This is a genomic window from Pseudomonas sp. 8Z (genome assembly GCF_902506535.1).
GTDB lineage: Bacteria > Pseudomonadota > Gammaproteobacteria > Pseudomonadales > Pseudomonadaceae > Aquipseudomonas.
On sequence record NZ_LR733827.1, the window covers coordinates 1121685 to 1352370 of the forward strand.

202 protein-coding genes, 2 tRNA genes, 1 rRNA gene and 6 pseudogenes (1 of these 211 running past the window's edge) are annotated in these 230686 nt (G+C 61.3%); 69 read left to right on the forward strand and 142 right to left on the reverse strand.

The annotated features are described in order from the left end of the window. Positions 1-96 precede the first annotated feature (96 nt). Both AERO9A_RS18095 and AERO9A_RS18100 read left to right on the forward strand, forming a co-directional pair. A complete protein-coding gene (locus AERO9A_RS18095; protein WP_159973303.1) occupies positions 97-645 on the forward strand; it encodes a cysteine hydrolase family protein in 549 nt (182 codons plus the stop codon). A gap of 224 nt (positions 646-869) precedes the next feature. Then, a complete protein-coding gene (locus tag AERO9A_RS18100; protein WP_159973304.1) occupies positions 870-2195 on the forward strand; it encodes a beta-galactosidase in 1326 nt (441 codons plus the stop codon). Here the strand turns inward: AERO9A_RS18100 and zapE are convergent. From zapE to AERO9A_RS18115, 3 genes are read right to left on the reverse strand one after another with little or no spacing between them, the layout of a single operon-like run. Then, the gene (zapE, locus tag AERO9A_RS18105) at positions 2190-3305 is read right to left on the reverse strand and encodes a cell division protein ZapE (protein WP_159973305.1); all 1116 of its coding nucleotides are present in this window, start codon (positions 3303-3305) and stop codon (positions 2190-2192) included. The genes AERO9A_RS18100 and zapE overlap by 6 nt on opposite strands. Continuing rightward, positions 3302-4186 carry a carbon-nitrogen hydrolase family protein gene (locus tag AERO9A_RS18110; RefSeq protein ID WP_159973306.1) on the reverse strand — a complete coding sequence of 295 codons (885 nt, stop codon included), beginning with the start codon at positions 4184-4186 and terminating at the stop codon, positions 3302-3304. Before AERO9A_RS18110 ends, zapE begins: the two co-directional genes overlap by 4 nt. Beyond that, a complete protein-coding gene (locus tag AERO9A_RS18115; protein ID WP_159973307.1) occupies positions 4183-4773 on the reverse strand; it encodes a GNAT family N-acetyltransferase in 591 nt (196 codons plus the stop codon). Before AERO9A_RS18115 ends, AERO9A_RS18110 begins: the two co-directional genes overlap by 4 nt. 112 nt (positions 4774-4885) lie before the next feature. On the opposite strand from AERO9A_RS18115, the gene AERO9A_RS18120 reads away from it, so the two are divergent. Beyond that, on the forward strand, positions 4886-5284 hold the full coding sequence (locus AERO9A_RS18120) for a nuclear transport factor 2 family protein (protein ID WP_159973308.1): 399 nt from the start codon (positions 4886-4888) through the stop codon (positions 5282-5284). Between the two features lie 13 nt (positions 5285-5297). Here AERO9A_RS18120 and AERO9A_RS18125 read toward each other — a convergent pair whose 3' ends face one another. The 6 genes from AERO9A_RS18125 to AERO9A_RS18150 form a co-directional block, all read right to left on the reverse strand. After that, the gene (locus tag AERO9A_RS18125; RefSeq protein WP_256666000.1) at positions 5298-7448 is read right to left on the reverse strand and encodes a TonB-dependent siderophore receptor; all 2151 of its coding nucleotides are present in this window, start codon (positions 7446-7448) and stop codon (positions 5298-5300) included. A 274-nt stretch (positions 7449-7722) separates the two neighbouring features. Continuing rightward, entirely contained in the window at positions 7723-8676 is a 954-nt protein-coding gene (locus AERO9A_RS18130; protein ID WP_159973309.1) for a GIY-YIG nuclease family protein, read from the reverse strand. An 83-nt stretch (positions 8677-8759) separates the two neighbouring features. Continuing rightward, on the reverse strand, positions 8760-9941 hold the full coding sequence (locus AERO9A_RS18135; protein ID WP_159973310.1) for a GIY-YIG nuclease family protein: 1182 nt from the start codon (positions 9939-9941) through the stop codon (positions 8760-8762). Beyond that, positions 9934-12000 (reverse strand): DEAD/DEAH box helicase, encoded by a 2067-nt coding sequence (locus AERO9A_RS18140; protein ID WP_178111156.1) that lies wholly within the window; start codon positions 11998-12000, stop codon positions 9934-9936. The genes AERO9A_RS18135 and AERO9A_RS18140 overlap by 8 nt, the downstream gene beginning before the upstream one ends. Positions 12001-12014: 14 nt before the next feature. Further along, complete coding sequence (locus AERO9A_RS18145) at positions 12015-13025, reverse strand: virulence RhuM family protein (RefSeq protein ID WP_159973312.1); 1011 nt, start codon at positions 13023-13025, stop codon at positions 12015-12017. Then, positions 13022-15787 carry a DNA methyltransferase gene (locus tag AERO9A_RS18150; RefSeq protein WP_159973313.1) on the reverse strand — a complete coding sequence of 922 codons (2766 nt, stop codon included), beginning with the start codon at positions 15785-15787 and terminating at the stop codon, positions 13022-13024. The genes AERO9A_RS18145 and AERO9A_RS18150 overlap by 4 nt, the downstream gene beginning before the upstream one ends. A gap of 1063 nt (positions 15788-16850) precedes the next feature. Here AERO9A_RS18150 and AERO9A_RS18155 point away from each other — a divergent pair. From AERO9A_RS18155 to AERO9A_RS18185, 7 genes are read left to right on the forward strand one after another with little or no spacing between them, the layout of a single operon-like run. Further along, positions 16851-17540: a thermostable hemolysin gene (locus tag AERO9A_RS18155; protein ID WP_159973314.1), complete on the forward strand. Its 690-nt coding sequence runs from the start codon at positions 16851-16853 to the stop codon at positions 17538-17540. Beyond that, entirely contained in the window at positions 17524-18972 is a 1449-nt protein-coding gene (locus AERO9A_RS18160; RefSeq protein ID WP_159973315.1) for an AMP-binding protein, read from the forward strand. Before AERO9A_RS18155 ends, AERO9A_RS18160 begins: the two co-directional genes overlap by 17 nt. Continuing rightward, a complete protein-coding gene (locus AERO9A_RS18165) occupies positions 18969-19622 on the forward strand; it encodes a TenA family transcriptional regulator (protein ID WP_159973316.1) in 654 nt (217 codons plus the stop codon). Before AERO9A_RS18160 ends, AERO9A_RS18165 begins: the two co-directional genes overlap by 4 nt. A 10-nt stretch (positions 19623-19632) precedes the next feature. Continuing rightward, the gene (locus AERO9A_RS18170; protein WP_159973317.1) at positions 19633-20424 is read left to right on the forward strand and encodes an SDR family oxidoreductase; all 792 of its coding nucleotides are present in this window, start codon (positions 19633-19635) and stop codon (positions 20422-20424) included. A gap of 11 nt (positions 20425-20435) precedes the next feature. Then, positions 20436-21086 (forward strand): tetratricopeptide repeat protein, encoded by a 651-nt coding sequence (locus AERO9A_RS18175; RefSeq protein ID WP_159973318.1) that lies wholly within the window; start codon positions 20436-20438, stop codon positions 21084-21086. 24 nt (positions 21087-21110) lie between these two features. Beyond that, positions 21111-21767, forward strand: a complete 657-nt coding sequence (locus AERO9A_RS18180) for a response regulator transcription factor (protein WP_159973319.1) — start codon at positions 21111-21113, stop codon at positions 21765-21767. Beyond that, on the forward strand, positions 21764-23242 hold the full coding sequence (locus AERO9A_RS18185) for a HAMP domain-containing sensor histidine kinase (RefSeq protein WP_159973320.1): 1479 nt from the start codon (positions 21764-21766) through the stop codon (positions 23240-23242). The genes AERO9A_RS18180 and AERO9A_RS18185 overlap by 4 nt, the downstream gene beginning before the upstream one ends. Positions 23243-23475: 233 nt before the next feature. On the opposite strand, the gene AERO9A_RS18190 is transcribed toward AERO9A_RS18185, so the two are convergent. From AERO9A_RS18190 to AERO9A_RS18220, 7 genes are all read right to left on the reverse strand, one after another. After that, the gene (locus AERO9A_RS18190) at positions 23476-23778 is read right to left on the reverse strand and encodes a ribbon-helix-helix domain-containing protein (protein ID WP_159973321.1); all 303 of its coding nucleotides are present in this window, start codon (positions 23776-23778) and stop codon (positions 23476-23478) included. 275 nt (positions 23779-24053) lie between these two features. Further along, positions 24054-24638 (reverse strand): DJ-1/PfpI family protein, encoded by a 585-nt coding sequence (locus tag AERO9A_RS18195; RefSeq protein WP_178111190.1) that lies wholly within the window; start codon positions 24636-24638, stop codon positions 24054-24056. A gap of 109 nt (positions 24639-24747) precedes the next feature. Next, on the reverse strand, positions 24748-25659 hold the full coding sequence (locus AERO9A_RS18200; RefSeq protein ID WP_159973323.1) for an SDR family oxidoreductase: 912 nt from the start codon (positions 25657-25659) through the stop codon (positions 24748-24750). A 102-nt stretch (positions 25660-25761) separates the two neighbouring features. Continuing rightward, positions 25762-26298: a DUF1569 domain-containing protein gene (locus AERO9A_RS18205; protein WP_159973324.1), complete on the reverse strand. Its 537-nt coding sequence runs from the start codon at positions 26296-26298 to the stop codon at positions 25762-25764. A 5-nt stretch (positions 26299-26303) separates the two neighbouring features. Then, entirely contained in the window at positions 26304-27188 is an 885-nt protein-coding gene (locus AERO9A_RS18210) for an alpha/beta fold hydrolase (RefSeq protein WP_159973325.1), read from the reverse strand. Continuing rightward, a complete protein-coding gene (locus AERO9A_RS18215; protein WP_159973326.1) occupies positions 27185-27961 on the reverse strand; it encodes a class II aldolase/adducin family protein in 777 nt (258 codons plus the stop codon). Before AERO9A_RS18215 ends, AERO9A_RS18210 begins: the two co-directional genes overlap by 4 nt. 195 nt (positions 27962-28156) lie before the next feature. After that, on the reverse strand, positions 28157-28606 hold the full coding sequence (locus AERO9A_RS18220; protein ID WP_159973327.1) for a flavodoxin: 450 nt from the start codon (positions 28604-28606) through the stop codon (positions 28157-28159). Between the two features lie 101 nt (positions 28607-28707). Here AERO9A_RS18220 and AERO9A_RS18225 point away from each other — a divergent pair, with 101 nt between their 5' ends. Beyond that, positions 28708-29154 carry a PAS domain-containing protein gene (locus AERO9A_RS18225; protein WP_159973328.1) on the forward strand — a complete coding sequence of 149 codons (447 nt, stop codon included), beginning with the start codon at positions 28708-28710 and terminating at the stop codon, positions 29152-29154. 65 nt (positions 29155-29219) lie between these two features. Next, entirely contained in the window at positions 29220-29825 is a 606-nt protein-coding gene (locus AERO9A_RS18230) for a hypothetical protein (protein ID WP_159973329.1), read from the forward strand. Between the two features lie 6 nt (positions 29826-29831). Here the strand turns inward: AERO9A_RS18230 and AERO9A_RS18235 are convergent, their stop codons facing one another. After that, positions 29832-30785, reverse strand: coding sequence for a MerR family transcriptional regulator (locus AERO9A_RS18235; RefSeq protein WP_178111157.1), 954 nt, complete (start codon positions 30783-30785; stop codon positions 29832-29834). A 464-nt stretch (positions 30786-31249) separates the two neighbouring features. Between AERO9A_RS18235 and AERO9A_RS18240 the strand changes: the two genes are divergently transcribed. The 7 genes from AERO9A_RS18240 (at position 31250) to AERO9A_RS18270 (ending at position 35234) form a co-directional block, all read left to right on the forward strand. Continuing rightward, positions 31250-31816 (forward strand): antibiotic biosynthesis monooxygenase, encoded by a 567-nt coding sequence (locus AERO9A_RS18240; RefSeq protein ID WP_159973331.1) that lies wholly within the window; start codon positions 31250-31252, stop codon positions 31814-31816. Positions 31817-32126: 310 nt separating this feature from the next. Next, positions 32127-32837, forward strand: a complete 711-nt coding sequence (folM, locus tag AERO9A_RS18245; protein ID WP_159973332.1) for a dihydromonapterin reductase — start codon at positions 32127-32129, stop codon at positions 32835-32837. 21 nt (positions 32838-32858) lie between these two features. Then, positions 32859-33419, forward strand: a complete 561-nt coding sequence (gene folE, locus AERO9A_RS18250) for a GTP cyclohydrolase I FolE (RefSeq protein WP_159973333.1) — start codon at positions 32859-32861, stop codon at positions 33417-33419. Further along, a complete protein-coding gene (folX, locus tag AERO9A_RS18255; RefSeq protein WP_159973334.1) occupies positions 33419-33790 on the forward strand; it encodes a dihydroneopterin triphosphate 2'-epimerase in 372 nt (123 codons plus the stop codon). The genes folE and folX overlap by 1 nt, the downstream gene beginning before the upstream one ends. 65 nt (positions 33791-33855) lie before the next feature. Further along, entirely contained in the window at positions 33856-34149 is a 294-nt protein-coding gene (locus AERO9A_RS18260; RefSeq protein WP_159973335.1) for a DUF1244 domain-containing protein, read from the forward strand. Beyond that, entirely contained in the window at positions 34146-34487 is a 342-nt protein-coding gene (locus tag AERO9A_RS18265) for a HopJ type III effector protein (RefSeq protein WP_159973336.1), read from the forward strand. Before AERO9A_RS18260 ends, AERO9A_RS18265 begins: the two co-directional genes overlap by 4 nt. 159 nt (positions 34488-34646) lie before the next feature. Beyond that, the gene (locus tag AERO9A_RS18270) at positions 34647-35234 is read left to right on the forward strand and encodes a putative glycolipid-binding domain-containing protein (RefSeq protein ID WP_159973337.1); all 588 of its coding nucleotides are present in this window, start codon (positions 34647-34649) and stop codon (positions 35232-35234) included. Here the strand turns inward: AERO9A_RS18270 and AERO9A_RS18275 are convergent. From AERO9A_RS18275 to AERO9A_RS18290, 4 genes are all read right to left on the reverse strand, one after another. Continuing rightward, on the reverse strand, positions 35231-35560 hold the full coding sequence (locus tag AERO9A_RS18275) for an AzlD domain-containing protein (RefSeq protein WP_159973338.1): 330 nt from the start codon (positions 35558-35560) through the stop codon (positions 35231-35233). The two genes, AERO9A_RS18270 and AERO9A_RS18275, sit on opposite strands and share 4 nt — an antisense overlap. Then, positions 35560-36270, reverse strand: coding sequence for an AzlC family ABC transporter permease (locus AERO9A_RS18280; RefSeq protein ID WP_159973339.1), 711 nt, complete (start codon positions 36268-36270; stop codon positions 35560-35562). Before AERO9A_RS18280 ends, AERO9A_RS18275 begins: the two co-directional genes overlap by 1 nt. Positions 36271-36335: 65 nt before the next feature. Further along, positions 36336-37157, reverse strand: a complete 822-nt coding sequence (locus AERO9A_RS18285; protein ID WP_159973340.1) for an AraC family transcriptional regulator — start codon at positions 37155-37157, stop codon at positions 36336-36338. Between the two features lie 2 nt (positions 37158-37159). Then, on the reverse strand, positions 37160-37729 hold the full coding sequence (locus AERO9A_RS18290) for a GNAT family N-acetyltransferase (RefSeq protein ID WP_159973341.1): 570 nt from the start codon (positions 37727-37729) through the stop codon (positions 37160-37162). A 194-nt stretch (positions 37730-37923) separates the two neighbouring features. On the opposite strand from AERO9A_RS18290, the gene AERO9A_RS18295 reads away from it, so the two are divergent. Further along, entirely contained in the window at positions 37924-41409 is a 3486-nt protein-coding gene (locus AERO9A_RS18295; protein WP_159973342.1) for a PAS domain-containing hybrid sensor histidine kinase/response regulator, read from the forward strand. Between the two features lie 35 nt (positions 41410-41444). On the opposite strand, the gene rmuC is transcribed toward AERO9A_RS18295, so the two are convergent. Together rmuC and AERO9A_RS18305 are read right to left on the reverse strand one after the other, a co-directional pair. After that, positions 41445-42806, reverse strand: a complete 1362-nt coding sequence (gene rmuC / locus AERO9A_RS18300) for a DNA recombination protein RmuC (protein WP_372239707.1) — start codon at positions 42804-42806, stop codon at positions 41445-41447. Between the two features lie 181 nt (positions 42807-42987). After that, a pseudogene (locus AERO9A_RS18305) lies at positions 42988-43236 on the reverse strand (sel1 repeat family protein); the annotation flags it as partial. A gap of 674 nt (positions 43237-43910) precedes the next feature. Between AERO9A_RS18305 and AERO9A_RS18310 the strand changes: the two are divergent. From AERO9A_RS18310 to AERO9A_RS18320, 3 genes are read left to right on the forward strand one after another with little or no spacing between them, the layout of a single operon-like run. Then, the gene (locus AERO9A_RS18310) at positions 43911-46442 is read left to right on the forward strand and encodes a YdbH domain-containing protein (RefSeq protein ID WP_159973345.1); all 2532 of its coding nucleotides are present in this window, start codon (positions 43911-43913) and stop codon (positions 46440-46442) included. A 4-nt stretch (positions 46443-46446) separates the two neighbouring features. Then, a complete protein-coding gene (locus AERO9A_RS18315) occupies positions 46447-46638 on the forward strand; it encodes a YnbE family lipoprotein (protein WP_159973346.1) in 192 nt (63 codons plus the stop codon). A gap of 34 nt (positions 46639-46672) precedes the next feature. Further along, a complete protein-coding gene (locus tag AERO9A_RS18320; protein WP_159973347.1) occupies positions 46673-47011 on the forward strand; it encodes a YdbL family protein in 339 nt (112 codons plus the stop codon). Between the two features lie 64 nt (positions 47012-47075). Here AERO9A_RS18320 and grxD read toward each other — a convergent pair whose 3' ends face one another. From grxD to AERO9A_RS18335, 3 genes are all read right to left on the reverse strand, one after another. After that, a complete protein-coding gene (grxD, locus tag AERO9A_RS18325) occupies positions 47076-47402 on the reverse strand; it encodes a Grx4 family monothiol glutaredoxin (RefSeq protein ID WP_159973348.1) in 327 nt (108 codons plus the stop codon). A 118-nt stretch (positions 47403-47520) separates the two neighbouring features. Continuing rightward, a complete protein-coding gene (locus tag AERO9A_RS18330) occupies positions 47521-49629 on the reverse strand; it encodes a molybdopterin oxidoreductase family protein (protein WP_159973349.1) in 2109 nt (702 codons plus the stop codon). 144 nt (positions 49630-49773) lie between these two features. Beyond that, the gene (locus AERO9A_RS18335; protein WP_047588458.1) at positions 49774-50205 is read right to left on the reverse strand and encodes a hypothetical protein; all 432 of its coding nucleotides are present in this window, start codon (positions 50203-50205) and stop codon (positions 49774-49776) included. 335 nt (positions 50206-50540) lie between these two features. On the opposite strand from AERO9A_RS18335, the gene argF reads away from it, so the two are divergent. Both argF and AERO9A_RS18345 read left to right on the forward strand, forming a co-directional pair. Continuing rightward, entirely contained in the window at positions 50541-51461 is a 921-nt protein-coding gene (gene argF / locus AERO9A_RS18340) for an ornithine carbamoyltransferase (RefSeq protein ID WP_159973350.1), read from the forward strand. Beyond that, positions 51458-52561 carry an ABC transporter ATP-binding protein gene (locus AERO9A_RS18345; RefSeq protein WP_159973351.1) on the forward strand — a complete coding sequence of 368 codons (1104 nt, stop codon included), beginning with the start codon at positions 51458-51460 and terminating at the stop codon, positions 52559-52561. Before argF ends, AERO9A_RS18345 begins: the two co-directional genes overlap by 4 nt. A 3-nt stretch (positions 52562-52564) precedes the next feature. Here AERO9A_RS18345 and AERO9A_RS18350 read toward each other — a convergent pair whose 3' ends face one another. From AERO9A_RS18350 to ybaK, 3 genes are all read right to left on the reverse strand, one after another. Next, on the reverse strand, positions 52565-53371 hold the full coding sequence (locus AERO9A_RS18350; RefSeq protein ID WP_159973352.1) for a PhzF family phenazine biosynthesis protein: 807 nt from the start codon (positions 53369-53371) through the stop codon (positions 52565-52567). An 88-nt stretch (positions 53372-53459) separates the two neighbouring features. Further along, on the reverse strand, positions 53460-54947 hold the full coding sequence (gene glpK, locus AERO9A_RS18355) for a glycerol kinase GlpK (RefSeq protein ID WP_159973353.1): 1488 nt from the start codon (positions 54945-54947) through the stop codon (positions 53460-53462). Positions 54948-55025: 78 nt separating this feature from the next. Beyond that, complete coding sequence (gene ybaK, locus AERO9A_RS18360) at positions 55026-55496, reverse strand: Cys-tRNA(Pro) deacylase (RefSeq protein ID WP_159973354.1); 471 nt, start codon at positions 55494-55496, stop codon at positions 55026-55028. 98 nt (positions 55497-55594) lie between these two features. Between ybaK and AERO9A_RS18365 the strand changes: the two genes are divergently transcribed. The 3 genes from AERO9A_RS18365 (at position 55595) to bfr (ending at position 59015) form a co-directional block, all read left to right on the forward strand. Then, on the forward strand, positions 55595-56353 hold the full coding sequence (locus AERO9A_RS18365) for a DeoR/GlpR family DNA-binding transcription regulator (RefSeq protein ID WP_159973355.1): 759 nt from the start codon (positions 55595-55597) through the stop codon (positions 56351-56353). Positions 56354-56554: 201 nt separating this feature from the next. Then, entirely contained in the window at positions 56555-58081 is a 1527-nt protein-coding gene (gene glpD, locus AERO9A_RS18370) for a glycerol-3-phosphate dehydrogenase (protein ID WP_159973356.1), read from the forward strand. 463 nt (positions 58082-58544) lie between these two features. Continuing rightward, on the forward strand, positions 58545-59015 hold the full coding sequence (gene bfr, locus AERO9A_RS18375; RefSeq protein WP_159973357.1) for a bacterioferritin: 471 nt from the start codon (positions 58545-58547) through the stop codon (positions 59013-59015). A 126-nt stretch (positions 59016-59141) separates the two neighbouring features. Here bfr and AERO9A_RS18380 read toward each other — a convergent pair whose 3' ends face one another. After that, on the reverse strand, positions 59142-62213 hold the full coding sequence (locus tag AERO9A_RS18380; protein ID WP_159973358.1) for an efflux RND transporter permease subunit: 3072 nt from the start codon (positions 62211-62213) through the stop codon (positions 59142-59144). Between the two features lie 4 nt (positions 62214-62217). Beyond that, complete coding sequence (locus AERO9A_RS18385; protein ID WP_159973359.1) at positions 62218-63321, reverse strand: efflux RND transporter periplasmic adaptor subunit; 1104 nt, start codon at positions 63319-63321, stop codon at positions 62218-62220. Positions 63322-63412: 91 nt separating this feature from the next. Between AERO9A_RS18385 and AERO9A_RS18390 the strand changes: the two genes are divergently transcribed. Continuing rightward, positions 63413-64048: a TetR/AcrR family transcriptional regulator gene (locus AERO9A_RS18390; RefSeq protein ID WP_159973360.1), complete on the forward strand. Its 636-nt coding sequence runs from the start codon at positions 63413-63415 to the stop codon at positions 64046-64048. Positions 64049-64072: 24 nt separating this feature from the next. Here the strand turns inward: AERO9A_RS18390 and AERO9A_RS18395 are convergent, their stop codons facing one another. Then, positions 64073-64852 (reverse strand): class I SAM-dependent methyltransferase, encoded by a 780-nt coding sequence (locus AERO9A_RS18395; protein WP_159973361.1) that lies wholly within the window; start codon positions 64850-64852, stop codon positions 64073-64075. A 106-nt stretch (positions 64853-64958) separates the two neighbouring features. Here AERO9A_RS18395 and AERO9A_RS18400 point away from each other — a divergent pair, with 106 nt between their 5' ends. Next, entirely contained in the window at positions 64959-65726 is a 768-nt protein-coding gene (locus AERO9A_RS18400; RefSeq protein ID WP_256666002.1) for a hypothetical protein, read from the forward strand. A 78-nt stretch (positions 65727-65804) separates the two neighbouring features. On the opposite strand, the gene AERO9A_RS18405 is transcribed toward AERO9A_RS18400, so the two are convergent. From AERO9A_RS18405 to ppc, 7 genes are all read right to left on the reverse strand, one after another. Continuing rightward, positions 65805-66506: an extensin family protein gene (locus AERO9A_RS18405; protein ID WP_159973363.1), complete on the reverse strand. Its 702-nt coding sequence runs from the start codon at positions 66504-66506 to the stop codon at positions 65805-65807. A 12-nt stretch (positions 66507-66518) separates the two neighbouring features. Continuing rightward, on the reverse strand, positions 66519-67388 hold the full coding sequence (locus AERO9A_RS18410) for a DUF72 domain-containing protein (protein WP_159973364.1): 870 nt from the start codon (positions 67386-67388) through the stop codon (positions 66519-66521). Between the two features lie 26 nt (positions 67389-67414). Beyond that, entirely contained in the window at positions 67415-67759 is a 345-nt protein-coding gene (locus tag AERO9A_RS18415; RefSeq protein WP_159973365.1) for a hypothetical protein, read from the reverse strand. Positions 67760-67872: 113 nt separating this feature from the next. Next, entirely contained in the window at positions 67873-68553 is a 681-nt protein-coding gene (gene tsaB / locus AERO9A_RS18420) for a tRNA (adenosine(37)-N6)-threonylcarbamoyltransferase complex dimerization subunit type 1 TsaB (protein WP_159973366.1), read from the reverse strand. A gap of 126 nt (positions 68554-68679) precedes the next feature. Next, the gene (locus AERO9A_RS18425) at positions 68680-69465 is read right to left on the reverse strand and encodes a 5'-nucleotidase, lipoprotein e(P4) family (protein ID WP_159973367.1); all 786 of its coding nucleotides are present in this window, start codon (positions 69463-69465) and stop codon (positions 68680-68682) included. 217 nt (positions 69466-69682) lie between these two features. Continuing rightward, positions 69683-70330, reverse strand: a complete 648-nt coding sequence (gene adk, locus AERO9A_RS18430) for an adenylate kinase (protein ID WP_159973368.1) — start codon at positions 70328-70330, stop codon at positions 69683-69685. Between the two features lie 261 nt (positions 70331-70591). Continuing rightward, positions 70592-73219 (reverse strand): phosphoenolpyruvate carboxylase, encoded by a 2628-nt coding sequence (gene ppc, locus AERO9A_RS18435; RefSeq protein ID WP_159973369.1) that lies wholly within the window; start codon positions 73217-73219, stop codon positions 70592-70594. 273 nt (positions 73220-73492) lie between these two features. Between ppc and AERO9A_RS18440 the strand changes: the two genes are divergently transcribed. After that, the gene (locus tag AERO9A_RS18440; RefSeq protein ID WP_159973370.1) at positions 73493-73906 is read left to right on the forward strand and encodes a DUF4398 domain-containing protein; all 414 of its coding nucleotides are present in this window, start codon (positions 73493-73495) and stop codon (positions 73904-73906) included. Positions 73907-73953: 47 nt separating this feature from the next. Further along, positions 73954-74748: an OmpA family protein gene (locus AERO9A_RS18445; RefSeq protein ID WP_159973371.1), complete on the forward strand. Its 795-nt coding sequence runs from the start codon at positions 73954-73956 to the stop codon at positions 74746-74748. Positions 74749-75747: 999 nt separating this feature from the next. On the opposite strand, the gene AERO9A_RS18450 is transcribed toward AERO9A_RS18445, so the two are convergent. The 8 genes from AERO9A_RS18450 to prfB all read right to left on the reverse strand — a co-directional run bounded on the left by AERO9A_RS18450 (position 75748) and on the right by prfB (position 83212). Next, a complete protein-coding gene (locus AERO9A_RS18450; RefSeq protein ID WP_159973372.1) occupies positions 75748-76071 on the reverse strand; it encodes a hypothetical protein in 324 nt (107 codons plus the stop codon). Beyond that, positions 76068-76961 carry an alpha/beta hydrolase gene (locus tag AERO9A_RS18455; protein WP_159973373.1) on the reverse strand — a complete coding sequence of 298 codons (894 nt, stop codon included), beginning with the start codon at positions 76959-76961 and terminating at the stop codon, positions 76068-76070. Before AERO9A_RS18455 ends, AERO9A_RS18450 begins: the two co-directional genes overlap by 4 nt. Next, on the reverse strand, positions 76951-77697 hold the full coding sequence (locus tag AERO9A_RS18460) for a TIGR00266 family protein (RefSeq protein WP_159973374.1): 747 nt from the start codon (positions 77695-77697) through the stop codon (positions 76951-76953). Before AERO9A_RS18460 ends, AERO9A_RS18455 begins: the two co-directional genes overlap by 11 nt. A 71-nt stretch (positions 77698-77768) precedes the next feature. Beyond that, positions 77769-79058, reverse strand: coding sequence for a flavohemoglobin expression-modulating QEGLA motif protein (locus AERO9A_RS18465; protein WP_159973375.1), 1290 nt, complete (start codon positions 79056-79058; stop codon positions 77769-77771). Between the two features lie 7 nt (positions 79059-79065). Next, complete coding sequence (locus tag AERO9A_RS18470; RefSeq protein WP_159973376.1) at positions 79066-79617, reverse strand: hypothetical protein; 552 nt, start codon at positions 79615-79617, stop codon at positions 79066-79068. 32 nt (positions 79618-79649) lie between these two features. After that, on the reverse strand, positions 79650-80357 hold the full coding sequence (locus AERO9A_RS18475; protein ID WP_159973377.1) for a TetR/AcrR family transcriptional regulator: 708 nt from the start codon (positions 80355-80357) through the stop codon (positions 79650-79652). Between the two features lie 137 nt (positions 80358-80494). Beyond that, positions 80495-81997, reverse strand: a complete 1503-nt coding sequence (gene lysS / locus AERO9A_RS18480) for a lysine--tRNA ligase (RefSeq protein ID WP_159973378.1) — start codon at positions 81995-81997, stop codon at positions 80495-80497. A 119-nt stretch (positions 81998-82116) separates the two neighbouring features. Continuing rightward, positions 82117-83212 (reverse strand): peptide chain release factor 2 gene (gene prfB, locus AERO9A_RS18485; RefSeq protein WP_159973379.1). Its coding sequence is split into 2 segments (ribosomal slippage): positions 82117-83139 and positions 83141-83212, totalling 1095 coding nucleotides; the frame shifts between segments, so codons are not numbered across the junction. A gap of 163 nt (positions 83213-83375) precedes the next feature. On the opposite strand from prfB, the gene AERO9A_RS18490 reads away from it, so the two are divergent. Next, the gene (locus AERO9A_RS18490) at positions 83376-85016 is read left to right on the forward strand and encodes a GGDEF domain-containing protein (protein ID WP_159973380.1); all 1641 of its coding nucleotides are present in this window, start codon (positions 83376-83378) and stop codon (positions 85014-85016) included. Here AERO9A_RS18490 and AERO9A_RS18495 read toward each other — a convergent pair. From AERO9A_RS18495 to gtfA, 5 genes are all read right to left on the reverse strand, one after another. Beyond that, complete coding sequence (locus tag AERO9A_RS18495; RefSeq protein WP_159973381.1) at positions 85011-86627, reverse strand: GMC family oxidoreductase; 1617 nt, start codon at positions 86625-86627, stop codon at positions 85011-85013. The genes AERO9A_RS18490 and AERO9A_RS18495 overlap by 6 nt on opposite strands. An 85-nt stretch (positions 86628-86712) precedes the next feature. Then, entirely contained in the window at positions 86713-87444 is a 732-nt protein-coding gene (locus AERO9A_RS18500) for a tellurite resistance TerB family protein (RefSeq protein ID WP_159973382.1), read from the reverse strand. A gap of 100 nt (positions 87445-87544) precedes the next feature. Next, a complete protein-coding gene (gene recJ, locus AERO9A_RS18505) occupies positions 87545-89254 on the reverse strand; it encodes a single-stranded-DNA-specific exonuclease RecJ (protein WP_159973383.1) in 1710 nt (569 codons plus the stop codon). Positions 89255-89326: 72 nt separating this feature from the next. Beyond that, positions 89327-89866 (reverse strand): YaeQ family protein, encoded by a 540-nt coding sequence (locus AERO9A_RS18510; RefSeq protein ID WP_159973384.1) that lies wholly within the window; start codon positions 89864-89866, stop codon positions 89327-89329. Positions 89867-89930: 64 nt separating this feature from the next. Beyond that, positions 89931-91370: a sucrose phosphorylase gene (gtfA, locus tag AERO9A_RS18515; RefSeq protein ID WP_159973385.1), complete on the reverse strand. Its 1440-nt coding sequence runs from the start codon at positions 91368-91370 to the stop codon at positions 89931-89933. A 241-nt stretch (positions 91371-91611) separates the two neighbouring features. Here gtfA and AERO9A_RS18520 point away from each other — a divergent pair, with 241 nt between their 5' ends. Next, the gene (locus AERO9A_RS18520; RefSeq protein WP_159973386.1) at positions 91612-93321 is read left to right on the forward strand and encodes a hypothetical protein; all 1710 of its coding nucleotides are present in this window, start codon (positions 91612-91614) and stop codon (positions 93319-93321) included. 46 nt (positions 93322-93367) lie between these two features. Here the strand turns inward: AERO9A_RS18520 and AERO9A_RS18525 are convergent, their stop codons facing one another. From AERO9A_RS18525 to ffh, 16 genes are all read right to left on the reverse strand, one after another. Next, positions 93368-94057: a phospholipase D-like domain-containing protein gene (locus AERO9A_RS18525; RefSeq protein WP_159973387.1), complete on the reverse strand. Its 690-nt coding sequence runs from the start codon at positions 94055-94057 to the stop codon at positions 93368-93370. Between the two features lie 12 nt (positions 94058-94069). Then, positions 94070-94624, reverse strand: coding sequence for a rhomboid family intramembrane serine protease (locus AERO9A_RS18530; RefSeq protein ID WP_159973388.1), 555 nt, complete (start codon positions 94622-94624; stop codon positions 94070-94072). Continuing rightward, on the reverse strand, positions 94621-99852 hold the full coding sequence (locus tag AERO9A_RS18535; RefSeq protein WP_159973389.1) for a DNA repair ATPase: 5232 nt from the start codon (positions 99850-99852) through the stop codon (positions 94621-94623). The genes AERO9A_RS18530 and AERO9A_RS18535 overlap by 4 nt, the downstream gene beginning before the upstream one ends. 228 nt (positions 99853-100080) lie before the next feature. Next, positions 100081-102126 carry a flotillin family protein gene (locus tag AERO9A_RS18540; protein ID WP_159973390.1) on the reverse strand — a complete coding sequence of 682 codons (2046 nt, stop codon included), beginning with the start codon at positions 102124-102126 and terminating at the stop codon, positions 100081-100083. A gap of 83 nt (positions 102127-102209) precedes the next feature. Then, positions 102210-102851, reverse strand: coding sequence for an OB-fold-containig protein (locus tag AERO9A_RS18545; RefSeq protein WP_159973391.1), 642 nt, complete (start codon positions 102849-102851; stop codon positions 102210-102212). Positions 102852-102911: 60 nt separating this feature from the next. Next, positions 102912-103607 (reverse strand): PspA/IM30 family protein, encoded by a 696-nt coding sequence (locus AERO9A_RS18550; RefSeq protein WP_159973392.1) that lies wholly within the window; start codon positions 103605-103607, stop codon positions 102912-102914. A 14-nt stretch (positions 103608-103621) separates the two neighbouring features. Next, positions 103622-104242, reverse strand: a complete 621-nt coding sequence (locus AERO9A_RS18555) for a YjfI family protein (protein WP_159973393.1) — start codon at positions 104240-104242, stop codon at positions 103622-103624. Positions 104243-104603: 361 nt separating this feature from the next. Continuing rightward, positions 104604-106013, reverse strand: a complete 1410-nt coding sequence (gene thrC, locus AERO9A_RS18560; RefSeq protein WP_159973394.1) for a threonine synthase — start codon at positions 106011-106013, stop codon at positions 104604-104606. 57 nt (positions 106014-106070) lie between these two features. Continuing rightward, positions 106071-107375 (reverse strand): homoserine dehydrogenase, encoded by a 1305-nt coding sequence (locus tag AERO9A_RS18565; protein WP_159973395.1) that lies wholly within the window; start codon positions 107373-107375, stop codon positions 106071-106073. A gap of 102 nt (positions 107376-107477) precedes the next feature. After that, positions 107478-108206 (reverse strand): thioredoxin fold domain-containing protein, encoded by a 729-nt coding sequence (locus AERO9A_RS18570; RefSeq protein WP_159973396.1) that lies wholly within the window; start codon positions 108204-108206, stop codon positions 107478-107480. Positions 108207-108353: 147 nt separating this feature from the next. Continuing rightward, positions 108354-109250 (reverse strand): site-specific tyrosine recombinase XerD, encoded by an 897-nt coding sequence (xerD, locus tag AERO9A_RS18575; protein WP_159973397.1) that lies wholly within the window; start codon positions 109248-109250, stop codon positions 108354-108356. Between the two features lie 173 nt (positions 109251-109423). Further along, positions 109424-109774: a 50S ribosomal protein L19 gene (rplS, locus tag AERO9A_RS18580; RefSeq protein WP_003246155.1), complete on the reverse strand. Its 351-nt coding sequence runs from the start codon at positions 109772-109774 to the stop codon at positions 109424-109426. 42 nt (positions 109775-109816) lie between these two features. Further along, on the reverse strand, positions 109817-110560 hold the full coding sequence (trmD, locus tag AERO9A_RS18585) for a tRNA (guanosine(37)-N1)-methyltransferase TrmD (RefSeq protein WP_178111158.1): 744 nt from the start codon (positions 110558-110560) through the stop codon (positions 109817-109819). Positions 110561-110565: 5 nt separating this feature from the next. Next, the gene (gene rimM, locus AERO9A_RS18590; RefSeq protein ID WP_159973398.1) at positions 110566-111102 is read right to left on the reverse strand and encodes a ribosome maturation factor RimM; all 537 of its coding nucleotides are present in this window, start codon (positions 111100-111102) and stop codon (positions 110566-110568) included. A gap of 8 nt (positions 111103-111110) precedes the next feature. Further along, positions 111111-111362 carry a 30S ribosomal protein S16 gene (rpsP, locus tag AERO9A_RS18595; RefSeq protein WP_009403592.1) on the reverse strand — a complete coding sequence of 84 codons (252 nt, stop codon included), beginning with the start codon at positions 111360-111362 and terminating at the stop codon, positions 111111-111113. A gap of 184 nt (positions 111363-111546) precedes the next feature. Further along, positions 111547-112926 (reverse strand): signal recognition particle protein, encoded by a 1380-nt coding sequence (gene ffh / locus AERO9A_RS18600; protein ID WP_159973399.1) that lies wholly within the window; start codon positions 112924-112926, stop codon positions 111547-111549. Positions 112927-113081: 155 nt separating this feature from the next. Between ffh and AERO9A_RS18605 the strand changes: the two genes are divergently transcribed. After that, positions 113082-113882, forward strand: a complete 801-nt coding sequence (locus AERO9A_RS18605) for an inner membrane protein YpjD (RefSeq protein WP_159973400.1) — start codon at positions 113082-113084, stop codon at positions 113880-113882. A 10-nt stretch (positions 113883-113892) separates the two neighbouring features. Then, positions 113893-115179: an HlyC/CorC family transporter gene (locus AERO9A_RS18610; protein ID WP_159973401.1), complete on the forward strand. Its 1287-nt coding sequence runs from the start codon at positions 113893-113895 to the stop codon at positions 115177-115179. 122 nt (positions 115180-115301) lie between these two features. Here AERO9A_RS18610 and purT read toward each other — a convergent pair whose 3' ends face one another. From purT to AERO9A_RS18630, 4 genes are read right to left on the reverse strand one after another with little or no spacing between them, the layout of a single operon-like run. Next, the gene (purT, locus tag AERO9A_RS18615; RefSeq protein ID WP_159973402.1) at positions 115302-116483 is read right to left on the reverse strand and encodes a formate-dependent phosphoribosylglycinamide formyltransferase; all 1182 of its coding nucleotides are present in this window, start codon (positions 116481-116483) and stop codon (positions 115302-115304) included. A gap of 21 nt (positions 116484-116504) precedes the next feature. Beyond that, positions 116505-116699: a DUF1289 domain-containing protein gene (locus AERO9A_RS18620; protein WP_159973403.1), complete on the reverse strand. Its 195-nt coding sequence runs from the start codon at positions 116697-116699 to the stop codon at positions 116505-116507. Beyond that, positions 116692-117216 (reverse strand): gamma carbonic anhydrase family protein, encoded by a 525-nt coding sequence (locus AERO9A_RS18625; RefSeq protein ID WP_159973404.1) that lies wholly within the window; start codon positions 117214-117216, stop codon positions 116692-116694. Before AERO9A_RS18625 ends, AERO9A_RS18620 begins: the two co-directional genes overlap by 8 nt. 12 nt (positions 117217-117228) lie before the next feature. Further along, positions 117229-117831 carry a CoA pyrophosphatase gene (locus tag AERO9A_RS18630; protein WP_159973405.1) on the reverse strand — a complete coding sequence of 201 codons (603 nt, stop codon included), beginning with the start codon at positions 117829-117831 and terminating at the stop codon, positions 117229-117231. A gap of 189 nt (positions 117832-118020) precedes the next feature. Between AERO9A_RS18630 and AERO9A_RS18635 the strand changes: the two genes are divergently transcribed. Continuing rightward, positions 118021-118575 (forward strand): NUDIX hydrolase, encoded by a 555-nt coding sequence (locus AERO9A_RS18635; protein ID WP_159973406.1) that lies wholly within the window; start codon positions 118021-118023, stop codon positions 118573-118575. 17 nt (positions 118576-118592) lie between these two features. Further along, complete coding sequence (locus tag AERO9A_RS18640) at positions 118593-119096, forward strand: murein L,D-transpeptidase family protein (protein WP_159973407.1); 504 nt, start codon at positions 118593-118595, stop codon at positions 119094-119096. Between the two features lie 45 nt (positions 119097-119141). On the opposite strand, the gene AERO9A_RS18645 is transcribed toward AERO9A_RS18640, so the two are convergent. Next, positions 119142-119459, reverse strand: a complete 318-nt coding sequence (locus AERO9A_RS18645; protein ID WP_159973408.1) for a YqfO family protein — start codon at positions 119457-119459, stop codon at positions 119142-119144. 513 nt (positions 119460-119972) lie between these two features. After that, a complete protein-coding gene (gene purL / locus AERO9A_RS18650; protein WP_159973409.1) occupies positions 119973-123869 on the reverse strand; it encodes a phosphoribosylformylglycinamidine synthase in 3897 nt (1298 codons plus the stop codon). A gap of 168 nt (positions 123870-124037) precedes the next feature. Here purL and mltF point away from each other — a divergent pair, with 168 nt between their 5' ends. Next, on the forward strand, positions 124038-125504 hold the full coding sequence (mltF, locus tag AERO9A_RS18655; protein WP_159973410.1) for a membrane-bound lytic murein transglycosylase MltF: 1467 nt from the start codon (positions 124038-124040) through the stop codon (positions 125502-125504). 6 nt (positions 125505-125510) lie between these two features. Here the strand turns inward: mltF and AERO9A_RS18660 are convergent, their stop codons facing one another. The 7 genes from AERO9A_RS18660 to zwf form a co-directional block, all read right to left on the reverse strand. Continuing rightward, a complete protein-coding gene (locus tag AERO9A_RS18660) occupies positions 125511-125966 on the reverse strand; it encodes a hypothetical protein (protein WP_372239708.1) in 456 nt (151 codons plus the stop codon). Between the two features lie 45 nt (positions 125967-126011). Next, positions 126012-126488 carry a tRNA adenosine(34) deaminase TadA gene (tadA, locus tag AERO9A_RS18665; protein ID WP_159973411.1) on the reverse strand — a complete coding sequence of 159 codons (477 nt, stop codon included), beginning with the start codon at positions 126486-126488 and terminating at the stop codon, positions 126012-126014. A 79-nt stretch (positions 126489-126567) separates the two neighbouring features. Further along, positions 126568-127824 (reverse strand): amino acid permease, encoded by a 1257-nt coding sequence (locus AERO9A_RS18670; RefSeq protein WP_159973412.1) that lies wholly within the window; start codon positions 127822-127824, stop codon positions 126568-126570. A 217-nt stretch (positions 127825-128041) separates the two neighbouring features. Beyond that, a complete protein-coding gene (locus AERO9A_RS18675) occupies positions 128042-129415 on the reverse strand; it encodes a multicopper oxidase family protein (protein ID WP_159973413.1) in 1374 nt (457 codons plus the stop codon). A gap of 105 nt (positions 129416-129520) precedes the next feature. Beyond that, positions 129521-130168: a bifunctional 4-hydroxy-2-oxoglutarate aldolase/2-dehydro-3-deoxy-phosphogluconate aldolase gene (locus AERO9A_RS18680; RefSeq protein WP_256666005.1), complete on the reverse strand. Its 648-nt coding sequence runs from the start codon at positions 130166-130168 to the stop codon at positions 129521-129523. Between the two features lie 20 nt (positions 130169-130188). Further along, positions 130189-130902, reverse strand: a complete 714-nt coding sequence (pgl, locus tag AERO9A_RS18685; RefSeq protein ID WP_159973414.1) for a 6-phosphogluconolactonase — start codon at positions 130900-130902, stop codon at positions 130189-130191. Continuing rightward, entirely contained in the window at positions 130889-132358 is a 1470-nt protein-coding gene (zwf, locus tag AERO9A_RS18690) for a glucose-6-phosphate dehydrogenase (RefSeq protein ID WP_159973415.1), read from the reverse strand. Before zwf ends, pgl begins: the two co-directional genes overlap by 14 nt. A gap of 175 nt (positions 132359-132533) precedes the next feature. On the opposite strand from zwf, the gene AERO9A_RS18695 reads away from it, so the two are divergent. Further along, positions 132534-133394 (forward strand): MurR/RpiR family transcriptional regulator, encoded by an 861-nt coding sequence (locus tag AERO9A_RS18695; protein ID WP_178111159.1) that lies wholly within the window; start codon positions 132534-132536, stop codon positions 133392-133394. A gap of 95 nt (positions 133395-133489) precedes the next feature. Here the strand turns inward: AERO9A_RS18695 and AERO9A_RS22550 are convergent. From AERO9A_RS22550 to edd, 4 genes and pseudogenes are all read right to left on the reverse strand, one after another. Further along, a pseudogene (locus AERO9A_RS22550) lies at positions 133490-133576 on the reverse strand (porin); the annotation flags it as partial. After that, positions 133557-133933 (reverse strand): annotated as a pseudogene (locus AERO9A_RS18700) (winged helix-turn-helix domain-containing protein); the annotation flags it as partial. The pseudogenes AERO9A_RS22550 and AERO9A_RS18700, both read right to left, overlap by 20 nt. A 37-nt stretch (positions 133934-133970) precedes the next feature. Next, on the reverse strand, positions 133971-134939 hold the full coding sequence (locus AERO9A_RS18705; RefSeq protein ID WP_159973417.1) for a glucokinase: 969 nt from the start codon (positions 134937-134939) through the stop codon (positions 133971-133973). Then, positions 134936-136765, reverse strand: a complete 1830-nt coding sequence (gene edd / locus AERO9A_RS18710) for a phosphogluconate dehydratase (protein WP_159973418.1) — start codon at positions 136763-136765, stop codon at positions 134936-134938. The genes AERO9A_RS18705 and edd overlap by 4 nt, the downstream gene beginning before the upstream one ends. A gap of 128 nt (positions 136766-136893) precedes the next feature. Here edd and gap point away from each other — a divergent pair, with 128 nt between their 5' ends. Further along, the gene (gene gap, locus AERO9A_RS18715; RefSeq protein ID WP_159973419.1) at positions 136894-137895 is read left to right on the forward strand and encodes a type I glyceraldehyde-3-phosphate dehydrogenase; all 1002 of its coding nucleotides are present in this window, start codon (positions 136894-136896) and stop codon (positions 137893-137895) included. After that, positions 137882-138088: a hypothetical protein gene (locus tag AERO9A_RS18720; protein ID WP_159973420.1), complete on the forward strand. Its 207-nt coding sequence runs from the start codon at positions 137882-137884 to the stop codon at positions 138086-138088. Before gap ends, AERO9A_RS18720 begins: the two co-directional genes overlap by 14 nt. Positions 138089-138216: 128 nt before the next feature. Here AERO9A_RS18720 and guaA read toward each other — a convergent pair whose 3' ends face one another. Together guaA and guaB are read right to left on the reverse strand one after the other, a co-directional pair. Then, positions 138217-139794, reverse strand: a complete 1578-nt coding sequence (gene guaA, locus AERO9A_RS18725) for a glutamine-hydrolyzing GMP synthase (protein WP_159973421.1) — start codon at positions 139792-139794, stop codon at positions 138217-138219. A 74-nt stretch (positions 139795-139868) separates the two neighbouring features. Next, positions 139869-141338, reverse strand: a complete 1470-nt coding sequence (guaB, locus tag AERO9A_RS18730; RefSeq protein ID WP_159973422.1) for an IMP dehydrogenase — start codon at positions 141336-141338, stop codon at positions 139869-139871. Positions 141339-141521: 183 nt separating this feature from the next. Between guaB and AERO9A_RS18735 the strand changes: the two genes are divergently transcribed. Continuing rightward, positions 141522-143639 (forward strand): TonB-dependent siderophore receptor, encoded by a 2118-nt coding sequence (locus tag AERO9A_RS18735; protein WP_159973423.1) that lies wholly within the window; start codon positions 141522-141524, stop codon positions 143637-143639. Between the two features lie 83 nt (positions 143640-143722). On the opposite strand, the gene AERO9A_RS18740 is transcribed toward AERO9A_RS18735, so the two are convergent. Both AERO9A_RS18740 and AERO9A_RS18745 read right to left on the reverse strand, forming a co-directional pair. After that, positions 143723-144277, reverse strand: coding sequence for a sugar ABC transporter ATPase (locus AERO9A_RS18740; protein ID WP_159973424.1), 555 nt, complete (start codon positions 144275-144277; stop codon positions 143723-143725). Between the two features lie 57 nt (positions 144278-144334). Then, positions 144335-144802 (reverse strand): multidrug/biocide efflux PACE transporter, encoded by a 468-nt coding sequence (locus tag AERO9A_RS18745; RefSeq protein WP_159973425.1) that lies wholly within the window; start codon positions 144800-144802, stop codon positions 144335-144337. A gap of 34 nt (positions 144803-144836) precedes the next feature. Here AERO9A_RS18745 and AERO9A_RS18750 point away from each other — a divergent pair, with 34 nt between their 5' ends. The 3 genes from AERO9A_RS18750 (at position 144837) to AERO9A_RS18760 (ending at position 148284) form a co-directional block, all read left to right on the forward strand. Beyond that, the gene (locus AERO9A_RS18750) at positions 144837-145769 is read left to right on the forward strand and encodes a LysR family transcriptional regulator (RefSeq protein ID WP_159974100.1); all 933 of its coding nucleotides are present in this window, start codon (positions 144837-144839) and stop codon (positions 145767-145769) included. A 44-nt stretch (positions 145770-145813) separates the two neighbouring features. After that, positions 145814-147193: an exodeoxyribonuclease VII large subunit gene (xseA, locus tag AERO9A_RS18755; protein ID WP_159973426.1), complete on the forward strand. Its 1380-nt coding sequence runs from the start codon at positions 145814-145816 to the stop codon at positions 147191-147193. A gap of 266 nt (positions 147194-147459) precedes the next feature. Continuing rightward, positions 147460-148284, forward strand: coding sequence for a peptidoglycan DD-metalloendopeptidase family protein (locus tag AERO9A_RS18760; protein WP_159973427.1), 825 nt, complete (start codon positions 147460-147462; stop codon positions 148282-148284). An 80-nt stretch (positions 148285-148364) separates the two neighbouring features. Here the strand turns inward: AERO9A_RS18760 and AERO9A_RS18765 are convergent, their stop codons facing one another. The 3 genes from AERO9A_RS18765 to AERO9A_RS18775 all read right to left on the reverse strand — a co-directional run bounded on the left by AERO9A_RS18765 (position 148365) and on the right by AERO9A_RS18775 (position 152487). Next, complete coding sequence (locus AERO9A_RS18765; protein WP_178111160.1) at positions 148365-150776, reverse strand: TonB-dependent siderophore receptor; 2412 nt, start codon at positions 150774-150776, stop codon at positions 148365-148367. A gap of 167 nt (positions 150777-150943) precedes the next feature. Then, positions 150944-151933: a FecR domain-containing protein gene (locus tag AERO9A_RS18770; protein ID WP_159973428.1), complete on the reverse strand. Its 990-nt coding sequence runs from the start codon at positions 151931-151933 to the stop codon at positions 150944-150946. Continuing rightward, entirely contained in the window at positions 151933-152487 is a 555-nt protein-coding gene (locus tag AERO9A_RS18775) for a sigma-70 family RNA polymerase sigma factor (RefSeq protein ID WP_159973429.1), read from the reverse strand. The genes AERO9A_RS18770 and AERO9A_RS18775 overlap by 1 nt, the downstream gene beginning before the upstream one ends. 267 nt (positions 152488-152754) lie before the next feature. On the opposite strand from AERO9A_RS18775, the gene AERO9A_RS18780 reads away from it, so the two are divergent. Together AERO9A_RS18780 and AERO9A_RS18785 are read left to right on the forward strand one after the other, a co-directional pair. Then, positions 152755-154053, forward strand: coding sequence for a mechanosensitive ion channel family protein (locus AERO9A_RS18780; RefSeq protein WP_159973430.1), 1299 nt, complete (start codon positions 152755-152757; stop codon positions 154051-154053). Further along, positions 154050-154715, forward strand: coding sequence for a glutathione S-transferase family protein (locus tag AERO9A_RS18785; protein ID WP_159973431.1), 666 nt, complete (start codon positions 154050-154052; stop codon positions 154713-154715). Before AERO9A_RS18780 ends, AERO9A_RS18785 begins: the two co-directional genes overlap by 4 nt. Positions 154716-155416: 701 nt before the next feature. Here AERO9A_RS18785 and AERO9A_RS18790 read toward each other — a convergent pair. The 6 genes from AERO9A_RS18790 to AERO9A_RS18815 all read right to left on the reverse strand — a co-directional run bounded on the left by AERO9A_RS18790 (position 155417) and on the right by AERO9A_RS18815 (position 159962). Then, on the reverse strand, positions 155417-155905 hold the full coding sequence (locus AERO9A_RS18790; protein WP_159973432.1) for a hypothetical protein: 489 nt from the start codon (positions 155903-155905) through the stop codon (positions 155417-155419). Between the two features lie 140 nt (positions 155906-156045). Then, positions 156046-156555, reverse strand: a complete 510-nt coding sequence (locus AERO9A_RS18795; RefSeq protein WP_159973433.1) for a hypothetical protein — start codon at positions 156553-156555, stop codon at positions 156046-156048. An 89-nt stretch (positions 156556-156644) separates the two neighbouring features. After that, positions 156645-157676 carry a hypothetical protein gene (locus tag AERO9A_RS18800; protein WP_159973434.1) on the reverse strand — a complete coding sequence of 344 codons (1032 nt, stop codon included), beginning with the start codon at positions 157674-157676 and terminating at the stop codon, positions 156645-156647. Positions 157677-157686: 10 nt separating this feature from the next. Beyond that, the gene (locus tag AERO9A_RS18805; RefSeq protein WP_159973435.1) at positions 157687-158214 is read right to left on the reverse strand and encodes a PAAR domain-containing protein; all 528 of its coding nucleotides are present in this window, start codon (positions 158212-158214) and stop codon (positions 157687-157689) included. A gap of 111 nt (positions 158215-158325) precedes the next feature. Next, positions 158326-159546 carry an exonuclease subunit SbcD gene (gene sbcD / locus AERO9A_RS18810; RefSeq protein WP_159973436.1) on the reverse strand — a complete coding sequence of 407 codons (1221 nt, stop codon included), beginning with the start codon at positions 159544-159546 and terminating at the stop codon, positions 158326-158328. Beyond that, positions 159543-159962 carry an Lrp/AsnC family transcriptional regulator gene (locus AERO9A_RS18815; protein WP_159973437.1) on the reverse strand — a complete coding sequence of 140 codons (420 nt, stop codon included), beginning with the start codon at positions 159960-159962 and terminating at the stop codon, positions 159543-159545. The genes sbcD and AERO9A_RS18815 overlap by 4 nt, the downstream gene beginning before the upstream one ends. Before the next feature lie 124 nt (positions 159963-160086). Between AERO9A_RS18815 and yjeH the strand changes: the two genes are divergently transcribed. The 4 genes from yjeH to AERO9A_RS18835 all read left to right on the forward strand — a co-directional run bounded on the left by yjeH (position 160087) and on the right by AERO9A_RS18835 (position 164577). Continuing rightward, positions 160087-161340, forward strand: coding sequence for an L-methionine/branched-chain amino acid transporter (gene yjeH, locus AERO9A_RS18820; RefSeq protein ID WP_159973438.1), 1254 nt, complete (start codon positions 160087-160089; stop codon positions 161338-161340). A 111-nt stretch (positions 161341-161451) separates the two neighbouring features. After that, the gene (locus AERO9A_RS18825) at positions 161452-162777 is read left to right on the forward strand and encodes a TAXI family TRAP transporter solute-binding subunit (RefSeq protein WP_159973439.1); all 1326 of its coding nucleotides are present in this window, start codon (positions 161452-161454) and stop codon (positions 162775-162777) included. A 268-nt stretch (positions 162778-163045) separates the two neighbouring features. Continuing rightward, the gene (gene yejK / locus AERO9A_RS18830) at positions 163046-164053 is read left to right on the forward strand and encodes a nucleoid-associated protein YejK (protein WP_159973440.1); all 1008 of its coding nucleotides are present in this window, start codon (positions 163046-163048) and stop codon (positions 164051-164053) included. Between the two features lie 203 nt (positions 164054-164256). Continuing rightward, positions 164257-164577, forward strand: coding sequence for a glutaredoxin family protein (locus AERO9A_RS18835; protein WP_159973441.1), 321 nt, complete (start codon positions 164257-164259; stop codon positions 164575-164577). A gap of 27 nt (positions 164578-164604) precedes the next feature. Here the strand turns inward: AERO9A_RS18835 and AERO9A_RS18840 are convergent, their stop codons facing one another. Beyond that, positions 164605-165663 carry an AraC family transcriptional regulator gene (locus AERO9A_RS18840; protein ID WP_159973442.1) on the reverse strand — a complete coding sequence of 353 codons (1059 nt, stop codon included), beginning with the start codon at positions 165661-165663 and terminating at the stop codon, positions 164605-164607. A gap of 433 nt (positions 165664-166096) precedes the next feature. On the opposite strand from AERO9A_RS18840, the gene eat reads away from it, so the two are divergent. The 3 genes from eat (at position 166097) to eutC (ending at position 169759) form a co-directional block, all read left to right on the forward strand. Continuing rightward, on the forward strand, positions 166097-167461 hold the full coding sequence (gene eat, locus AERO9A_RS18845) for an ethanolamine permease (protein ID WP_159973443.1): 1365 nt from the start codon (positions 166097-166099) through the stop codon (positions 167459-167461). 78 nt (positions 167462-167539) lie between these two features. Further along, positions 167540-168934, forward strand: a complete 1395-nt coding sequence (locus AERO9A_RS18850; protein ID WP_159973444.1) for an ethanolamine ammonia-lyase subunit EutB — start codon at positions 167540-167542, stop codon at positions 168932-168934. Positions 168935-168949: 15 nt separating this feature from the next. After that, the gene (gene eutC / locus AERO9A_RS18855; RefSeq protein ID WP_159973445.1) at positions 168950-169759 is read left to right on the forward strand and encodes an ethanolamine ammonia-lyase subunit EutC; all 810 of its coding nucleotides are present in this window, start codon (positions 168950-168952) and stop codon (positions 169757-169759) included. 208 nt (positions 169760-169967) lie between these two features. On the opposite strand, the gene AERO9A_RS18860 is transcribed toward eutC, so the two are convergent. The 4 genes from AERO9A_RS18860 to AERO9A_RS18875 all read right to left on the reverse strand — a co-directional run bounded on the left by AERO9A_RS18860 (position 169968) and on the right by AERO9A_RS18875 (position 172531). Further along, a complete protein-coding gene (locus tag AERO9A_RS18860) occupies positions 169968-170900 on the reverse strand; it encodes a glutathione S-transferase family protein (protein ID WP_159973446.1) in 933 nt (310 codons plus the stop codon). Between the two features lie 27 nt (positions 170901-170927). After that, entirely contained in the window at positions 170928-171245 is a 318-nt protein-coding gene (locus tag AERO9A_RS18865) for a GIY-YIG nuclease family protein (RefSeq protein ID WP_159973447.1), read from the reverse strand. Further along, a complete protein-coding gene (gene pcsA / locus AERO9A_RS18870) occupies positions 171242-171961 on the reverse strand; it encodes a phosphatidylcholine synthase (RefSeq protein WP_159973448.1) in 720 nt (239 codons plus the stop codon). The genes AERO9A_RS18865 and pcsA overlap by 4 nt, the downstream gene beginning before the upstream one ends. 99 nt (positions 171962-172060) lie before the next feature. Further along, positions 172061-172531 carry a nuclear transport factor 2 family protein gene (locus tag AERO9A_RS18875; RefSeq protein WP_159973449.1) on the reverse strand — a complete coding sequence of 157 codons (471 nt, stop codon included), beginning with the start codon at positions 172529-172531 and terminating at the stop codon, positions 172061-172063. 148 nt (positions 172532-172679) lie between these two features. On the opposite strand from AERO9A_RS18875, the gene AERO9A_RS18880 reads away from it, so the two are divergent. Beyond that, a complete protein-coding gene (locus tag AERO9A_RS18880; protein ID WP_159974104.1) occupies positions 172680-173624 on the forward strand; it encodes a GlxA family transcriptional regulator in 945 nt (314 codons plus the stop codon). 1030 nt (positions 173625-174654) lie between these two features. Here the strand turns inward: AERO9A_RS18880 and AERO9A_RS18885 are convergent. The 4 genes from AERO9A_RS18885 to AERO9A_RS18900 all read right to left on the reverse strand — a co-directional run bounded on the left by AERO9A_RS18885 (position 174655) and on the right by AERO9A_RS18900 (position 178814). Next, on the reverse strand, positions 174655-175419 hold the full coding sequence (locus AERO9A_RS18885; protein WP_159973450.1) for an amino acid ABC transporter ATP-binding protein: 765 nt from the start codon (positions 175417-175419) through the stop codon (positions 174655-174657). A gap of 9 nt (positions 175420-175428) precedes the next feature. Next, a complete protein-coding gene (locus AERO9A_RS18890; protein WP_159973451.1) occupies positions 175429-176529 on the reverse strand; it encodes an amino acid ABC transporter permease in 1101 nt (366 codons plus the stop codon). A 10-nt stretch (positions 176530-176539) separates the two neighbouring features. Next, on the reverse strand, positions 176540-177718 hold the full coding sequence (locus tag AERO9A_RS18895; protein ID WP_159973452.1) for an amino acid ABC transporter permease: 1179 nt from the start codon (positions 177716-177718) through the stop codon (positions 176540-176542). Positions 177719-177785: 67 nt separating this feature from the next. After that, the gene (locus AERO9A_RS18900; RefSeq protein ID WP_159973453.1) at positions 177786-178814 is read right to left on the reverse strand and encodes an amino acid ABC transporter substrate-binding protein; all 1029 of its coding nucleotides are present in this window, start codon (positions 178812-178814) and stop codon (positions 177786-177788) included. A 472-nt stretch (positions 178815-179286) separates the two neighbouring features. On the opposite strand from AERO9A_RS18900, the gene AERO9A_RS18905 reads away from it, so the two are divergent. From AERO9A_RS18905 to rhlB, 4 genes are all read left to right on the forward strand, one after another. Then, positions 179287-179946, forward strand: coding sequence for an alpha/beta hydrolase (locus AERO9A_RS18905; RefSeq protein WP_159973454.1), 660 nt, complete (start codon positions 179287-179289; stop codon positions 179944-179946). Positions 179947-179994: 48 nt separating this feature from the next. Continuing rightward, positions 179995-181896, forward strand: a complete 1902-nt coding sequence (locus AERO9A_RS18910; RefSeq protein ID WP_159973455.1) for an acyl-CoA synthetase — start codon at positions 179995-179997, stop codon at positions 181894-181896. A 187-nt stretch (positions 181897-182083) separates the two neighbouring features. Then, the gene (locus tag AERO9A_RS18915) at positions 182084-183022 is read left to right on the forward strand and encodes a GGDEF domain-containing protein (RefSeq protein WP_159973456.1); all 939 of its coding nucleotides are present in this window, start codon (positions 182084-182086) and stop codon (positions 183020-183022) included. Between the two features lie 105 nt (positions 183023-183127). Then, positions 183128-184576 carry an ATP-dependent RNA helicase RhlB gene (gene rhlB / locus AERO9A_RS18920; protein ID WP_159973457.1) on the forward strand — a complete coding sequence of 483 codons (1449 nt, stop codon included), beginning with the start codon at positions 183128-183130 and terminating at the stop codon, positions 184574-184576. Between the two features lie 185 nt (positions 184577-184761). Here the strand turns inward: rhlB and AERO9A_RS18925 are convergent, their stop codons facing one another. The 3 genes from AERO9A_RS18925 to AERO9A_RS18935 form a co-directional block, all read right to left on the reverse strand. Further along, positions 184762-185058: a hypothetical protein gene (locus tag AERO9A_RS18925; RefSeq protein WP_159973458.1), complete on the reverse strand. Its 297-nt coding sequence runs from the start codon at positions 185056-185058 to the stop codon at positions 184762-184764. Between the two features lie 60 nt (positions 185059-185118). Further along, on the reverse strand, positions 185119-186105 hold the full coding sequence (locus AERO9A_RS18930; protein WP_159973459.1) for a TerC family protein: 987 nt from the start codon (positions 186103-186105) through the stop codon (positions 185119-185121). 197 nt (positions 186106-186302) lie between these two features. Continuing rightward, positions 186303-188666 carry a DNA polymerase II gene (locus AERO9A_RS18935; protein WP_159973460.1) on the reverse strand — a complete coding sequence of 788 codons (2364 nt, stop codon included), beginning with the start codon at positions 188664-188666 and terminating at the stop codon, positions 186303-186305. Positions 188667-188877: 211 nt separating this feature from the next. Here AERO9A_RS18935 and AERO9A_RS18940 point away from each other — a divergent pair, with 211 nt between their 5' ends. The 3 genes from AERO9A_RS18940 to AERO9A_RS18950 are packed head-to-tail and all read left to right on the forward strand — an operon-like array spanning position 188878 to position 190565. After that, positions 188878-189306, forward strand: coding sequence for a group II truncated hemoglobin (locus tag AERO9A_RS18940; protein ID WP_178111161.1), 429 nt, complete (start codon positions 188878-188880; stop codon positions 189304-189306). 1 nt (position 189307) lies between these two features. Then, complete coding sequence (locus AERO9A_RS18945) at positions 189308-189646, forward strand: FKBP-type peptidyl-prolyl cis-trans isomerase (RefSeq protein WP_159973462.1); 339 nt, start codon at positions 189308-189310, stop codon at positions 189644-189646. Then, positions 189639-190565: a class I SAM-dependent methyltransferase gene (locus AERO9A_RS18950; RefSeq protein WP_159973463.1), complete on the forward strand. Its 927-nt coding sequence runs from the start codon at positions 189639-189641 to the stop codon at positions 190563-190565. Before AERO9A_RS18945 ends, AERO9A_RS18950 begins: the two co-directional genes overlap by 8 nt. Positions 190566-190626: 61 nt before the next feature. Here AERO9A_RS18950 and rimI read toward each other — a convergent pair whose 3' ends face one another. The 3 genes from rimI to AERO9A_RS18965 form a co-directional block, all read right to left on the reverse strand. Beyond that, a complete protein-coding gene (gene rimI / locus AERO9A_RS18955; protein ID WP_159973464.1) occupies positions 190627-191079 on the reverse strand; it encodes a ribosomal protein S18-alanine N-acetyltransferase in 453 nt (150 codons plus the stop codon). A gap of 32 nt (positions 191080-191111) precedes the next feature. Next, on the reverse strand, positions 191112-191903 hold the full coding sequence (locus tag AERO9A_RS18960) for an energy transducer TonB (protein WP_159973465.1): 792 nt from the start codon (positions 191901-191903) through the stop codon (positions 191112-191114). A gap of 140 nt (positions 191904-192043) precedes the next feature. Then, complete coding sequence (locus tag AERO9A_RS18965; RefSeq protein WP_159973466.1) at positions 192044-193174, reverse strand: lactonase family protein; 1131 nt, start codon at positions 193172-193174, stop codon at positions 192044-192046. Positions 193175-193330: 156 nt separating this feature from the next. Between AERO9A_RS18965 and AERO9A_RS22955 the strand changes: the two are divergent. Both AERO9A_RS22955 and AERO9A_RS22960 read left to right on the forward strand, forming a co-directional pair. Continuing rightward, a pseudogene (locus AERO9A_RS22955) lies at positions 193331-194101 on the forward strand (MCP four helix bundle domain-containing protein); the annotation flags it as partial. Further along, a complete protein-coding gene (locus AERO9A_RS22960; protein WP_372239709.1) occupies positions 194093-194956 on the forward strand; it encodes a methyl-accepting chemotaxis protein in 864 nt (287 codons plus the stop codon). The pseudogene AERO9A_RS22955 and the gene AERO9A_RS22960, both read left to right, overlap by 9 nt. A gap of 65 nt (positions 194957-195021) precedes the next feature. Here the strand turns inward: AERO9A_RS22960 and AERO9A_RS18975 are convergent, their stop codons facing one another. After that, on the reverse strand, positions 195022-196266 hold the full coding sequence (locus AERO9A_RS18975) for a saccharopine dehydrogenase family protein (protein ID WP_159973468.1): 1245 nt from the start codon (positions 196264-196266) through the stop codon (positions 195022-195024). A 133-nt stretch (positions 196267-196399) separates the two neighbouring features. Next, the gene (locus AERO9A_RS18980) at positions 196400-197497 is read right to left on the reverse strand and encodes a carboxynorspermidine decarboxylase (RefSeq protein WP_159973469.1); all 1098 of its coding nucleotides are present in this window, start codon (positions 197495-197497) and stop codon (positions 196400-196402) included. A gap of 316 nt (positions 197498-197813) precedes the next feature. Between AERO9A_RS18980 and mksB the strand changes: the two genes are divergently transcribed. The 3 genes from mksB (at position 197814) to mksF (ending at position 202695) form a co-directional block, all read left to right on the forward strand. Continuing rightward, on the forward strand, positions 197814-199055 hold the full coding sequence (gene mksB, locus AERO9A_RS18985; RefSeq protein WP_159973470.1) for an Mks condensin complex protein MksB: 1242 nt from the start codon (positions 197814-197816) through the stop codon (positions 199053-199055). A 104-nt stretch (positions 199056-199159) separates the two neighbouring features. Further along, positions 199160-199849 (forward strand): Mks condensin complex protein MksE, encoded by a 690-nt coding sequence (gene mksE / locus AERO9A_RS18990; protein ID WP_159973471.1) that lies wholly within the window; start codon positions 199160-199162, stop codon positions 199847-199849. Continuing rightward, the gene (gene mksF / locus AERO9A_RS18995) at positions 199846-202695 is read left to right on the forward strand and encodes an Mks condensin complex protein MksF (protein ID WP_159973472.1); all 2850 of its coding nucleotides are present in this window, start codon (positions 199846-199848) and stop codon (positions 202693-202695) included. Before mksE ends, mksF begins: the two co-directional genes overlap by 4 nt. A gap of 41 nt (positions 202696-202736) precedes the next feature. Here mksF and AERO9A_RS19000 read toward each other — a convergent pair whose 3' ends face one another. The 22 genes and pseudogenes from AERO9A_RS19000 to rlmE all read right to left on the reverse strand — a co-directional run bounded on the left by AERO9A_RS19000 (position 202737) and on the right by rlmE (position 224750). Further along, entirely contained in the window at positions 202737-205040 is a 2304-nt protein-coding gene (locus tag AERO9A_RS19000) for a PqiB family protein (protein WP_159973473.1), read from the reverse strand. Then, the gene (locus tag AERO9A_RS19005) at positions 205033-205650 is read right to left on the reverse strand and encodes a paraquat-inducible protein A (protein WP_159973474.1); all 618 of its coding nucleotides are present in this window, start codon (positions 205648-205650) and stop codon (positions 205033-205035) included. Before AERO9A_RS19005 ends, AERO9A_RS19000 begins: the two co-directional genes overlap by 8 nt. After that, a complete protein-coding gene (locus AERO9A_RS19010; RefSeq protein ID WP_159973475.1) occupies positions 205637-206296 on the reverse strand; it encodes a paraquat-inducible protein A in 660 nt (219 codons plus the stop codon). The genes AERO9A_RS19005 and AERO9A_RS19010 overlap by 14 nt, the downstream gene beginning before the upstream one ends. Before the next feature lie 106 nt (positions 206297-206402). Next, positions 206403-207245, reverse strand: a complete 843-nt coding sequence (locus AERO9A_RS22965; protein WP_372239710.1) for a methyl-accepting chemotaxis protein — start codon at positions 207243-207245, stop codon at positions 206403-206405. A 12-nt stretch (positions 207246-207257) separates the two neighbouring features. Then, positions 207258-208076, reverse strand: a pseudogene (locus tag AERO9A_RS22970) (cache domain-containing protein); the annotation flags it as partial. 264 nt (positions 208077-208340) lie between these two features. Next, positions 208341-208456, reverse strand: a 5S ribosomal RNA gene (gene rrf, locus AERO9A_RS19020). 515 nt (positions 208457-208971) lie between these two features. Then, a pseudogene (locus tag AERO9A_RS19025) lies at positions 208972-209394 on the reverse strand (transposase). 108 nt (positions 209395-209502) lie between these two features. After that, on the reverse strand, positions 209503-211611 hold the full coding sequence (gene pnp / locus AERO9A_RS19030) for a polyribonucleotide nucleotidyltransferase (protein ID WP_159973476.1): 2109 nt from the start codon (positions 211609-211611) through the stop codon (positions 209503-209505). Positions 211612-211782: 171 nt separating this feature from the next. Continuing rightward, the gene (gene rpsO / locus AERO9A_RS19035; protein ID WP_011914369.1) at positions 211783-212052 is read right to left on the reverse strand and encodes a 30S ribosomal protein S15; all 270 of its coding nucleotides are present in this window, start codon (positions 212050-212052) and stop codon (positions 211783-211785) included. Between the two features lie 172 nt (positions 212053-212224). Then, the gene (truB, locus tag AERO9A_RS19040; protein ID WP_159973477.1) at positions 212225-213145 is read right to left on the reverse strand and encodes a tRNA pseudouridine(55) synthase TruB; all 921 of its coding nucleotides are present in this window, start codon (positions 213143-213145) and stop codon (positions 212225-212227) included. Between the two features lie 3 nt (positions 213146-213148). After that, positions 213149-213541 (reverse strand): 30S ribosome-binding factor RbfA, encoded by a 393-nt coding sequence (rbfA, locus tag AERO9A_RS19045; RefSeq protein ID WP_159973478.1) that lies wholly within the window; start codon positions 213539-213541, stop codon positions 213149-213151. A gap of 112 nt (positions 213542-213653) precedes the next feature. Further along, the gene (infB, locus tag AERO9A_RS19050) at positions 213654-216140 is read right to left on the reverse strand and encodes a translation initiation factor IF-2 (RefSeq protein WP_159973479.1); all 2487 of its coding nucleotides are present in this window, start codon (positions 216138-216140) and stop codon (positions 213654-213656) included. Positions 216141-216167: 27 nt separating this feature from the next. Beyond that, complete coding sequence (nusA, locus tag AERO9A_RS19055; protein WP_159973480.1) at positions 216168-217649, reverse strand: transcription termination factor NusA; 1482 nt, start codon at positions 217647-217649, stop codon at positions 216168-216170. Between the two features lie 119 nt (positions 217650-217768). After that, a complete protein-coding gene (rimP, locus tag AERO9A_RS19060) occupies positions 217769-218227 on the reverse strand; it encodes a ribosome maturation factor RimP (RefSeq protein WP_159973481.1) in 459 nt (152 codons plus the stop codon). Between the two features lie 129 nt (positions 218228-218356). Further along, positions 218357-218433 (reverse strand) — tRNA-Met (locus AERO9A_RS19065). A gap of 96 nt (positions 218434-218529) precedes the next feature. Then, a tRNA-Leu gene (locus tag AERO9A_RS19070) sits at positions 218530-218615 on the reverse strand. A gap of 7 nt (positions 218616-218622) precedes the next feature. Next, positions 218623-219003 carry a preprotein translocase subunit SecG gene (gene secG / locus AERO9A_RS19075; protein WP_159973482.1) on the reverse strand — a complete coding sequence of 127 codons (381 nt, stop codon included), beginning with the start codon at positions 219001-219003 and terminating at the stop codon, positions 218623-218625. 3 nt (positions 219004-219006) lie between these two features. Then, positions 219007-219762: a triose-phosphate isomerase gene (gene tpiA, locus AERO9A_RS19080; RefSeq protein WP_159973483.1), complete on the reverse strand. Its 756-nt coding sequence runs from the start codon at positions 219760-219762 to the stop codon at positions 219007-219009. Positions 219763-219827: 65 nt separating this feature from the next. Further along, a complete protein-coding gene (gene glmM / locus AERO9A_RS19085) occupies positions 219828-221165 on the reverse strand; it encodes a phosphoglucosamine mutase (RefSeq protein ID WP_159973484.1) in 1338 nt (445 codons plus the stop codon). Positions 221166-221178: 13 nt separating this feature from the next. Beyond that, positions 221179-222030, reverse strand: coding sequence for a dihydropteroate synthase (gene folP, locus AERO9A_RS19090; RefSeq protein ID WP_159973485.1), 852 nt, complete (start codon positions 222028-222030; stop codon positions 221179-221181). A gap of 9 nt (positions 222031-222039) precedes the next feature. After that, complete coding sequence (gene ftsH, locus AERO9A_RS19095) at positions 222040-223953, reverse strand: ATP-dependent zinc metalloprotease FtsH (RefSeq protein WP_159973486.1); 1914 nt, start codon at positions 223951-223953, stop codon at positions 222040-222042. A gap of 173 nt (positions 223954-224126) precedes the next feature. Then, the gene (rlmE, locus tag AERO9A_RS19100; protein WP_159973487.1) at positions 224127-224750 is read right to left on the reverse strand and encodes a 23S rRNA (uridine(2552)-2'-O)-methyltransferase RlmE; all 624 of its coding nucleotides are present in this window, start codon (positions 224748-224750) and stop codon (positions 224127-224129) included. 91 nt (positions 224751-224841) lie between these two features. On the opposite strand from rlmE, the gene yhbY reads away from it, so the two are divergent. Next, positions 224842-225153 carry a ribosome assembly RNA-binding protein YhbY gene (gene yhbY / locus AERO9A_RS19105; RefSeq protein WP_159973488.1) on the forward strand — a complete coding sequence of 104 codons (312 nt, stop codon included), beginning with the start codon at positions 224842-224844 and terminating at the stop codon, positions 225151-225153. Between the two features lie 33 nt (positions 225154-225186). Here yhbY and AERO9A_RS19110 read toward each other — a convergent pair whose 3' ends face one another. The 5 genes from AERO9A_RS19110 to dapB form a co-directional block, all read right to left on the reverse strand. Beyond that, positions 225187-225624 carry a DUF4149 domain-containing protein gene (locus tag AERO9A_RS19110; protein ID WP_159973489.1) on the reverse strand — a complete coding sequence of 146 codons (438 nt, stop codon included), beginning with the start codon at positions 225622-225624 and terminating at the stop codon, positions 225187-225189. Continuing rightward, entirely contained in the window at positions 225602-226078 is a 477-nt protein-coding gene (gene greA / locus AERO9A_RS19115) for a transcription elongation factor GreA (protein WP_159973490.1), read from the reverse strand. Before greA ends, AERO9A_RS19110 begins: the two co-directional genes overlap by 23 nt. Beyond that, entirely contained in the window at positions 226075-229296 is a 3222-nt protein-coding gene (gene carB / locus AERO9A_RS19120) for a carbamoyl-phosphate synthase large subunit (protein WP_159973491.1), read from the reverse strand. Before carB ends, greA begins: the two co-directional genes overlap by 4 nt. 30 nt (positions 229297-229326) lie before the next feature. Further along, on the reverse strand, positions 229327-230475 hold the full coding sequence (gene carA / locus AERO9A_RS19125; RefSeq protein WP_159973492.1) for a glutamine-hydrolyzing carbamoyl-phosphate synthase small subunit: 1149 nt from the start codon (positions 230473-230475) through the stop codon (positions 229327-229329). Positions 230476-230663: 188 nt separating this feature from the next. Beyond that, on the reverse strand, positions 230664-230686 hold the final stretch of the coding sequence (dapB, locus tag AERO9A_RS19130; RefSeq protein WP_159973493.1) for a 4-hydroxy-tetrahydrodipicolinate reductase. Its footprint extends 781 nt past the window's final position; the window shows 23 of its 804 coding nt (coding positions 782-804); its start codon lies off the right edge, out of view; the stop codon is at positions 230664-230666.

Below are 230686 nucleotides of genomic sequence, written 5' to 3' on the forward strand. Positions count from 1 at the left end.
TGTCAGTTTTTCCCCGCAGATTGTCGGCCCAGCCCATCCTCGTGCACGCACCAGGGCGATAAGGTGGGCGCCACACATCATCCCACGGAGAGCCCCATGAGCAAGCGCGCCCTAATCCTCATCGATATCCAGAACGACTACTTCGACGGCGGCAAATGGCCCCTGACGGGTATGAGCGCTGCGGCTAGCAATGCCTCGCGGATGCTGGCAGCAGCAAGGGCCGCAGGCGATACGGTGATTCATGTACGTCATGAGTTCGAGAGCAACGACGCCCCTTTCTTTGCCCCCGGCTCGCCCGGCGCGCAGTTGCACACCAGCGTGCAGCCGCAAACAGATGAGGCAGTGCTGCTCAAGCACAAGGTCAATGCCTTCCTGGGAACCGACCTCAAAGCCCGACTCGATGCCAACGGCATTGAACAGGTTATCCTAGTCGGCGCCATGAGCCATATGTGCATTGCTGCCGCCGCCCGCGCCAGTGCGGATTTAGGCTATGCCACCACGGTGATTCACGACGCCTGCGCCACTCACGACCAGTCCTTCGAAGACGTCAAGATAGCCGCCGCACAGGTACATGCCGCCAACATGGCCGCCCTGGCGTTCGCTTATGCCACGGTCATCTCCACCGAGAACTACCTGGCCAGTTGAGGCTCATCCACGACGGAGACGGCAGTGCGCCGAATCCGTCGCCTGCCCTCGTGACCTCGCCAAGTTGGCCCAGCAATCGTCAATATTCAGGCGAACCAAAACGCCACTAAACCGTCAGTCGCCTTATCGCCGCCCTCCATCCGCAACCCGGCCCTGGAGCGGTTCGCTAGCCGACGGCTGCCCCTATGCTGCTACTCCGATTCACCCAGCAAGGGAAAGCAGCCATGTCTAATTCGCGCTTTAGCGGCCTGTGCGCCGCGTTGTGCCTGAGCCTGAGCCTGTGCACCAGCTTCGGCGCTCAAGCCGCGCCCTCCTACTCGATGAAAGCACCGCGCACAGTTACCTGGGCCGACTTTCTCGGCCTCAACGTGCAACTGCCCTGGTTCGACGAGGCGGCCTACCGCCAGCAGATCGCCAAGCTCAAGGCGCTGAACCTGCAATGGATTCGCATGGGCCTGCACTGGGATCGTCTGGAGCCTGCTCCAGGGCAATGGCAGTGGGCGCAAATCGACCGTGTGATGCAGGTAGTCGAGGAGCAGCAGCTCAAACCTCTCATCTATCTGGTTGGCTCAGCCCCCTTCGCCAGCTCAGCGCCCAGTGGTGTGAGCAACCGCGATCAATACCCACCGTTCAACGCACAACTGTACGCCAGCAGCTTCGCCACCCTGGCCAGCCGCTACCCCTACGCCAAGGCCTGGCAGGTGTGGAATGAACAGAACATCCCCTCTTACTGGCAACCGGCGGAGAACCCGCAGCAATACCAGCAATTGCTGGAAACCAGCCTGAGCGCACTGACCAGCGCTCGCCCGGATGCCACGCCGGTCATCGGCGGCAACGCCTATTACAGCCAGATGCCGGTGCAAGGCGGGCTGATGCTCGAAGCGCTGATTCGCCTCGGCAGCGTCAAGTCTGGCCGCGTCAGCGCTTACCATCCCTACAGCCAGGAGCCTGAAGGTGACGTATCGGGTGCTGGGGATTTCATCAGCAATGCCAACACCGTCAACCAATACCTGCGCCAGTACGGCAGCGGGCCAATCTGGGCCACCGAATTCGGCTGGTCGAGCTACACCGGGCCGGTTGAGCTGCAGCCAATCATTGGCGAGCAGGGCCAGGCCGACTACATGCTGCGGCGCCTGGCCTTGATGAGCGCGATGGATTTCGACCGCATCTTTCTCTTCACCCTGAGCGACCTGGATGCCCGCGCCTCGGTTCGCGACCAGTCCTACGGCCTGCTGCGCTTAGATGGCAGCGAGAAGCCGGCCTACCAGGCCCTGCGGCGCTTCCTGCAGATCACCGGCCCGAGCCTCACACCGTTGACGCCACCGGCGTTCGCCAATGCGCCAAGCGGCATGATCAGCATTGCCTGGCAGCGTGCCGATGGGCGCTGGCTATGGCTGTTCTGGGCTCAGCAAAACGGCAGCGTGACCCTGCCCAAACAGGGCAGCGGCACCCTGTACAACCCGCTGCAAGGCACCAGCCAGAGCGTTGGCTCCAATGGCGGCGGCATCACCGTCAACGTCAGCCGCGAGTTGCAGATGCTGCTGCTATGAGCCGAAGCGCGCCAACTGCATCTCGCGCAAGCGGCTGAGGGTGCGACGGAAGGCAAACTCAAGGTAGCCCTGGGTGTACAGCTCATCCAGCGCCACCTCGGCTTCGATATACAGCGGCACGCGGCGGTCGTAGCACTCGTCGACCAGGGCGATGAAACGCCTGACCGCATCATCGTTGTGGGCCAGTGCCGGCAGTTGTCGATCCCCCGCATCGACACGGGCGGCGCCATCCTCGGTGCCACGGGCGATACGCCCTTCGCGCTGTTCGCCGCCCAGGCGCGGCACTTCGCCGAGCAGGATGGCCGGGAAGCGCTGGCACAGCTCGATAAAGTCCAGCGCGGCCAGCGGCTGCTCACATAGATCCTTGAAACGGCACCACAGCGCCGCCGTGCTGTGAGCAAGCGTCACGACCCGCCGGTGCGCCAGCGCGACCGGCTCGCGGCTCACCGCCAGCCCCTCACTCAAGCGGGCGAACAGCTCACCCAACGCCTGCGCCTGCCGCACCCAATAGCGCTGCACCTCGGCACCGGGATGCAGGCGATGATCCTGCTCGCCATCCACACTCACCACCTGCATATGCTGCTCCAGCGCGGCGATGGCCGGCAGGAAGCGCTCGCGGTTGTAACCATCGGCATAGAGCTGATCCGGCGGCTGGTTGGAGGTCGCCACCAGCACCACGCCCTGCTCCAGCACCAGACTGAGCAAACGTCCCAGCAACATGGCATCGCCGATGTCACTGACGAACAACTCGTCGAAGCACAGCACGCGCACCTCGCGCCCCAGCTCTTCGGCCAGCAGGCGCAGTGGGTCGGCATTACCGCTGAGCTGAAACTGGCGGCGATGCACCCACTGCATGAAGTGATGGAAATGCTGCCGCCGCGCCGGGACACGCAGGCTGTTGTAGAAACTGTCCATCAGCCAGGTCTTGCCGCGCCCCACTGGCCCCCAGAGGTACACGCCGGGCGGGCATTCGCCGCGCTGTACGGCCTCATGACAATGCTGCAACACCTGCACCGCCCGGCGTTGCGCGGCATCGGCGACAAAACCGCCAGCCAGCGCCCGCTCGTAGGCGGCCAGTGGCGAGTCCGGCAAGGCCTCTGGCGCGTTCATGGCTGCACCAACCGCGCCTGCTCGAACTGCCGAGGCCAGTCGCGCCGGGTAAACACCTGGCCCTGCTCGCGCACGCGGCGCACCTCGGCCAGATCCAGCTCGGCGATCAGCCAGTGGCTGCGCGTGGGGCACAGCGCTGCACTCTCGGCAATCACGCCAGTGGCCGGCATGCCGTAATCCGACGGCACGTACAGCGCGGCGCGGCCAATATTCTCGTCCAGCGACGGCGACCAGGGCGCCAAGCCAACCGTGGGCGATTGCAGCACGGCGAGCTGATTCTCCAGCGCACGCGCCTGCGCCCCGATGCGTACGCGATAGAAACCCGCCTCGGTATCGGTGCAACTGGGCGCCAGGATCAGATCCACCCCGGCCTCGGCCAAGGTGCGCGCCAGCAGCGGGAATTCGTTGTCGTAGCAGATCAGGATGCCGAGCTTGCCCAGCGCCGTGTCGAATACCTTGAGCCCGCTTCCTGCCGCAATCTGCCATTGCTCCAGCTCGAAGCGGGTCATCATCAGCTTGTCCTGGCTGCCCAGGCAGCCGTCCGGGCCGAACAGCCAGGCGCGGTTGCGGTACAGGCCGTCATCATCCAGCACCGCCACCGAACCGGGTTGCAGATGCACCTTCAGCCGCCGCGCCAGGCTCTCGCAGAGTTCCAGCCAGCGCGGCAGCAGCGCCTGGATGCCGGCGATGGAGCCGTGCAGATCGCTGCGCTGAGCGTCCGGTAACTGCCCGGTCAGCACCAGCCCGGCGTATTCCGGCAGCAGCAGCAGCTCGGCGCCCTGCCCGGCGGCCTCTTCGCACAGCTCGGTCAGGTGCGCGGCATAGGCGTCCCAACTGGTCAGCAGGTCGATGTGATATTGGCAGGCGGCAACCTTGATCATGAAGTGAGTTCCTTGAGCCAGAACGACATGGGCTTGGCCGATTCCTCGGCTTCGTCCAGGTCGCGCCAGTGGTACTGAGTGTGCAATTGGGGATGATGGCGATAGCCCCGGCGCGCCCAAAAGGCATCCAGCGCCTGATAGTCGGTGGGCCTGCGCGGGTGATCGGCCGGGCGCTGCACGGCGCAAAACGCGCACCAGTCGAAACGCCCCAGCCTGCGCGCATGCGCCTCGCGCTCGGCGAAGAAGCGCACGCCCAGGCCGCGCCCGCGCCAGGCCGGTAAAACCACCGACTCGGCGCAGTAGAAGATGCGCGCCGGATTCCAGCCTGCCGAGAGGAACGGCTGCTGAAATTCCGCGGTTTCATCAAGCAGCGGCAGTGCCGTGGATGCGCCGACCACCCGTCCCTCGTCACGCACCAGCACGCACAGGCTATCGGCGCTGCGCACGTAGGTCGCCAGGTACTCAGCCTCATAGTCGAGGCTGCCGTCGTAGAGGTAGGGAAATTCACGAAAGACCGTGATCCGCAAATGCGCCAGATCTTCGATATGGGGCGCTATCTGTGGCCCCTGGAGCAATTCGATGTCCATAAGGAGTCGTTCGCCAGCAGCAGGGTGACGCCAGCGGCTATGCCGGCTCGAAGGCGCGAACTTATCATGCGAGCCAAGCAACCACTAACCACGCTACGAAAGGAACTTAACCATGACCGCCACCGAACTGGTGCAGGCCTACTACGCCGCCTTCAACGCCGGCGACATGCCCGCCTTCCTCGACCTGCTGGCCGACGACGTGGTGCATGACATCAACCAGGGCGAGCGCCAGGTCGGCAAGGCCACCTTCGCCACCTTCATGGACAAGATGAACCGCTGCTACCGAGAACGCCTGGCCGACATCGTAGTGATGCAGAACGCCGACGGCAGCCGCGCCGCCGCCGAATTCGTGGTGCACGGCGAATACCTGGCCGACGACGAAGGCCTGCCGCCAGCCAACGGCCAGACCTACGTGCTACCGGCCGGTGCCTTCTTCGAGATCAACAACGGCAAGGTCGCGCGCATCAGCAACTACTACAACCTCAATGACTGGATCGCGCAGGTTTGCTGATAGCGCACCCGCATTAGAAGTTCAGCGTTGCCGCCAGACGCGCCGTGCGCGGCGCGCCTGGGAACAAGTAGCCATCGCCCAGGTACTCACCGGCATCGCGCCAGTAACGGGTATCGAACAGGTTGTCCACGCTCAGCCGCAACACCGCCTCGTAACCCTCCAGCCGCATGCTGTAGCGGCTCCCCAGATCGAACACGGTGTAATCGCCGACCTTCGTGCTCCCGGCCTGATTGGCATACTTGCTGCCGCTGTACTGCACGCCGCCCAGCAGCGCCAAGCCCTCGACAGCCGCCACGCGGTAATCGAAGGACAGGCTGCTGCGCAGCGTCGGCACATTGATCGCCTGATGCCCTTCATAAGCCTCGGTGCCCGTGCCACTGACCCGCGCGCGAATCGCCGCAGCACTGGCCGACACCTGCAAACGCTCGGTCAGCCAACCGCTGGCCGACAGCTCCAGACCGGTGTTCTGCTGCTCACCCTGCGTCAGATATGTGAAGGTGCCACCGTCGTTCGGGCGCGTGTACTGGTAATCGCGCTCGATACGAAACAACGCTGCGCTGACGCTGGCACGCTGCCAGTCGCGCTTGATGCCCACTTCCAGTTGGCGTGAGCGCGTCGGCGCGAGGATGCTTGCGTTATTGCTGGCAAACCAGGGCGCCTCCCCACCCGGCGACAACCCCTGGCTGTAGCGGGTGTACAGCGAAATGTCCGCGCGCGGCTTGTAGATCAGCGCCGCATCGGGAAGAAACGCCGTGCGCTGGGTATGCCGCGTCACCTCACCTGCGGCATCGTAGGTGTGCTCATCCAGACGCACCAGGCGCCCACCGAGCACGCTTTGCCACTGCTCGCTAAGGCGAATCCGATCATTGATGAAAAGGCCGTACTGGCGGCTATCCAGGCGTCGATACTTGTCCCCCAGCGCCGCGTTAGCCGCTGCAAAATCGGGAGAATCCTGGCCGATATTGGCGGTGCCGACCCACTCGTTGATCGCATCGCGGCGCTCGACGATACGACGCAGAGCGCTGCTGCCAACGGTCATCTGATGTTGCACCGCCCCCGTTCTGAAATGCCCGCGCAGAGCGCCCTCCAGCTCATCAGTCCAGCGCGTGTCGTCCGGGCTGCGGTAGTCGTAGACGTCGTAGTCGCCTGCGGCGCTGAAGGTGTTGCCGCGCTGATCGCCAACGCAGTTGGGAGCACAGAAGTAGCCCCAGGCAAATGCGCTGTAATCGTCGATCACCACATGGCTGCGCGCCGCACTGAGCGAGCCTGTCCAGTCGTCGCTGAAGCGGTACTCGAAGCGCCCACTGGTATTGAGCGAATCGATGCCCACCGGCTTGGCCCAACGCTGATCAGCCAGCTTGTCCCTGGGGTCGACGCCATGAGGCACGCGGCGCCCGCCCAGCAACTGATAACCCGGCACCGACAACTGCTCACGCTGCTGATACTCCACATCCACCTGCAGCAAAGCGTTGGGGCTGATGTTCCAATCGAACGCCAGGGACAGGAAATCACGCTTGCCATCGGCGTGCTCGACATACGAGCGGATGTCCTCGTGCGCCAGGTTGGCACGCAGGCCGAACTGCTGCTCGCTGCCGAACCAGCCACCCACATCGGTGGCCAGATAACGCTCGCCCTGCTCATTGCTGGAGACCGTCACCGCGCGCACATCCTCGGGACGCTTGGTCACATAGTTGAGCAAACCGCCCGGCTCGGAGACCCCCGCCTGCAAACCGGCCAGGCCCTTGAGCAACTCGACCTGCTGCTTGTTCTCCAGTGCCACATTCTGCTCACCGGCAATGGTGCGCCCGTTGATCTTGTAGCTACTGGCGGCATTGAGTGAAAAACCGCGCACCACGAAGTTCTCGTAGTAACCAATCGGCGCATAGCTTTCGCCCACCGCCGCATCGTTCTTCAGCACCTCACTCAGCAGCCTGGCCTGCTGATCCGCCAGCATCTGCTGGGTGACCACCGAAACGGAGGCCGGCGTATCGAGCAACTCGGCATCATCGTATGCCGACACACTGGCGCGCCGGGCCAGGTAATCGTCACTCCCCTCCCCCGTCACCGTCACGGCCTCAAGCACGCTCGGCTCACTCGCCAAAACCAGCGCAGGGCTCAACGCCAGAGCCAACAGACTGCGCGCAAAACGGGGACGATACAGCACGAACGAACTCCTCAAGGATGACCAGCGCCGCGCACGTCATGCAGGTGCGTACGGCACGCCTAACTAACGGCAGAAAGGCAAATGGCGCGGATTCTCCAGCAGCAGCGCGCCGAGCACTAGAGGCAATTGCACCGATAGCGCGCAATGCGCAGCAGCGGGCCTTCAGAACCGGCTCATGATCGGCTGCGCGGAGAGCCCTGCTGCCGCGCCTGGCGGATCAGCTCGGCCAGCTCGGTGAGCAAGAGCTGCAGCTCGGTCTGTAGCTCGGGCGCGCTTACGCATCCTCCAGCGTGGGCTGTAACGCGCCCAACTGTTGATCCTGCCAGGCGGCGTAGGTTTGCCCGGTGCCGTCGACAAGCCATGAGGTGCGGCCATTGGCATTACGGGCATATACGACCGCAGCGGCAGCACTGGGGCTGGAGAACAAATAGTCAGCGCTGAATACACGATGCTCCGGCCCATCCGGCACCAATACACCGTCAGCGATCAGACGACGAAAAAGCAGCTCGTAGCTATGCGGAGTGCTGTTCCATTGGCCACGCACACGGGAGCCCTTGAGCACCATGAACAGGCCATCGACCTCTTCGGCCAACGCCTTGATGCCGAGCTTCTGACTCTCCAGCACGAAGCGCGGCGACGCGTTGAGCGGCTCCGATGCAGGTGCAGAAGCTTCTCGGTTCAGCGCCACCAGTCGAGGCGGCTCAAGGAGAAAGTCAAAACCCAGCGCGGGCAGAACGATACGAAGCTGTTCAAGAAAGAACGCCATATCGGCTCTGTCGGACTCGGGCAGCCCAGCATAGTCGGGCGCCGTGCCATTGCTTAGCACGCAACGCCCGGCGTTGGCGGCAATGCCGATCAGCTTGCTTTCCAGGTACTTCACATGGGCCTTGGTCAGGTTCTGATCCTTGCTGGTAACCAGGCACACGCGCTCCCAGAAATCCTTGCCGCCGCTGCCGTCAGGCTTTTCCGGGCGATTGTGCTGTATGAGGCGTTGCGCCACATCGTCGGACTCGCCGATATACACACGGGTGCGCAGGCTGTCGTCCGGGTCAGGGCCAACCAGAAAGTACACGCCAGTACGCGCGCATTCCGGGCGCTGAACCAGCTCGGTCATTTTGCTGCGCGGGCCGGTCAGCACGTGGCCCGTCCAGTTCATGATCTCGGCGGTCAGCAGGCCATTGGGCGTGCCGTCCACCAGAAAGAGTCGAATACTGCGGCCTTGGGTCATGGCAAATCCCTTGTTTGATTCATCGTCCACTCCTGATATTTCAAACCACTCCAACCCCCATCAAGCAGATGGCATGAGCAGTCTTATTTTGCCGCGACCAACTGTGCAGAAGCAGGGTCGTATACGACATTGGTAATGGAGCCATCACGTATCCGCCCCACCGCCTCATCGATCACATTCAGCGGCACCAAAAACCACTCCTTGGGCTTGACCGGATTGCCGAAGCGGTCAGGGATCGTCAGCTCAAGCTGAGCAGGGCTGAACAGCCGGTGGAAGAGGTTTTCCATCCGTATTCGATTGATGTTGTGCAACTTGTAGGTGGCCACCACCTCAACATCCGCCAGCAGGTAAGTGGCATCTTTATCAGCCCCCGCAATACGGGTTTCCACCTTGCCACCCGTGACGCCGATCTTGTGGATCAGCTCGCGGTGCTCGACCACGTAAGGATGCTTTGAGTCGCTGCGCAACACATAAATGGTGCCACTCTCGATGTCGTCAGACTCCAGCGCCTCACTGAACAGCGGCCCTGCATCAGCCTCGGTAATGCGACGGCCTGCATCGTCCTTGTACAACGCACGCACCAGAGAAAGCCTCAGCAGGTTGCTTTGCGTGCCGTTGGAAAAGATCACCCGCAGACGCGCATCCTTCTTGCCCTGTGGTGAATCGAAGTCATCGCCCTCTTCAGCCACATAGGCCATCTGGCCACTCAACACGAACCACTGCCCAACCTCGACGCTGGTGTCTCTCATGAAGGCGCGCGTCACCCGAAGCCCGGACTGCAACTCACGCTGCACCTGCTCGAACAATGGCTGAAAGCGCTCGAAGTCCTCACAACGCTCGCGCTGGGCAATCTCTTCAGCCTCACGCTTCTCGGCGTTGCTGCGAACGTGGCGAAGGTTCTGAACATCCGCGCCCTCATCGCCTGCCAGCTCGGCCAGTAACTCATCATCGGACAGCGAGTACTCACCCTTGGGCTCATTCAACGCTACGCAGCTCAATAGGCCCTGATGGTCGAGGGGCATCAGCAGCGTGCGGCATTCCTCCTGCTCACGCAGACGATCCAGGCGCACGGCATAAAGTCGCTCGAAAATGTCGTTATCGTCACCATGGCGCGGCACATGGCCATGCTCCTCGACGAAGCGCTGAATATCCTCGAAACCCGCGATGATGCGTTCCTCACGGGGCGTGCGGCCGACCTTTTTGTTGGGCGTGGCAAAATCCGAAAGCTCAGCTTCCAGTTCGTCCAGATCAAATTCGTTAGCCATAACGGCCCTCTTTCTTGAAGCGGATAAAGGCTGCAGCACCTTCGGCCATGCTCCGCTCCCACGGATCATGAGCAGTCAGTGACGGCACACGGCCATGATCCTTTTTGAATTTCACGGCGCGCACGGCGAGATCCTTGGCTTCGTCCGGTGTCAGGCGGGTGCGCTTGGCGCCAATAACAGCCGCAACCTGCTTGAGACTGTCCTCGCTCATGCTCTTGGCGAGAATCGCGTAGGCCTCACTAAATGGGTTGATCCGGTCGATCAGGTCAATGTCCAGCTCGCGCACGTCCATCGCAAACTTGCGTACACCGTCGATCAAAGCCGTACTCGGCGCACTGCTGCCGCCGCTCTGTGGCCCCTGTGGATCGTCGCCCAACACCATCTGCTTGGCCTGCTGAGTCAGGTTCAAGGCGGCAATGGCATGCTGGCGCACCGCCTCCTGATCTTCGCTATCGAGCTCCGGGTATTTCTCCCGAATGATCTTGCCCATACGCAGTTGCGTCAGCTCCTCGGGTACCAGCTCATCATCGAACAAGCCACGTTCGATGTTGGTCTTGTCCTGAACGAAGCTGGCAATCACCTCGTTCAGATCCTCCTGGCAGATTCGGCTGGCCTCTGGGCTCTTGGGCTCGACCAGGCCTTTGATCTCGATTTGGAACTGGCCGGTTTCATGGTTGAAGCCCACGTTACAGGCACCGGGTTGATAGGGCGTATCGCCGTAGTCGAAACCGGCCTGCGGGCCACTGGTGGGCGTCTTGGGCTTGAACTCGAAACGCGGCGCCAGCACCTGTTCCATCAACAGGCTGGCGGCAATCGCCTTGAGCGTGTCATTGACCGCCTCGGTCACCAGTTTTTCGCTGGCATCCGGCTCGGCGATCAGATTGGTGAAGCGTGCCCGCGCCTTGTTCGGTGCATCACGGGTCGCCCGCCCGATGATCTGCACGATCTCGGTCAGGCTGGAGCGGTAGCCAACCGTAAGGGCATGCTCGCACCAAATCCAGTCGAAGCCCTCTTTGGCCATACCCAAGGCGATGATGATGTCCACATGGTCACGGTTGTTCTTCTGCGCCGGGTCTTTCAACGCCGCCGACACCTTGTCGCGCTTGGCCGGGTCATCATCCACCAGATCGGCGATGCGCAGCACGCGCCCCTCTGCGGTTTTCACCAGTTGGAAGCCCGTCAGCGGGTCGCTGCCTTGCCACTCGCCCAGCTCCTCGATGATGTGCTCCACCTCGCGGATCTTGTCCTTGGAGCTCTCGCGGGAGTTCACGCTGGGGATGTGCACGATGGTTTTCTCGCGCGGGTCGAGCACATCGAGAATGCTGTCGGAGTAAGCACCTGAGTAGAAGTAGTAGCCGATATCCAGATTCTTCAGGTGCTCATAACCGTTGAGCTGCTCGTAATAGGTGTAGGTCACGGTGTCGAAGCGGGCTTCATCACCCGGCGCCAATACCGCCTCGGCATCGCCCCGAAAGTAAGAGCCCGTCATCGCCACGATATGCACCTTGTCGCGGGCGATGAACTGCCCCAGGTGCGTACCCAGCTTGTTGTCCGGGTTGGCGGAAACATGGTGGAACTCGTCCACAGCGATCAAGCGATCATCGAAGGCCGCCACCCCGAACTTATCCACGGCAAAACGGAAGGTGGCATGGGTGCAGACCAGCACCTGGTCACTGCTTTCCAGAAACGCGCCCAGCGCATTGACCTTGCCGCCATCATCGGTGCCAGGTGCATCGCACAGGTTCCAACGTGGCTCCACATGCCAGTCGGCCCAGAAGCCGTAGCGGCTCAGTGGCTCGTCGTGAAAGCTCGCACCGATGGATTTTTCCGGCACCACGATGATGGCCTGCTTGATGTGCTGGTGCGCCAGCTTATCCAGCGCAATGAACATCAAGGCCCGGCTTTTACCGGATGCGGGAGGCGATTTGATCAGCAGATACGGCTCACCACGCCGCTCGAAGACGCGCTCCTGCATGGGGCGCATGCCCAGTTCGTTGGCCTTGGTGGAGCGGCCGTTCTGGGCATAGGAGACGGAAACGGAAGGAACGCTTTGAGTCATGACCATGCATCCATTCAGGGCTTCTTGCCCGTGTTTTTAAGGGTGTGTTCGAGCTGCTCGATTTCCTTGAGGTCATCGGCATCGGCCTGGATACGCTCTGCCTCGCGGCGCTGCTGATCGAATGCCTCGTAACGCTCATGGGCAAGCTGCTCCATGCGCTCGCGGCTGACGGAGCCAGCGCCCTGCAGAATCGGCTGATCGTTGAAGGCCAGCATCTTGTCCACATTGCTGCGCCAGAAATCCAGAGTCAGCGCCTGCTGCTGTTTGACGCGCAGCTCAGCCTGCTCCAGGAAGATCACCACCAGGCGGTTGAGCGTGTCGATCTCATCCGCCGTCAGGTAGTTCTTGGCGATGATCACATCCTGCTTGCGCACGCGCGAACCGCTCCAGGTGTTCAGGGCCATATTGGGCTGGCTGGCGTCGGCACGCTTGACCACCAATTCGGCGGCGGTACAGCCGGTGGTGGCATAGAGCAGCTTGTTCTGCACCTCGGCGAAGAACAGCGCGGTTTCCTGCTCGCGGATGCGGTAATCGGCGCTCAGGGCAAACAGCTCGCGCACCTTTTGGTAGAAGCGCTTCTCCGAGGCGCGAATCTCGCGGATGCGCGCCAGCAACTCATCGAAGTGATCCCAGCCACCGGGGTTCTTCAGGCGCTGCTCATCCAGCACAAAGCCCTTGAGCAGAAACTCCTTGAGGTGGCTGCTGGCCCACTGGCGGAACTGCACGCCGCGCGGCGAACGCACCCGGTAGCCGATAGCCAGGATCAGGTCGAGGTTGTAGTGAGTCAGTTTGCGCTTGACCTGCCGCTGGCCCTCGACTTGAACTGTCAAGGATTCCTTGACAGTTGCCTCGGCGCTTAGCTCGCCGTCCTCGAAAATGTTCTTGGCATGCAGGGATACGTTCTGCTTGGTGGTCTGGAACAGCTCGGCAATGTCCAGTTGGCTAAGCCACACACTTTGGCCCTCAACGCGCAGATGCAGCCGCGTTTGGCCATCCTCCGAGCTGTACAGGATCAAATCAGTCATCGCTTCGCCTTCCCTGGTTTCTGCTTGGCTGTCATCTCGGTGTACAGCTCAAACAGCTTCTCCAGACGCTCGGTGTCGTTCTTGAAACGGCGACCTATATAAATGCGCTCCAGCACTTCGTCATTACGTTCATGGGCTGCACGCAAGTTGTCTGGCATTTTTTCTGGATCGTAGAGTTCAGCAATCGTGGCGGGGAAATGGGCTTCGCGGGCCAGCAGGATATCTTCGGCGCACTGGGTCAAATCAGCTTTATTTTTCTCGGTCAGCGTCGGTACTGGAAAGGTATTCCAGCCTAAAGTGTTGGAGTAGCGGAAGTCTGTTTTCATTTTGCCGCAGACGGTAGCGATCCAAACCAAGTGCAGACGAGAAACAACGAGCGCCAAATTCCAAAGAGACGCATCGTACATACCAAAAGCGAGATTAGTAAGCGTGGTTCCTGAGCTAACAACACCCGCTGGCAAATATGCACGACGCTCAGACGACACACTTGGAACAACAATTGTCTGCCTTTTTCCAATTCGCATCAATTTAAGCTGGTGAGGGCGTTGCGCAAGGATGGTTCTTGCGCCTTTATCGGGACTTGCAAGGCGCAAAGCCCTCACTGCCTCAATGCGCTCATTCAATACCTGAATTGTTTTTGCCTCCTGCAAATGATCATCGTCAATCCAGATACAAAACCGCCCCCCACCATTGATGAAATCTTGCGAGCCGAAGATACGACGAGTGAAACGCTCACGCTGATCTCGTGACAGCCCAAGAGAGTTGAGCTCATCACTTGTCAATAGCAAATGACCACCATCACTTGGCTTATTACCAAACTCCATTATCGCCAACTCTGAAAGGGGGCGAGTACATTTCTCGACAATAACACGCGAGCCAATGGTCAAATATGGGGTAATAGATGCACCCTCACGCGACGCTACTGTTCCGTCTCCCTGGTGCTCATACAAGCGGCATATCGAGGCATTCTTACTACAAATCCCGACTACCGCGACTGTAACACCTGCATTATTACTAGCAAGGTTCGCCCACCTAAACGAAGTATATGCAAAAAAGATATCACAACCAGCCTGATAAATAATCGGCCAAATTATAGGCACTAACTGACCTTGACATATAGAGTTAGTACTTACAAAAGCAGCAGCCCCTCCTGCATCTTTAATGTAGTCTGCCGCTTTAATAAACCAACCTGCCACATAATCAAGAAACCCAGCGGCGCTGGTGCGACCATTCGCTACGCTGCGAATTTCCGATTTCTGCTCTGCACTTTGCCAAGTATTTCCAAGATATGGAGGATTACCACAAATGTACGTTTCCCCACCTTCATTCTCAAAGTCAATCTGCGCCTGTTCCAAGGAAGGATCAAATAAATCATTAGTTACTAGCCTCACCCCCTTACCTGTTGGAGGGCATACACTGAGCCAATCCACCCTAAGAGCGTTTCCACAAGTAATCCAGTTCTGATTGCTCAGCGGCAGAAATTCCAGCAGAGCCTCTTTCTGCCCCCGGTAAAGCACATCGCATTGATACTCCGCGATGATCAGTGCCAAGCGAGCGATTTCTGCAGAAAAGTCCCGCAGCTCGATACCTCGGAAGTTAGTGAGCGGAATATCGCTCTTGCGCCCAAGCTCCCCCCGACGCTCATTGATGATGTTTTCAATCGCACGCAGTTGCTTGTAGGCGATAACCAGGAAGTTGCCCGAGCCGCAGGCCGGGTCGAATATCCGAATACGCGCCAGGCGCTTGCGCAAGTTGAGCAAGATGCGCGGGTTGTCGCCAGCCTCGTCCAGCTTGGCGCGCAGCTCATCGAGAAACAGCGGGTTCAGCACCTTGAGGATATTGGGCACGCTGGTGTAGTGCATGCCCAGGGCGCCGCGCTCTTCGTCGTCGGCCACGGCCTGGATCATGGAGCCGAAGATATCGGGGTTGATCTGCTTCCAATCCAGCGCGCCGATATGCAGCAAATAGCTACGGGCAATGCGGGAAAAACGCGGCACATCCGGCTCGCCGGAGAACAGCCCACCGTTGACATAGGGGAAGGTGTCCGCCCAGCGCGGCAGGTTTGCCGTGGCACGCTGGGCAATCGGCGTGTTCATGGCGCGGAAGATCTCGCCCATCACCTCATGCAGATTGCTCGCATCGCGGTCGCTCATCTGCGCGAGGGTGTCGGTAAACAGGCCGGTGCCGTTGAAAATGTCGGTGTCTTCGGCGAAGAAGCAGAAGATCAGCCGCGCCATGAAATGGTTCATCTCATGGCGGCGCTCGGCGGTGCCCCAGGTCGGGTTGTCCTTGAGCAGCTCCACATAGAGCCGGTTTAAGCGGCTGGTGGCGCGGATGTCGAAAGCGTTCTCGCGAATCTGCTTGACCGTGGAGATACCCGCCAGCGGCAGGAAAAAGCCAAAGTGATCAGGAAACTGCGAGTAGCTGCAGGCGATAACTTCGCCGCTTTCCAGCTCTTCTGCCTCCAGCATCTGGCCATCGGTGGCCAGCACGTACTTGGCTTTGGCGCGCGCCGTGGCGGGGCTGGCCTTGAGCGCGGCCAAGGTCTCGGTGACCTGGCCTGGCACACACACCGCCAGATGAATATTGCTGGTTTGCAGCACGCCGCCCAAATCGGACTTGTTGGTAGCCCCTGAACGCAGGCGCTTGAGGGTGGTTTCCTTGTTGCCGAAAGCCTGCAGGAAGGCATAAGGGAACTCGACCGGGTCAAACGGCTGCTCGGCCAGGTCGGTAATGGCTTGTTCGATTTCTACGGCGTTCATGGTTCGAGGCGTTCTGATTCAAGGCAGCGAGGGCACTCGGGCCAGGGCTTGCAGCCCCACGGCACCGGCAAAGAGGCGGTGATGATAAAGCGAATTGCGGGCCAAGGCTGTAACCGTTTTGCCCTCATCCGGGCGCCCGCTCGCCGCTAAAGCACCTCCTACGGGTGCCAGGCCCGAACGCTGGCCCCCGCTGCCGCACGGACTGTAGGAGGGGCTTTAGCCGCGATAAAAGCTCGCCGCTAAAGCGCCTCCTGCGGGCGCCAGGGCTGAACGCTGGTGCCCGCTGCCGCACGGACTGTGGGAGGGGCTTTAGCCGCGATAAAAGCTCGCCGCTAAAGCGCCTCCTACGGCTGCCAGGAATGAACGCTGGCGCCCGCTGCCGCACGCACTGTGGGAGGGGCTTTAGCCGCGATAAAAGCTCGCCGCTGAAGCGCCTCCTACGGGCGCCAGGACTGAACGCTGGCGCCCGCTGCCGCACGCACTGTGGGAGCGGCTTCAGCCGCGATAAAAAGCTCGCCGCTAAAGCGCCTCCTACGGGTGCCAGGCCCGAACACTGGCCCCCGCTGCCGCACGCACTGTGGGAGGGGCTTCAGCCGCGATAAAAGCTCGCCGCTAAAGCGCCTCCTACGGGTGCAGGCCTGAACGCTGGCCCCCGCTGCCGTACGCACTGTGGGAGGGGCTTTAGCCGCGATAAAAAGCTCGCCGCTAAAGCGCCTCCTACGGGTGCCGGGCCTGAACGCTGGCCCCCGCGCCGCACGGACTGTGGGAGGGGCTTTAGCCGCGATAAAAAGCTCGCCGCTAAAGCGCCTCCTACGGGTGCCGGGCCTGAACGCTGGCCCCCGCGCCGCACGGACTGTGGGAGGGGCTTTAGCCGCGATAAAAGCTCGCCGCTAAAGCGCCTCCTACGGGTGCAGGCCTGAACGCTGACCCCCGCTGCCGCACGCACTGTAGGAGGGGCTTTAGCCGCGATAACGCAACGTCCGAAACATTCTGCAAAGGCTTAATACAGCGTTAAGCCAGCCCTCCCAGAATCACCCCCAGGCCAATCACCGAGGTTCCGACGATGGAACTACCCTGGGCGCATCACGACCGTCCCGTTGCCCGTATCGGGCGCGGCGATACTTACCAACTTCACCTGGCATCCCCTGACAGCACGCGGCGTGTGGCGCTGGAGCAGTTCATCCGCCAGCGCTTCGAGTTGCAACACGGCGCGCGCATCCGTCATTTCATGCCTTGCCTGTTCGGCCTGGAAAACCAGGCCGGGCAATTGCTCGGTGCGGTGGGTGTGCGCAGCGGTGGCAGCGGGCCGCTGTTTCTTGAGCGCTATCTGGACGAGCCGATTCAGGCTGCCATCGGTGCGCGCTTGGGGCTTACCGAGCCGGGCCGTGGCGAGTTGGTGGAAGTGGGCAATCTGGCCGCCGACAGCCCCGGCGCGGCGCGTCTGTTGATCGTCGCGCTGACCGATTTGCTGGTGGCCCTGGGTTTTCGCTGGGTCACCTTTACCGGTACGCCGACGCTGCTCAACAGCTTCCAGCGCCTGGGCCTGGCGCCTATCGCCCTCGGCGAGGCCGACCCGGCGCGCATGGGCGAAGAGTTGGCCGACTGGGGCAGCTATTACGACAACAATCCGCTGGTAATGGCCGGTGACATTTATGGCGGCCATCAGCGCCTGCTGCAACTGGGCGCCTATCCACGTCTCGGCCATCAACCGCTTTATGCGTTGGAGGGCATGCCTGATGTCGTCTGCAGTTGAGTCCTTATTCGCCCGCCTGGCCGTCTACGGCCCGCGCACGGCACTGAGCGAAAATGGCCGCGAGTTGACCTATGACGGCTTGCTGGCCGCCGTGGTCAGCCGCAGCCGGCACCTGCGCGATCTGGGCGCGCAACGTGTGGCGCTGGCGTTGGATAACGGCATCGACTGGGTGCTGTGGGATCTGGCGGCGCTGCATGCGGGCCTGGTTTGTGTGCCGGTGCCGGGGTTCTTCTCCGCTGATCAGCAGCGCCATGTGCTCGACAGCGCCGGGATCGATTGCCTGATCGGCGCCGGCGCCCCCGGTTTTGCCAGTGTCGAGGGCGACATTCATCGCCGTACGCTGGCGCAGGCGCCAGCGCTGCATGCCGGCACCTGCAAGATAACCTACACCTCCGGCACCACCGGCCAGCCCAAGGGCGTGTGTCTGGATCTGGCCACGCAACTGGCGGTGGCCGACAGCCTGGTCAAGGCCAGCGCCAGCCGCAAGGTCGAGCGACACCTGTGCATTTTGCCGTTGGCGACGCTGCTGGAGAACATCGCGGGCATCTATGCGCCGCTGTTGGCGGGCGCGTGCGTGGAGCTGATGCCGATGGCGCAGATTGGCCTGACAGGCGCCAGCGGCTTCGACCTGATGCGTTTTTTACAGGCGCTGCAAGCGTCCCAGCCGCACAGTTTGATTCTGCTGCCGCAACTGCTGCTGGCGCTGGTCAGTGCTGCCGAGCGCAAGCTGCCGGTGCCCAGTTCGCTGCGCTTCGTCGCCGTCGGCGGTGGCCGGGTTTCAGCACAACTGCTGCACCGCGCCGATGCCATGGGGCTGCCGATTTTCGAGGGTTACGGGCTGTCCGAGTGCGCCTCGGTGGTGTGCCTGAATACGCCCGAGCAGCGCCATATCGGCAGCACCGGCAAGCCGCTGGAGCATTTGCAGATCCGTCTGACGGACGACGGCGAGGTGCTGGTCAAGGGCGCGCGCATGCTCGGCTACATCGGTGAAGCGGCGGTGCAAGACGAGTGGTTGCGCACCTGCGATCTCGGCCATTTCGAGGACGGCTTCTTGGTACTGCACGGGCGCAAGAAGCATCAGTTCATCACCGCCTTTGGCCGCAACGTCAACCCGGAATGGGTCGAGTCCGAGCTGGTGCAGCAGTTGCCCATCGCCCAGGCCTGGCTGCACGGCGAGGCGCTGCCGAGCAACGTCGCGGTGCTGGTGCCGCGCTTTGCCAATACCCCCGACGCGCAGTTGCAGGCAACGGTGGACGAGGTCAATCACGGCCTGCCGGACTACGCCCGCGTGCACCACTGGCTGCGCGCCGATGCCCCTTTCAACGCGAGCAACGACCTGGCCACGGCCAACGGTCGGCTGCGCCGCAGCGCCCTGTTCAATCATTACCAAACCGCCATCGAAGCGTTGATGGCAGAAGGAGTACACGCATGAGTTTCTACGAATCCCTGCTGGCCCAGACTCAAACCGAACGCGAGTATCTGCTGAGCGCGCCGATCATCCAGCAGGCCATGACCGGCCAGGTCGCCCTGCATAGCTATATCGCCTTCCTCACCGAGGCCTACCACCACGTCAAGCACACCGTGCCGCTGCTGATGGCCTGCGGCGCGCGTCTGCCGGAGCGCCTGGAATGGCTGCGCGAAGCCATCGCCGAATACATCGAGGAAGAAACCGGCCACCAGGAGTGGGTGCTCAACGATATCGCCGCCTGCGGTGCGGACAAGGAAGCGGTGCGCCATGGCACGCCGCACATGGCCACCGAGCTGATGGTGGCTTACGTCTACGACCGCATCGCCCGGCACAACCCGGTGGGTTTCTTCGGCATGGTCAACGTGCTCGAAGGCACCAGCATCGCCCTGGCCACCCAGGCTGCCGGCATCATTCAGGACAAGCTGCAACTGCCGAACAAGGCCTTCAGCTACCTCAGCTCCCACGGCAGCCTGGATCTGGACCACATCGAGTTCTTCAAGAAGCTGATGAACCGTCTGGACAACGACGACGACAAGGCCGCTGTGGTGCACACCGCCAAGGTGGTCTATCGCCTGTACGGCGACATGTTCCGCAGCCTGCCGCTGTCTGCCTAGGAGAGAAACCATGCAACCTACGGATTGCCGTGCCCTGCTGACCGGTGCCAGTGGTGGCATCGGCCAGGCACTGGTGTATGCCCTGGCCAGTGAAGGCGCCCACCTGCTGTTGGCGGGGCGTCACCTGGACGCCCTGCAGCCGCTGCTCAAACGCTTCCCGCAGCAGATCCAACTGGTGCAAGCCGATATCGGCACCCGCGCCGGGCGTGATGCGCTGGTGGCCGCTGCGCAGAATTTCGGCGGCCTCAACTGCGTGATCAATGCCGCCGGGGTCAACCGCTTCGGCCTGCTCGACCAGCAGGACGAGCAGCAGATCGCCGAGCTGATCAGCCTCAACGTCACCGCCACGCTGCAGCTCACCCAGCGCCTGCTGCCGTTGCTGCGCGCGCAGCGCCGTGCCCTGCTGATCAACGTCGGCTCCACTTTCGGCACCATCGGCTATCCGGGCTTCGCCGCCTACTGCGCGAGCAAGTTCGCCCTGCGCGGTTTCTCCGAAGCGCTGCGCCGCGAGCTGGCTGACACCAATGTGCGCGTTCTGTACTTCGCCCCGCGCGCCACCCGCACGGCGATGAACGCCCCCAGCGTGGTGGCGATGAACGACGAACTGGGCGTGGCCATGGACGCCCCGGAAAAGGTCGCGGCCGAGTTGCTGCAAGCCATCCGCCACGAGCAGGAAGAGCGCTACCTGGGCTGGCCGGAGCGCCTGTTCGTGCGCCTCAACGGCCTGCTGCCACGCGTGGTCGACCAGGCGCTGCGCAAACAGTTGCCGATCATCCAACGCTTCGCCCGTCACAAACACTGAGGAAATTGCCCGTGAACGCATTGCGTACCCTGCTCATCGCCACACTCGGCTTCACCACCCTGCCCGCCTTCGCCTTGAGCGCCAGCGGCGAGGCGCAGTTGCACCAGTTGCAGACGCGCTGGGCCGAGATCAACTACCAGACGCCGGAAAAGCAGCGTGAAGAGGCCTTCGCCAAGCTCGTCACCCAGGCCGACGCTGCCCTGGCCAGCGAGCCGAAGGCCGCCGAGCTGCTGATCTGGCGCGGCATCATCCTCAGCACCGAGGCCGGCGCCAAAGGCGGCCTCGGCGCGCTGAGCCTGGTCAAGGAAGCCAAGGCCAGCCTGGAGCAGGCCCTGGCCATCGACCCGCAAGCACTGGGCGGCTCGGCCTACACCAGCCTCGGCAGCCTCTACTATCAGGTGCCAGGCTGGCCGATTGGTTTCGGCGATGACCAAGAGGCCGAGAAGATGCTCAAGCAGGCGCTGGCGATCAACCCGGACGGCATCGACCCGAACTACTTCTACGGCGACTTCCTGCAACGGCAGAAACGCTTTGAGGAAGCCCAGGCCGCGCTGGAAAAAGCCCTGGCTGCCAAGGATCGTCCAGGTCGCGAGCTGGCCGATAAAGGCCGCCGTGCAGAAGCCCAGGCGCTTTTGCAGCAGGTCGCAGGTAAACTCAAGTAACTTGGATTACGGACAGGAGTTGCCATGCGAATTCTTCTCGTCGAAGACGATCAAGCCCTGGGCGAGGGTATTCGCACCGCGCTGAAACCCGAAGGCTACACCGTGGACTGGCTGCAGGACGGTGCCAGCGCGCTGCATGCGCTGAGCCACGAGAGTTTCGAGCTGGCCATCCTCGATCTGGGCTTGCCGCGCATGGACGGCCTGCAGGTGCTCAAGCACCTGCGCGCCGCGGCCAATCCGGTGCCGGTGCTGGTGCTCACGGCGCGTGACGCCACCAGCGACCGCATCGCCGGCCTCGATGCTGGCGCCGACGACTACCTGATCAAACCCTTCGATGTCGCCGAACTCAAGGCGCGCCTGCGCGCCCTGCTACGGCGCAGTTTCCAGCGCCCCGAACCGGCGCTGGAATACCGCGGCATCCGCCTCGACCCGGCCAGCCAGGTGGTCGAGTACCAGGGCAATACCGTCAGCCTGCCACGCAAGGAATTTCTCCTGCTGCACGAGCTGCTGATCCAGCCGGGCCGCGTGCTGACCCGCGACAAGCTGCAGCAAGCGCTCTACGGCTGGGACGAAGAAGTGGAAAGCAACGCCCTGGAAGTGCACGTGCACCACCTGCGCAAGAAATTCTTCCCGGAGCTGATCCGCACCGTGCGCGGCGTCGGCTATCTGGTGGACAAATGAGTGCGCTGAAAACCCTCGGCTCCATCCGTACTCGCCTGCTGGTCTTGCTCTTGCTGATGCTGGCCGCCAGCTTCGGTCTGATCAGCTACAAGATCTACAACGACTCGGTGCACGAAGTCCGCGAGCTATTCGACGCCCAACTCTCGCAAACCGCGCGCCTACTGATGGGCCTGGTGCGCCACGATCTCGACGAAGATGGCCGCCGTGAGATGCAGGCAGTGCTCGACGAGGCGCTGCTGCTGCATAAATCGCAAAACCCGGACAACCTGCTGGGCCACGAATACGAAGGCAAGCTGGCCTTCGAGATGCTCGATGATGATGGCGAGCTGCTGTTCCAGTCCGCCAGCGCGCCGCCGGGGCTGCTCAACGACATGATCAAACAACTCGGCCTGGCCCTGCCCGACGACAACCGCCCGACGCGCGAGCGCCTGGCACAGATGGCCCGCTACCTGATTGGCTATCACACGCTGAGCATCGGTGAGCACCGCTGGCGCGTGTTCGTCCTGCACGACAGCCGCGATTACCACTGGGTGCTGGCCGGTGAGCGCGAAGATGTGCGCGGCGAGCTGATCGGCAAGATTGCCCAGCGCAGCCTGCAACCGTTGTTGGTGGGCTTGCCGCTGGTTGGTCTGCTGCTGTGGCTGGCGGTGGGCTGGGGCCTCAGCCCGTTGCAGCGCATGGCCGACGCCATCCGTGGCCGCGCGCCGGACAGCCTGGCGCCGCTGGTGTTCCCACCGCTGCCCAATGAGCTGGAGCCGATGGCGGCGGCGCTCAATCGCCTGCTGATGCAGGTCAACCAATTACTGGAGCAGGAAAAACGCTTTATCGCCGACGCCGCCCACGAGCTGCGCACGCCACTGGCGGTGCTGCGTATCCACGCGCAGAACGCGCTGGAAGCACCGGATATCGGTGACCGCGATGAAGCGCTGCGCCAGCTTGCCGGTGGCGTCGACCGCGCCACCCGCGTGGTTGCGCAACTGCTCACCCTGGCGCGCCTCGATCCCAACAGCGTGCGCCTGAGCATGGGCAATCTGGATCTGCTGGCGTTCCTGCGTGGCGAGCTGGCCGAACTGACGCCGCTGGCGCTCAATCGCCAGCAGGATCTGATTCTGGAAGCCGGCGATGGCGGTGATTTTCACTTGATCGCCGATGCACCGAGCCTGGGCATCCTGCTACAGAATCTGGTGAGCAACGCGGTGCAGTACACCCCGGCAGGCGGCTGCATCCAGGTGCACCTGCTGGCCAATGCCACGGCGCTGGTGCTGCAGGTACACGACAGCGGCCCGGGCGTGCCGGCTGAAATGCGCGAACGCCTGTTCGAGCGTTTCTTCCGTCTCGGCGAAGGCCAGGGCGCGGGGCTAGGCCTGTCTATCGTGCGCCGCGTGGTGGAGCTGCATCAGGGCAGCATTGCGCTGGAAGACTCACCACTGGGCGGCCTGCTAGTCAGCGTGCGCCTGCCACGACGCACGGTCTGAGCCTGGGCGCCAGCGCGCCCCGAATGTTCCATAGCCAATTGGTATTGGAAACATAGAGACAATCCAGTTTCTCAATAACACCAAGCCGTCGATCATGCCCGCCTGTTCAAAACATCACACAGGAACCCGGCACATGCGCCTGATCAAACGTCTTTTCCAGCAATCCCAAACCGCCCAGCAGCCCGCTGCAAGCGCAAGCGAGCCACATCCGAATTTCTGGATGTACCCGTGATTCAGACGCCCGCGCCGACCAGCCGCAGCGGCACCGGGCGTCCGGCCTTCTGCGCCAGGTAACGGGTACAACTGACGCGCAGGAATGAGGCGAAGTTGACCACCTCGCCGCGAAAATCCATGACCTCCTCATAGAGTTTGGCGATCAACTGATTGGTGGTCATGCCATCGACTTCGGCGATTTCGCTGAGGATGTCCCAGAACTGGTTTTCCAGACGCAAGGTGGTCACCACACCCCGAATACGCAGCGAGCGTGAGCGCGATTCGTAGAGGATCGGGTCGGCCTTCACATAGAGTTCGCACATCAAACGTGTCCTCAAAGGTAGGGCAGGTACAACCTGCCGCGCGTGGAGTGGCGGGTAGCCATGATGCCCCCGGATTGCATCCGGGCTACGGGGTTTACAGGCTGGTCAAAACACCACGAATGAGCCGCGAGCGCGAGCCCGCTTCGTAGAGGATCGGGTCAGCCTTCACATAGATTGCCCACATCAAACGCGCACCGGTAGGGCGGGTGCAACCCGCCACGTGTGAACTGACAGGTAGCCATGCTACACCCCGGTTTGCATCGGGGCGACGAGGTTTACAGGCGAATTTCTGTACCCAGCACCGTGAGAAACGCCGCCAGCCAGGCCGGATGCGCAGGCCAGGCCGGTGCCGTGACCAACTTGCCGTGCACGTGCGCCTGATCCACAGGAATTTCCACGTAGCGACCACCCGCCAAGCCAACTTCTGGCGCGCAGGCCGGGTAGGCGCTGCATTCGCGCCCTTGCAACACACCAGCAGCCGCCAGCAATTGCGGGCCATGACACACGGCTGCGATGGGTTTATCGGCAGCGGCGAAGGCCTTGACCAAGGCGATGACCTCGGCATTCAGGCGCAGGTATTCCGGCGCGCGGCCACCGGGAATGACCAGAGCGTCGTAATCCTCGGCACGCGCCTGGGCGAAATCGAAGTTCAGCGCGAAGTTGTGGCCGGGCTTCTCGCTGTAAGTCTGGTCACCCTCGAAATCGTGGATGGCGGTACGGATCGTTTGCCCGGCGCTCTTGCCCGGACACACCGCATGCACGCTGTGCCCAACCATCTGCAGTGCCTGGAACGGCACCATGGTCTCGTAGTCTTCGGCGTAGTCGCCGACCAGCATCAGAATCTTCTTGGCAGCCATGATCGTCTCCCGCAGGTGGGTAAGGCCTTCATTATTGGCCTCAAGCCCCACCTACGGGTAACAACCGGGTACTACATGCAGAGAGGCCGACCAAGCACGGCGCACAAAGACCTCAGAGTGCGTATTTTTGCAGGTTGGCCATCATTTCCCGCAGCGCCTCGACGTTGTCCGCCGGGTGCACGGCGCCTTCGAAATCGCAGATGCGCTGCCACTGCGCCGCGACGTCATCCGGGCTGAAGCCGACCTTGGGATCGAAACCAGCGCCCAGGCTGCGCTCCCAGCGCACCTTGCCAACCCAGCCACCGCCGACTTCGTACAGACCACCGGTGTCCTGGCAGGTAGCGCTGCCGAGGTACACCACCAGCGGGCTGACCAGCTCGGGCCCTAGCTGCTCGAACACCTGCGCCGGGATCAGCCCTTCGGTCATGCGCGTGGCGCCGGTCGGGGCGATGGCGTTGACCAGGATGTTGTTCTTGCGCCCTTCGATGGCCAGGGTGCGGGTCAGGCCATACAGGCCGAGCTTGGCCATGCCGTAGTTGCTCTGGCCAAAGTTGCCGTAAATGCCGGAGGTGGACGAGGTGAAGATCACCCGCCCGAAGTTTTGCTCGCGTAAATGAGGCCAGGCCGCGCGGGTGGTCTGGTAAGCACCTTCGACGTGCACCTTGTAGACCAGATCCCAGTCGGCATCCTCCATCTTGTGAAAACTCTTGTCGCGCAGGATACCGGCGTTGTTGACCAGCACGTCGAGGCGGCCGAAGGCGTCCAGCGCGGTCTGCACGATCTTGTCGCCGTCGGTCACCGAGTCATGGTTGGCCACCGCCGTGCCGCCAAAGGCGCGGATTTCCTCCACCACTTTGTCGGCAGCCGAGGCGTTAGCGCCCTCGCCGTGAGTGCTGCCCCCCAGGTCGTTAACCACCACCTTGGCACCATGGCGGGCGAACAGCAGTGCATGGGCGCGGCCCAAGCCACCGCCAGCACCAGTGACTATCACCACTTGATCGTCGAAACGAACGGCATTATTCATCAGGCAGACTCCTCGGCAGATTGCGAATGAACCGAGTGTCGAGCAGCCCTGCGGCCTTCACAAGGACGCAGGGGCACCTGAATGGCAGACGATAATGCGACCTTATGCCTGCGCCAGTTGGATCAGGCTGAGGTGGTTGTACAAGTGCATCACGTGCGCCTCGGCATACTCTGCATGGCTCAGCGCGCCGTAGGCGAAGTGTGGCTGCAGCTCGCCCGAGTGCGCCGCAAAGCGCTCGAAGGCAGCACGCAGACGCTGCAATGCCGCGTCCTGGCTGTTCGGCTCGGTGATGGCGGCAGCGCCGGGAATCGGTTCATCAAGCGGATGACGCATGGCGCCCCGCGCACTGAATACCGCGAAGGCGGCTGGGCCAATGCTGCTACGAAACCAGGCGGGCTTGAGTTGCGGATAACCGTCGATGGAATAGTCGATACTTTGCGCGCAATGATTGAACACCTCTGTCGGGCTCCAGCCACGGCTGCTGCTCAACGCTCGCCCAGTCAGCGAATCGAGCACCTGACGCGCACCGTCCAGGGTCAACGCAGCCGGCCGCGGCCCGGTGGGTAAAGCCCAAAACCCGGCCCCCATGGCCGCTACACCGCCCAGGGCGGCTCCTTTCAAAAGCGTTCGACGCTGCATGCCATTCACTCCAGGCGATCACGAAATTGTAGATAGTGCTCAAGCACCTCGGTCGGCGCTTCGAGCTGGGGATAATGGCCAATGCCATCGAGTAAGACGGTATCGGCAGCTTCGATCAGCTCGCGGTAGCGCGCCACCATGTGCGCGCCGGAAATCGGATCGAAGGCGCCATCGATGACCCGCATCGGCACGCGCGTGGCCTGCATGGCCGACACCCAGCGCTCACGCTGTTGACGGCGTTCGGGCATGTAGCGGATCAAGCGGTGCATCACCGCTGGCCCGCCATTGTGCTCGATCAGTTGCCACAGATCATCCAGCTCGGCGTCGCTGGCCTGGCTGTGCGGGCCGAAGATCCGGGCAAAACTCTGCGCCAACCTGCGCCGTGAGAACAGTCGCCCGATCAAAGGCCCGAGCGGGCCGAGCAGCAGCTTCTGCACGCGCACCGGATGATGGGTTTCGGGAAACAGGCCGCCATTGAGAAAGACACAGCTCGCCAGTTGCAGTCGCCCTTCCTGATGCCGGGCGAGCAACTCCTGCGCCACGCTGTCGCCATAGTCATGGGCCAGCACATGCACGCGGCGGCGCTCACCAATATGCGCCAGCAGAGCCTGCTGCAGATCGGTCTGCTCCAACAGGCTGTAGGCATGGCCACGGGGCTTGGCGGAATAACCAAAGCCGAGCATGTCGCAGGCGATCAGCCGATAGCGCTCAGCCAGCGGCGCCCACAGGCGGTGCCAATCCCAGCTTGCAGTAGGAAAACCATGGATCAGCAGCAGCGGCTCAGCCTCGACGGCGCCAGCCACCCAGTAACGAATGGCATGGCCGCGAAAATCCAGCGTCCGGCTCTGAGCGCGCCAAGCTTCCAGGGCGATGCCTGGCCACAGGTTCACTGATCGTACCCCGGCATCTGCTGATCGAGTTTGCGCAGCAAGGCCGGCCAGGGCAGCGAGCCGCCCATACCCTGCGGCGTTTTCATCACCCCGGCGACCATCGCCTGGGCACCGTCGAGAATCGGCTGCGGAATGCGGATCAGCTCAGCGCCGCCACTCTGCGCCATCACCTGGATTTCACAGGCGCGCTGCAGGATGAACATGCCAAGAAAGGCATCGGCAATGCTGCCAAAGGCCGTCAGCAAGCCATGGTTGGGCAGGATCATGAAGTTCTTGCCACCGAGATCGGCCTGCAGGCGCGCCTTCTCGTCGTGGTTCAGCGCCACCCCTTCGTAGCCGTGGTAGGCGAGACTGGCGAGGACGAACAGCGACTGCTGCGACAGTGGCAGCAGGCCTTGTTTCTGCGCCGATACGGCGATACCCGCTGGCGTGTGGATATGCAGCACGCAGCCGACATCGGGGCGCACCTCATGCACCGCGCTGTGAATGGTGTAACCCGCCGGGTTGATGTCGAAGGGGCTGTCCATCAGCTTGGTGCCGGCCAGGTCGACCTTGATCAGGCTTGAGGCGGTGATCTCGTGGAACATCAAGCCGTAGGGGTTGATGAGAAAATCCTCGGTGCCCGGCACCTTGGCGGAGATATGGGTGAAAATCAGGTCATCCCAGCCATACAGCGCAATCAGTCGGTAGCAGGCGGCCAGATCGACGCGGGCGCGCCATTCGGCGTCGGAAACCTGATTCTTCACAGCGGGCAGTTGCAACGCAGCGGTCACGGCGAACACCTCGATCTTGTTATGGGGTCGGTGGTGTCGCCAGTCTAGCCGCGCCGTCCGCTACGAGAAGTCGCCCTGGCAGCCATCTTCATGGCTTTGTAGGTCACGGCGCCTGCAGGCTCTTGGCGATAGCCGGATATTCGCCGCCGTGATGGCGCCATACGCCAGCAATGCGTCAGTAGCGTTTTATGCGTATCAGCCCCGCAGCGCCTTGGCGAAGGCCATTAGCCAGGGTTCGGCATCGCTTTCCGGGGTCACGGTTTCGCTCGCGTCCAAACGCAGCATCGCCACCACCTCGCGCAGGCCCAGCTCGGCATACAGCTCGCGGATCAGCTCGCCACCGCCGCAGTAGGTGTCGTAGCTGGAGTCACCCAACGCCAACACCGCAGCCGGCAGGCCGCTCCAAGCGGGTAGACGGTCACGAATCTCACAGTACAGCGGCATGAGGTTGTCCGGCAGCTCGCCCATACCCGTGGTCGAGGTAACAGTCAGAAAAGCCTGCGGGCCGAAAGCCAGCAGCTCATCGAGGCTCATGTTCGGCTTGTGCCAGGCATCGAGGCCAGCGGCTTTGAGTTGACGCTCAGCATGGCGTGCGACTTCTTCAGCGGTGCCGTACACCGAACCCGAGACGATGGCGACTTTCATGACAACTCCAGATACAGGAAAAACGCCGCGCATTATGCCGCAAGTGGACAGCCCGACCCGATGTTTTAGAATGCTGCGCACACCTCCTGCGGAATCACCCCATGATCAATGCCAAGCTGTTGCAACTGGTAGTCGACGCCTCCAACGATGGAATCGTGGTGGCTGAACAGGAGGGCGAAGACAACATTCTGATCTACGCCAATGCGGCGTTCGAACGCCTGACCGGTTACGCCAGCGACGACATCCTCTACCAAGACTGCCGCTTCCTGCAGGGTGAAGACCGCGACCAGAGCGGCCTGCAGGCCATTCGCGACGCGGTGAAAGCGCAACGTCCGTGCCGCCAGATCATCCGCAATTACCGCAAGGACGGCAGCGCTTTCTGGAATGAACTGTCGATCACCCCGGTACTCAATGAAAGCGATCAGCTCACCTATTACATCGGCATCCAGAAGGATGTCACCGTACAGGTGGAGGCCGAGCAGCGCGTGCACGAATTGGAGATCGAAGTCGCGGCACTGAAAGCCGAGATCGAACGCCTGAAAAGCTGACGAACGCACAAAACTAAAGAACAAATGTGTGGTCTGCTGTCGGTCAATCTCTTGCAGTGACTGTCATGCATAACGACCCACTCCTGACCCAGGCTGAAATCGATTTCATTCAGAGCCTGAGCATGCAACCGACCCCGCGCCCAACAGTGCCGCAAACGGCAAGGTTGTCCATCGGCGAACAGCTCGGTGAATTGCTAGAACGCTTAGGCGAAGACGAAAACCTCAGCCTGGACACGCACAGCCAGGGCGAGCACCTCAGCTATCCGCTACGGCTGATCCGCACAGGCCACGAATCACCGCGTCTGGAGCTAGGCGCCCCACTGATTCTGGAAACCGGCGATATTGAACGGCCCTGGCGCCTGAGACTGCCGCAAGCACTGCCACTGCTGGACAATCGCGGTCAGCCCAACGGCCTACAGGTACTGGAGCTTTCCAGCAACGGCATGCTGGTGCGCCAACAAGCCTTGAGCACACCAGAGCCCAGGCTGCTGGGTCGTTTGCAGCTCTCTGAAGAGGTGTGCGTCAGAATCAAGGGGCACTGGGTGCGCCGCGTCGGGCGCAGTCGCTACGCTTACCATCTGCAACCGCTGTGCACGCAGGATGAAGAGCAGTTGCGCGAGTTTCTCTTCGAACATCACCGCGCAGGCCAGCTCAACGAGACGCCCGCCTGAGCTGAGTCAGGTATCCAGATGACCGGCGAGAAACTGCCGCAGACGCCTTAACATCAAGCGCCCTTCATTGCCCAGGCAAGCAATGGCCGAGCCGGCCAGGCTGTCTTTGGCCAGATCCGAACTATCCCCCGCCAGCAACAAGGGGCACTCCAAGCCAAGAGACAGGCGTACCAGTTGCCTGGGCAACTCATCGCTCGGCGGCTGATGGCTGAAGATCACCAGCGCCTGCGGCCGCATCCGCTCACAAACCAGCGCCAGATCCGTGAAGGGCACACCAGGCCCCATGACCGTAACCTGGATGTCATGAGCGCTGAGCAACAAGGCTGCGACCAGCAGCTCCAGCTCACGGCAATGCCCAGGCAATGCCGCCAACAGCACCGATTCACGCGCCTCATCACGGCCAAGCTGCAGTCGCTGCCAGCAGCGCCCACGCAAGAAACCATCGAACATCAGCCATTCGCTGCGCTGCCCGACCTCGTCCTGATGCAGAAGCAATTGCTGCCAAAGAGGCATAAGAATGTCTTGAAAAACCACGGGCAGCGGATAGCAGGAGAATATCTGCCCGTACAAACGCTCCAGCCGTCCTTCATCGAAGTCCTGCAGAGCACGTCGCAACTGTTCCTGCCACTGCACCCAGTCATCACTGCTGACATCCTCGTAGGCAGGCGTCGCAGGGGTACGGTTGCTGGCGCTCTTGGCCAGGATCGAGCCAACCTTGCTGACCGCCACGCCTCGCTCGATCCACGCCAGAATACTGCGCACTGCCTCGATATCGGCCTGCGAGTAAAGACGGTGCCCGCTATCGGTACGAGTCGGCTGGATCAACCCATAGCGCCGCTCCCAGGCACGCAACGTAACCGGATTGACACCGGTTAAACGCGATACTTCACGGATGGGGAACAGCTCTTCCTGCTTCAGGGCACTGGACGCGAGGTTGGCGGCACCGGTGAACTCGGGCATGGTTTCAGGCATCACGAGAAAAATTTGCAGGCATTGTAACCGAGCGATGCAGGTTTATAGCGCGTGGCGACTGTGCACAAGCAGCAAATCTGCATAGAACATCGCCACTGGCCCCGCCAGGCACAACCAGGCGCAACTCGGCATGACGCACGCTGATACTCGCCCCGCTCTTCGATAGTGCAGAACGCCGACATACCGCCATCAGTGCGCCGAACGGGTGCGTCTGGCGCAGCGTGCACGCCGCTTGAATTTGCCAGCGGCAGACCTAAGGCGCTTAGTTGTACACCTAGAGGTGCCCGAAACTGGCGACTTTGCGAGGACTAGCTCGATACCACGGCTCGGCAGTAGCTAATTTCCCAGGAATCGGAATAATCCTTGCTGCACATTATGTCGAGCACACCACCCCGTGCTCGATACCGCCCGACGCCATACCCGGCCAACGGCAACCTTCGAGGAGATACACAATGTCCCCTGTTACCCTCATGGTGGCGCGCCGTGTCGCCAACGGTCGTTATCACGACTTCATCGCCTGGCTACGTGAAGGCGAACACCTGGCGACGGATTTCCCTGGCTACCTTGGCTCGGGCGTCCTGGCCCCACCGCCAAGTGACGACGAATTTCAGATCGTGTTTCGTTTCAGCGACGAGCAGACCATGGAGGCTTGGGAGCACTCGGCCTCACGCCAGGCCTGGCTCAAGCGCGGCAGAGGCCTGTTCGCGCAGCCGCATGAGAAACGCGCCGTAGGCCTCGACGCCTGGTTCGGCAGTGCTCATCGCCAGCCGCCGCGCTGGAAGCAGAGCGTAGCGATCTGGCTGGCGTTCTTTCCCGTGTCATTGGCGTTCAATCTGCTGTTCGGCCCCTGGCTCAGTGACCTGTCACTGGTAACACGCATCCTGCTCTCGACCCTGGCGCTGACCCCCTTGATGACGTACCTCTTCATTCCCTTGTCGACCCGCCTGCTCGAACCCTGGCTGCACGCACCAGCCAATCCCCGACACCACCGCCAGCCTGCCAGTATCGGCAAACCCTGACACATATCGCACTGACAATCGGCCAGCCTCGCGCTGGCCGATTTCGTTACAGCCCCAAAACTTATACAACGAAACCGCAATGTAGAAGGCAAGTACAAAAACGCATCGACCAAAAACCGTAACAAAACCCTTTACCGTCAATGAAATAGCCGTTTTCATTAACGACACAGGCAAGACCGCACACCCGACAGGGTTGTACAACACCAGACTCTGGTATAGCTTTAACTTCGGCCTGGTAAGTACCGCCTGCCACTGGTCAGGTATCCAAGGCGGTACAGCCGGGCCTTCCTTGTTTTCCCATGAGCCGCAGATGAACGCAGCCAGCTTCCCCATTCTGATCACCGGTGCCGGCCAGCGTGTCGGCCTCTACTGCACAGAGCGACTGCTCGATGCACAGCAACCGGTAATCATCAGCTATCGCCAGGAACGCGAAAGCATCGCGCATTTGCGTGAGCGCGGCGCTATCGCCTTGCAGGCAGATTTCAGCGATGAAGCTGGCATTCTGGCTTTTATCGATCAACTCAAGGGCCATTGCAGCGGCTTGCGCGCCATCGTTCACAACGCCTCGCAATGGCTGGCTGAAACGCCCGGCGAAGAGGTCGATGTCTTCCGCCAGTTGTTCACCGTGCACATGCTCGCGCCCTACCTGATCAACCTGCATTGCAGCGACTTGCTGCTGCAATCGGAGCAGGCGGACATCGTCCACGTCAGTGACGATGTGGTGCGCAAGGGCAGCGCCAATCGCCCGGCTTATTGCGCCAGCAAGGCGGGCCTGGAAAGTCTGACCTTGTCATTCGCCGCACGCCTGGCACCGCGCATCAAGGTCAATACCATTGCCCCGGCACTGCTGATGTTCAACGAAGACGACGACGAAGCGTATCGCACCAAGGCCCTGGCCAAATCGGCACTGGGTATCGAGCCTGGCCCACAGGCCTTCTACCAAAGCCTGCGCTATGTGCTGGACACCCCCTACATCACCGGAACCACCCTTACCCTCAACGGCGGCCGTCATCTCAAGTGACGCCACGCCCAGGACACTGCCATGAGCCAACCACTCACCCAACACTATCGCGAGATTCTTCTCGGCCTCGGTGAAAACCCCGAGCGTGAGGGCCTGCTCGATACGCCAAAGCGCGCAGCCAAAGCCATGCAGTACCTCTGCCACGGCTACCAGCAGTCGCTGGAGGAAATCGTCGGTAATGCGCTGTTTGAGTCCGACAACGACGAAATGGTGATCGTCAAGGACATCGAGCTGTACTCGCTGTGCGAGCACCATCTGCTGCCCTTCATCGGCAAGGCACACGTGGCGTACATTCCTACCGGCAAGGTATTGGGCCTGTCGAAAGTGGCGCGTATCGTCGATATGTATGCGCGCCGCCTGCAGATCCAGGAAAACCTCACCAAGCAGATCGCTGACGCCATTCAGCAAGTGACAAACGCCGCCGGTGTTGCCGTGGTGATCGAAGCCAAACACATGTGCATGATGATGCGCGGCGTGGAAAAGCAGAATTCGGTGATGAGCAGCTCGGTGATGCTGGGTGCATTCCGCGAGTCGTGCAACACTCGCCATGAATTTCTGCAATTGATCGGACGGAGCAACTAATGCCACGACTGGAACCCGGAATGGCGCGTATCCGCGTCAAGGATCTGCGCCTACGCACCTACATCGGTATCAAGGAAGAAGAGATCAACAACAAGCAGGACGTGCTGATCAACCTGACCATCCTCTATCCAGCGGTGGATGCGGTGCAGGTCAACGACATCGAGCACGCGCTGAACTACCGCACCATCACCAAGGCGATCATCGCCCATGTCGAAGGCAACCGCTTCGCCCTGCTCGAACGCCTGACTCAGGAAATTCTCGATCTGATCATGAGCCACCAGGCCGTGCGCTACGCCGAAGTCGAAGTGGACAAGCCCCACGCCCTGCGCTTCGCCGAATCGGTGTCGATCACCCTGGCCGGTCATCGCTGAGAGCGGCTTGCCGCTCCCCGGCGAGGCTCTTATCATCGCCGCCATCTATACCCGGAGAGCCCACCATGACCGAGCAAGAGCGTCTGGAGCTGGAAGCTGCAAGCTTTCGAGCCCTGGTACAACACCTGCGCACTCGCCCTGACGTGCAGAACATCGACCTGATGAACCTGGCCGGTTTCTGCCGTAATTGCCTATCGAAGTGGTACAAGGCGGCCGCCGACGATCAGGGCATCGAAGTGAGCATCGACGAAGCCCGCGAGACGGTGTACGGCATGCCCTACGCCGACTGGAAAGCCAAATATCAGAAAGAAGCCACCGCCGAGCAGCAAGCCGCCTTTGCCAAAGGAAAACCGCAATGACTACCCTCGCCGACCTACGCAATCGCCTGCAGCAGGACGACTTCGCCTTCAGCGAAACCTTGGCCTTCGTCGCCGAGCACTATGACTATCAGCCCAGCGCCTTTCGCAACGGCGCCGTGGAAAACGCCGCAGGCCAGAACGAAGGCTCGTGCAAGACCCTGGGCCTGGCCCTGCTCGAAGGCTTCAGCCAGGAAGAAGCTCTGCGCGCTTTCGGCGAACATTACCGCAGCGTGCTAGCCACACCGCAGGGCAATGACCACGGCAATATTCGCGCATTGCTGGCCCACGGCCTGGAAGGCGTGACATTCGAACAACAACCGCTGCACACCAAAGCCTAAATCTGTAGCACAAAAACCTGTGCATTTGTCAGCAAAGGCTGACAGACATCACATTGCCATCGTCTTATGCTGCGCCCATAACAATTCATGGAACACGAGGGAATGTGTTCTGCGCGGCGCGCGCTCCCTCCTGTTCCATTCCAGACATGGAACCGCACGATGCAACAGACTCTGGTATGGAAACCCTGGAACACCCCCGGCGTTGAAACCCTGCGCCTCAAACATGATGCCAATGGTATCCATGCCACCAGCCACCTCATGCAGGTGATCAAAGGTGACAGCATCGTCGCCAACTACCTGATCGACTGCGACCCGCGCTGGCGCTTCCGCCGTCTCTGGCTCAAGGTAGACAACCACGGGCAGCGCAAACTGTGCCTACAGCGCGACCTGCGCGGTAACTGGCTGCTCAATGGCCAACCCCGCCCCGACCTGCAGAACTGCCAGCACATCATACTGTCGGCCTCCCCCTTCACCCATACGCCGATCCTGCAGCGCAGCGCCCTGGTAGCCGGGCAAAGCCAGGATATTCAGGTGGCCTACGTGGACATGCTGAACCTGACGGTCGAAGCCCGCAGCAAGCGCTATCACTGCGTACAACACCGCACTCATGAAAGCCTGTACTACAGCCAGGCAGAAGGCCGCAAAGACGAAGAACTGTGCGTCGACGACCAAGCCCTGCTGCTCCAGATCAGCGACAAATACATGCGTTTGAGCCAACAAGAGCTGAAACTCAGCGCCCTGGCTTAGATAGGTAACTGCCCGAACATCCACCGCAGCGCAAAGAACACCAGCAAGCCACCGGCAATGGTCGCCAGCAAATGCCTTGTAAGGGCGGCAATGGCAATGGCCACCAGCCCTGCGAGCAGATAGGCGTTATCCACCCTAAACGCCCAGTGCTGGCCATCGGGCAGCAGCATCCCCGGCACCACGATCGCAGTCAGCACAGCGGTAGGCACATAGTGCAGCCCCTGGCGGATCAATGGTGGAAAGCGCAAATCAGGGAAAGCGAACAAGCTGTAGCGCGTGGCGAAGGTGATCGCCAGCATGCCGAGAATCAACCACCAGTTTTCCATCACGCCCCCACCTCTAGCGCTGATGGCCGATACCGCTCCAGGCAAACACCAACCACGATGCCACTGGCTGCAGCAGCCATCAGCCCCAACTTGTACGGCAAATCATGACAAGCCAAGGCCACACCTGCCGCGACCAAGGCCGCCGCCACCTGTGGACGATTGCGTAGCATCGGCACGACGATACCGATGAAGGTCGCCAACATGGCGAAATCCAGCCCCCACTGGCCGATACCGGGGATCGCCTGACCGAAAAGCACACCGGCCAGCGTGCAGCTCACCCAATTGACGTACATGGCCAAGGCCGCACCAAAGAAATACCAGTGCCGATGCTCGATGTCCGCCCCTTGCAGATAACGCTGCTGCACCACCGCATAGGCTTCATCGGTCAGCCAGAACGCCAACGGCACCCGCCAGCGCCTGGGCAGATGCCGCACATAGGGCTGCAGGCTGGCGCTGTACAGGGCGTGACGCAAATTGACCACCAAGGTGGTCAGCAGCACCACCGCGATACCCGCGCCACCGCTCAGCAGGCTGATACCAATGAACTGCGCCGAACCGGCGAAAACCAGCGCCGACATGCCAAACGTCTGTAGCGGATCGAGCCCCGCCGTGCCCGCCAGACTGCCGAAGATGATGCCAAAGGGCATGGCACCGAGCAGCATCGGCAGCATGTCGCGGGCACCCTGGGTAAATTCGTGATGACGTGACATAGAACCTCCTTGGGGCGACGAGCGTAGCCAACGCTATCGGCGGAGGTCTTGAACGATCTTGCGCTTCAGCCCTGGCAAGCCTGGCGATAGGCACCTGGCGCGATACCGTAGGCCTGTTTGAACTGGCGCGAGAGGTGACTTTGATCGGCAAAGCCCAACTGCATCGCTACCGACAATGGTGCACAGCCGTCACGCAACAGCGCTCTGGCCTGCTCCAAACGGCGCTGCTTGAGCCAGGCATGTGGCGGTAGCCCCGTGGCCCGGCGAAAAGTACGTGCGAAATGAAAAGGCGAGAGCCCGACCTCATCAGCCAGTTCTTCCAGAGAGGGCGGGTCGATCAGGCGCGCGCCCATCAACTCACGCGCCCGTGCCACCGCCACAGGCTCGCGCCCAACCTGACGCGGCTCAGCAATGCGCGCATGCCGACGAAACAACAGCAATAACGCTTCGCGCCAGGCCAGTTGCTGCTGCAAAGCGCTTGCGCCCTGTTCGCAAAGCCGGTGCAAGGCGGCGAAATGCCCGGCCACCTGTGGATCATGCAACACGCTGTTGGCAAAACCCGGTAAACCGCCGGTGACTATATCCAGCTCAGCCAGCACCGCACTGACCGCCTCCTGCTCCGGGTAGAACGCCCGGTAACGCCACCCCGACTCATGCGCCTTGGACCCGGTATGCAACTCATCGGGATTGATCAGCACCATGCCGCCCACGGCGGCCAGGTGGTCACTACCACGGTGACGAAAGCGCTGCGCACCGGACTCGATCACAGTAAATACATAGCCTGCATGCACATGCGGAGCAAAACGCTGCTCACGGTACTGGGCATGCAACAGCTCCACCTTGCCCAAGGCACGAGCCTGCCAGAAGCGTGCGTGTTCTGCGTTCATGCTCAGGCGCCGAAGCCCGCCTCCAGTGCCTGACGCACCTGTGGCCACTCCTGGTCGGTGATGCTGTACAGCACAGTGTCATCAAGACGCCCATCAGCCAGACGCCGATGGTTACGCAGTAGCCCCTCGCGCACAGCCCCCAGCTTCTCGATGGCGCGTTGCGAGCGCAAGTTGCTGGCGGCGGTCTTCAGTTGTACGCGCACCATGCCCCAGGTTTCGAAGGCATGCTTGAGCATCAAATACTTGATACTGGTGTTGAGGCCACTGCCATGCTGTGCCTGATCGAGCCAAGTCCAGCCAATTTCGCAGGCCGGCAGGGCGTTATGGAAGTCGGCAAAGCGCGTGGTGCCCAGCAGTTGATCGCCCAGGCGAATGACAAATGGCAAAGCACGCAACTCGCGCAGATCGGCCAGAGCGCTGCGATACCAGTCCAGACGCAAGGTGCCGTTCATATAAAGCAGAGCCTCGCGATTGGCCTCGGCCAGCGTCACCAACTGCGTGATATCAGCATCGGCCAGCGGCTCCAGGCGCAGCGCACCTCGTTGCAGCGTTACCAATTGCGGCTTGAACATCTTCTCCCCCGGCTCGATGGCTAGCCGTTCACGCTATCAGGCACACGCCTGCGAGACAATTGCCCAGTGCGGCAATCGGCCCGTGCGACCTTGGTAGCAACTGACGGGCTCGCGCTTTGGTGTAACACTGCACCCGTTATTCGCCATGCCCTGTGCACGGCTCATTTGTCCTACCTGCGTTCCGGAGTGTCCGCATGCCGCTGTCTACCGGGCTGATCGCCGCGGCCGCCCTGATCTACATGGCCTTTCTCTTCGCCATCGCCTTCTATGGCGACCGGCGCAAAACGCCCATGCCGCCAAAGGTGCGCGCCTGGGTCTACTCATTGTCACTGGCGGTGTACTGCACCAGTTGGACCTTCTTCGGCGCGGTCGGCCAGGCCGCCGAACAACTCTGGTCGTTCCTGCCCATTTATATCGGACCAATCATTCTGATGCTGAGCATGCCCTGGGTGCTGCAGAAGATGGTGATGATCAGCAAGCAGGAGAACATCACCTCGATCGCTGACTTCATCGCCGCGCGCTACGGCAAATCACAGTCGCTGGCCGTGGTGGTGGCGCTGATCTGCCTGGTCGGCGTATTGCCCTATATCGCCCTGCAGCTCAAGGGCATCGTCCTGGGCGTCAACCTGCTGATCGGGGCCGAAGCGCAGAGCACCGGCACCAGCGCTCAGGACACCGCACTGATCGTGTCACTGGCTCTGGCGCTGTTCACCATCTTGTTCGGCACGCGCAATCTGGACGTCACCGAGCACCATCGCGGCATGGTGCTGGCGATTGCCTTCGAGTCGCTGGTCAAGCTGCTGGCCTTCCTCGCGGTCGGCGCCTTCGTCACCTTCGGCCTGTACAACGGCTTCGGCGACCTGCTGACTCAGGCACACGCCACAGAAGAATTGGACGCTTTCTGGAACGAGGCAGTGAACTGGCCAGCGATGCTGGTGCAAACCGGCATGGCGATGATTGCCATTGTCTGCCTGCCCCGGCAGTTCCACGTCAGCGTGGTGGAAAACATCGAGCCCAAGGATCTGCGCCTGGCTCGCTGGGTATTTCCGGTTTATCTGGTGCTGGCGGCTCTGTTCGTAGTGCCCATCGCCCTGGCCGGGCAGATGCTGCTACCGTCGGGCGTGACGCCTGACTCCTTCGTCATCAGCCTGCCACAGGCCGAGGCTCATCCAGGTCTTGCTGTGCTGGCGTTTATCGGCGGTGCATCTGCAGCCACCGGCATGGTCATCGTCGCCTCGGTGGCGTTGTCGACGATGATCTCCAACGACATGCTGCTGCCCTGGCTGCTGCGCAGACAAAGCACCGAGCGCCCGTTCGAGGCGTTCCGTCACTGGATGCTCACAGCGCGCCGCGTGAGCATCGTGCTGATCCTGCTGTTGGCCTACGTTTGCTACCGTCTGCTCGGCGAAGGCACCAGTCTGGCGACTATCGGCCAGGTTTCGTTCGCTGCCATCGGCCAATTAGCGCCGGCCATGTTCGGCGCGCTGGTGTGGAAACAAGCCAACAGACGTGGCGTGTTCGCCGGGCTGATCGTCGGCTCGCTGTTGTGGTTCTACACCCTGGTGCTGCCACTGGCCGCGCGCGGTATGGGCTGGTCACTGGCCAGTTTTCCCGGTCTGACCACCCTGCTGCATGCCCCCATCGGCCTGCACGTCGACCCGCTGACCCGCGGCGTGGTTCTGTCGCTGGCCGGCAACATGCTGCTATTCGCCTGGGTGTCGTGGTTCTCCCGCACCCGTGTTTCCGAGCACTGGCAGGCCGGGCGCTTCATTGGCCATGACTTGGGCCTCAAGCCGAGCAACCGCAGTCTGCTGGCCGTGCAGGTAGCCGACCTGCTGATGCTGTCCAGCCGCTTCGTCGGCGAAGAACGTGCCCAGCAGAGCTTCGCTCGTTTCGCCCTGCGCCAGGGCAAAGGCAAGGATTTCGACCCCAATCAGCCAGCCGACAGCGAGTGGATCGCCCATACCGAACGCCTGCTTGCCGGCGTACTGGGCGCATCCAGCACCCGCGCGGTGGTCAAGGCGGCCATCGAAGGCCGCGAGATGCAGGTCGAGGATGTGGTGCGTATCGTCGATGAAGCCTCCGAGGTGCTGCAATTCAACCGCGCGCTGCTGCAAGGGGCGATCGAGAACATCACCCAGGGCATCAGCGTGGTCGACCAGAACCTCAAGCTGGTGGCCTGGAACCAGCGCTATCTGGAGCTGTTCGAGTATCCCGAGGGCTTGATTCATGTCGGCAGGTCGATTGCCGAGATCATCCGTTTCAATGCCGAACGCGGCATGCTCGGCGCCGGCGATGTCGAGGAAAACGTCGCCAAGCGCCTGTACTGGATGCGCCAGGGCACTGCGCATAGTTACGAAAGAGTATTCCCCAATGGCCGGGTGATCGAGTTGATCGGTAACCCCATGCCTGGCGGGGGCTTCGTCATGAGCTTTACCGACATTACCGAGTTCCGCCAGGCCGAACGCGCACTCAAGGAAGCCAACGAGAGCCTGGAACGGCGCGTGGCCGAGCGCACCTTTGAGCTGTCGCAACTGAACCAGGCCCTGAGCGAAGCCAAGGCCCATGCCGAAGCGGCCAACCAGTCCAAGACGCGCTTTCTCGCCGCCGTCAGCCACGACCTGATGCAACCATTGAACGCGGCACGACTGTTCTCTGCCGCCCTCTCGCACCAGGAGGACGCCCTGCCCGGCGAAGCGCAGGAGTTGGTGCGTCACCTCGACAGCTCGCTGCGCTCGGCCGAGGATCTGATCACCGACCTGCTCGATATCTCGCGCCTGGAGAACGGCCGTATCACCCCGGATCGTCACCCCTTCGCCCTCTCCAGCCTGTTCGACACCCTCGCTGCCGAGTTCGGCGTGCTGGCCGTCGAACAGGGTGTCGACCTGCGCGTGCATGGCAGTCGCCAGTGGATCGACAGCGATATCAAACTGCTGCGCCGAGTGCTGCAGAATTTCCTGACCAATGCCCTGCGCTACGCCAAAGGCCGCGTAGTACTGGGGGTACGCCGTGAAGGCGGCCAACTGCGCCTGGAAGTCTGGGATCGCGGCCCCGGTATTGCCGAGGACAAACGCCAGGTGATTTTCGAGGAATTCAAGCGCCTGGACAGCCACCAGACCCGCGCCGAGAAAGGCTTAGGGCTAGGCCTGGCGATTGCCGATGGCTTGTGCCGAGTGCTGCACCATGACTTGCAGGTGCGCTCCTGGCCAGGCAAGGGCAGCGTGTTCAGCGTCAGCGTGCCGCTGGCGCGCAAGCCCGCGCCCAAGCCAGGCGCCGCCTCACAAGCCACTGACGGCCAACCCCTACAAGGCACTCAGGTTATCTGCATCGACAACGAAGACAGCATCCTCACCGGCATGCAAAGCCTGCTGTCACGCTGGGGTTGCCAGGTCTGGACGGCACGCAACCGCGCGGAATGCGAGCACCTGCTAAGCGAAGAAGTACGCCCACAACTGGCCCTGATCGACTACCACCTGGACGAAGGCGAAACCGGCACCGAACTCATGGCCTGGCTGCGCACGCGCCTGGGCGAGCCCGTGCCGGGCGTGGTGATCAGCGCCGATGGCCGCCCCGAACTGGTCGCCGAGGTTCACGCAGCAGGCCTTGACTACCTACCCAAGCCAGTCAAGCCCGCTGCCCTGCGCGCCCTGCTCAGCCGCCATCTGCCGCTACGCGGCTAACCCATAGTGCCCGGCATTGGTGGCTGCGCCAGTCGTCAGTCCGGCAGTTCGTCCAGCGCGGGCAGATCCGCAGAGCGCTCAAGCAAATCGGCCGGCAGGCTCTTGCTCGCCCGCGCGCCCAGCAGGCGCAGGTTCTCGACCCGACCGACCAGGTTGCCGCGACCGTCGACCAGCTTGTTGCGCGCGGCACCGTAGGCCTTGTCCAGTTGCTGCAGGCGGCTGCCCATCTCGTCCAGGTCAGCGATGAAGGCCACGAACTTGTCGTAAAGCTGGCCAGCACGTTCAGCGATCTCGCGGGCGTTCTGGCCCTGGCGCTCCTGACGCCAAAGACTGTCGATCACACGCAAGGTGGCCAGCAGGGTGGTCGGGCTGACAATCACCACCTGTTGCTCGAAAGCTTCTTGGAACAGATCAGGCTCGGCCTGTAGAGCCGTGGCAAAGGCCGCCTCGATGGGCACGAAGAGCAGGACGAAATCCAGGCTGTGCAAGCCCTCCAGGCGCTGGTAATCCTTGCCGGAAAGCCCCTTGAGATGGCTGCGCAGCGACAGCAGATGCTGCCTGAGCGCCTGCTGGCGGCTGGGCTCATCCTCAGCCGCAACGAATTGCTGATAAGCCGTGAGACTAACCTTGGCATCGACGATCACCTGGCGGTCGCCTGGCAAATTGACCAGCACATCCGGCTGGTAACGCTCGCCACTGGCGCTCTTGAGGCTGACCTGAGTGCGATATTCGCGACCCTTTTCCAACCCGGCATGCTCCAGCACCCGTTCGAGCACCAGCTCGCCCCAGTTGCCCTGGGTCTTCTGCCCTTTGAGGGCGCGGGTCAGATTGGTGGCCTCGTCGCCTAGGCGCTGATTGAGCTGTTGCAAGCGCTCCAGCTCCTTACCCAGGGAGAAACGCTCACGCGCCTCCTGTTGATAGCTTTCGTCAACGCGCTTCTCGAACGCCTGAATGCGTTCCTTGAGCGGGTCGAGCAACTGCCCGAGGCGCTGCTGGCTGTTTTCCGCGAAACGCTGCTCGCGTTCATCGAAGATCTTCGTCGCCAACTCGGAGAATTGCGCTCGCAGGTCATCACGCGCGCCTTGCAAGTCGTCCAAGCGCTGTTGCTGGTTTTCGCGATTTTCCTGCAACTCAGCGGATAAGGCCGCGCACTCAGCCGTCAACCGTCGTAGCTCGGCCTCGCTGCGTTCACGCTGCTGGCTCCACGATTGCGCAGCCTCACGAGATATCTGGCGCTCCTGCTGCAGCAATTCGTTCTCACGACGCAGGCCCGCCAGTTCGGTCTGCTGCTCGACCTTGATCTCGCTGACCTCAGCCAACTCGGCGCGGCAGGAGTCGAGCTGCGCGAAAAGCCCTGCCTGAGTCAGTTGGGCATGCTCCAGACGCTCCTGCAGCAATGCCTGCTCGCTCTGCTCATGTGCGATACGCCGCTGCAACGACCAGATGCCAGCGAGCAGCGGAACCAGCGTGGCGCTGACGCCAATAACGAGGGAAAGGGGATCGACGGGCATAGACACTCCATGTTTGAGCGCCGGCAGTATACCCAGCCTGCGCCCTACACGGGGCCAGTACGACTCAGCGCGCCAGGCGCTCTAGCTCCTGCTGCGCGCAGCGGTCGCCGGCACGGGCGGCCTGGCGCAGCAATTCCAGACCGATACGGCGGTCACGGGTGTTACCGCAATCGCGGCACAGCAACTGGCCCAAACGACTTTGCGCTTGTACACAACCCTTGCGCGCCGGTTGCTTGAGCAAATTACCGGCGATGCGCTTGACGCTCGATGCCTGGCCCAGGCGCGGACTGTCGAGCAGCCAAACGGCGACACGCATGGGCAGACGGGCACGATTGGAACGCGTTGCAGATGATGGAGCAGGTAGAGCGCGAGGCATAAATAAAAAAGGGGGTTGCTGCCGGGGCGCGCAACTCTACTCCTTTTTTCGCTCAGGTAAAGACTTGTCAGACGGCCAGACTCGCGTTCCAGAGCGCCTGCTCGACACAATCCACAGAACCTGTGGATAACTCCGTGAACAACTTGGGAGAAAGGCGCTTGAGCGCCGATGAAATGGGGCTTCCAGACAAACTGTCGATTTTTTCACCAATGAAAAAAGTGCATATTTTTCATTGACTTATTTGTACGCCACGACAAATCAAACGCTTACGAAACTTTTTGACAGTGGCCTCACAAGCTGCGCCGCGATTGTGCACAAGTCTGTGCGGCAAATCCGCGCAGCGCTCTGTTTAAGGGCATGGGCCTGTGCCTACTTGAGAATTCAAGCCTGGCGCGGCAATTCGCAGTGCACCACAAACGCCTCCCGGCGAGGCGCGACGCAAAACAGGCCGGACACGTACACGCGGGCAAATCCCACCGCCCCGCCGCAACGGGTAATGAAATGGCGTTTTGAGCGGGCAATCCTGCGCCCCACTATCGATAAACCAAGGGTAACTTGGCACTCTGCGCCCCCTTGGGGTACCGTCGCCGAGAATCCGCTCACGAGGACACCTAATGGCCAGTCGGCGACTCTGGCTGAAAGGTTTGGCAGGACTGCTGACCCTACTAGTGATGGCGCTGGCTTACGCCGCCTACTGCGTACAACACCTGCTGGACGAACAAGGCCTGCATCTCGCCTGGCGTGACCTTAGCCCGACACTGCATGGCGTGCAGCTAGAAAACCTGAGCCTACAGCGCTACGACGGCACTCTGGTCATGCAGGCTGACCTGGCACAGTTGCAGTTATGGCCACGCTGGCGACTGCTGCTAAACGACCTGCAACTGAGCCTGCATAAGGCTCCGAGCCAAGCGGATAACGACGAAATCGCCTTCGATTGGCAGCCACTGGCCAAAGCATTCGCCTGGCTACCCAGCCAGATCCAGCTACGACGTTTCAGCGCCCTCCTGCCCTGTGCCAGCGGTTACTGCCAACTCGAAGGCGATCTTGAACTGTCGCACAGTGACAACACCCTGCACCTGTACACCCACCTGCTGCGTGGCAACCACAGCGCCGAAATCAATGGCACGCTGCAAGGGCTGCAGAGCAGCGTTCTGAGCGCCCGCCATTTGTCCGCCGCACTGAAGCTCGACGAGCAGGATCAAGTGCAGTTGAACAGCCAACTGCAGCCTCTCGACAACGGCCTGCAATGGCGTGGCGAACTGAGCACGCCGGGCACCGCAGATATTGCCTGGTTCGTCACCTGGCTGAGCGAGTGGTTGCTACTCGATACCCAGCGCCTGCCCGACCTGCCGCAACAGGCCGTACTCAATGCGCAGTGGCAGGTGCAACTCGACGCAGAAAGCCCAATGCAGCAATTGCTGGCCTCACCCGGCTGGCTCAATCTGGACGCGCGCCTGCCGCAGCCCTGGCCGATACCTGCACTGGGCCAGCTCAGCGGTACGCTGACGCTCAACCTGATCAACGACAGCGGAAGCTGGCAGGCGCATCGCGCCGAGGGAGAACTGCAACTCGCCCCACAGGCAGCCCCTTGGCTGGCCGACGTTACGCCAGGCCTGCAACCCGGCCCCCTGACGCTCACCCTGGCACCGCTGGCAGTCAAAGACGACGCCAACCTCGGCGTTCACCTACAGCTCCGCAGTCACGGGCCACTGCGAGTGCAGGGCGAAGCCATGCTGCAACTTCGCCAGCAACCGCACTGGTCATTGCAAATGCCCGAGGCGCGACTGCAGGTGCAGAGCGACCGCCTGGATCTGGCTGGCAACCGTTTCGAAAAGCCCCGACTGAACCTGCAACTCAATGCAGAGCTCGATGCACAGCGTCTGGCCATGCAGGTCTTGCCGCAATCGCGCCTGGACATTGAGCGCCTGCAAGGTGACGCCCTTAGCGCACAAGGCTTGGCCGCAGAGCTAAGTGGCCTGCAGCTCAGCGGCTCGCCCCTAGCTCCCGAGCTACATGGGCCACTGCAACTGAGCATCGCTGCACTGCAGCACGACACTCTGCGCGAACAGGGCTGGACCTGGCAAACGCAGCTACGCGCCGACCTGCAAACGCAGTCTCTACAAGGGCCTCTGCGCGCTGACGACGGCCTACAACTGGACCTCAACCTACGCCATGATCAAGCCAACTACCTGCAACTGGACGCACGCCTGGAAGAGCTGTTCCTGCGTGCGGGCAACCCGTTGGCCAATACCCTGGCCGACTGGCCAGCACTGCTGACGCTGGACAATGGCCGCCTGCAGGGCACTGCCCGGCTCGATCTACCCAGTACAGGCCCGCTGCGCCTGCAAGCCGAACTCATTGGCCAAGGGCTTGGCGGCATCTATGACCGCAGCAGCCTGAGCGGCATCGACGCTAGCGTGCGATTGGCTCTGGATAAACAACACCTGAGCCTGCAATTGCCCAGCCTTAGTGCCCGCGAAATCAACCCAGGCATCGCCCTCGGCCCCCTACATTTGCAGGGCGAATACCAGGCGCCAGCGGCCTCCCCGACACATGGCCAAATCAACTTGCAGCGTGCCGACCTCGACGTACTTGGCGGCCAGCTCAGCCTGGATGCGGCGCAGTGGGACCTGGCGCAGCCTGAGCAGGTGCTGCCAGTGAAACTGCGCGGCCTGGATCTGCAGGCGCTGTTTCGTGCTTACCCCGCCGAGGGCCTGGCCGGTAGCGGACTGATTGACGGCACCCTGCCCGTACGCCTGGGTCAAGGCGTCAGCATCGAACAAGGCCATATCGAAGCACGCACACCCGGTGGGCAACTCCGTTTCGACTCGCCACGCATTCGCGCCATGGGCCAGGCCAACCCCGGCATGAAACTGGTCACCGATGCGCTGGAAGACTTTCACTACGACCTGCTCAGCAGTAGCCTCGACTACGCTCCGTCCGGCACACTGCGCCTTGGTATGCGCCTGCACGGGCAAAACCCGGCCATCGAACAGGGCCGTCCGATCCACTTCAGCATCAATCTGGAAGAAGACGTTCCCACCCTGCTGGCCAGCCTGCAACTGACCGACAAGGTCAGCGACATCATCCAGCAGCGAATCCAGCAACGGATGCGCCAGCGTGTCCCTCATGAGAACAAGGAGTAGCGCCATGCATCTGTGCCGCTTGCTCGCAGTCCTGAGCCTGGGACTGTCGATACTGGCCTGCACCCCGACCGTGCAACTGGCCATGCCCAACGAGCCAATCAACATCAATCTCAACGTCAAGGTCGAGCACGAAATCTACATCAAGGTGGACAAGGCGCTGGACAACGTACTCAACGAAGATAGCGGCCTGTTCTAAGCAAGCTCACCAACAGACTCCAAGGAGAAAGACGATGATGCGTTACCTGTCGACCCTGTTGCTGGCACTGACACTGAGCTTGCCGGCCTACGCCCTGAACCTTAACCAGGCCATGAGCGCCCTAAGCGACGCCAAGGCCAGCGGCCAACTGGGCGAGCAGCCCAACGGCTACCTCGGCGTGGTCAAGCCGGGCGGCCAGGCCGAGGAGATTGCCCGCCTGATCAACCAGGCCCGGCGCGGCGAATACCAGAAGGTGGCCAAGGACAATGGCATCGCCCTCGGTGACGTCGAAGCCATTGCGGGCAAAAAGGCTCTCGAACGTACGCCCAAGGGCCAGTTCATCCAGTTGAACGGCCAGTGGGTGCAGAAATAACGTCGAGTGACGCCCAGAAATGCAAGAACCCGCCGAGGCGGGTTCTTTTTTGCGCGAGCGGCGATCAGGCGTCAGCTTTGCTCACGGCATCCTTGATCAGGGTCTGCAGCTCGCCCTTCTCGTACATCTCGGAGAGGATGTCGCTACCGCCGACCAGCTCACCGGCGACCCACAGTTGCGGGAAGGTCGGCCAGTTGGCGTACTTGGGCAGGTTGGCTCGGATTTCCGGGTTCTGCAGGATGTCGACATAGGCGAACTTCTCGCCGCAGCCCATCACAGCCTGTGCAGCGCGGGCGGAGAAGCCACACTGCGGCGCGTTGGGCGAGCCTTTCATGTACAGCAGAACGGTGTTGTTGGCGATCTGCTCTTTGATGGTTTCGATGATATCCATGGGGCACCTCGGCATAGACTTCCCGGCCACTCGGCCGGCACGGTGGCGCGATTGTAGCGAAAAGCTGAGCGCAATGCTCGGCATTGCCGTCGCCACCTTGCCTTAATACGCCCCCAAATCAGGCAGCCACCACGTCTACCGGCACGCCATTTAGCACCGCATTGCCAGACAGCACATCGAGCAGGCGCTCGTCGGTCAGATCATTCGCACTGACGCCGGGCTGAGCACGCGCAATATCCATCTGCACGCCAGGACGCGCATGCCCCCAGCCATGCGGCAGGCTGACCACACCGACCATCACCTCATCACTGGCCGCCACCTCTACCTCGATGCTGCCAACGCGCGAACGCACCTGCACACGCTGACCATCGCTCAGGCCACGGCTGGCCAGATCCGCCGGGTTCATCAGCAACTGATGGCGCGGCTTGCCCTTCACCAATCGATGATAGTTGTGCATCCAGGAGTTGTTGCTGCGCACATGGCGGCGGCCGATCAGCAGCAGCTCACTGTCGCTCGGCAGCTCCTGTTCAGCAAAACGCGCCAGATCCGCCAACAACAGCTCGGGTGCGGCCTGCACCATCTGGTTCGAAGTTTTCAGCCGTGCGACCAAGTTTGGCTGCAGTGGCCCCAGGTCGAGCCCGTGTGGATGCTCGCGCAGCGTGGCCAAACTCAGCTTGTGCTCGCTGCGATCGCCATAGGGGCCAAAGCGTAGGCCCGCGTCGATCATCTGCTGCGGCGCCATGGTCGGTTTCAGTTCGAGCTTGTTACGCGCCGCGAACGCCTTGGCCAGGCCAACGAAGATTTCCCAGTCGTGCAGTGCACCGGTTGGCTTATCTAGCACCGCCTCATTGAAGCGAGTGACGTTGCGTACGGCGAACACATTGAAGGTGGTGTCGTAGTGGTCATGCTCCAGCGGCGCGGTCGGCGGCAGGATCAGATCGGCATAACGCGTGGTTTCGTTGATATAGAAATCCACCGCCAGCATGAAATCCAAGCCATCGAGCGCCTGCTCCAGTTGGCGGCCGTTAGGCGTGGACAACACCGGATTGCCGGCCACCGTCACCAGCGCACGAATCTGCCCTTCGCCGGGCGTCAACATCTCTTCGGCCAGCGCCGAGACTGGCAGCTCACCGCCATATTCCGGCAGGCCGGAGACGCGGCTCTGCCAGCGGTTGAAATGTCCACCCGAGGTGCTGGCGACCAGATCCACTGCCGGTGAAGTGCAGAGCACACCGCCGGCGCGGTCGAGGTTGCCAGTCACCAGGTTGATGATCTGCAGCAGCCACTGACACAAGGTGCCAAAGGCCTGGGTGGAAACCCCCATGCGCCCGTAGGCAACCGCCTTGTCGGCGGTAGCGAAGTCTCGCGCCAGTTGGCGGATATGCTCGGTAGGCACACCACAGCGCGCACTCATCGCCTCAGCGTGGAAGCCAGCGACTGCAGTACGCACCTGCTCCAGCCCTTCCACCGGTAGATGGCTGTCACGCGTCAGGCCTTCTTCGAACAGAGTATTGAGCATGCCCAGCAGCAGCGCAGCGTCACTGCCGGGCCGCACGAACAGATGCTGGTCGGCAATGGCGGCCGTTTCACTGCGCCGCGGGTCGACCACCACCACTTTGCCACCGCGAGCCTGGATGGCCTTCAGGCGCTTCTCTACATCCGGCACGGTCATGATGCTGCCGTTGGACGCCAGCGGGTTGCCGCCAAGGATCAGCATGAAGTCGGTGTGGTCGATGTCAGGAATCGGGATCAACAGACCATGGCCGTACATCAGGTAGCTGGTCAGGTGATGGGGCAACTGGTCCACCGAAGTGGCGGAGAAGCGACTGCGCGTTTTCAACAACCCAAGGAAGTAGTTGCTGTGGGTCATCAGCCCATAGTTGTGCACGCTGGGGTTGCCCTGATAGACAGCCACGGCGTTCTTGCCGTGCTCGGTCTGGATCGCACTCAGGCGCTCGGCAACCAGCTCAAACGCCTCATCCCAGGTGATGGCCTGCCATTGCTCGCCAATGCGGCGCATGGGCTGGCGGATACGGTCGGGGTCGTTCTGGATGTCTTGCAGGGCCACAGCCTTGGGGCAGATATGACCACGGCTGAAACTGTCCTGGGGATCGCCCTTGATCGAGCGAATCTGCGTGCTGCCGTCAGGCTGGCTTTCGGTTTCGATGGCCAGGCCGCAGATGGCTTCGCATAAGTGGCATGCACGGTAATGGTGGGACTTGCTCATGGCCTGGCCTCTTGTTCTGATCCGAGACGACCGATCAGGTCGCAGGTCTGGAACTATGGGCCGGGCTGGACGACGACGCCAGCAGCGTTCGTCTTATGAATCGGCAGGCATCAAGCCTGCCGATTCAGGCAATTACCGATCCGATCAACGGATGGAGGTAACGGTGCCTTTCTTGCCGGTAACGCTGACGTTAACGGTCTTGAATACGAAGTAATCCTGAACGTTCACTTCGTAACGCGGGGCGACGATTACGTCAGCACCCGAGGCCTTGACTGCCTTGTAAGCAGCTGCGGACTTGGCGGAAGCGACCGGATCCAGACCCAGCGCGAAACCACCCTCGCCACCACCGTAGGTCACGCCGTCGGCGAACTGAGTGTCGCCACCCAGCTTCAGAACACCGAACAGGATGTTCACAGAGGATTGACCGGAGATGGATTCGCCGACCTTGACGTCTGCCTTCAGGTTAGTTTCCACACCACCGCCCAGGGGCAGAGTGGGTTGGCTAACGTTCTGGCTGGCACAGCCAGTCAGCAGGGCGAGAGCGGAGAAGGCTGCGGCGTAGGCTACGTGTTTCATGCAAAACTCCTTTGCACAATTTTTCCATGGGTACCCCATTACGGGGGCAATGCATTGCCTTGGAAAGGCGGCGCAATCCTAGAAGCGCGTGCTAGAGCGGTGCAAGCGAGAATGTCAGTTTTGTGACATCTCGCACGCGCCTTTGGGAAAAGGCTTACAAAACAGGAATTTGTCGGTTATGGGGCGGCAATTTGCGCCGTCTCGTCATTTCCTTATAAGATCGCGCCTCCCCCTGTTTCGTCGCATCCTGCGGCCTCTTGCCGCAAGTTTCGCCGTTTTCAGCGGTTACGCCGAAGGCCCAAACTTGCGAACTGTAGTCATATAGGTAGTTAACGATGAGCGTCAGACACTTTCTCTCGATGATGGATTACACACCGGACGAACTGGTGGGACTAATCCGCCGAGCCGTCGAGCTGAAGGATCTACGCAATCGCGGCGTACTCTTCGAGCCGCTGAAGAATCGCGTGCTGGGCATGATCTTCGAGAAGGCCTCGACCCGTACTCGCCTGTCCTTCGAGGCCGGCATGATCCAGCTCGGCGGCCAGGCCATCTTCCTCTCCCCGCGTGACACGCAACTGGGCCGTGGCGAGCCAATCGGCGACGCCGCCATCGTCATGTCGAGCATGCTCGACGCGGTGATGATCCGCACCTTCGCTCACAGCAACCTCACCGAGTTCGCGGCCAAGTCGAAGGTGCCAGTGATCAACGGCCTGTCCGATGATTTGCACCCCTGCCAGTTACTGGCCGACATGCAGACCTTCCTTGAGCATCGCGGCAGCATTGCGGGCAAGACCGTGGCCTGGATCGGTGATGGCAACAACATGTGCAACTCCTACATCGAAGCGGCAATCCAGTTCGACTTCCAACTGAGGGTTGCCTGCCCAGTAGGCTACGAGCCGGACGCACGCTTCCTCGCCCTGGCCGGTGAGCGTGTGCAGGTCGTGCGCGACCCGCGCGAGGCCGTGGCAGGCGCCCATCTGGTCAGCACCGATGTGTGGGCCTCCATGGGCCAGGAAGACGAAGCCGAGCAGCGCATGGCGTTGTTCCGCCCATTCCAGGTCACCCCGCAACTGCTCGATCTCGCAGCCGAGAACGTGCTGTTCATGCACTGCTTGCCAGCTCACCGTGGCGAGGAAATCAGTGTCGACTTGCTTGATGATCCACGCTCGGTTGCCTGGGATCAGGCCGAGAACCGCCTGCACGCGCAGAAAGCGCTGCTGGAACTGCTGGTCGAACCGGCATACCACCACGCATGAGCACTGTGCTGCAGCTACGCGGGCTGAGCTGCGGCTACCACACGCACAAAGTGGTACAGGCGCTCGACCTACACCTCAAAGCAGGCGATATCGGCTGCCTACTGGGCCCATCGGGATGCGGCAAGACCACCACCCTGCGCGCCATCGCTGGTTTCGAACCCATTCTGACCGGCGAGATTGAGTTGGCAGGCGAGGTCATTTCCCGCCCTGGCTTCACCCTGGCCCCGGAAAAGCGCCGCATTGGCATGGTGTTTCAGGACTATGCCCTGTTCCCGCACCTGAACGTGGCACAGAATGTCGCCTTCGGCATTCGTCAACAGCAGGACGCCGAGCGCATCACCCAGGATCTGCTGGAGTTGGTCAAGCTGGGCCACCTGGCCAAACGCTACCCGCACGAACTCTCCGGTGGCCAGCAGCAGCGCGTCGCCCTGGCTCGCGCACTGGCCCCCTCACCGCAACTGTTGCTGCTCGACGAGCCCTTTTCCAACCTCGATGGTGAACTGCGCAGGCGCCTTAGCCATGAGGTGCGCGAGATTCTCAAAGCGCGCGGCACCAGCGCCATTCTGGTCACCCATGATCAGGAAGAAGCCTTCGCCGTCAGCGATCATGTCGGCGTATTCAAAAGTGGCCATCTGGAGCAATGGGATACACCGTTCAACCTCTACCACGAACCGCTAACGCCTTTTGTCGCCAGCTTCATCGGCCAGGGTTATTTCATTCGCGGCCAACTACGCAGCCCGGACACGGTACAAACCGAGCTGGGTGAGATCCGCGGCAACCGCGCCTACACCTGGGCGCAGGGTAGCGCCGTGGATGTGCTGCTACGCCCGGACGACATCGTGGCGGATGAAAGCAGCGCCCTGAAAGCACGCATCGTCGGCAAAACCTTCCTCGGCGCGGCTACCCTTTATCGCCTGCAACTGCCCACGGGCACTCAGTTGGAGTCAATCTTCCCCAGCCACGCCGACCACCTGCCGGGCGACGAAGTGGGCATCCGCATCGCCGCCGATCATCTGGTCGCCTTCCCGGCCCAGGGCAGTGTCGCCGCACAAATCAGCCTGGGCGAATCGAGCGGCGTGCGCCGAGTCAGCAGCGACTGAGGCTCAAACGAACAACTGCCCACTGGTCACATGCCGAGCATACCCGGCTATCTTCACCCGCTCGCCCTGCAAACTGCAGTACAACTCGCCGCCACGCGCCGAGCACTGAAACGCACTGAAACGCTCACGCCCCAGTTGCTCAGCCCAATAAGGCACCAGCATGCAGTGTGTCGAGCCGGTGACCGGATCTTCGTTGATACCAATGGCCGGAGCGAAATAGCGCGAGACGAAGTCATGCTGCCGCCCTGGTGCAGTGATCAGCACACCCAGCCCCGGCAGGGCTGCCAGCGCCAGCAGGCTCGGCACGTAGGCTCGCACATCGGCTTCGCTGCCTAGCACCGCCATTAGCTCCTGCACGCTGCCATCGTCATTGAGCAGTGCGCGAACCTCGCGCGTCGTCTGCCCCAGCGCGGCCTCGACATCGGCGCGTAAGGCAGACGTCACCGGCGCAGTCGGGCGCACGGGGAAATCCAGCTCCAACCGCTCGCCCTGACGAGTCACCCGTAAAGGCCCGGACAGACAGGTGAAATCCAAAACCTCGCCAACCTCGTGGTACAGATCGAACAGCACCTTGGCGGCGGCCAGCGTGGCATGACCACACAGCGGTACCTCGCTGTCAGGAGTGAACCAGCGGATATGCCAGACTCCCCCCTCCCTCACCACAAAAGCGGTTTCCGCCAGATTGTGCTCAGCGGCGATACGCTGCATCAGGGTATCGTCGAGCCAGGTATCGAGGCGGTACACCATCGCCGGATTACCGGCGAAAGGCTGAGCGGAAAAAGCATCAATCTGATGAAACGGCAGCGGCATAGTACACATCCTGACAAGCGAAAAAGCTCTAGCATGAGGCCTAGGCTGGCGCCTAAACAGACACAGCTAGCGCTAAACAGTTAGCGTCTCAACTTTCGCTGCGCACGCGCTGCACGGCGTCAAGCCAGCCGTCATACAGCCGTGCCCGACTCACTTCATCCATTTTCGGCTCGAAACGCTGTTGACGATGCCAGTGCTGGGCAATGGCATCGAGGTCGGCATACAAGCCTAGCTGCAAGCCCGCCAAATAGGCCGCGCCAAGCGCCGTGGTCTCGGTGACCTCCGGGCGCTCGACACTGACGCCGAGGATGTCGGCGAGAAACTGCATGACCCAGTTGTTCTCCACCATACCGCCGTCGACCCGCAGCGCACTGGGCGCAGCGGCGCCATCCTGGCGCATGGCTTCGAGCAGATCGCGCGTCTGATAGCACACCGACTGCAACCCCGCAGTGACGATCTCCTTGATTCCGGTATCGCGGGTCAGGCCGAAGATCGCCCCGCGCGCCTTCGGGTCCCAATAAGGCGCGCCCAAACCGGTGAAGGCTGGCACCAAATAAACGCCACAGGCTTGGCCGGTCTGTTCAGCCAACGCTTCACTGTCACGGGCGTGGCTGATCAGCTTGATACCGTCGCGCAACCACTGCACCGCAGCCCCGGCCACGAAGATGCTGCCCTCCACGGCGTAGGTGACCTTGCCACCCAGACGGTAGCCCACCGTGGTCAGCAGACGATTTTTCGAGTGTACCGCCTCGCTGCCGGTGTTCTGGATCATGAAGCAGCCGGTGCCATAGGTGCTCTTGACCATGCCCGGCTGGAAGCAGGCCTGGCCGATCAACGCCGCCTGCTGATCACCTGCCATGCCCAACACGGGAATGGACGAGCCGAGCAGTTCTGTCTCGGTATGACCGAACTCGGCAGCGCAATCGAGCACCTCAGGCAGCAGGCTGGCGGGGATGTCGAACAACGCCAGCAGCGTCTCGTCCCACTGCTGGGTGTGGATGTTGAACATCAGCGTACGCGAGGCATTGCTGGCATCGGTGCGGTGCACCTTGCCACCGGTCAGGCGCCAGAGCAGGAAGCTGTCAACGGTGCCAAAGCGCAACTCGCCGCGCTCAGCCCGCTGGCGCGCACCGGGCACGTTCTCGAGAACCCAGCGCAACTTAGTGGCGGAAAAATAAGGGTCGATCAGCAAGCCCGTGCGCGCCGTGACGTCCGCTTCTTGGCCATCGGCCTTGAGCTGGGCGCAATAATCGGCAGTACGCCGATCCTGCCAGACGATGGCAGGATGAATGGCCTCGCCGGTGCTGGCATCCCAAACCAGGGTGGTTTCACGCTGATTGGTGATACCAATGGCGGCAATCGCCTCACTGCCCAGACCACTGCTGGCAATAGTGCTGCGGCACACCTCAAGCGTGGACGACCAGATTTCCTCAGCATCGTGCTCGACCCAACCATCTTGCGGAAAGAACTGGCGGAACTCCTGCTGCGCACGGGCTACAGGCCGACCTTCATCATCGAACAGAATCGCGCGCGAGCTGGTGGTGCCTTGATCGATGGCTAACAGGTAGTGAGACATGGCAGTTCCTTGTTGTTATCGGCAATGTTCGTCGCTTTGCCTGTAAATGGATCACTCAGACGCAATATAAGCCGTGCATTAGTGCTTACCGATGGCTGCAAAGTGCCCCTGCGTATGCTGCGCCAGCGTCTCGGCGGCCAACTCCAGCTCCAGGCCACGACGCCCACCACTGACATGAATGGTGGGGTGCTGACGAGCCGACTCGTCGATAAACGTACGCAGGCGCTTCTTCTGCCCCAGCGGGCTGATACCGCCGACCAGATACCCCGTGGCCCGCTGCGCGGCCACAGGATCGGCCATGTCCACCTTCTTCGCTCCTGCCGCGCTGGCCAACGCCTTGAGATCAAGGCTGCCAGCCACGGGCACTACAGCCACCAGCAACTCGCCTTTCTCGGTGGCTGCCAGAAGCGTCTTGAATACCCTTTCCGGCGCCAGGCCGAGTTTTTCCGCCGCCTCCAAGCCGTAAGACGGCGCCTTAGGGTCATGCTGGTAGCTGTGCACACGGTGCTCGGCCTTGGCCTTCTTCAGCAAATCGATTGCAGGCGTCATGTTCGAATGTGAAAACGTGAGGAAAGATGTCTTACAGTAGCAGGCAGAAAACCTCCATCGCTACACCCTATAATGTGGCACCTTCACAGGAAGCGCCCATGAACCTCGCTCCCCGCCAGCACGACATCCTCAACCTCGCCCGCGAGCGTGGCTATGTCAGCATCGACGAACTAGCCCAGGCCTTTGCCGTCACACCGCAGACCATCCGCCGCGACATCAACCAGTTGGCCGAGTACGGTCTGTTGCGCCGCACCCATGGTGGCGCGGCCTGCGAAGCCTCGAGCATTCAGAACACCGCCTATGGCATGCGCGCCGGGCAAATGCGCGAGGAAAAGCAGCGCATAGCCGAAGCCGTAGCCGCGCAGATCCCGGATCACGCGTCACTGTTTATCAACATCGGCACCACAACCGAGGCCATCGCCCGCGAACTGCAGAACCACAAGGGCCTGAAGATCATCACCAACAACCTGCACGTCGCCGCCCAACTCAGTGCCAAAGCAGACTTCGAAGTACTGGTGGCCGGTGGCACTGTGCGCGCCGACGGCGGCATCGTCGGTCAGGCCGCGGTGGATTTCATTCAACAATTCAAGGTCGACTACGCCATCGTCGGCATTAGCGGCATCGACGAAGATGGCAGCCTGCTCGATTTCGACTATCAGGAAGTGCGCGTATCGCAGGCCATCATCGAGAACGCGCGCCAGGTTTTTCTGGCTGCCGACTCCAGCAAGTTCGGGCGCAACGCCGTAGTACGTTTGGGCTCGCTTGCTCTGGTCAATCGGGTCTTCACCGATAACCAACCGCCCAGCACGGTGCAACGCCTGCTGCGCGCCAACAAGGTTCAGCTCGACCTCGTCTGATTGATGTAGGTTCGGCATCTACCCAAGGGCGGGCCTGCCATTGACCCGCCGACGCGTTGAGTCGCCCTACCGCACACCTGATCGCTCATTACCGCTTGGCGTGCAAACGCGCGCTCGGCTGGCGTAATCGCGCATCTTCGTCTAGCATATTTTCGAAAGTGAACATTTAAACATTCGAATCCAACAACCGAGCGCTCCGTCATGCCCCACGATCATCTCGCCAGCCCAGTTGCAGAAGTCTATGACCTTGCCGTCGTCGGCGGCGGTATCAATGGTGTGGGAATCGCTGCCGATGCAGCAGGGCGCGGCTTGTCAGTGTTCCTTTGCGAAAAAGACGATTTGGCCAGCCATACCTCCTCGGCCAGCAGCAAACTGATCCACGGTGGTCTGCGCTATCTGGAGCACCACGAGTTTCGCCTGGTGCGTGAAGCGCTGGCTGAGCGCGAGGTGCTCCTGGCCAAGGCGCCGCATATCGTCAAGCCGATGCGTTTCGTTCTGCCGCACCGTCCGCACTTGCGCCCGGCCTGGATGATTCGCGCCGGCCTGTTCCTTTACGATCACCTGGGTAAACGTGAGCGCCTGCCCGCCTCGCGCGGCCTGCGTTTTGCTGCAGGCAGCCCGCTGAAACCGGAAATCACCCGCGGTTTCGAATATTCCGACTGCTGGGTGGATGATGCTCGCCTGGTCGTACTCAATGCCATGGCCGCCCGCGAGAAAGGCGCACACATTCACCCGCGCACCCGCTGCGTCAGCGCCAGGCGCAGCAAGGGTCTATGGCATATCCATCTGGAGCACGCCGACGGTAGCCTGTTCTCGATCCGCGCTCGCGGGCTGGTCAATGCTGCTGGCCCCTGGGTCGCCCACTTGCTACGCGAGGATCTGAAACAGCCCTCGCCCTACGGCATTCGCCTGATCCAAGGCAGCCATATCGTGGTGCCCAAGCTCTACGATGGCGAACAGGCCTATATCCTGCAGAACGAGGATCGCCGCATTGTCTTCGCCATTCCCTATCTGGAGCGTTTCACGCTGATCGGCACCACTGATCGTGAGTATCAGGGCGACCCTGCCAAGGTCACCATCACCGCCGAGGAAACCGACTACTTGCTCAAAGTGGTCAACGACCACTTCCGCAAACAGCTCGTGCATGACGATGTGCTGCACAGCTTCGCAGGCGTGCGCCCGCTGTGCGACGACGAATCCGACGAGCCTTCGGCGATCACCCGCGACTACACCCTGTCGCTGGCCGGCGCGCCTGGTGAAGCACCGCTGCTATCCGTCTTTGGCGGTAAGCTCACCACCTACCGCAAACTGGCGGAATCAGCGATGAAGCTGCTGCAGCCCAGTTTTGCGCACATGGGGGGTAGCTGGACAGCCAATGCCACCCTGCCCGGCGGCGAGCAGATGCAGGACGTGCCCCACCTGAGCGAGGCGCTGTGCCAACGCTTCGGTTGGTTGCCAAACAGCCTGGCCCAACGCTGGGCAACGAGTTACGGCAGCCGGGTCTGGCGCTTGCTCGACGGCGTGAACAACCTGGCAGATCTCGGCGAACATCTCGGCGCAGGCTTGTACGCCCTTGAAGTGGACTATCTCTATCGTGAAGAGTGGGCCCGCAGCAGTAGCGACATCCTCTGGCGGCGCAGCAAACTAGGCCTGTTCATGAGCGCCAGCCAGCAAAAACGCCTGCAGCAATACCTGCAACAGCATCACGCATCCGCCGTCGCGGCCTGATCCACCTAGGCCCCTCAGCAGACGCTATGACACGACTGCGCTCGGCCATGCTGCGTTAACGAGCCCGATCAAGATACTCATTTACAGCACATAAACTGCGCTGTAGATGAGTTTTTTGCTTCGCAGGCGCTCCCCCTTCGGTCCGACCACGGGCTGTTCTCCCGCTGGTCGTTGCGTCTTGCCTGAGCTTCGCTCGCTACGTTTTCACACGGTCTGCCGTCGGGACTTTTATCACCGTGCAAAAATTATTTTTGCCGTTATTGAGCGTTATCGCCAAGCAAAACTATCCCACGCCAAATTTTTGTTATTTGAATTCAATTACTTGCCGCCTCGATGCGGAATCTAAACATTCTTATTCAGTTTTATTTTTACTTATCTTTCAATTACTTAGGTTTGACAGCCGATAAAACGAAGTTGAAAATCCAGCCTTGAAAGCCAATCGACAACTGCAGCAGGAGCGACCATGAAAGGCGACAAGAAAGTTATCCAACACCTGAACAAGATCCTTGGTAACGAGCTGGTCGCGATCAACCAGTACTTCCTGCATGCACGCATGTACGAAGATTGGGGCCTGAAGAAACTCGGCGAGCACGAGTATCACGAGTCCATCGACGAGATGAAGCATGCCGATAAGCTGATCAAGCGTATCCTCTTCCTCGAAGGCATCCCCAATCTGCAGGACTTGGGCAAGATCCTGATTGGTGAAAACACCAAGGAAATGCTTGAGTGCGACCTGAAGATCGAGCACAAGGCACACGCTGATCTCAAAGCCGCTATCGCTTATTGCGAAAGCACCGGCGACTACGCCAGCCGCGAACTGCTGGAAGACATTCTGACGTCCGAGGAAGAACACATCGACTGGCTGGAAACCCAACTTAGCCTGATCGAAGCTGTCGGCCTGCAGAACTACCTGCAATCGCAGATGGACGAATAAGCCTCACTCGTAACACGCAAAACGGGAGCCATTGGCTCCCGTTTTTTTATTGCCGCAAGCCGCTCGGGCAACGGAAAGGGCTGCAAGCGCAACGCCGTCGGACGCCAACCCTGAAGCCCCTGGCACTCAATGCGCTTCGCTTTCCTTGACCCGGAACCAAGCCGCATACAGCGCAGGCAGGAACAGCAGGGTCAGCGCCGTCGCGACGATCAGGCCGCCCATGATGGCCACTGCCATCGGCCCGAAGAACACGCTACGCGACAGCGGGATCATCGCCAGAACAGCGGCCAGAGCGGTCAGCACGATAGGCCGGAAGCGCCGCACCGTTGCTTCGATGATGGCGTGCCAACGGTCCATACCGTGGCTGATGTCCTGCTCGATCTGATCGACCAGAATCACCGAGTTGCGCATGATCATCCCGGCCAAGGCGATAGTACCGAGCATGGCGACGAAGCCGAATGGCTGGCGGAAGATCAGCAGGAACAAAGTCACACCAATCAACCCCAACGGCGCCGTGAGGAAAACCATGGCCGAACGCGAGAAGCTGCGCAATTGCAACATCAACAGGGTCAACACCACCACAACGAACAATGGCATGCCGGCATTGACCGACTTTTGCCCGCGCGCGGAGTCTTCCACAGTGCCGCCCACTTCCAGCAGGTAGCCACTGGGTAGCTCGGCACGAATCGGGTTCAGCGTCGGCGATATTTGCATCACCAGGCTGGCGGGCTGCTCCTTGCCATAAACATCGGCGCGCACCGTTACGGTAGGCAGCCGGTTGCGATGCCAGATGATGCCTTCCTCGAAACCGTATTCCAGCGTCGCGACCTGCGACAACGCCACACTGCGGCCACTGTCGGTAGGCACCGCCAGGCTTGGCAACTGGCTCAGTGCCTTACGCTCTTGCGGCGTACCACGCTGGAGAATCTCGATCAGTTCGTTGTCCTCACGGTACTGGCTGACACTGGAACCCGACAGCGAGCCCTGCAGGAAGCGCGACAGATCGGCGGTATTGACGCCGAGTGCGCGCGCGCGATCCTGGTCGACATTGAGGATGACCACCTTGCTCGGCTCCTCCCAATCTAGATGCACGTTCACCACATGCGGATTCTCGCGCACCTTGTCCGCCACCTTGCGGGCCAGCGCGCGCACCTCATCGATATGTTCGCCACTGACGCGAAACTGCACCGGATAGCCCACCGGCGGCCCATTTTCCAAACGGCTTACGCGGCTGCGCAACGTCGGAAACTCCTCACGCATCACCTCAATCAACCAACTGCGCAGCCGCTCACGCTCTTCAATATTGCTGGCCAGCACGACGAATTGGGCAAAGCTGGCTGCCGGGAGCTGTTGATCCAGCGGCAGATAGAAACGCGGCGAGCCGGTGCCAACGTATGACACGTAGTTGTCGATACCCGTCTGCGCCTTGAGCATCTCCTCCAGACGCTTGACCTCAGCCTCGGTGGCCAACAACGAAGCGCCCTCCTCCAGCTTGATGTCGACCATCAACTCCAAACGCCCGGAGGCCGGGAAGAACTGCTGCGGCACAAAGCGAAACAGCAGAATCGACGCAACGAACAGCCCCAGGGTCAGCACGATCACCGTCTTGCGCCGCCGCACGCACCACTCCACCAGACCACGCACACGCCGATAGAACGGTGTGGCGTAAGGGTCATGTGCGCCATCACCGCCGTGCTTGGCTGCATGCAGTTTGGCCAGGTCAGGCAGCAGCTTGTCGCCCAAATAGGGCACGAACATCACCGCCGCGATCCATGACGCCAGCAGCGAAATCACCACCACCTGGAAGATTGAGCGGGTGTACTCGCCGGTGCCTGATTGCGCCGTGGCGATGGGCAGAAAACCCGCCGCCGTGATCAGGGTGCCAGTAAGCATTGGGAAGGCCGTGCTGCTCCAGGCGAAGCTGGCCGCCTTGAGGCGGTCATAGCCCTGCTCCATTTTAATCGCCATCATCTCCACAGCGATGATCGCATCATCCACCAGCAGGCCTAGCCCCAATACCAGTGCGCCCAGGGAAATCTTGTGCAGACCAATACCCAGGTAATACATGGCCGCAAAGGTCATGGCTAACACCAGCGGGATGACCAGCGCCACCACCAACCCGGTGCGCAGGCCAAGGGAGAAGAAGCTAACCAGCAACACGATGGTCAGCGCTTCCACCAGCACTTTGACGAACTCACCTACCCCCGTTTTCACCGCCGCAGGCTGGTCAGAGACCTTGCGCAGCTCCATGCCTAACGGCAGCGTTTGCTGCAAACGCGCGAACTCATCTTCCAGGGCCTTGCCCAGCACGAGAATATCGCCACCATCTTTCATCGACACTGCGATGCCGATGGCATCCTCCCCCATAAAGCGCATGCGCGGTGCGGGCGGATCGTTGAAGCCGCGTTTGACCTCGGCCACATCAGCGATGCGGAAAGTACGGTCGCCCACACGGATGGGGAAACTGCGGATCTCATCCACCGACTCGAAGCGGCCAGTGACGCGCAATTGCACACGCTCACTGTCGGTTTCGAAAAAACCGGCCGCCGCCACCGCATTCTGCGCTTCCAGTGCCTGCTGGACCGCCGAAAGCGGCAAACCAAGGGTCGCCAGCTTGGTGTTGGACAATTCGATCCAGATTTTCTCGTCCTGCAGGCCAACCAGCTCCACCTTGCCCACATCCTTGACGCGCTGCAGTTGCAACTGGATGCGGTCGGCATAATCCTTGAGCACGGCGTAGTCAAAGCCCGTACCGGTCAGCGCATAGATGTTGCCGAAGGTGGTGCCGAACTCATCATTGAAGAACGGCCCCTGAATGCCTGTCGGCAAGGTGTAGCGAATGTCGCTGATCTTCTTGCGGATCTGGTACCACAACTCGGGGATCTCCGAGCTATGCATGGAGTCGCGCGCCATAAAGGTCACCTGCGACTCACCTGGCCGGGAGAAACTGACGATCCGGTCGTACTCGCCGGTTTCCATCAGCTTCTTCTCGATGCGCTCGGTAACCTGGCGCGACACCTCCTCGGCACTGGCGCCAGGCCAATTGGTGCGGATCACCATAGCCTTGAAGGTAAAAGGTGGATCCTCGCTCTGCCCCAGTTTGGTGTAGGAAATGCCGCCAACGATGGCCAACAGCAGCATGATGTAGAGCACGATCTCACGGTGGCGCAACGCCCAGGCAGACAGGTTGAAGCTCATCGGCTTACTCCTTGACGGCCATTTCGACATTGCGATTGGCGCGATCCACCGGTCGCACCTGCTGCCCCTCACGCAACACCTGCACGCCAGCGGCGACCACCCAGTCAGACGCACTCAGGCCTTCGAGCACCGGAACCCGATTGTCACCATAAGCACCGACGCGTACCGGGCGTCTCTCGACCTTATGCTCACGCGGCGTCACCACCCAAACGAAGGGCTGCCCCTGCTCGGCGCTCAGCGCCGAAAGCGGCACGGCCAACGGCACCTTGCCTTCCTCGGCGATAAACACCCGCGCACTCTGTCCCAACTCGGCGGGCACCTGCCCCTCGACGAACGCCACACGCGTAGCGAAGGTGCGTGACTGCGAGTCAGCCGCAGGCGCCATCTCACGAATACGCCCAGGAAAACGCTGCCCCTGCTGCGACCACAACTCGACCTCGACCGGCTGCCCCACTTGCAAGCGCCCGACATTCTGTTCCGGCAAGCTGATCAGCACCTCACGCTCACCATCGGCGGCCAGTGTGAAAACGCCCTGGCCAGCCGCGACCACCTGCCCGACCTCCAGTGCACGACGCGCGATGACACCGTCCTGCGAGGCCCGTAGCACAGCATAGTCAGTCTGATTACGAGCCACGTCGTACTCGGCCTTGACCTGATTCAAACGGGCTTCGCCTGCGCGATACTGGTTTTCGACGTTATCGAATTGCGAACGGCTGACCAAGTTGCGAGCCAGCAGCGTCTTATAACGCTCACGCTCGGCGCGAACGGTCTGCAGATTGGCTTCAGCCGCGGCCACTTGAGCCCTGGATGCATCAAGCTGCAAACGCACATCTTGCGGATCAAGCTGGGCCAACGGCTGATCCTTCTTCACTCGGTCACCTACATCGACCAGACGCTTGCTCACCTTACCGCCAATGCGAAACGCCAGCTCCGGCTCGAACCGTGCTCGAACCTCACCGGGGTAACTGTCGACCGATACAGCGGCAGGTTGTGGCTGCACCACCATGGCAGGGCGAATCGATTGTTCGGCTTGCTCGTCATTGCTGCAGGCGCTGAGCAAACAAGCGAATCCCAGAAACGCAACGAGCGGAAAAACGCGGCGAGACATGATGGCGACCTTTCAAGGAAGGTTTGGAATATTTGTACTGCCGGGTATAGTAGAAATAGCAAACTCACCAGTCCAGTATTAAAATCCGCTGATGCCCAATAAGTTGTTACAGCCTTCCGGCCCTGGCCGACCGAAGGATCCCGCCAAGCGTCGCGCCATTCTGGAGGCGGCCAAATGCCTGTTCATGCGTCATGGCTATGACGGAAGCAGCATGGACGCCATCGCCGCCGAAGCAGGCGTCTCCAAGCTCACGGTATACAGCCACTTCACTGACAAAGTGACACTATTTTCCGCCGCAATCGAAGCCAAATGCGAAGAGCAACTGCCCGAGCTGCTGTTCGCACTCGCCGATGACGTGCCACTGGAAAAGCAACTGCTCGATATTGGTCACGGCTTCCTCGCCCTGGTCAACAGCAGCGAGTCGGTGCAGATACACCGCCTGATGATCAACCTGGCCAGCCAGGAATCGAAGCTGGCACAGCTCTTCTATGAGGCAGGCCCCAAGCGTATTCAGGAAGAAATGGAACTGCTGCTGGGCAAGGCAGCACAGCACGGCCTGCTGGCAATCGATGATGCAGCGCGCGCGGCAGATCATTTCTTCTGCCTGCTCAAGGGCGGCGCGCACTTCCGCTTGCTAATCGGTTGCGGCGCTCCGCTGCAAGACGCTGCCGCCACCGACCATGTGCACGATGTAGTGCACCTGTTCCTGCGGGCCTACAAGCCATAGCGGCGCTGAGCGCAGCTCATAGAATCAGGCTTCCAGCTTCTTCTTCGGATAGATGTCATAGCGGCTGGACTTGCCCTCCAGCACGTAGCCTGGCTTGAGCCCCTCGATCGCTGGCGCCTTGCGTGGGCGCTTGACCACTACCCGGTGACTCGCCAGCGCCAATGCCGCCGCAAGCAAGGCAGGTGCATCCAGATCGTCACCGACAAAGGGGCGGAACAGACGCATTTCCTTCTTCACCAGCGCACTTTTATCCCGATGCGGGAACATCGGATCAAGGTAGATCACCTGCGGCGCTTCGCCCGCCCAGCCCTGCATCAGCTCGATGGCATTACCATTGAGCAGGTGCATGCGTGCAGCAATCGGCGCGACATCCAGATCCTGCGCCGCACGCTGCAAACCGTCTTCCAATAACGCTGCAACCAAAGGCTGGCGCTCGATCAGCGTCATCTCACAGCCCAAGCTGGCCAACACGAAAGCATCACGCCCCAGACCTGCCGTGGCATCGAGAATCCTTGGGCGAATACCCGATTGCACCCCCACAGCCTTGGCAATCATCTGCCCGCTGCCGCCACCGAACTGGCGTCGATGCGCTGCTGCACCCTCGATGAAATCCACCCGCACCGGTCCCGGCGCTTTATCGCCCAACTCGACCAGTTGCAAGCCGTGCTCGCCGACTTGCAGGGCGTAGTCGCTGTCGCCCTCCAGCGCCAAGCCAAGGCGCGCAGCCCATTGGCAGGCTGCTTCGGCGTATTGGGGATGTAAGGCTTGGATGTGGATGCTGGCGTTGTGCCGCTCGTCGGTCATTGGCTCATTCTGCACAAAAATCACTCAAAGCACCGGCCATATGGCCGACATAAAAGAAGCGGCATTCTGCCAGACCCGGCCACCAACAGCCGCATTGAGTTCGCTCATGTTCGACGCACTCTCCGCTCCACGTGCAAGCAGCGCATCGGCCCGACTGCGCCCCTCGGACGATGAGCTCGACCGCGCCACGCGCGAATCGGTCGACTATCAGATTCTGCGCCGCACCCTGGGGATCGAGGATCAGCCCACACCAAGCGACCTCACCCGCGAACTCGGCCAGACGCCGGAACCGCCCGCCGTCTCCATCAGCGCAGCGGCGCTCAGCCAGGCCGTGGTCGAACAGCGCAGCCTGGAGCTCAGCGTGACAGCCACAGTGACACCTCAGCAGGTGGATCCACTGGTGCTGGATCTGGCCGGCAACGGCTTTGCCACCAGCGGGCTGAGCCGCCCGGTGCGTTTCGATCTGGATGCCGATGGACGCATGGACTCTATCAGCGCCCCCAGCGGTGACGATGCCTTGCTGGCATTGGATCGCAATGGCAATGGGCGTATCGACGATGGCCGCGAACTGTTCGGTGACCAGCATGGCGCCGCCAATGGCTTCGCCGAACTGGCGCGCTTCGACGACAACGGCGATGGCCGTATCGATGCTGCTGACAATCTGTTCGACCAACTGCGTCTGCTGCGTTTCGATGCACGGGGTGGTCAGCATCTGCAAACGCTCGCTGAAGCGGGCGTCAGCGCCATCGACCTGCGCGCCCGCGATGTGAATATCGCCCTGGGTGCTTACGACCAGATCGCGCAACTGGGTCAATTCCAATTCGCCGACGGGCGCAGCGGCCAGGCCGCCGACCTGTTATTGGCCAAACGCTAGGGTTTGTTGCGTAGGGCGGGTGCCAACCCGCCATTGGCGCTGTGGCGGGTTGCACCCGCCCTACGGATCGCAAGCCCCTCAGCGACACATGCGCCACAACCCCATATCGACGTGGAAATGGTCGCGATGGGCGGCGTTGTAATCCGGCCCCAGTGTCAGGTTGAAATGTTCGCAGGCGGCGGCCTGCACCTGACGCAGAAAGCGCGCCTCATCATTATCACCAGACCAATCGTGCAAAACGCTAATAAGCCGACCGTCGCGCAGACGCAAGCCAACGATATCCAGCGCATTGGCATAGGCATGCTGGCTGGGCCGCTGACTACCGGCGATGTTGCGACAGGCGAAACTGCCGACATGCTCAAGCCGCACCACCGGCTGACCGAATACGGCCAGCGCCGCCGGTTGCAGACCATGACGCTCGAACAGGGCAAAGCTCACGGCCAGCGGGCAGGTAGCCATAAAGCTGCTGCTCAGGCTCACACCGGCACTTTGGATGCGTAACGCATTCTCGATCGGACAACCTGGTTGCGGCGTACTGTCAGCCAAGCGCGTGAACTGCATGCCGGAAGTTGCCAGCGCTTGATCGCACAAGTTGCGATCATCACGCAGACGCCACAGCTTGAAGTCCGTCAACAGATTCGGCGCCTCACGGACATCCAGCGGCGCCCACGGATTGAAGCGCGGCGCCACCTCCAGCCAACCACGCCAGATCGCCAGAAGCACCACTGCGCCAAACAGCAGCGTCAGTAGCTGGCCCCGCACGACAATCCTCGTCAACATGCTCATGTCCTCTCAGAGCAGACCCAACTGCTCCAGTTCAGGCTCAGCCGGTAAAGGCGGCAGTTCGGGCAATCCTGGTAAACGCTCGCACAGACGCAGATGAAAGCGCCGGGCCAGCTCGGGCGCCAAGCGATTGTCCGAGGTGTGCAGAAATACATAGGGCCGCAGTCCCTGCTCAATCCAGCCCGCGACCTTGTCCAGCCAGGGCGTCATGAACGGATCATTGGCCAACACTTCAGGATGCCCGATGAAGCGTAACTGCGGGCTTTGGCTGAAGGCAGTTGGCCGAGTCGGCAAACGCGGTTTCTTGGCCTGCGCGTGCAGCACGGCAGGCTCCTGTGAGGCGCAACTGAATAGCGCCCGCGAATCCAGGCAGATGCGCTCGATGCCACGCTCATGCAACAGGCGATTGAGCCTGCGCTCAGCCTCCTCCTTGGCGAAGAACGCGTCATGACGTACCTCGATGGCCAGCGGCGTATCACCCCAATGCTCGATAAAAGCCTCCAGCTCACCCAACCGCCAGGGCCCGAAACTGGCCGGGAGCTGCAGCCAATACGGCGCCACTCGCCCACCCAGCGGGGCTAATAACTGGCGGAATGCGGCACTAGCGTCCAATTGCAGACGCAGATCATCGCTGTGGCTGACATCACGAGGCAGCTTGGCGCAGAAGCGAAAATGCGCAGGCATCGACAGCGCCCAGCGCGCCACTGTCTGCTCACTGGGCCATGCGTAAAAGGTGGTATTGCCTTCCACCGCATTGAACATCTCGGTGTAACGCGTAAGGAAATCGTTGGGCCTGGTATCAGCCGGATAGAGTGTGGCGCGCCAGGCGGCCTCACTCCAGGACGGACAACCGAGGTAATAGGGAAGTGCTGAAGTCATCAAATTGCGCGCCGCGCCGGAGGGCGTCAGGCGTAGAGATCGAGCCCGAGCACTTCCTGTGCATCGGATTCGCTGGCGTAGCTGGCCGTGGTGCTATAGCTCGCGAGCGCCTGAGCGCTGCGGCTGCTCAGTTGCGGCTGGGCGTAGCTGGCATTCTGAGTGCGCGCCGGCAAGCTATCACTATTGGCGCTGCTGGCCTGCACACGACGGATCTGCGGTTGCTGCTCAAGGCCCTGAGTGCTCGATGGAGCGGTGGGCTGCTCACGCCGGACCTCGACCTCTCGCTGCGCCTCGCGATAAGGCGTAACCGCCGTCCCCGAGCGGGGGCCGCGATCCGGCGAATATGAGGGTAGGTAACCGTCGATACGCATTTAAAGAGGCTCGTGAAACTCGACAGAAGCAGACAGGATGCTGGCAATGTAGCGGTGCTGGCGCGCCTTGGCAAACATCGGCGGATAGGATGCCCAGCCAGAGCGCTGAACTGTCATCTCGGCGCCTTGGGCGTCGCGACCTGATCACGCAGGTACACCGGCTGCGCCTGATCAGCCGCCAGCGCCTCCCCCCGCGCCCAGGCGAAACGCGCCAGACTCAGTAAATCTTCGGCATGAGGCAGCAGCTCACCGGCCACCGCGCGCGGCTTGAGGGCGATACGCGCAGCATGGGTGCCCCAGCCGGTACCGGCGCCGAACCAGTTACCTTCGGCGCCACGTGGAGCATCGGCCTGCTCTGGCGGCAACACGGCCTCCACCCCCAGCAAACGCATCTCGCCAGACGCTTCGCGATAGCAACCCCAGTACACTTCATCCATACGCGCATCAATGGCAGCAGCTACCTGCTGAGCACCCTGCTCACGCAGTGCGCGTTGCGCCAGCACCGCCAGGTTGGAAATGGGCAACACCGGCCGATCGAGGGCAAACGCCAACCCCTGCACCACACCAATGGCGATCCGCACACCGGTGAAAGCGCCCGGCCCGCGCCCGAAAGCGATGGCATCGAGCGTTGCTGCAGTAACTCCGGCATCACCGAGTATCTGTTCAATCATCGGCAGCAGACGCTGCGCGTGCAGACGCGGCGCCACTTCGTAATGGCTGAGCACACGGCCATCATGCAGCAGGGCAACGGAACAGGCTTCGGTGGCGGTATCCAGGGCCAGGAGAGTGGTCATCGGCTTCGTACGGCGCAATAAAAAGAGCCGGCATTAGACCGGCTCAGCACTTTTTTTTCCAGTGCGACAGGCGCAGCAGGGACAATCGGCACAGCTCGCAAGCCATGCCGATGGCTTATCCGGCCTTTACCAGGGCTGGATTTCCATTTTGGCGTCCCAGCCCTTGAGCGGCGCTTTGGACCAGGTGCCATAGCTGGCATTGGGGAATACGATCCACTCCGCGCCCCACTTGCTCGACTCTTCTGCGACCGTCTTGCGCTGCGCATCGAGTGGCGTCTTGCGAAAGCGTGCATCGAAGTCGTGCAAGGTATCGCCGAGTAGCAGGACAATCTGATGATCGGCGCTAACGATGGCGCGACGCTCAACCTTGGGAGGGCCAAGCAGCAGCACGCTGTCTTCGGAAACCTGTGGCAAACCCAGCTTGCTCAAGGTAGCCAGGGTGTAATTCTTCTGCTCGTCGGCGCGATCGGAAACATAGCGGATGGTCACGCCAAGTTTGTCGGCATGCTCGAGAAACTGCTTGGCGCCGGGAATCAATGCCGGAGTCCCTTCACGCTCCCAGGGCAGCCAGGTGTCCCAGGCGTCGTACTGGTGACAATTGGCCAGGTCACGCGCCAGTAAGGCGCTGTTGTCGATCACGGTTTCATCGAGGTCAGTGACGATGGCCAGTTTCGACGGATCCTTTGCGCCCGCCACAGCCTGATCCAGCTTCAGCGTGGCAATGTTGTAAGCCTGCAATTGCAGCGCCTGGATTTCCGCCGACTGCTGCTGGAAACGCAGCCCCATGGTGAATTCCGACACCGCGCAATCGGTCTTGGGTGGCGTACTGTCCGCCGCTTGCACCGCAGGAATGCTCAACAGGGCGACAGCCAGCCCCAACCAGGTGCGGCGATGTACTGCTTTCTCGGTCATTGAATGTCCTCTTTTCCTTGGGTGATGACCCACGCCTCACGTGCATAGCAATGGCGTGAACCGAAGACAGCCGCCCGATGCTAGCGCACCTCAAAAGCGGATTAATGCACGCAAACGACCAGAACCTATCTAGCCGCTACAAACGACAAAGGCCCGTAGAGGGCCTTTGTAGGGAACGCCAACTGCTAAGCAGGACGCCGGAATTTACCTGAGCGACTCAGGACAGTGCGGCCAGAGTCTTTTCGGTGATCTGCTCGACGCTACCGACACCCGGAATGTGACTGTACTGGGGCGTGCCGGTTTCTGCAGCAAGCTTCTGATAGAAGTCCACCAGCGGCTTGGTCTGCGAGTGGTAGACGGACAGGCGATGACGCACGGTTTCTTCCTTGTCGTCTTCGCGCTGCACCAGCTCTTCACCGCTGATGTCGTCCTTACCAGCCTCTTTCGGCGGGTTGTATTCAGTGTGGTACACGCGGCCCGAAGCCGGGTGAACGCGACGACCAGACAGACGTTTGACGATTTCCTCGTCGTCCACAGCGATTTCCACCACGTGATCCAGTGCTACACCGGCGTCACGCAGAGCTTCGGCCTGCGGAATGGTGCGCGGGAAGCCATCGAACAGGAAGCCGTTGGCGCAATCGGCCTGAGCGATGCGCTCCTTGACCAGATTGATGATCAGATCATCAGAAACCAGACCGCCAGCGTCCATCACGCTCTTGGCTTTCAGGCCCAGCTCGGTACCAGCCTTGACCGCTGCGCGCAGCATGTCGCCCGTGGAGATTTGCGGAATGCCGAATTTCTCGGTGATGTAACGAGCCTGGGTACCTTTGCCGGCACCGGGCGCCCCCAGCAGAATCACGCGCATCGATGTGCTCCTCAAGATTTGTATAGTTATCGGTCGGACTCGCCTCGTGGGCACTTCTAAAAACGGGCCTGCAACACCATCGCTAGGCTTTTAGAAGCACCCTCGCGGGGGCCAATCTTTTAACTGGTATATGGCTGCCGAAACGGCCAAAAGGCTGCCCAAGATACACAGCGCCCCCCTGCTGCACAAGCCGCCAAAAGTCGCACCCACCAATCGTATGCAACCTTTATCGAAAAGCTGATCCAAGTCTGCGTCCCCCCCTCAACCAGTGTTGCGCAAACCTGCCGCGATACCCGCCACACTGACCAGCAGCGCTTGTTCCAGAGGGCTCTCCGGCGCCTGCTCACGCAGCCGACAGCGTGCCAGCAACTCCGCCTGCAGCAGGTGCAACGGATCAAGATAGGTGTTGCGCACGCTGATCGACTGCAGCGTCTCTGCGTTGTGCGCGAGCAACTGCCGCTGGCCAGTCACCTCCAGCACGCTGGCGCATGCCTGCGACAATAGGTCGCGTAGTTGCGCACCGAGTGGTTGCAGTGCCGCCTCGACCAAGCGCCGGTCGTACAACTCGGCAATGGCCACATCAGCCTTGGCCAGCACCATTTCCAGCATATCGATGCGGGTTCGGAAAAACGGCCATTGCTCACGCATTTGCCGCAACAGATCACCCTCACCAGCGGCCAGCACCTGGCCCAAGGCACGCTCCCAACCTAACCAGGCCGGGAGCATCAGGCGAGTTTGCGTCCAGGCGAAAATCCAGGGGATCGCCCGTAAACTTTCCACGCCACCGGCGCGCCGCTTGGCTGGTCGACTCCCCAGCGGCAGGCGTCCCAATTCTTGCTCGGGTGTGGCCTGATGAAAGTATTCAACGAACTGCGGATGCTCACGCACCACACCGCGGTAAGCCGCGACGCCTGCCTCGGCCAGGCGATCCATCATCGTGCGCCAGGCGGCCTGCGGCGCAGGTGGCGGCAGCAGCGTGGCTTCCAGTACTGCCGCCAGGTAGAGATTGAGATTCTGTACAGCGATATCCGGTAGACCGAACTTGAAGCGAATCATCTCGCCCTGTTCGGTGGTGCGGAAACGCCCGGCCACCGACCCCGGCGGTTGCGACAGAATCGCCGCGTGCGCTGGGCCGCCTCCGCGCCCGACGGTGCCACCACGGCCGTGGAACAGCAGCAGCTCGACCTGATGCTCGCGGCATAGGCGCACCAGCTCTTCCTGCGCCCGATACTGCGCCCAGGCTGCTGCCGTGGTGCCCGCGTCCTTGGCTGAGTCGGAGTAGCCGATCATCACCTCCTGCGGGCCATGCAGACGAGCGCGGTAGCCCGGCAACTGCAGCAGGCGATCCATCACCGGGCCGGCGTGATCCAAGTCCGCCAGGGTTTCGAACAGGGGCACCACACGCATAGGACGGCGCAACCCGGCCTCTTTGAGCAGCAGTTGCACCGCTAGCACATCCGAAGCAGCACCGGCCATGGAAATCACATAGGAGCCGAGCGAGGCCGCCGGGGCCGCGGCTATCTCGCGACAGGTGGCCAGCACTTCTGAGGTGTCCGCACCAGGCCGGTAGTCGCCTGGCAGCAAGGGTCGGCGGTTGTCCAGCTCGCGCTGCAAGAAACTCAGGCGCTGCTCTTCATCCCATTCGGCATAGCGCCCCAGGCCCAGGTAGTCGGTAATTTCCGACAGCGCGGCGGCATGTCGTGCGGCATCCTGGCGAACATCCAAACGCACCAGAAACAGGCCGAAGGTGGCCGCACGTCGCAAGCAATCGAGCAACGGCCCATCGGCAATCACCCCCATGCCGCACTCGTGCAGCGAGTGGTAGCACAACTGCAAAGGTTCGAGCAGTTCACGGTTGTCATGCAGCACCGAAACCGGTGCCGATAACTCACCACTGAGCGAATCATGCGCCCACTGGCGAGTAGCACGCAGGCGCTCACGCAACTGTTTGAGCAAGGCGCGATAAGGTTCGGCTACCTCGCCAACACGAGCGACCAGGGCCTCGCTGGCCTGCTGCATGGACAGTTCCGCAGCAAGATTGTCGACGTCGCGCAGATAAAGGTCAGCAGCCATCCAGCGCGCCAACAGCAACACTTCGCGGGTGACGCTGGCAGTGACGTTGGGGTTGCCATCGCGATCGCCCCCCATCCACGAAGCAAAGCGTATCGGCGCCGCCGTCAGCGGCAAACGCAAGCCGGTAGCGGCCTGCAGGCTGCGATCGGTGCGGCGCAGGAATTGCGGCACGGCATGCCACAGGGAATGCTCGATAACGGCAAAACCCCACTTCGCCTCGTCCACCGGGGTAGGCCGACTGCGGCGTATTTCTTCGGTGTGCCAGGCCTCGGCGATCAGCCGCTGCAGGCGCTCGACGACCGCATCGCGCTCGGCAGGTAGCAAGTCATCATGATCGAGCACACTGAGCTGCGCGGCGATGGCATCGTATTTCTGAATGAGCGTTCGCCGCGCCACTTCGGTGGGGTGTGCGGTGAGTACCAGTTGAATATCCAGACGCGCGATCTGCCGAGCGAGATCGTCCGGCGCCTGACCAGCCGCCCCCAACCGCCCGAGCAGTTCATCGAGCACGCTATCTTCGAACAGCGCGGGCTCCTGCGGTCGGCGGCGACGCACCCGGTGCTGCTGCTCAGCGATATTGGCCAAGTTGAGAAACTGATTGAACGCCCGCGCCACCGGCAACAACTCGTCCTCGCTCAGGCTGGCCAGGGTAGTGCTCAGGCGCTCAGAGCTGCCGCTGCGATCGGCCTTGGCGCTGTGGCGGATGGCTTCGATTTTCTGCAGAAAAGCCTCGCCATGCTGCTGGCGAATGGTTTCGCCAAGCAACTCACCCAGCAGATGCACGTCTTTACGCAAGCGCAGATCGATGTCGGTCATCAGCCTTCTCCACCCTAGGTTCGTGCCTCACAGAGTGGCCCAGGCGGGGGCGCATATTCAAGATTTCTAGTCAGCGGGACGCACACAGACAAGTGAATACTGACTAACCAGTCAGACAGCAAATAGCAAGCACGCTGTCATTTTTTCTGAACCATCTGCTGAACACCCCTGTCGGAAACTGTACGCGATGACGCTGATTAGAGTCGTTCGATACGCGCCAACATCGGCGTCTGCGCCCCGTTATGGAACTCGTCATTCATAGGAGTGTTGCAAATGGAGTTAACCACCATGAAGACCCTTGACGCGAAAACCACTGTTTCACGCTCGCGTGGACTCAAGCTGGCAGCCTTGATGTTAGGTAGCAGCCTGTTACTGGCTGGCTGCGCCAGCACCCCCCCTAGCGAGCAGTACGCCGTAACGCAATCGGCAGTCAATTCCGCCATCAGCGCAGGTGGTACCGAGTTCGCCCCCGTTGAAATGAAGTCCGCGCAGGACAAGCTCAAGCAAGCCGAATTTGCCATGCATGACGAGGACTACGAAAAAGCTCGTCGCCTGGCCGAGCAGGCTGAGTGGGACGCCCGCCTCGCCGAGCGCAAGGCCGAGGCCGCCAAGGCAGAACGCGCCCTGCAAGATGCCCGTCAAGGGGTTCAAGAACTGCGTGAGGAAGGCATGCGCAACGCCCAGTAAAGGGCTGTCGACGCTTCCATTCAACGACTGATCAAAGGATGAACGCCATGCGTAAACACATCATGCTTCCGACTCTGCTGGCTCTGAGCATCGGCCTGGTCGCCTGCGCCAACCAGCCCAACCCCAACCTGGAATCGGCCCGCAGCAATTTCTCCTCGCTGCAGGGTGACCCACAGGCCAGCAAACTCGCGGCACTGGAAACCAAGGACGCCAAAGAGTGGCTGGACAAAGCCGACAAGGCCTATATGAACGACGCTGACGAGAAGAAAGTCGATCAGCTCGCCTACCTGACCAATCAGCGCGTCGAGGTGGCCAAACAGACCATCGCCCTGCGCCAGGCCGAAGACGAATTGAAGAATGCCTCGGCGATGCGCGCCCAGGCCCTGCTCGATGCGCGTGATGCGCAAATCCGCAAGCTGCAGGACAGCCTCAAAGACCTCAACGCCAAGCAGACCGAGCGCGGCACCCTGGTGACCTTCGGCGATGTGCTGTTCGACTTCAACAAGGCCGAGCTCAAGAGCAGCGCCTACCCGAACATCACCCTGCTTGCCCGCTTCCTTGAGGAAAACCCGGAACGCAAGGTGATCGTCGAGGGCTACACCGATAACGTCGGCTCGGCCAGCTACAACCAGAGTTTGTCCGAACGACGCGCCAATGCCGTACGCATGGCCTTGGTGCGCGCTGGTATCGATCCTGCGCGGATCGTCGCTCAGGGTTACGGCAAGGAGTATCCGGTGGCGGACAACTCCAGCGATTCCGGGCGGGCGCAGAACCGTCGGGTGGAGGTCACCATCTCCAACGATAATCAGCCGGTGGAGCCGCGTTCGGCCAGCGGGGCCTAAACCTTCCCTCGGCGACAGAGCAGCGATTCGCCTGATCGTGTAAGGCTGCTTACTTCACGGAACCGCCCTGAAAAGCCGATGCCAGGTTTTGGCATCGGCTTTTTTATGGCTCGCCATTTTTATAGGGAGCTGCTTGTTTGATACCGGACTGGCAAGTTTGTGTGCTGGCTTGTGTTGGTGTTCTGGACGCCGCTACGACGTGTTCAGATATTCCGGGTTTCGCCCCCTCGGGCGACTCACTTTTCTTTGAGCTCGGATTGCCGCCCAGCACAAAGAAAAGTAAGCAAAAGAAACGCACCCCCGCCATCCGGGTCTCGCTTCGCTCGACTTCCCTCACTCCGGCATCGCTCCGGGATCGGCTTGCAAGGGCCATCCATGGCCCTTCAAGCGGGGCCGCCATCGGTATCTCGCGGCATCCATGCCGCTCAACCCTCTACACAACGATTCCGCTCACCCTCCTGAAGGGGGAATTTCGCGCGCCTGAATAGACAGGTATGCCAGGTTAGTCCTGTGTGCTCTGGTCGCTGTGGAGTCGCAATTTGGCTGTCGAATTAAACCAATACTTCCATTCACTCAGTTTCACGCGCTTGGATAGCTTGCCAGCCTGCAGCCGACATCTTGGTCAGCCTAGGGCTGACCTCATGTTCAAACACTCCGAGCTACTTCTGGGTTACCGCATGTTCAGGCGCGTGCAGAGCCCGCCCAGGAGGGCGAACGGAATCGTCGTGGAAGAGGTCGAGCGACATGGATGTCGCGAGAGCCGCGATGGGCCTCTGGAACGGCGATGGAGTGAGCGAACCCTGGCGCAGCCAGGGCCGGATGAAAGGGCGGAGGTTTTGGTTACTTTTGCCCCAAAAGTGACTCGCCCAGGAGGGCGAAACCAAAAGCATCAACAAAAACGCGGCAATCTGGAACAGACGCACAGAACAACCAACACCGAATTGCCAGTCCGGTATCAAGCCTGACGTCAACGAGCCTCCGCGAAGAACCCTCTTTGCCTCACTGCTCCAGTGCTGGCGTTTCCTGCCCCAGGCAACGCACAGCCTGCTTCTTGCGATCCACCAGCACGCCGGTCAGGCCTTTCTGCTGAGTATCGAACAGCACCAGCACGCCATCGACGCATTGCGCCACCTGATCGGCCGGTTTCAGCGAGACCTTGTAATCCTCACCGGCAATGGTCTTGAGCATGGTGAAGTCCGACAGCAGCAACGCGTCTTCAGGCTTGGCGAAATGCAGGTAGCCGTAATACCAGAGCACGCCGATGGTGCCGACGATACTGGCCACGCCGGTGAGGATCATGGGGATAGCGTCACGTTCTTTCATTGCGAGTTCTCGGAAGAGGAATCTGGGGGAAGAGGCGCGGACATAACGCGAGGCTGCGGGTCACGCAGAAAGACCAAAAGCATCTGACGCCAAGCGTCTTTGGTAAAAGTCTGGACATGCCTACCACGGGTTTCGATGAACCGATGCGGTGAACGCGCGGCCTCGTTCAAGCGGGTGCCATTGGAAAACGGCACCACCTCGTCGTCAAGGCTATGGAAGATCAACAATGGCAATGCGCCAAGCTTATCGATTGAGCGAATGGCGCTGTCGTCATCCGGCACCAGCCAGGACAGCGGCACCTGCAACGACCAGGTCAGCCAGGAGCTGCTCAGCACGCTACGCGCTACGTCGCGATAGCTGGCCGGCACGCCATCGAGCACCAGGCCCTGCAACTGCTCGCGGCGCTCGGGATGCTCGGCCAGGTAATGCACGGCCAGGGCACCGCCGAGGCTCTGCCCGAGCAGCGTCAGCGGCTTGCCCTGTACCTCGGGCGCCTGCGCCAGCCAGGCAAAAGCAGCATCGATATCCTGATAGACCGCAGGCAGGCTGGGCTCACCCTCGGACAGCCCATAACCTCGGTAATCGAGCATCAACACCTGGTAGCCCTGCTCCGGCAACCAGTAGGTACCGCCAAGGTGCCAGGCCAGGTTGCCGCCATTGCCATGCAGATGCAGCACCGTGCCCTTGACCGCAACGCCCGCCTTGGCCGGCAACCACCAGGCATGCAGGCGCGTACCGTCGGCGGCTTGCAGGGTAACATCGCGATATTCCAGGCCCGCTCGGGCCGGAGTGATTGGCTGCCCGGGTTCAGGGTAGAACAGCAGATCGCTACAGCCGCTCAAGCACAAGGTGATGAGCAGGCAAAGGGCAGCACGCAGGCTACTTGCCACCGGCCCGCACTTCCTCGCGCGCCTGCACCGTGGCAGCGTGTACACGCTCGGCCAGACGTGAGAACGGCAGGCTCTGGATCCACACTGTCCCGGTGCCCTTGAGGGTGGTCAGGAGGATGCCCTCACCGCCGAACAGCATGCTTTTCAGCCCTCCAGCCAGAGCGATGTCGTAATCGATGCCATCGCTGAAAGCCACCAGGCAACCGGTATCGAGGCGCAGGGTTTCATTATTCAGCTCCTTGCGAATCACCGTGCCACCGGCATGCACGAAGGCCAGGCCGTCGCCTTCGAGCTTCTGCAGGATGAAGCCCTCCCCCCCGAAGAAACCGGCGCCGATACGCTTGGCGAAGCTGATCCCGATACGGGTGCCGTGGGCGGCGCAAAGAAAGGCATCCTTCTGGCAGATCAGTTGACCGCCAACCTGCGCCAGATCGATGGGCACAACAGTGCCCGGATAAGGCGCCGCGAAGGCGACCCGCGCCTGCTTGTTACCGGCGTTGCTGAAGTGAGTCATGAACAGCGACTCACCAGTGAGCATGCGCTTGCCAGCACTCCACAGCTTGCCCAGCAGCCCGCTGGAAGATCCGTCGCCCATGCGCGTCTCGAAACGCACGCCGTCGGTCATGTAGTTCATCGCCCCGGCTTCGGCGATCACCGTCTCGCCGGGGTCAAGAATGATCTCCACTGATTGCGCGGAGCTGCCAAGGATTTCGTAATCGAGTTGATGGCTGGGCATGGTGAACCTTCAGTTAACAGCAAGCTTCAGGCCGCAAGTTGATCGAGCAAACCGCCTGCGGCTTGCAGCTTCTACAGGATATTGGCGTAGTCCGCTTCGATGCGATCCAGGCTAAGGTGGTTGAGGAAGTTGGAGAAGCACATCCATGCCGACAGCGCATTGAGATCCTGGAACTGCGGTGGCAGGTACTTGGGCGGCAACACCAGCCCCTCGTCCACCAGCTTGCGCAAGGTACGCATGTCTTCCAAGGTGGTCTTGCCACAGAACAGCAGCGGGATCTGCTCCAGCTTGCCTTTGCGCACCGCCAACTGGATGTAGTTGTAGATGAGGATGAAGCCCTTCAGGTACGACAGATCCTTGGTGAACGGCAGGCCATTGGGCAGCGAACCCCGGAATACCCGACTGGCATTGCTGTAGCCACCTTCCAGCCCATAGCCCTGCTCGCGGAAGAACTCGAATACTTCGAGAAAATCCGCGCCCTCCTCGGCCATGTGGATGGCACGGGTGCGGTTGGTCAGCTTGCGCAGACGCGTCGGGTAGGAGGCGAAGGCGATCACTTCCATCAGAATGGCCAGGCCTTCCTGAGTCACGGTCGACGAGGGCGGGCCCTTGGCCAGGAAGGTGCAGATCGGCTGATTGAGACCGTTGAGGGTGGTGCCGACATGCACCAGGCCTTCATGCACTTCCAGCGCCTTGACGTCGCGCTCGTTGAAGCGCGCATCACTGCGGATCTTGATGTAGTCGGCGCCGGCAGCGGCATCGGCGAGGATGCCATCGGATTCCAGCACGCGCACCGTCTCGTCGCCGAACACCTGAGCCAGGCGCTGCTGCAGGATATTCACCGCATCACCGGCACTGAGAATCTTGGGTTCATCTTCCAGATCGCCACGGGCTGCGATGTTGTTGAGGTAATCCGAGAGCATCAGGCCGAGGTCGGCCAGGGTCGGATCACCGGCATGGAAGGCATCGGATGCAGCGCCGTAAAGCTCCTGGCTGATCAGGCCGAAATCCTCGGTGCCACGTGCTTCAAGCATGCGGATGACCATGCGGTACTCGCGGCACATACGGCGCATGATCTGCCCCACCGGGTTGAACTGACCGAGCTGGCGAGTGATGTCACGCTCGATGTTCTGAAACTCCAGACGCTTGGCAGCAGCATCAAAGCCCAGCGGTCGGCTCAGGTAGTAGTCACGGTCGACCGCTGGCAGGGCCTTGCCCTTGGCCTTGAGGAAGGCATCACGAATGCCATCGTCCCACTTCACCGCATCCAGCACGCGGATTGGCGTCTGCGCCTCGACGATACGGTCGCTCAGGGCGCGGATGCATAGCTGGTACTCATCCAGTTTCTGTTGGCTATTCATACTCAGACTACTCAGCGGCACGCTGATAGCGCGCCACCTCGACGAACAGATCAGCATTGGCCGGATTATCGAGATAGGCGAACACCTTGCTTAGCGGGCTGGTGATCAACGCCCCCTCACTATCAGGCATCTCGACGGTTTCGCCGTCCAACAGACCTTGACGCATATCGCCGAGGATGTGCTCGGTGTCGAGGTTATATATCACCAGCTCGTTGTCGCGGGTCAGCTCGAAACCGGCGATGGCGAAATTGCCCCCCAGACTCTTCGGCACGCCTGCCGACAGATACCAACGGCGGCCATGATGGGCGACAGTGAAGCCAACGATCTCGAGATCCTCGGGATTGTCAGGACTGCCCGCATAGACAAGCGCCTGATAGAGGTTGGCACCAGAGCGGCTGACATCCAGATACAGTTGATCGCCCCACTCATCTTCACGCGTCCATTTGCCCAGCAAGGGAATCGGCGCCGCCTCATTGGCCGGAATCGGGTCCTTGAAGGTAACCAGACAGCCGCTCAGCAGCAGGAAGGACACGGCGACCAGTACGCGCCAGGCTTTCATTTCGCTCTCCTTGTGCAACCCCAGCTCAGGCTTTACCGCAGCCCCAGAACCAGATCGATATAACGTTTAAGAATGGCCAGCATTGCCTGGCTGTCCAGATGCTCGACACCCTCAAGCAAGCCTCGATACTCCATCTGCAGGATCACAGCCGTCAACAACTCACCATCCTGCCTAGGTTGCGTCGATCCCAGCATGGCGAAGAAGTCGCTCACGCCCTGCAAGAGAATTTCCCGGTGCGCGTGCACCAACTCATGCAGACGCGGATTGAGCAGAGCCTCTTGAAAGAACGCGCGCTCGGCAATCAGGTGCTCGCGGCGCTCGCGCAACTGCTGCTGGATATAGTGCGCGGTGAATGTCGCGATCTCGTCGGCAGCTTGCTGGCGTGCTTGCACGCTACCATCGAGGCGGCTGACCAGTTCCTGCTGCAGGGCCTGGGTGTTCTGCCAGAACTCGGCCATGAACGCTGCGGCGCGCTGAACGAACTGTGCGAAGGTATCGGTGATCAGGTCATCGATGTCATTGAAGTAGTAGGTGGTTGCCGAGAGCGGCACATCCGCCTCGGCGGCGACGGCACGATGACGCACGGCCCTTACGCCATCGCGCACGATGATTCGCATGGCGGCGTCCAGAATGGCCTGGCGGCGCTGTTCACTGCCCTGACGACTGGCTTTACGCCCGCGATACTGCACGATCTCTACAGCGGCCTGAGCCGCCTGGGTGGCACTCGCTAGGGATGGCATACGACTCACGATGGTCGACCCTCGGATGGCACGATTGGGAATCAGCAGATTACTGGCTTGGCGGGCGGATCAAAAGAGCCTCACCAATCTTGACTCAGGCAGCAAAAAGCCGCCCGAAGGCGGCTTTGCGTGTGGCATCAGGCCTGCGGACGCATATGCGGGAACAGGATGACGTCGCGGATCGACGGCGAGTTGGTCAGCAGCATCACCAAGCGGTCGATGCCGATGCCTTCACCGGCGGTCGGCGGCATGCCGTATTCCAGGGCGCGAACGAAATCGGCGTCGTAGTGCATGGCCTCGTCGTCACCGGCGTCCTTCTCGGCCACCTGGGCGAGGAAGCGCTCGGCCTGGTCTTCGGCGTCATTGAGCTCGGAGTAGGCGTTGGCGATCTCGCGGCCGCCGATGAACAGCTCGAAGCGGTCGGTGACGCTCGGGTTCTGATCGTTGCGACGGGCCAGCGGCGAGACTTCGAACGGATACTCGGTGATGAAGTGCGGCTGTTCCAGCTTGCTCTCCACCAGTTCCTCGAAAATCATCACCTGCAACTTGCCCAGACCTTCGTGGCCGAGCACCTTGGCGCCGGCTTTCTTGGCGATGGCGCGGGCCTTCTCGACGTCATTGAGGTCGGCCTCGGTGATATCCGGGTTGTACTTGAGGATCGAGTCGTACACCGACAGGCGCACGAACGGCTCGCCGAAGTGGAACACCTTGTCGCCGTACGGCACGTCGGTGCTGCCCAGCACAGCCTGGGCCAACTCGCGGAACAGCTCCTCGGTCAGGTCCATGTTGTCACGGTAGTCAGCGTAGGCCTGGTAGAACTCAAGCATGGTGAACTCGGGGTTGTGCCGAGTGGAAACACCTTCGTTACGGAAGTTGCGGTTGATCTCGAAGACCTTCTCGAAGCCACCAACCACCAGACGCTTGAGGTACAGCTCCGGGGCGATCCGCAGGAACATGGCCATGTCCAGCGCGTTGTGATGGGTCTCGAACGGCTTGGCCGCTGCACCACCGGGGATGGTCTGCAGCATCGGGGTTTCCACTTCGAGGAAGCCACGATCACTGAGGAAGCGACGAATGTGGGCGATCACCTGCGAACGAACGCGGAAGGTGTCACGAACTTCTTCGTTGACGATCAGGTCGACGTAACGCTGGCGGTAGCGCTGCTCGGTGTCGGTCAGGCCGTGGTGCTTGTCCGGTAGCGGGCGCAGCGATTTGGTCAGCAGGCGCACGTTGTTCATGTGCACGTACAGGTCGCCCTTGCCGGAGCGCGCCAGGGTGCCTTCGGCGGCGATGATGTCGCCCAGATCCCAGGTCTTGATCGCTTCCAGGGTTTCGGCCGGCAGGCCCTTGCGGTCGACGTAGACCTGCAGGCGACCGGAAGTGTCCTGCAGCACCATGAAGGCGCCACGGTTGAGCATGATGCGCCCGGCGATCTTCACCGGGATGGCAGCGGCTTCCAGCTCTTCCTTGCTCTTGCCCTCGTACTGTTTCTGCAGGTCGGCGCACAGGCTGTCGCGGCGGAAATCGTTGGGGAAGGCAATGCCCTGCTCACGGACGGCAGCAAGCTTTTCCTTGCGCTGGGCAATCAGCTTGTTTTCTTCCTGTTGCAGTTCATGTTGGTCGAGTTGTTGGTCGCTCATGGCGGGTCGTCCCGGTCAAATCATCATTCTGGAAAGATCGCTGCAGGTTGAAGCGAATGCCTCCTCCGAGGCTGATCCGCTGCAACGTGCGGCTTGTCGCTTGAAGCTTGTGGCTGTTCTTAGAGCCCCTGCTTGAGGCTGGCTTCGAGGTAACCGTCGAGGTCACCGTCGAGCACCTTCTGGCAGTCGCTGCGCTCGACGCCGGTACGCAGGTCCTTGATGCGCGAGTCGTCGAGCACGTAGGAGCGAATCTGGTGCCCCCAGCCGATATCCGACTTGCTGTCTTCCAGCGCCTGCGAGGCGGCATTGCGTTTCTGCATTTCCAGCTCATACAACTTGGCCCGCAGCATTTTCATGGCGGTGTCCTTGTTGGCGTGCTGAGAGCGTTCGTTCTGGCAGGCCACCACGGTGTTGGTCGGTACGTGGGTAATCCGTACCGCCGAGTCGGTGGTGTTGACGTGCTGACCACCGGCGCCAGAGGAGCGATAGGTGTCGATACGCAGGTCAGACGGGTTGATCTCGATTTCCACCTTGTCGTCGATCTCAGGCGATACGAACACCGCCGAGAACGAGGTGTGGCGACGCGCGCCGGAGTCGAACGGGCTCTTGCGCACCAGACGGTGCACGCCGATCTCGGTACGCAGCCAGCCGAAGGCGTACTCGCCCTTGATGTGCACGGTGGCGCCCTTGATGCCGGCGACTTCACCTTCGGACAGCTCGACGATCTCGGCACTGAAGCCGCGCTTGTCAGCCCAGCGCAGGTACATGCGCAGCAGGATGTTGGCCCAGTCCTGGGCTTCGGTGCCGCCGGAGCCGGCCTGAATATCCAGGTAGCAGTTGTTCGGGTCCATCTCGCCGCTGAACATGCGGCGGAATTCCAGCTTTTCGAGGATCTCGCGCAGGCGCTCGACTTCGGCGACGATATCGTTCACCGCGCCTTCGTCGTTCTCTTCGGCGGCCATATCCAGCAGGTCGCGGGAATCGGCCAGGCTGCCGGTAAGGTCATCGATGGTCTCGACGATCTGTGCCAGCATGGCGCGCTCACGGCCCAGGGCCTGGGCGTACTCGGGCTTGTTCCAAACGCTGGCGTCTTCCAGCTCGCGGTTTACTTCGACTAGGCGATCATGCTTCTGATCGTAGTCAAAGATACCCCCGAATAGTCTGGGTGCGCTCGGAGAGATCCTTGATACTGTTGAGGATCGGGTTGATTTCCATGGTAATCGACACTCGCAGGCAAAACGGACGGAAAAGCCGCGCAGTATACCCGAGCGCGACCCACCTGGCAGCCCAGGAACCCTTCGCAATATCCAAGCTCTGGACTAACGGCGCTTTATACTTGCGCTAGAACTTATACAAGCACCCTTGATGGAACGCCTAGATGCCCCCTTCATATAGCTTGCGCAGTCGTTTCGCCCTTGTTATCGCGCTACTCGTCGGTGCGCTCAGTTGGATGCTGGGCACCCTGATCGGCCAGTACAGCAGCCAGCAGCTTCGTGAAGATACCGGCCGCGATATGGCGGAACTGTCCTATGCGATGGTCGATCGTCTCGACCGCGACATGGCCAGCCGCGCCGCCGTGCTACGGGTGCTGAGCAATCTCGAAGCACTGCGCCAGCCGGATAACATCGGCGAAATTCGCCACCTGCTCGACAGCCTGCAGAAGGAAATACCCAGCATCGCCTGGATCGGCTTTACCGACCCGCAAGGCAATGTGCTGGCCTCCAGCAACGACCTGCTCGAAGGCGCCAGCATCGCCCAGCGACCGGTCTACCTAGAAGCACTCAAAGGCCTGTTCATTGGTGACGTGCACGAGGCCGTGTTGCTAGCCAAGCTGCTGCCCAACCCTACTGGCGAGGCGATGAAATTCGTCGATATCAGCCTGCCGATTCATGGCCCCGACGGCGAATTGGTCGGCGTACTGGCCTCGCACCTGTCCTGGAGCTGGGCCGATGACGTGCGCCGCGCGCTGCTCGAACCCATACAGGAACGACGCAACGTCGAGTTCTTCGTGATCGGCAAGGAAGGTACGGTGCTGCTCGGGCCAGCGACGATGATCGGCCAGCCACTGCAACTGCCCAAACTCGCCAGCCTTGAACCCGGTAACAGTCAGTGGGCCGTCCAGCGCTGGCCAGATGGCAACGAATACCTCACCGGCCTGACTCTCAGCCGTGGCTATCAAGACTACCCCGGCCTGGGTTGGACAGTCGTTGCCAGACAATCGGTCGAACAAGCCTACGCCCCGGCTCAACGCCTGTTACTGAGCATTCTCATCTGGGGCAGCGGCCTGGCGCTGGTATTCGCCCTCTTCGGCTGGCTGATCAGCGGCTACTTCACCCGCCCGCTGCAGGAAATCGCCGATGCCGCCGACCAACTGAGTGCCGGCTCCATCAGTGAGATACCGGAAATGCGCGGCAGCCGCGAGATCAGCCAGCTAAGCCAATCCATTCGCCACCTGGTGGAAAGCTTGACGCTACAAAAGCGCGCTCTGGGCGCCATGGAAACCCTGGCGCACCACGATCCGCTCACCGGCCTGCCGAACCGTATCGCCCTGGAGAAATACCTGCCGCAAGCTCAGCAACGCAGCCACTTGCAGCAGCAATTTCTGGCCCTGCTGTACCTCGATCTGGATGATTTCAAGCTAGTCAACGACAACTATGGCCACAGCGCCGGCGACCATCTGCTGCGCGAGCTGGCGCAGCGCCTCAAGAGCAGCCTGCGCGACGGCGATATGGTCGCCCGCCTGGGCGGCGATGAATTTCTGATGATTCTCCAGGTACCGGAACACGATGCCCGCGCTCAGGCCCGCATGGTGGCCGAGCGTGCCATCGCCAGTCTGAGCCAGCCCGTGATGCTGGAAGAAGGTGAGGCACGCATCGGCTGCAGCGTTGGCGGCGCCATCTGGCCTCTGGATCACGCCGACCTCGGTGAGGCCCTGGAACTGGCTGACCAGGCCCTGTACCGGGCCAAGCAGGAAGGCCGCAACCAAGCCCAGTTTCAGGACAGCCTCAGCCCCTCATGAGCCCTGCTCGTCTTGCGCGATCATCTGCGCGGCCTTCTCGGCGATCATCAGCACCGGCGAGCAGGTATTGCCGGACACGATGTTCGGCATGATCGAGGCATCGACCACACGCAAACCGGCGATGCCATGCACACGCAGACGCGCATCGACCACCGCCTCACGGCCCTGCCCCATGGCGCAGGTGCCGGTCGGGTGAAAAATGGTGGTACCGATTTCGCCTGCTGCACGCTGCAGATCCTCCTCACTGTCATAGCCAGGGCCAGGCTTGTATTCCTGCGGCTGGTAGCGGGCCAACGCCGGCGCGGCAACGATACGCCGGGTCAGGCGAATGGCATCGGCGGCCACGCGCAGATCGCGCTCATCGCTGAGGTAGTTGGGGCGAATCAACGGTGCGGCGCTGGCATCCGCCGAGGCGATCTGGACACGCCCACGGCTATGCGGACGCAAGTTGCACACCGAAGCCGTGAATGCCGGGAAGTCATGCAACGGCTCGCCGAAGCGCTCCAGCGACAGCGGCTGCACGTGATACTGCAGATTGGCGCGCGCCTGGTCAGGGTCGGACTTGGCGAAGGCGCCGAGTTGGCTGGGCGCCATCGACAGCGGGCCGCTGCGCTTGAGTAGGTATTCCACCCCCATGCCCAGCTTGCCCCAGGGCGTGGCGGCGATACGGTTGAGGGTCTTCACCCCCTCGACGCGATAGATCAGGCGCAGTTGCAGGTGATCCTGCAGGTTCTCGCCCACCCCCGGCAGCTCATGTTTGACGCCGATCCCCAGACGCTCAAGCAAGGGCCGAGGGCCGATACCGGAGCGTTGTAACAGCGCCGGTGAGCCAATGGCGCCCGCGCACAGCAGCACTTCACGGCGTGCGGCAATACGCAGTTGGCGCCCATGCCAGCGCAGCGACAAGGCCTGCGCTCGGCCTGCGTCCAGCTCCACCCGCTCGGCCTCGGCATCGGTCAGCACGTGCAGGTTCGGACGCTGGCCAATGCCGCGCAGAAAGGCCTTGGACGCATTCCAGCGCACGCCGCCCTTCTGATTGACCTGAAAGTAACTGCAACCTTCGTTGTCGCCACTATTGAAGTCCTCGACGCTGGCGATACCACGCTGCGCCGCGGCCTCACGAAAAGCTTCGAGAATTTCCCAGGACAGACGCTGGCGTTCGACCCGCCACTCGCCATCGCCGCCGTGCAATGCACTGTTGCCGGCGAAGTGATCTTCCGTGAGTTTGAACAGCGGCAGCACATCGTCCCACGCCCACCCCGAATTACCGGCGGCAGCCCAGCCATCGTAATCGGCGGCCTGACCGCGCATGTAGATCATGCCGTTGATCGAGGAGCTACCACCGAGCACACGTCCACGCGGGTATTTCAGCGTGCGGCCATGCAGACCAGGATCGGCCTCGGTGCTGTAGCACCAGTCCGTGCGCGGATTACCGATGCAATACAGGTAGCCGACCGGAATATGGATCCAGGGATAGTTGTCACGCCCGCCCGCCTCGATCAGCAGCACGCTTACGCTAGGGTCAGCCGACAGTCGATTAGCCAACAGGCAACCGGCAGGGCCGGCCCCGACGATCAGGTAGTCATAGGCATCCAGGGGCATTGGCGACATAAGCATCCTCGCGTGTCGTTCTTGTCATTGGCCACAGCCTAAAACAAGCGCGACGCGAGGATGAATGATCTTTTCGTCTAACGGCTTAAACGCGCTGCAACTCGACGCGCACCTGTGCCTCAAGCTCTCCCTTGAGCGCGGGTGGCAGTTGCAGTTGGCGCGCCAGTTCTTCTAGGTAAGCACGCTCCATAAAGTGCTCCTCATCCACCATCAGCACACTGGCCAGGTACATCTCGGCGGCCATTTCCGGCGTGCTAGCCGCACGCGCAACATCGGCAGGATCCAGCGGTTTGTTCAGTTCGGTATGCAGCCAGGCCTGCAGCTCGGTGTCCTGCGCCAGCTTGCCCAGCTCCTCTTCGATCAGTTGCCGCTCGCGCTCATCGACATGGCCATCGGCCTTGGCCGCTGCCACCAGCGCTTTGAGAATGGCGCGGCTGTGCTGCTCGGCTTGCGGAGCGGGCAAACGATCCAGCGTTTGCGGCTCAGCCGCCTGAGCCTGCCCGCCCTGCTGCGCCTGCCAATTGCCGTAAGCCTTGTAAGCCAGTACGCCCAGCGCCGCCAGGCCACCATATACGGCCACCTTGCCACCGACCTTGCGCACGCGTTTGTTGCCCAACAGCATGGCCAACGCCGCGCCACCACCTGCGCCCTTGAGCATCGAGCCAATATCGCTGCCACCGCCCTTCTTGCCTGCGCCACCACCCAGCAGGCCGCCCAGCGCACCTCCCAGCCCGGAAGAGGCGCCAGCAGCACCTTTGTGCTGCAGCATGTCCTGACCGGATTTGAGCAACTGATCGAGCAAGCCACGGGTATTCATGCAGAGCCTCCAACAAAATCGAAGCCCTGAATCTACTGTGAAGTCGCGCCTAAGGCGGTTCTAGATTGCGTCAGGATATTGCGCCGCGCCCTGCCCCGCCTTAGCGCGGGGCGATATGCGCCACCATCAATTGCACCGTTTCGTTACCGCGAAACTCGTTGAGATCGAGCTTGTAGGCCAGCTCGGCCCAGCGCACCGTCGGGTTCGGCCAGACCTCACGATCGATGTTGAAGGCGATGCCGTCGAGCTGCACGCTGCCGCACTCGGTCTTGAGCACCAGTTTCAGGTGACGCTCGCCAACGATGCGCTGCTGGACGATCTGGAACACGCCATGGAACAGTGGCTCGGGGAAGTGCTGGCCCCAGGGGCCAGCATTGCGCAGGGCACGGGCCAGCTCCAGATGGAACTCGGTGGCATCGAGCTGTCCATCGGAAAGCAGCCGCCCGGTCAGGTCGTCCTCGCTGAGCTGGCGACGCACTTCGGCATCGAAAGCCGCGGCGAAGGCGCCGAAGTTTTCCTGCGGCAGCGACAGGCCGGCAGCCATGGCATGCCCGCCAAATTTGCTGATCAGCCCCGGATGGCGCGCTGCCACGGCATCCAGCGCGTCACGGATATGCAGCCCCGGCACCGAACGCGCCGAGCCCTTGAGCATGCCCTCACCGGCATCGGCGAAGGCGATGGCCGGGCGGTGGTAGCGCTCCTTGAGGCGCGAGGCGAGAATGCCGATCACCCCCTGGTGCCAGTCCGGCTCGAACAGGCACAGGCCGAACGGCATGTCGTCCAGGGACAGATCCTTGAGCTGGGCCAGCGCCTCACGCTGCATGCCCTGCTCGATGGCCTTGCGATCCTGGTTAAGCTGGTCGAGCTGCTGGGCCATGTCGCGGGCCAGGGCCTCGTCATCGCAGAGCAGACACTCTATCCCTAAGCTCATGTCGTCCAGACGTCCGGCCGCGTTCAGCCGTGGGCCGAGGATGAAGCCCAGGTCGGTGGAAGTGATACGTCGATGGTCGCGCCCAGCCACTTCAAGGATCGCGCGCAGCCCAGGCCGCGCCCGACCGGCACGGATACGCGCCAGTCCCTGATGGACGAGGATGCGATTGTTGGCATCCAGTGGCACCACGTCGGCAACGCTACCCAGCGCCACCAGATCGAGCAGCTCACCCAGGTTCGGCTCCTGCCGTGTGCTAAACCAGCCGCTTTCGCGCAAGCGCGCACGCAGCGCCAGCAGCACATAGAACATCACGCCGACCCCTGCCATGGCCTTGCTGGGGAACGCGCAGCCCGGTTGGTTGGGATTGACGATGGCATCGGCAACCGGCAGCTCAGGCCCCGGCAGGTGGTGGTCAGTGACCAGCACTTTCAGCCCCGCTGCCTTGGCGGCTGCTACCCCATCGACGCTGGAGATGCCGTTATCCACAGTGAGCAGCAGGTCAGGCTGGCGCTGTAGCGCCACGGCGACGATCTCCGGGGTCAGGCCATAGCCATACTCGAAGCGATTCGGTACCAGGTAATCGACATGCGCGGCGCCCAGCAGGCGCAGACCGAGCACACCGACCGTACTGGCCGTGGCGCCATCGGCATCGAAGTCACCGACGATGAGGATGCGCTGACGCTGCGCCAGCGCCGCAACCAGCAGTTCGACTGCGGCATCGATGCCCTTGAGCTGCTGGTACGGGATCAGCCGCGCCAGGGCCTTGTCCAGCTCCTCGGCGGACTGCACGCCACGGGCGGCGTAAAGGCGGGTGAGCAGCGGCGGCAGGTTACCCAGGTCGGGCAGTTGTTCAGGCAGGGGACGAGCTTCGATACGCATGTTGAGTCTTTTCATGTAGGGCGGGTGCAACCCGCCACAGGTGATCCGGCGGGTTGCACCCGCCCTACGGCTTCAACGCTCGCCAGCAAGCCACTCAATGGGAATCTCATGCTGGCCGCGCTCGTCGGTCACGAACAACTCGCCATCGCTGATCATCACACTCCAGCTCAGTGAGCGCGGCATATCCAGCGACAGCTCGGCCAGCGCCTCCTGGCCTAGGGCGACGACGTTGATGTTCTTCAGGCTGCGCACCGGATCGAGGCACTTGGTCTGCCATACGCGCAGATTGCCATAGGCCACCAGGCTGAATTTTTCGGTACGCCGCGAGCACCAGGTGATGCGCTCGCTGTCCGGCTGGCCGACCTCGATCCAGTGCAGCACGCGATCGTCCAGGCTCTTTTCCCACAACGCGGGCTCGTCTACATCCGACAGGCCGCGACCGAAGGCCAGTTGCTCGTCGTAGAACAGCGCATAGGCGATCAACCGCGCGGCCAGACGTTCCTCAGTTTCCGAGGGATGCCGAGCAACGGTGAAGCGCAGGCTCTGGTAAACGCTGCGATCCATGTCGGTGAGGTTCAGGTCGATCTTGTAGGTGGTCGATGGCAGGGCCATGGCGGGCTTCTTGGCTGGTCGAAAGAGCGCCAGTCTACCGCGAAAGCATGGCCCCCGCCGACCTTCAGCAGGTCATCTGACAGATGCCCTGTTGTTCATCGGTGTACTCGATGGTGGCCTGCAGGCTACTCAGGTCGAGGTGCAGACGACAGTAATGCTCACCATGACGCCAGGCCAGCAGCAACTGGTCATCCGTTGAATAATTCTGCTCAAAACGCCCTTCGAAGGCCGGGTGCCGACAGCGAAAACGCATCAGTGCCAGCAGCCGCTGCACCAAGGGTTGCTGCAGGGCCTGCTCGGCCTCCTCCAGGCTGTAGTAATGGCGATTGACGTCGCGCGCTTCGCCGGTTTGCTCCAGTAGATCGAAGTCGTTGCAACCGGCCAGCAGGCCGACGTAGTACACCTGCGGGATACCGGGGGTGAAGAACTGTATGGCCCGCGCGGCGATGTAGGCCTCATCGTTGCGCATCAGTGCTTCGTAGAAGGTGCAGGTCAGTTGATAGATGGCGCCAACGCTGTGCACATTCACCGCCGAGCGACGCAGGATAGGATCGGCGCTACGGGTCGAGATTTCATCGACCAGATATTTGATCTGCGCCTCCGGCAACATGCCCTCGACATCCGGGATACAGATGCCGTCGTGGGTATCGAGCACGGTGATCTGATTGCGCGGGCACATGCGCAACCAATGTTTGAGGTAGCAGCTGCTGCCCGTCAGCAAGGCATGCAGCACCAGCGGCGGCAAGGCGAAGGCATAGGGGCGCATTTGCCTGCGCGAAATGGCGTACTGGTAGCTGATGTGGTCGTGTACTTCCGGGAGCATCTCGGCCTCGTACTTGGCCCCGGTTTCGCGAAACCATTCGAGGATGCGATAGACATTCGGCTCCACCAGAAAGCAACTGCTGCCGATGCGTTTGGTGGTGTAGCCGAAGGCATCCAGACGGAACAGCTTGACCCCGCGCGCGGCGAGAAAGGCCATGTACTGCTCCATCAACTGATAGGTTTGCGGCGAATCGTAATTGAGGTCGATCTGTCGCTCGGTGAAGGTGCACCAGAGTCGGCAGGTCTCGCCATTGGCCAGACGCACCTCGCGAAACGGCTCCTTCTCCTTACGGATATGGATTTTGGCCAGGTCGTCATGACTGATCTCGCCGAGGCGGTCGACCTGCACGAATAGATCGGCGTAGGGCGAAGCCTGACCGTGGGCAACGAAATCGAGAAACTCCGGCGACTCGTCGGCGATATGGCTGATCACCAGATCGACGCACAGATCGAAGCGCGCAGAGATACGCTCGACATCCGCCCAATCGCCGTAGCGCGGGTCCACCTCCATATGGGTCAGCGGCGAGAAACCACCATCGGCATTGGATGGATACAGCGGCAGGATATGCACGCCGCCCAGAGCATCGCCCAAATGCCTGTCCAGCACTTGATACAGCTCGCCCAGATTACGCCCCAGGCGGTCGGGATAGGTGATCAGTTGAACGGCATTGCGCAGTGTCATGAGTCCCCCTGCATATTCGATGATTAAGCAAAAGACCTAGGCCAGCCTCGTTTCGTTCGTCAAACAGCGCCATGCAATCGGCTGGCACACTGTACATGGCCAAACAGAGCCCCATAGTTCTGAACGGGTTGGCAAATGCTCCCTCGCACGATTGTCCGTGGATTGAGCTGTGCGTATAACCGCCCAGGCCGACTGATGCACCGTCGGCTCATAAGGATTGCTGTTTGAAAAGGAAATCACCATGGAACTGTTCTTTGGAATCGTCGTTGTCATCATGACGCTGGCCATTCACTTTCTGTCCCGCATACCTGAAGAGCCCAGCCTCGAACTGACGGACGGCAAGGCCCGCCTCACGGCCACCGAAGCCTCTGAGCTCAACCGAATATTTGTCCTGCAAGGCAGCGCGCCCGATCTCGCCATGCAACTGGCCGCGCCGTTGTGGGGCGACGCCTGGCAACTCGCCCACGCCTCTCTCTGTGCACGACTCATGCGGCAAAATCGCGAAAAAGAGGCCCTGGAACTGCTCTGGAAACTTGACTCCACCCACCGCGAGCAAGCCCTGCAGACGACGATCCAGGAACTGGTGAACAAAGGCGACAACGACAAGGCTCTGCAGGTGCAAAAGCGCTTCGACATCGACTGTTCCAGTTCACCGCTGACGCACGCCACGCTGCTACTGGCCGAAGGCAAAGTGGCAGATGCCCGTGCAGCGCTGGATACACTGGATGTGAACCTGCAACTGGACGAGGCACAACTGCTGCAACTTGCCCGCTTACGACAGGCGTGTGAGCAACCAGAGCAGGCCGACGCCGCCTTGACCATGGCCGAGACACAGCTAGACCACAACGACGAACCCAGCTTCTACTGGCGCCCACTGCTGCAAACACTGGCCGAGCTGCAGCGCCACCCACGCCTGTTGCAACTTGCCCAACGCAGTGACCTGCCCAGACACGAGATCGTGGAGATTCTGGCTGCCCACGGGCAATACGACGATACTCTGGAGCTGCTGGCTGCCACGGAAAAGACCTACCTGATCGACGCTGCGCAACTCTTCGAGCATTTCATCGCAGCCCAGCGACCCGAGCTGATGCAGCGTCTGCTTGCAACAGCCAAGGACAACCTGGCGGCACAACTGCTGCAGTGCCATATCAGTTGGCACGTGCAGCGTGGCGATATCCCCCAGGCCCAACAACTGCTGGATCGAGAAATGCAGCATCTGCATGCCGCGCTCCAGCACTGGCTGCTGCTGAGCCTTGCCGAAGAACACGCGCCAAGCGACTCATCATGGGTAACCAGCCTGCAACGCCAAGCCGAACGCGTACTCGTCGGTGAACAAGGCAAGGCCTCATGGCCCGGTATGCGTCTGCATCATTTGCAGTACCTGCTACGTGAACAGGCAAGGCGCACCCCCGATCAACGCGATAGCTGGTCGGTGCGTAACTTTCTCGAAGAAGCAGAGCGGCTGCACGCCCAACTCGACCCCGAGAACAGCCTGAGCGAACGTATCGTGCATAGCCAGTTGCTAGGCCAATTAGGCGAGCGCCAAGCCGCCAACAATCTGCTGCGACAACTACGCGAGCAACTAACTGCAGGCGAAGACATCGACGCAGAAGAGGCGCCGTACTACTACAACGAACTCGTGCAAGCCCTGATCGACATGGGCGAGCTCGAACAGGCCAGAGAGATGCTGGCGCTGAATCTTGCCGAAGACCATATGAGCCAGGTACTGATGGCGGCCTATATCGATACTGGCCGACTGGAAGACGCGCTCGCCTGTATCGACCTGCACCCCCTGATTGGCAACAGCACCTCCAACCTACAACGCCTGCACCAATCCATCGCGACACTGAAGGAGATGGAGCCGCAACGCTCTCAACATCTGCACGAGCGCCTGCTGGAGCGCCTGAAAGACAACAGCGTCTGGGGCAACTGGGGGCAAATTCACACCTAGCTGGAAACGCCAGCGCACAGAGCGCTGGCTGGTTCAGGGCACCCCTTCAATTGGCGGCGTAGCGCGCCCAGAGTTCCTCGAACTCACGGCTGTAGGCCGCCACCAGTTGCGGGTGGTCGATTACCAGCAGGTTTTCCTCGTTGCTGGTGCTGGCACTGCGCGTCCAGTTGAAGCTGCCATTGAGCAGCAGGCGACCGTCGAACAGGGCGAATTTGTGGTGCATGTGATAAGGCCCGGCGTCGATGCGCAGCGGCACGCCCTTGTCGCGCAGCCACTGAATGTCGCTGCCGACATCGAACTGTTTTTCGTTGTCGCTGATAACCCGCACGGCGATACCGCGCTCATGGCAGGCCAGCACCTCTTCACTGAGCTGATCGTCGGAGATGGTGTAGACGCAGATTTCCACGCTCTTGCGCGCCTGGCGGCACAGCTCGCGAATCTTGCGCCGGCAACTCTCGCCGGGGCTGAAGTGGGCCGTGGCATATTCCACACGCGGTGCACTGCCGACGCTGTCGAGGGTCTTGATCACCTGCTCCAGCCATTTCAGCACCGGCTCGACGTTCTCCGGCTCACGCATCAGCTCACGGGCCAGGGCGAAGGCGCGATTGCGCATAAAGCGCACCTGATCGCTGCTCAGCTCGCTACCCAGTTGGCGCAGCTCGTCGCGTTCCTCGTTACTCAGGCGCAGATCGGCCAGACTGTCACGCAGTTGCTGATCGAGGCGGTTGAAGTCCATGGAAAATCCTTTTTATCGATGATTGCGGCGAGGGCGAGACAAGGCGGCATAGAGAACGCCACAAAAAGCCCCCGCCAGGTGGTATTCGAAGGAGACGCCGGCACGCGGCAGCAGGCCGAAGAACCAGCCGCCATAGAGAAAGAACACCAGCACCGCCAGCAACAGGTCGAGCAGGCTGCGTTCGAACCAGGCCCGCGCCAAGAGCAGCCCCCAGAAACCGAACAGCCAGCCACTGGCGCCGACGTGCAGGCCGGTACGACCGAATAGCCAGACCAGCGCACCGCTGCCGAGGATGATGAAGGCGCTGGCGTAGAAGAAATCGCGCCGCGAGCGCAGCAGCACCAAGCTGCCAAGCACCAGCAAGCCGCTGAGGTTGCTCAGCAGGTGCGCCCAACTGCCATGCAGCCAGGGCGCGAGAAGAATGCCGGGCAGCGCCTCGATATGCCGAGGCAGCAAGCCCCAGGCGTTCAAGGCGCCGCCCAGGGCGCTGTTGGCCAGTTGTATCAGCAGCATCGCGCCGCTGATAAACAGCAGCGGACGCAGCTCAACCAGCCAGCCTCGCCTCACGGCGCCTCGTCATCACTGCGCTGCTCCTGGCCGAGCAGCGTGCCGAGGTCACGCAGTTGCGTGGAGATTTCCAGCATGCGGTTGTGGGTGCGCAAATCGATGTCGATTTTCTTGTCCATCGCCCTGATCAGCGGCAGGAAGCTGTTTTCCAGCGTATCGGCCAGGCTTTCCAGCAGTTTCTGCGTGCCCGGCTGCGGTGGCGCCACCACTTCCACCTGCGGGTGCAGCTTGCCAAGGTTATTCAGCCCCTCAAGCAGTTGAGTCCACGGGATGCTCGGCGTCTCGCTGGCCGGTTTAGCGGTGGCGCCCAGGCCGCGCACGCTTTCCACCAGATCATTGAGCTGCGCCACCACACGGCCACCGACATCGCTGTCGCTGCCGCCCATGGCCTTGTTGCGCATGAAGTCGCGCTTGATCTGCGCCCAGCGCTCGGCCTGTTCGGGCGTCTGGTTGCCGCGCAGTTCGGCGAGCTTGAGCAGGTTCTCTTCGGCGCCGGTGGTGAGCAGTTGCGACTCGCCCTGGTAGTGGTCGGCGATCAGTTGCAGCAGCTCGGCGTCGTTCATCACCGCGCTGATCTTCTCGGCCATCTTGTTCATGTTGCGATAGCTGCCCTGCAGCTTGAACGGCGGCTCGGTGCGGTAGCTGTCGGCCTGCGCGGCGCTGACGATGTACTGCTGGTTGACCCGGCCAACCACGTCGCGCACCTGCATCAGACGCTGCAGGGTGGCGCTGATCTCGTTGATCTCGGCGGCGCTGTAGGTGTGGCTCAACTCGTTGGCAGAGAACGGCTTGCCCTCGGCCTTGGCGACGAAGCGGTAGACATCGGCCATGTCGCGAGTGGCCAGCGGCGCCAGCACCGGGTTGGAGGTCAGGCTGTTCTCGATGTAGCTCAGCGCGAAGGCTTCCTGCATGCCGCCCAGGGTGTCGCCGAGGTTGTAGATGTCGGCGCGGTTGGCGAGCATGTCGGGGATCTTGAACACGTCGCCGGATTCGGTGTACGGGTTGCCGCTCATCACTACGCAGAACTTCTTGCCGCGCATGTCGTAGGTCTTGGTCTTGCCCTTCCACACGCCTTCGATGCGCCGCGTGCCGTCGCACAGCGAGATGAACTTCTGCAGGAACTCGGGGTGGGTGTGCTGGATGTCGTCGACATAGAGCATCACGTTGTTGCCCATCTCCAGCGCCAGGTTGAGCTTTTCCAGCTCCTGGCGTGAGGTGGCGTCCGGCGCCTGCGCCGGGTCGATGGAGCGCACCTCGTGACCCAGCGCCGGGCCGTTGACCTTCATGAAGATCAGGCCGAGGCGGTGCGCCACGTATTCCATCAGCGTGGTCTTGCCGTAGCCGGGCGGCGAAATCAGCATCAGCAGGCCCATCAGGTCGGTGCGCTTGTTCTCCCCGGCGGTGCCCATCTGCTTGGCCAGGTTGTCGCCGATAAAGCCCAGGTACACATCGTTGATCAGCTTGTTGCGCACGAAGGACGACAAGGGCCGTGGCTTGAATTCGCTCAGGCGCAGTGCATCGCGCTCGCGGTTGATGACCTCCTGACGCAGCGCCTGGTAGCGCGAAAGCTGCGGCACGAAATGATCCAGATGCTGGCGCAGACGGGCGAAGTAGTCGTCGATGGCCAGGAGCAGGGTGCCATCCTGCACACGCGGATGATCGCCAAGCAGGCCGCTGACGGAAAAACGCAGATCGACCTCGGTGAAACGCCGCGGGAAGTCGTCATCCAGCAGGCTGACCGCAATCGCTTCGGGCACGTAGTCGGCCAGCTCGGCCATGGCGGCGTCCTGCGCGCACAGGCCGTCGAACCAGGTCTGTGCCAGCGACCAGCGCTGCAGCGGGCGACCCCGCAGGTTGTCCAGCGCGGCGCGGTAGTCGTCCCAGACATGGCTGGCCTGCATGCGCTGCTGCAGGGTGTCGAGCAGTTGCCGGGCGTACTTGCTGAAGCTGAATTCGATGGGCTTGGCCGCCAGCTCCTCGACCAGATAGGCCGCTGCCGCCTGGCGCTGCGCAGTATCCACAGGCAGCGGATGCTGGCCCAGGAAGCGCAGCATGGCGGCATCGATCTCTTCGCGCAGGCGCTGCACGCCGTCCTCGCTGCCGAACAACTGGCGCAGGTGCAGGCTGCTGCGCGCGCGCTGCGGCCACAGCTCGGCCTCGATGTCCTGCCCCCAGCGATTCCAGAACAGCGCGGCGAAGCCCCGCGCCATCGGTGCGTAACGCAGCAGCCCGGCGCTTTCGCGCAGCGGCAGCAATTGCGTGAGGATCAACGCCGCGTCGTGGTCGTGGATGCCCTTCTCATAGGCATCCTTGTAGCGCGGTGCGGCGAAGTCGCGGATCAAGCGGCTCAGGGTTTCCGGCTGCGCCAGGTGGGTCTTGAGCAGATCCAGGCTCAGGCCTTCGCGGCCCGCCACGGCGGCATCGAGCACCAGACCGGCGAGGTATTCGGCGCGGTACAGCGAGGGCGATTCGGACTCCAGCGATACCTGCCAGTAGTCACGCAGGCCTTCGAGGGTCTCGTCGCGCAGCGGTTCGAGGAAATCGGTGCCGGTCAGGTGCAGGTACAGCGCATCGCCGCGCGGCATCAGGGTCAGGTCGAGTTCCTGGGTGTTGACGCTGAAGCGGTGACGCGGGCCGAGCTTGATGACGTTGCCGCCCTCTTCGAACAGCTCGCTCTTGTCGCGCAGGGCGCGCACCGCCTGGTCGCGGGCCGCCTTGAGGCGCGCCTCGACGTCATCGGCCTTGACGCTGTCTTTCAGCTCGCGCAGGCGCTCGGCCATCTCGCGCAGTTTGAGGATCAGCGGGTCGGCAGCGAAGAAGGCGTTGAGCTCCTCCATCTGGCTCAGACGCGCGGTGCGTCGGCCCAGGCTATCGAGGATGCGCTGAGCGGCGTCGAGCACGCCCTGGGCGCGGCGCTGGCGGTCGTCGAGCAGGCTCTGCTTGTGCGACTCGAAGGTCTCCAGCAGCTCTTCACGCTTGCCGAGAATATCGCTGAGGAACTGTTCGTGGTCACCGAACTGGCTTTCCAGCTCTTCGAGCTGCACCAGCAGGCGCGACAGCTGCTCGTCGCACTTCTCCGGATCCTGCGCCAGCGCCAGGGCGTTGGTAATGCCCTGGCTGAACAGTTTGAACTGGGCGCCGAACTGCGCCACGGTCTCGGCCGAGCCCAGGCCCTTGCGCCGCTGTTCGGCACGCGCCTTGGCCTGGTTGAGGTGGGCGTAGACCTCGGAAATCGACTCGACAATGGCGGTGCGCTGAGTGGCATCGTCGATTTTCAGCGAGGCCATCAGGCTCGACAGCATGTCGAGGTTGCCGGCCATGACCTGCATCTCGGCCAGCGGCTCGTTCAACTGGGTGACGGTCTCGGCCTTCTGCGCCAGGCCATCCAGCTCCCCCAGGCGCTGCACGTAGGGTTGCAGTGCGGCGTCGCTGGCAAGGAAAGCGGAGGTGGCCGTGGCCACCCGCTCCTGAGCTTGCAGCAGCTCGGCTTCCATGGCGTCGATGCGCGCCACGTCGATGTAGCGATAATCGCGGATGGTCAGCAGTTGGCCGCGTTGCGCGTTGATGGCACCCAGCGCCTCGACGAAGTGCTGCACCTCGTCCCAGCTGTCGACCAGCAGGCCGGAAAGCAGGCTCTTGTGCTGCGTCTCGGCCTCAGCCATGGCGCGGGCCGATTGCTGACGGATGCTCTCGACCTTCTCGAACTCATCGAGCACCAGCTCGGAGGTGGCCGCCACCTCACGCAGCAGCGGCGCCAGCTCGGCGCATTGAGCGTCACCCAGCCAGTGGTACACATCGAACAGACGGCGGGTGTTCTGGCACAGCTGGGTATAGCGCGCCACCGACACTTCGCGGCTGTCGATCTCGCGACTCAGGCCCAACAGGTCGGACACGCCGCGCACCAGCTCGGCGTTGCCGATACGCCCGAAGAAGCCGCTGCGCGCCGGCTGGCGGGCAGCATGGTCGTCGCTCTCGAACGGCGTCTGCCAGATCTGCATCGGGTGGATACGGGTCGGCTCGCTGCCCTCGGCGGAGAAGATCACCATGCGCCCGTCTTCCAGGCGCGCATAACCGTGGCCGAAGATCGGGTTATGCAGCTGGCGGTTGATCATGTTGTAGGTAAACAGCGCCGCGCGGCCTTCTTCCGGGTGATAGAAGATGTACTGCACGTCCTCGCCGTTGGGCGAGCGCACCGAGCGCTTGAAGCGCATGCCGCCCATGGGCTGCTCGAAGGTCTTGTACTCGCCGCTCTGCAGGTAGTAACCACCGGGGAAGATGATGCCGTGGTCTTCCGGCAACTGCACGCAGGCCAGGCCGATGGCATCGATGCGCTCGACCTGATTGGTCAGGCTGTTGAATACCAGATAGCGCCACTGCTCCTCGCGGTACGGCAGCACCTTGAGCAGGATCAGGCTGCCCAGGCGGGCGTATTCGATCTGCGCGTCATCGAGCGACTGGGTCTTGTCCACCACCGGCTCACGGTAGATGCCCAGGCCATCCTGGGTGTTGTTCTCGACCTTGATGGTCAGGTCGCCACCCACGGTCTCGACGAATACGGTGTCGAGGATGTTCATGTGCGGATGGCGACCCATGACCACCATCTCGCGGGAAGTCTTCTGCCATTCGAAGTCGAACGGCGCCGGCAGCGCAATATCGCGCTCGCCGCGGTTGTCGATGTAGCGCACTTCGCGCCCATCGACCGAGATCGACCAGCGGAACACGCGGATATCGGTGATCCGTTCGCCGATCTGGAAACTCGCCAGCAGCTTGCCGTCACGAATGGCCAGCTGCAGCAGGCGGGTGTTCTTGTAGTAGGTGTACAGCTCGTTGAAATCGGCGACGAAACTGGCCTGGGCCAGGAAGCTGCCGTCCAGCGGCACCGGCTCGGCGTCATAGCCTTCGGCGCCCTCGACCAGGCGGTAGAGGGAGAACACGTCGGCGACGCTGGTTTCCTTCTTCAGCCCGAGGAACACGTTGTAGCCGAACAGCAGGCAGTCACCGACCTGGACGATATCGCGGGCGATGCAGTTGTTCTCGGTGCGGATGCGAACCCGACCGATGGCCTCCATGGCACTGCTGCCGAACTCGGCCAGGCGCTGGCCGTTGAGCGCTTCGGTCAGCGCGCGCAGGCGCTGGCCCTGCTCCTGCAGGCGCTTGTGCAGCACCTCGTAGGCGCCGCCTTCGGCGACGGCCTTGTCCAATACGTCCTGTGTTTGTGCGTCCGACATCGTGTTCTTCCTGGATATTCGGCATCGAGCACCCTCGCCCGCTCAGCAGGACAAGGGGTCTGGAAAATGCGTGGGAGGTTCGCGGCTAAAGCCCCTCCCACAGGGCTCGGCATGCTGTGGCCGGTAGGGTGGACAGCGCTCTTTTTGTCCACCGCTCGTGTCGCCAGTGGTGGGCAAAAATTGCGTTGTCCACTTAGTGGGCTGAAGCCCACCCTACGGGCAGGTCACTCAGGCCTGCTCGGAGCCGGCGTTCGGCGCGACCACCGGTGCGGCAGGCGCGGCCTTGCCAGCCAGCAGACGGGCGATCACGTCCTGTACCACCGGGCTCTTGCCGACGACACCCTCGATAGCCTTGCCCACCGACAGCGACTTGGCGAAGGAGTTGAAGAAGTCGCCCTCGCCGCCGACGATCTCGATTTTCGCCTTGGCCATGGCTGCGGCCAGCACTTCGGCCTGATCCTTGGCGATGTCCTTGTTCGCGGCGATGGCGGCCATGGCCTCCTCGAAGCTCTTCTCCAGTTGCATGCGGAACTCTTCGTGGGCGCGCGCAGCATCGCTGAGCGAGTCCAGCGCACCGAACTTCTTGCCCAAGCCTTCGGCTTCGGCGCTCAGACGCTCCAGCAGGATCGAGGCTTCGGCCGAACCCTGCTCCTTGGTCGCCTTGGCCTTGGCCAGCCCCAGTTGCTCTTCGCCGCGCGCCTGGGCGCTGAGTTTCTCTTCCAGCACCTTGGCTTCGGCCAGGCCGTCTTTCTCCTTGGCGGCTGCCTGGGCTTCGAGGATGCGCGCCTCGGCCAGGCCTTTTTCCTGCTCACCCTTGGCTTCGGCAATCAGGCGCTCGGCCTGCACGCGAGCATCGGCCAGGCCTTCCTTCTCCTTGGCGGCGGCGGTGACTTCACGCACCTTGGCATCGGCCAGACCGGGCGCAGCACGCTCGGCTTCGATGCCTTCGGCCAGTTTCTTCTTGGCCTCGGCGCTCTTGGCTGCAGCTTCCAGCTCGGCCTGGGCCAGGTTGTTGATCTCGACGGCTTTGTGCTTGGAGCGAGTCTCGTCGGCTTCGGCCTGCTTGACCTGACGCACCAGTTCCTGCTCGGCTTCGGCCTGGGCGTTGAGCACGGCGACCTGCTTGAGGCGCTCGGCTTCGGAGACTTCGCGCACTTCCTTGATGCGTTCTTCTTCCTGGGCCACGGTCTTCTCGACCGCCACGCGCTCGCGGATCACCCCGGCGATGTTCTTGCGCTCTTCTTCCAGCGCCTTTTCCTTCTCGATGCGCTGCAGTTCCACTTCGCGTTCGCGAGCGACCACTTCCAGATCCTTGGCTCGGGTGACCTTCTCCACCTCGATGACCACGGCACGCTGGCGATTCTGCTGCGCCACTTCCACTTCGCGCTGATGATTTTCGGCGCGGATGTCCAGCTCCTGCTGGGTCTGGATGCGCGCCTGCTCGGCCTTCAGGCGCTCTTCCTCGCGCACCTTGAGGGTTTCCGCCTGCTCGCGGGCCTGGATGGTTTCGATTTCGCGCTTCTGCCGCGCCTCGGCATCAGCCTGCTGGCGCTCCAGGGCCAGGGTGGCTTCGCGGGTCTCGACGTTCTTCTTCTTGATCGCCAGCTCTTCGTTGCGCTCCAGCTCGTTGGTGATGACGTTCTGTGCAGCGGTCAGCTCGGTGATTTTGCGGATACCCTCGGCGTCGAGGATGTTGCTCGGATCCAGCGACACCTTGGAGGTCTGCTCCAGGTAGTCGATGGCCACGTCTTCCAGCACGTAACCGTTGAGATCGTTGCCAATCACCTCGACGATGCGGTCACGGAAGTCCTGGCGATTCTCGAACAACTGGACGAAGTCAAACTGCTTGCCGACGGTCTTCAGCGCCTCGGAGAACTTGGCATTGAACAGCTCGTTGACCGCCGCGCGGTCGGAGGCGCGATCCACGCCGATGGCCTTGGCCACCTTGAGCACGTCTTCCTGGGTCTCGTTGACGCGCAGGTAGAAGGCCACGGTGATGTCAGCGCGCAGGTTATCACGGCAGATCAGGCCGTCCTTGGCGCGGCGGTCGACTTCCAGGGTGATCAGGGAGATCTTCATGAACTCCTTGAGGTGAATCACCGGATACACCAAGGATCCGGTGAAATGCACCTTGGGCGTCGAGCTCATATCGTTGACGATCAACGCGGTGCCCTGCGGAACCTTGATGTAGAAGGCCTTGAACAGGGCGATCAGGGCGATCACGAAGAGGACGACCAGCCCGGCCCCGACGATGAAGGGGATGAGGTTTTCCATTACAGCTTCACTCCTTTGCTAATTGTGCAGGCAGGTTCGCCAATGCCTAGGCTGCCAGCGCTCTGTTACCTACGGATTTTCGGCTAGACGCCACGGAACTCTTCTTCAGTGATGATGCGATAGGCATGCTCGGCCGCCAGGTACTCCAGCAGCACCACACGGTCGCCACGCTTGAAGCCCAGCGCCTCGTCGGCGCGCACGCGTAGGATCAACCCGGCGCCACCGTCTTCCAGCACCGCCTCGCCATGGCTGGCCGTGACACGCCCGCTGCGCACCACCGCCACCTGGCCCAGCACAGATTTGCTGCTGATCGCCTCGACCTTGTGGAACAACGGGCGCAACGGCCGGCAGATCGCCGCGCACAACGGCGCTGCCACGACGAAGGCGCAAGCGAGAACCACCAACCCCAGCGGGTAGCGCAGAATGCCCAACGGCAGATGGCGCAAAAGCCACAGTTCGATGAAGTAGCAGATGAACCAGGCGAAGAAGAACAGCAGCGTCAGCACCAGGGTGACCGGCACGCCATCCAGCTTGAGCTTGTAGAGCAGGCCGGCGAGGCCCTCGGTCTGGCCGCTGCCTTCCATCACCGAGTCGGCCTCGATGTCGAGCAGGTCGACCTCGAGCAGGCCGGCGGCGACTACCAGCCAATAAATGACCGCCACGCACAGCAGGAAGCTGTAGATGGCGGTGGGGAATGACAGCGACGTCTGCAGGAAGAGTTCCATTTTTTCCTTTCCCGAACCAGGGAAACGGGGCGCGAAGGCCCCGTGTTTTTCACACCAGGGTCAAGCCTTGGATTTGTCCTTCAGGCGCGCCAGCACGCTGTCGGCACTGGCGTTGTCAGCCTTGATGCCGGCGGCACGCAGTTTGGCCTCTAGCGAATCGTCCGGCGCGCTGGTGGCGGCCAGCTCGGCCGAAGCCTCCATCTGTGCCGCACGCTCGGCCTGCTTCTGCTTGATGCGTTCGAGCGACTCAACCGCCGTCTGCAGCTTGGCTTGCGAGCCACCGTAGCGCTGGGCCACGGCCATCTGCGCCTTCTGCACGCTCTCGGTGGCCTTGACCGTATCCACCTGCTGCTTGAGACGCTTGATGTTGCCCTCGGCCTGGGTCACGGCCTTGCGCAATTGCGCCACGCTGGCAGCGAAACCTTCGGCTTGCTCGCGCTCGCTGGCCTGTTCGATTTCCAGATTGGCAATCTTCTCGGCCACTTCCTTGGCCAAGGTTTCGTTGCCCGCTTCCAGCGCCTTGAGCGCGTACTGCTCGTACTCGGCGATGCTCGCCGCGCTCTTGCTCACCTTGTCGCTGGCCAGCTTGTGCTTGGCCATGATCTCGGCCAGCGCTTCCTTGGACTTGCGCAGCTCGACGTCGGCGTCGCGGATTTCCTGATCGAGGATGCGCAGGGCCTGGCTATCGACCACCGCCTCACCCATTTCATTGGCGCCACCACGCAGCGCCGTCAGCAATTTGCTCCAGACATTCATCGTCCTATCTCCTCTCAGGCGCCAGACTTGAGGAAGCCTTCGTAGGCTTCGGTGGCCTTGATCACGTTGTCCGCCAGCAGCTCGATCTCGAACACCACGTCGGACAGGCTCGAATAGGCACTCAGCGCACCGAACATGGTGTAGCAGTCGCGCCCGTCAGCCGTTCTTTCCAGGCCGATGGACGACAGCGGGAACAGCTTGTGGGTGCGCAACACTTCTTCGTTGAAGGCAGCGGCATCTTTCACGTCCGCCGCCGGCCAGAGCAGCGCCTCGACGATGATCTGCTCGCCGAATACGGCGACGAACAGTGGCAGATCACCGTATTCGCGCATGGTGATGTGTAGGCTGGCGTCGGCGCCCTCGATCAGCTCGATGCCAGCCTGGCCGTTCTGGAACAGTTCCGTTGCCACCAGGGCTTCATGCAGCCCCTTGGCAGTCCAAACCTGAGGCATGTTCATACCCTCCTCCTTCTCCATCGAAGCCAGCAGCGACTGTGGCTGGCGCAGTTTTCGCTCGAACGCGAGCAGAAGCGGCGCGTGCTCGGGCAAGATCCAGACTTCCTTCTTCACCAGCCCCTGCTCACGCAGGCGCTGACGATAAAGACGCTGGTAATGGGCTGATGATTTGCTGTCCATGACGTGCAGACTAGTTTCTTACATGTAATCCGTAAAGCAATCACATGTGATAAATGTGACGCCGTTCGTCAGATAGCCGCGCAGGCAACACCCCGAGAGCAAAGCGCCGACATGATGAAAAGATAAGGAGAAAGGGAGCAGAGAAACTCATCCATGATTCGACCAGAACGCTTCCATTCGCGAGGTGACGAATTAAACCGCAGCAGCCAGGGCATCGCACGCAAAAAAACGCTAACCACGTCGCAGTTATGACAGCACCAAACCCACCGAAAAGACGCAGCAACGCCTATAAGCCAAACCTGCATGCCGCATAAACAAAACCGGCGCCACTAGGGCGCCGGTTTGATCGAGGCGGAAAACCTCAAAGCGGCTTGCCACGATTGCCGTGAGCCGCAACGAACTGCTGCACGGTCTTCAGATCGTTGGCCAACACCGTGCAGCGCTCCTCGCGCTGGAACAGATCAGTCAGGTGCACCGGCAGCGCCGGAACGGCGTCGATGCCGGCCTTCTCCACCGCCTCGGGGAATTTGACCGGATGCGCGGTACCCAGCACCACCATCGGCGTAGCCAGGCTGCGACGGCACTCACGCGCGGCGCGCACGCCGATGGCAGTGTGCGGATCGAGCAGCTCGCCGCACTCCTTGTATACCTCGGTGATGGTTTCGCAGGTCTGCTCGTCATTTACCGCCAGCGAATCGAACAGCTTGCGCGCCTCGACCCAGCGATCTTCCTCGACGCTGAAGCCGCCACCTTGCTTGAAGGTATCCATCAAGCCGGCGATAGCCGCGCCATTACGCCCGTGCAGGTCGAACAGCAGGCGCTCGAAGTTGGACGAGACCATGATGTCCATGGACGGCGACAAGGTCGGGTGCAGGGTTTCTTTCACATACTGATTGCCGCTCATGAAGCGGTGCAGGATGTCGTTGCGGTTGGTGGCGACGATCAGTTGGCTGACCGGCAGGCCCATGTTACGCGCCAGGTAACCGGCGAAGATGTCGCCGAAGTTGCCGGTCGGCACCGAGAAGGCGATGGAACGCGCCGGCCCGCCGAGCTGCAGCGCGGCGTGGAAGTAGTAGACGATCTGGGCCATGATCCGCGCCCAGTTGATCGAGTTGACCGCGACAAGACGGGTGCCCTTGAGGAAGCCCTGGTCGGCGAAGCTGGCCTTGACCATCTCCTGGCAGTCATCGAAGTTGCCTTCGATGGCGATGTTGTGGATGTTCTCGCCGAGGATAGTGGTCATCTGCCGGCGCTGCACCTCGGACACGCGGTTGTGCGGGTGCATGATGAAGATATCGACGTTGTCGCAGGCCTTGCAGCCTTCGATGGCCGCCGAGCCGGTGTCACCGGAAGTAGCGCCCATGATCACCACGCGCTCGCCGCGCTTGGCCAGCACATGATCGAGCAGGCGGCCGAGCAGTTGCAGGGCGAAGTCCTTGAACGCCAGGGTCGGGCCGTGGAACAGCTCCAGCACCCACTCGTTGCCGTTCAGTTGACGCAGTGGCGCGACGGCGTTGTGCTCGAACACCCCGTAGGTTTCTTCGAGGATTTTCTTGAAATCGGCATCGGCGATGGAGCCGGCAACGAACGGGCGCATTACCCGGAAGGCCAGCTCGTGATACGGCAAGCCTGCCCAGGAAGCGATTTCCTCGACGGTGAAGCGCGGCAGATTCTCCGGCACGTAGAGGCCGCCATCGCTGGCCAGGCCAGCCAGCAGCACGTCTTCGAAATTCAGGGCCGGCGCCTGGCCACGGGTACTGATATAGCGCATGGGATAAACCTTCGTTCTGCAGCATCCGCAGGGCGAAACCTGCGGATGGACACGGGATTAGTTGAGCTGTTCGACGCGCAGACGCATGACCGGCGAGGTCACGCCATCCAGCGCTTCCATGGCGGCAATGGCCTCGATGATACGCGCCTCGACCACGCGATGGGTCACGAGGATCATCGGCACCAAGCCGTCTTGCTCCTCGGCTTCCTTCTGCATGATCGACTCGATGTTGATGCCACGCTCGGAGAGGATGCTCGCCACCTGGGCCAGCACGCCCGGATGATCCTTGGCCTGGATACGCAGGTAGTAAGCACTCTCGCTCTGTTCGATAGGCAGAATCGGGTGATCGGACAGCGCATCCGGCTGGAAGGCTAGGTGCGGCACGCGATTGGTCGGGTCGGAGGTCAATACACGCACCACGTCCACCAGGTCAGCCACCACCGCAGAGGCAGTCGGCTCCATGCCTGCGCCAGCACCGTAGTACAGGGTGCTACCAACCGCATCGCCATTGACCATCACCGCGTTCATCACGCCGTTGACGTTGGCGATCAGACGGTCGGCCGGAATCAGCGTCGGGTGCACGCGCAGCTCGATGCCGGCCTCAGTGCGACGAGCCACACCCAGGTGCTTGATGCGATAGCCCAGCGCCTCGGCGTAGTTCACATCGGCCGTGGTCAGCTTGGTGATGCCTTCGGTATAGGCCTTGTCGAACTGCAGCGGGATGCCGAAGGCGATGGACGCCAGGATGGTCAGCTTGTGCGCGGCATCGATGCCTTCGACGTCGAACGTCGGATCAGCCTCGGCGTAACCCAGTGCCTGCGCTTCCTTGAGCACATCCTCGAAGGCACGACCCTTCTCGCGCATCTCGGTGAGGATGAAGTTGCCGGTGCCGTTGATGATGCCGGCCAACCAGTTGATACGGTTGGCCGCAAGACCCTCGCGGATCGCCTTGATCACCGGGATACCGCCGGCCACAGCGGCTTCGAAGGCGACAATGACGCCCTTCTCGCGCGCCTTGGCGAAGATCTCGTTACCGTGCACGGCGATCAGCGCCTTGTTAGCGGTGACCACATGCTTGCCATTCTCGATGGCCTTGAGCACCAGCTCCTTGGCCAGGGTGTAGCCGCCGATCAGCTCGATGACAATGTCGATCTCGGGGTTGTTGACCAACTCGAACACATCGCTGGTCATGGCAATGCCGGTGGTGTCGTACTGCGGCTTGGGCGAACGAATGGCGATCTGAGCGATCTCGATGCCGCGACCGGCGCGCCGAGTAATCTCCTCGGCATTGCGCTTGAGTACATTCAACGTACCGCCACCGACGGTGCCCAACCCACAGATGCCCACTTTCACCGGCTTCACACTCAACTCCCCATCAGCGCTGCACGAAACGGCCGGAGCATGCCCCGGCCGCAGAAAAGAGCCGCACATTACGAAGCGGCTGTTTGTTAGTCAATCCAAGGATCAATTGTTGGATTCGAGCGCAATCTCGGCCAACTGCGGCGCGGGCTGGTAGCCCGGAATCATCTTGCCATTAGCGAGAACAATTGAAGGCGTGCCATTGACGCCAATCATCCGCCCCAACTCGTATTGCTTGGCGACCGGATTGTCGCAATCGGCCTCTGGCACATCCTGACGGGTCTTAGCGAGATTCATCGCTGCCTGGCGATCCTTGGCGCACCAGACGCTGGCCAACTCCTTGGCTGCCGGGCTGTTAAGCCCCTGGCGCGGGAAGGCCACGTAACGCACCTCGACACCAAGACGATTAAGCTCCGGCACCTCACTGTGCAGCTTCTGGCAATAGCCACAGTCGGTATCAGTAAACACAGTGATATGCGTCTTGGGTTCTTTAGGCGCGAAAACCACCATTTCCTGAGCAGGAATAGCGTTGATTTCCTTGGCGACCGAGCGACTCTCCTCCATCTCGGTCAAGTTGAGCGCCTTGCCATCCTTGACCTGAAACAGATACCCCTGAATCAGAAACTGACCGTCGGCGCTGGTATAGAGCTGACGCCCACCTTTGAGCTGAACCTGAAAGATGCCCGTCATCGGGCTCTCGGCGATAGCCTCGATCGGCAAATCAGCATCCAATGACTTCAAACTTTGACGAATGGCCTGATCCGGGTCGGCGGCCAGGCTGATACTGCTACCCCATGCCAAAGCCAGGGCGACGGAAAGACGAATTGGGGACATGGATACTCCTGTCAAACGACGAGACGAGCGACGTAATCGACACAGCCTACCATATAAGCAGATGCAGGCAGCGCAGCGCGGCGCCAGCGGTGTGAACAAGCTGACGGATTGTTCACTTCGAGTCTGCGCCACGCCGGATGTTCCAACTCAGCCCCTGGGATGATGCCGAGCATGCAACTCCTGCAAGCGAGCACGGGCGATATGGGTATAGATCTGCGTGGTGGACAGATCGCTATGACCCAGCAACATCTGCACCACACGCAGATCGGCGCCATGGTTGAGCAGGTGCGTGGCAAAGGCATGACGCAGCGTATGCGGCGACAATGCCTTGGCGATCCCTGCCACACGCGCCTGATGCTTGATCCGATGCCAGAAGGTCTGCCGAGTCATCTGCTCGCCACGCAGGCTGGGAAACAGCACATCACTGGGCTTACCTCCGAGCAGCAACGGGCGCGCCTCGCGACTATAGCGCTCGATCCAAGCAATGGCCTCTTCACCCAAGGGCACCAGGCGTTCCTTACTGCCCTTGCCGAACACCCGCAGCACACCCTGACGCAGATTGACCTGCTCCAGAGTCAGACCGACCAGCTCGCTAACGCGCAAGCCGCAGGCATAAAGCACTTCGAGCATCGCGCGATCACGCAACCCTATAGGGTCTTCGAGATCCGGCGCCCGCAGCAGCGCCTCGACATCCACCTCGGAAAGCGACTTGGGTAGCGGCCGCCCGATCTGCGGCAACTCAACTTGCAGCGTCGGATCTTCAGCGATCAGCGTCTCGCGCAGCAGGAACCGGTAAAAACCGCGCAAGCCGGAGAGAAAGCGTGCCGTGGAGCGCGCCTGATAGCCCCGCTCTAGTCGCCAAGACAGATGGTCGAGAATGGCATCACGACCGATACCCCGCAAAGCGAGACCACGCTCATCGAGCCAGCCGTTGAAATGCTCTAAATCACTGCGATAGGCAGCTTGGGTGTGAGCGGAAAGCCCCTTCTCCAACCACAGCGCCTCAAGAAAACGCTCGATCAAGGGGTCAGGTAATGTTGCCATCGAAAACTCATGCCGAAATGAGCCCCCAGTGTTCCACAGCACAGCAGAGATAGGGAGATCCAATGAGCGAGACACCACCTGCACTATGCCTGACGAACATCACAAGCATCACGGCGACCACAGAAACGAAAAAAGCAGCCCGAAGGCTGCTTTTTCCTGGAAAGCATCCGAACTTAGGACAGCTTTTCCTTGATGCGCGCGGCTTTGCCGGACAGGTCGCGCAGGTAGTACAGCTTGGCCTTGCGCACGTCACCACGACGCTTGACGCTCAGGCTGTCGACCAGCGGCGAGTAAGTCTGGAAGGTACGCTCGACGCCAACACCGCTGGAGATCTTACGCACAGTGAAAGCGCTGTTCAGGCCGCGGTTACGCTTGGCGATAACGACGCCTTCGAAAGCCTGCAGACGCTGACGGTCGCCTTCCTTCACTTTCACTTGCACGACAACGGTGTCGCCCGGTGCGAAAGTCGGGATTTCTTTGTTCATCTGCTCAGCTTCGAGCATCTGGATAATCTTGTTGGTCATGCTGCGCTCCTAAGACAAGCCTCCCGGCCTGCCATCGATACGTTAACTATCGTCCCGCTGGCGGATGTATTCCTCCAGCAGCTTCTTCTCTTCTCCAGAAAGCGAGCGGCTATCCAGAAGATCAGCGCGACGTTCCCAGGTCCGACCAAGGGACTGCTGTAAACGCCAGCGCCGGATGTGTTCGTGATTGCCACTAAGCAACACTTCAGGAACACGTTTATCCGCATACACCTCCGGGCGGGTGTAGTGCGGGCAGTCGAGCAGGCCATCCGTAAAGGAGTCCTCCTCGGCCGAATCGGCATGACCCAATGCACCAGGCAAAAGGCGCGTCACCGCATCGATCAGCACCATGGCCGGCAGCTCACCGCCGGACAGGACGTAGTCGCCAATCGACCATTCCTCATCGACATACGCTTCAATGAAACGCTCGTCGATACCTTCATAGCGACCAGCAATCAGGATCAGAGCCTGCTCCTGAGCCAACTCGCGAACAGCCGCCTGATTCAACTGGCGACCTTGCGGCGACAGGTAAATCACCTTCGCTGCATCCCCGGCAGCTTCTCTGGCACCAGCCAGAGCATCTTCCAGAGGCTTTATCTTCATCACCATGCCTGGGCCACCGCCGAAAGGGCGGTCATCCACTGTATGGTGTCGATCCGTCGTATAGTCCCGCGGGTTCCAGCAATTGAGCTGGAGCAGTTCCTGCTTCACCGCGCGACTGGTGATACCGTACTCGCCGATAGCAGCAAACATTTCAGGGAACAGGGTGATGACTTCGACGCGCATGGCAATCAGAAATCCGCATCCCAGTCGACCCGCATCTCGCCAGATGCCAGATCCACCACCAGCACGCATTGCTCCGTATAGGGCAACAGGCGCTCGCGATCATCCAGGCTATCCGCGCAAGGCTTGACCACCATCACATCATTGGCGCCAGTTTCGAGCAGATGGTCGACCACACCGAGCAACTGCCCCGCCTGATCGATGACCTTCAACCCCTGCAACTGGTACCAGTAGAACTCACCATCATCCAGATCCGGCAGCTCGCTGCGCGGCACACAGATCTCGAATTCGGCGTAAGTACGCGCGATCTCGCGATCATCCAGACCCTTCAACTTGGCGACCAGTACCTTACCCTGAAGGCGGCCACTGGCTAGCTCCACTTTTTTTACCTCACCGTCACGCCTAAGCGTCCAGCTTCGGTAATCGAGCACGTTATCGATAGGATCGGTAAAGGAATACACCTTGACCTCCCCTCTGACGCCGTGCACCGAGACAATCTTGCCGAGAACCACCAGATCCTCGGCTACGGCCGGCGTCTTACTCATACAAGTGCTTAGGCAGCAGCCTTGGCAGCTTCCTTGAGCAGCTGAGCAACGCGCTCAGACGGCTGTGCACCCTGGCTCAGCCAGTAGGTAGCGCGCTCTTGGTTGACGGACAGCTTGACTTCAGCACCCGAGGCGATCGGATTGAAGAAACCGATACGCTCTACGAAGCGACCGTCGCGCGCATTGCGGCTGTTGGTCACGGTCAGGTGGTAGAAGGGGCGCTTTTTGGAGCCGCCACGAGCGAGACGAATAGTTACCATGAGAACATCGTTCCTGTTGTCGGTGCTAACTTGAGGCACACATTAAAAATGGGCCTGGGCCCGAAAGGCCGCATATTCTATGAGCAAAAGCGGCAAGCTTCAAGCCACAAGCTACAAGTAAAAGCAGATTTCCAGACAGCAGCTCTTTCTTGCGGTTTGAGGCCTATAGCTTGACGCTGTCTTTCTAGAATTTCGGCATCCCACCACCGCCTGGGAGCATGCCACCCATGCCGCGCATCATCTTGGCCATGCCACCCTTGGCGGTGAATTTCTTCATCATTTTCTGCATTTGCTTGTGCTGCTTGATCAGCCGCCCGATGTCCTGCACCTGAGTGCCGGAACCAAGGGCAATGCGTTTTTTACGCGAACCACTGATCAAATCTGGATCGCGCCGTTCGGCAGGCGTCATCGAATTGATGATCGCCTCCATCTGCTTGAACTGCTTCTCGGCAGCGCCCTGAGCGTTGCCCATCTGTGACAGGTTGACCCCACCGATAGACGGCAGTTTGTCCATCAAGCCGCCAAGCCCACCCATGTTCTTCATCTGCTGGAGCTGATCACGGAAGTCTTCGAGGTCGAAGCCCTTGCCCTTTTTCAGCTTCTTGGTGAGCTTCTCGGCCTTCTCGCGATCGAGGGTCTGCTCGGCCTGCTCAATCAGACTGAGTACGTCGCCCATGCCGAGGATGCGTGAAGCGATACGATCCGGGTGGAAGGGCTCGAGCGCATCGCTCTTCTCGCCCATACCAATGAACTTGATCGGCTTGCCGGTGATGTGACGCACCGACAGCGCAGCACCGCCACGGGCATCACCGTCGACCTTGGTTAGCACCACACCGGTCAGCGGCAGTGCGTCACTGAAGGCCTTGGCGGTGTTGGCGGCGTCCTGCCCGGTCATGGCGTCGACCACGAACAGGGTTTCAACCGGCTTAACCGCCGCGTGCAGCGCCTGGATCTCGGCCATCATCTCGGCATCTACGGCCAAACGACCAGCAGTATCGAGGATGACCACGTCGATGAACTTGAGCTTGGCCTCACGGATCGCCGCATTGGCGATATCCACCGGCTTCTGGCTGGCATCGGAAGGGAAGAAGGTGACGCCCAGGTCACCGGCCAGGGTTTCCAACTGTTTGATCGCCGCCGGGCGATATACGTCTGCGGAAACCAGCAACACCGACTTCTTCTTGCGCTCCTTGAGGAACTTGGCCAGCTTGCCGGCGGTGGTGGTCTTACCCGCCCCCTGCAGACCCGCCATCAGCACCACGGCGGGCGGCGCAGCGTTGAGCGCCAGATCCTCGTTGGCCGCCCCCATCAACTCTTCGAGCTCGGCGCGGACGATTTTCACGAAGGCCTGGCCTGGCGTCAGGCTCTTGGACACCTCGGTGCCAACGGCACGCTCCTTGACCCGGCCAACGAAGTCCTTGACCACCGGCAAGGCCACGTCGGCCTCAAGCAGCGCCATACGAACTTCGCGCAGGGTGTCTTTGATATTGTCTTCGCTGAGCTTGGCCTTACCCGTGACATTACGCAGCGTCTGGGACAGGCGGTCGGTAAGATTTTCGAACATGCGCGTTCCTTTGAGGTCTGACCCGACACAGCGGGCATGCGACAAGCCGCGGATTATAACGAAGTCCACTTGCCGCCGACACCGCCAGCGGTCTTTCGTGACGACCGCGTTGTGTGCCACACTCAGCGCCTTTCGGGCTCGCCCTCTACGGATCTATGCACCCTCTGCTGCCCAGCCTAGCCGCCGCCTTCCTTTATGCAGGCGCCGCCACCTATCAAGGCCTGCGCCTGACTCAGCGCAGCATCGTCGACAAACGCCTGCTAGCGCTATTGGGCGTACTCGCACTCGCATTACACGCTGCCAGCCTGTTCTACCAACTCAATCAGAACGGCAGCCTCAATCTCGACTTTTTCAATGCCGCTAGCCTGATCGCCTGCGCAGTAATCGGCCTGACGTTGCTGGCCTGCCTGCGCATCCCGGTAGAGAACTTGCTTCTGCTGCTATTCCCGCTCGGCACGCTGACAGTGCTCAGCGCCGAATTCATGCCCAGTGGCACTATCCAGCCCATCGATGAGCACCCTGGCATCCTCGCCCACATTCTCTTTTCGGTTCTGGCTTACGGCATGCTTACCATCGCCGTGTTCCAGTCCGTCCTGCTACTGCTGCAGGATCACCAACTGAAGAACAAACATCCTTCGGGTCTGATCCGCAATTTCCCCCCACTGCAAACCATGGAAAGCCTGCTATTCGGCTTTCTCTGGGCCGGCTGGGTGCTGCTGTCGCTGTCGCTGCTGTCCGGCGCGCTGTTCATCGATGACCTGTTTGCCCAACACCTGGCGCACAAAACCATCCTGTCCTGTTTCGCCTGGGTGGTATTTGCCGTGCTGCTGTGGGGGCGCCACCAACTCGGCTGGCGCGGCCACAAAGCCATTCGCTGGACCCTAGCCGGGTTCTGCCTGCTGATGCTGGCCTACTTCGGCAGCAAGCTGGTACGCGAATTCATCCTGCACATCTGAGGCGGTCGTCATGGATGACTTTCATTCGAGCCAGTTGCTCGGCTTGCTGATTTTCCTGATTCTTTGCTCGGCATTCTTCTCCAGCTCCGAAACGGGCATGCTCAGCCTCAACCGTTATCGCCTCAAGCACCTGGCCAAAGAGGGTCACAAGGGTGCTCGCCGCGTTTCGCGCCTGCTCGAACGCCCGGATAGATTGCTCGGCACCATTCTGGTCGGTAACAACGTGGTGAATATCCTCGCCGCCTCCATCGCCACGGTACTGGCGGTGGAAATGTGGGGCGAAGCCGGGATTGCCATTGCCACTGCAGGCCTCACCGTCATCGTACTGATCTTTGGTGAAATCACGCCAAAGACGCTGGCCGCACTACGCCCCGAGCTGGTCGCCTTTCCTGCCAGCCATATTCTGGTTTTCCTGCTGCGCCTGCTGTATCCGGCAGTATGGCTGACCAGCGCCGTGAGCAACCTGCTACTGCGCCTGATAGGCGTCGATCCATCGCAACGCGCCAGCGATAGCCTGTCTACTGAAGAGCTGCGCAGTGTGGTACGCGAATCCGGCCCGGAGATGCCGGAAAATCGCCAGAGCATGCTACTGGGCATTCTCGATCTGGAGCGCGTCACGGTTGACGACATCATGATCCCGCGCAATGAAGTAGCCGGCATCGACCTCGAAGATGATCTGGAAACCATCATCGAACAGTTGCGCACCACTCACCACACGCGACTGCCGGTGTATCGCAATGACATCAACCAGATCGAAGGCGTGGTGCACATGCGCCAGATCGCCCGCCTGCTCAGCCACCACCAGCTAACCCGCGAGAGCCTGCTGGCGGCCTGTAACGAGCCGTACTTCATCCCCGAGAACACACCGCTGTCGACGCAACTGATCAACTTCCAAAAGGAAAAACGTCGTATCGGCATCGTCGTCGACGAATACGGCGACGTGATCGGCATTGTCACCCTGGAAGATATCCTCGAAGAGATCGTTGGCGACTTCAGCAATCAAGACAGCCTGCGCAGCCCCGACATCCACCCGCAGGACGACGGCACTCAGGTCATCGATGGCGCGGCCTACATTCGCGAAGTGAACAAGACCCTTGGCTGGCATCTGCCCAGCGACGGGCCGAAGACCTTGAATGGCCTTATCACCGAAGCATTGGAGAGCATTCCTGACAGCCCGGTTTGCCTGAAGATCGGCCCCTACCGCCTAGAGATTCTCCAAGCGGCAGAAAACCGAGTCAAAAGCGTGCGAGTCTGGCTGGCAGAACAAATCAGCCTGGAAACAGAAACAACCGACTGATCAGACGGTGACAACAACCACTGCCCAGTCGCGCGGCGAGATACCCCTTGATCAGGCGCTATCTCATGGACCGGTTCTGCAAAGCAGCAGAACCAGCCATACCGTTCATGCCAGCGCACACATCACAACTGGACGTTTACCGCTCGGGCGCTGCGCAGCGCCTTCTCACGCGCGGCCTCGATCGACTCATCGCGCGCCAGTGCCACACCCATACGGCGCTGCCCCTTGACCTCGGGCTTACCGAACAAACGCAGGGCGGTATCCGCCTCGCTCAGCGCAGCGCCGAGATTGGAGAAGCTGGCCTGCTGCGAATTGCCTTCAACCAGAATCACCGCCGAAGCCGAAGGCCCCATCTGGCGAATCACCGGGATCGGCAGGCCGAGAATGGCGCGTGCATGCAAGGCAAATTCGGACAGATCCTGAGAGATCAGCGTCACCAGGCCGGTGTCGTGCGGACGCGGTGATACTTCGCTGAACCACACCTGATCACCTTTGACGAACAGTTCGACGCCGAACAGGCCGCGACCACCCAACGCCTCGGTCACCGCCAGGGCAACACGCTCGGACTCGGCCAGCGCCTTAGCGCTCATCGCCTGCGGCTGCCAGGACTCCTGATAGTCGCCGCTCTCCTGGCGGTGGCCAATCGGCGCACAGAAGCTGGTGCCGCCGACGTGGCGTACGGTGAGCAGAGTGATTTCGTAATCGAAATCGATGAAGCCCTCGACGATCACCCGGCCCTTGCCGGCGCGGCCACCTTCCTGAGCGTAATCCCAGGACGTCTGCAGGTCAGCGTCGCTTTTCAGCACGCTCTGGCCCTTACCGGAAGAGCTCATGATCGGTTTAACAACGCAGGGGTAACCGACAGACTTGACCGCTGCGACGTAGTCTTCGAAGTTGTCGGAGAAATGATACGGCGAGGTCGGCAGGCCCAGCTCTTCGGCCGCCAGGCGGCGAATGCCCTCGCGGTTCATGGTCAGTTGCGCGGCACGCGCGGTCGGCACCACGTTGAAACCCTCGGCCTCCAGCTCAACCAGCGTGGCGGTGGCGATGGCCTCGATCTCCGGCACGATGTAGTGCGGCTGCTCCTTCTCGATCACCGCTCGCAGAGCGGCGCCATCGAGCATGTCGATCACATGGCTGCGATGGGCAACCTGCATGGCCGGCGCATTGGCGTAGCGATCCACGCCGATGACTTCGCAGCCCAGGCGCTGCAGCTCGATGACCACTTCCTTGCCAAGCTCGCCGCAGCCACACAGCAGTACACGGGTCGCGGAGGACGACAAAGGGGTTCCAATACGGGGCATGAGGATTCCTCGAACAGTGAATCAGGTAGGCATTAAAAGACCTGAAGCACGAGCGCGCTCCAGGCAGTGTTGCAGCACCACGCGGCGCTCGGCATTGTCCATGCGGCCCCAGCGGGTGATTTCGTCAGCCGTGCGCTGGCAGCCCAGGCAAATATCCTGCTCGTCCAACGCACAAACGTGCACACAGGGTGAGCGCACGGGTTTCTCGTCATTCATCGTCAACAACCAACTCTCGGGCGTAGCGCTGCGCATTATGAACGTAATGAGCGGCGCTGGCCTCAAGCATCTTCCTCTGCTGCTCGCTCAGCTCGCGTACCACCTTGCCAGGACTGCCCATCACCAGGCTGCCATCGGGAATTACCTTGCCCTCGGGGATCAGACTGTTGGCGCCGATGATGCAGTATTTGCCGATTTTCGCGCCGTTGAGGATCACCGAATTGATGCCGATGAGACTGTAATCGTCGACCGTGCAGCCATGCATCATCACGTTGTGGCCGACGGTGACGCCCTTGCCCAAGGTCAGTGGAAAGCCCATGTCGGTGTGCATGACGCTGCCGTCCTGCACGTTGCTGTTCTCGCCGATATGGATGAGCTCGTTGTCGCCGCGCAGCACGGCACCGAACCAGACGCTGGCCCCAGCCTCCAGACGCACCTTGCCGATCAAATCAGCGCTCGGCGCCACCCAACTCTCGGGATGAGCGTCGACACGGGCATTTCCCAGACGATATTTCATGAGCGGCATTCCTCAGCGCAGATGGATGAAATGTTCGGGCGGCTGGTGCAGGGCGATGTTGGCGTCGTAGAGCAGGTTGACCAGTTCCACCACCATGATCGCCGTCAGCCCCCAGATGCGGTACTCGCCATAGGTGTAGGACGGCACGTACCAACTCTGCCCGAGGTAATCGATACGGTGGGTCACTTCGCGCGGGTCGCTACGGAAGAACTCCAGCGGCACCGAGAACACCGCAGCGATCTCCGCATCGTTGGCCTTATATTCGACGTAATCAGGCACCAGCCCGACATAGGGCGTGACCCGAATGCCGTGACGCGAAAGCAGTGGGCTGAGTGGCCCAACCACCTCGACCAAACCTGGCGGCAGCCCCACCTCCTCTTCGGCCTCACGCAGTGCGGTGTGGATCAGGTCGCGATCCTCGGGGTCGCGGCGTCCACCGGGAAAAGCCACTTCGCCGCCATGGGTCGACAGGCCACTGGCACGCAGCGTCAGCACCAGCTCTGGATCTTCACTACGGGTGATGGGTACCAGCACCGCCGCCTCGGGAAACTGACGCTCAGTCTCCAGGGTGCGCGGGCTGTATTCGCGCACACGATGGAGCAGCTCATCCTGCATGGGCACACTCGCATATTGTTGTAGTAGGGGTCTTTTGCCGCTTCGCAGCGAGCGGCGAATGCAGCAACGACAGACCATAGAATCATGGCACGAAAGGCGCCGAGCGCCCAACCCTGAGACCCGATATGCGGCAGGCTTGCCGGGCAGGCACAGGCCCAGCAAGATAGCCGCAGTAAGCGAGGACAGAACATGAACTTCTGCAGCCAGTGCGGTAATCGCGTCACCCGCATGATCCCGGTCGGCGACAATCGCCCGCGCCACGTATGCGGGCAGTGCGCCACCGTGCACTACGAAAATCCGCGTATCGTCGCTGGCTGCCTGCCTGTATGGGGCGAGCAAGTGCTACTGTGCCGCCGCGCCATCGAACCCCGTCGCGGCTACTGGACGCTGCCAGCCGGATTCATGGAAAACGGCGAAACCACCGAACAGGCCGCCGCCCGCGAAACACTAGAAGAGGCCTGCGCCCGAGTGCGTTCGCTCAGCCTGTACACCCTGTTCGACCTGCCACACATTAGCCAGGTGTACATGCTGTTCCGTGCCGAACTGGTCGACCTGGACTTTGCTGCAGGCGAGGAGAGCCTGGAAGTCAGGCTATTCGACGAAAGCGAAATTCCCTGGGCCGAGCTGGCTTTCCCGACCATAGGCCGTACCTTAGAATGCTTCTTCGCCGACCGTCGGCAGAACGTCTTTCCGGTACGCAACGAGCCACTCGAACCGCTGCGCCCCCGTTCCTCACCCCGTTAACCTTGCGGATGCCCTTGATGCGCCGGCTGCTCACCCTGCTTTGCCTGACCCTTAGCCTCAATGCCCTGGCCAGTAGCGCCGTCGTCGACAAGACACAGATGATCGACAAAGTCCTGGTGATGAAATCCGAGCGCAAGCTGTACTTGCAGCAGCGAGGAGAAACCATCAAGACCTACCGTATCTCCCTCGGCAAACAACCCACTGGCGCCAAGCAGCGTGAGGGCGACCTGCGCACACCGGAAGGTTTCTACTGGATCGACTGGCGCAAGCCCAGCGACAACTACCAGCTATCGCTGCACATCTCCTACCCCAACGCCCGCGACCTAGCGCGCGCCAAGCAAGCCGGAGTAGCGCCGGGCAGCATGATCATGATTCACGGCACACCGGTGGATGAGGAGTACCCGGAGTGGTTCTTCCACACCCTGGACTGGACAGAAGGCTGCATTGCCATGAAAAACGCCGACATTCGTGAGGTCTGGAGCCTGGTCAAAGACGGCACCCTTATCGAAATAAGGCCTTGAGCCACAGCATTGAAAAAGGCGCCATCGGCGCCTTTTTCGTATCGATTAGAACTGCAGGTCAGACAACCGCCAGACGTCGAAAGCCGGCGTCTCGTAAGGATGACTCTGCTTCAACGCCTTGACCGCATCGTGGATCAACTCGTCGGCAACGACCATTTCCACCTTCCACTCGGCCACTTCTTCAATGCTGCCGACTTCGCCGATGAAGGGCTGACTGCCCTCCATCGCCCGGAACTGACCACGCCCCAGCACCTGCCAGCAGCAGTTGTCGTATAGACCAACACGCCCACCACCGGCTGCGAACACCGCCTTTTTCACCGGTTCCAGATGGGCTTCCGGCACGTAGAAACACAGTTTGTACATCAAGCTCTCCGCAAACCACAGGCAGTCTTTGACGCCGGAATGATGGCATTTAGCCTCTCCCAAATACAGAGACCGCCTTCTAAAAATGATTGATGCGCTGCCGCATTCTGCTTTTTCGACCGTGACCAAGCCTGGCCTGTTCACTGGCGCCGGAGAAATCGCCGCCACTTATCTCACCATCCAAGCACCGCTGGCTTGTGGCGACTCACAGTAGGGCTGATCAGTGAAGCGGTCGCAGCAACACAGGAGCAGACGTTGCTCGCGCGTGAGGCGCAACTCTAGATACGGTTGGCAATCGGGCATGCCGTTCGGCATTTCGGGAGAATGCCAGCAGCGGCACAGGCGATGATTTTCACCTGGCTAACCAGGCGAAATGGAGCAAGCTCTTCGGCCATGGCAGCGTAGCCGGATGAAATTCGGGGAGTTTGGCAGGGATTATTCCCAGATTGCATCCGGGCTACGCACCTGACTCCCCTCTCCCGCTTGCGGGAGAGGGGAGTCAGCAGGCCGCTATCAGTCCACCCACACTCGGGCGTTGCGGAACATACGCATCCAGCCAGCATCTTCCTGCCACTCGTCCGGGCGCCAGGAGTTCTGCACGGCGCGGAACACGCGCTCCGGGTGCGGCATCATGATGGTGACGCGACCGTCTCGGCTAGTCAGGCCGGTAATCCCGCGCGGCGAACCGTTGGGGTTGGCCGGGTAGGTCTCGGTGACCTTACCGTGGTTGTCGACGAAACGCAGCGCCACGGTGCCGGACAGATCGGACTCAAGCAGGGCTTCCTCGCTTTCGAACTCGGCATGGCCTTCACCGTGGGCGATGGCGATGGGCATGCGCGAACCTGCCATGCCCTGCAGGAAGATCGACGCCGACTCCTGCACCTGGACCATGGCCACGCGCGCCTCGAACTGCTCGGAGCGGTTGCGCACGAAGTGCGGCCAGAACTCGGTGCCAGGGATCAGCTCGTGCAGGTTGCTCATCATCTGGCAGCCGTTGCACACGCCGAGGGCGAAGCTGTCCTTGCGCTCGAAGAAGGCCTGGAAGCCTTCGCGGGCACGGGTGTTGAACAGGATCGACTTGGCCCAACCTTCGCCGGCACCGAGCACGTCACCGTAGGAGAAGCCACCGCAGGCCACCAGGCCCTTGAACTCTTCCAGGTTGACGCGACCGGCGAGGATATCGCTCATGTGCACATCGATGGCGGAGAAGCCGACGCGATCAAACGCTGCAGCCATTTCTACCTGGCCGTTGACGCCCTGCTCGCGCAGGATCGCCACTTGCGGACGCACACCCTTCTTGATGTAAGGCGCAGCGATGTCCTGATTGACGTCGTAGCCGAGCTTGACCGACAGACCGGGGTTGTCTTCTTCCAGCAGCAGGTCGAATTCCTGATCGGCGCACTGGGCGTTGTCGCGCAGGCGCTGGATGCGATAGCTGGTTTCCGCCCACTGACGCTGCAACAAGCGACGCTCGCCAGTGAACACCGCTTCACCCTGGAAGCTGACAATGATGTCACCGTTGTTGACCGGCTGACCGATCACCGCCACGCAGTCGTCGAGACCGGCAGCACTGAACTGCGCCAGCACTTCGGCAGTGGCGTCCTGGCGTACCTGAATCACCGCACCGAGCTCTTCGTTGAACAGCACGGCTGGCAACTCGGCCACGGCATCGGCCAGAGCGTCGAGGTTCAGCGCCAGACCACAGTGACCGGCGAAAGCCATTTCCAGTACGGTGGTCAGCAGGCCACCGTCGGAACGGTCATGGTAGGAAAGGATATGGCCATCGGCGTTCAGGCCTTGCACCACGGCGAAGAAGGCCTTGAGGTCTTCGGCATCGTCGACGTCCGGCACGCTCTGGCCGATCTGCGCATAGGTCTGCGCCAGGATCGAGCCCCCCATACGATCCTGCCCACGGCCCAGGTCAATCAGGATCAGATCCGTCTCGCCTTTGTCCATACGCAGTTGCGGAGTCAGGGTCTGGCGCACGTCCTGCACCGGGGCGAAACCGGAAATCACCAGCGACAACGGCGAGGTCACACTCTTCTCGCCTTCTTCGTCCTGCCAGCGGGTCTTCATGGACATGGAGTCCTTGCCCACCGGAATGGTGATGCCCAGCGCCGGGCACAATTCCATGCCCACCGCCTTGACGGTGTCGTACAAACGCGCGTCTTCACCCGGATGACCGGCAGCGGCCATCCAGTTGGCCGACAGTTTGATGTCGGAGAGTTTTTCGATGCGCGCGGCGGCCAGGTTGGTGATGGTCTCGCCAACGGCCATGCGGCCGGATGCCGGCGCGTCAAGCAGCGCCAACGGCGTGCGCTCGCCCATGGCCATGGCTTCGCCGGTGTAGACGTCGAAGCTGGTGGCGGTCACGGCGCAATCGGCCACCGGCACCTGCCACGGACCGACCATCTGATCGCGAGCGACCAGGCCGGTGATGGTGCGGTCACCAATGGTGATCAAAAAGCTCTTGCTGGCCACGGCCGGGTGGCGCAGTACGCGCGATACCGCGTCCTGCAGATCCAGGCCGGAGGCGTCGAAGTCATCGCCCTGCTCCGCTTCGCGGCTGACGCTGCGGTGCATGCGCGGCGGTTTGCCCAGCAGCACTTCCAGCGGCATGTCCACCGGGGTGTTGCTGAAGTGGCTGTCGGTCACCGTCAGGTGCGGCTCGGCGGTGGCCTCGCCGACCACGGCGAAGGGGCAACGCTCACGCTCGCAGATGGCCTGGAAGCGCTCGAAGTCGGCCGCGTCCACGCTCAGCACGTAGCGCTCCTGCGACTCGTTGCACCAGATTTCGTGCGGAGCCATGCCCGGCTCGTCGTTGGGCACGTTGCGCAGTTCGAAGCGACCGCCGCGGCCACCGTCGTTGATCAGCTCCGGCAGGGCGTTGGAGATACCACCGGCGCCGACGTCGTGGATGAACTTGATCGGGTTGGCCTCGCCCAGTTGCCAGCAGCGGTCGATGACCTCCTGGCAGCGGCGCTCCATTTCCGGGTTCTCGCGCTGTACCGAGGCGAAGTCCAGGTCAGCCGAGCTGGCGCCAGTGGCCATCGACGACGCGGCGCCGCCGCCCAGGCCGATGAGCATGGCCGGGCCGCCGAGCACGATCAGCTTGGCGCCGACGGAAATCTCGCCCTTCTGCACGTGATTTTCGCGGATGTTGCCGAGGCCACCGGCGAGCATGATCGGCTTGTGGTAGCCGCGCACTTCCTCACCGCGCGGGCTGCTGACCGCCTGCTCGAAGGTACGGAAGTAGCCGTTGAGCGCCGGGCGACCGAATTCGTTGTTGAACGCGGCGCCGCCCAGCGGGCCTTCGATCATGATGTCCAGCGCGCTGACGATGCGCTCGGGCTTGCCGTAGGGCTTTTCCCAGGGCTGGAGGAAGTCGGGGATGTTCAGGTTGGACACCGAGAAACCGGTCAGGCCAGCCTTGGGCTTGGCGCCGCGACCAGTCGCACCTTCGTCGCGAATCTCACCACCGGAACCGGTGGACGCACCGGGGAACGGGGCGATGGCGGTCGGGTGGTTGTGCGTCTCCACCTTCATCAGGATATGCACCGGCTCGATGCTGGCGCCGTACTGACGGCTCTCCGGGTTCGGGTAGAAGCGCCCGGCGGTAAAGCCTTCGATGACCGAGGCATTGTCCTTGTAGGCACTGAGGACACCTTCACGATTCATCTCGTAGGTGTTCTTGATCATGCCAAACAGGGATTTGTCCTGGCTCTGGCCGTCGATGTCCCAACTGGCATTGAAGATCTTGTGGCGGCAGTGCTCGGAGTTGGCCTGGGCGAACATCATCAGTTCGATGTCGTGCGGATTGCGCCCCAGGTCATTGAAGCTCTTGACCAGGTAATCGATTTCGTCCTCGGCCAGGGCCAGGCCGAGATCCTGATTAGCCTGCTCAAGGGCGGCACGACCACCACCGAGCACGTCCACGGCGGTCAGCGGTTTGGGCTGAGCATGGCTGAACAGCGCACCTGCGTCTTCCAGGGTGCCCAGCACGAGCTGAGTCATGCGGTCGTGCAGCAGGCTGGCAACGGTGGCGCTATCGGCTTCGCTCAGCTCGCCGCTCACGTAATAGGCGATGCCACGCTCCAGGCGCTGGATCTTGCTCAGACCGCAGTTACGGGCGATGTCGCTGGCCTTGCTGGCCCAGGGCGAGATGGTGCCGAAACGCGGCACGGTGAGGAACAATTTGCCGCTTGGCTCCTGCACCGGCACGCTCGGGCCGTACTTGAGCAGGCGCGCCAGCACCTGCTCTTCATCGGCAGTAAGAACGCCGGTGACATCGGCGAAGTGTGCGAACTCGGCGTACAGCCCGGTCACGGCCGGCACCTTGCTGGTCAGTTGCTCGAGCAATTTGCCATGGCGGAAAGCGGAAAGAGCGGGAGCGCCGCGCAGAATCAACATCGTCGGGACAGCCTCTGGAGAAGGGGGTGTGCTTAGAGGCCGTGCATTCTAGCCTAAAGCCGCGCGTACAGCACCCGTACCGAGCGCCAGGAAGACGAGCGAGCGCTAGCAGAGAAGCGCGTCGCTGTCGAGATATGGCACTTCATGCGCTTTGCGTATACTGCACCGATGTTTGCACGACCTGCGATACGCATGCGTTGCGCCACAAGGCTGTTGGCGATTGGAACCCTCCTGATGCTTGCTGGCTGTGGCGAAGAACACAAGCCCAGCGTACTAGAGCAGATCAAGGCGGAGGGTGAGTTGCGCGTGGTCACTCGAAACAGCCCGTCGACCTACTTCCAGGATCGTAACGGCGCCACCGGTTTCGAGTATGAACTGGCCAAACGCTTCGCCACCGACCTGGGCCTGAAGCTAAAAGTCGAAACCGCCGACAATCTTGACGGTCTGTTTGCCAGCCTCGACCGCAAAGATGGCCCGGTACTCGCCGCCGCCGGTCTGATCGACACCCCACTGCGCCAGCGCCAGGCACGTTTTTCCATTCCGTATTTGGAAGTGACTCCGCAGGTTGTCTACCGCCAGGGCGAAGCGCGCCCGACCAAACCCGAAGACCTCATCGGCAAGCGCATCCTGGTGCTGGCCGGCAGCAGCCATGCCGAGCAACTGGCCGCACTCAAGCAGCAACTGCCGGATCTGCAATTTGAAGTTTCCGATGCCGTCGAGGTGGTCGATCTGCTGCGCATGGTCGATGAGGGGCAGATCGACCTTACGCTGGTCGACTCCAATGAACTGGCAATGAATCAGGTCTACTTCCCCAACGTACGCGTCGCCTTCGATCTGGGCGAAACCAACCGCATGCGCTGGGCGGTAGCCGCTGGCGACGACGAAAGCCTGCTGCTGGAGATCAACGCCTTTCTCAAGCGCGCGCAAGCCAACGGCACCCTGCAGCGCCTGAAAGAGCGTTACTACGGCCATGTCGACGTGCTTGGCTATGTCGGTGCCTACACCTTCGCCCAGCACTTGCAGCAACGCCTGCCGCGCTACGAGCCGATGTTCCGCCAGTCGGCACGCACCCATCAGGTGGATTGGCGCCTGCTGGCCGCCATCGGCTATCAGGAATCGCTGTGGCAACCTGGCGCCACCTCCAAGACCGGCGTGCGCGGCCTCATGATGCTGACCCAACGCACCGCACAATCGGTCGGCGTGTCCAATCGCCTGGACCCCAAACAAAGCATCGAGGGTGGCGCGCGCTACTTCCTGCAGGTGCACAGCCAGTTGCCGGAAGACATCGCCGAGCCGGATCGCACCTGGTTCGCCCTGGCGGCTTACAACGTCGGCGGCGGGCACCTGGAAGACGCCCGGCGCCTGACCGAAGCCGAAGGCATGGATCCGAACAAGTGGGCCGACGTGCAGAAGATCCTGCCGCGCCTGGCGCAAAAACAGTGGTACAGCAAGACGCGGTATGGCTATGCCCGTGGCGGCGAGCCGGTGCACTTCGTGCGTAACATCCGCCGCTACTACGACATCCTCACCTGGGTGACGCAGCCACAACTGGAAGGCACCGAGGTCGCCGAAAGTGGCATTCACATGCCCGGCATCGACAAGCGCAAGCCTGAAGACGAAACCCCACCGCTCTGACCGCGCTCAACGCAGGCTCTGATTCCCCATCGAACAACGACTCTGCGCGCGCCGCGCCTGCGGTAGCGCGGCCAGCGCCGTGGTGCACTGCGCCTGAGAGGGCATGCGTTCGACGCGAAGATTGGCCTGCTCGTCGACCGCGATCAGGTAGGGCTGGTTATAGCGCAAGCGATCATTCCAGGCACTGAAGTGGTGTGTCGTAAACACACAGCGGTAATCGAGCTGCCCAGTGAAGCCCTTGAAGCGGTCGCGCATAAAGATATGGTGGTAACGCAGCCAATCACGATTGCGCTGGCCGTCACGCACCGCCGCCTGACAGTCCTGCAGCGTGGTGATCTCAGGCTCATGCAGGAAGATGCTCTGGGCCAGGCTGGAGCCACCCAACTGCACGGTAGCCAATAGATAGACGTCAGGCGACTCAGCCCATGCCGGAGCCGCCAGCAGCGCCAACAGCGCCAACAGCGCCATCGCTCGATTCATCGTCACTACTCCCTGTAACTGGCTGGCTCAGCCGCGCCGAGCCTTGAAGAATGTTTTCAACAGCGCTCCGCTCTCCTCAGCCAGCAGACCACCTTCCACCATTACCCGATGATTGAGGAATGCCTGCTCGAAGAAGCGCCCCTGGCTGACTGCCATCCCCGCGCGCGGCTCGCTGGCGGCATACACCACCCGCGCGATGCGCGCATGCACGATCAGCCCAGCGCACATGCTGCAGGGCTCCAGCGTCACGTAAAGGGTGCTGCCCGGCAGACGGTAGTTCTGCACGCTTTGTGCCGCCGCGCGGATCGCCACCATCTCGGCATGAGCGCTGGGATCATGGCGCAGAATCGGGCAATTGAAACCCTGACCAACCACCTCGCCATCCTGTACCAGCAGCGCACCGACCGGCACCTCGCCTTGCTCCGCACCCTGGCGCGCCAGGTCGAGCGCCAGGCGCATGAAATGCTCGTCACGCGAGCGGTCGATGATCTGAGGTCTGTTCATGGATGGATCGAGAAATGCCAACTAGCGCCGTTGCCTGTGCGGAATGTACAGACAACGGCGCTAAAAGAAAGCCCTGCGCTTACCAGCCTGAGGGCAGTAGCTGCAACGCACTGAGAACGGCGTACAAGGCGCTGGCCAGGTAGATCAGCACGATCACCCCTTGCAGCACCGGGTGGGCGATCCAGCCGCATTGCCAGGCCGGCTGCAGATCACCGCTGCGGCGCGCCTGGCGCAGCATCAGAATCGGCATGATCGAGAGGATCACGCCACTGAAAGCACCGGCGAAGTACAACGCGTTGACGAAACCGACCATGCCGCTATAGGCCAGCACGAACGGCGGCACGCACACCATGCCAAGCACCAGCAGGCGCGCCTTGGGCTGCGACTCCGATCCGAGCGACTGGAATTTGTCGAAGATGTTGGTCAGGAAGCTGCCGCCAAGGCCCCAGTAGGAGGTCATCATGGCGCACAGGGCGAAAGTGTTGGCGGTGTAGAACGCCCACTGCCCCAACGCCTCGCCCCAGGCCAGAGTGGCCACTTCGGACTGACTTTCCAGCCCGGTCAGGGCAATCACCGAAGCCGGTACGATGGCCAGCAGGACGAAAGTGCTGATCATCCCGGTAATCACCGCACGCGGCAGCAATTGCGGGCGGTCGGCAAAACCACGGGCCATCTCCGGCACGATGTACTGCGCCGAGAAGCAGAACACGGCAATGTTGAACACCGGCACCATGTAAACCCAGTCGCCATCGAGCAGACGCGCCGCATCGGTGTTCTCGTTGATCAGCGTCGCGAGCACCAAAATCACGATCATGCTGACCATGCCGATGCTGATGAACTTCTCACCCTTGCCGATCGCGCTCAGGCCCAGATACAGCACCAGTGCCGCCGGGGCGAAGAACAGCAAGCTGCCCAGCGCCGGGCTGATGCCGAGAAACGCGGAGAGAATCTTGCCGCTGCCGCTCATATAGGCGATCAGCGCACCGATGCTGTTGACCGCCACGGAAAGGAAGATCGCCCAGGAACCGAACGAACCTACATAGCGCTTGGCCAGACCACTGAGCTGACTGTGCGCGCGGGTACGCAGCGCGGTTTCTGAAACGTAGAGCATGGTGATGGTGGTGAAAACACCCGCAACAGCCAGCCAGATCAGCAAAGGCACAAAACCGGCCTTGCGGCTGGCGTAAGCCATCGAAAGGACGCCAGCACCGATATTGGTGCCCACGATCATCGCCACCGCTTCAAGGAAGCTCAGGCGTTTAACCTCAAGCCCAGATGCGCCGACAGACTCGGCACTGGCTTGACCCGTCACGGGGTGGATCTGCGTTTCACTCATCACAACACCTCTACAACCAAATCAACGTATCAGGAGGGCCTGAACCGAACTGCCACGGCCTTTGTTCTGAACGGTGAACGGGCATTGCGCAAACAAAACGGACAACAGACCCACCTGGCGACGGCCCGAAGGACGCCCATGGTCAGACCAATTGGCTGCACCACAGGGGGCGCGCACCTTAGCACAAGGTTTGCCACGCGCGGGCCATCAAACAGCCCTAAACCACGGCGATAGCTGCCATAAGCCCGGTTTCCATGTGATCGATGACATGGCAGTGGAACATCCACACCCCTGGGTTATCGGCGACGAAGGCGATGCGTGCCGTCTCGTTCTTGCCCAGCAGGTAGGTGTCGGTGAAGTACGGAATGATCCGCTTACGGTCGGAGTCCAGCACCTTGAACGACATACCGTGCAGATGGATCGGGTGCTGATACTGCGCCATGTTGCGCAGCACGAAGATGTAGTGACCATCCTTCTTCAGCGTCGCGATGGGACGGTCAGCGCAGGTCTTGTCGTGAATATCCCAGGCCTGGCCGTTGATCTGCCAATACTTGTAGCGCCCGGCGGCCTCATCGGCAGGCGAAGCCAGCGCCGCCGCCCACTCGAAGTTGAAACGCAGGGTCTCGGCCTTGGTCAGATCCGGCTCGGCCACCGGGTTGGCCGGTAACGCAGGCGGCCAGTCGCCCGCCACCTCGCTACTCGCCGCACTCTTGATAGTGGCCAAGCGCAGCGGCCCGTTGCGCAGCGACAACGTCTGCCCTGCGGCCGGCACCTTGAGCGCCAGATCGATACGCATACCAGGGCCGAGCCAATACTCCTTGCCGAGCGGCCGCGGTTGCACGGGGTTACCGTCCAGGGCATAAATCCGCGCTTCGCCACCACGCAGGTTGAGGCGATAGGTGACGGTGTTGTCGAGATTGATCAGACGCAGACGCACCACCTGCCCGGCCGGCAACTCCAGCGTTGGATTGGGCGCGCCATTGATCGTGGTCAGACGCCCGCGCGTACCCTCGCGTGCAGCCTGGCGCGGCACCGAGAACGGCGTAAAGGCGCCCTGCTCATCGACATGCCAGGTCTTCAGACACAGCGTGCGCTCATGGAGAAACCCCGTCGGCTCGCGCTCCTCGACGATCAACGGGCCAACCAGACCACGACCGAGCTGCTCGGCGCTGGTGGTATGCGGGTGATACCAGTAACTCCCGGCATCCGGGCAGATGAAGTCGTAATCGAAATACTCGCCAGGCAGCACCGGCGCCTGCGAGACATAAGGCACACCGTCCATTTCCAATGGCAGGCGGATGCCATGCCAGTGAATGGTGCTCTGCTGCTCCAGCTTGTTGATGAAACGCACCCGCAAGCGTTCGCCCTGACGGCAGCGCAACTCGACGCCCGGCGCCTGGCCGCCATACCCCCAGGCAGGCGTCGTATGTCCCGGCACCAGTTCCAGATCGACCGGTGCGGCAATCAACTCGTAGTCATGGGTTGCCACGTTCTCCGGGCGCCCCAACCAGTAACGCACCCCACCGGCGCCCAGACCAACCACTCCAAGACCAGCAAGACCGGCCAGCACCTGCCTACGGGAAAAAGCCATTGCACCCTCGACGATTCGCACCTACTCAATTGCGATATCGTCTCATTATCAAGAGGGTATTGCCCAGCCGCATAAGGCCTTGACGTCTGCCCGGCAACACGGCACTCAGTCCAGCAGTGCCAGCGCTTCGGCGCTGGCCTGGCGCACCGCATCCCAGCCTGCCGAGCTGTCGAGCATCCAACTGCCACCCACACACATGACATTGGCCTGCGCCATGTAGCGCTGCAGATTAGCCGGGCCCACGCCGCCCGTCGGGCAGAAGCGCACGTCCGCGAAGGGGCCGCCGAACGCCTTGAGCGCGGCGACACCACCACAGACTTCTGCCGGGAACAGCTTGAAGCGGCGATAGCCCAGGGCGTAGCCGCTCATGATCTCCGACGCACTGGCAACTCCAGGCAACAGCGGCAGCGGGCTTTGCAGCGCGGCGTGCAGCAGCTCGTCCGTGGAGCCGGGGCTGACCACGAACTGCCCGCCAGCTTCCTCCACCGCAGCGAGCATCTGCGGATTGAGCACCGTGCCGGCGCCAATGCACAGGTGCGGACGCTCTTGGCGCAGACGGCGAATGGCAGTCAAGCCGTGCGGCGAACGCAGGGTGATTTCCAGCACCTGCAGACCACCGGCGTCCAGTGCATCGGCCAACGGTAGGATGTCCTCCTCACGCGCGATGGTGACCACCGGCATGATCCGCGCCCGAGCGCAGAGTGCATCGATGCTGGCAATTTTCTCGGCCATGCTGGCGGTGGTAGGCGTCATGAAATTCGCTCCTTATGGCCCTACGGGCACCAATAGATTTCCAGAGGCGCGCAGAGAAACGCGCTGATCGGCATGCGCCAAGAGTCGGCCTGCTGCGCGGCCTGCGCCAACACACGCAATTTGTCCTGCCCCTCGATGGCCAAAAGCGTCAGGCGCGCCGTCTTCAGTTGCGCCAAGGTCAGGGTCAGACGCTGATGCGGCACGCTCGGCGCCAGCATCGGCAGGCAGCGACGCGGACAATCGGCCTGCAGCGCCTGCTCCAGGTTGGGGCTGCCTGGAAACAGCGAAGCGGTATGGCCATCGCTACCCATGCCCAGCACCAGCACATCGATCGGCGGTAGATCATGCAGCGCCTGTTCGGTCAGCTCGGCGGCCTCGGCGAGACTGCCCGCGCTGCGATAAAGGCCAAGAAACTGCGCCTGGGCAGCCGCCCCCTGCAGAAGATGACGGCGCACCAACGCCTCGTTACTGTCGGCATGTACGGTCGGCACCCAGCGCTCGTCGGCAAGACTCACCAACACCTTGCTCCAGGGCAAGGGCTGCGCCGATAGCGCCTCGAAAAATGCCACCGGACTGCGCCCACCGGAGACCACCAGCGTGGCGCGCCCCTGACTGGCGATGGCCTCGCGCAGCGCCTCGGCGACCCGTTCAGCCAGTGCCGTGGCCAGCAGCGGTGCACGCGCCAGGCTGTGCGCCAGCACACCTGCGGGCAAATTCAGATCAGAGATCGCCATACCAAGCCCATCCATCGCGAGTGGTCAGGGCAATCGAACTCATTGGCCCCCAGGTGCCGGCAACGTAAGGCTTGGGCGAGTCGCCGAGCTTCTGCCAACCGGCGATCAACTGATCGCACCAGTGCCAGGCATGTTCGATTTCATCCTTGCGCACGAACAGGTTCTGATTACCGCGCATCACCTCCAGCAGCAGCCGCTCGTAGGCATCGGGAATGCGCTCGCGGCCATAGGCGGTGGAGAAGTTCAGTTGCAGCGGGCCACTACGCAGTTGCATGCCCTTGTCCAGGCCCTGATCCTTGGTCATTACCTGCAGGGAAATGCTCTCGTCCGGCTGCAGGCGGATGATCAGCTTGTTGCCGATCAACTGACGCTGCTCGGGGGCGAAGATGTAGTGCGGCGGCTCCTTGAAGTGAATGACGATCTGCGACAGCTTCTGTGCCATACGCTTACCGGTGCGCAAGTAAAAGGGCACGCCAGCCCAGCGCCAGTTGCGGATATCGGCACGCAATGCAACAAAAGTTTCCGTGTCACTCTCGGCATTGGCGTTGTCTTCCTCCAGATACCCTGGCACCGCCTTGCCATCGCTGATGCCGGCCACGTATTGGCCGCGCACCACCTGCTGCGACATCTGCTCGGCACTGATCGGCTCCAGCGCCCGCAGCACCTTGACCTTCTCGTCACGAATGGCATCGGCTGAAAGCTCGCGCGGCGGATCCATGGCGATCAGGCAAAGCAGTTGCAACAGGTGATTCTGGATCATGTCACGCAGTTGCCCGGCCTTGTCGAAGTAGCCCCAGCGACCTTCGATGCCGACCTTCTCAGCCACGGTGATTTCAACGTGGGTGATGTGGTTCTGGTTCCACTGGGTCTCGAACAGGCTATTGGCAAAGCGCAGGGCAATCAGGTTCTGCACCGTTTCCTTGCCCAGGTAGTGATCGATACGGTAGACCTGCGTTTCGGGAAAGTACGCCGCCACGGCATCATTGACCGCACGCGACGATTGCAGGTCATGGCCGATGGGTTTTTCCAGCACCACACGAGTGCTTTCGGCCAGGTCGGCGGCAGCCAGGTTCGCGCAAATACCGCCATACACCGAGGCAGGCGTGGCGAAGTAGGCGATCAATTGACGCCCCCGGCCCACCATCTCGGCAAGCTGCGGGTAGCCATCGGGCGGTAGAAACTCCATGCTCAGGTAACGCATGCGCGCCACAAAGCGCTGCAACAGCGCCTCATCCAACTCGTTGGGCGGCAGATAGCGACGCAGGTGCTGCTCAATCACGCCCAGGTGCACGCTGGCATCACCCGTGTCACGAGCCAGGGCCAGAAGCTGAGTGTCCTCATGCAACAGACCCGCGCGGTCAAGCTGGTACAGAGAAGGAAACAGCTTACGCAGCGCCAGGTCGCCCAAAGCGCCGAACAGAGCGAAAGTACAGGGTTCAACGGACATAACAGGCATGATCTTGGTTCTTCTATCAAGTTACGCTATTGATAGCGACTAATCCCAATCTTGGCAATCGCAATGTAGTAATAAACACAACATTAATTCGGATAACGCTTAACGGTAGCCAGCCAGAGAGCCCCAGCTTAGGATGGACTCCGCCCTCAACCGGACAAGGACAACAATGGATCGCGTGCGCAATCTTCTCGAGCAGATTCAAGGCCGCCTCGAAAGCCTGAACAAAGCCGAACGCAAAGTCGCCGAAGTGATACTGCACAACCCGCAGCAAGCTACTCGCCTGAGTATCGCCGCCCTCGCCCAAACCGCGCAGGTCAGCGAACCGACAGTTAACCGCTTCTGCCGCTCCTTCGGCGTCAACGGCTACCCCGAGCTGAAGATGCAACTGGCGCAGAGCTTGGCCAGCGGTGCAGCCTACGTCAGCCAGGCAGTGGAGGCCGATGACGGCCCCGAAGCCTACATGCGCAAGATTTTCGGCAGCGCCATCGCCTCGCTCGACAGCGCCTGCCAGAGCCTGGATCCGAACCAGGTCAGCCGCGCCGTGGACATGCTGATCCAGGCCCGGCAGATCCACTTCTTCGGGCTCGGCGCTTCAGCTCCGGTGGCGCTCGATGCGCAGCACAAGTTCTTCCGCTTCAACCTGGCAGTGTCGGCCCATGCCGATGTGCTGATGCAGCGCATGCTGGCCTCGGTAGCACACACTGGCGACCTGTTCGTGATCATCTCCTACACCGGGCGCACCCGCGAGTTGGTGGAAGTGGCGCGCCTGGCAAGGGAGAACGGCGCCTCGGTCCTCGGCCTGACTGCGGCCGGCTCACCGCTGGCCCAGACCAGCAGCCTGAGCCTGCACATTCCACTGCCCGAGGACACCGACATCTATATGCCGATGACCTCACGCATCATCCAGCTCACCGTGCTCGACGTACTGGCCACCGGCATGACCCTGCGCCGTGGCGTGGATTTTCAACCGCACCTACGCAAGATCAAGGAGAGCCTCAACGCCAGCCGTTACCCGGCTGGCGAGGAGCCAATGTAGCGGCAAGACAGACGGTCGACACGGGCTCGCCCCATCGTGAATGAATTCGCCCTACAAGGCTTGCAGCTTGCCGCTTATTTCCACCAGCACTCCACCTAGACGCCGAAGTTGGAGCCGTTGCGTGAACTGCCGAAGGCGCCGGTATCCGACAGGGCCGAGCCTTCGGCCAGCAGATTGGTAGCCACTGCCGCGCACGGTGCAGATCAGCCGCGGTGGTTTGTCGGTATCACGCAAGCGCTGACGCAGGCGGCTGACGGCCATGTCGACGACGCGCTCCAGCGGCTTCATCTCGCGGCCACGGGCGGCGTTGCCGATGGCGTCGCGGTCGAGAATCTGCTGCGGGTGGTCGAGAAACAGCTTGAGCAGGGCGAAGTCGGCGCCCGAGAGCAGCACCTCCTCGCCATCCAGGTGAAACAAACGATGACTGACCGTATCCAGGCGCCACTCATCGAAAAGCAGCACTTCAGGTGCCCGTGCACACGGCGCAGCAGCGCCTTGATACGCGCCAGCAATTCACGCGGGTTGAAAGGTTTACCGAGTAATTGTCATGCAGCGCCATGTACACACCGACAGCGGCTATCGACTCCTTGCCAGATGCTGCTCGGCTGCAACACCCGCGCCCATCAGCCCAGGATACTCAGCCGTCACCAACCACACTGGCAGCCCATCGAAATAACCGCTCATACAGCCTTTATCACGCATGCTGCGAGCAAAACCGCTGGCCATAAAGAACTCGGCGAAACGCGGCACCATGCCGCCCGCGATATACACGCCGCCACGCGCGCCCAACGTGAGGACGTTATTACCGGCCACCCGTCCCAGCAGGCAACAGAAGCTTTCCAGCACACTGGCTGCCAGCGCATCGCCCTCCAGCGCCGCGCCGGTGATCTGCGCGGCACTGTGCAGCAACGGCGCCTGGCCGTCCACGGCGCAAGTGGCGCGGTACAGCGCCAGCAAACCATTGCCACTGAGCGCGCCAGCCTCGGCGCTGACATGCCCGAGCTGCGCATGCAGGGCCCGCCAGAGCTGCGCCTCACGCGCACTGCCAATCGGCAAATCGACGTGCCCACCCTCGCCCGGCAGGGCATGCCAGCCACCACCCGGCAACGCCAGCAGCGTACCGACGCCCAGGCCGGTGCCTGCACCAATCACCACCTGCGGGCGACCCGGCTCAGCCACACCAGGGCAGACGCTGATGCGCTCGTCATCACGCAGGCACGTCATGCCCAGGGCCATGGCCGAAAAGTCATTGATCAGCAGCAACTCGCGCACCTGCAGCGCCGCGCAGAAGGCCGCGCGGTCGATGCTCCAGGGGTTGTTGGTGAAGCGAAACGGGTCAGCCTCCACCGGCCCGGCGCACGCCAGGCAGATGGTCGGCACATCACCTGGCGCCAACCCCTGTGCCGTCATGTAGGCGCGGACGGCCAGCTCCAGCGTGGCGTAATCCGCCGTCGCCGATACCCGAACAGCGTCGAGACGACCCTCACGCCACAGGGCGAAACGCGCATTGGTGCCGCCGATATCACCGACCAGCACCACACTCATCGCAGCGCCTCAAGTTCAGCCGTGAAGGCACTGGCGCCCTGCTCCGCCGGGCTGAAGGCGGCACGCATGAAAGCGAACAGCTCACGCCCACAGCCGACGCCGGTATCCTGCGGGCGCGGCGCCAGCTCGCGAGCCGCCCAGGTGGCCTCATCGACCAGCACCCGCAAGTGCCCCGTCACGCCATCGACGCGAATCACATCACCGTCGCGCACACGGGCTAGTGGCCCGCCATCCCACGCCTCGGGGCTGACGTGGATAGCCGCCGGCACCTTGCCCGAAGCCCCCGACATTCGCCCATCAGTGACCAGCGCCACCTTGAAGCCGCGATCCTGCAACACCCCCAGATAGGGCGTGAGCTTGTGCAGCTCGGGCATGCCATTGGCCTTGGGGCCCTGGAAACGCACCACCGCTACGAAGTCGCGCTCCAACTCGCCCGCCTTGAACGCATCGGCCAGCTCGGCCTGACTCTCGAATACCCGTGCAGGCGCCTCGACTACCTGATGCTCCGGCGCCACCGCCGAAACCTTGGCCACGCCGTTGCCGAGATTGCCCTGCAGCACACGCAGCCCGCCCTCCGCCGAGAAGGCCTCAGCCGCGCTGCGCAGAATGTCGCGATCCAGGCTTTGCTGCGGACCTTCACGCCAAACCAGCCGCCCATCCTCAAGGAAGGGTTCGCGGGTGTAGCGCGACAGCCCATGACCCGCCACGGTGTACACATCCTCATGCAACAGACCGGCTTCGAGCAGGGTACGCACCATAAACGGCACGCCGCCGCAGGCGTGGAAGTGATTCACGTCCGCCTGGCCATTGGGATACACCTTGGCCAACGTCGGCGTCACCGCGGAAATATCCGCCATGTCCTGCCAGATCAGGTGGATACCGGCGGCACGGGCGAACGCGGGAATATGCAGGGTGTGATTGGTCGAGCCGCCCGTGGCATTGAGCGCCACCACCGAGTTGACGATGGCCTTCTCGTCGATGATCCGGCACAGCGGCGTGTACTCGCCGCCCTGGCGCGTCAAACGCACCACCTGATGCGCGGCCTCGGCGGTCAGCGCATCACGCAGCGGCGTGTAAGGGTTGACGAAGGACGAGCCCGGCAGGTGCAAGCCCATGATTTCCATGACCACCTGATTGGTATTGGCGGTGCCATAGAAGGTGCAGGTACCTGGGCTGTGGTAGGACTTCATCTCCGACTCCAGCAGCTCTTCGCGGCTCGCCTTGCCCTCGGCGTAAAGCTGGCGCACGGCAGCCTTTTCCTTATTGGGAATACCCGAAGGCATCGGCCCACCCGGCACGAAAATCATCGGCAAATGGCCAAAGCGCAAGGCGCCAATCATCAGCCCCGGCACGATCTTGTCGCAGATACCCAGCAGCATCGCCGCATCGAACATGTTGTGCGACAGCGCCACGGCGGTGGACATGGCGATCACCTCACGGCTGGCCAGGCTCAGCTCCATGCCCGGCTCACCCTGAGTCACGCCATCGCACATGGCCGGCACGCCGCCGGCCACCTGCCCGACCGAGCCGACGGCGCGCAGCGCCTGCTTGATCATCTCCGGGTAGTGCTCGTAGGGCTGATGCGCCGAGAGCATGTCGTTATAGCCCGTGACGATGCCGACGTTAGCCTCGTTCATCATCCGCAGGCGCTGCTTGTCGCCAGCGGAATTACAGCCTGCCACGCCATGCGCGAAGTTCGCACATTGCAGCGAACCACGGTGCGGGCCCTGGCTGTCGGCAGCGGCCATCTGCGCCAGATAACGCTCACGGGTCGCACGGCTACGGGCAATGAGGCGCTCGGTGACCTCAAGAATGCGGGGATGCATGGTTTCGACTCCAGGCTATCGAACAGCCATTAAATTGTATTTTTATCAAAATACTGACAGCTAAAGTGCTTGATTTCTAGCTTCACGGGAATAATCTTGTTTTAAAACAACAAAACGAGACAACCTCCATGACACTTAAAATTGCCATCAACGGTTTCGGACGCATCGGCCGCAACGTCTTGCGCGCCCTCTACACCCAGAACTACCGCGAACACCTGCAAATCGTCGCGATCAACGACCTGGGCGACAGCGCCATCAACGCCCACCTGCTCAAATACGACAGCGTACACGGCATTTTCGCTGCATCGGTCGAGACCGACGGGCAGAGCCTGATCGTCAATGGCGACGCCATCGCCGTCAGCGCCATTCGCAACCCCGCCGAGCTGCCCTGGAAAGCCCTGGATGTCGACGTGGTATTCGAATGCACCGGCCTGTTCACCGAGCGCGACAAAGCCGCCGCGCACCTGGCCGCAGGCGCGCGCAAAGTGATCATCTCCGCGCCTGCCAAAGGCGCCGATGCCACCATCGTCTACGGGGTCAATGAAGACAGCCTGCGCGCCGATCAACAGATAATCTCCAATGCCTCCTGCACCACCAACTGCCTGGCGCCGGTAGCCCAAGTGCTGCAACGTGAACTGGGCATCGAAAGCGGGCTGATGACCACCATCCACGCCTACACCAACGACCAGAACCTCTCCGACGTCTACCACAGCGACCTGTTCCGCGCCCGCTCGGCCACCCAGTCGATGATCCCCACCAAGACTGGCGCGGCCGAAGCGGTCGGCCTGGTACTGCCGGAACTGGCCGGACGCCTGACTGGCATGGCCGTGCGCGTGCCGGTGATCAACGTATCGCTGGTGGATCTGACCGTGCAGGTACAACGCGACACCCGCGCCGAAGAGATCAACGCCCTGCTGCGTGCCGCCGCCGAAGGCTCGAAGGTGCTGGGCTACAACCCGCTACCGCTGGTGTCGTGCGACTTCAACCACAACCCGCTGTCGTCGATCTTCGACGCCAACCACACCAAGGTGAACGGCCGCCTGGTCAAGGTGCTGGCCTGGTACGACAACGAATGGGGCTTCTCCAACCGCATGCTCGATACCTGCCTGGCGGCGCATGCGGCGAAGTGAGAGCAGTGATTGCCTGTTCATCCTGGACGAGATGCTAAGGCGCTATTTCCTCGACGGCATACCCGCCGTGGACGTGCGCAAAGTGGCGCAGGCGCATATCACTGCAGCCAGCAACCGCAGCGCACAGGGGCGCTACATACTGGCGGAAAAACGCATGCTGTCCTTCGGGATCTTTCGCCCGCAGCATCGATGAACGGGGCGGGCAGCCACTGCTCGACCACTATCGCAGCCGGGAGCGCCAACGCTCGGCTCGCTGACGCCCTTTATCCAAGGCATAAAAAAACCGGCCGAAGCCGGTTTTTTTCATTTACCGCTGCGGGATCATTCCCACTCGATGGTCGCTGGCGGCTTGCTCGACACGTCGTAGGTGACGCGGGAGATGCCGTCGATTTCGTTGATGATGCGGCCGCTGACGGTTTCCAGCAGCTCGTAGGGCAGGTGCGCCCAGCGAGCGGTCATGAAGTCCACGGTTTCCACGGCGCGCAGGGCGACGACCCAAGCGTAGCGGCGGCCGTCACCGACCACGCCGACCGATTTCACCGGCTGGAACACCACGAAGGCCTGGCTGGTCTTGTGGTACCAGTCGGCCTTGCGCAGTTCTTCGATGAAGATGTGGTCAGCGCGGCGCAGGATGTCGGCATATTCCTTCTTCACTTCGCCGAGGATACGCACGCCCAGACCCGGCCCCGGGAACGGGTGGCGGTAGACCATGTCGTAGGGCAGGCCCAGCTCCAGACCGATCTTGCGCACTTCGTCCTTGAACAGTTCGCGCAGCGGTTCGACCAGTTTGAGGTTCATTTCCTCGGGCAGGCCGCCGACGTTGTGGTGGCTCTTGATCACGTGGGCCTTGCCGCTCTTGGCGCCAGCCGACTCGATCACGTCTGGGTAGATGGTGCCTTGGGCGAGGAACTGGATGTTGTCCAGTTTGCTGGCCTCGGCATCAAACACGTCGATGAAGGTGCGACCGATGATCTTGCGCTTCTTCTCCGGGTCGGCTTCGCCAGCCAGATTACCGAGGAACTGCTCTTCGGCGTTGGCGCGAATCACCTTGACGCCCATGTTCTCGGCGAACATGGCCATGACTTGGTCACCCTCGTGCAGGCGCAGCAGGCCATTGTCGACGAACACGCAGGTCAGTTGATCGCCGATGGCCTTGTGCAGCAGCGCCGCAACCACCGAGGAGTCCACACCGCCGGACAGGCCGAGCAGGACGTTGGCATCGCCAACCTGGGCGCGTACCGCAGCAACTGCGTCTTCGACGATGTTGGCCGGGGTCCACAGGGCTTCACAACCCGCGATTTCCAGCACGAAGCGCGAGAGGATGCGACCACCCTGCTTGGTGTGGGTCACTTCCGGGTGGAACTGCACGCCGTAGTAGTGGCGAGTGTCGTCGCACATGGCGGCGATCGGGCAGCTTGGGGTGCTGGCCAGCACGTGGAAGCCTTCCGGCATACGGGTGACCTTGTCGCCGTGGCTCATCCACACATCGAGGCCCAGTACGCCGTCGGCGTCGACATGGTCTTCGATGCCGGCCAGCAGCTCGCTCTTGCCGACCACGTCGACACGGGCGTAGCCGAACTCACGCAGGTCAGAACCTTCCACCTTGCCGCCAAGCTGCTCGGCCATGGTCTGCATGCCGTAGCAGATGCCCAGCACCGGCACGTTGAGGTCGAACACGGCCTGCGGAGCGCGCGGGCTGTTGGCCTCGTGCACTGACTCCGGGCCGCCTGCGAGGATAATGCCGCGCGGGGCGAAGGCGCGAATGTCCTCGTCGCTCATGTCCCAGGGGTGCAGTTCGCAATAGACGCCGATCTCGCGCACGCGACGGGCGATCAGTTGGGTGTACTGGGAACCGAAGTCCAGAATGAGGATGCGGTGGGCGTGAATGTCGTGGGCCATGGCCGTCTCTCGTAGGTATTCACAAATGACACGGGGCTGATCGAACAGCCCCGTTATTCATACATTGCGGCGAATCAACCAACTCTATAGTTGGGCGCTTCCTTGGTGATCTGCACATCGTGCACGTGCGACTCGGCCATGCCGGCGCCAGTGATACGGACGAACTCCGGCTTGGTACGCATCTCGTCGACGGTAGCGCAGCCGGTGTAGCCCATGGAGGCACGCAGGCCACCCATCAACTGGTGGACGATGGCGGCCATGGCGCCCTTGTACGGCACGCGGCCTTCGATACCTTCCGGCACCAGTTTCTCGGCGCCAGCCGATGAGTCCTGGAAGTAACGGTCGGAGGAACCTTGCGCCTGCGCCATAGCGCCCAGCGAACCCATGCCACGGTAGGCCTTGTAGGAACGACCCTGGAACAGTTCGACTTCGCCCGGCGCTTCTTCGGTGCCAGCCAGCATGGAGCCGATCATCACGGCAGACGCGCCAGCGACGATGGCCTTGGACAGGTCACCGGAGAAACGGATACCGCCGTCAGCGATCAGCGGCACACCCGTGCCAGCCAGCGCGGCAGCGACGTTAGCCACGGCGGAGATTTGCGGAACACCAACACCGGCAACGATGCGCGTGGTGCAGATCGAGCCTGGGCCGATGCCGACCTTGACGCCGTCAGCACCGGCTTCAACCAGCGCCAGTGCGGCAGCGCCGGTGGCGATGTTGCCGCCAATCACCTGCACGTCCGGGAAGTTCTGCTTGACCCAACGCACGCGGTCGATCACGCCCTTGGAGTGACCGTGCGCGGTGTCAACGATGATCACGTCGACGCCAGCGGCAGCCAGAGCCGCCACACGGTCACCCGTATCGGCGCCAGTGCCGACGGCGGCGCCGACGCGCAGACGCCCCTGGTCGTCCTTGCTCGCCAGCGGGTAGGCCTTGGCCTTTTCGATGTCCTTGACGGTCATCATGCCCTTGAGCGCAAAGACGTCGTCGACGATCAGCACTTTCTCGATACGGTGCTTGTGTAGCAGGTCGCGCACGGCTTCCTTGGTGGCGCCTTCCTTGACGGTGACCAGGCGCTCTTTGGGGGTCATCACGTCACGCACCAGGGCGTCGAGGCGATTTTCGAAGCGCACGTCGCGGGAGGTGACGATACCGACCAGATCACCGTTGGACAGCACCGGCACGCCGGAAATGTTGTTCTGACGGGTCAGCTCGAACAGATCACGCACGGTGGCATCGGCTTCGATGGTGATGGGGTCTTTGACCACGCCGGCCTCGAACTTCTTGACCTTGCGCACTTCGGCAGCCTGCTGCTCGATGGTCATGTTCTTGTGGATGATGCCGATGCCGCCTTCCTGCGCCATGGCGATGGCCAGGCGTGCCTCGGTCACCGTGTCCATGGCGGCGGACAGCAGCGGGATATTCAGTTCGATACCGCGCGTCAGGCGGGTCTTGAGGCTGACATCCTTGGGCAGAACCTCGGAATAACCGGGAATGAGCAGGACGTCGTCGAAGGTGAGTGCTTCTTGGCTGATGCGCAGCATGGCGGGCTCCCGAGCGGGAAAAATAAGAAGCGCGGCATTATACCCAGCGACCTCACTGCACTCAATGCAAAGTGTTGATTGCGCGTACAAACACTCAAATGAGTGTGACAGCAGGCACTAGGCAGGCTTAGGCAAGGAAACATAAAATAATGATTCTCAAAAACGCCTGCATCTGAGTCACAAATGATCCCAAACCGCCCTTCCCTGAGCAGCCCCTGCGCCGCTCTGCTCAGCCTTTGCCTGCTCCCCGGCAGTTCCCTGCTGGCCCAGGAGCTGGAATTGCCCAGCCAGGACATCGTCGCCGCGCCCGTCGTCGACGAGGATGGCTACCAGGCCAAACGCGCCAGCACGGCCAGCAAATCTTCTGTCGCACTCAAGGATGAGGCTCAATCGGTACAGGTCGTCACGCCGCAGACCATCGAGGACTTTCAGGTCAAATCGCTGGACGATGCGATGAAATTCGTCAGTGGCGTAAGCCAAAGCAATACCCTCGGCGGCACTAAAGATGCCTTCATAAAACGCGGCTTCGGCACCAACTCCGACGGCTCGATCCTGCGCGACGGCATCCGCTCGAACCTGTCGAAAAACTTCACCGCCACCAGCGAACGCGTGGAAGTGCTCAAGGGGCCTGCCGCTCTGCTTTATGGCGCGATGGATCCAGGCGGTTTGATTAACGTCATCAGCAAGCTGCCGCAATATCAACAACGCACGATTCTGAGCGGTTCCATGTTCAGCGAAGGCGGTGGTTCGCTATCTCTGGACACCACCGGCCCAGCGGGCGATAACGGCCTGGCCTACCGCCTCATAGCCGAGCGCCAAAACGAAGACTACTGGCGCAACTACGGCAGCAATGAGCAGGTGTTAATAGCCCCGTCGCTGACCTGGACCGGCGAGCGCGCCAGCCTGACGCTGTCGTACGAATACAACGACTACTCCGCGCCATTTGATCGCGGCACCGTGTTCATCAATGGCCACCCAACTGACGCCGATTACGACAAACGATTGGACGAGCGCTGGGCCAAAACCCAAGGCATAGCCGAAAGTGCCCGTGCGGTATTCGAATATCAGCTAAGCGACGACTGGAAGACTCGCTTCACTCACGGTTGGAACAATGACACCTACGGACTTTCCATTGCCCAACCGGTGGCCAACTCGCTAAACGCCACCACAGGCACGTTCCGGCGAGTCGGCAATGGCGCGCACTACGACGACGAGACCCGCTATAGCAGCCTGGACTTCATCGGCCAGCAGGTCGTGTTTGGCCAACAACACGACCTGCTGATCGGCGTCGAGCATGAGCTTAACGACCAGTACCGAGGCAAGACCTACCGCAACCCCACGGCTCTACGCCGTGACATCAACATCCATGACCCGGTTTACGGCAACCTGCCCGAGCCCAGCGTAATCAGCGCCGCGCAAAGCAACCGCCGCAACGAGCTGACGTCGGCCTCGATCTACGCCAAAGACAACTGGCACTTGGACGAGCGCTGGATCCTAGTGCTGGGGGGACGCTATCAGCACTACGACCAGTACATCGCCCAAGGGCTCGGTAGCAGTCGCACCACGCTGTACGACAAAAATGACCAAACCCTGATTCCGTTCACCGGGCTCGTCTACAAAGCCAGCGAGGCACTCTCGCTTTATGGCAATTACAGCCGTTCCTTCGACCCCAACACTAGCGTCACCGATGCCGGTCAGACCTTCGATCCCGAGGAGGGACGCAGCTACGAAATCGGAGCCAAATACGACCTGCGCACGGACCTCAGCCTGAATCTGGCCCTGTTCGATATCGTCAAGGAAAACGTAGTGGTGGGATCTGGCGATGAAATGGAGGCTGCTGGCAAAGTTGGCTCACGCGGCGTGGAGCTGGATCTCACCGGCCAGATAACCGACCGCTTGGCACTGATCGCCACCTACGCCTACACCCACACGGAAATTCTCGACGACCCTAACGACGAAGGTAACCGACTCGCCCAGGCGCCGCGTCATACCGGCAGCCTCTACCTGTCCCACACACTGCCAATTGATGAACAACTGGGCACCTGGCGTGTCGGCGGCGGCGCTCGCTATGTCGGCGAACGCACCGGTGACAATGCCGATAGCTTCCGCCTCAGCAGCTACACCCTGGCCGATGCGTTCATTCGCTGGGAATATCCGCTCCTGGGTCAGAAAACCACATTGCAGTTCAATGTCGACAACATCTTCGACAAGCACTACTACCCCTCCACCACCGGCAGCGAGCTCAATGTCAGCGTTGGTCAGCCACGAACCGCACGCCTGTCGGCCAGCGTGGAGTTCTAAAAACCGCTGTAGGAGCGGCTTCAGCCGCGAAGGGGATTGGAGAGTTCGCGGCTAAAGCCCCTTCCACAACGCCAGAGAACGGCTCAAGCCGGATCGTCCACCCGCACCTGCCGCACGGCAAAGCCCAGGCGTTCGCCGAACTCTTCGACGAACGCCGGGCGCAGGCCAGCCTCAGCCCAACCGTTGAAGATGAAACCCAGGTTGGAAAAGCCGCACGGCTGCAAGAACAGAAAACCATTGATGTCGTCTTCGTGCCCGCATTCCGGGCAGGTGAAGTTGTCGGTTTCCCCCGGCCACCACACCTCAAGGCTGTCGAACAGCGGCACGCCCACTTCGCGGCGGCATTCGGCGCAACCCGCCTCTTCGAGAAAATCACGTGTTGGCACATAGATGCAGCGCTTGGTGATGATTTCCAAGCCGTTGTGCACCTGGCCGTAAGGCAGCAACTCCGGGCGTTGAGCAATACGCCGTGCGCCCGGCCCGATGGCGTAGGCCATGCCGTTGCCGCCCTGCCCGCAGGTGGTCGGCAACGCCGCGACGATCTCCCGCTTGACCAGCCAGCGCAGCATGGCCTGGGCCTTTTGCTCATGGGCGGGAAGCGTGGATATCTGCGGGACGAGGATCAATTGCGCGGTCATGGTGCTCGAAACGGTTGGCAAGGAAAGGGCGGCAGCTTAGCCGCTGCCGCCAGCCAATCAAGCCCCGCGACAGCTCGCAGCGGCTGCCTGCGCCTCACGACGCGCCAGCCAGCGCGCGCGCAGCACGTCATAGATCCAGTTGAATGCCAGGGTGTAGGGCAGAAAGAACAGGATCAGGCCGATATCCAGCAACAGCGCTTCGAGCAGATCAATCGACAGCCACCAGGCCGCCAGCGGCACCAGCATGACGACCAGCCCGCCCTCGAACAGCAGCGCATGGCAAACCCGCACCCAAAAGCCGCGCTCGAAACCCAGACGACGTTGTACGCGGTCGAACCAATCGTTGAACAGCATGTTCCACAGCATGGCAACGGCAGAGAACGTCGCGGTCAGAAGCCCCAGGTGCAGCAGAGGTTTATCCATAAGCCAAGCCAACGCAGGCGCACAGATGAGCATGGCGATGACCTCAAAGGCCAGGGCGTGACCGATGCGTTCACGCAGTGAGCGCGGCAGAGGCTGAGTCATGAAGCGATCCTCGTGATGAGTGGCGATGAGCGCTATGATCATCGGCATATCAGCCAACTCAAAGGCAGCAGCCATCGGACAAACCGATATGAATATTTCCGCCGAATCGCTTCAGGCCTTCGCCCAGGCCGCCAGTTGTGGCTCGCTAAGCGCCGCCGCGCGCCGTCTGGGCAAGAGCCAATCGACCATCAGTGAAGCCGTGGCGCGCCTGGAAATCGACCTGGGCGTGGCCTTGTTCGAACGCGGCCCGCGCAAACTGCAATTGACCGAAGCCGGTGCCAGCCTGCTGGCCCACGCCGAAGAGGTGTTGAACGCCAGCGACCGCCTGGCGCGGCATGCGGCCAGCCTGGCCAAGGGCCAGGAAGCGCGCCTGACCCTGGCACTCTCCGACGCCTACCAGCCCAAGCAGTACGAAGCCCGCCTGGAGGAACTGGATCAGCGCTTCCCCAACCTGCAATTCGAAAGCCTGATCGCCGAACAGGCCGACGTGCTCGACTTGATCAGCCAGGGCCGCGCACACCTGGGGCTGCTCGCCGCACAGTCAACCTACCCGCCGCACATTGCCCACGCACGCCTGGCCATGCACAGCGAGTTCGGCCTGTTCGTCGCCAAGGGACACCCATTGAGCACGCTGGCCAAAGTACAACCGGAGGATCTATCGCCCTGGCGCCTGCTGCGCCTGAGCAGCGTCGCCAACGACGACGCCAATAGCGACGACCTGCCCGGCAGCGGCGGGCGTTGCTGGGCCGCGCCGGACTACCTGATGCTGCTGGAGATGGCACGCCTGGGCTTCGGCTGGGCCGAACTACCGCGCCAACTGGTCGACACCTTCGGCTTCGACAGCCTGCATGAACTGCCCTGCAACGGCTGGCCACGGCGGGTGACGGTGGATGCCGTATGGTCACGCCAGCGCGAACTCGGCCCGATAGCGGCCTGGCTGCTGGGGCGCTTGCTCGAAGACCACTGAACGGTGGTCGCGTCCGCCAGGCTCTGCGCTTATCATGCCGCCCCATGATCAAAGATCCCTTCGCCCGCCTGAACCTCGACCGTGATGTGCTGAGCGTCAGCCAGCTCAACAATCGCGCCCGCCTGTTGCTGGAAGACGTATTCGCCGGCATCTGGGTCGAGGGGGAAATCTCCAACCTGGCCCGCCCGGCCTCCGGTCACATCTACTTCACCCTGAAAGACAGCCAAGCGCAGGTGCGCTGCGCGCTGTTCCGGCAGAACGCCGCACGCGTGCGCCAGGCGCTGCGTGATGGCCTGGCGGTGAAGGTGCGCGGCAAGGTCTCGCTGTTCGAGGGCCGTGGCGACTATCAGTTGATTCTCGATGCAGTCGAGCCTGCCGGTGACGGCGCCTTGCGCCTGGCGTTCGAGGCACTCAAGGAAAAGCTCGGCGCCGAGGGGCTGTTTTCTACCGAGCGCAAGATCGCCCTGCCCGCGCACCCCAAGCGTATAGGCATCGTCACCTCGCCAACCGGTGCGGTGATCCGCGACATCATCAGCGTGTTCCGCCGCCGCGCACCGCAGGTGGAGTTGAACCTCATCCCTACCGCCGTGCAGGGCCGCGAGGCCACCGCGCAGATCGTCGGCGCCCTGCAACGCGCCGACGCGCAGGGCTTCGATGCGCTGATCCTGGCCCGTGGCGGCGGCTCGCTGGAAGACCTCTGGTGCTTCAACGAGGAAGCCGTAGCGCGCGCCGTGGCGGCCTGTGTCACGCCCATCGTCAGCGCCGTGGGCCACGAGACGGATGTGTCCATCGCCGACTTCGTTGCCGATGTGCGTGCGCCGACGCCCTCGGCCGCCGCCGAACTGCTGGCCCCGGACAGCAGTGAACTGGTACAGCGCCTCAACAACCTGCAACGTCGTCTGGTACTGCAGATGCAAGGCCGCCTGGCCCGCGAGCGCCTGCGCCTGGAAGGCACCAGCCGCCGCCTGCGTCACCCCGGCGAGCGTCTGCGCCAGCAGGCCCAGCGCCTGGACGATCTGGACATGCGCCTGCGCCGCGCCTTCAACCAACAACTGGCCAATCAGCGCGAGCGCCTGGCGCGTCTGGATGCGCGCCTGGCTGCACAGCATCCGGGGCGCAATTTGACGCTGCTGCGCCAGCGCCTCGATGGCCTGGCCACGCGCCTGCCGCGCGCCATGCACAGCCAGTTGCGCAGCCAGCGCCAGCAATTGGGCGCCCTGGCCGCGCAACTGCAAATCGTCAGCCCGCTGGCCACCCTCGGTCGTGGCTACAGCATCCTGCTCGACGAGCGTGGTCAGGCGGTGCGCAGCGCCGCGCAGACCCAACCCGGCCAGCGCCTCAAGGCGCGCCTGAGCGAAGGCGAGCTGGACGTGCGCGTCGAAGACAACCACATACAACCGGCGACCCTGTCGCTGCTGGACTAACCGCTGGTAGGGTGGGCCGGGCGGCGCTCCGCTTCAGCCCACCAAGCCCCGCCCATGCCCCCTGTTGGTGGGCTAAAGCCCACCCTACCGTAGCGCGAAACGCTCAAGGGTCGGCTTTAGCCCACCAACTTATTGGCATCCACACCAGTTCGCAGACAAAACCAGCGAAAATGAGCCTAAAGATAATTAACAGGCTCTAAAAAACGAGAACAGCGCTGGCGGGCGGTCCGCTTTTGCGTTCAGCCTTCTTTTCTTATAGGACTTTTATGCGCCCCCTGATCGTTCTGCTTGCCCTATGTATTGCCCTGCCCGCCCACGCCGAAGGCTTTATCACCCGCCTGCTGAACAAGCCGGTGCCGGGTGGTGTGGCGGTGGTCGATCTGGGCAATCCGGCGCAGCCGCCCAAGGTGCGTTACCAGGGCAAGCCGGTACTCACCGTGCATGAGGATGGCCAGCGCTGGATCGCCATTGTCGGCATCCCGCTCAGCGTCAAACCCGGCGCTCAGCACGTGACGGTAGAGGGTGGCCAGGCACTGAGCTTCCAGGTCGGCGCCAAGCACTACACCGAGCAGCGCATCACCCTCAAGAACCAGCAGCAGGTCAATCCCAACGCCAAGAACCTCGCACGCATCGAGCGCGAACTGGCCGAGCAGACCCGTGCCTACCAGCAATTCAGCGCGCGCCAGCCGAGCAATCTGCTGTTCGACAAACCGGTCAACGGCCCGCTGTCGAGCCCCTTCGGCCTGCGCCGTTTCTTCAACGGCGAGGAGCGCAACCCGCACTCGGGGCTGGACTTCGCCGCCAGCCGTGGCACCTCGATCAAGGCGCCGGCGGCCGGTAAGGTCATCCTCATCGGCGACTACTTCTTCAATGGCAAGACAGTGTTCCTCGATCACGGCCAGGGGCTGATCAGTATGTTCTGCCACCTGTCGGCCATCGACGTGAAGCTGGGTGACGAGATCCTACGCGGCGGCCATGTTGGTAAGGTCGGCGCGACGGGCCGGGCTACCGGGCCGCACCTGCACTGGAACGTCAGCCTCAACGACGCGCGCGTCGATCCGGCCATTTTCATCGGCGCGTTCAAGCCCTGAACCGCGCCTGCCACAAACAAAAAGACCGCCGGGTTGCCCCTGGCGGTCTTTGTCTTTGCGCTAGCGGTTAGCCTACGGCCTTACCAGTTGTAACTCACCTTGGCGGTGATTTCGCGCCCTGGGTTGTAGTAGTCCGCGCTACCACGACCGACCACATGTTGCTCGTCGAGCAGGTTGCTGACGTTGATGGCCAGGTCAGTGGCCTTGTCGATCTGGTACTTGAACGCAGCATCGAACAACGTGGTGCTCTCGCTCTTGCCGGTGCTGTTGAGGTCGTTGAAGAAGTAAGCGCCAACATAACGGGCGCCCAGGCCAACGCTCACATCCGTGCCCGGCACGCGGTAGTAACTCCACAGCGAGCCGGAATGCTTGGGCGCGGACACCAGTTGGTTACCCTTGACCGAGGCGAATTCATTGGCCGTGCCATTCCAGACCTGCAGCCCGCCTTTGAGCACTTCGGTGTCCATGTAGGAGTAACCGGCGATCAGGCTCAGGTTGTCGGTCAGCTCAGCCTTGGCCTCTAGATCGAGCCCGCGCACGCGCTGCTCACCAACGGTCTGCTGGTCGATCAGGCCGTTGGACTGCACGACGGACGTGGCGACATCCTCCTGGGTCAGCTCGTAAATCGCCGCCGAGAACAGCGCGTTGATCTGCATAGGCGAGTACTTCACCCCCACCTCGTACTGAGTGCCACGCTCCGGGGTGACGCCAACCTCAGGTGGTGCCACCGACTCCACCATGCTGATGTAGGTCGACACCTCGTCATTGACGAGATAGGTCAGCGCCCCGCGCATGGAGTTTTCCGAATAGTTACCGGTGCTACGCGTGGCAGTCAGGTGATCGGTTTCGGTGACGTCCATCGAATCATTGCGCAGGCCAACGGTGACGATAAAGCGCTCGTAGAACGACAGGTTCTGCTGCAGGAACACCGATTTGATGCTGTCTTTGCGGCTCTTGTCTTCGTAGACGGTCGCGGCAGAAACACCACGATAGACCGGGTTGGTGACATCGATGGGGTCAGCATTGCCAAAAACGGAGAGACTCGTCGAGGAGGAATCGAGGTACTCCACGCCGATGATGCTGCTGCTGTCGATGTTCTCGAAGCGCGCGTCGTACTGCAGCATCAGGTTGCCATTGAACTGCTCAGCTTCGCGCTCAGAGCCCAGGTAGCCACGGTCGACCAGCGTGCCACTGTGCCCCGCCGCGTCGCTGATATAGACGTAGCCGTAGTCATCGCTCAGGTCGCTGTGGCGCAGGTTGCTGCGCAGGGTGAAGCCGTTGTCGAAATCATGGGTGAAGTTGGCACTGACGCTGGTGCGCTCGACATCGTGGAAGTTGTAGCTCGGCTCGCCGAAGAACTCGTCGCGGTCGTACTCCCTATCCATCGGGTAGCCGCCGCTGTTGGGCGTGTTGTCCTGGCGCAGGTGGTCGACCACCAGCGTGGCCGAGGTGAAGGCGGTCGGCGCCCAGGTCAGGCCACCCATCAGGAAGTTGTTGTCGTCCTGGGAGTGCTCGTACTCGCGGTCGCTGTCCTGAAACTTGCCGGTAAAGCGATAGGCCAAGGTTTGCTCTTCATTCGCATCACCGGTATCCAGGCCGGTTTCCATATGATTGAACGAGCCGTAAGTGGCATAGACCTGACCGAACGTGTCAAAGCGCGGCTGCTTGGTGACGAAGTTCACCGAACCACCCGGATCGGCCGGGCCGAACAACGTCGAGTTGGCGCCGCGCAAGATCTCGATGCGCTCATAGGCGAAAGGATCTTCGCGCACACCACGCATCGTGCCCAGGGTCAGGCCATCACGGTAAGTGGTGGCCTGGAAGCCGCGAATTTGGAAGTAGTCATTGCGGTCATCGGTGCCGTAATAGTCGGTGATGACGCCAGGGGTGTACTGCAACAGCTCCTCGGTGGTGCTGGCACTGCGTTGGGCGATTTCCTCCTCGGTCACGACCGAAACCGATGCCGGCGTGTTGAGGATATTGGTCGCCACCTTGCCGCCGACCCACAGCTCCTGCGCCACCACCGAACGAGAGAGGTCCTCGCCAGCCGCCTGGGAATTGATCAGGATGGGCGCCAGGCGATATTGCTCATCCTGCGGCACAGGCTGCAGCCCATAGCTGCCATCGGCCTGTTCCACGGCCTCCAGCCCGGTGCCGGTAAGCAGCGCCGCCAAACCACCGGCCACCGTATAGTTGCCCTGCAAGCCGGGGCTGCTGACGCCCTCGGCCAGACTACCGGCGCCGACCAAATACACCCCTGCCTCGCGGGAGAAGCGCGTGAGCGCAGTAGCCAGCGGCCCGCCCGGAATCTCATAGCTACGCACAGACGCCAGCGCAGCGCTGTCCTGCGCCATGGTGCTCGGCGCCCAGCTCGCCAAGCTCACGGCACTCCCCAACAACGCCGCGTGAAGCGCCAGGTGCAGCGGACGCAAGGCAAAGACATGGGCGGCGATACCCGAACGGGCAGCGCGCGGGTGACGGCGGTGGGACATGGACGGTATTCCTCTGGCGAGCATGATGGATGAGCGAAGACCGTCAACAGGCGCTGCACTCAGCCGCTCAAGCCTCTGCTTCAGCGCTGTTTGCTGTCTTCTCACTGGGTAAACCCGTGAGCCGCAGAAACCCGGAACCTGTTTTTCAATCTTTTTTGCCAAGCCAATCAGTGCCGGGCTTCGATGCTCGCCCACCAGGGCAACGGCTGCTCGATGCTAATGGGCAACGCCGACGCCAGCATGCGCAACACTCGCTCCGAATCACGCACCGGGAAGTTGCCATACACCCGCAGATCCGCCACCTCGTCGGCAACGCCGAGGTGGCCCTGGCGATAGCGGCGCAACTCCTGCACCACTTCGCGCAGGGTGATGTTATCGGCCAACAGCGTGCCCTCGATCCAGGCCTCACGCGCGGCATCGGCCACCTGCACCGCGCCGATATGCTCGGCGTCGAAGTCGGCCTGCTGGCCAGCGCCGACCACAACGCTGGCGCCCGAGGTCGTGCGGATTTCGACAGCGCCCTGGTAGACCGCCAGCCAGGTGCGCTGAGCATCGTGGCGGACATTGAAACGCGTGCCCAGCGCCTGCATGCGCCCGTGCTCGGTTTCGACATAGAAGGGGCTCGCCCCCTTGGCCGTGGCAATGAACACCTCACCACGCAACAGCGTGACGCGGCGCGCATGGGCACTGAACGCCAGATCGACAGCACTGGCCGTGTTCAACCAGGCTTGCGAACCATCGCCCAGAGTCACCTGCCGCTGCTCCCCGGTGCCGGTGCGGTAATCTGCGCCCCAGGCCATCAGGCTCGACGGCAACAGCGCCTCACGCCAGCTCAGCCACGTGCACAGACTGCCACCGGCGATAGCGCCCATGGCCGCCAACAGCCGACGCCGCGAATGCAAACGGCCACTGGCGACATCCAAAGCATCGGCGGCCAAGCGCGCATCAGCCCGCCCACACAAGGGTTCAAAGTCGCGGCTGATGCCCTCGACATAACGCCACGCCTGCTCATGCAAATGATCGGCATGCAACCAGGCTTGCCAGCTCGCTCGCGCTTGAGCGCTGGCCTGGCCATCACGCAGCGTGGCGTACCAGTAGGCTGCCTGCTCCAGCGCGGCATGCGGCGGCAATGACTCTTCAGTATCGGCGCGGCCCATCAATACAGCGGCTCTTGACGCAGCGCAGCCACCGTTTCACCGGCGCGCAGCATCAGGCAAGCCAGCATGGCCTGAGCCACGTACTTGCGTACCATGCGCCCGGAAATGCCCAGCTCGGCACCCACCTCGTCATCGGTCATCTGGCATACCACCGCCAGGGTGAAAGCCCGTGCCGCCTTGGCGGACAAGGACTGCAGCATGCCGCTGATCTCTTCCAACGCCTGCAACACGGCAGCCTGGCGCTCGGCAGACGGGTACTGCTCCTGCGGCAACGTCTCCAGCGTTTCCAACCAGGCGCGCTCGATTTCCTGACGGCGCCACAGGTTGATGCACAGGTTCTTCGCGATAGTGCGCAGGTAAGCGCGGGCTTCGAGCATGCTGGAAAAACGCGGCTGGCTAGCCCCGCTGAGCAAGCGCAGAAAAGTATCGTGAGCCAGATCGGCGGCATCGCAAGCGCGCCCCAGGCGGCCTCGCAGCCACGCCTGCAACCATCCATGATGATCGCAATACAGCCTCTCCAGCGATGGAGCAGTGGCATAAGCAGATGAACTCACAGGCGATCACCCTCCGCTGGGTGGAATCCCGCGGCCATCAAGGTACTGTTTAGCAATGAGAATACTTATCAAAAATATCATGCATTGCCAGGCCGCAGCAAATAGGCACATCGCCCGAACCTCGGAGACACGCGCCCTGACAGCTCATCGCACAACGGCTGATGCATCTATCGACACAACCGGCACAACACCCCAGCCACACCCGCATGCCAAGTTTGTTAGGGTAATGCGCTCACTTGCCTCACCCATCAGCGCTCAGGGGATTTCATGCCTGCACAGTATCAAGCAGCCCTGCAATGGCTCGAACAACATCCGCCGCTCTATACCCTGCTCAGCCTCAGCGTACTCGTCCTGGCAGCCTGGGCCGCCAACTGGATCGTCAAGCGCATACTCCTGCGCACCCTGTACCGTGGTCTGCGCGCCACCCAACTGGATCGCGCCATCGCCAACTCATCGGTAATCGCACGCCTGGCCAACATCGTGCCGGCCTTGATCCTGTCGCTGGGCATCGTTCTCGTGCCCAACCTGCCCGAAGACATCGTGCAGATCGTCAATAACGTCTGCGGTGCCTTCATCGTCCTGACCTTGGCACTGGCCATCAGCGAAGTGCTGAGCCTGATCGACACCCTCTACCAACGCCGCCCGAACGCCCACCTGCGCCCCATCAAGGGCTACCTGCAGGTGGTCAAGATCGCCATTTTCGCCATCGCCGCCATCCTCATGGTGGCCACCCTGATCGACCGCTCACCGCTGATCCTGCTATCAGGCCTCGGCGCCATGGCCGCCGTGCTCATGCTGATTTTTCAGGACACCCTGTTGTCGCTGGTGGCCAGCGTGCAGATTTCCTCCAGCGACATCATCCGCGTCGGCGACTGGGTAGAGATGCCCAACCTGAATGCCGATGGCGACGTCATCGACATCGCCCTGCACACGGTCAAGGTGCAGAACTGGGACAAGACCATCACCACCATCCCCACCAAACGCTTCATCACCGACCCATTCAAGAACTGGCGCGGCATGCAGGAATCCGGCGGGCGGCGGATCAAGCGCGCCTTGTATCTGGATCAAACCAGCGTGCATTTTCTCAGCGACGAGGAAAACGCCCGCCTACGCCGCTTCATGCTGCTCGACGACTACCTCGCGCACAAAGACAAGGAACTGCAGGAGTGGAACACCCGGCTGGCCGAACACGGTAAGGAAGCGGTGAACACCCGCCGCATCACCAACATCGGCAGCTTCCGCGCCTATGTCGAGCAATACTTGCAGCACCACCCGCACATTCACCAGGACATGACCCTACTGGTACGCCAGCTCAGCCCTACCGCCGATGGCTTGCCGCTGGAAATCTACTGTTTTACCAACAACATCGCCTGGAATGCCTACGAAGGCATCCAATCGGATATCTTCGATCACCTGTTGGCGATCCTTCCCGAGTTTGGCCTGCGCGTGTTTCAGCACCCCAGTGGAGCAGACATGCGCGAGCTGCGACCAGCGCCAATCGAACACCGCCACACGCCCACAGCGCCATCCAACGAACCTGCCCTGCGCAGCCGGAGCTTGCCATGATCACCGTGCATCACCTGAACAACTCACGCTCGCAGCGCATACTCTGGATGCTCGAAGAAATCGGCGCCGACTACCAGATCAAACACTACCAGCGCGACCGGAAAACCATGCTCGCCCCCGCCGAGCTGCGCCAGGTTCACCCCCTGGGTAAATCGCCACTGATCACCGACGGCGAGCTGACCCTGGCCGAATCCGGCGCCATCATCGAATACCTGGCCGAACGCTATGGCGACTGGCTGCTACCCGCCAACGGCAGCCCGCAGCGCCAGCGCTGCCGCTACTGGCTGCACTATGCCGAAGGCTCGGCGATGCCACCGCTGCTACTCAAACTGGTATTCGACAAACTGCGCAGCTCACCCATGCCCTTTTTCATCAAACCCATCGCCCATGGCATCGCCAACAAGGTCAGCGCAGCGTTCATCACACCGCAACTGAAGCTGCATTTCGATTACCTGGAGAGCCAGTTGAGAGAGCACGACTGGTTTGCCGGTGACGATTTCAGCGCCGCCGATATCCAGCTCAGCTTCCCCCTGGAAGCGGCGGCCGCTCGTGGCGTCTTGCACAACCACCCGCGCCTGAATGATTTCCTGCAACGCATCCACGCCCGCCCGGCCTATCGCCGCGCGCTGGAAAAGGGTGGCGCCTACGACTACGCCAACTGAGCCATGGTCAGGCAAAGCGAGAACCGGAAAACATCACGATTAAAGTGCGGGGCAGGCGAGTTCTGCAGCGGAGCCAGGCCGATACGATTGGCACCCGCTGTACGAACCAAAGAACAGCGGCGAGCGTAGCGAATCCTGCGCCGACAGGCGCGAACTGCTGCGGCTCGTGAGGTTTAGATAATCGGCGAATACCCATCTATATAAGTGCCAGAGCAGTTGGTGACATGCCCCCAGCAACAGTCATAGATGTATGCCCTCGGGGCCCCATCCCTTGTGACTCGGATGCAGTCTTGGCCTGAATGATTGCCACCTTGTGCAACGTGCGCCTCCGCTGTGAAAGGGGTTCCTGCATCTGTATTTAAATCGACAGGGCCACTAGCTGAAAGATCGTGTAGCGCTTCGGCAAATGTCTTTGCGTTGGCAATTACGCCATCGTGCGCAGGCCTTGTTGGTCTACCCATATTCACTCCTCCATAAAAATTTAACGATTAAGCACCGTAGGATGGGTAGAACAACGCGAAACCCATCGAATCCCCCCTGGGTTTCGCTGGGCTCTACCCCGGCTACATGCTGGAGGCCGAGGTCTGACCAGGCGTTGGCCCAGGATGTGGGGAGGAGGTTCATTGGGATTCACCGCTATCATGCACCCGTCACGCGCCTTTCTCGATCATGCCACGCAGGATGATCGCCACAAGGAGCAATCAGCGTGCTTTACGCTCCAGCACCTCTATTTCGGCGAATATCTGCCGATGCATGGCCTGCGAGGCATAATCACCGATCACCTCCTGCGCATCTTTCCCGGCAAGGTTTCCTCCGCTCTGGGCATCGCGCGAGAAGGTAATGACGAAACGCCGACCGGCCACTTCCAGATAGAGGTAGTAGTAGTCTTCTGGTTTGTTCGGCGCGGCGAATGCGCTGTAGGCATAGCGGATGCGATAACTGAAATCCGGCGGGTTGTCGATCCATTGCGTCATATCGACATCAGGGTATTCGTCACGTATCTCACTGGCGGTAATGAAAGGCAACTCGTCATATTCGGCGCGAGTAAAGGGCATTGGCTTGGCGCGCAGCATGGTTACATTGCTGGATCCGCCATCCGCCTCGATATTGCGGGGCTTGTATTGGCCACTGGCGAACCACTGGCTGGCGTCGAACAGCTCTTCGACTTCGAAGCCGCCGTAATACATCATGACTTTCTCGTCCGCCCTCGCATTCAAGTAAGACCATGCCACCAGAGAGGTGAGCAAGGTCAAGCCCGAGAGCAGTCGTTTGGGCCAACACTTCATGGCAGTTTGTACTCCAGCAGAGTGGCAGGCACGCTAGGGAGCACTCAGCGTGTTTTCCGCTCCAGCGCCTCAATTTCGTCGAACGCCTGTCGATGCATGGCCTGCGAAGCATAATCGCCGATCACCTCCTTGGCGTTTTTTCCAGTGAGATTTCCACCGCTCTGGGCATCACGCGAAAAAGTGATTACGAAGCGCCTGTCAGCTAGTTCCAGATAGAGGTAGTAGTAATCCTCTGGTTTGTTCAGCGCGGCGAATGCGCTGTAGGCATAGCGGATTCGATGGCTGAGGTCTTCTGGAGGCTCCAGTATCAGTGCCTGGGTATCGATATTTTCAAGATGGCTGTAATCGAATGCTTCAGCCGCCGTGTAGGGAAGCTCGGCCAACTGTTCGTGGGTAAAGGGCATTGGCTTGGTGCGCAGCATGGTCACATTGCTGGCCCCGCCATCCGCCTCGATATTGCGGGGCTTGTATTGGCCGCTGGCAAACCACTGGCTGGCGTCGAACATCTCTTCGACTTCAAAACCGCCGTAATACATCATGATCTTCTTGGGCATCTCGCCCTCCTTGGCATTCAGGTAGAGCAGCAAGCTAAAAAGGCTGGCAATCAGCACTGCGATCCATAGCAGAGTTTTTTTCGAGAGCCTCACTGTGGTTTGTATTCCTTCAGAATGGCAGGCAATCCACCAGGGGTTTCCCCGGGGCGCACAGGACGAAGAGCACCTTCGGCATCAAGTGGATAGCCAATGGATTGATCGTATTCATCACGACTATCGGCGTGGCGCACGATGGTTTCCTCTTCTGCAGTGGCTGTTTTGACAGGTGGCCGAGGAGCTGACTCATTTGGAAGTTGAGCACTGGGGTCCCTGCTGGCTTTCCGATGCGCCTTCAATCGCTCGTAATAATCCGAGAGCCTGCGCCTATATGCTTTCATCGCCTGAGCATCTGTGCTTACTTTTTTGCGAGCATTGGCCAGGCCTGCCCGGTCATTGGCATTGCCGTAGGTCTGGTCATAGTTACTCCGCCGAGGAAATGCCCAGACCGTCGCCCGGGTCGTATTGGCGATCAGCTGTGCCAGGCTTTTCTCGTACAGAGGATCCTCCCCTTCCTTCACATAGACATCGGCAGGAATACCGAGCCCAGTCCGGCAGGCATAGGAGTAAATCTTGGCCTTCAGGTCGAAAGCCTCGGGTTTCAACATAGCGGCTTGTGCGTCACGCATGCGGTAGCTATCGGCCTTGTCCAGCTCGTACCCGAACTCGATGCTGCCCACCAGGCCATGGGCAAACATATCGAGCTGCTTGATCTCGCGCTTTTTCCTGATACGTGTATTGATGAAGTCGAGCAGTTGGGCAATAGAATCTAACTCGCGGTATTTGGCACCGTAGCGAGTTTCGACCACTTCCTTGACCGCATCGAGCAGCGAAAGCTCATAGTCCTCGACAAAAATCAGGAAGATGCGCTGGATTGAATCATTGGCGGTTGCCGGTGGGTACAGGCGAATTTGTCGAATCCCCTGGTTAATGAAGCGCATCTTATTGCCCTTCTGCCCCCGCAGTTTTTCCATCAAGGTCATATGCGAGGCCCCAACCACAGTGATGTAGTCCTGCTGAAGAGTTACGGGGATCTGCTGAGTCGAATGCTGGGCGCTGGTCTGGCCCTGATGAAGTTTCGTCATCGCTCCGTCCTTAGAAACTGATGCCTTGATGCTTCAGATAATTAGCGGCTTCCCGCCCCCATCGAACGATCACACCTTTTGGATCCTTGGTGAATACCCGTTCGGTGTTGCCATGGGCATTGGTATAGCCAACGAAGCGCTGCCCATCGGCACACTCCACGCAGTACAGCACGTCCTGAGCAGGCAGCCCGCTGTTGCTATCGATCAGTTGGTACTGCTCGCTGTGCCTGGGCAGGATTTCAGGCACAACGAAGGGCGCGCTGCCTGACTGCGTTCCCACCAGTACATCACCAGACCCCGTGACGATGATGCCACCATGGGCAGTCGCACTTCCCAGGAACGCAATAGGTTTGCCATTGACCAGAATGCTGCCAATACCCTCGGTAACCGCATCACCGCAGGCTGTACTATCACCGACCCTCAGCGTGGGCAGGTTGTTGATCAATACATCGGGGGAACCGCTGGTGGTCGGGTTGGTACCATGGCCTGGAAGTGGGCAGGCATTCAGATCACTGAGACGAGAGGCAGGTTTTGCCATGGTCGAACGTCCTTGTAGCTAGTAAAACCAGCATCGTATCTCCAGCCCGAGCCATTACGACGTGAACAAGTTCACGATTACCGGCAGCCTATCGATGGATCGTCCGCGTTGTTATTGCCCCTGCACCGCCTCCAACACCTGCCGATACAACCCCTGCAAACGCTGAGCATCCTCTTCATCCAGCGCTTCCTGCTGTAGGCGGCGGGCGAAGACGTCTTCCACGCTCAGTTCGTCCAGCGTTTCCCGTGCTTCGCTGGCCAGGCTGGCTGCCGCGTTGCCACGCTCGCGGCGGATGCGTAGCACTTCGACGGGGCGCCCTTCGCACAGGGCGTTGATGCGGCTTTGCAGGTCGCTGAGGTAGTCGTCGGTGCTCACGTGCACTTCCAGCCACACGGGTCGTTCGGGTGTGCCCTGCTTGGCCACCTCGGCGATGGCATCGGCCAGCTCCTTGAGTGAGCCGCGCAGGCTGGCCATGGGTTGGAATACCGGTACAGGCAGTGGCGTGATCACTTGCAAGGCGGCAGAGCCGAACTCCAGCAGCAGCACTTCCTTCTGCTGGCGCGCTTCATCGAAGGACAGGGCAATCGGCGAGCCGCTGTAGCGGATATGCTCCAGGCCGCCAACCTTCTGCGGCCGGTGGATATGGCCAAGGGCGATGTAGTCGGCAGGCGGGAAGGCGCTGGTGGGGAAGGCTTCCAGACTGCCGACGTAGATCTCGCGCACCGATTCGCTGGCACTGGCGCCGACGGTGGTGAGGTGGCCGGTGGCGATGATCGGCAGCGCCTGGCCCAGCTCATCACGCTTGCTCAGCGCCAGCTCGTGCAGCGCGCGGTAATGCTCGGCGATGGCCTGTTGCAGCGACTGCTGCTTGTCCTGCGCGCTCTGCCCGGCCTGGCTGGCCATGATGTCACGCGGGCGGATGAAGGGGATGGCGCAAAGGATGGCCCCCGGCTGCCCAGTACGATCATTCAGTACCAGCACCTGTTCGCCCAGATCGAGCCCCACGCCCGGCACCACCCATGCCCCCAGTTGCGCCAGCAGGCTGCGGCTCTCGCCGAGCATGGCCGGTGAGTCGTGATTACCGCCGAGCACCACCAGGGCGCAGCCGGCGTCACGCAGCTCCACCACCAGCCGGTAATACTGCTCGCGGGCATAGCTGGGCGGCGCGCCGGTGTCGAACACATCGCCAGCGATCAGCAGCACGTCCACCCGATGCGCGCGCACCTGCTCCAGCAGCCAGGCGCAGAAGGCCTGGTGCTCGGCCTGGCGGGTCTTGCCCATGAAGTGCTGGCCGAGGTGCCAGTCGGAGCTGTGCAGAACGCGCAGGCTCATAGCGGCCACTCCTGTACGACGATATGGGTCTTGACCCGCTGCACCTGCGGCAAGGCTTCGATGGCCGCACGCACTTCGCTCAGGCGCGCCATGTTCGGCGCCTCGACCAGCACCAGCATGTCGGTCTCGCCGCTGATGCCGCTGCAATGGCGAATTTCCGGGTACTCACGCATGCGCTCGACGTAATCCTCGCAACGACCGTTCTGGTAGAAAAGCTCGAAGAAGGCCTTGACCCCGCCCTCGCCCGGCACCGCGACCTGGGCGTGATAGCCGCGAATCACCCCGCTCGCTTCCAAATGACGAATGCGCTCGCTGACCGCCGAACGTGACAGGTTGACCTCACGGGCGATCTGGCTGACGGGGGTGCGCGCGTCGCTGCGCAGCAGGGCGAGGATCTGACGATCGAACTTGTCCACGGGGCGTTTCTCGGGCGGCAATCAGGTTGACGGGCAGAACCGCCATTTCGTCGGCAAAAGGCGACAGCCTGCAAGTGGGCGGCGCTCTACCATGGCGGCATCGGAAAAGTGACGAGCATACCCCATGAGTCGATTGAACAAGGAATTGGGCCTGCTGCAGGGCGTCGCCCTGCTCAGCACCTCGCTGCTCGGCACCGGCATCTTCGTGGTACCGGCACTGGCCGCCACGGCAGCGGGTGAAACGTCGCTATGGGCCTGGATGATCCTCATTGCCCTGGTGCTGCCCGTGGCCTTCACCTTCGCCCAGTTGGGCAAGCGCTTTCCCCATGCTGGCGGCGCACCGCATCTGATCGGCCGCGCCTTCGGTCTGCGCATGGAGAGTGTCAGCGCCCTGCTGTTTCTCGCCGTGCTGCCCGTTGGTTTGCCTGCGGCGCTGCATATCGCCAGCGGCTTCTGGCTGGCGCTGTTCGACCTCGACCGCACAGGTTTGCTGATCATCGAACTGGCCACGTTGGGCGCCATCCTTCTGCTCGGCCAGCGCCCGCCGAAAGCTTCGGGCTTGCTGCAGGGGCTGATCGCCGTGGCCATCGTCGCCAGCGTGGCGCTGATCTGGTGGATGGGCGATCTACCGCGTGCCAGTCAACCACTGCTGCCATCGATAGACGGCCAGTGGCATCTGCTGCCGATGGCGCTGGGGGTGATGTTCTGGTGCTTCGTCGGCATTGAAGCCTTCACTCACCTGGGCGAGGAATTCAAACACCCGGAGCGGGATTTCCCTCTGGCGCTGCTGCTCGGTGTGCTGCTGGCCGGTCTGGTGTACTGGGCCTGTTCGGTGGCGGTGCTGAGTTTCGCCACCTACGGCAATGTGCACAGCGACACCACCGCCCTGCCCCGCCTGTTCGAACAACTGCTGGGCGAGCGCGCTCGTGTACTGGTGGCGGTGCTCGGTTACCTGGCCTGCTTCGCCTCGATGAACGTGTATATCCAGGGCTTCGCCAGGCTGATCTGGAGCCTGGCCGAGGAAGGCCGCCTACCCGCGACACTGGCCGTGCGCAACCGCCAAGGCGTGCCCGGCAAGGCACTGCTGCTGGTGGTGATCGCTTGCGCACTGTGCGCCGTGCTGTCGGCCACCTTGCAATTGTCAGTGGATGACCTGATTCGCTACGCCAACGGCAACTTCGTGCTGATCTACCTGCTCAGCATGGCCGCTGGCTGGGTGTTGTTGCGCGGCGTCTGGCGCCTGCTGGCCGGGCTCAGTGCGCTGCTCTGTGCCGCCGTGCTGGCCATGCTTGGCAGTGATGCGTTGTATGCCGTGGCGCTGCTCGGCGCCTTGCTGCTGATCGATCATCTGCGCGCCAGGCACAGGGCGCTGGCGTAACGATCTTTGCTGCAAGCCTGGTGGTGGATGAAAGAGTGCCATCCACCCTACGGATGACCTGGAGGCGCGCGGGGTTCTATCCTTGCATGGAACCCGCCGAAAGGAAGCCTCATGCGCCGCGTACTCAATGACCTGAAAATCATGATCCTGGCCAACCTGTGGATCGTCCCGGTGGTGGCCGGCCTGGTCTGGGCGCTGTTCCAGTTCGTCGCACCGCCACCGCCGATGAGCGCCAGCATGGCCACCGGCGCCCAGGGTGGCGCCTATCAGCAGTTCGCCGCACGTCTCAAGGAGGAGCTGGCCAAGGAGGGTTTCGAGCTGACACTGGTACCGACCTCTGGCTCACGCGACAACCTGCAGCGCCTGCTGGCCAAGAAACCGGAGGTGCAGATCGCCCTGGTACAGAGTGGCCTGGAACGTCAGTTGACGCCCGACGAACAACGCCAGTTGCAGAGCCTGGGAGCGATCTATCAGGAGCCGCTGTGGTTGTTCTATCGCCGTGGCGTGAATCTGGATCGCATCGCCGATCTGCTGCCGCTGCGCCTTGGTCTCGGCGGCGAAGGCAGCGGTACGCGTGCCGCCAGTGATGCCATTCTCGGCGCCAACGCCATCGACCCGGAGCAATATCCCGCCACCTGGCAGAACCTCGGCGGCGGCAAGGCCGCTCGTGCACTAATGGCTGGCGAGCTGGACGCCGCCTTCTTCGTCGGCCCGGCGGAAAATGCTCTGGTGCAACAACTGGCGGCCAACCCGGACATCGCCCTGGCGCACTTTCGCCGCGCCGCCGCCTACGAGGCGCGCCTGCCCTTCTTCAATCAGGTGAAGGTCGGCGAAGGCCTGCTGGATCTGGCCAGCAATGCGCCGGATCGCGACATCGTCACCCTGGCCCCGGTGGCCACCCTGGTGGTCAACGACAACTTCAACCCCGGCTTGGTGCCGCTGTTTCTCGACGCCAGCCGCGCGGTGATGAAGAACGGCACGCTGCTCGACACCGCTGGTGCCTACCCCAGCGCCGAACCGCGCACCTTCGAGTTGCACAAGGATGCCGAGCATTACTACGCCAAGGGCCTGCCGATCCTGCAGCGCTACCTGCCGTTTCGCATCGCCTCGCTGGCCGATCGCTACATCATCCTGCTGATCCCTCTGATCGTGGTGATGATCCCGCTGTTCAAGGCCGTCGGGCCGATCTACCAGTGGCGCATCCGCGCGCGCATCTACCGCTGGTACAAGTACCTGCGCGAGATCGACCGCAAACTGCACGCTGGCTCCCTGCCGGACGAGCTGGACAGCGAGATCGAGCGCCTGGAGCAGATGGAAGACGAACTGGCAGCGGTGGAAGTGCCGCTGTCGTACTCCAACCAGTTGTACGAGCTGCACCTGCACGTGCGCTATGTGATCGAACGCTTGCGGGCGCTGCAGCAGCGCCGCCAACTGTAGGGTGGACATCGCTTTTGATGCCCACCGATGCGCAGGTTCTGCTGCCCAAGCGGTGGATGAAAAAGCGTCATCCACCCTACGCAACTGCAGCAGCGCCGAGGTAGAAGATCTGTCGCGGCTAAAGCCCCTCCCACGGGGATTCCTGATAGTTGTGGGAGGGGCTTTAGCCGCGACTTGCTTCGCCCCTGGCCCGATGCATCCATACCAGAATCCATGACCCGCTTCGGGTAAACTTCGCCCTTCGTTTCATTTGCCCATCGAGACCGCCATGCCGATCCGTCACTGCATCGTCCACCTGATCGACAAGAAGCCCGACGGCAGCCCTGCCGTGCTGCACGCCCGCGACAGCGAGCTGGCCACCTCGCAAGCCATGGAAAACCTGCTGGCCGACCTCAACGAGAGCTACAACGCCAAGCAGGGCAAGGCCTGGGGCCTGTTCCACGAGGAATCCGGCGCCTACCCCTTCAGCGGCTGGCTCAAGGCCTATCTCGATGGCGAGCAGGACTTCACCGCCTTCAGCCGCCAGACCGTCGAGCACCTGCAGAAGCTGATGGAAGAGTCCAACCTGTCCACCGGCGGCCACGTGCTGCTGGCCCACTACCAGCAAGGCATGACCGACTACCTGGCCATCGCCCTGCTGCATCACAGCGAAGGCGTGGCCGTGACCGACGCGCTGGACGTGACCCCGGCCAAGCACCTCGACCTCGGCCAACTGCACCTGGCCGCGCGCATCAATATCAGCGAGTGGCAGAACAACAAGCAGTCCAAGCAGTACATCTCCTTTATCAAGGGCAAGAACGGCAAGAAGGTTTCGGACTACTTCCGTGACTTCATCGGCTGCCAGGAAGGCGTTGACGGGCCGGGCGAGACGCGCACCCTGCTCAAGGCCTTCAGCGATTTCGTCGAAAGCGAAGACCTGCCCGAAGAGCAGGCGCGTGAGAAGACCAAAACCCTGGTCGGCTACGCCACCAGCCAGGCCAAAATGGGTGAGCCAATCACCCTCGACGAGCTGTCCGGGCTGATCGACGAAGACCGCCCACGCGCCTTCTACGAGCACATCCGCAACAAGGATTACGGCATGGCCCCGGAATTTCCGGCGGACAAGCGCACGCTAAGCCAGTTCCAGCGCTTCACCGGGCGCGCCGAAGGCCTGTCGATCAGTTTCGAGGCACACCTGCTGGGCTCCAAGGTCGAGTACGACGAGGGCCGCGACATGCTGATCATTCGCCAGTTGCCGACCCAACTGAAAGATCAGCTCAAGCGGCGCCAGGATTGATGCCTGTTGTTGTAGGGTAGGCCGGGCGATCCGCTTTGTTCTTGTAGGGTGGGCTTTAGCCCACCGAAGAGGGTGCCCGGCTTTCCTTACGAGGCAGAGATCGTTTTTGGTGGGCTAAAGCCCACCCTACGGGCGGATATGGCGACTTGGCCTGGCGCGGTTTACGCTGACATGACCGCGCTATCACTCAAGGACGCGCAACCATGAAGACGATTATGCTGCTGCTCGCCGCCCTGGCTCTGTGGCAGAACTGGGGCAAGATCGACCGCTGGCTGAACCCACCACAAGCCAGCAGCGCCAGCGGCGAGATCGTCCTCTATGCCACCAGTTGGTGTGGCTACTGCGCCAAGACCCGCGAGCTGCTGCAGAGTGACGGCATCGCCTATCGCGAAGTGGATATCGAGAACGATGCCGTTGGTCGGCGCCAGTACGATGCCATCGGTGGGCGTGGCATCCCAGTGCTGGACATGCGCGGCCAGATCATCCAAGGCTACAACCCGACAGCGATTCGCGCGGCTTACTGACGACGCCCCGGCATACGAGGCGAGCGGCTAAACCTCGTCGCGCCGCCACTGCCGAGGGCTGACGCCGAACCAGCGGCGGAAGGCGCGCGAGAAGGCGCTGGTTTCCGAGTAGCCCAGCAACGGCGCCAGCTCGGTAATAGATAGCTTCTGCCGCAGGTAATGCAGCGCCAATTCTCGGCGCACATCATCGACCAAGCCGGAGAAACTCAACCCCTGCTCACGCAAGCGGCGCTGCAATGTGGCGCCGCTCAGATCCAGCGCCACAGCAATCGCCTCCAGGCTCGGCTCGCCCTCCAGCAGGGCGGCGTGCACCAGACCACGCGCCTGCTCGACCACGTCGCGAATCTGCAGGCGCTGTGCACCGAGGCGGCGAATGGCGTCCTGCATCACCATCAGTAACATCGGGTCGGCATCGGTCATCACCTGGCCGACCAGGTCACGCTTGGGAATCAGCATGGCGTTGCAGGGCTGGTTGAACTGTACCGGCGCATCGAACAGACGCTGGTGTTCCTGCCAAGCATCAGGGCGAGCGTGCTCGAAGTAAACCGCACGCGGCGCCCAGTGCGGCCCAAGCTGATGGCGCATCAGGTTGAGCAACATGCCCATGGTCAACTCGGCGTCCTGGCGCTTGCCAATAATCGCCGCATGCTCGACGCGATAATCGAAGCGGTAACACTCGCCAGCATCCACCAGACGGATCAGGGTGTCGTGCTGGTGCAACGGGAACGCCCCGGCGAAATTGCGCAGCGCCTCTTCCAGCGTTGCCGAGCACAGCCCGATATAACCGAGCAGCCCCAGCGCCTGCGGACGAAATTGCTGGCCGTAGTACAGCCCGAAGTTGTCACAGCCCGATTGTGCAGCCGCCTCCTCCAACACTCGGCAGTAACTGCCCAGGCCCAGGCTCAGAGTCGGGTGGCGCATCAGTTCGGGGTCGATACCAGACACCCCGAAGATCCGGTCGACGTCACCGCCGTGTCGACTGATGAAGCCGTCCAAACCGCTGGCAGCAGCCGAGAGCACGCCCAGGTTGCCGCTGGCACTGAGCAGGTCGGGAACGGGGCTGGCGAAACGGGTGGCGTGAAACATTGCGTAACAACCGCTGCGAGATTGCCAGGGGTAAAGCAAATCCTGTGCCTTGCATCCCTCGTGTCTGGCGACGACCACTCCACTGACTCGCTCATCAGAGCGCCGCAGATTTGGCCACAGGCTACAGGTGTTGCGGCACGGCCTTCGCATCAGCCACAGAGCGTATTTTTTATGTGCACTGACACAGGGCACACGGCCCATCACAGCGGCCATTTAACGGCCATGCGTCGGCCTGACGGGGCTTGGCGACATGGACGATGCAGCTCAAAGCAGTATTTTGGTGCGCCAGTGGCTCGCATTTGGGGCAACAGTCCGACTTGACCCTGCAGAGCAATCGACGTGTTGCCAGGTCAAGTCAGACCGGTTACGTCTGGTTACTCTCGATTTACACATTGGCTTGACGCACTGCCGTTTCCACTTCGAGGGCGCATTGATGACCGCATCACAACTGAAACCGACTCTGGGGACCCTGCATTTGTGGGGGATCGCCGTGGGCCTGGTGATTTCCGGGGAATACTTCGGCTGGAGTTACGGCTGGGGCGTGGCCGGTACGCTGGGCTTTCTCGTCACCACACTGCTGGTGGCGGTGATGTACACCTGCTTCATCTTCAGCTTCACCGAGCTGACCACCGCCATTCCTCATGCGGGCGGCCCGTTCGCTTACAGCCTGCGCGCCTTCGGCCCCACCGGCGGGATCATCGCCGGGCTGGCCACGTTGATCGAGTTCGTCTTCGCGCCACCGGCGATCGCCATGGCCATCGGCTCGTATCTCAACGTGCAGTATCCGGGGCTCGATCCCAAGCTTGCGGCGGTCGGGGCTTACATCATCTTCATGGGCCTGAACATCCTTGGAGTGAGCATCGCCGCCACCTTCGAACTGGTAGTCACCGTGCTGGCAGTAGCCGAGCTGCTGGTGTTCATGGGTGTGGTCGCACCGGGCTTCAGCTTCAGCAACTTCGTGCTCGATGGCTGGGCCGGTAGCAACGTCTTCGACAGCGCAGCGGTGTCCGGCATCTTCGCCGCCATCCCGTTCGCCATCTGGTTTTTCCTGGCGATCGAAGGCGCCGCCATGGCCGCCGAGGAAGCCAAGGATCCCAAGCGCACCATTCCCCGAGCCTACATCGCCGGCATCCTGACCTTAGTAACCCTGGCGCTCGGCGTGATGATCTTCGCCGGTGGTGTGGGCAACTGGAAGGAGCTGTCGAACATCAACGACCCACTGCCGCAAGCCATGAAAGCTGTGGTCGGCAGCGACTCGAACTGGATGCACATGCTGGTGTGGATCGGCCTGTTCGGCCTGGTGGCCAGCTTCCACGGCATCATCCTCGGCTACTCGCGCCAGTTCTTCGCCCTCGCCCGCGCCGGTTACCTGCCCAAGGGCCTGGCCAAGCTCAACCGTTTCCAGACGCCGCATCGCGCGATCATCGCCGGTGGTGTGGTCGGCATCGCCGCAGTATTCAGCGACGGCGTGATCAACCTGCAAGGCATGAGCCTGACTGCCGCGATGATCACCATGGCCGTGTTCGGCGCCATCGTCATGTACATCATGAGCATGCTCAGCCTGTTCAAGCTGCGTCGCAGCGAGCCGAACCTGGCCCGCAGCTTCCGCGCGCCCGGCTACCCGGTGGTGCCTGCCATCGCCCTGGCCATCGCGGTGCTGTGCCTGGTTGCGATGATCTGGTTCAACGGTGTACTGGCGCTGATTTTCCTGGGGCTGATGGCCATTGGTTATGTGTACTTCCTGTGCACCGCCGAACAGCGTGAGGCCGCAGCGGCCTCGCTGGCCAACCCGACCTGATACTCTGACCAGCCGGGCATGGCGTGCAGTCGCCATGCCCGGCGCCGTATTTTTAATAGCTGCACGAGGAGTCAGCCGATGGCCGGATTCACTCACAGCGTCGGGCTACAGACCTGGCGCTTCGACACCCTGCGCGAGCTGATGGCCAAGGCCACGCCCGCCCGCTCTGGCGATTACCTGGCCGGTGTCGCCGCCAGCAGCGACGCCGAGCGCGCCGCCGCGCAGATGGCCCTGGCCGAGGTGCCGCTCAAGCACTTTTTGCAGGAGGCGCTGATTCCCTACGAGAGTGACGAAGTCACCCGCCTGATTATCGACACTCATGATGCCGCCGCCTTCGCCCCGGTCAGCCACCTGACCGTGGGCAGCTTTCGCGACTGGCTGCTCAGCGACGCCGCCAACGAAGCCAGCCTCAAGGCCCTGGCGCCTGGACTGACGCCGGAGATGGTCGCGGCAGTATCGAAAATCATGCGGATTCAGGATCTGGTTCTGGTGGCGCAGAAGACCCGCGTGGTCACTCGCTTTCGCAATACCCAGGGGCTGCGCGGGCGCATGTCCACCCGCCTGCAACCCAACCATCCCACCGACGACCCAGCCGGCATCGCCGCCAGCGTGGTCGACGGCCTGCTCTACGGCAACGGCGATGCCATGATCGGCATTAACCCGGCCACCGACAGCATGAGCGCGGTGTGCACCCTGCTGGAAATGCTCGATGCGGTGATCCAGCGCTACGAGATCCCCACCCAGTCATGCGTACTGACCCATGTGACCAGCTCGATTGCCGCCATCGAACGTGGCGCGCCGCTGGATCTGGTGTTCCAGTCCATCGCCGGTACCGAGGCGGCCAACGCCAGCTTCGGCGTCAGCCTCAAGGTGCTGCAGGAAGGTTACGAGGCTGGCCTGAGCCTCAAGCGCGGCACGCTCGGCAACAACCTGATGTACTTCGAAACCGGCCAGGGCAGCGCGCTGTCGGCCAACGCCAACCATGGCGTCGACCAGCAGACCTGTGAAACCCGCGCCTACGCCGTGGCCCGGCATTTCAACCCGTTTCTGGTCAACACCGTGGTCGGCTTCATCGGCCCCGAGTACCTGTACAACGGCAAGCAGATCATCCGCGCCGGATTGGAAGACCACTTCTGCGGCAAGCTGCTCGGCGTGCCGATGGGCTGCGACATCTGCTACACCAACCATGCCGAAGCCGACCAGGACGACATGGACACCCTGCTGACCCTACTCGGCGCGGCCGGCATCAACTTCATCATGGGCATTCCCGGCTCCGACGACGTGATGCTCAACTACCAGACCACCTCGTTCCACGATGCGCTCTACGCACGCAAGGTGCTCGGCCTGCACGCCGCGCCGGAGTTCGAGGCCTGGCTGGCGCGCATGGGCATCTTCCAGCAACAGGGCGGGCAACTGCGCATGGGCGATGAGCTGCCACCGGCGTTCCGCAAAGCCCTGGCACAGTTGGCCTGATAATCGGAGCACGTCATGAGCGAGAAGTCCCCCGCCACCGCCAACCCCTGGCAGCAACTGCGTCAACTGACCCCCGCGCGCATCGCCCTGGGCCGCGCCGGCACCAGCCTGCCGACCAGTGCCCAGTTGGATTTCCAGTTCGCCCACGCCCAGGCGCGCGACGCCGTGCACCTGCCATTCGATCACGGAGCCCTGCGCGAGGCACTGCACGAGCGTCAGTTGCCAACACTGCTACTACACAGCGCCGCTGCCGACCGCCACACCTACCTGCAGCGCCCGGATCTGGGCAGGCGTCTGCATGAGGACTCAGCCCGCCAGCTCGACGCCTATGCCCAAGAGCACCAAGGCGGCTACGACCTGGCCATCGTCATTGCCGACGGCTTGTCATCCCTGGCCGTACAAAAGCACAGCCTGCCGTTTCTCGAACGTCTGCTGGAGCAGGTGCAGGCAGAAGGTTGGTCATTGGCACCCATCACCCTGGTGGAACAGGGTCGGGTGGCGGTGGCGGACGAAGTGGGGCAGCGCCTGGGCGCGAAGATGACGGTGATCCTGATTGGCGAACGCCCCGGTCTCAGCTCGCCGGACAGCCTCGGTCTGTACTTCACCTACGGGCCAAAAGTCGGCCTCAACGACGCCTACCGCAACTGCATCTCCAACGTGCGCCTGGAAGGCCTGAGCTACGGCATGGCCACCTTCCGCCTGATGTATCTGATGCGCGAGGCCTGTCGTCGGCAGTTGTCCGGGGTCGACCTCAAGGACGAAGCCGAAGTGCCAACGCTGGAAAACGCCGGGCCGGGGAATTTCCTGCTGCCGGACAAGCGTTGAGGCCGCCAGGTAGATGACGCCTCCAATCGGCGAGGGCAGCGGTGGATGAGAAGAGCGTCATCCACCCGCTAAAATCGCCGCAGGATGGACGACGTATCATCCGCCTCCGTCGCGGCTAAAGCCCCTCCCACTGGTCATAAACCTGCGAGCGGGGCGCGGTGAAAACGGCTTTTGTAGGAGGGGCTTTAGCCGCGATCTTTACGACCGATCAACGCGCCTCGATACGAAAGCCCAACCGCGGGAAGTGCACATGCACAGTACCGCCACGCTGATCCTCACGGCGCAGAATCAGTTCCTCACGCCCGGCGAACAACAACTCACCTTCCACCGGATCGACGCCATAGTCGACCGCCGCGATGCGTACTGCCTGGCCAGGCTGGAAACCGTTGGGATCGACGAAGGTTTCATCCGGCAAGGCTGCCGGAGTCGCCGCATGCGCCACGGCGATAGCCTGCTCGCTACTCATCTCGCTCGCCGAGCCATGCCCGAAAGCCAGCACCCGCGCCAGCCAGGCCGCGACTTGCGGGTAATCATCCACCAACGGCGCGGTTACCGGCGTGCTGCGCAAGAACCACAGCGGATGCGCCAAGGCAATGTCGGCGACACTCGCCTCACTAAAGAGAAAATCGCCACCACGCTGCAATTGTTGCTGCAAGCGCCCCATCAGTGCCGGCCATTGATGGCGAGCCTGCTCCAGCGGCAAACGACTGGCCGCGCCACCGGAGAACAGCGCTGCTCGATCTGCCGCGAATGCTTTGGCGACCTCCGGCGGCACCTTGGCGAAACGTACCGCCATGGACTCCGGCGCGAAGACCAGCGCAACCACATGTTGGAACACCACCGAGTCGGCCCATTGGGCGAAAGTGGCGACATTGAACGCCTGCGTCTCAGGGTAAAAAGTCGGGCTCGCTTTCTCCGCCTCCAAACGGCGTGCGATCAAGGCCGTATCGCAATAAATATCGGCCCCCACCTGCAGCACCGGAGTTTTACGGTAGCCGCCCGTCAACGCGATGAGGTCGGGCTTGGGCATCATCAGCGGGATTGTCACCGAGCGCCAGGACAGTTGCTTGAAGCCCAGCAGCAAACGGGCCTTCTCAGCGAAAGGCGAGGTTGGATAATGGTGCAGGATAAGCTCGTGCATGGGCGCTCCGCTGTAGCTTCAAAGCGCTCAGCTTAACGGGGCAAGCGGCACGCGCACACCGCCTGGGGCTGATGCATCGCTATCAATGGCCAGAATAAGCGCCTCTTTCGCCGCCTTGCTCAGGCGTTTGATCGCCCGTTCACGGCGCAGTGCATCACCCTTGCCCGCGCAGGCTTCGACATAGGCCAGCGCCTGCGCCGGGCTGGTGTGGAAGAAGCGCGCACCTTTACCAGACTGATGCTGAGCGAAACGGCGTTGCGGATCGTCGCTGATACCGCAGTACAACGCGCCGTTGGCGGCGCGCACCAGATACACGAACCAGGGCTTGCCTTGTACCGCCGTCATCCGCGCGCCGGGAACCACTCACGAGCCGAACGCCACAGGCACATGCCGACAAAATAAGCGGTGGCGGCGAACCATAAGCCCATCAACCAGACGGAGTTGTGCGGGTACTGCAGGATCAGCAACGCACTGGAAAGCATCCACACGAAAGTCACCAGAATGTTCAGCGGCATGAACTGACGCACGCGGAACGGGTGCAGGAACTTCATCTTGGTCAGCGTCAGCGCTGCCAGCAGAACGATCATGCCCAACGTGACCCACGGGTGGACGTCGAGGATGTAAAAGTACAGCACCACCACGTTCCAGGCCGCCGGGAAGCCAACGAAGTAGTTGTCCTGGCTCTTCATGTTGACGTTGCAGAAGCAGAACAGCGAGGACAGCAGAATCAACCCCACGGCGAACAGCGGGGTGTAATCCGGCAGCGGGATAAAGCGATAGAGGAAGATCGCCGGAATGAACACATAGGTGAGGTAATCAATCACCAGATCGAGGGTCGAGCCATCGAAATGAGGCAGCACACCCTTGACGTCATAACGCCGTGCCAGCGAACCATCCAGGCCATCGACCAGCAGAGCCAGGCCAAGCCAGAGCAGGCATTGCTTGGGGTTACCGTCGAGGACGGCTAGCAACGCCAGCAACGCGAGGATCACGCCACTGGCAGTGACAGCATGAACGCCCCAGGCCTTGGCCTGTTTTACGGCTACGATAAGTTCGGTCACGGTAAATCTCGATTGGCAGTGGAGAGACGGCACCCCATGTGCACGCTCCTCATTGGAAGCTATGACCGGCTAGCCTACCACTGCGTTCAGTCGCCTGCCTTAGCGGCTCGCACGAAACTGCGCCAAGCCCCGTGCCGCCTGTCGCCGAATGGCCCCCTGCACTGGCGGCGCCCACCCCAGCAGCCAGCCCTTGCTACCAAGCGCCTGACGCGTCCAGCGCCACAGATCGAAATGATCGCGATGCTCGACAATCAGGCCGTTATGGAAGGCAAATCGCGCCTGAATATGATTGACCACCTGACGACCGGTCGCGCTGAAACGGTAAGTCGCCACCCAACGCGCGCTGCCGACATGATCGTCTGCCTGCACAGAATCGAAGGTCAGCGAGAAGTCTTCGGCGCGGCTGCACAGCATGCGCCACATATCCGCAGCCTCACGCCCACGTAAATCGGTGAAAACCGGGTCAGCAAAGCGCACATCTGTGGCATAGCACGCGGCCATGGCTTCGGCATCGAGTTGCTGGAACGCGCTGTAGAAACGCGTGATCAGGTCGGCATTTGGATGGCTCACGGGGATGCTCCTACGGTCTGCACGCCAAAGCGAAGGCGCGCTCGGGTCATGAATGCAGCCTAGTCTGCTCTGCTATCGCGCCATAAGCGATTGGCTGTCTGGACAACTTTATGTCAATAATCGCCAACCCCATGATCAGGTGCTCGCCATGCTGCGCGTTGCGCTCTACATCTGCCCGCAAACCGTCTGCTCCAGCCTGAGCATGGCGCAGGACGCCTTCAGCATGGCCAACCGCCTGAGCGGCGCAGCGCCCTTTCAATTGCAGCGCTTCAGCCAGGATGGCCAGGCAGTACAACTGGACTTCGCACAAATCCAGATAGATGGTGGCCTGGAACTGGCCGAGCAGGCCGATCTGCTAATTGTGCCGGCCACCGGCAGTGCAGTGGCCCGCACCCTGGCGGCCAACGCCGAGCTGCTGCCCTGGCTGGCACAACGCAGTCAGCAGCAGATTGCCAGCCTGTGCAGCAGCGCCTTTCTCCTGGCGGCGGCCGGTCTGCTCGATGGACGCCGCGCCACCACCCACTGGGCCCTGGCCGACACCTTCGCCAAGCACTATCCACAAGTGCGCCTGCACAGCGAACAACTGCTCACCGAAGATGGCCACCTGTTCTGCTCCGGCGGAGCCCAGGCCGGGCTGGACCTGTGCCTACACCTGATCGCCCTGCATAGCAGCGAAACACTGGCGCGCCAGGTGGCAGCAGCCTTGGTGGTCGAGCGCCAGCGCGGCCTGCAAACACGCTTCGCGCCGCTGTTACCCGAAGTCGAGGAAGGCCCACTGACGCCCTTGCTGCATTGGCTGCGCGCTCATCATGGCGAAGCCATCGATCTTGAGCGCCTGGCGCAACAAGCGCATTGTTCGCCTCGCACCTTATTGCGCCGTTTCAAGGCCGGCACCGGGCTAACGCCCAACGACTACCTGCAACGCCTGCGTATCAGCCAGGCGCAGCAGGCACTGGCTGGCTCGCGGCAATCCCTGGAGCAGATCGCCAGCGCTGTCGGATTTGCCGACCGCGCCACCTTCGCCAAGCGCTTCAAGCAGCTCTGTGGGGAGACACCGGGGGCCTTTCGCAAGCGTATGCAACGGAGCGGATGAAAAGGCTCATCGCCTGTTTGAGGGGAAGTCGGTCGTGATACCGGAGTGGCAAGTTTGTGCGTGGTTTGTTGGCTTGTGTTGGTGTGCAGAACGCCGCTTCGGTGTATTCAGAAACTCCTTGTTTCGCCCCCTCGGGCGACTCACTTTTCTTTGAAATGCGCAAAGAAAAGTAAGCAAAAGAAACGCCCCCCGCCATCCGGGTCTCGCTTCGCTCGACTTCCCTCACTCCGGCATCGCTCCGGGGTCGGCTTACAAGGGCCATCCCTGGCCCTTTAAGCCTCTCGCGGCATCCATGCCGCTCGCCCCCTGCGCAATGCCTACGTTCGGCCTCCTGAAGGGGGAAGTTAGCGCGCCTGAACCTACATTGGTTCCGGGCATGCCCGGCGTGTTCTGGTCGCTATGGGCCGCGATTTGACTATCGAGTTAAACCAATACTTTCATTCACGTAGTTTCACGCGCTTGGATAGCTTGCCAGCCTGCAGCCGACATCTTGGTCAGCCTAGAGCTGACCTCATGTTCAAACACTCCGAGCTACTTCTGGTTTACCTCGGCTTCAGGCGCGTGCAGAGCCCGCCCAGGAGGGCGAACGGAATCGTCGTGGAAGAGGTTGAGCGACATGGATGTCGCGACGACTGCATGGATGCAGGAGGTAGAGCGACGCAGGATGCCAAAGCCGAGAGCCGCGATGGGCCAGGGATGGCCCACCGTCGGTGGGCCGCATCCGGTCGGGCCTCTGGAGCGGCGATGGAGTGAAACGTAGCGAAGCGAAGTAACAGCCGAAGGCTGGCCCGAAGGGCGAGCGAAGCGAGTAACGAACCCTGGCGTAGCCAGGGCCGGATGAACGGGCGGAGGGCTTGGTTACTTTGCCCGCAAAGTAACTCGCCCGGGAGGGCGAAACAAAAAACTTCAGCAAAAACGCGGCAATTCGGAACAAGCCTCCGAAACACCGTATTGCCAGTCCAGTCTCAATCAACCAGTTCCCAGCAAGAAAAAAGGAGCCCGAAGGCTCCCTTTTTCACAGCAGACAGAATCAATGAATGATCTGACTGAGGAACAGCTTGGTGCGCTCGTTCTGCGGGTTGGTGAAGAAGGTATCAGGCTCAGCCTGTTCGACGATCTCACCCTTGTCCATGAAGATCACCCGGTTGGCCACGGTACGGGCAAAGCCCATTTCGTGGGTCACGCAGAGCATGGTCATGCCGTCTTCGGCCAGGCCGATCATGGTGTCGAGCACCTCTTTCACCATCTCCGGGTCGAGCGCCGAGGTCGGTTCGTCGAACAGCATGATCTTCGGCTTCATGCACAGCGCACGGGCAATCGCCACACGCTGCTGCTGACCACCAGAAAGCTGGCCCGGATACTTGTGCGCTTGCTCAGGGATACGCACGCGCTCAAGGAAGTGCATGGCGATTTCCTCAGCCTGACGCTTGGGCATCTTGCGCACCCACATCGGGGCGAGGATGCAGTTCTGCAGCACGGTCAGGTGCGGGAACAGGTTGAAGTGCTGGAACACCATGCCCACTTCGCGGCGCACGGTCTCGATGTTCTTCAGGTCGCGGGTCAACTCGGTACCGTCGACCACGATGCGTCCCTGCTGGTGTTCTTCCAGGCGGTTGATGCAGCGAATAGTGGTCGACTTGCCCGAACCCGACGGGCCGCACAGAACGATACGCTCGCCCTGGGTCACGTTCAGGTTGATGTCCTTGAGCACGTGAAACTGACCGTACCACTTGTTCACGCCGGTGAGCTGGATGATGCCTTCACCCGCGCCGGAGGCTTTGATTGCTTCTTTCATATTAGGTCCTCAACGCTTGTGGCCGGTATCCAGCTTGCGCTCCAGGTGCATGGAGTAGCGGGACATGCCGAAACAGAAAATCCAGAAAATCAGGGCAGCGAACGCGTAACCCTCGGTTGCCATACCCAGCCATGCGGGGTCGGCAGCCGCCTGTTTGACGCTGTTGAGCAGGTCGAACAGGCCAATGATGATCACCAAGCTGGTGTCCTTGAACAGGGCGATGAAGGTGTTGACGATGCCGGGAATCACCAGCTTGAGCGCTTGCGGAAGGATCACCAGGCCCATCATGCGCCAGTAACCCAGGCCCATCGCGCCAGCGGCTTCGTACTGGCCCTTCGGAATCGCCTGCAAGCCGCCGCGTACCACTTCAGCGATATAGGCCGACTGGAACAGGATCACCCCGATCAGCGCGCGCATCAGCTTGTCGAAGCTCATGCCCTCAGGCAGGAACAGCGGCAGCATCACCGAGGACATGAACAGTACGGTGATCAGCGGCACCCCACGCCAGAATTCGATGAAGGTCACGCAGACCACCTTCACCGCCGGCAGGTTGGAACGACGCCCCAGCGCCAGCAGGATACCCAGCGGCAGAGCCCCGGCGATGCCGACAGCAGCGATCACCAGAGTCAGCATCAGGCCGCCCCAGCGGCTGGTAGCTACGGTTTGCAGACCGAAGAAGCCACCGTGCAGCAGCCAGAAGGCCAGCACCGGATAGATCACCAAAAACGCGATGCCATAGATGGCCTTGCGCGGGAAACGGCTGATGAACAGCGGCGCCGCCCCGATAATGGCCAGGAAGGCGGTCAGATCAACACGCCAGCGCAGCTCGCTCGGGTAGAAACCGTACATGAACTGGCTGAAGCGCGTTTGGATAAATACCCAGCAGGCGCCTTCCTTGGTGCAATCGGCGCGGGTGCTGCCCACCCAGTTGGCATCGAAAACCGCCCACTGCAGCAAGGGCGGAATGGTCAGCCAGATCAGATAGAGGGCGAAGAAGGTCAGCAGGGTGTTCAACCAGTTGGAGAACAGGTTGTCACGTATCCACGCCACGGGACCAACGCTGGTGCTCGGTGGCGGTAGATCCGGTTTGAAAGTATGCGTAGTGCTCATGCGCAGGCCCTCACCGCTCGATCAGCGCAATGCGCTTGTTGTACCAGTTCATCAGCAGGGAGATGCTGATACTGATTGCCAGGTAAACGCTCATGGTGATGGCGATAACTTCGATGGCCTGACCGGTCTGGTTGAGCACGGTGCCGGCAAACAGCGACACCATGTCCGGGTAACCGATACCAGCGGCCAGCGACGAGTTCTTCGCCAGGTTCAGGTACTGGCTGGTCAGCGGCGGAATAATCACGCGCATCGATTGCGGAATGATCACCTTGCGCAGCGTCGTCCCGTTACTGAGCCCCAAGGAGCGAGCCGCTTCGGTCTGACCAAAGCTGACAGCCTTGATGCCCGAACGCACGTTCTCGGCGATGAAGGCTGCGGTGTAGACCGTCAGCGCAATGGTCAGCGCCAGCAGCTCAGGAATCAGCACCCAGCCACCAACATAGTTGAAGCCTTTGAGCTCCGGCAGCTCCCAATGCAGCGGGCTGCCGAATACCAACGCGAACAAGGTAGGAATACCCAGCGCCATGGCCAGGCCGACCCAGAACTTGTGGAAAGGTACGCCAGTGGCCTCGAAGCGGCGGTTGGCCCAGCGCACCATCAGCACGATGGCCACCAGCGTGATGACCAGACCGATCACGAAGGGCCAGAAGCCTTCGGCAGCACTCGCCGCAGGCATGTTCAAGCCACGGTTGCTGAGAAAGAAGGCGTCGTTGAGGTTGATGCTGCTACGCGGCCCAGGCAAAGGCAGCAGCACGGCGAAGTACCAGAAGAGAATTTGCAGCAACGGTGGGATGTTGCGAAAGACCTCGATATAAACGGTGGCCAGCTTGCTCAGCATCCAGTTCGGCGAAAGCCGCGCGATGCCGATAAGAAAGCCCAGAATGGTCGCCAGGACGATGCCGATGAAAGACACCAGAAGGGTATTGAGCAGCCCGATGACGAAGACGCGTGCGTAGCTGTCTGCCTCCGTGTAACTGATCAAGTGCTGAGCGATACCGAAACCGGCACTGCGCTCAAGGAAGTCGAAACCAGATGTGATACCGCGATGCTGCAAGTTGGTCTGGGTGTTGTAGAACAGGAACCAGCCAAGCGAGACCACGGCCACGACGGTGATGATCTGAAATAGCCAAGCACGCACACGTGGATCGCTAAGGGAAAACCCTTGCGGTGCGCCAATGTTTTTCTGCATGGGAATGCCCCAGGTATATCGGAACGAAAATCGCCCGGCAGAGGCTGCCGGGCGACCAGTCGGTCAATCAGCGCACTGGCGGAGCGTAGTGCAGACCACCTTTGTTCCACAGAGCGTTGAGGCCACGCTCGATTTTCAGCTCACTGCCAGCACCGACGTTGCGGTCGAAGACCTCACCGTAGTTACCCACCTGCTTGACCACTTGAACCAGCCAGTCTTTCGGCAGCTTGAGGTCTTTGCCGTATTCGCCGTCAGCACCCAGCATACGGGCGATATCCGGGTTCTTGGTTTCCTTGGCCAGGGTTTCGACGTTCTTCGAGGTCACGCCCAGCTCTTCGGAGTTCAGCATGCCGAACAGCGTCCACTTGACGATGGTGAACCACTCTTCGTCGCCACGGCGGACGACTGGGCCCAGAGGCTCCTTGGAGATCACTTCCGGCAGTACAACCCAGTTATCCGGCGCGGCCAGCTTGATGCGCTGAGCATAGAGCTGGGACTGGTCAGAGGTCAGCACGTCGCAACGACCGGCTTCCAGCGACTTGGCGCTCTCGTCGGAGGTGTCGAAGGTGATGGGGGTGTACTTCAGGCCGTTGGCGCGGAAGTAGTCGGAGACGTTCAGCTCGGTAGTGGTACCGGCCTGGATGCAGATGGTAGCGCCATCAAGTTCCTTGGCACTGGCAACGCCCAGCTTCTTGTTAACCAGGAAGCCGATACCGTCGTAGTAAGTCACGCCGGTGAACACCAGGCCCATGCCGCCATCGCGGGAGCTGGTCCAGGTGGTGTTACGCGACAGCATGTCGACTTCGCCCGACTGGATGGCCGTGAAGCGCTCCTTGGCAGTCAGCGGGCTGTATTTGACCTTGCTCGCATCACCGAACACGGCAGCCGCCACAGCGCGGCAAACGTCCACATCGATGCCCTGATAGTTGCCCTTTTCGTCCGGCACCGAGAAGCCCGGCAGACCGTCACTGACGCCACACTGCACAAAACCTTTCTTCTGGACGGCGTCCAGAGTGGCACCTGCCTGGGCGAAACTGCTGACGCCAAGCACGGCAGCGGTAGTCAATACAGCCAGGGTGGATTTCACCATCTTCATCAAAAACCTCCAGTTGCTCTTGTTGTGTTGGCGTCTCCGCCCTGCTTCTCCACCCTTTTGAGGCATGCGATCCGCTGGCAGCAACGGTATCGCCAAGAAGCTCGGACGCCGGGTGAAAGACGAATTGGCGCTACCCTCTGCTGGCCAACTGTCCCACCCTGCCCGTCGGTTAAACGGGCCAGAGACGGATCGTCACCCGCCGGGCGCAAAGCCCTCGCGGTTTGTAAGGAACCCCACACAGCAGATTCCTGCCTGTTGCACGATGGGTAATGGCAGAGTGTTACCGTTACCGCATCGCGTCGTCAGTCTGGATCTGTCTTAGCAAGCCCCGTACCAGGCGCTAGCAATGTGCCTGTTAAATGGGGGTCAAGAGCAAAACTTGCGCCCTTGCGACAACTTATTCATAGATTAGCCGACCCTGGCGAAAGTCAACGCACCAATTTAAAGCGCGCGCACCACACTGGAGCTACCAATGACCGCACCTATGATCCTGCAGCCTACACACCCCGCCGACGCCAGCGTAATCTGGCTGCACGGCCTGGGCGCCGACCGCTATGACTTCCTGCCGGTTGCCGAAATGCTGCAGGAGCGTTTGCCCAGCACACGCTTCATTCTGCCGCAGGCACCGACCCGCCCCGTCACTATTAACGGCGGCTGGAGCATGCCGAGCTGGTACGACATCCTCGCCATGAGCCCGGCCCGCGCCATCGATCAGAGCCAACTGGAAGAGTCCGCCGATCAGGTGCTGGCCTTGATCGCAGCCGAACGCGAGAGCGGCATCGCTGCCGAGCGCATCGTGTTGGCCGGTTTTTCGCAGGGAGGTGCCGTGGTGCTGCATACCGCCTTCCTGCGCCATAGTGAGGCACTGGGTGGTGTGCTGGCACTTTCGACCTATGCGCCTACCTTTACTGATGAAATGCCGCTGACGGATACACAAAGACAACTGCCAGTGCTGTGCCTGCATGGCAAATTCGACGAAGTGGTCACCCCTGACATGGGCCGCGCCGCATTTGAGCGTCTGCACAACCAATCTGTACCGGTACAGTGGCGCGACTATCCCATGACCCACGAGGTCGTGACGGAAGAGATTCGCGACATCGCAGATTGGCTGAGTGAACGCCTGGCCCGCTAAACAGGTCGTTTTCGACGGCCTGCAATCGCATGGAGAGCAATAGGAAAGATGAACACAGCGCCCCTGATTCGCACCCTGCACGATATCGAAACCATCGAGCGCACAGCACTCGCCGAGCGTGATCTGCCGCCGAGCACCTTTGACCTGATTAGCCGAACCGCGCAGGCCAACCCCAATGCTCCGGCGCTGTCTTTCCTGCTACAGGGCAACGGCGAAGAACAGCCGCTGACCCTGAGCTACAGCGAGTTGCTGGGCAAGATCATCCAGACCGCCAACGCCTTCCACCGTCTGGGCCTGCGCCCTGGCAAAGCGGTGTCCTTCCTACTGCCCAACCTGCCACAAACCCACTTCACCATCTGGGGCGGAGAAGCCGCAGGCATCGTCAATGCGATCAACCCCCTGCTCGAACCCGAGCACATCGCCGAGCTGATCCACGCCGCAGACTCCGATCTGCTGGTGACGCTCGCCCCTTTCCCCGGCACCGACCTCTGGGGCAAGGTCGATGCCCTGCGCGAACAGTTGCCGGAGCTCAAGGCGATACTCTGCGTAGACATGGCCAACCTGCTGCCAGAGCCACAGCGCAGTGCAATCAAAGCCCAGCGCGGCGCCTTGCCCGAAGGCGTGCTGGATTTTGACGAAACCATTGCTGCCTGTCCGGCTGACCACTTAGAAAGCGGCCGTGTTATCGCCACCGATGACATCGCCAGCTACTTCCATACCGGCGGCACCACTGGCACGCCGAAACTCGCCCCGCACAGCCACGGCAACGAAGTGGCGATGGCCTACAGCATGAACCTGGTCACCCGCTTCGGTGTAGGTGACGTGACGCTCTGTGGCCTGCCGCTGTTTCACGTCAACGGTGTCATCGTCACCGGCCTGACGGCCTTTATCGGCGGCGCCGAAGTGTTGCTGGCGACCCCACAGGGCTATCGCAATACCGCCCTGATCAGCAACTTCTGGAAGATTATCGAGCGCCACAAGGTCAGCTTCTTCAGCGGCGTGCCGACCATCTATGCAGGCCTGCTGCAGATCCCCAGCGAAGGCTACGATCTATCGTCGCTGAAATACGCACTGTGCGGCGCCGCACCGATGCCGGTGGAACTGATCCGCCAGTTCGAAGCCAAGACCGGGCTAACCCTGATCGAAGGTTACGGCCTCACCGAAGGCACCTGCGGCAGTTGCGCCAACCCACCAGAGGGCGAACGCCGCCCTGGCTCCATCGGTATGCGAATCCCCTATTGCGAGGTCAGCATCAAGGTGCTCGACGAACAGGGGCAGTACCTGCGTGAAGCCCAACGCAACGAAATCGGCAACCTGTGCATTCGTGGCCCCAGCGTGTTCAAAGGCTACCTGCAAACCAGCAAAAACAAAGGTATCTGGGTCGACGGTGACTGGTTCAACACCGGTGACCTGGGGCGCATGGACGCCGACGGCTACATCTGGCTGACCGGGCGCAGTAAAGATCTGATCATCCGTGGCGGGCATAACATCGACCCGCAGATGATCGAGGAGGCCCTGCACAAACACCCAGACGTGGCACTGGCCGCAGCCGTGGGCAAACCGGATGAAAAGGCCGGCGAACTCCCCGTGGTCTATGTGCAGCTCAAACCGGGCAGCCAGACCTGCGAGGCCGAACTGCTTGAGCATGCCGCGGCGCACATCCCCGAGCGTGCCGCCGTGCCCAAGGACGCCTGGATCATCGACGCCATTCCACTGACTGCAGTGGGCAAGACCTTCAAACCGGCATTGCGCTTCGATGCCATCACCCGCGTCTACCAGGCCGCTCTACACGAACTCGATAAGGCGATACGCGTCGAGGTGCAAAGCGATGACAAAGCCGGGCAACTGGCCCATGTGTACCTGCCACGCGCAGATCAGGCATTGGCCGAGGCCATTGCCACGCGCTTGTCCGGTTACGCCATCGGCCACCGGATTCATCACCCCGCATGAATTGGCAAGGCGCAAGGACGCGCGCCAGTTAACATCCTGAAAACAAAGTACAACCACTGGTCGGCCAGCCGCCGGGCGAACATTGTCTCGCCAGAAGGCCGGGAATACTGTCGAATCTACTTTCAAGAACAGGGAGCGTTCACCCAGCCACTGGGCAGCACTCTCCCGCCAATCCCAAGACGATTGAATGAAGCTGGCTCATTGGCAGGTCGACCTGCAGCAAATCAAGCAACTGAGGCTGTTCAATCAGGTAGCAGTGGATAACCTGGACCAGTTACTCAAGGAATTTCGCGCCTACGATCTGGAGGCCAGCGAAGTTCTACTGTCGCCCTTCAATCGCAACCAACACCTTTATCTGCTGATCAGTGGCCGTCTACGCGTCTACCTTGGCTCGCTCGACAACCAGGCGGTCAGCACCCTGGAAGTCGGTGATTGCGCCGGAGAAATCAGCTTTATCGACAACGAACGCCCCAGCGCCTACGTCGTCGCCGAGCAACCCTCCACGGTACTGCGCCTGCACCGAGAATCGCTGATCGAACTCTTCCATCAGTCCCCGCAGATGATGCAAAACCTGCTGGAGTTGCTGTGCGAACGCGTGCGCCAGGGCAATCGGCAGATCCTCGACAGCGAGCAGCATGCCAACGTCGACACCCTGACCGGCAGCTTCAACCGACGCTGGCTGGAGCATGTATTCGCACGTGAAAACGCCCGCTGCGCGTTCAGCGGCCAACCGCTGTCACTGCTGATGCTCGATGTCGACCACTTCAAGCGCTACAACGACCAGCATGGTCATCTGGCCGGCGACTATGCCCTGTGCCTGGTCGCTCATACCCTGCGCAACCAACTGCGCCCCAAGGACAGCCTGGTGCGCTTCGGCGGCGAAGAGTTCGTCATCGTCCTGCCGGAACTGGCAGCCAAAGAAGCACGAGGCATCGGCGAACGCTTGCGCAAGAGCCTGGAGCAAATCAGCACGTTTTACTCCCCAGTCGGCGTCTTGCCAGGGGTGACCATCTCCCTCGGCCTCACCCAGATGCAAAACAGTGACAGCCTGCAAGCGCTGATCGCACGGGCCGATGCCGCGCTGTACCAAGCCAAGCAGCAGGGGCGTAACCGCCTTTGCGGCTAGCGCTACAGCTCACCCCTTGACAGACGCCAGCGAAGCACTTCGCCACGCCCGCGTCTTGCATTACACTGGCGGGCGTTCACTCCTTAACCAGTCGATGAGAAGCCCGTGCTCAAAGCACTCAAGAAAATGTTCGGCAAAGCCGAAGACGAGCAGCCACAACCAGCGCCGTCCCCCGTAGCAGCCCCTGCCCAGAGCAGCGGCTCAGGCGAAAAGCCTCCCCGTCAGAACAAACCGGCCGCCAAGGCCCAAGAAACTACTGGCGATGCGCCTGCTCCCCAACAGCCCCGCCCGCCCAAGGCCGACAAACCGCGCCGTGAGCGCCCAGCTAAGCCTGTCGAGACCTGGAAGCTGGAAGACTTCGTAGTCGAGCCCGCCGAAGGCAAAACGCGCTTTCACGATTTCAAGCTCGCCCCCGAGCTGATGCACGCCATCCACGACCTCGGTTTCCCCTACTGCACACCGATCCAGGCGGGCGTACTGGGCTACACCCTCAAAGGCCAGGACGCCATCGGCCGCGCCCAGACCGGCACCGGCAAGACCGCCGCCTTCCTCATCTCGATCATCACCCAGTTGCTGCAGACCCCGGCGCCGAAAGAGCGCTATATGGGCGAGCCACGTGCGCTGATCATCGCGCCGACCCGCGAACTGGTGGTGCAGATCGCCAAGGACGCCGCCGAGCTGACCAAGTACACCGGCCTCAACGTCATGCAGTTCGTCGGAGGCATGGACTTCGACAAGCAGCTCAAGCAGCTTGAATCGCGTTTCTGCGACATCCTCGTGGCCACGCCGGGCCGCCTGCTCGACTTCAACCAGCGCGGTGAAGTGCACCTGGACATGGTCGAGGTAATGGTGCTCGACGAAGCCGACCGCATGCTCGACATGGGCTTCATCCCGCAGGTGCGCCAGATCATCCGCCAGACACCGATGAAGGGCGACCGCCAGACCCTGCTGTTCTCCGCCACCTTCACCGATGACGTGATGAACCTGGCCAAGCAATGGACGGTCAACCCGGCCATCGTCGAGATCGAGCCGGAGAACGTCGCCAGCGACACGGTCGAACAGCACGTCTACGCCGTGGCCTCGGCAGACAAGTACAAGCTGCTGTACAACCTGATCAGCCAGAACGACTGGACACGGGTGATGGTCTTCGCCAACCGCAAGGACGAAGTACGTCGTATCGAAGAGCGCCTGACGCGCGATGGCATCAGCGCCGTGCAGATGTCCGGTGATATCCCTCAGCACAAGCGCATCCGCGCGCTGGAGGGTTTCCGCGAGGGCAAGATCCGCGTGATGGTCGCCACCGACGTAGCCGGTCGCGGCATCCACGTCGATGCCATCAGCCACGTGATCAACTTCACCCTGCCGGAAGACCCGGACGACTACGTGCACCGCATCGGTCGTACCGGCCGCGCCGGCACCAGCGGCACCTCGATCAGCTTCGCTGGCGAGGACGATGCCTTCGCCCTGCCCCCCATCGAAGCGCTGATCGGCCGCAAGATTCAGTGCGAAATGCCGCCGGACGAGTTGCTCAAGCCGGTGCCGCGCAAGCACTAAGCGCACAAAACAAAAAGGCGAAGCCAGTAGCTTCGCCTTTTTATTTCGCAAATGGACGGGTTGCTTTCGCTCTGCCTGCGGCCTTGGCGCCAGCCCCTTTCGCGGATAAATCCGCTCCTACCAAGCGCGGCCCACACTGGGTGCGCAAAGCCTGGAGCGAATTGATTCGCGCCCCGTCCCGATCATCAGGTTTCCACACCTGATTCGTCGGTCGGCTTGCTCTCGCTTTCCTGGCTCTCGGCTTGCTCGTCCTCCTCGGACTTACCCAACGCTCGGTTGGTCGACTCCTGCAAGGTGTCGACCTGACGGTTGACCTCATCGACCACCTCGCCAACCGAATCATTGATCAGCGCCTGCGCTTCCTTTTTCGCCTCTTCGGCAAACTTCTGCGCCGACTGCTCGGCGGCATCGCAACCGGCCAAGGCGACCAGCGCCATACTCAAGCTGACCAGAGCCAGGTTCTTCTTCGAGAAAATTGTCATCTTTAGCTACTCCAGTATCGGGTTGCCCGACCGCGCCATGCGCGCGGCCGGGGGAAAGCGTCAGGACTTACCGGGTTGTTGCTCACGGGTTTTGTACAGCGACACCAGCACGCCACCGATCAGCAGGCTCAGCGTCACGCTCAACGACACCACAGCCGGGATCTTGCCGATGATGCCGACCAGGAAGATCTTCGCGCCGATAAACACCAGTACCAGCGCCAGCGCGTACTTGAGGTAGGCGAAGCGGTGGATCAGCGCCGCCAGGGCGAAGTACAGGGCACGCAGGCCGAGGATGGCGAAGATGTTCGAGGTGTAGACGATGAACGGATCCTGGGTGATGGCGAAGATCGCCGGCACGCTGTCGATGGCGAACATCAAGTCCGCACACTCAATCAGAATCAGCGCCAGGAACAGCGGCGTCACCCACAGCACACTGCGGCCATTGCCGTCATCCTGACGCACGAAGAAGCGCTCACCGTGCAGGTTGTCGGTCACACGCAAGCGCTTACGCAGGAAATTCACCAACGCGTTGTTCTGCAAGTCCGGCTCATCGTCGAGCTTGGAGAACAGCATCTTCACGCCGGTGAAGAACAGGAAGGCGCCGAACACGTAGAGAATCCAAGAGAACTCGTGGATCAGCGCCGCCCCCAGACCAATCATGATCGCCCGCAGCACCAGCACGCCCATGATCCCCCAGAACAGCACCTTGTGCTGGTACTGCCTGGGGATAGCGAGGAAGCTGAAGATCATGGCCATGAGAAATACGTTGTCCATCGACAGCGATTTCTCAATCAGAAAGCCGGTGAGGTAATCCATGCTGGCGTCACCGCCTTTCTGGAAGAACACCCAAACACCGAACAGCAAGCCCGCCGTGATGTAGCCAGCGGACAACAGCAAGCTCTCGCGCACGCCGATTTCGCGATTATCGCGATGCAGCACGCCAAGGTCGAAGGCCAGAAGGGAGATGACGACAGCGATGAAGACCAGCCACAACCAGGTGGCGGTGCCGAGGAAGTCGGCGAAGAGAAACGGTTCTAGGGCAGTCATGAGCCCCTCCTACAGTCAGATTGAACAGACTGTGATTCCGACATCGCGGTATTAACCGCCAGAGGGGCCCGGCATCACGGGCGCAAAGATACTCAGGCCGCGAACGCCACTCAACGAGGCGAATTTTGCAAAGTATTTCGCCTTAGTCGTCGCCCAAAGCCGTTAAAGCAGCGGCGCAGAGCGGCTGCCGAGGCTTTTCAGAACAAGCCAAGCTGGCCATCGAGCAAGCGCTCGAAGTCGCCGCCGACGAACGGCAGGATGGCGTCAGCCACTGGCTTCAACTGGCGACTGATGTAGTGTTCGTAGTCCACCGGCGACAGCAGACGCTCCAACGGTTGCGGCCCGCCGGTGGTAATCAGGTAGCTGATCCAGCCGCCACGCTGATACTGCAAGGGACGCCCCAGGCGCTGGTTGTGCTCGTCGGCCAGGCGCGCGGCGCGTACGTGCGGCGGCACGTTGCGCTGGTAGTCGTCGAGGCGCCTGCGCAAACGCTTGCGATAGATCAGCAATTCGTCCAGCTCACCAGCCAGGGTGCGTTTGACGTAATCGCGCACGTAGTCCGCATAGGGCTGACCGGAGAAGACCAGGCGGTACAGCTCCTGCTGAAAGCGCTGGGCCAGCGGCGACCAATCGCTGCGCACCGTCTCCAGGCCCTTGAACACCATGCGCTCGCTGCCATCGGCCGCGCACACCAAACCGGCATAGCGCTTCTTGCTGCCCTCTTCGGTGCCGCGAATGGTCGGCATAAGAAAGCGCCGGTAGTGCGTCTCGAACTGCAGCTCCAGCGCGCTGCTCAGGCCGTACTCATTCTGCAGATGCTCGCGCCACCAGGCGTTGACGCGGGCCACTAGCGCGCGACCAATTCGCGTCGCCTCATCCTCGTCATGGGGGCGGCCAAGCCAGACGAAGGTGGAGTCGGTGTCGCCGTAGATCACCGCATGCCCTTCGGCTTCGATCAGCTCGCGCGTGCGCTTCATGATCTGATGCCCACGCAGGGTGATGGACGACGCCAGGCGCGGGTCGAAGAAACGGCAACCGCTGGAGCCGAGCACGCCGTAGAAGGCGTTCATGATGATCTTCAGCGCCTGCGACAACGCCGCATTGCCGTCGCGTTTGGCTGCCTCGCGGCCCTGCCAGACACGCTCAACGATGGTCGGCAGGCAGTGCCGGGTACGCGAGAAACGCGCGCCGCGAAAACCCTCCACCGAGTGTTTGTCATCCGGCTGGTGCAGGCCTTCGATCAGCCCCAACGGGTCGATCAAAAAGCTGCGGATGATCGACGGATACAGGCTCTTGTAGTCCAGCACCAGCACCGAGTCGTACAGGCCGGGGCGCGAATCCATGACGAAGCCGCCGGGGCTGTTCTCGCCACGAATGTCGCCAAGGTTCGGCGCGACGTAGCCCAGGCGGTGCATGGGCGGCAGGTACAAATGGGTGAAGGCCGCCACCGAGCCGCCGCTGCGGTCGGCCGCCAGGCCGGTGACACTGGAGCGTTCGAGGAGGAAGGCGAGCAGATCGGTGTGGGCAAAAATCCGCGTAACCAGCTCGCAGTCCTTGAGGTTGTAGTGCGCCAGCGCCGGTTTGTCCTCATCGAACATGCGCTGGATCTCGTCCATCCGCGCATAGGGCGTGTCGATGGCCTTGCCCTCCCCGAGCAGGGTCTGCGCCACCGATTCAAGGCTGAACGAAGGGAAGCTCCAGGTGGCCGAGCGCAGCGCCTCGATGCCATCGATGATCAGCCGCCCCGCCGCCTCGGCGAAGTAGTGCTGGCTGCTGTTATGCTGGCGCCAGCCCATCACATCGCCGCCACGCCCCAGCAGCAGCGGCACCTTGAGTTGCTCGGCGTGATCGCGCAGCACCCGCAGGTCGAACTGCACCAGGTTCCAGCCGATGATGCCATCGGGATCATGGCGCTCTAACCAGCTATTCAGGCGCTCCAGCAACGCCTTGCGGCTGTCACAGTATTCGAAGTTGAAATCGACACCTGTGGCATCGCCATTGGCCGGGCCGAGCATATACACCTGACGCTGACCGCAGCCTTCCAGGGCGATGGAGTACAGCTCGCCAGTGGCGCTGGTCTCGATATCCAGCGACACCAGACGCAGCGCCGGGCGGTAATCGGCGGCGGGCTTGAGCGACTTGCACAGCAGGCTGCCGTCCTGCTGCTCAACGCCCTCGAAGCTGACAGAGGCGGTGATAAAGCGCTCCATCAGGTAGCGATCCGGCGGGCGAATATCGGCCTCGTAGACATCGACACCGACCTGGCGCAGCTTCTTCTCCAACTGCAGCAACTGGCGGTACTGACGGCAGTACAGGCCCAGCACCGGACGGCGCTTGAAGTCGCGCAAGGCCAACTCGCGCAGCTCGACGCCCTTCTCATTGCGCAACAACGGCGCGGCCCAGGCACGCTGCTCAGCCGGGATGAAGGCGACCATCTCCTGGCACGGCAGGCGCACCTGGCGCGGGCCGGCATCGGTGGCCAGCCAGAAGGCCACTTCGGTGCCCTCCGGCGTGTCGCGCCAATGGCGGCTAAGCACGAAGCCTTGCTGGGGTTGCGTCATTGGGATTGGGTCACGGGTTACAAGAAAGGCCATGGGCACCTGTAGGAGCGGCTTTCGGCTCTGGCATCCTGCTTCGCTCTAACTCCTGCATCCATGCAGTCGCAGCCGCGACAGTCGCCGCTAAAAACCCTCCCACAGGAGCATGTACTGCAAACTGGCCGACCATTCTACGCCAGCGGTTACAATGGCGCCTTTTCCGCGGAACAACGCGATGAGCGACACACCTCCCTATGGCACCGGCGATGCCTCCTACCAGGCCGCAGGCGGTATCGACAGCCTGCGCCGCCTGGTCGATGACTTCTACCAACTGATGGACGAACGCCCAGAAGCCGCCGCCCTACGTGCCCTGCACCCGGCCGACCTGAGCGCCTCACGCGACAAGCTGGCGTGCTTTCTCAGCGGCTGGCTGGGCGGGCCGCGGCTGTTCGCCGAGAAGTACGGCAGCATCAGCATCCCGGCCTTTCATGCCCAGTGGCCAATCGACCAGGCGCTGGCGGAAAGCTGGCTAAGCTGCATGGCCGGTGCCGTCGCCCAGCAGAACTATGAACCGGCCTTCGCCGACTACCTGCTGACCCAACTGCGCGTCCCCGCTGAACGCTCGGTACAGGCCAGCCAAAACCGTCACCGCAAGGAACCCTGATATGTCTGACCAACTGATCATCGAAGACCTGCAAATCGGCGACGGCAAGGCCGTGGTCAAGGGCGCCCTGATCACCACCCAATATCGCGGCTGGCTGGCCGACGGCAGCGAGTTCGACTCCTCCTGGTCGCGCGGCAAACCGTTCCAGTGCGTGATCGGTACTGGCCGGGTAATCAAGGGCTGGGATCAGGGTCTGATGGGCATGCAGGTCGGCGGTAAGCGCAAGTTGCAGGTGCCCGCGCACCTGGGTTATGGCGAGCGCAGCATAGGTGCGATTCCACCCAACTCCGATCTGACCTTCGAAATCGAGCTACTGGAAGTGCTGACCCGCGATGACTGACAGCGCCCTCACCACCCTGCGCCAGCACCTGCTGCAGGCGCTGGAAACCCCACCCGGCCGCGAGACACGACGCCTGTTCCATGGCCGTGGCCGCTGCTGGCCTGGACTGGAACAGATCACTGTCGACTGGCTGTCCGGCATCGTACTGGTGATGCTGTTTCGCGAGCCGTCGCCGGCACTCAAGCCGCTGCTGATCGAATTGCTGGCGACACCGCAATGGCAGGCCAGCGGCGCACGCGGCCTGCTGCTGCAACACCGCTACGTGCAGGGCAGCGAGAGCGAATGGCTGGTCGGCGAGTCGCAGGCGCAATGGCCGATCATCGAGGACGGCCTGCACTACCTGCTTGACCTGGGCAGCAAGCAGAACAGCGGCCTGTTCCTCGATATGCGCCTGGGTCGCCAGTGGGTGCGCCAGCAGGCTGCCGGCAAACGCGTGCTCAACCTGTTCGCCTACACCTGCGGCTTCTCCGTGGCGGCCATCGCCGGTGGCGCCGCGCACGTGGTCAACCTGGACATGGCCCGCGCCGCGCTGTCACGCGGGCGTGAAAACCACCGCCTGAACGGCCATGACCTGGGCCGTGTGGAGTTTCTCGGCCACGAGCTGTTCAAGTCCTGGGGCAAGGTGCGCAAGAGTGGGCCGTACGATCTGGTGATCATCGACCCGCCGAGTTTTCAGAAAGGCAGCTTCGCCCTCACCCAGGACTACGCCAAGATTCTCCGGCGCCTGCCCGAGTTGCTGAGCGAGCACGGCACCGTGCTGGCCTGCGTCAATGACCCGGATATCGGCCCTGACTTTCTCATTGATGGCATGGCCGCCGAGGCGCCGCAACTGCGCTTCATCGAGCGCCTGGATAACCCGCCAGAGTTCCCCGATATCTCGCCTGAGAGCGGCCTGAAGGCGCTGGTGTTCCAACTGTAGCCCGGATGAAATCCGCGAGTTGCCAGCCCCGGATTACGGCGTCGTGATGACAGCGACGGCCTCAATCAACCAGCGTGCAGGCCATCACCAGCGCGTCTTCGCGGCCACCCACTGCTGGGTAGTAATCGCGACGCCGACCGACTTCATTGAAGCCAAAACGCTCGTACAGGCGATAGGCACTTTGGTTGCTGGCGCGCACTTCGAGGAAGCACTCACGCCCGCCCAGCGCATGGGCCTCTTGCATCAGGTGTTCGAGCAGGCGCAGGCCGAGGCCACGGCCCTGACTCTCCGGTTTGACGGTGATATTGAGCAGGTGTGCTTCATCGAGGATCAGGTTGATCACGCCATGACCAACCTGCTGGTTGCCTTCGAACATTAGCCAGCAGTTATAGGACTTGAGGCTGTCGGTGAAGATGCCGCGCGTCCAAGGGTGACTGAAGGCGGCATATTCGATCTTCAGCACGGCATCGAGATCCGCCTCGGTCATCGGGCGGAAGGAAATCGCATCGCTCATTGAGGGAAACTCGGGCACAAAGACGGGGGTTCTCAGGATTGAGCAGGAGCTAACCAGCGCTGACGCGTGCGTCGCATGGCCTGCCACAGCTCACGCTTGCGGGTGGGTTCATCCATTAACAGCTCCAGGCCCGGCAAGGCCCAGCAGGCGCCAAGGCCCTCGACCTGCAGCTCGCGGTTGTAGCTGTGCTCGTCACCCTCGCCGGCAAAACGAATGGCCGGCAAGCCGACCAGCCACAGGCAGGCGCTGGGCTGCTCTTCCAGGCGCGCAGCGACGAAGCTCTGCACGAACTCCAGCGCCGCTTCCGGGCCCTGATCCATCTGGCCACGCACCAGCAGCGGCCAGCGTACCGGCTCGCCGAGCAATTGCGGGCTGTCCGGCAGGCCAGCAGCGCGCAGCAAGTCCTTGAGCAGGATGTAGGCCGGGTCGCGGCTTTGAAACGGCTCGCCAGTGGGCAATTCGACCAGCAGGGCGCAATCGCCGGCACGCAGCAACTGCAGGGAGAAGCGTGGCGGTGGCGCGCTAACGCGGGCCGGTTTTTCTTCGATCGGTTCTGGTTCTGCCACTGGCGCTTCGGCAGCCGCCTGGTGCGGCTGCACGCCGGGGCGTGGCACCTCGATCTTCGGCCGCTCAACCGGCGCCTGGCGTACCGTCTCGGCAACGACGGCCAGCGGCTCGCGGATGGCTTCCTGCGGCACTTCGGCAGGCGGCGGCGCCAGCAATTCGGCGCGCGACGGCGCGGCGAAAGGCAGCTCGGTGCGTGGCAACCAGGTGGCCACCTGCATGGCATCGAGGTAGGCGCGGCGGCGCAGCTCGGTGTTCACAGCAGCAGTATCCCGTTGGGTCATTCGAGTGGGGGGCGATTGTCGCGTGAATCGCCGGTCGCGGATAGCCCCAAGGCGTCGCGCCACAACGACAAAGGGACCGCCGCGGCGATCCTTTTGTCGTTACGGTTCACAAGCCCTCAGGGCTTGGTCTGCAGAATCTCGATCCACAGGGCACCGTCGCCCGATTTGGCTTCGCTAACACGCTTGATCTGGCCCTTGTCGCCGATAGCGTAGCTGCCGACCGTCTGGCTTTTCTCGCCGGTCACCAGCAGCCATTTACCGCTGGGGAAGAAGGCGATGTTACGCGGCTGCTTTTCCTCGACCGGGTAGTTGCCCAAAAAGCTCAGGCTGCCGCTGTCAGGGTCGACCGCGAAGGCCGATACCGAGCTGGTGGTGCGTTCGGTGATGTAGAGCAAGGTGCCGTCCGGCGACAGGCGAATGTCGGCGGCCCAGATACGCGGCGTCGGGTCATCCTTGAGGTCGTTGTTGGCGGCGCTGCGCGCTTCGCCATGGGCCAAACCCAGCGACGCCGGGATGCCATTGGCTTCGCTGACGTGCTTGAGTGCACCGCTACGCTCGTCGATGGCATAACCGGTGACAGTGCCGCTCAGCTCACCGACGACATACAGGAACTTGCCGTTGGGCGAGAACGCGATGTGCCGTGGCCCGGTCTTGGCCGCCGTACTGGCGTAACCATCACCGATGGGCGTGAGTACACCGGTGCGCTTGTCCTGGCTGAACTGCAGCACCTTATCGGCACCGAGGTTGCCGGCGTAGACGAAGCGGTCACTCAAATCCGAACGAATCGAGTGGGCGAAAGGCCCGGTTTTGTAGATCAGAGCTTTGTCCGCCACCTGCCCGTTCGGCTCGATCGCTTGCACACTGAGCAAGGCCCCACCGTAGGAGGCTGCCATCAGGAAACGCCCGCTACGATCCGTGGAGAGATAAGCCATGCTGTCAGCCAAAGGCGCCTGACTGAGCTTCTCCAGATGCCCGCTTTTGCCATCGATGCGATACGTCAGCACGGTGAATGGCGCAACACGCTGCGCGGCGAACAGCAGCGTGCCATCGGGCGACAACGCCATCGGGTTGACCTTGTCACCCGCCGGAATCTGCTCGACAAGGGTGATGGCGCCACTCTGCTCATCCAGTCGGTACTGCGAAATCAGTCCGTCATTGGGGCTGGAGATATAGGCGAAGGAGGCGGCATGGGCGGAGGTCGCCAGCGTTGAGGCAAGCACGGAGGCGATTACGAGTGGTCTGATCATGATGGAGGGCCTAGCTATTGTGATTATTGTGGTCAGTCATCGTATGACCATGTAACTATTTATTGCAATGGCCTTGTAGACGCCCATAGCTTCAAGCCCCTACATCTTCAGCCGATATGCATAACGACAATAATCAGCCCGCCTCCTGAGACTTATATGCTGCTACGCAATTGCAACATTGCCCCCCGAGCTGCCTTTAGCTTTGCCCTGATCGCCTTGATGGTGGCTTTTCTCGGCATTTTCTCGCTCGTCACCATGTCGAGCATCCGCGAGCGCGCCACCCATATCGAAACCAACTGGGTGCCCAGCATCCGCGCCGTCGATGCAATCCGCGAAAACATGCTGCGTATCCGCACCATTTCCCTACGCGTGGCGCTGGATCCTGACCCGAAGAACATCGACACCTACATGGGCCAGTATGACGTCCGCAACAAGGTGCTCGAACAGAACCTTCGCGACTTCGAACCGTTCATCGATACACCCGATGAAAAACGCATCTATGAGCAGTTCCGCCGTGACTTCGCCGCCTACCAACGCGGCATGACCGACTCCTTCGTGCTGGCGCGTAGCGCAGACCGCGAGGCGCTCAACAAGCTGTTGCTGGTGGACATGAAGCCAGTGGTCGACGGCACCGGCGCCCAGCTTGCCGAACTTGGCGATATCTACAGCAAAGGCATCGCGCAGGAAGGCCAGATATCGGCGGATGAATACGCCAGTTCGCAATTGATCGTTATTCTCGTGATCGCCCTTGCCGCGTTGGTCACCGTGCTGCTGGCCTGGCTGCTGACACGCAGCATCGTCGCTCCGCTGACAAGCGCCGTGGAGGCTGCTCAGCATGTTGCAGAAGGCGACCTGACCCAGCGTATCGAGGTGGCCGGGCGTGACGAGGTCAGCCAGTTGCAAACCTCGCTCGCACAAATGCAGCAGCGCCTGCGCGACACCCTGGCCGAGATCAGCGGCTCCTCGACTCAACTCGCAGCCGCCGCCGAAGAGCTCCATGCCGTGACCGAAGAAGCAGGTCGCGGCATCCAGCGACAAAACGATGAGATCGAGCAAGCCGCCACCGCCGTCAATGAAATGAGTGCAGCGGTCGACGAGGTGGCGCGCAACGCCGTATCCACCTCGGAGGCGTCGAAGAGCTCCAACCAGTCAGCGCAGGCCGGTCAGGCCCGTGTTTCGGCAACCATCGCGGCCATCAGCGACCTGTCCGGCGAAGTGGAAAGCACCTCCTCACTGGTACAGCGCGTCGCCGAACAATCGCAGGAAATCGGCAAGGTGCTTGACGTGATTCGCGCCATCGCCGAGCAAACCAACCTGCTGGCGCTCAACGCCGCCATCGAGGCCGCTCGCGCCGGGGAATCCGGTCGTGGCTTCGCCGTGGTGGCCGACGAGGTGCGCGCCCTCGCCCACCGCACGCAAAACTCCACTCAGGAGATCGAGCAGATGGTCTCCAGCATGCGTAGCGGCGCCAGCCAGGCGCTGGACTCGATGCAATCGAGCAGCGAGCGGGCACGCGCCACTCGTGAACTGGCGCAAAGCGCCGGCAGCGCACTGAACGAAATCACCGAAGGCATCAGCGAGATGTACGAACGCAACCTGGTGATCGCCAGTGCCGCAGAAGAGCAGGCGCAGGTGGCGCGCGAGGTGGATCGCAACCTGGTGAACATCCGCGACCTGTCCGTGCAGTCGGCCACTGGCGCCCAACAGACCAGCGCCTCCAGCCATGAGCTGTCGCGCCTGGCCACTAACCTCAATCAGTTGGTGGGGCGTTTCAGGGTCTGAGACAGACAGTCGCTACAAAGAAAAAGGATCGCCGAGGCGATCCTTTTTTCATGCTGCGCAGCGAATCAGGCAGGCTGATTCCACGGACGGTCGCCGTGCTCATCCTTGATGCGGGTGGGCAGGCCCATCACATCCAGCAGGCCCAGGAACGGCTCGGCCGGCAGCTCTTCGACATTGACCATGCGCTTGGCATCCCACTCGCCACGCGCCACCAGCAGCGCTGCGGCAACCGGCGGCACACCTGCGGTGTAGGAGATGCCCTGGCTGTCGGTCTCGGCGAAGGCTTCTTCGTGGTCGGCCACGTTGTAGATGAACAGCTCGCGCGGCTGGCCATCCTTGGTGCCCTTGACCAGATCGCCGATGCAGGTTTTGCCGCTGTAGCCCGGCGCCAGCGAGGCGGGGTCGGGCAGCACGGCCTTGACCACTTTCAGCGGCACAACTTCAAGACCTTCGGCGGTCTTGACCGGCTGTTCGGAGAGCAGGCCGAGGTTCTTCAGCACGGTGAAGACGTTGATGTAGTGGTCGCCGAAGCTCATCCAGAAGCGGACGTTCGGGACATCGAGGTGCTTGGACAGCGAGTGCACCTCGTCATGGCCGGTCAGGTACAGGTTCTGTTCGCCCACCACCGGCAGATCGTCGGTGCGTTTGACTTCGAACATGCGGTTGCTCACCCACTGGCTGTTCTGCCAGCTATAGACCGTGCCGGTAAATTCGCGGAAGTTGATTTCCGGGTCAAAATTGGTGGCGAAGTACTTGCCGTGCGAACCAGCATTGACGTCGAGAATATCGATCGACTCGATCGTGTCGAAGTACTGTTGTTGCGCCAGCGCGGCATAGGAGTTGACTACGCCTGGGTCGAAGCCGACACCTAAGATGGCAGTCACGCCTTTTTCCTGGCATTCGGCCAGGTGCTTCCATTCGTAGTTGCCGTACCACGGCGGGGTTTCACAGATCTTGCTCGGGTCTTCGTGGATCGCGGTGTCCAGATAAGCCACGCCAGTATCGATACAGGCACGCAGCACGGACATATTGAGGAAGGCAGAGCCCACGTTAATGACGATCTGCGACTCGGTTTCACGAATCAGCGCCTTGGTCGCGTCCACGTCCAGGGCGTTCAGTGCATAGGCCTTGATCTCGCCGGGCTGCTTGAGCCCGCCCTTGGCCTGTACGCTGTCGATGATGGCCTGGCATTTGGAGATGTTGCGCGACGCAATCGCAATACGACCGAGTTCGTCGTTGTGTTGCGCGCACTTATGGGCCACCACCTTGGCAACACCTCCTGCACCAATGATCAGGACATTCTTCTTCAATTGTTTCACCTCCAGGGAACTGCGTTGTTGAAAGCGTTTGATGCGTTTTTTGGGTGGTGGGCTTCAGCCCACCCTACATGACCCGTGTGGGGCTTCAGCCCCGTAGGGTGGGCTTCAGCCCACCACCACGAAGTTACGACAGACTGGACAGGTAGTCGTCGAACTCGAACTGGCGCGCCACCTCGACGCTACCGTCGAGTTGTTTCACCACGATGGACGGCATCTTCAGGCCATTGAACCAATTCTTCTTGACCATGGTGTAACCGGCGGCGTCGATGAACGACAGGCGATCACCAATCTTGAGCGGTTTGTCGAACTGGTACTCACCGAAGATATCGCCGGCCAGGCAGCTTTTGCCGCAGACCATATAGGTGTGCTCGCCATCGTTGGGCGCCATTTTGGCGTTGAGGCGGTAGATCAAGAGATCAAGCATGTGCGCTTCGATGGAGCTGTCGACCACAGCCAGGTGCTTGCCGTTGTACAGGGTGTCGAGCACGGTGACTTCCAGCGAGGCGCTGAGGGTGATTGCCGCTTCGCCCGGCTCCAGGTACACCTGCACGCCGTATTTCTCGGAGAAGGCTTTAAGGCGAGCGCAGAAGGCATCGATCGGATAGCCCTCGCCAGTGAAGTGAATGCCGCCACCGAGGCTGACCCACTCGACCTGAGCGATCAGGTGGCCGAAGCGCTCCTCGATGGTGGTCAGCATCTTGTCGAACAGCTCGAAGCTGCCGTTCTCGCAGTTGTTGTGGAACATGAAGCCGGAAATCTGCCCCATGACCTGTTCGATCTTCGCCGGATCCCACTCACCGAGACGGCTGAACGGGCGTGCCGGGTCGGCCAGCAGATAATCCGAGCTGCTCACCTGCGGATTGACGCGCAGGCCGCGGATGGTGCCCTCAGTCCGCTCAGCGAAGCGTTCGAGCTGGCCGATGGAGTTGAAGATGATCTTGTCGCAGTTGGCGACCATCTCTTCGATCTCGTCGTCGGCCCAGGCCACGCTGTAGGCGTGGGTTTCGCCCGCGAACTTCTGCCGACCGAGCTTGAGCTCGTACAGCGAGCTGGAGGTGGTGCCGTCCATATACTGCTGCATCAGGTCGAACACCGACCAGGTGGCGAAGCACTTCAGCGCCAGCAGCGCCTTGGCGCCGGAGTTCTCGCGCACATAGGCGATTTTCTCCAGGTTGACCAAAAGCTTCTGTTTATCGATGAGGTAGTACGGCGTCTGGATCATGGCGTCGCCCCAGCAAAGTCGGCCAATGGGAACCCCAAGGCCCCCAGAAAAAAGTGGACGCGAATTGTGCCGATTACCGGCCAGGATCGAAAGAGCATAGGGGGGATTTCGTCCGATTCATAACCCTGAATGCCGCACTGGGCAATCCCGCCGCCGTGGTTGAACTCGCTGCGGCGAGGATGACGGGCGCGCATGACAGCGACATGACGCCCACAATACAGCGGCGTAAAGCACCTCTGATCGATTCAGACTCAAAACCGGCATCCACCATGCAGTACAATCGGCGCTTTTCACTTGCCTGGAACCCGGCGCCTCGATGATCGATCCCAAGCGCGTGTTGCGCGCCCTCGCCGAACACTGGAACCTGCTCGAACCGCTCTGCGAGCGCTTCGACGCGGGCACCCTGAGCCTGGTCGAGCTGCGCGGCCAGCTCGCCACGCAATTGCCCGATGCCACGCCCAGCGACACCACTGCTCTGCTCGACACCTGGATTCGCCTGGACATCCTCGTGCCGGTGGCCAAGAGCCCCAATCGCTTCGAGCTCAACGCGCAGATCCACGATTTTCTCGCCTACCTGCGCCGCGAGCACCGCCTCGGCCTGTGCCTGGAGATCGAAGCCTACCTGCGCCACCTGGAGCGCCTGGCTGGCTACATTCAGGATGCCTTCGAAGTCCGCGACGCCAACGACCTGGCGCGCCAATTGCGCCTGCTCGATATGCGCGTGCGCGACGTACTCAAGAAGCTGGCCAACGACGAACAGGCGCTGGTTAGCGTGGCCGACCGGGCCAAGACCTCGGACCGGCAGATTCCCCTGCGCCAGCGCTACGCCGAAGTGCTGGCCACCTGGGACGAATACGTCGAGCCGATGATTCAACTGGTCGCCGCCGACGGCGCCTTCGAGCAAGGCGTGCGCCGCGTCGAACAGGTGCTGCTGCGCCTGCTCGGCGATCAACAGCGCCTCGGCCAACTGGTCGACGACGACCTGCTGCTGCGCACCCACGCGCGCATTCTGGAAATGCAGACCACCGCCCAGCTCACCCTGCGCAAGGCACGCGAACTGCTGCTGCCATTGCGCGAGGAAGCGCGTCGGCACAATGCAGTGACCCGTGGCGCGGCGCTGGCACTGTCGGTGATCCGCAAGAAGGGCATAGACGCCGTGCCGCAGGCAGCCATGCCGCTGTTCACCCGGCCACAGAGCAACTTCCTGGGCTCGGCCAGCCAGGTCGAGGCCTACGTCTACGCCCTGGCGCGCTTCGAAGCCAAACCGGCGCACTTCCCCAAGGCCAGTAGCAGCCGCAAGGGCGGCGCGCCCAAGGCACCGAAGACCGCGCGCGAGATGATCGAGCGCTGCGAGCAGGCCCTGCCGCTGCCGGATCTGATGACCTGGCTGCTGGAGCAGGAACCGGAAGGTGCCACCGACGAGCTGCTTTACTGGTTCTCGCGTCTGTCACGCGAAGGCCGCTTCCAGCGCGACCGCCTGCAGCGCCAGACCTACCTGACCCGCGAGCATGAAATCAGTATCAGCTCCTACGCCCTGGTAGGCCGCCCCGATGCATGACCCTAACGTAGGGTGGACAAGGTTTTTCTTGTCCACCTTGTTGATTGCCATGCGGTGGACGGATAAAGCGTCGTCCACCCTACGCTTGCCCGTGAGCACGACGTATGAACATTGATTTGAAAGAAATGACCCAGCTCGCAGCCGCCTTCCGCGACCTGTTCAAGGGCTACCACATCTCGCGCAGCGAGCCGGAGTGCTACGCGCAACTGTCGAGTATGCAGGATCAGTACCGCGCGCTGTTCAAGGCGCTGGGCTTCGAGCTGGTGTGCGACCCGCGCGGCTTCTACTACTTCGTCCCCGAGCAGGTGGCGCCGCAGGTGAACAAGACCGCACAGCGTCTGGCGCTGTTCACCTTCATCCTGGTCGAGCATCTGGCCGATCAGGGCCGCGACCCGCTCTCCGTACTCGACGGCGGCAGCATCGGCCGTGACGAGCTGCCGGCGCTGCTGGAGAAGTACCGCGACCTGTTCCTGCAGGCCGAAGTCACCACTTTCGAGGAGCTGGAAGACAAGATCATCCGCCGCCTCATCCAGCTCGGCTTCGCCGAGGACAGCAACGGCGTGTACCGCTTCCTGCCGCCGATGCACCGTTTCCTCGACGTCTGCCTGTCGGTGCAACACGACCGCGACCTGGCCGCCAGTCTGCACAGCAGCGACCTGCCGCTACCGGCACCGGTGCTGCTGGACGATGACGGCGACGCCGACACGGCTGTCATCGACAGCGAAGAATCCGAGGAAGATGCCCTGGCCCGTGCCATGGCCGAAGAACGTGCCGCACAGGAGATGGACGCATGAGCCAGGAACGCTACGGCATCCGCCGCTTCGCCCTGCTGAACACCGCTGGCTACAGTCTCGGCCTGTTCCCGCTGGAAAACCCGCTGTCGGTGTACGGCGCCAACAACCTGGGCAAATCCGCCTCGATCAACGCCCTGCAATTCCCCATCCTGGCGCGCATGTCGGACATGAGCTTCGGCAAGTACAGCCTGGAAGCCTCGCGCAAGTTCTACTTCGCCAGCGACACCAGCTACATCCTCGTCGAAGTCGCCCTGCCCCACGGCCCGCACGTGATCGGCGTGGCCGGTCGCGGCCCAGGCGGCGGCTTCGGCCACCAGTTCTTCGCCTACGCCGGTGAGCTGGATCTGGAGCACTACCAGCAAAACGGCACCTGCCTGCGCCAGCGCGAACTGTTCAAGAACCTCGGCCAGGCCGGCATCACCGCCTACGAACTCAAGCCCGACGAACTGCGTCGTCTGCTGGTCGGCGGCCACACCAGCATCCCGCTGGATCTGACCCTGATCCCGCTGCGCTCGACCAGCGAGCAGAGCCTGAAGACCTTCCGCGCGCTATTCATCAATCTGCTGCACATGCGCGAAATCACTGCGGCCAAGCTCAAGCAACTGTTCCTCGATGCCTTCGAGCACAGCCTGCGCTCGGGCAGCGTCGACTACATCGCCGCCACCGAAGAGGCCTTCCGCGACGTGCGCCGCATGGAGCAGGACTACCAGGCCCTGGTCACCGCAGGCCCACTGATCGAGGCACTGGCCTCGGGCGTGGCCCAGCGCGAAGTGCTGCGCGGCAAGCTGCATCGCCTCTCGCCGCTGCTCGATAACCTGCTGGGTACCTGGCACGACTACGCCGACGCGCGCAAGGAAGAGCTGGTGATCCAGGCCGAGCACTACAAGAACGAGCAGGACGGCCTGCAGAACGAGCAACGCGGCGGCACTGCCGAGCTGATGCGCCTGGAGCGCGAGATCAGCGAGATCCAGCGCTGGCTGGGCGAACTGGCCGTGCTGAAGAACCGCTTCGCCCTGGTGGAAAACGCCAAGGTACTGGAAGAGCAACTGCTCGCCGCCAAGGACGCCCACGACGAACTGGCCGGCGCCCTGGCGCAGTCGCGGCAGTTCTCCAGCGAGGACCTGGACGAGCGCCTGCGCGACCTGGAAAAACGCCTCAAGTCGGTCAAGCAGCAGCTCGACCACGCCGACAACAACAGCTACTCGCGCCTGCGCGAGGAGTTCAGCCAGGCTGACGTCGACCGTCTGATGCGCCTGTTCAACGGCGCGCTGTTCAGCCTGCCGCTGGGTGAGAAAGGCATCCAGGCCGAGGGCGATGACTGGGTCAAGGCCATCGAGGCGGTGCTGGATCGCTTCAAAGGCGATACCTTCGCCGTGCCGGGCCTGTCCATCGACCTCAGCCATATCGAGCCGCCGGCCCTGCAGGCCCTGGCCGACCGCGCCGCCCTGCGCGACCAGAAGGATCGCCTGGAACGCGAGCTCAAGCAGCTCAAGACCCAGCAGTCGGTGGCCGCCGACCGCGCCGCCAGCAAGGCCCAGGCCGAAACCCTGTACCAGGGTGTGCTGGATGCACAGAAGGCGCTGGAAGACTTCCGCAAGAGCCAGACCCTGGCCGCCGAGGAGCCGCAGAAGCTGGAGCGCCTGGCCGAACTGGAAGGCGCTCAGGACGAACTCAAGCGTGCCAGCGATGCCTTCGCCGAACGCGTGCAGCAAATTTCCGCCAAGCTGCAATTGATCAGCCGTCAGATCGGTGATCTGGAGTCCAAGCAGCGCACTCTGGAAGACGCCCTGCGTCGCCGTCAGTTGCTGCCGGCCGACCTGCCGTTCGGCACGCCGTTCATGGAGCCGGTGGACGACTCGCTGGACAACCTGCTGCAGCTGCTCAACGACTATCAGGACACCTGGCAGGCGCTGCAGCGTATCGACAACCAGATCGAAGCGCTGTACGCCCAGGTGCGCCTCAAGGGCGTGGCCAAGTTCGACAGCGAGGACGACGTCGAGCGCCGCCTGCAACTGCTGGTCAACGCCTACGCCCACCGCCAGGACGAAGCCCTGACCCTGGCCAAGGCGCGCCGTGCAGCGGTCACCGATATCGCCCGAACCCTGCGCAACATCCGCAGCGACTACGACAACCTGGAACACCAGTTGGCGCTGTTCAACCGCGAGATCAACAAGCGCCAGGTCTCCAACCTGCAAAGCTTCCGCATCGTCCTGGCACCGAACAAGGAAGCCCTGCGCCATATCGACCAGATCATCCACAGCGCCGGGCAGTACGAGGAAGGCGAAACCCTGTCGGTGTTCGACCTGTCGCAATCGGCCGAGCAGGATGCCAAGAACGAGGAAGCCAAGGACTATCTGTCGCGCCTGGTGGCGGCCAACGGTAACCAGTTGGGCCTGAAGGATCTGTTCGAGCTGGCCTTCGAGATCACCAAGGTGCACGGCCAGCCGATCATCCACACCGACATCGATGGCGCAGCCAGTAACGGCACCACCATGACCATCAAGGCGCTGACCAACATGTACCTGTTGCTGCACCTGATGGATCGCGAGCAGGCCGGGCGCGTACGCCTGCCCTACTACCTCGACGAGGCGGCGGACATCGACGAACGCAACCAGCAGGCGCTGATCGAAACCAGCCTGCAACTCGGCTTCGTGCCGATCCTGGCCTCGGTCAAGCCGCAGGTCTCGGCCCACGTAGCCATCGACCTGGAAGGCGGCAGCGGCCCCAACGGCATCTACATCGACGAGGCGGACTGGAAGTTCATCAAGCCGCGCGAAAGTGCCAAGGCTCAGGCGGCTCAGCAGGAAGAAACCACCGAGCCGCGAGCTTTTATCAACCTAAAATGAAAGGGCCGCTCACTGCGGCCCCTTTCATTTCTATGATTGTCTTACTGCTCCAACACGATCTTAGGCGCCCACTCCAGCCAGCCCTCTCCCGGCTCGTCGAACAAGGCAAACGTCTGCCCCGGCTGCGCCGGCCCGCCCATCTCCGGGTTGTTCGGCGTGGCGAAGGCGATACCACCTTCGAGCAACGCCTCCAGCGACTCGGTCCGCACCTTGACGCCCTTGAACAGCCCAGCATCCACACCGATGCCACTGGCATTCCAGAAGCGGCTGCCCGAGCGCACCAGCGGCGCATAGCGCGGCTCGATCAGCACATGAACCAGCACACGGTCGGAAGTCGGCCCCAGCTCGAAATCCACCACCTTGCCCACCGGCACTTCACGGTAGCTGACGATCACGCCCGGCTTAATCGAACCTCGCCGTGGCGCGCTCAAGACCAAACGCAGGCCATCCTCACGCACAGCCTGGTTTGGCGCACTGGTCAGGGCGGTGAACTCGGTACGCCGAGCACCTTTCTGAGACGAAGGCTGCACTTCAATATATTGACCACTGACCAAGGTGCCTAGGTTCGCGGTACGCGTCAGCCCCAGCTCCGGCTTGACCACCCAGAATTGCGTCCCCTCACGGTTGATTTGCTCGACCGCCTGAGTAATCCGCACGTTCAGCATCACGGCTTGCAGGTCGTCGGTCAGGCTCAAACTCTCGACCTTACCGACATCCAGCCCTTTGTAACGCACCGCAGTCCCCGGTTGCAGACCATCACCGTCGGCGACACGAATGCGAATTTGCTGCCCCAACTGCAAGGCACTCTCACGGTTGGCATGCAGGGCAAAACTCTGCACCTGGCGGTCGGATCTGACCGCCTGCAAGTCCGGGGTTTCGAAGGCAATTCCGCCAGACAGAAGCGTTTGCAACGACTCGCTCTTGACCTCCACGCCCGACAATCCACCCTTGAGGGTGATGCCGCTGGCATTCCAGAACCGTGTAGACGTATTTACCAGATGCACGTAGTCCGGCTCGATATGCACGCCAAGCACCACCCGGCTGTTGTCACGCGAGAGCTGATAGCTCTGCACCGAACCAACCTTGAGCTGCCGGTAGAGCACTGGGCTGCCAACCTCGATGGAGCCGAGCTGATCAGTGGTGAGCACCAAATGCAGCCCCGGCGCGCCAAGATCCAACGGTGGTGCCTTGCTCCGCGCAACGAACTTGCGGGCCGGAGGATTGCCTTTTTCACCGGGGCGTACGGCGATGTAATTACCCCTGACCAAGGCCTCCAAACCGGTAATTCCGGCCAGGGAAATAGAGGGTTTGACCACCCAGAAGTCTGACCCTTCGACCAGATACTCTTCCGCCAATGGGTTGATCGTCAGCTCTGCAGTCGCCGTATTGAGGTCACCATCGATCTTCAAGGTTTTCAGCGAACCTAGCTGGATGCCCTTGTACATCACAGGCGTGCGTCCTTCCTGCAAGCCTTCGAAATCACTGAGCGTGACCACGACCTTGATGCCTGCTTGTGCTTCGTCGTAGTCCTCATAGAGGCGAAACGGCAGGCTAGGATCAGTCGGCGGGCTATCCTTGCGGTTATCCGGTGTAGCGAAGGCAATCCCACCTGCGACGATACTGGCCAACGATTCGCTGCGCAGCTTGAAGCCGGAGAGGTCGGCATCGACGCTGATACCGCTGGCATTCCAGAACCGCGTATGTTTGCGCACCAAATGGGCATAAGCCGGTTCGATGAAGACCTCCACCTCTACAGTGCTTTGGTCCTGCCCAAGCTTATAACTCTTCACCCGGCCAACCTGAATCTGCTTGTAGAACACAGGGCTGTCGCGACTAAGCGAACCAAGCCGATCAGCCTTCAAGGTCAAATGCAAACCGGGGACATCATCCCCCATCGGCGGCTCTTGACTCAGAGCGGTGAAGTTGCGGCTGGCATCACCATCGCCAGGGCTGAAAGTGATGTAGTTACCGGATACCAAAGTCTCCAAACCACTGATTCCAGCCAGACTGACATTGGGCTTGACCAACCAGAAGCGGGTGCCGCTACGCAGGTACTGCTCCAACTCCTTGTTAACCTCCAACTGCGCGACCACGCCACGCTTCTCATCGCTGGAGTCAAGGCTGATAGCAGTCACCTTGCCCACCGCCATGCCCTTGTACATCAACTCGGTCTTGCCAGCCTCAATGCCTTCACCACTAGCGAAAACCAACTCGACCTGAATACCGGCCTCACTGTAGGCACGCCAAGCCAACCAGCCACCAATGAGCAGGGCAATAAGGGGAAGCACCCAGATGGCCGACCAGTTCGAGGCAGGGCGCGTCTTAGCCAAAGGCAGGTCAGTCATGATCGGTTTCCGTGTTGTCCCAGATAAGGCGTGGGTCGAAGGTCAATGCAGCCAGCATGGTCAAGATCACTACACTGGCAAAAGCAGCCGCCCCCGCTCCAGCTTCGATACTAGCCAGGCTGCCAAAATTCACTAGCGCCACCAAAATGGCGATGACGAAGATATCCAGCATCGACCAGCGACCGATCCACTCGATGAAGCGGTACATCAGAATGCGCTGGCGAGCCGACATCGGCTGATGACGCTGTACCGAATACAGAAGCAGAGCGATGCCTAGCAATTTGAAGGTGGGCACCAGAATACTGGCGATGAAGACCACCGCTGCGATCGGCACCATGCCATGGTGAAGCAACTCAACGACACCACTCATGATGGTCGACGGCGCCCCCTTGCCAAGGCTGTTTACCGTCATGATCGGCAGCAGATTAGCGGGTATGTAAAGAAGCGCCGAGGTCAGCAGCAAAGCCCAGGTACGCACCAGACTATTGGGCCTGCGCGCATGAACCTGCGCGCCACACCGGCTGCAATGCTGATGCTCTGCCTCGGGCTCCTGGCGATTGAGATGATGACACTCATGGCAAATCAGCAAACCTGCATCAATCGCGCGCATGTGCATCACCCTCAGCAAGGGCCTCCCAGATCTGCTGCGGTGACATCGTCAACTCCAACCAGACCTGTACCAGGAGCAACGCAACGAAGCAGAACAGACCAACACCGAGGCTCAGATCGGCCAGATCCATCAACTTGACCATGGACACCAGGATGCCCATTAAATAAACCTCCAGCATGCCCCACTCACGCAGGTGATGAAAAATCCGGTAAAGCAGCAAACCATAGCTGTGCCCTAGATCCAGCCGAATGCTCAGCAATACCAGCAACTGACACAACAGCTTGAGCAACGGCACAGCCATGCTGCAGAGAAAAACCACCACGGCAATGCCTTGCATGCCGCTCTCATAAAGCCCGATTACCCCGCTCCAGACAGTATCCTGCGAGCGCTGACCAAGCAGGTTCAATTGCATGATCGGCAAAAAATTAGCGGGAAGGTAAAGCAGCAAAGCCGTCAACACCAACGCCAAGCTGCGTTTGAACACATGATGACGACGACGAAAAAGCTCATAGCCACAACGCGGGCATTCTGCGCTTTCGCCATCTTTAATAAGGGGTTTGCGCATCAGCAAGTCGCACTCATGACACGCAACGAGCGCAGCTAATGGCAGCGAGGAAAGAGATGTGTCACGGGGCGAATCAGCCATGGAGCCTCCGCATTGGGAGGCTCATTCTAACCGAGACAGAGCGACCTCAAAGAGATGCAGGCGCTCTTATACACAAGATGAGACAGAACCAGCGAGCCGGTTCACCTCAGACCTTGAAGCGCCGAATAAGCTGGTCCAACTCTCGGGATAGGCTCTCAAGATCCTGCCCCATAGCATTGTTCTGCTGGGTCATACCCTGCGTTTCATCGATATGGCGAGAGATCTGCACCAGACTCTGATTCACCTCCACGCCAATACTGGACTGTTCTTCGGCTGCAGTCGCAATCTGATGATTCATGCCCGCGATATCCGATACAGCCTGACTCACGCCAGCCAGGATCTTCCCTGTACCGTTGGCCTTAGCTACAGCAGCCTCGCTTACCTTGAGGCTGCTCTGCATGGTCGTGACAGCAGCGCGCGCACCTTGCTGCAAATGACTAATCTTGGCTTGAATCTCCTGCGTGCTCTGCTGCGTACGCGACGCCAACGAGCGTACTTCATCGGCAACCACAGCAAATCCCCGCCCCTGCTCGCCAGCTCGCGCGGCCTCTATCGCGGCGTTCAAGGCAAGCAAATTGGTCTGCTCGGCGATGGAACGAATCACATCGAGAATGGAGCCAATCGACTCGACATCGTTACCCAGAGACTGAATATCTTCGGCCGCTCCCTCGATATCACTTGCCAGGCTGCTAATGGCCTCAATGGTCTCATTCACATTCAGTTGCATCGCACGAGCTTGATCGTCGGTTTCACGAGTCATCTGAGCAGCGCCCTGCGCTGACTCAGCGACATTGTGCGTAGCTAGCGCCATCTGCTCCATGGCATGGGTTACCTGCTCAGCATCGGAGCTCTGAAGGACCAACGCATCGGCAGCTTGCTGAGTGCTCTGCCGCAATTGTTCATTCCGCTCCCGAAGAGCCTGCACACAACGTGTCAGCTCTAGAATCATCTCGCGAATCTTGCCTACGAAGAGATTAAAAGCCTTAGCCATAGCGGCTGTCTCTTCGCTGCCATCAACAGGCAGATGGTGGGTCAAGTCTCCATCCTCGGATGCCAGCAACTGCAAACGGCTAGTCAACAACCGTATGGGACGAACAATGGAAGCCGCCACCCATGCAGCCAACCCCGCTAGCACAGACAATAAAACAGCCAGGGTCAACCATTGTTTCAGGCGTAACTCATCCAATGTTTTTTGCTGCTGCTGCAATTGCTGGTCGATCAGCGTATCGAGACCGTCGATGTAGAAACCAGCGCCAAACGTCCAGCCCCATTTATCCAGGTAACGAGAATAAGACAGCTTGGGATAAGAAGAGCTATCGCCAGGTTTTGGAAAGTAGTACGTGACAAAATCACCACCTCGTTTGGCGGCAGCGATAAGCTCACGAATCAGATAAACACCATGGGTGTCCTGCAGATCCCAGAAGTTCTTCCCTTCATCTTTCCCAGCAAGAAAAATCCGATCCCCTTTGTCGGTATAGCCAAAGAAATAGCCATCGCTGCCATAACGAAGCTCGCGGAGCCGGTCTGCCGCTTGCTTCATGACTTCGGGTGTTTGCGCGTCCGGGCTGTCGTAGAGCGGCTTGATCGCGGTAAAGGCGATATCCATGTAATGCAGCAGCTCATCTTTGCGCGTTTTAAGCAATGTTTCCCGCATCTGCTCAAGGCTGCGCTCACTGAGTGACTGTTGTTCAGAGAACGCCAGTAGCTGCACAACAAGAGCAGTAAGAAAAGCAGGGATAATCGACAACAGCAGGACTTTATTGCGAATGTTCCATTTCATACTACATCCCTGAATATTGGCTTATGGCGCCAATATATCGCCATCTCGAATAAAAATCCTTATCGACTTCTCGACCAGTAAAAAATAAGCGAGGTTAATCCAGCAACATAAGCAGAGGCAATTGAGACTATTCAGTCAAAAAATGTCCATACGCCTAATAGCCTATCTTCTCTTGATTAGACTGATGACGCCTCAATACAAACATTTTTATCGCGCAAAGAAGAAACCCCAGACCGCTTGCGCGATCTGGGGTTTCGTATAGGAGCTTGACGATGACCTACTCTCACATGGTGAAGCACCACACTACCATCGGCGATGCGTCGTTTCACTACTGAGTTCGGGATGGGATCAGGTGGTTCCAACGCTCTATGGTCGTCAAGCAATTCGGTTGGGATCTCGCGGTTAGGCGCTATCCCTTGGATACGTGATAGAGGCTTGNGTGCTCGTGACGGCCAAAAACGAAGCGCTGAGCGGACAACCTGACCGGTTTTGACTGGTCGGTGCGTTCAAAATCGGCAGAGGTCGAAGTCGGCCGGAAATGTCGGGCTATTTCAGACCATCCCTAACGAAACGGTAATGTCTATCATCGCCAAGGGCAAATACATCAGTGTAAGCGGCGCGTAGAAGCGGCGAGAGCGAGAGAAAAATGCGACTAACGGAACTGTGAACATAACCAAGTCCAACGCTCCCCATAGTTGGAATGGTGACGCGTTGAAAAATAGGATATTGGTCGCACTTCCTAGCCCTAGGGAAGGTCTGAACTAGGCCGCTGTTTTTGGTCGACTTCGGCCATTACCGATTTTGAAAGAGGTGAATTGATCATAAAACGGTCAAATCACCTGCTTTTTTCCTGTTTTCGGCCTCCGCAAGCTGCCTGCGGGGGCCGATTCCCACATTACAGGCGCACCTCTCCTGCGCGGCTCAACAAATGTCGGCGTGCCATCCACAGGTTCGATAGAGCGAACAGCGTCACCATCTGGACGGTGTTCTTCGCCAAACCACGAAATCACACCTTCGTGTAGCCAAACTGACGCTTGATCACCCGAAACGGATGTTCGACCTTCGAGCGTGTCTGCGCTTTGGCTTTCTCGATAGCCCGATAGGCTTTGTACTGCTCGCTTTTCTTGTCGTGCTTTTCGTACGTGCTGCGCCAAGCCGCGATCTGCCAGATCACCTGGCGCCCCGCATGTTCCTCGCGCTTCTCGACGCCCGTGTAACCGGCATCAGCCGCCACCATGTTCTCTTCACCGTGCAGCAGCTTGTCCACCTGGATGACATCCGCAAAAACGCGGCAATCCGGAACAGACACCCTGAACAACTACCACCGTATTGCCAGTCCAGTCTCAAAACTAACGTCCCCGAATCCCACACACAACAACGAAAAAGCCCCGCTTCGCGGGGCTCCTCGTATTGCAACGCTGGTCTATCAGACGCCGGAGGCTTCAGCCGCCGGAACGTCCTTGATCGACAGCTTGATACGACCGCGGTTGTCCACGTCCAGTACCAGTACCTTCACTTCCTGACCTTCTTTCAATACGTCGGTGACCTTCTCCACACGCTGATCGCTCAGCATGGAGATGTGCACCAGACCGTCTTTGCCCGGCAGGATGTTAACGAAGGCGCCGAAGTCGACGATGCGCTCAACCTTGCCGACGTAGATCTTGCCGATCTCGGCTTCGGCGGTGATCGCCAGAACGCGCTGCTTGGCAGCATCGGCCGCTTCTTTGGTTTCGCCGAAAATCTTGATCGAGCCGTCGTCTTCAATGTCGATCGAAGCCTTGGTCTCTTCGCAGATGGCGCGGATGGTGGCGCCGCCCTTGCCGATGACGTCACGGATCTTGTCCTGGTCAATCTTCATCGCCAGCATGGTCGGGGCATTGGCCGACAGCTCGGTACGCGACTGGCTGATCACCTGGTTCATCTGGCCGAGGATGTTCAGGCGAGCTTCCAGCGCCTGCTCCAGCGCCTGCTCCATGATCTCTTCGGTGATGCCCTGGATCTTGATATCCATTTGCAGCGCGGTAACCCCCTTGGCGGTACCGGCCACTTTGAAGTCCATGTCGCCCAGGTGGTCTTCGTCGCCGAGGATGTCAGTCAGAACGGCGAATTTCTCACCTTCCAGCACCAGACCCATGGCGATACCGGCAACCGGCGCCTTCATCGGCACACCGGCGTCCATCAGCGCCAGGGAAGCGCCACAGACCGAAGCCATGGAGGACGAACCGTTGGATTCGGTGATTTCCGATACCACGCGGATGGTGTACGGGAATTCGTCGCCCTTCGGCAGCATCGCGGCAACGCCGCGACGGGCCAGACGGCCGTGACCGATTTCGCGGCGACCGGCACCGCCCATACGGCCACACTCGCCGACCGAGAACGGCGGGAAGTTGTAGTGCAGCATGAAGGCATCGCGCTTCTCGCCTTCGAGGGTGTCGAGCAGCTGTGCATCGCGAGCGGTGCCGAGGGTGGCAACGACCAGCGCCTGGGTTTCACCACGGGTGAACAGCGCCGAGCCGTGGGTCTTGTCGAGCACGCCGACTTCGATCTTCAGCGGACGTACGGTGCGGGTGTCGCGACCATCAATACGCGGCTTGCCGTCGACGATGTTCTGACGCACGGTGCGGTACTCGATCTCGCCGAAAGCCGCTTTAACTTCATCAGCCGGGAACTGGCCTTCGCCTTCGCCGGCCAGGGCCGCGACGACTTCATCACGCAGCTCCCCCAGACGGTTGTAGCGATCCTGCTTAATGGTGATGGTGTAGGCCTGACTGATGGCCGCGCCGAACTGGTTGCGGATGGCATCCAGCAGCGGGGTATTGGCGGCCGGAGCCTGCCAGTTCCAGGTCGGCTTGCCGGCTTCGGCAGCGAACTCCTTGACGGCCTGGATCACGGCCTGGAATTCCTGGTGGGCGAACAGTACGGCGCCCAGCATCTGGTCTTCGGTCAGTTCGTCAGCTTCCGATTCCACCATCAGTACGGCGGTTTCGGTACCGGCCACGACCATGTCCAGGCTGGAAGCCTGCAGTTGCTCGTAGTTGGGGTTCAGCAGGTAGCCGGTGTCCGGGTGGAAGGCTACACGCGCGGCGCCGATCGGGCCGTTGAACGGAATACCGGAAACGGCCAGGGCAGCCGAGGTACCGATCATGGCGGCAACGTCCGGATCGGTCTTCTTGCTGGTGGAAACGACGGTGCAGACGACCTGCACTTCGTTCATGAAACCTTCTGGGAACAGCGGGCGGATCGGACGGTCGATCAGGCGCGAGGTCAGAGTTTCCTTCTCGCTCGGACGGCCTTCACGCTTGAAGAAGCCACCCGGGATCTTGCCGGCAGCGTAGGTCTTTTCCTGGTAGTGCACGGACAGCGGGAAGAAGCCCTTGCTCGGATCGGCGCTCTTGGCACCGACCACGGTGACCAGAACGGTGACGTCGTTGTCGACGGTCACCAGCACGGCGCCGCTGGCTTGACGGGCGATGCGGCCAGTCTCGAGGGTTACGGTCGACTGACCGAACTTGAATTGCTTGATTACCGGGTTCACGGTGTTTTCCTTCTCTTTGTTGCCTTGGGGGAAATTGGAAAGAGGCGCGGGAGTCGGACCCGATGCATCCCTCGAAAAGCCAAAAGCTGGAAGCCCAGCGCCCCGAGGTGAGGATCACTCCCCACTCGCGACGCCGAACTCCCAGCTTCCAACTTGTGCAGCTCGCGTCTATTAACGACGCAGGCCCAGGCGACCGATCAGGGCGCTGTAACGAGTGGTGTCCTTACCCTTCAGGTAGTCCAGCAGCTTGCGGCGCTGGTTTACCATGCGGATCAGACCGCGACGGCTGTGGTGATCCTTGCCGTTGGCCTTGAAGTGATCCTGCAGCTTGTTGATGTTGGCGGTCAGCAGGGCAACCTGCACTTCCGGGCTACCGGTATCGCCTTCAGCTTGCTTGTACTCGTTTACGATCTGGGCTTTTTCTTCAACGCTGAGTGCCATGTTGGCTTCCTCTCATCAGGAAACCGCTTTCGCGATTTCAATAGGCCGGGAATCGCTTCCCGTGTTTTAAAAAGAGGCATGACCGTGCCTACTGACAGCCACCCTCGTAACACCGTAACCCGAGAAATTCGGGCCACGGCTTTCGACCTGATGGTCGAATTCCTTTGCCGCCTCAGGCACCGGTGGAAATCAGCCGACGCGGCGCGATACGCCCGTCATCACTGACTTCACCGATGCCGATGAAGCGACCGCTATGATCCTGCACACGCACCATGCCGAACTTCGGCGCTTCCGGTGCACGTACCGGCTGCCCTTGCAGCCAGTAAAACGCGCTGTGCTCGGAGAGCTGCAGCAGCGGCCAATCCTGCAGGCCGCTATCGACCGGTTGCAGGAAGCGATCCAGCGCTTCGTTGCCACCTTCGGCATGCGCCGCTTCCAGCTCCTGCAGAGTCACGGTACGCGACAGATCGAAGGGACCAGCCTTGGTGCGACGCAGTTGCGCCACATGCGCCCCGCATCCCAATACCTGGCCGAGATCCTCGACCAGCGTGCGGATGTAGGTGCCCTTGCTGCAATCCACCGACAAACGTGCCTGCTCGCCTTCAAGGCCGAGCAATTCCAGGCGCGCAATAGTAACAGAACGCGCTTCGCGCTCCACTACTTCGCCTGCGCGGGCCAGCTTGTAGAGCGGCTGCCCATCCTTCTTCAGGGCCGAGTACATCGGCGGTATCTGTTTGATTTCACCGCGAAAACGCGGCAATGCCGCCTCGATTTCGCTGCGACCAACGGTCACCGGACGACGCTCGATCACCTCACCCTCGGCATCGCCGGTGGTGGTGGTCACGCCCAACTGGGCCAAGGTTTCATAGCCCTTGTCGGCATCGAGCAGGTACTGAGAGAACTTGGTCGCCTCGCCGAAGCACAACGGCAGCACGCCCGTGGCCAGCGGATCGAGACTGCCGGTATGCCCGGCCTTCTCGGCATTGAGCAACCAACGTACTTTCTGCAACGCAGCGTTGGAAGTGAAACCATGCGGCTTGTCCAACAGGATGATGCCATCGACCTTGCGGCGAATACGTTTAACCTGCGCCACGCCTTACTCCTTGGAACCCGCGGTGTCGTCGTGCAAACGATCTTCCGCCACGGCACGCTCAATCAGTGCCGACAGGTGAGCACCGCGCTGAACGCTCTCGTCGTAGTGGAAATGCAACTGCGGCACGCTGCGCAGCTTCATCGCCTTACCTAGCTGCATGCGCAGAAAACCGGCAGCGTCGTTGAGTACCTTCAGGCTCTCCTTGACGGCGTCGGCGTCATCCTGCCCCATGACAGTGATGAAGATTTTAGCGTGGCCGATATCACGACTGACATCGACCGCGGTGATGGTCACCAACCCCAGACGCGGATCCTTGACCTCACGCCGGATAAGCTGGGCAAGCTCGCGTTGCATCTGATCGCCGATACGTTGGGTACGGCTGTAATCTTTGGCCATTTCTTACTTACCTTTCCTTCGCCCGCCCACCTGATCGGCAGCGCACGTAAAAGCGGCAAACGCCCGGCCGCGCTTGAGCGGGGCCGGGCGTTGCGTGGTCAAGGGGTTGCGCTTACAGACTGCGCGCCACCTGAACCTTCTCGAACACTTCGATCTTGTCGCCGACCTTGACGTCGTTGTAGCTCTTCACGCCGATACCGCACTCCATGCCGTTACGCACTTCGGCGACGTCGTCCTTGAAGCGACGCAGCGATTCCAGCTCGCCTTCGAAGATCACCACATCCTCGCGCAGTACGCGGATCGGACGGTTGCGGTAGACGGTGCCCTCGATGACCATGCAGCCAGCGACAGCGCCGAACTTCGGCGAACGGAACACATCACGCACTTCCGCGGTACCCAGGATGTTCTCGCGAACGTCGCTGCCGAGCATACCGGTGAGCGCTTTCTTGACGTCTTCGATGATGTCGTAGATGACGTTGTAGTAACGCATGTCGAGGCCTTCGGACTCGACGATCTTGCGCGCACCGGCGTCAGCGCGGACGTTGAAGCCGAACAGCACGGCATTGGAAGCCAGCGCCAGGTTGGCATCGGATTCGGTGATACCACCGACGCCGCCACCGACCACACGTACTTGCACTTCGTCGTTGCCCAGGGTGCTGAGCGAGCCTTGCAGGGCTTCCAGAGAACCACGCACGTCGGCCTTGAGGACGATGTTGAGGGTTTTCTTCTCTTCCTGGCCCATGTTCTCGAAGATGTTTTCCAGCTTGCCAGCGTGGGCGCGGGCCAGCTTGACCTCGCGGAACTTGCCCTGACGGAACAGCGCAACTTCGCGGGCTTTCTTCTCGTCGGCCACCACCATCATCTCGTCACCGGCATCCGGCGTACCGTCCAAACCGAGGATTTCGACCGGGATCGACGGACCCGCTTCCTTGATCGGCTTGCCGTTCTCGTCAAGCATGGCGCGCACGCGGCCATAGTTGACGCCGACCAGCACCATGTCGCCCTGACGCAGAGTACCGTCCTGAACCAGCACGGTGGCCACAGGGCCGCGGCCCTTGTCCAGACGGGACTCGACCACAACACCACGGCCCGGCGCGGTCGGAGTGGCTTTCAGCTCGAGTACTTCAGCCTGCAGTAGTACGGCTTCGAGCAGCTCATCGATGCCGGTACCCATCTTGGCGGAAACATGCACATAAGGTGCGTCGCCGCCCCACTCCTCCGGGATCACGTCGAGAGCGGCCAGGCCGTTCTTGATGTTGTCCGGGTTGGCATCGGGCTTGTCGATCTTGTTCACCGCGACCACGATCGGCACGCCAGCCGCTTTTGCGTGCTGTACAGCTTCCTGAGTCTGCGGCATCACGCCGTCGTCAGCAGCAACGACGAGAATGACGATGTCGGTAGCCTTGGCACCACGAGCACGCATTTGGGTAAACGCGGCGTGACCGGGGGTATCGAGGAAGGTGACCATGCCGCGCTCGGTTTCTACGTGGTAGGCACCAATGTGCTGGGTAATGCCACCGGCTTCGCCAGAAGCAACCTTGGCGCGCCGAATGTAGTCGAGCAGCGAGGTTTTACCATGGTCAACGTGGCCCATGACCGTCACCACCGGTGCACGGGACATGAACTCACCTTCGAACTTCAGCGACTCGGCCAGGGAGTCTTCCAGGGCAGTGTCGCTGACCAAAGTGACCTTGTGGCCCAGCTCTTCAGCAACTAGCTGGGCAGTTTCCTGATCCAGCACCTGATTGATGGTCGCCGGGGTACCCAGCTTGAACATGAACTTGATGATTTCAGCGGCTTTGACCGACATCTGCTGAGCAAGGTCGCCCACAGTGATGGTCTCGCCGATCTTCACATCACGCACCACCGGGCCGGCCGGAGCCTGGAAGCCATGCTGGTTGCGCTTCTTCATCTTCGACTTGCCACCACGGCCGCCACGACGGAAGCCATCGCTTTCCTCGTCGACGCTACGTGGAGCGACGCGCGGAGCCGGCGCCTTCTCTTTGGTGGCCGGGCGATGCTGAGCCGGCTTGCGATCACGACGATCGTCTTCGTCACGCGCCTTTTCAGGACGACGGACTTCTTCTTTCTTGCGCTCGACAGCGACCGCCGGAGCAGCAGTCGGCTCAGCCGCTGCAACGGCAGCAGGAGCAGCAACCGGCGCGGCAGCAGCCGGAGCTTCGGCAACATTACGTTTGGCTTCTTCAGCCGCTTTGCGCTTGCTCTCTTCCTCTGCCTTCAGGCGCTCGGCCTCGGCGGCAGCACGCTGCGCCTCGAGCTCACGCTGCTTCTCGGCTTCAAGCTCTTCAGGGCTGCGCTTGACGAAGGTTTTCTTCTTGCGTACTTCGACGCTGATGGTCTTCTGACCGGCAACCCGCAGGGTGCTGGTGGTCTTGCGCTGCAAGGTAATCTTGCGCGGCTCTTCAACCTTGTCGCCGTGACTACTCTTGAGATGGGCCAGCAGGGCCTGCTTCTCACTATCGGTCACTACTTGTTCGGCACTGCTGTGGGACAGGCCAGCTTCACGCATCTGCTGCAGCAGGCGCTCTACCGGGGTGTCGACCACTTTGGCCAGTTCTTTCACCGTGACTTGCGTCATGCATCTTTCTCCTCAGGCCGCTACCGCTTACTCGAACCAATGGGCTCGGGCGGCCATGATCAGCTTGCCGGCACGCTCTTCGTCGATGCCGTCGATGTCGAGCAAGTCGTCAATCGACTGCTCGGCCAGGTCTTCACGGGTAATCACGCCGCGCAGTGCCAGCTCTAGAGCCAACACCTTGTCCATACCCTCGACTTCCAACAAATCATCCGCCGGGTGGGCATCAGCCAACTTCTCCTCGTTGGCGATCGCCTTGGTCAGCAGACGATCCTTGGCTCGCGCGCGCAGCTCGTTGACGATCTCCTCGTCGAAGCCATCGATGCTGAGCATTTCTTCCATGGGTACATAGGCAATCTCTTCGAGACTGGTGAAACCCTCCTCGACCAGGACTTGGGCCAGCTCTTCGTCGACTTCCAACTCGTCGATAAAGGACTGCACGATGTCGCCGGTTTCCGCTTGCTGTTTGGCCTGAATATCCGACTCGGTCATCACGTTGAGCGTCCAGCCAGTCAATTGACTAGCTAGGCGCACGTTCTGACCGCCACGGCCAATGGCCTGAGCCAGGTTGTCCTCGCCAACGGCGATATCCATAGCGTGGGCATCTTCGTCGACGATGATTGCTGCGACCTCAGCCGGCGACATCGCATTGATCACGAACTGCGCAGGATTGTCGTCCCACAGCACGATATCGACGCGCTCGCCACCCAGCTCACCGGAAACGGCCTGAACACGCGAGCCGCGCATGCCGATGCAGGCGCCTTGCGGGTCAATACGTTTGTCCTTGGAACGCACGGCGATCTTGGCACGCGAACCTGGATCGCGGGAGGCGCCCTTGACTTCGATCAGACCTTCGGCAATTTCCGGCACTTCGATGCGGAACAGTTCGATCAGCATTTCAGGTGCAGTGCGCGACAGGATCAATTGCGGACCACGGTTCTCGGTGCGAATTTCCTTGAGCAGGGCACGCAGACGTACGCCGACCCGGAAGGTTTCACGAGCGATGATGTCCTCGCGAGCCAGCATCGCCTCGGCATTGTTACCCAGATCAACGATGACATTGTCGCGGGTAACCTTCTTCACGGTACCGGAGATGATCTCGCCCAGACGCTCACGGTAGGCATCGACGACTTGCGCACGCTCGGCTTCACGCACTTTTTGCACGATGACCTGCTTGGCAGTCTGCGCGGCGATACGACCAAACTCGATGGACTCGATTTTTTCCTCAAGCACATCACCGATCTTGGCCTTGGCTTCAACAGCCTGCGGCATATCGTCGGTCAACTGGTAAGCCGGATCCTCGAATTCGGACTCATCTACCACAGTCCAGCGACGAAATGTTTCGTAGCTGCCGTTCTGGCGATTGATCGATACACGCAGATCGACCTCGTCCTCAAAACGCTTTTTGGTAGCGGTCGCCAGAGCCAGCTCCAGCGCCTCGAAAATCACGCCGGCCGGTACGCCTTTTTCGTTGGATACCGACTCAACAACTAGCAGTACTTCTTTGCTCATCGTACGCCTCGCCTTTCGCAATCCATTGGATCTGCGCAATCCGCCTCGTTAGCCGCCCGCCACGGGTCTGCATATACGATGCAAACCGGACAGCCACACAACGACGCGCGATCCGCGTCTCAATCAAACCGTGGAATGATATTGGCCTTGTCGATCAGATCGATCGGCAGCAGATATTCGTGGTCATCCACCTGCACCACCACATCCTGCTCCTCCACACCGCGGAGAAGGCCCTGAAAGTTGCGTCGCCCGTCGAAAGGCGAGCGCAGTTTGATCTTTACCTGTTCGCCAGCATGACCTGCGAACTGTTCCAACGTGAACAGCGGCCGATCCATACCAGGAGAAGAAACTTCCAAGGTGTACTCGGAAGTAATCGGATCTTCGACGTCCAGTACACCGCTGAGCTGACGACTGACGATTTCGCAATCGTCGATCAGAATTCCATCAGCCTTGTCGATATAGACACGCAGCAGCGAATGGCGCCCCTGCGACAGGAACTCGATGCCCCAACATTGGTAGCCAAGTGCCTCGACTACTGGGGCCAACAAGGCCTGCAACTGTTCTAGCTTGCTCGACACTTAACGGCCCTCGTGCATGCTGTGCAAATAAAAAATGGGCGAAACGCCCATCCCTTCGAACCGCCAAAAGTTCTGGCGGTGATTGTCTTCCGGCTAGCAAAAGGCCCCTAAAAAGGGGCCTGCCAAAACTGGTTGCGGGGGCTGGATTTGAACCAACGACCTTCGGGTTATGAGCCCGACGAGCTACCAGACTGCTCCACCCCGCGTCAAAGCTGGGCCGGAATTATAAGGCCACCCCCTACGAGGGTCAACCAACACTCCGAAAAACAAGAAAGCCCGCGAACTGCGGGCCTTCTTGAGTATGGTACCGAGGAGGGGACTCGAACCCCTACAGCCTATGGCCACTACCACCTCAAGGTAGCGTGTCTACCAATTCCACCACCTCGGCAAAACTGTTACTGCTTTGGAGCCTCCGGCACATCCGACGAATCAGATGCAGGTGACTTTTGCTCTTCTAGCAACGGAACATCTTCTGATGCCGGTTTTTGCTGAACTTCCAGAGCCGCTGGATCTGGCAGACCAACTTGACTCAATGCTTCAGCTTTTTCTTTAGCAAAGAAGCCTAAGCCCAAGCTAGTAATGAAAAAAGCTGCAGCGAGTATACCAGTAAACTTACTAAGAAAGGTAGAGGAACCTTGGCTTCCGAATACAGTTGCCGAAGCACCAGCACCAAAGGAAGCACCTGCATCAGCACCTTTACCATGCTGCAACAGGACCAGCGCGACAATACCGATTGCACCGATCAGATGCAGAACCACCACGACTGTTTCCAGCATTCTTCAGTTTCCTGCAGCGCGACAGATCGCACCGAATTCATCCGCATTCAGAGAGGCTCCACCCACAAGCCCCCCATCGATATCCTGCATACCGAACAACTCGGCAGCACTGGCAGCCTTAACACTGCCACCATAAAGAATTCTCAGCCCCTCAGCGACACCAGCATCCAACTGCGCAACCTGCGCACGAATTGCCGCATGCACTTCCTGAGCCTGCTCTGGCGTAGCGGTTAAGCCGGTACCAATAGCCCAAACCGGCTCATAGGCAACCACAGCCCTCGCCAGCGACTCGACACCCAGAGCATCAATCACCGCAGCCAACTGGCCACCCACCACATCCAGCGTCGCATTCATTTCACGCTGCTCACGGGTTTCGCCGAGACAAAGCACCGGAACCAATCCAGCAGCTTGCACAGCAGCAAACTTGCGAACGACCACTTCATCGTCCTCACCCAGAATCAGGCGACGCTCGGAGTGACCAATCAGCACAAACTCACAACCCCCGTCGACCAACTGACTTACCGCCAGCTCACCAGTCAGGGCGCCCTGTTCTACTTGCGCTGCGCAATCTTGCGCCCCCACCTTCACCGCGCTCCCACCCAAGCCATGAAGGGCTTGAGCAATATGCAAACTGGCGGGGAAAACCGCGACCTCGACATCGGCAGGCAACACCTGCTGACACAGCCCTTCGATCAGCTCTGCGACGCTAGCGCGGGTACCGTGCATTTTCCAGTTACCTGCAACTAAGGTGCGACGCATGTTTTACCTCGTCGATCAAAGAGGGCGCAGATATTACCCAAGAGCTATCCGGGTAGCAAGCTCAATCATGCACAGACTTCAGCAACAATCCTAGCTAATTCATCGGCATAGCTACGCACGACAGCTTCGTCATCACCTTCGACCATGACCCGTAGCAGTGGCTCGGTACCGGATTTGCGCAGCAAAACCCGGCCACGCCCAGCCATACGCTCGGTAACACGCGCACAGGCGTCCTTCACCGAAGGATGCTCCAGCGGATCGAGCTCACCGGAGAAACGTACATTGATCAGAACCTGCGGGCACTTCTTGACGCCCATGCGCGCCTCAGCCAGCGACTGCCCGCGGCGCTTGAGCGCCATCAACACCTGCAGCGCTGCAATGATCGCATCCCCCGTAGTGGTGTGCTGGAAGCACACCAGATGGCCGGAGTTTTCTCCACCTAGCAACCAGTTACGCGCCATCAGTTCAGCAATGACATAACGATCACCAACCTTGGCCCGCACGAAGGGAATATTCAACTCCTCCAGCGCCAACTCCAAGCCCAGATTGCTCATTAGCGTGCCAACCACACCACCATGCAGTCGCCCGCGCTCCTGCAGATCGCGCGCAATGATGAACAGCAATTCGTCACCATCGACCACCGTGCCAGTGTGATCGACCATCAACACACGATCAGCGTCGCCGTCGAAAGCGATCCCAAGATCCGCGCCCTGAGCCAACACTTCAGCCTGCAGCCCAGCGATATGGGTCGAGCCGCAATAATGATTGATATTGAGACCATCAGGCTGCGCCGCCATGACCTTGACCTCGGCGCCCAATTCACGGAACACGCTAGGTGCGACTTTATAGGCAGCACCATGCGCGCAATCGACAACGATCTTTAATTCCTTGAAGTTGCTGCCCGTAGGCACGCTCCCTTTGCAGAACTCGATATAACGCCCGGACGCATCATTGATACGAGATGCCTTGCCGATCGCAGCCGACTCCACAACAGTCATCGGCTGATCGAGCAACTCCTCGATCATCAGCTCGACATCATCGGGAAGCTTCGTGCCTTCACTGGAGAAAAACTTGATGCCGTTATCGTCATGTGGATTATGTGAGGCGCTGATGACGATGCCAGCATCGGCCTGGAAGGTACGCGTCAGGTAGGCAATAGCAGGCGTAGGCATCGGACCGAGCAACTGCACGTCTGCCCCAGCAGCAGCCAAACCAGCTTCAAGCGCTGACTCAAACATATACCCAGAGATTCGCGTGTCCTTACCGATCAAGATGCGGCACTTGCCCTGCTTACGAAATGCCATACCGGCAGCCCAGCCCAGCTTGAGGACAAAATCCGGAGTGATGGGAAACTCACCGACACGCCCACGAATACCGTCGGTGCCGAAGTATTTTCTAGCCATTACGCGTTCCTTGTTATTGCGCTGCCTGTACTGCAGCAATCATCCGCACAACGTCAACCGTTTCGGCGACATCATGCACACGCAAAATATGTGCACCCTTGGTAAGGGCCAGGGCAGCCAGCGCCAAACTTCCGGATAAGCGCCCATCCACTTCGTGACCAAGCACCTTGCCGATCATGCTCTTACGCGAAACACCAACCAGCAAGGGACGACCCAGCACACGAAGACCATCCATGCGCCGGAACAACGAAAGATTATGCTCCAGCGTTTTGGCGAAACCGAAACCTGGATCAAGCACAATACGCTCGACAGCAATCCCCGCCGCCGTACAAGCAACCATACGTTCGGACAGAAAGCCCTGCACCTCGTCAAGGATATCTGGGTAGCACGGGTCATCCTGCATATTCCCGGGCTCGCCACGCATATGCATCAAACAGACAGGCAGGCCAGTATCAGCCGCAGCATCCAGCGCGCCGTCACGCTGCAGTGAACGCACGTCATTGATCAGCCCAGCACCAAGCCGCGCGCTCTCACGCATAACAGCAGGCGTCGAGGTATCGACGGAAATGATCACATCCAGCTCACGAGCGATCGCCTCGACCACTGGCGCCACACGCTCAAGCTCCTCCGTAGGTGAAACCGTACGCGCACCCGGACGCGTCGACTCTCCACCAACATCAATCAGCGAAGCACCTGCCTCGACCATTGCTTCAGCATGACGCAAAGCTGCATCGCGCTGGGCGAAGCGGCCACCGTCAGAAAAGGAATCAGGCGTGACGTTGAGAATCCCCATCACTTGCGGACGGGATAAATCAAGAAGCCGACTACCACAAGGTAGTCGGCTTGGCATTTGTACATCGGACATCAATGAACCTTAATGCTCGGCGGCAGGACCGCCAATTGGCGCCTCGGGACGCGAACCTTCATCCGATTTAGCCTGAGGCTTACCAGAGTCACCACCGCCCCATCCACGCGGCTCACGCGGCACACGCCCACTCATAATGTCGTCGATCTGATCAGCGTCGATTGTCTCGTACTTCATCAACGCATCAGCCATGGCATCAAGCTTGTCACGGTTATCGACTAGCAACTGCTTAGCAGTGGCATAGCTCTCATCAATGATGCGGCGCACTTCTTCGTCGATCAACTTGGCAGTCTCACCGGAGAAGCTACCACCCTGACCGCCGCCCATGCTGCGTCCCAGGAAAACTTCGCCTTCCTCTTCGGCATACATAAGCGGGCCGAGCTTTTCCGACAACCCCCACTTCGTCACCATGTTCTTGGCCAACTGAGTAGCACGCATAATGTCGTTCGAAGCGCCAGTCGTGACACCATCGAAGCCCAGTGTCATTTCCTCGGCGATACGACCACCGAATAGAGAACAGATCTGGCTAGTCAGCGCACGCTTGCTGAGGCTGTAACGATCCTCTTCTGGCAGGAACATGGTCACACCCAAAGCACGACCACGCGGGATGATGGTGACCTTATAGACTGGATCATGCTCAGGCACCAAGCGACCGACGATCGCGTGCCCCGCCTCATGATAGGCCGTGTTGAGTTTTTCCTTGTCGGACATAACCATGGTCTTGCGCTCAGCGCCCATCATGATTTTGTCTTTGGCCAGCTCAAATTCCTTCATTTCGACCATGCGCTTGCCGACACGAGCAGCGAACAGCGAAGCCTCATTGACCAAGTTGGCCAGGTCAGCACCAGAGAAACCAGGAGTACCACGCGCAATAACAGAGGCGTCGACGTCATCCCCCATCGGCACCTTACGCATGTGCACCTTGAGAATCTGCTCGCGGCCACGAATATCGGGGAGCCCCACGACAACCTGACGGTCAAAGCGACCTGGACGCAGCAATGCGGGGTCGAGTACGTCAGGACGGTTGGTAGCGGCGATGACGATGATGCCATCGTTCATCTCGAAACCATCCATCTCTACCAGCAACTGGTTGAGGGTCTGCTCGCGCTCGTCATGACCACCGCCCATGCCAGCGCCACGATGACGACCTACGGCATCGATCTCGTCAATGAAGATGATGCAAGGGGCGTGTTTCTTGGCCTGGTCGAACATGTCACGCACACGCGAAGCGCCTACACCCACAAACATCTCGACGAAGTCGGAGCCGGAGATGGTGAAGAATGGAACCTTGGCTTCGCCAGCAATAGCCTTGGCCAGCAGGGTCTTACCGGTACCGGGCGGGCCGACCATCAGCACGCCACGCGGGATGCGACCACCCAGGCGCTGGAACTTGCCCGGATCGCGCAGAAACTCGACCAACTCACCGACTTCTTCCTTTGCTTCATCGCAACCTGCGACATCAGCCAGAGTAGTCTTGACCTGGTCTTCAGAGAGTAGGCGCGCCTTGGACTTGCCGAAGCTCATCGGCCCCCCCTTACCGCCAGCGCCACCCTGCATCTGACGCATGAAAAACATGAAGACCGCAATGATCACCAGAATCGGGAAGCTCGCCACCAGCAACTGAGTCCAGATGCTCTGCTGCTCCGGCTGCTTACCTTCGATGACCACGTTGTTATCGATCAGATCACCGATCAGGCCGCCATCCTGAATCGCCGGACGAATGGTCTTGAAGCCTTCGCCATCGGTGCGTTTACCGGTAATTACATAGCCGTCAACGGTTACGCGCTCGACGCGCCCTTCCTTGACCTGCTCGATGAATTGCGAGTAGCTCAGCGTCTGCGGCTCGCTCGGGCTGGAAAAGTTGTTCATCACGGTGACCAGTACGGCCGCGATGATCAGCCACAGGATGAGATTCTTTGCCATGTCGTTCAATTAGCTACCCTCTGAAGCAGGCCTCGTGGCGAAGCAGGCTTCCCATGACGACCAATGATATACCGGCCTAACTTACACCAAACGCCTGCATCCCGCAGGCGCCGTCTGTAACCCTTTATGAGGCATCAATCTGTGAGACCCACGCAACAGGCGCCGGTTTCACCTCAAGCCCCGCGAAAACCGCGAGCCAAGAGGTATTGCTCACGTGAACGGTCACGAGAGGACAGCGGCTTACGCATCTGCACCTTGTCGAAACCCTCACGCACTTGCTTGTGATAAACGTCGAAACCTTCGCCTTGGAAAATCTTGATCAGAAAATCACCGCCCGGCCTGAGCACGCGGCTAGCCAGATCCAGCGCCAGCTCGCACAGGTACATGGCGCGCGGCTGATCCGCCGCCCTCACTCCACTCATATTGGGGGCCATATCGGAAATAACAAGGTCGACCGGATTTTCTCCGATGGCTTCGAGGATACGCGCAAACACCTCGTCATCAGTAAAGTCGCCCTGAATGAAAGCAACATCCGGAATGCTGTCCATCTCCAGAATGTCGGACGCGATCAGCCGACCCTTATCACCAATCACCCGACTGGTGACCTGTGACCAACCACCCGGAGCAGCGCCCAGATCAACAACCGTCATGCCTGGGCGCAAAATGCGATCTTTTTCCTGAATTTCCAGCAGCTTGTAACTGGCACGCGAACGATAACCGTCCTTTTGCGCCATCTTCACATAAGGATCATCGAAATGTTCTTTCAGCCAACGCGGGCTAGTCTTGGAACGTGCCACTGTAACCTCGAATTCAACGGGTCATGAATAACAGCGCGAGCTCGGGTAAGATAGACGCCGTTTTTCCAGACCGGATTAGGTACTCACGATTATGCCGCTCACTCAAGAGCAGAAGAAACAATTCAAATCTATCGGCCACCACCTGAAACCTGTATTGATCGTGGCTGACAATGGTTTGACCGAAGGCGTACTGGGCGAGCTAGATCGCGCCCTGAACGATCATGAACTGATCAAAGTGCAACTACGCATCGCCGAGCGCGAAGATCGCCTGGCCGCCATCGCGGCACTATGCGAGGCGGGCCGAGCCGAATTGGTGCAATCGATTGGCAAAGTCGCTCTGCTGTATCGCAAGAACCCCAAGCCAAATCGCAACCTGTCCAACGTGATTCGCCACCAAGGCTGACGATTGCCGCTCGCTGTGCCTGCCCGCTCGACGTCAAACGCTACGCGATTGACCTGGAGCGGGCTGCAGTACCAGCAGCAACCCGCAGAACGCCATAACCAGATAGCTGAAGCGTAACCAGTATTCGGCTTCGAAGTACTGGCGCACCAACAGATTGCTCAACGCCATGACCGCAACGGTCAACAGTAATTGTCCGCGCATGTCACGCCACAGACTGAGCAATCCCTGCGCACTCAACAAGGCAATCGCCTGCACCACGACACAGACAGCCGCAAGGCCAATTAGCGAAGGATCCAGGCGCCCGGCAATTTCCTGCACCAGCAGAGGCGCCAACCCCGCCTGAGCAATGCCCGGCAGGACGACAAATTGCAACACCCATAAGCCACCAACCCACAGGGTCTGAGCCAACTGCCAACTGATAACAGCAGCCCGCGACGACTGCGGCGGTTTAGAGGTGGCGGACTTCGACAATCTCGTACTCGACCAGACCGCTGGGCGTCTGCACGCCAACTACATCACCTTCGCTCTTACCCACCAGAGCGCGAGCGATGGGCGAACCCACGGAAATCTTGCCTTGCTTGATGTCGGCTTCGTCTTCGCCAACGATCTGATAGGTCACGCTTTCGTCGGTTTCGACGTTGGCGATTTCCACGGTGGTACCGAAGATAACCTTGCCAGTGTGCTCAATGCTGGTGACGTCGATGATCACCGCATTCTGCAGGCGGCCTTCGATATCACGCACGCGCGCCTCAACCATGCCCTGCTCTTCGCGGGCGGCATGGTATTCCGCGTTTTCCTTGAGATCGCCCAGCTCACGCGCTTCAGCGATCGCCTGACTAAGTGCGGGACGACGCACCTTGGTCAGGTGCGCCAGCTCTTCTTCCAGGGCGCGAGCGCCCTGGACGGTCATGGGGTACTTGATCATGCCTTGATTCCTGCATGCAGATCCTGCAGACGGCGCACAGTCTTCTCGGCACCGAACTTGAGCGCTTCACAGACCGCCTGACCCGCCGCGATGGTGGTGGTGCAGTAGATCTTGTGCTGCAGGGCGTTACGACGAATCGAGTAGGAGTCAGCGATGGACTGACGCCCCTCAGTGGTGTTGATGATCAGGGTGACTTCGTCGTTCTTGATCATGTCGACCACGTGCGGACGACCTTCGGTCACCTTGTTCACGCGGCGCACCGGCAGACCGGCCGCTTCGATGACCTTGGCAGTACCGGCAGTGGCAACCACTTCGAAGCCCAGGCTGACCAGGTCACGGGCGACCTGAACAGCTTCCGGCTTGTCGTCTTCGCGCACGCTGATGAAGGCGCAGCCAGTGTTCGGCAGGATCTCGTTGGCGCCCAACTGAGCCTTGGCAAAGGCTTCGCCGAAGCTGTCACCGACGCCCATGACCTCACCGGTCGACTTCATCTCTGGGCCGAGGATCGGGTCAACACCCGGGAACTTGTTGAACGGGAAAACGGCTTCTTTGACGCTGAAGAACGGCGGGATGATTTCCGAAGTGAAACCGACCTCAGCCAGGCTCTTGCCCGCCATGACGCGCGCGGCAACCTTGGCCAGCGATTCACCGATGCACTTGGAAACGAACGGCACGGTGCGCGAGGCACGCGGGTTCACCTCGATGACATAGATGTCTTCGCCCTGCACGGCCATCTGCACGTTCATCAGACCGACCACGCCGAGCTCCAGGGCCATTTTCTTGACCTGCTCGCGGATCTCGTCCTGGATGTGCGCCGGCAGCGAGTACGGCGGCAGCGAGCACGCAGAGTCACCGGAGTGCACACCTGCCTGTTCGATGTGCTGCATGATCGCGCCGATCACCACAGTCTCGCCGTCGCACACCGCATCCACGTCCACCTCGATGGCGCAGTTGAGGAAGTGGTCGAGCAGCACCGGGCTGTCGTTGGATACTTTCACCGCTTCGCGCATGTAGCGCTTGAGCTCTTCTTCTTGGTAAACAATTTCCATCGCTCGGCCACCCAGCACGTAGGATGGACGCACCACCATCGGATAACCGATGTTCTTCGACAGGGCCAGTGCCTCGTCTTCGCTACGCGCGGTAGCGTTAGCCGGCTGTCGCAGGTTCAGGCGCTGCACCATTTGCTGGAAGCGTTCGCGGTCTTCGGCACGGTCGATAGCGTCTGGACTGGTGCCGATGATCGGCACGCCCGCCTCTTCCAGAGCACGGCACAGTTTCAGCGGGGTCTGGCCACCGTACTGGACGATGACACCCTTGGGCTGCTCAACGCGGACGATTTCCAGCACGTCTTCCAGGGTTACCGGCTCGAAGTACAAACGGTCGGAGGTGTCGTAGTCGGTGGAAACGGTTTCCGGGTTGCAGTTGACCATGATGGTCTCGTAACCGTCTTCACGCATGGCCAACGCGGCGTGTACGCAGCAGTAGTCGAACTCGATACCCTGGCCGATACGGTTGGGGCCACCGCCGAGAATCATGATCTTGTCGCGACCGCTCGGGCTAGCCTCGCACTCTTCCTCATAGGTCGAATACATGTAAGCGGTATCGGTGGCGAACTCGGCGGCGCAGGTGTCGACGCGCTTGTACACCGGCAACACTTTCAGCTTATGGCGGTGAGCACGCAGGTTCTTCTCGGTCACGCCCAGCAGGGTCGCCAGACGCGCATCGGAGAAGCCCTTGCGCTTGAGTTTGCGCATCAGCTCATAGTCGATACCGGACAGGCCAAGGGTTTTGACCAGCGCTTCGTCCTTGATCAGATCTTCGATCTGCACCAGGAACCACTCGTCGATACGGGTCAGCTCGAATACTTCCTCAATGGTCTTACCAGCGCGGAAGGCATCCGCCACGTACCAGATACGCTCGGCGCCCGGTACGGTCAGCTCGCGTTTGAGGATGCCTTCGGCTTCCGGATCGTTAAGGTCGAGTTTCGGGTCGAAACCGGCTACACCGACTTCCAGACCACGCAGGGCCTTCTGTACCGATTCCTGGAAGGTACGGCCGATGGCCATGACCTCACCCACGGATTTCATCTGAGTGGTCAGACGGGCGTCAGCTTTGGGGAATTTCTCGAAGGCAAAGCGCGGAACCTTGGTCACCACGTAGTCGATGGCCGGCTCGAACGAAGCCGGGGTGCGGCCGCCGGTGATGTCGTTCTGCAGCTCGTCGAGGGTGTAACCCACAGCCAGCTTGGCGGCGATCTTGGCGATCGGGAAGCCGGTGGCCTTGGAAGCCAGTGCTGAGGAACGCGATACGCGCGGGTTCATCTCGATCACGACCATACGGCCAGTGTTCGGGCAGATACCGAACTGCACGTTGGAACCGCCGGTTTCTACGCCGATCTCACGCAGCACCGCCAGGGAGGCGTTGCGCATGATCTGATATTCCTTGTCGGTCAGAGTCTGCGCCGGCGCGACGGTGATCGAGTCACCGGTGTGCACGCCCATCGGGTCGAAGTTCTCGATGGAGCAGACGATGATGCAGTTGTCCTTCTTGTCGCGGACCACCTCCATCTCGTATTCCTTCCAGCCGATCAGCGATTCGTCGATCAGCAGTTCGTTGGTCGGCGACAGGTCCAGACCACGGTTGCAGATTTCTTCGAACTCTTCACGGTTGTAAGCGATGCCGCCGCCAGTGCCGCCCATGGTGAAGGACGGGCGGATGATGCAGGGGAAACCCACCTGTTCCAGAACGCCGTAAGCCTCTTCCATGGTGTGAGCAATACCCGAGCGCGGGCAAGCCAGACCGATGGACTTCATGGCCTTGTCGAAACGCGAACGGTCTTCGGCCTTGTCGATGGTGTCGGCGTTGGCACCGATCATTTCGACGCCGAATTTCTCCAGCACGCCATGGCGCTCCAGATCCAGCGCGCAGTTCAGCGCAGTCTGGCCGCCCATGGTCGGCAACAGGGCGTCCGGGCGCTCCTTCTCGATGATCTTGGCCACGGTGGCCCACTTGATCGGCTCGATGTAAGTGGCGTCGGCCATGGCCGGGTCGGTCATGATGGTGGCCGGGTTGGAGTTCACCAGGATGACGCGGAAACCTTCCTCTTTCAGCGCCTTGCACGCTTGCGCGCCGGAGTAGTCGAACTCACAGGCCTGGCCGATGACGATGGGGCCGGCGCCGAGGATCAGGATGCTTTTGATATCTGTACGTTTTGGCATGGTCTTTCTCGAATTCTCTGCTCGGCGGGCTTAGCGGCGTTTGGCCATTTCATTGATGAAACGGTCGAACAGCGGCGCAACGTCGTGCGGGCCCGGACTCGCTTCCGGGTGCCCTTGGAAGCTGAAAGCAGCTTTGTCGGTACGCTCGATACCCTGCAGGGTGCCGTCGAACAGCGACTTATGAATCGGCCGCACATTGCTCGGCAGGCTGCTCTCGTCCACGGCGAAACCGTGGTTCTGGCTGGTGATCATCACAACACTGGAATCCAGATCCTGCACCGGGTGGTTGGCACCATGATGACCATGGCCCATCTTCAGTGTCTTAGCGCCAGAGGCCAGGGCCAACAGTTGGTGGCCGAGGCAGATGCCAAATACCGGAATCTCGGTCTCAAGGATTTCCTTGATAGCCGCGATGGCGTAGTCGCACGGCTCAGGATCGCCAGGGCCGTTGGACAGGAATACGCCATCAGGATTGAGCGCCAGCACGTCCTTGGCTGGAGTTTGTGCAGGCACTACGGTCAGGCGGCAACCACGAGCAACCAGCATGCGCAGGATGTTCAGCTTGACGCCGTAGTCATAGGCCACCACGTGGTAAGGCAGGTCAGCAGCGGCAATTTCTGGATGACTGTCGCTTTCCAGACTCCACACACTGGAGCGCCACTCGTAAGGCGCGTCACAGGTCACTTCTTTTGCCAGATCCATACCCTTGAGACCTGGGAAGCTGCGCGCCAACTCCAGCGCCTTCTCTTCGGTGGCATCGTCACCCACCAGAATGCAGCCATTCTGCGAGCCCTTTTCACGCAGGATCCGGGTCAGGCGGCGAGTATCGATACCGGCGATGGCGACGGTGCCATTAGCTTTGAGGTACTCGTCCAGCGGCTGCTTATCGCGCCAATTACTGGAGATCAGCGGCAGATCGCGAATGATCAGACCGGCCGCCCAGACACGATTGGACTCGGCATCTTCCGCAGTAGTACCGGTGTTGCCAATGTGCGGGTAAGTCAGGGTAACGATCTGCTGGGCATAGGATGGGTCGGTGAGAATTTCCTGATAGCCGGTCATGGCGGTGTTGAACACCACCTCTCCGATGGTCTGGCCATCGGCCCCGATGGAATCGCCGCGAAAAATACTGCCGTCAGCAAGGGCCAGAATGGCAGGTTTGGGGGCTGGCTTAGTCAAGAAGACCTCCGTCACGATCAAGGCTTGAAGCAAACGCAGGTTGTAAAAAAGCGGGATGACGTGTGAAGGTCATCCCGCTTTTTTATATCAATCATTCTGCGCAACTTTTAGTGGACACACTAAAACAGGAAGCTTACAGAAAAAGCCCTTTTCGGTCCACCCAACAAGACACATCTGCCGCACATTTATCAGTGCAGCCCCAACACATCCT

Excerpts from the sequence above, each read along its gene's own strand:
- AERO9A_RS18095 (WP_159973303.1), top strand. The coding sequence starts at position 97 with ATGAGCAAGCGCGCCCTAATCCTCATCGATATCCAGAACGACTACTTC.
- AERO9A_RS18100 (WP_159973304.1), top strand. The coding sequence starts at position 870 with ATGTCTAATTCGCGCTTTAGCGGCCTGTGCGCCGCGTTGTGCCTGAGC.
- zapE (WP_159973305.1), bottom strand. The coding sequence starts at position 3,305 with ATGAACGCGCCAGAGGCCTTGCCGGACTCGCCACTGGCCGCCTACGAG.
- AERO9A_RS18110 (WP_159973306.1), bottom strand. The coding sequence starts at position 4,186 with ATGATCAAGGTTGCCGCCTGCCAATATCACATCGACCTGCTGACCAGT.
- AERO9A_RS18115 (WP_159973307.1), bottom strand. The coding sequence starts at position 4,773 with ATGGACATCGAATTGCTCCAGGGGCCACAGATAGCGCCCCATATCGAA.
- AERO9A_RS18120 (WP_159973308.1), top strand. The coding sequence starts at position 4,886 with ATGACCGCCACCGAACTGGTGCAGGCCTACTACGCCGCCTTCAACGCC.
- AERO9A_RS18130 (WP_159973309.1), bottom strand. The coding sequence starts at position 8,676 with ATGACCCAAGGCCGCAGTATTCGACTCTTTCTGGTGGACGGCACGCCC.
- AERO9A_RS18135 (WP_159973310.1), bottom strand. The coding sequence starts at position 9,941 with ATGGCTAACGAATTTGATCTGGACGAACTGGAAGCTGAGCTTTCGGAT.
- AERO9A_RS18140 (WP_178111156.1), bottom strand. The coding sequence starts at position 12,000 with ATGACTCAAAGCGTTCCTTCCGTTTCCGTCTCCTATGCCCAGAACGGC.
- AERO9A_RS18145 (WP_159973312.1), bottom strand. The coding sequence starts at position 13,025 with ATGACTGATTTGATCCTGTACAGCTCGGAGGATGGCCAAACGCGGCTG.
- AERO9A_RS18150 (WP_159973313.1), bottom strand. The coding sequence starts at position 15,787 with ATGAACGCCGTAGAAATCGAACAAGCCATTACCGACCTGGCCGAGCAG.
- AERO9A_RS18155 (WP_159973314.1), top strand. The coding sequence starts at position 16,851 with ATGGAACTACCCTGGGCGCATCACGACCGTCCCGTTGCCCGTATCGGG.
- AERO9A_RS18160 (WP_159973315.1), top strand. The coding sequence starts at position 17,524 with ATGTCGTCTGCAGTTGAGTCCTTATTCGCCCGCCTGGCCGTCTACGGC.
- AERO9A_RS18165 (WP_159973316.1), top strand. The coding sequence starts at position 18,969 with ATGAGTTTCTACGAATCCCTGCTGGCCCAGACTCAAACCGAACGCGAG.
- AERO9A_RS18170 (WP_159973317.1), top strand. The coding sequence starts at position 19,633 with ATGCAACCTACGGATTGCCGTGCCCTGCTGACCGGTGCCAGTGGTGGC.
- AERO9A_RS18180 (WP_159973319.1), top strand. The coding sequence starts at position 21,111 with ATGCGAATTCTTCTCGTCGAAGACGATCAAGCCCTGGGCGAGGGTATT.
- AERO9A_RS18185 (WP_159973320.1), top strand. The coding sequence starts at position 21,764 with ATGAGTGCGCTGAAAACCCTCGGCTCCATCCGTACTCGCCTGCTGGTC.
- AERO9A_RS18190 (WP_159973321.1), bottom strand. The coding sequence starts at position 23,778 with ATGTGCGAACTCTATGTGAAGGCCGACCCGATCCTCTACGAATCGCGC.
- AERO9A_RS18200 (WP_159973323.1), bottom strand. The coding sequence starts at position 25,659 with ATGAATAATGCCGTTCGTTTCGACGATCAAGTGGTGATAGTCACTGGT.
- AERO9A_RS18205 (WP_159973324.1), bottom strand. The coding sequence starts at position 26,298 with ATGCAGCGTCGAACGCTTTTGAAAGGAGCCGCCCTGGGCGGTGTAGCG.
- AERO9A_RS18220 (WP_159973327.1), bottom strand. The coding sequence starts at position 28,606 with ATGAAAGTCGCCATCGTCTCGGGTTCGGTGTACGGCACCGCTGAAGAA.
- AERO9A_RS18225 (WP_159973328.1), top strand. The coding sequence starts at position 28,708 with ATGATCAATGCCAAGCTGTTGCAACTGGTAGTCGACGCCTCCAACGAT.
- AERO9A_RS18230 (WP_159973329.1), top strand. The coding sequence starts at position 29,220 with ATGCATAACGACCCACTCCTGACCCAGGCTGAAATCGATTTCATTCAG.
- AERO9A_RS18235 (WP_178111157.1), bottom strand. The coding sequence starts at position 30,785 with ATGCCCGAGTTCACCGGTGCCGCCAACCTCGCGTCCAGTGCCCTGAAG.
- AERO9A_RS18240 (WP_159973331.1), top strand. The coding sequence starts at position 31,250 with ATGTCCCCTGTTACCCTCATGGTGGCGCGCCGTGTCGCCAACGGTCGT.
- folM (WP_159973332.1), top strand. The coding sequence starts at position 32,127 with ATGAACGCAGCCAGCTTCCCCATTCTGATCACCGGTGCCGGCCAGCGT.
- folE (WP_159973333.1), top strand. The coding sequence starts at position 32,859 with ATGAGCCAACCACTCACCCAACACTATCGCGAGATTCTTCTCGGCCTC.
- folX (WP_159973334.1), top strand. The coding sequence starts at position 33,419 with ATGCCACGACTGGAACCCGGAATGGCGCGTATCCGCGTCAAGGATCTG.
- AERO9A_RS18260 (WP_159973335.1), top strand. The coding sequence starts at position 33,856 with ATGACCGAGCAAGAGCGTCTGGAGCTGGAAGCTGCAAGCTTTCGAGCC.
- AERO9A_RS18265 (WP_159973336.1), top strand. The coding sequence starts at position 34,146 with ATGACTACCCTCGCCGACCTACGCAATCGCCTGCAGCAGGACGACTTC.
- AERO9A_RS18270 (WP_159973337.1), top strand. The coding sequence starts at position 34,647 with ATGCAACAGACTCTGGTATGGAAACCCTGGAACACCCCCGGCGTTGAA.
- AERO9A_RS18275 (WP_159973338.1), bottom strand. The coding sequence starts at position 35,560 with ATGGAAAACTGGTGGTTGATTCTCGGCATGCTGGCGATCACCTTCGCC.
- AERO9A_RS18280 (WP_159973339.1), bottom strand. The coding sequence starts at position 36,270 with ATGTCACGTCATCACGAATTTACCCAGGGTGCCCGCGACATGCTGCCG.
- AERO9A_RS18285 (WP_159973340.1), bottom strand. The coding sequence starts at position 37,157 with ATGAACGCAGAACACGCACGCTTCTGGCAGGCTCGTGCCTTGGGCAAG.
- AERO9A_RS18290 (WP_159973341.1), bottom strand. The coding sequence starts at position 37,729 with ATGTTCAAGCCGCAATTGGTAACGCTGCAACGAGGTGCGCTGCGCCTG.
- AERO9A_RS18295 (WP_159973342.1), top strand. The coding sequence starts at position 37,924 with ATGCCGCTGTCTACCGGGCTGATCGCCGCGGCCGCCCTGATCTACATG.
- AERO9A_RS18310 (WP_159973345.1), top strand. The coding sequence starts at position 43,911 with ATGGCCAGTCGGCGACTCTGGCTGAAAGGTTTGGCAGGACTGCTGACC.
- AERO9A_RS18315 (WP_159973346.1), top strand. The coding sequence starts at position 46,447 with ATGCATCTGTGCCGCTTGCTCGCAGTCCTGAGCCTGGGACTGTCGATA.
- AERO9A_RS18320 (WP_159973347.1), top strand. The coding sequence starts at position 46,673 with ATGATGCGTTACCTGTCGACCCTGTTGCTGGCACTGACACTGAGCTTG.
- grxD (WP_159973348.1), bottom strand. The coding sequence starts at position 47,402 with ATGGATATCATCGAAACCATCAAAGAGCAGATCGCCAACAACACCGTT.
- AERO9A_RS18330 (WP_159973349.1), bottom strand. The coding sequence starts at position 49,629 with ATGAGCAAGTCCCACCATTACCGTGCATGCCACTTATGCGAAGCCATC.
- AERO9A_RS18335 (WP_047588458.1), bottom strand. The coding sequence starts at position 50,205 with ATGAAACACGTAGCCTACGCCGCAGCCTTCTCCGCTCTCGCCCTGCTG.
- argF (WP_159973350.1), top strand. The coding sequence starts at position 50,541 with ATGAGCGTCAGACACTTTCTCTCGATGATGGATTACACACCGGACGAA.
- AERO9A_RS18345 (WP_159973351.1), top strand. The coding sequence starts at position 51,458 with ATGAGCACTGTGCTGCAGCTACGCGGGCTGAGCTGCGGCTACCACACG.
- AERO9A_RS18350 (WP_159973352.1), bottom strand. The coding sequence starts at position 53,371 with ATGCCGCTGCCGTTTCATCAGATTGATGCTTTTTCCGCTCAGCCTTTC.
- glpK (WP_159973353.1), bottom strand. The coding sequence starts at position 54,947 with ATGTCTCACTACCTGTTAGCCATCGATCAAGGCACCACCAGCTCGCGC.
- ybaK (WP_159973354.1), bottom strand. The coding sequence starts at position 55,496 with ATGACGCCTGCAATCGATTTGCTGAAGAAGGCCAAGGCCGAGCACCGT.
- AERO9A_RS18365 (WP_159973355.1), top strand. The coding sequence starts at position 55,595 with ATGAACCTCGCTCCCCGCCAGCACGACATCCTCAACCTCGCCCGCGAG.
- glpD (WP_159973356.1), top strand. The coding sequence starts at position 56,555 with ATGCCCCACGATCATCTCGCCAGCCCAGTTGCAGAAGTCTATGACCTT.
- bfr (WP_159973357.1), top strand. The coding sequence starts at position 58,545 with ATGAAAGGCGACAAGAAAGTTATCCAACACCTGAACAAGATCCTTGGT.
- AERO9A_RS18380 (WP_159973358.1), bottom strand. The coding sequence starts at position 62,213 with ATGAGCTTCAACCTGTCTGCCTGGGCGTTGCGCCACCGTGAGATCGTG.
- AERO9A_RS18385 (WP_159973359.1), bottom strand. The coding sequence starts at position 63,321 with ATGTCTCGCCGCGTTTTTCCGCTCGTTGCGTTTCTGGGATTCGCTTGT.
- AERO9A_RS18390 (WP_159973360.1), top strand. The coding sequence starts at position 63,413 with ATGCCCAATAAGTTGTTACAGCCTTCCGGCCCTGGCCGACCGAAGGAT.
- AERO9A_RS18395 (WP_159973361.1), bottom strand. The coding sequence starts at position 64,852 with ATGACCGACGAGCGGCACAACGCCAGCATCCACATCCAAGCCTTACAT.
- AERO9A_RS18400 (WP_256666002.1), top strand. The coding sequence starts at position 64,959 with ATGTTCGACGCACTCTCCGCTCCACGTGCAAGCAGCGCATCGGCCCGA.
- AERO9A_RS18405 (WP_159973363.1), bottom strand. The coding sequence starts at position 66,506 with ATGTTGACGAGGATTGTCGTGCGGGGCCAGCTACTGACGCTGCTGTTT.
- AERO9A_RS18410 (WP_159973364.1), bottom strand. The coding sequence starts at position 67,388 with ATGACTTCAGCACTTCCCTATTACCTCGGTTGTCCGTCCTGGAGTGAG.
- AERO9A_RS18415 (WP_159973365.1), bottom strand. The coding sequence starts at position 67,759 with ATGCGTATCGACGGTTACCTACCCTCATATTCGCCGGATCGCGGCCCC.
- tsaB (WP_159973366.1), bottom strand. The coding sequence starts at position 68,553 with ATGACCACTCTCCTGGCCCTGGATACCGCCACCGAAGCCTGTTCCGTT.
- AERO9A_RS18425 (WP_159973367.1), bottom strand. The coding sequence starts at position 69,465 with ATGACCGAGAAAGCAGTACATCGCCGCACCTGGTTGGGGCTGGCTGTC.
- adk (WP_159973368.1), bottom strand. The coding sequence starts at position 70,330 with ATGCGCGTGATTCTGCTGGGGGCGCCCGGTGCCGGCAAAGGTACCCAG.
- ppc (WP_159973369.1), bottom strand. The coding sequence starts at position 73,219 with ATGACCGACATCGATCTGCGCTTGCGTAAAGACGTGCATCTGCTGGGT.
- AERO9A_RS18440 (WP_159973370.1), top strand. The coding sequence starts at position 73,493 with ATGGAGTTAACCACCATGAAGACCCTTGACGCGAAAACCACTGTTTCA.
- AERO9A_RS18445 (WP_159973371.1), top strand. The coding sequence starts at position 73,954 with ATGCGTAAACACATCATGCTTCCGACTCTGCTGGCTCTGAGCATCGGC.
- AERO9A_RS18450 (WP_159973372.1), bottom strand. The coding sequence starts at position 76,071 with ATGAAAGAACGTGACGCTATCCCCATGATCCTCACCGGCGTGGCCAGT.
- AERO9A_RS18460 (WP_159973374.1), bottom strand. The coding sequence starts at position 77,697 with ATGCCCAGCCATCAACTCGATTACGAAATCCTTGGCAGCTCCGCGCAA.
- AERO9A_RS18465 (WP_159973375.1), bottom strand. The coding sequence starts at position 79,058 with ATGAATAGCCAACAGAAACTGGATGAGTACCAGCTATGCATCCGCGCC.
- AERO9A_RS18470 (WP_159973376.1), bottom strand. The coding sequence starts at position 79,617 with ATGAAAGCCTGGCGCGTACTGGTCGCCGTGTCCTTCCTGCTGCTGAGC.
- AERO9A_RS18475 (WP_159973377.1), bottom strand. The coding sequence starts at position 80,357 with ATGCCATCCCTAGCGAGTGCCACCCAGGCGGCTCAGGCCGCTGTAGAG.
- lysS (WP_159973378.1), bottom strand. The coding sequence starts at position 81,997 with ATGAGCGACCAACAACTCGACCAACATGAACTGCAACAGGAAGAAAAC.
- AERO9A_RS18490 (WP_159973380.1), top strand. The coding sequence starts at position 83,376 with ATGCCCCCTTCATATAGCTTGCGCAGTCGTTTCGCCCTTGTTATCGCG.
- AERO9A_RS18495 (WP_159973381.1), bottom strand. The coding sequence starts at position 86,627 with ATGTCGCCAATGCCCCTGGATGCCTATGACTACCTGATCGTCGGGGCC.
- AERO9A_RS18500 (WP_159973382.1), bottom strand. The coding sequence starts at position 87,444 with ATGAATACCCGTGGCTTGCTCGATCAGTTGCTCAAATCCGGTCAGGAC.
- recJ (WP_159973383.1), bottom strand. The coding sequence starts at position 89,254 with ATGCGTATCGAAGCTCGTCCCCTGCCTGAACAACTGCCCGACCTGGGT.
- AERO9A_RS18510 (WP_159973384.1), bottom strand. The coding sequence starts at position 89,866 with ATGGCCCTGCCATCGACCACCTACAAGATCGACCTGAACCTCACCGAC.
- gtfA (WP_159973385.1), bottom strand. The coding sequence starts at position 91,370 with ATGACACTGCGCAATGCCGTTCAACTGATCACCTATCCCGACCGCCTG.
- AERO9A_RS18520 (WP_159973386.1), top strand. The coding sequence starts at position 91,612 with ATGGAACTGTTCTTTGGAATCGTCGTTGTCATCATGACGCTGGCCATT.
- AERO9A_RS18525 (WP_159973387.1), bottom strand. The coding sequence starts at position 94,057 with ATGGACTTCAACCGCCTCGATCAGCAACTGCGTGACAGTCTGGCCGAT.
- AERO9A_RS18535 (WP_159973389.1), bottom strand. The coding sequence starts at position 99,852 with ATGTCGGACGCACAAACACAGGACGTATTGGACAAGGCCGTCGCCGAA.
- AERO9A_RS18540 (WP_159973390.1), bottom strand. The coding sequence starts at position 102,126 with ATGGAAAACCTCATCCCCTTCATCGTCGGGGCCGGGCTGGTCGTCCTC.
- AERO9A_RS18545 (WP_159973391.1), bottom strand. The coding sequence starts at position 102,851 with ATGGAACTCTTCCTGCAGACGTCGCTGTCATTCCCCACCGCCATCTAC.
- AERO9A_RS18550 (WP_159973392.1), bottom strand. The coding sequence starts at position 103,607 with ATGAATGTCTGGAGCAAATTGCTGACGGCGCTGCGTGGTGGCGCCAAT.
- AERO9A_RS18555 (WP_159973393.1), bottom strand. The coding sequence starts at position 104,242 with ATGGACAGCAAATCATCAGCCCATTACCAGCGTCTTTATCGTCAGCGC.
- thrC (WP_159973394.1), bottom strand. The coding sequence starts at position 106,013 with ATGCGCTATATCAGTACCCGTGGCCAGGCGCCGGCCCTGAATTTCGAA.
- AERO9A_RS18570 (WP_159973396.1), bottom strand. The coding sequence starts at position 108,206 with ATGTCCCCAATTCGTCTTTCCGTCGCCCTGGCTTTGGCATGGGGTAGC.
- xerD (WP_159973397.1), bottom strand. The coding sequence starts at position 109,250 with ATGGCAACATTACCTGACCCCTTGATCGAGCGTTTTCTTGAGGCGCTG.
- rplS (WP_003246155.1), bottom strand. The coding sequence starts at position 109,774 with ATGACCAACAAGATTATCCAGATGCTCGAAGCTGAGCAGATGAACAAA.
- trmD (WP_178111158.1), bottom strand. The coding sequence starts at position 110,560 with ATGCGCGTCGAAGTCATCACCCTGTTCCCTGAAATGTTTGCTGCTATC.
- rimM (WP_159973398.1), bottom strand. The coding sequence starts at position 111,102 with ATGAGTAAGACGCCGGCCGTAGCCGAGGATCTGGTGGTTCTCGGCAAG.
- rpsP (WP_009403592.1), bottom strand. The coding sequence starts at position 111,362 with ATGGTAACTATTCGTCTCGCTCGTGGCGGCTCCAAAAAGCGCCCCTTC.
- ffh (WP_159973399.1), bottom strand. The coding sequence starts at position 112,926 with ATGTTCGAAAATCTTACCGACCGCCTGTCCCAGACGCTGCGTAATGTC.
- AERO9A_RS18605 (WP_159973400.1), top strand. The coding sequence starts at position 113,082 with ATGCACCCTCTGCTGCCCAGCCTAGCCGCCGCCTTCCTTTATGCAGGC.
- AERO9A_RS18610 (WP_159973401.1), top strand. The coding sequence starts at position 113,893 with ATGGATGACTTTCATTCGAGCCAGTTGCTCGGCTTGCTGATTTTCCTG.
- purT (WP_159973402.1), bottom strand. The coding sequence starts at position 116,483 with ATGCCCCGTATTGGAACCCCTTTGTCGTCCTCCGCGACCCGTGTACTG.
- AERO9A_RS18620 (WP_159973403.1), bottom strand. The coding sequence starts at position 116,699 with ATGAATGACGAGAAACCCGTGCGCTCACCCTGTGTGCACGTTTGTGCG.
- AERO9A_RS18625 (WP_159973404.1), bottom strand. The coding sequence starts at position 117,216 with ATGAAATATCGTCTGGGAAATGCCCGTGTCGACGCTCATCCCGAGAGT.
- AERO9A_RS18630 (WP_159973405.1), bottom strand. The coding sequence starts at position 117,831 with ATGCAGGATGAGCTGCTCCATCGTGTGCGCGAATACAGCCCGCGCACC.
- AERO9A_RS18635 (WP_159973406.1), top strand. The coding sequence starts at position 118,021 with ATGAACTTCTGCAGCCAGTGCGGTAATCGCGTCACCCGCATGATCCCG.
- AERO9A_RS18640 (WP_159973407.1), top strand. The coding sequence starts at position 118,593 with ATGCGCCGGCTGCTCACCCTGCTTTGCCTGACCCTTAGCCTCAATGCC.
- AERO9A_RS18645 (WP_159973408.1), bottom strand. The coding sequence starts at position 119,459 with ATGTACAAACTGTGTTTCTACGTGCCGGAAGCCCATCTGGAACCGGTG.
- purL (WP_159973409.1), bottom strand. The coding sequence starts at position 123,869 with ATGTTGATTCTGCGCGGCGCTCCCGCTCTTTCCGCTTTCCGCCATGGC.
- mltF (WP_159973410.1), top strand. The coding sequence starts at position 124,038 with ATGTTTGCACGACCTGCGATACGCATGCGTTGCGCCACAAGGCTGTTG.
- tadA (WP_159973411.1), bottom strand. The coding sequence starts at position 126,488 with ATGAACAGACCTCAGATCATCGACCGCTCGCGTGACGAGCATTTCATG.
- AERO9A_RS18670 (WP_159973412.1), bottom strand. The coding sequence starts at position 127,824 with ATGAGTGAAACGCAGATCCACCCCGTGACGGGTCAAGCCAGTGCCGAG.
- AERO9A_RS18675 (WP_159973413.1), bottom strand. The coding sequence starts at position 129,415 with ATGGCTTTTTCCCGTAGGCAGGTGCTGGCCGGTCTTGCTGGTCTTGGA.
- AERO9A_RS18680 (WP_256666005.1), bottom strand. The coding sequence starts at position 130,168 with ATGACGCCTACCACCGCCAGCATGGCCGAGAAAATTGCCAGCATCGAT.
- pgl (WP_159973414.1), bottom strand. The coding sequence starts at position 130,902 with ATGGCGATCTCTGATCTGAATTTGCCCGCAGGTGTGCTGGCGCACAGC.
- zwf (WP_159973415.1), bottom strand. The coding sequence starts at position 132,358 with ATGCCTGTTATGTCCGTTGAACCCTGTACTTTCGCTCTGTTCGGCGCT.
- AERO9A_RS18705 (WP_159973417.1), bottom strand. The coding sequence starts at position 134,939 with ATGAGTGTGGTGCTGGTCGGTGATATCGGCGGCACCAATGCGCGTTTC.
- edd (WP_159973418.1), bottom strand. The coding sequence starts at position 136,765 with ATGCATCCCCGCATTCTTGAGGTCACCGAGCGCCTCATTGCCCGTAGC.
- gap (WP_159973419.1), top strand. The coding sequence starts at position 136,894 with ATGACACTTAAAATTGCCATCAACGGTTTCGGACGCATCGGCCGCAAC.
- AERO9A_RS18720 (WP_159973420.1), top strand. The coding sequence starts at position 137,882 with ATGCGGCGAAGTGAGAGCAGTGATTGCCTGTTCATCCTGGACGAGATG.
- guaA (WP_159973421.1), bottom strand. The coding sequence starts at position 139,794 with ATGGCCCACGACATTCACGCCCACCGCATCCTCATTCTGGACTTCGGT.
- guaB (WP_159973422.1), bottom strand. The coding sequence starts at position 141,338 with ATGCTGCGCATCAGCCAAGAAGCACTCACCTTCGACGACGTCCTGCTC.
- AERO9A_RS18735 (WP_159973423.1), top strand. The coding sequence starts at position 141,522 with ATGATCCCAAACCGCCCTTCCCTGAGCAGCCCCTGCGCCGCTCTGCTC.
- AERO9A_RS18740 (WP_159973424.1), bottom strand. The coding sequence starts at position 144,277 with ATGACCGCGCAATTGATCCTCGTCCCGCAGATATCCACGCTTCCCGCC.
- AERO9A_RS18745 (WP_159973425.1), bottom strand. The coding sequence starts at position 144,802 with ATGACTCAGCCTCTGCCGCGCTCACTGCGTGAACGCATCGGTCACGCC.
- AERO9A_RS18750 (WP_159974100.1), top strand. The coding sequence starts at position 144,837 with ATGATCATCGGCATATCAGCCAACTCAAAGGCAGCAGCCATCGGACAA.
- xseA (WP_159973426.1), top strand. The coding sequence starts at position 145,814 with ATGATCAAAGATCCCTTCGCCCGCCTGAACCTCGACCGTGATGTGCTG.
- AERO9A_RS18760 (WP_159973427.1), top strand. The coding sequence starts at position 147,460 with ATGCGCCCCCTGATCGTTCTGCTTGCCCTATGTATTGCCCTGCCCGCC.
- AERO9A_RS18765 (WP_178111160.1), bottom strand. The coding sequence starts at position 150,776 with ATGTCCCACCGCCGTCACCCGCGCGCTGCCCGTTCGGGTATCGCCGCC.
- AERO9A_RS18770 (WP_159973428.1), bottom strand. The coding sequence starts at position 151,933 with ATGGGCCGCGCCGATACTGAAGAGTCATTGCCGCCGCATGCCGCGCTG.
- AERO9A_RS18780 (WP_159973430.1), top strand. The coding sequence starts at position 152,755 with ATGCCTGCACAGTATCAAGCAGCCCTGCAATGGCTCGAACAACATCCG.
- AERO9A_RS18785 (WP_159973431.1), top strand. The coding sequence starts at position 154,050 with ATGATCACCGTGCATCACCTGAACAACTCACGCTCGCAGCGCATACTC.
- AERO9A_RS18790 (WP_159973432.1), bottom strand. The coding sequence starts at position 155,905 with ATGATGTATTACGGCGGCTTCGAAGTCGAAGAGCTGTTCGACGCCAGC.
- AERO9A_RS18795 (WP_159973433.1), bottom strand. The coding sequence starts at position 156,555 with ATGCCCAAGAAGATCATGATGTATTACGGCGGTTTTGAAGTCGAAGAG.
- AERO9A_RS18800 (WP_159973434.1), bottom strand. The coding sequence starts at position 157,676 with ATGACGAAACTTCATCAGGGCCAGACCAGCGCCCAGCATTCGACTCAG.
- AERO9A_RS18805 (WP_159973435.1), bottom strand. The coding sequence starts at position 158,214 with ATGGCAAAACCTGCCTCTCGTCTCAGTGATCTGAATGCCTGCCCACTT.
- sbcD (WP_159973436.1), bottom strand. The coding sequence starts at position 159,546 with ATGAGCCTGCGCGTTCTGCACAGCTCCGACTGGCACCTCGGCCAGCAC.
- yjeH (WP_159973438.1), top strand. The coding sequence starts at position 160,087 with ATGAGTCGATTGAACAAGGAATTGGGCCTGCTGCAGGGCGTCGCCCTG.
- AERO9A_RS18825 (WP_159973439.1), top strand. The coding sequence starts at position 161,452 with ATGCGCCGCGTACTCAATGACCTGAAAATCATGATCCTGGCCAACCTG.
- yejK (WP_159973440.1), top strand. The coding sequence starts at position 163,046 with ATGCCGATCCGTCACTGCATCGTCCACCTGATCGACAAGAAGCCCGAC.
- AERO9A_RS18835 (WP_159973441.1), top strand. The coding sequence starts at position 164,257 with ATGAAGACGATTATGCTGCTGCTCGCCGCCCTGGCTCTGTGGCAGAAC.
- AERO9A_RS18840 (WP_159973442.1), bottom strand. The coding sequence starts at position 165,663 with ATGTTTCACGCCACCCGTTTCGCCAGCCCCGTTCCCGACCTGCTCAGT.
- eat (WP_159973443.1), top strand. The coding sequence starts at position 166,097 with ATGACCGCATCACAACTGAAACCGACTCTGGGGACCCTGCATTTGTGG.
- AERO9A_RS18850 (WP_159973444.1), top strand. The coding sequence starts at position 167,540 with ATGGCCGGATTCACTCACAGCGTCGGGCTACAGACCTGGCGCTTCGAC.
- eutC (WP_159973445.1), top strand. The coding sequence starts at position 168,950 with ATGAGCGAGAAGTCCCCCGCCACCGCCAACCCCTGGCAGCAACTGCGT.
- AERO9A_RS18860 (WP_159973446.1), bottom strand. The coding sequence starts at position 170,900 with ATGCACGAGCTTATCCTGCACCATTATCCAACCTCGCCTTTCGCTGAG.
- AERO9A_RS18865 (WP_159973447.1), bottom strand. The coding sequence starts at position 171,245 with ATGACGGCGGTACAAGGCAAGCCCTGGTTCGTGTATCTGGTGCGCGCC.
- AERO9A_RS18880 (WP_159974104.1), top strand. The coding sequence starts at position 172,680 with ATGCTGCGCGTTGCGCTCTACATCTGCCCGCAAACCGTCTGCTCCAGC.
- AERO9A_RS18885 (WP_159973450.1), bottom strand. The coding sequence starts at position 175,419 with ATGAAAGAAGCAATCAAAGCCTCCGGCGCGGGTGAAGGCATCATCCAG.
- AERO9A_RS18890 (WP_159973451.1), bottom strand. The coding sequence starts at position 176,529 with ATGAGCACTACGCATACTTTCAAACCGGATCTACCGCCACCGAGCACC.
- AERO9A_RS18895 (WP_159973452.1), bottom strand. The coding sequence starts at position 177,718 with ATGCAGAAAAACATTGGCGCACCGCAAGGGTTTTCCCTTAGCGATCCA.
- AERO9A_RS18900 (WP_159973453.1), bottom strand. The coding sequence starts at position 178,814 with ATGAAGATGGTGAAATCCACCCTGGCTGTATTGACTACCGCTGCCGTG.
- AERO9A_RS18905 (WP_159973454.1), top strand. The coding sequence starts at position 179,287 with ATGACCGCACCTATGATCCTGCAGCCTACACACCCCGCCGACGCCAGC.
- AERO9A_RS18910 (WP_159973455.1), top strand. The coding sequence starts at position 179,995 with ATGAACACAGCGCCCCTGATTCGCACCCTGCACGATATCGAAACCATC.
- AERO9A_RS18915 (WP_159973456.1), top strand. The coding sequence starts at position 182,084 with ATGAAGCTGGCTCATTGGCAGGTCGACCTGCAGCAAATCAAGCAACTG.
- AERO9A_RS18925 (WP_159973458.1), bottom strand. The coding sequence starts at position 185,058 with ATGACAATTTTCTCGAAGAAGAACCTGGCTCTGGTCAGCTTGAGTATG.
- AERO9A_RS18930 (WP_159973459.1), bottom strand. The coding sequence starts at position 186,105 with ATGACTGCCCTAGAACCGTTTCTCTTCGCCGACTTCCTCGGCACCGCC.
- AERO9A_RS18935 (WP_159973460.1), bottom strand. The coding sequence starts at position 188,666 with ATGACGCAACCCCAGCAAGGCTTCGTGCTTAGCCGCCATTGGCGCGAC.
- AERO9A_RS18940 (WP_178111161.1), top strand. The coding sequence starts at position 188,878 with ATGAGCGACACACCTCCCTATGGCACCGGCGATGCCTCCTACCAGGCC.
- AERO9A_RS18945 (WP_159973462.1), top strand. The coding sequence starts at position 189,308 with ATGTCTGACCAACTGATCATCGAAGACCTGCAAATCGGCGACGGCAAG.
- AERO9A_RS18950 (WP_159973463.1), top strand. The coding sequence starts at position 189,639 with ATGACTGACAGCGCCCTCACCACCCTGCGCCAGCACCTGCTGCAGGCG.
- rimI (WP_159973464.1), bottom strand. The coding sequence starts at position 191,079 with ATGAGCGATGCGATTTCCTTCCGCCCGATGACCGAGGCGGATCTCGAT.
- AERO9A_RS18965 (WP_159973466.1), bottom strand. The coding sequence starts at position 193,174 with ATGATCAGACCACTCGTAATCGCCTCCGTGCTTGCCTCAACGCTGGCG.
- AERO9A_RS22960 (WP_372239709.1), top strand. The coding sequence starts at position 194,093 with ATGCAGCAGCGCCTGCGCGACACCCTGGCCGAGATCAGCGGCTCCTCG.
- AERO9A_RS18980 (WP_159973469.1), bottom strand. The coding sequence starts at position 197,497 with ATGATCCAGACGCCGTACTACCTCATCGATAAACAGAAGCTTTTGGTC.
- mksB (WP_159973470.1), top strand. The coding sequence starts at position 197,814 with ATGATCGATCCCAAGCGCGTGTTGCGCGCCCTCGCCGAACACTGGAAC.
- mksE (WP_159973471.1), top strand. The coding sequence starts at position 199,160 with ATGAACATTGATTTGAAAGAAATGACCCAGCTCGCAGCCGCCTTCCGC.
- mksF (WP_159973472.1), top strand. The coding sequence starts at position 199,846 with ATGAGCCAGGAACGCTACGGCATCCGCCGCTTCGCCCTGCTGAACACC.
- AERO9A_RS19000 (WP_159973473.1), bottom strand. The coding sequence starts at position 205,040 with ATGACTGACCTGCCTTTGGCTAAGACGCGCCCTGCCTCGAACTGGTCG.
- AERO9A_RS19005 (WP_159973474.1), bottom strand. The coding sequence starts at position 205,650 with ATGCGCGCGATTGATGCAGGTTTGCTGATTTGCCATGAGTGTCATCAT.
- AERO9A_RS19010 (WP_159973475.1), bottom strand. The coding sequence starts at position 206,296 with ATGGCTGATTCGCCCCGTGACACATCTCTTTCCTCGCTGCCATTAGCT.
- AERO9A_RS22965 (WP_372239710.1), bottom strand. The coding sequence starts at position 207,245 with ATGATTCTAGAGCTGACACGTTGTGTGCAGGCTCTTCGGGAGCGGAAT.
- rpsO (WP_011914369.1), bottom strand. The coding sequence starts at position 212,052 with ATGGCACTCAGCGTTGAAGAAAAAGCCCAGATCGTAAACGAGTACAAG.
- rbfA (WP_159973478.1), bottom strand. The coding sequence starts at position 213,541 with ATGGCCAAAGATTACAGCCGTACCCAACGTATCGGCGATCAGATGCAA.
- infB (WP_159973479.1), bottom strand. The coding sequence starts at position 216,140 with ATGACGCAAGTCACGGTGAAAGAACTGGCCAAAGTGGTCGACACCCCG.
- nusA (WP_159973480.1), bottom strand. The coding sequence starts at position 217,649 with ATGAGCAAAGAAGTACTGCTAGTTGTTGAGTCGGTATCCAACGAAAAA.
- secG (WP_159973482.1), bottom strand. The coding sequence starts at position 219,003 with ATGCTGGAAACAGTCGTGGTGGTTCTGCATCTGATCGGTGCAATCGGT.
- tpiA (WP_159973483.1), bottom strand. The coding sequence starts at position 219,762 with ATGCGTCGCACCTTAGTTGCAGGTAACTGGAAAATGCACGGTACCCGC.
- glmM (WP_159973484.1), bottom strand. The coding sequence starts at position 221,165 with ATGGCTAGAAAATACTTCGGCACCGACGGTATTCGTGGGCGTGTCGGT.
- folP (WP_159973485.1), bottom strand. The coding sequence starts at position 222,030 with ATGTCCGATGTACAAATGCCAAGCCGACTACCTTGTGGTAGTCGGCTT.
- ftsH (WP_159973486.1), bottom strand. The coding sequence starts at position 223,953 with ATGGCAAAGAATCTCATCCTGTGGCTGATCATCGCGGCCGTACTGGTC.
- yhbY (WP_159973488.1), top strand. The coding sequence starts at position 224,842 with ATGCCGCTCACTCAAGAGCAGAAGAAACAATTCAAATCTATCGGCCAC.
- greA (WP_159973490.1), bottom strand. The coding sequence starts at position 226,078 with ATGATCAAGTACCCCATGACCGTCCAGGGCGCTCGCGCCCTGGAAGAA.
- carB (WP_159973491.1), bottom strand. The coding sequence starts at position 229,296 with ATGCCAAAACGTACAGATATCAAAAGCATCCTGATCCTCGGCGCCGGC.